The 230,686-nt window shown below is 55.6% G+C and carries 201 protein-coding genes, 1 tRNA gene, 2 pseudogenes and 1 riboswitch (2 of these 205 only partly in view); of the genes and pseudogenes, 118 read left to right on the top strand and 86 right to left on the bottom strand.

The window, feature by feature from the left end; genetic code table 11:
- The 11 genes from murC to nrdR all read left to right on the top strand — a co-directional run.
- Positions 1-794, top strand: partial view of a UDP-N-acetylmuramate--L-alanine ligase gene (gene murC / locus FB556_RS07385; RefSeq protein WP_141866257.1) — the 3' portion only. 715 nt of this gene lie to the left of the window's left edge; only the last 794 of its 1,509 coding nucleotides appear in the window; its start codon lies off the left edge, out of view; its stop codon occupies positions 792-794.
- Positions 795-800: 6 nt separating this feature from the next.
- Positions 801-1,814 (top strand): cell division protein FtsQ/DivIB, encoded by a 1,014-nt coding sequence (locus FB556_RS07380; protein ID WP_141866255.1) that lies wholly within the window; start codon positions 801-803, stop codon positions 1,812-1,814.
- Positions 1,815-1,964: 150 nt separating this feature from the next.
- The gene (gene ftsZ, locus FB556_RS07375; RefSeq protein ID WP_141866253.1) at positions 1,965-3,140 is read left to right on the top strand and encodes a cell division protein FtsZ; all 1,176 of its coding nucleotides are present in this window, start codon (positions 1,965-1,967) and stop codon (positions 3,138-3,140) included.
- Positions 3,082-3,858 carry a purine nucleoside phosphorylase YfiH/LACC1 family protein gene (locus FB556_RS07370; protein ID WP_246057261.1) on the top strand — a complete coding sequence of 259 codons (777 nt, stop codon included), beginning with the start codon at positions 3,082-3,084 and terminating at the stop codon, positions 3,856-3,858. The genes ftsZ and FB556_RS07370 overlap by 59 nt, the downstream gene beginning before the upstream one ends.
- 116 nt (positions 3,859-3,974) lie before the next feature.
- A complete protein-coding gene (locus tag FB556_RS07365) occupies positions 3,975-4,532 on the top strand; it encodes a cell division protein SepF (protein ID WP_141866251.1) in 558 nt (185 codons plus the stop codon).
- Positions 4,533-4,575: 43 nt separating this feature from the next.
- Positions 4,576-4,869: a YggT family protein gene (locus tag FB556_RS07360; RefSeq protein ID WP_141866249.1), complete on the top strand. Its 294-nt coding sequence runs from the start codon at positions 4,576-4,578 to the stop codon at positions 4,867-4,869.
- 194 nt (positions 4,870-5,063) lie between these two features.
- The gene (locus FB556_RS07355; RefSeq protein WP_141866247.1) at positions 5,064-5,720 is read left to right on the top strand and encodes a DivIVA domain-containing protein; all 657 of its coding nucleotides are present in this window, start codon (positions 5,064-5,066) and stop codon (positions 5,718-5,720) included.
- Between the two features lie 118 nt (positions 5,721-5,838).
- The gene (gene lspA, locus FB556_RS07350) at positions 5,839-6,402 is read left to right on the top strand and encodes a signal peptidase II (RefSeq protein ID WP_342774657.1); all 564 of its coding nucleotides are present in this window, start codon (positions 5,839-5,841) and stop codon (positions 6,400-6,402) included.
- A 9-nt stretch (positions 6,403-6,411) separates the two neighbouring features.
- Positions 6,412-7,338 carry an RluA family pseudouridine synthase gene (locus FB556_RS07345; RefSeq protein ID WP_141866245.1) on the top strand — a complete coding sequence of 309 codons (927 nt, stop codon included), beginning with the start codon at positions 6,412-6,414 and terminating at the stop codon, positions 7,336-7,338.
- 62 nt (positions 7,339-7,400) lie between these two features.
- Complete coding sequence (dnaE, locus tag FB556_RS07340) at positions 7,401-10,979, top strand: DNA polymerase III subunit alpha (protein ID WP_141866242.1); 3,579 nt, start codon at positions 7,401-7,403, stop codon at positions 10,977-10,979.
- 135 nt (positions 10,980-11,114) lie between these two features.
- On the top strand, positions 11,115-11,600 hold the full coding sequence (nrdR, locus tag FB556_RS07335; RefSeq protein WP_141866240.1) for a transcriptional regulator NrdR: 486 nt from the start codon (positions 11,115-11,117) through the stop codon (positions 11,598-11,600).
- 59 nt (positions 11,601-11,659) lie between these two features.
- Here the strand turns inward: nrdR and map are convergent, their stop codons facing one another.
- Positions 11,660-12,631 (bottom strand): type I methionyl aminopeptidase, encoded by a 972-nt coding sequence (gene map / locus FB556_RS07330; protein ID WP_141866238.1) that lies wholly within the window; start codon positions 12,629-12,631, stop codon positions 11,660-11,662.
- 47 nt (positions 12,632-12,678) lie between these two features.
- Here map and FB556_RS07325 point away from each other — a divergent pair, with 47 nt between their 5' ends.
- Complete coding sequence (locus tag FB556_RS07325; RefSeq protein WP_141866236.1) at positions 12,679-12,873, top strand: SPOR domain-containing protein; 195 nt, start codon at positions 12,679-12,681, stop codon at positions 12,871-12,873.
- Here FB556_RS07325 and panB read toward each other — a convergent pair.
- Positions 12,870-13,703 carry a 3-methyl-2-oxobutanoate hydroxymethyltransferase gene (gene panB, locus FB556_RS07320; RefSeq protein ID WP_141866234.1) on the bottom strand — a complete coding sequence of 278 codons (834 nt, stop codon included), beginning with the start codon at positions 13,701-13,703 and terminating at the stop codon, positions 12,870-12,872. The two genes, FB556_RS07325 and panB, sit on opposite strands and share 4 nt — an antisense overlap.
- Before the next feature lie 77 nt (positions 13,704-13,780).
- On the opposite strand from panB, the gene FB556_RS07315 reads away from it, so the two are divergent.
- Together FB556_RS07315 and FB556_RS07310 are read left to right on the top strand one after the other, a co-directional pair.
- Positions 13,781-15,121, top strand: coding sequence for a glutamine synthetase family protein (locus FB556_RS07315; protein WP_141866232.1), 1,341 nt, complete (start codon positions 13,781-13,783; stop codon positions 15,119-15,121).
- Positions 15,118-18,207: a bifunctional [glutamine synthetase] adenylyltransferase/[glutamine synthetase]-adenylyl-L-tyrosine phosphorylase gene (locus tag FB556_RS07310; protein ID WP_141866230.1), complete on the top strand. Its 3,090-nt coding sequence runs from the start codon at positions 15,118-15,120 to the stop codon at positions 18,205-18,207. The genes FB556_RS07315 and FB556_RS07310 overlap by 4 nt, the downstream gene beginning before the upstream one ends.
- On the opposite strand, the gene FB556_RS07305 is transcribed toward FB556_RS07310, so the two are convergent.
- The 7 genes from FB556_RS07305 to glnA form a co-directional block, all read right to left on the bottom strand.
- On the bottom strand, positions 18,204-19,193 hold the full coding sequence (locus FB556_RS07305; RefSeq protein WP_141866228.1) for an LLM class flavin-dependent oxidoreductase: 990 nt from the start codon (positions 19,191-19,193) through the stop codon (positions 18,204-18,206). The two genes, FB556_RS07310 and FB556_RS07305, sit on opposite strands and share 4 nt — an antisense overlap.
- 55 nt (positions 19,194-19,248) lie before the next feature.
- Positions 19,249-19,719, bottom strand: coding sequence for a 6,7-dimethyl-8-ribityllumazine synthase (gene ribH, locus FB556_RS07300; protein WP_141866226.1), 471 nt, complete (start codon positions 19,717-19,719; stop codon positions 19,249-19,251).
- Positions 19,720-19,731: 12 nt separating this feature from the next.
- Entirely contained in the window at positions 19,732-20,976 is a 1,245-nt protein-coding gene (gene ribB / locus FB556_RS07295; RefSeq protein ID WP_141866224.1) for a 3,4-dihydroxy-2-butanone-4-phosphate synthase, read from the bottom strand.
- Positions 20,973-21,596 carry a riboflavin synthase gene (locus FB556_RS07290; protein ID WP_141866222.1) on the bottom strand — a complete coding sequence of 208 codons (624 nt, stop codon included), beginning with the start codon at positions 21,594-21,596 and terminating at the stop codon, positions 20,973-20,975. Before FB556_RS07290 ends, ribB begins: the two co-directional genes overlap by 4 nt.
- Positions 21,596-22,654, bottom strand: a complete 1,059-nt coding sequence (gene ribD, locus FB556_RS07285; protein ID WP_170200405.1) for a bifunctional diaminohydroxyphosphoribosylaminopyrimidine deaminase/5-amino-6-(5-phosphoribosylamino)uracil reductase RibD — start codon at positions 22,652-22,654, stop codon at positions 21,596-21,598. Before ribD ends, FB556_RS07290 begins: the two co-directional genes overlap by 1 nt.
- A 56-nt stretch (positions 22,655-22,710) precedes the next feature.
- A riboswitch (FMN riboswitch) is annotated at positions 22,711-22,847 on the bottom strand.
- A gap of 53 nt (positions 22,848-22,900) precedes the next feature.
- On the bottom strand, positions 22,901-23,686 hold the full coding sequence (locus FB556_RS07280) for a spermidine synthase (protein ID WP_141866219.1): 786 nt from the start codon (positions 23,684-23,686) through the stop codon (positions 22,901-22,903).
- A 147-nt stretch (positions 23,687-23,833) separates the two neighbouring features.
- Complete coding sequence (glnA, locus tag FB556_RS07275; protein WP_141866217.1) at positions 23,834-25,261, bottom strand: type I glutamate--ammonia ligase; 1,428 nt, start codon at positions 25,259-25,261, stop codon at positions 23,834-23,836.
- A gap of 159 nt (positions 25,262-25,420) precedes the next feature.
- Between glnA and FB556_RS07270 the strand changes: the two genes are divergently transcribed.
- A complete protein-coding gene (locus tag FB556_RS07270; protein ID WP_170200404.1) occupies positions 25,421-25,831 on the top strand; it encodes an RDD family protein in 411 nt (136 codons plus the stop codon).
- A gap of 44 nt (positions 25,832-25,875) precedes the next feature.
- On the opposite strand, the gene FB556_RS07265 is transcribed toward FB556_RS07270, so the two are convergent.
- Positions 25,876-26,679, bottom strand: coding sequence for a DUF4191 domain-containing protein (locus FB556_RS07265; RefSeq protein WP_141866213.1), 804 nt, complete (start codon positions 26,677-26,679; stop codon positions 25,876-25,878).
- Positions 26,680-26,774: 95 nt separating this feature from the next.
- Between FB556_RS07265 and FB556_RS07260 the strand changes: the two genes are divergently transcribed.
- Positions 26,775-28,283, top strand: a complete 1,509-nt coding sequence (locus FB556_RS07260; protein ID WP_141866211.1) for a serine/threonine protein kinase — start codon at positions 26,775-26,777, stop codon at positions 28,281-28,283.
- A gap of 73 nt (positions 28,284-28,356) precedes the next feature.
- Here FB556_RS07260 and FB556_RS07255 read toward each other — a convergent pair whose 3' ends face one another.
- The 4 genes from FB556_RS07255 to FB556_RS07240 form a co-directional block, all read right to left on the bottom strand.
- Entirely contained in the window at positions 28,357-28,716 is a 360-nt protein-coding gene (locus tag FB556_RS07255) for a hypothetical protein (protein WP_141866209.1), read from the bottom strand.
- A gap of 19 nt (positions 28,717-28,735) precedes the next feature.
- Complete coding sequence (sucB, locus tag FB556_RS07250) at positions 28,736-30,538, bottom strand: 2-oxoglutarate dehydrogenase, E2 component, dihydrolipoamide succinyltransferase (RefSeq protein ID WP_141866207.1); 1,803 nt, start codon at positions 30,536-30,538, stop codon at positions 28,736-28,738.
- A gap of 95 nt (positions 30,539-30,633) precedes the next feature.
- Entirely contained in the window at positions 30,634-32,007 is a 1,374-nt protein-coding gene (gene lpdA, locus FB556_RS07245) for a dihydrolipoyl dehydrogenase (RefSeq protein WP_141866205.1), read from the bottom strand.
- 277 nt (positions 32,008-32,284) lie between these two features.
- Entirely contained in the window at positions 32,285-33,889 is a 1,605-nt protein-coding gene (locus tag FB556_RS07240; RefSeq protein WP_141866573.1) for a leucyl aminopeptidase, read from the bottom strand.
- 108 nt (positions 33,890-33,997) lie between these two features.
- On the opposite strand from FB556_RS07240, the gene FB556_RS07235 reads away from it, so the two are divergent.
- The 3 genes and pseudogenes from FB556_RS07235 to FB556_RS07225 form a co-directional block, all read left to right on the top strand.
- Positions 33,998-35,137 (top strand): PAC2 family protein, encoded by a 1,140-nt coding sequence (locus FB556_RS07235; protein ID WP_246057260.1) that lies wholly within the window; start codon positions 33,998-34,000, stop codon positions 35,135-35,137.
- A 100-nt stretch (positions 35,138-35,237) separates the two neighbouring features.
- Positions 35,238-36,587, top strand: a complete 1,350-nt coding sequence (locus FB556_RS07230; RefSeq protein ID WP_170200403.1) for a DUF4192 family protein — start codon at positions 35,238-35,240, stop codon at positions 36,585-36,587.
- Between the two features lie 290 nt (positions 36,588-36,877).
- Positions 36,878-38,170: pseudogene (locus FB556_RS07225) on the top strand (RNA polymerase sigma factor); the annotation flags it as partial.
- A 186-nt stretch (positions 38,171-38,356) separates the two neighbouring features.
- Here the strand turns inward: FB556_RS07225 and FB556_RS07220 are convergent.
- Positions 38,357-38,578, bottom strand: a complete 222-nt coding sequence (locus tag FB556_RS07220; protein WP_141866201.1) for a DUF7455 domain-containing protein — start codon at positions 38,576-38,578, stop codon at positions 38,357-38,359.
- A gap of 423 nt (positions 38,579-39,001) precedes the next feature.
- Here FB556_RS07220 and FB556_RS07215 point away from each other — a divergent pair, with 423 nt between their 5' ends.
- Positions 39,002-41,107: a DNA gyrase/topoisomerase IV subunit B gene (locus FB556_RS07215; protein WP_141866569.1), complete on the top strand. Its 2,106-nt coding sequence runs from the start codon at positions 39,002-39,004 to the stop codon at positions 41,105-41,107.
- On the opposite strand, the gene FB556_RS07210 is transcribed toward FB556_RS07215, so the two are convergent.
- The 5 genes from FB556_RS07210 to FB556_RS07190 all read right to left on the bottom strand — a co-directional run bounded on the left by FB556_RS07210 (position 41,104) and on the right by FB556_RS07190 (position 47,471).
- Complete coding sequence (locus tag FB556_RS07210) at positions 41,104-42,123, bottom strand: NAD-dependent epimerase/dehydratase family protein (RefSeq protein ID WP_141866199.1); 1,020 nt, start codon at positions 42,121-42,123, stop codon at positions 41,104-41,106. The genes FB556_RS07215 and FB556_RS07210 overlap by 4 nt on opposite strands.
- A complete protein-coding gene (locus FB556_RS07205) occupies positions 42,123-44,915 on the bottom strand; it encodes an alpha/beta fold hydrolase (protein ID WP_141866197.1) in 2,793 nt (930 codons plus the stop codon). The genes FB556_RS07210 and FB556_RS07205 overlap by 1 nt, the downstream gene beginning before the upstream one ends.
- 11 nt (positions 44,916-44,926) lie before the next feature.
- Positions 44,927-45,979, bottom strand: coding sequence for a 3-oxoacyl-ACP synthase III (locus tag FB556_RS07200; protein WP_141866568.1), 1,053 nt, complete (start codon positions 45,977-45,979; stop codon positions 44,927-44,929).
- 139 nt (positions 45,980-46,118) lie between these two features.
- Positions 46,119-47,075 carry a M56 family metallopeptidase gene (locus tag FB556_RS07195; protein ID WP_170200402.1) on the bottom strand — a complete coding sequence of 319 codons (957 nt, stop codon included), beginning with the start codon at positions 47,073-47,075 and terminating at the stop codon, positions 46,119-46,121.
- Between the two features lie 36 nt (positions 47,076-47,111).
- On the bottom strand, positions 47,112-47,471 hold the full coding sequence (locus FB556_RS07190) for a BlaI/MecI/CopY family transcriptional regulator (protein ID WP_141866193.1): 360 nt from the start codon (positions 47,469-47,471) through the stop codon (positions 47,112-47,114).
- 283 nt (positions 47,472-47,754) lie between these two features.
- On the opposite strand from FB556_RS07190, the gene FB556_RS07185 reads away from it, so the two are divergent.
- The 3 genes from FB556_RS07185 (at position 47,755) to cydC (ending at position 53,974) form a co-directional block, all read left to right on the top strand.
- Positions 47,755-49,335 carry a cytochrome ubiquinol oxidase subunit I gene (locus tag FB556_RS07185; RefSeq protein WP_141866191.1) on the top strand — a complete coding sequence of 527 codons (1,581 nt, stop codon included), beginning with the start codon at positions 47,755-47,757 and terminating at the stop codon, positions 49,333-49,335.
- A gap of 38 nt (positions 49,336-49,373) precedes the next feature.
- Positions 49,374-50,393: a cytochrome d ubiquinol oxidase subunit II gene (gene cydB, locus FB556_RS07180; RefSeq protein WP_141866190.1), complete on the top strand. Its 1,020-nt coding sequence runs from the start codon at positions 49,374-49,376 to the stop codon at positions 50,391-50,393.
- Positions 50,394-50,476: 83 nt separating this feature from the next.
- The gene (cydC, locus tag FB556_RS07175; RefSeq protein ID WP_342774661.1) at positions 50,477-53,974 is read left to right on the top strand and encodes a thiol reductant ABC exporter subunit CydC; all 3,498 of its coding nucleotides are present in this window, start codon (positions 50,477-50,479) and stop codon (positions 53,972-53,974) included.
- A 43-nt stretch (positions 53,975-54,017) separates the two neighbouring features.
- On the opposite strand, the gene FB556_RS07170 is transcribed toward cydC, so the two are convergent.
- A complete protein-coding gene (locus FB556_RS07170) occupies positions 54,018-56,531 on the bottom strand; it encodes a DNA gyrase/topoisomerase IV subunit A (RefSeq protein WP_141866186.1) in 2,514 nt (837 codons plus the stop codon).
- Between the two features lie 55 nt (positions 56,532-56,586).
- Between FB556_RS07170 and FB556_RS07165 the strand changes: the two genes are divergently transcribed.
- From FB556_RS07165 to FB556_RS07155, 3 genes are read left to right on the top strand one after another with little or no spacing between them, the layout of a single operon-like run.
- Positions 56,587-59,340: a bifunctional acetate--CoA ligase family protein/GNAT family N-acetyltransferase gene (locus FB556_RS07165; RefSeq protein ID WP_141866184.1), complete on the top strand. Its 2,754-nt coding sequence runs from the start codon at positions 56,587-56,589 to the stop codon at positions 59,338-59,340.
- Between the two features lie 27 nt (positions 59,341-59,367).
- The gene (locus FB556_RS07160) at positions 59,368-59,955 is read left to right on the top strand and encodes a DUF5998 family protein (RefSeq protein ID WP_141866182.1); all 588 of its coding nucleotides are present in this window, start codon (positions 59,368-59,370) and stop codon (positions 59,953-59,955) included.
- Positions 59,952-61,121 (top strand): alkaline phosphatase family protein, encoded by a 1,170-nt coding sequence (locus tag FB556_RS07155; RefSeq protein WP_141866180.1) that lies wholly within the window; start codon positions 59,952-59,954, stop codon positions 61,119-61,121. Before FB556_RS07160 ends, FB556_RS07155 begins: the two co-directional genes overlap by 4 nt.
- A 38-nt stretch (positions 61,122-61,159) precedes the next feature.
- Here the strand turns inward: FB556_RS07155 and sepH are convergent, their stop codons facing one another.
- On the bottom strand, positions 61,160-62,404 hold the full coding sequence (sepH, locus tag FB556_RS07150) for a septation protein SepH (RefSeq protein WP_170200401.1): 1,245 nt from the start codon (positions 62,402-62,404) through the stop codon (positions 61,160-61,162).
- 299 nt (positions 62,405-62,703) lie between these two features.
- On the opposite strand from sepH, the gene FB556_RS07145 reads away from it, so the two are divergent.
- Complete coding sequence (locus FB556_RS07145) at positions 62,704-63,003, top strand: DUF4193 domain-containing protein (RefSeq protein ID WP_043057917.1); 300 nt, start codon at positions 62,704-62,706, stop codon at positions 63,001-63,003.
- A gap of 110 nt (positions 63,004-63,113) precedes the next feature.
- Here the strand turns inward: FB556_RS07145 and FB556_RS07140 are convergent, their stop codons facing one another.
- Positions 63,114-63,722, bottom strand: coding sequence for a DUF3093 domain-containing protein (locus FB556_RS07140; RefSeq protein ID WP_141866177.1), 609 nt, complete (start codon positions 63,720-63,722; stop codon positions 63,114-63,116).
- Positions 63,723-63,836: 114 nt separating this feature from the next.
- Here FB556_RS07140 and dut point away from each other — a divergent pair, with 114 nt between their 5' ends.
- From dut to FB556_RS07105, 7 genes are all read left to right on the top strand, one after another.
- The gene (dut, locus tag FB556_RS07135) at positions 63,837-64,322 is read left to right on the top strand and encodes a dUTP diphosphatase (RefSeq protein ID WP_141866175.1); all 486 of its coding nucleotides are present in this window, start codon (positions 63,837-63,839) and stop codon (positions 64,320-64,322) included.
- Positions 64,323-64,364: 42 nt separating this feature from the next.
- Positions 64,365-65,075, top strand: coding sequence for a DUF3710 domain-containing protein (locus tag FB556_RS07130; protein ID WP_141866173.1), 711 nt, complete (start codon positions 64,365-64,367; stop codon positions 65,073-65,075).
- 20 nt (positions 65,076-65,095) lie between these two features.
- Positions 65,096-65,875 carry a DUF3159 domain-containing protein gene (locus FB556_RS07125; protein WP_141866171.1) on the top strand — a complete coding sequence of 260 codons (780 nt, stop codon included), beginning with the start codon at positions 65,096-65,098 and terminating at the stop codon, positions 65,873-65,875.
- A 144-nt stretch (positions 65,876-66,019) separates the two neighbouring features.
- The gene (locus FB556_RS07120) at positions 66,020-67,498 is read left to right on the top strand and encodes a class I SAM-dependent RNA methyltransferase (RefSeq protein ID WP_141866169.1); all 1,479 of its coding nucleotides are present in this window, start codon (positions 66,020-66,022) and stop codon (positions 67,496-67,498) included.
- Between the two features lie 159 nt (positions 67,499-67,657).
- Positions 67,658-70,363 (top strand): aconitate hydratase AcnA, encoded by a 2,706-nt coding sequence (acnA, locus tag FB556_RS07115; protein WP_141866168.1) that lies wholly within the window; start codon positions 67,658-67,660, stop codon positions 70,361-70,363.
- A gap of 152 nt (positions 70,364-70,515) precedes the next feature.
- Positions 70,516-71,019, top strand: a complete 504-nt coding sequence (locus FB556_RS07110; RefSeq protein WP_141866166.1) for a hypothetical protein — start codon at positions 70,516-70,518, stop codon at positions 71,017-71,019.
- Between the two features lie 3 nt (positions 71,020-71,022).
- Complete coding sequence (locus FB556_RS07105) at positions 71,023-71,997, top strand: aldo/keto reductase (RefSeq protein ID WP_141866164.1); 975 nt, start codon at positions 71,023-71,025, stop codon at positions 71,995-71,997.
- Between the two features lie 339 nt (positions 71,998-72,336).
- Here FB556_RS07105 and FB556_RS07100 read toward each other — a convergent pair whose 3' ends face one another.
- From FB556_RS07100 to msrB, 4 genes are all read right to left on the bottom strand, one after another.
- Positions 72,337-72,780, bottom strand: coding sequence for a QcrA and Rieske domain-containing protein (locus tag FB556_RS07100; RefSeq protein ID WP_141866566.1), 444 nt, complete (start codon positions 72,778-72,780; stop codon positions 72,337-72,339).
- A 45-nt stretch (positions 72,781-72,825) separates the two neighbouring features.
- Positions 72,826-74,028 (bottom strand): HRDC domain-containing protein, encoded by a 1,203-nt coding sequence (locus FB556_RS07095; protein WP_281280481.1) that lies wholly within the window; start codon positions 74,026-74,028, stop codon positions 72,826-72,828.
- Between the two features lie 98 nt (positions 74,029-74,126).
- Entirely contained in the window at positions 74,127-74,720 is a 594-nt protein-coding gene (locus FB556_RS07090; protein WP_246057257.1) for a DUF3000 domain-containing protein, read from the bottom strand.
- 67 nt (positions 74,721-74,787) lie between these two features.
- Entirely contained in the window at positions 74,788-75,243 is a 456-nt protein-coding gene (gene msrB, locus FB556_RS07085) for a peptide-methionine (R)-S-oxide reductase MsrB (protein ID WP_141866160.1), read from the bottom strand.
- 130 nt (positions 75,244-75,373) lie between these two features.
- On the opposite strand from msrB, the gene FB556_RS07080 reads away from it, so the two are divergent.
- The 9 genes from FB556_RS07080 (at position 75,374) to FB556_RS07040 (ending at position 85,929) form a co-directional block, all read left to right on the top strand.
- Entirely contained in the window at positions 75,374-76,675 is a 1,302-nt protein-coding gene (locus FB556_RS07080) for an alpha/beta hydrolase family protein (RefSeq protein ID WP_246057256.1), read from the top strand.
- A 77-nt stretch (positions 76,676-76,752) separates the two neighbouring features.
- Positions 76,753-77,514: a YebC/PmpR family DNA-binding transcriptional regulator gene (locus FB556_RS07075; RefSeq protein WP_141866156.1), complete on the top strand. Its 762-nt coding sequence runs from the start codon at positions 76,753-76,755 to the stop codon at positions 77,512-77,514.
- Positions 77,515-78,156, top strand: a complete 642-nt coding sequence (gene ruvC / locus FB556_RS07070) for a crossover junction endodeoxyribonuclease RuvC (RefSeq protein ID WP_141866154.1) — start codon at positions 77,515-77,517, stop codon at positions 78,154-78,156. It abuts the gene before it with no gap.
- 81 nt (positions 78,157-78,237) lie between these two features.
- Positions 78,238-78,870: a Holliday junction branch migration protein RuvA gene (gene ruvA / locus FB556_RS07065; protein WP_141866152.1), complete on the top strand. Its 633-nt coding sequence runs from the start codon at positions 78,238-78,240 to the stop codon at positions 78,868-78,870.
- A gap of 3 nt (positions 78,871-78,873) precedes the next feature.
- Positions 78,874-80,037: a Holliday junction branch migration DNA helicase RuvB gene (ruvB, locus tag FB556_RS07060; RefSeq protein ID WP_141866150.1), complete on the top strand. Its 1,164-nt coding sequence runs from the start codon at positions 78,874-78,876 to the stop codon at positions 80,035-80,037.
- A 168-nt stretch (positions 80,038-80,205) separates the two neighbouring features.
- A complete protein-coding gene (yajC, locus tag FB556_RS07055; RefSeq protein WP_141866148.1) occupies positions 80,206-80,664 on the top strand; it encodes a preprotein translocase subunit YajC in 459 nt (152 codons plus the stop codon).
- 56 nt (positions 80,665-80,720) lie between these two features.
- A complete protein-coding gene (secD, locus tag FB556_RS07050; RefSeq protein WP_141866146.1) occupies positions 80,721-82,460 on the top strand; it encodes a protein translocase subunit SecD in 1,740 nt (579 codons plus the stop codon).
- The gene (gene secF / locus FB556_RS07045) at positions 82,457-83,482 is read left to right on the top strand and encodes a protein translocase subunit SecF (protein WP_141866144.1); all 1,026 of its coding nucleotides are present in this window, start codon (positions 82,457-82,459) and stop codon (positions 83,480-83,482) included. The genes secD and secF overlap by 4 nt, the downstream gene beginning before the upstream one ends.
- 218 nt (positions 83,483-83,700) lie before the next feature.
- Complete coding sequence (locus FB556_RS07040) at positions 83,701-85,929, top strand: RelA/SpoT family protein (protein WP_246057281.1); 2,229 nt, start codon at positions 83,701-83,703, stop codon at positions 85,927-85,929.
- Here the strand turns inward: FB556_RS07040 and FB556_RS07035 are convergent.
- Positions 85,926-86,558, bottom strand: coding sequence for a hypothetical protein (locus FB556_RS07035; protein ID WP_141866141.1), 633 nt, complete (start codon positions 86,556-86,558; stop codon positions 85,926-85,928). The genes FB556_RS07040 and FB556_RS07035 overlap by 4 nt on opposite strands.
- A gap of 86 nt (positions 86,559-86,644) precedes the next feature.
- Complete coding sequence (locus FB556_RS07030; protein ID WP_246057255.1) at positions 86,645-88,006, bottom strand: DUF349 domain-containing protein; 1,362 nt, start codon at positions 88,004-88,006, stop codon at positions 86,645-86,647.
- A 169-nt stretch (positions 88,007-88,175) separates the two neighbouring features.
- Between FB556_RS07030 and hisS the strand changes: the two genes are divergently transcribed.
- The 3 genes from hisS to FB556_RS07015 all read left to right on the top strand — a co-directional run bounded on the left by hisS (position 88,176) and on the right by FB556_RS07015 (position 92,128).
- Positions 88,176-89,543 carry a histidine--tRNA ligase gene (gene hisS / locus FB556_RS07025; RefSeq protein WP_141866136.1) on the top strand — a complete coding sequence of 456 codons (1,368 nt, stop codon included), beginning with the start codon at positions 88,176-88,178 and terminating at the stop codon, positions 89,541-89,543.
- 68 nt (positions 89,544-89,611) lie between these two features.
- Positions 89,612-91,423 carry an aspartate--tRNA ligase gene (aspS, locus tag FB556_RS07020; protein WP_141866134.1) on the top strand — a complete coding sequence of 604 codons (1,812 nt, stop codon included), beginning with the start codon at positions 89,612-89,614 and terminating at the stop codon, positions 91,421-91,423.
- Between the two features lie 159 nt (positions 91,424-91,582).
- Positions 91,583-92,128, top strand: a complete 546-nt coding sequence (locus tag FB556_RS07015) for an HIRAN domain-containing protein (RefSeq protein WP_170200400.1) — start codon at positions 91,583-91,585, stop codon at positions 92,126-92,128.
- Positions 92,129-92,197: 69 nt separating this feature from the next.
- Here the strand turns inward: FB556_RS07015 and dtd are convergent, their stop codons facing one another.
- Positions 92,198-92,650, bottom strand: a complete 453-nt coding sequence (dtd, locus tag FB556_RS07010; protein ID WP_141866130.1) for a D-aminoacyl-tRNA deacylase — start codon at positions 92,648-92,650, stop codon at positions 92,198-92,200.
- Between the two features lie 56 nt (positions 92,651-92,706).
- On the opposite strand from dtd, the gene FB556_RS07005 reads away from it, so the two are divergent.
- From FB556_RS07005 to FB556_RS06885, 26 genes and pseudogenes are all read left to right on the top strand, one after another.
- Positions 92,707-94,179 carry a replication-associated recombination protein A gene (locus FB556_RS07005; protein ID WP_141866128.1) on the top strand — a complete coding sequence of 491 codons (1,473 nt, stop codon included), beginning with the start codon at positions 92,707-92,709 and terminating at the stop codon, positions 94,177-94,179.
- 220 nt (positions 94,180-94,399) lie between these two features.
- On the top strand, positions 94,400-95,026 hold the full coding sequence (gene rpsD / locus FB556_RS07000; RefSeq protein ID WP_141866126.1) for a 30S ribosomal protein S4: 627 nt from the start codon (positions 94,400-94,402) through the stop codon (positions 95,024-95,026).
- Between the two features lie 157 nt (positions 95,027-95,183).
- Complete coding sequence (locus tag FB556_RS06995) at positions 95,184-95,507, top strand: hypothetical protein (RefSeq protein ID WP_141866123.1); 324 nt, start codon at positions 95,184-95,186, stop codon at positions 95,505-95,507.
- Between the two features lie 70 nt (positions 95,508-95,577).
- Positions 95,578-98,265, top strand: coding sequence for an alanine--tRNA ligase (gene alaS, locus FB556_RS06990; protein ID WP_141866121.1), 2,688 nt, complete (start codon positions 95,578-95,580; stop codon positions 98,263-98,265).
- A 29-nt stretch (positions 98,266-98,294) separates the two neighbouring features.
- The gene (gene ruvX, locus FB556_RS06985) at positions 98,295-98,816 is read left to right on the top strand and encodes a Holliday junction resolvase RuvX (protein WP_141866119.1); all 522 of its coding nucleotides are present in this window, start codon (positions 98,295-98,297) and stop codon (positions 98,814-98,816) included.
- Complete coding sequence (mltG, locus tag FB556_RS06980) at positions 98,806-100,374, top strand: endolytic transglycosylase MltG (RefSeq protein ID WP_170200399.1); 1,569 nt, start codon at positions 98,806-98,808, stop codon at positions 100,372-100,374. The genes ruvX and mltG overlap by 11 nt, the downstream gene beginning before the upstream one ends.
- Before the next feature lie 11 nt (positions 100,375-100,385).
- Complete coding sequence (locus tag FB556_RS06975) at positions 100,386-101,264, top strand: shikimate dehydrogenase family protein (RefSeq protein ID WP_141866115.1); 879 nt, start codon at positions 100,386-100,388, stop codon at positions 101,262-101,264.
- 68 nt (positions 101,265-101,332) lie between these two features.
- On the top strand, positions 101,333-102,565 hold the full coding sequence (gene aroC, locus FB556_RS06970; protein WP_141866113.1) for a chorismate synthase: 1,233 nt from the start codon (positions 101,333-101,335) through the stop codon (positions 102,563-102,565).
- A 2-nt stretch (positions 102,566-102,567) separates the two neighbouring features.
- Positions 102,568-103,056: pseudogene (locus FB556_RS13665) on the top strand (shikimate kinase); the annotation flags it as partial.
- A gap of 51 nt (positions 103,057-103,107) precedes the next feature.
- Positions 103,108-104,232, top strand: a complete 1,125-nt coding sequence (aroB, locus tag FB556_RS06965) for a 3-dehydroquinate synthase (protein ID WP_246057280.1) — start codon at positions 103,108-103,110, stop codon at positions 104,230-104,232.
- Between the two features lie 121 nt (positions 104,233-104,353).
- Positions 104,354-104,917 carry an elongation factor P gene (gene efp / locus FB556_RS06960; protein ID WP_141866109.1) on the top strand — a complete coding sequence of 188 codons (564 nt, stop codon included), beginning with the start codon at positions 104,354-104,356 and terminating at the stop codon, positions 104,915-104,917.
- 57 nt (positions 104,918-104,974) lie between these two features.
- Entirely contained in the window at positions 104,975-105,385 is a 411-nt protein-coding gene (nusB, locus tag FB556_RS06955; RefSeq protein WP_141866562.1) for a transcription antitermination factor NusB, read from the top strand.
- Between the two features lie 116 nt (positions 105,386-105,501).
- Positions 105,502-106,086 (top strand): bifunctional pyr operon transcriptional regulator/uracil phosphoribosyltransferase PyrR, encoded by a 585-nt coding sequence (pyrR, locus tag FB556_RS06950; RefSeq protein ID WP_281280474.1) that lies wholly within the window; start codon positions 105,502-105,504, stop codon positions 106,084-106,086.
- A complete protein-coding gene (locus FB556_RS06945; protein ID WP_141866107.1) occupies positions 106,086-107,036 on the top strand; it encodes an aspartate carbamoyltransferase catalytic subunit in 951 nt (316 codons plus the stop codon). The genes pyrR and FB556_RS06945 overlap by 1 nt, the downstream gene beginning before the upstream one ends.
- Before the next feature lie 11 nt (positions 107,037-107,047).
- Entirely contained in the window at positions 107,048-108,376 is a 1,329-nt protein-coding gene (locus FB556_RS06940; RefSeq protein WP_246057254.1) for a dihydroorotase, read from the top strand.
- Between the two features lie 12 nt (positions 108,377-108,388).
- On the top strand, positions 108,389-108,898 hold the full coding sequence (locus FB556_RS06935) for a PH-like domain-containing protein (protein WP_141866103.1): 510 nt from the start codon (positions 108,389-108,391) through the stop codon (positions 108,896-108,898).
- Positions 108,895-110,019, top strand: a complete 1,125-nt coding sequence (gene carA, locus FB556_RS06930) for a glutamine-hydrolyzing carbamoyl-phosphate synthase small subunit (protein ID WP_141866101.1) — start codon at positions 108,895-108,897, stop codon at positions 110,017-110,019. The genes FB556_RS06935 and carA overlap by 4 nt, the downstream gene beginning before the upstream one ends.
- A gap of 19 nt (positions 110,020-110,038) precedes the next feature.
- A complete protein-coding gene (gene carB / locus FB556_RS06925) occupies positions 110,039-113,347 on the top strand; it encodes a carbamoyl-phosphate synthase large subunit (protein WP_141866099.1) in 3,309 nt (1,102 codons plus the stop codon).
- 6 nt (positions 113,348-113,353) lie between these two features.
- On the top strand, positions 113,354-114,196 hold the full coding sequence (pyrF, locus tag FB556_RS06920; protein WP_141866097.1) for an orotidine-5'-phosphate decarboxylase: 843 nt from the start codon (positions 113,354-113,356) through the stop codon (positions 114,194-114,196).
- A gap of 108 nt (positions 114,197-114,304) precedes the next feature.
- Complete coding sequence (gene mihF, locus FB556_RS06915) at positions 114,305-114,619, top strand: integration host factor, actinobacterial type (RefSeq protein ID WP_141866095.1); 315 nt, start codon at positions 114,305-114,307, stop codon at positions 114,617-114,619.
- Positions 114,620-114,725: 106 nt separating this feature from the next.
- Positions 114,726-115,364 carry a guanylate kinase gene (gene gmk / locus FB556_RS06910; protein ID WP_141866093.1) on the top strand — a complete coding sequence of 213 codons (639 nt, stop codon included), beginning with the start codon at positions 114,726-114,728 and terminating at the stop codon, positions 115,362-115,364.
- Between the two features lie 64 nt (positions 115,365-115,428).
- Positions 115,429-115,800 (top strand): DNA-directed RNA polymerase subunit omega, encoded by a 372-nt coding sequence (rpoZ, locus tag FB556_RS06905; protein WP_141866091.1) that lies wholly within the window; start codon positions 115,429-115,431, stop codon positions 115,798-115,800.
- Positions 115,801-115,833: 33 nt separating this feature from the next.
- Entirely contained in the window at positions 115,834-117,054 is a 1,221-nt protein-coding gene (gene coaBC, locus FB556_RS06900; protein ID WP_141866089.1) for a bifunctional phosphopantothenoylcysteine decarboxylase/phosphopantothenate--cysteine ligase CoaBC, read from the top strand.
- An 86-nt stretch (positions 117,055-117,140) separates the two neighbouring features.
- Positions 117,141-118,367: a methionine adenosyltransferase gene (gene metK, locus FB556_RS06895; protein WP_211344011.1), complete on the top strand. Its 1,227-nt coding sequence runs from the start codon at positions 117,141-117,143 to the stop codon at positions 118,365-118,367.
- Position 118,368: 1 nt separating this feature from the next.
- Complete coding sequence (locus FB556_RS06890) at positions 118,369-120,453, top strand: primosomal protein N' family DNA-binding protein (RefSeq protein WP_141866087.1); 2,085 nt, start codon at positions 118,369-118,371, stop codon at positions 120,451-120,453.
- A gap of 345 nt (positions 120,454-120,798) precedes the next feature.
- Entirely contained in the window at positions 120,799-121,080 is a 282-nt protein-coding gene (locus tag FB556_RS06885; protein WP_170200398.1) for a hypothetical protein, read from the top strand.
- 144 nt (positions 121,081-121,224) lie between these two features.
- Here the strand turns inward: FB556_RS06885 and FB556_RS06875 are convergent, their stop codons facing one another.
- The 4 genes from FB556_RS06875 to FB556_RS06860 form a co-directional block, all read right to left on the bottom strand.
- On the bottom strand, positions 121,225-122,265 hold the full coding sequence (locus FB556_RS06875) for a PDDEXK nuclease domain-containing protein (protein WP_141866084.1): 1,041 nt from the start codon (positions 122,263-122,265) through the stop codon (positions 121,225-121,227).
- Between the two features lie 105 nt (positions 122,266-122,370).
- The gene (locus tag FB556_RS06870; protein WP_141866081.1) at positions 122,371-123,069 is read right to left on the bottom strand and encodes a VC0807 family protein; all 699 of its coding nucleotides are present in this window, start codon (positions 123,067-123,069) and stop codon (positions 122,371-122,373) included.
- 8 nt (positions 123,070-123,077) lie between these two features.
- Positions 123,078-123,698 (bottom strand): TetR/AcrR family transcriptional regulator, encoded by a 621-nt coding sequence (locus tag FB556_RS06865; protein WP_141866079.1) that lies wholly within the window; start codon positions 123,696-123,698, stop codon positions 123,078-123,080.
- A 201-nt stretch (positions 123,699-123,899) separates the two neighbouring features.
- A complete protein-coding gene (locus tag FB556_RS06860) occupies positions 123,900-124,802 on the bottom strand; it encodes a dihydrodipicolinate synthase family protein (protein ID WP_141866077.1) in 903 nt (300 codons plus the stop codon).
- Positions 124,803-124,964: 162 nt separating this feature from the next.
- On the opposite strand from FB556_RS06860, the gene FB556_RS06855 reads away from it, so the two are divergent.
- Entirely contained in the window at positions 124,965-126,020 is a 1,056-nt protein-coding gene (locus FB556_RS06855; protein WP_141866075.1) for a zinc-binding dehydrogenase, read from the top strand.
- Between the two features lie 38 nt (positions 126,021-126,058).
- Here the strand turns inward: FB556_RS06855 and FB556_RS06850 are convergent, their stop codons facing one another.
- On the bottom strand, positions 126,059-127,015 hold the full coding sequence (locus FB556_RS06850; protein ID WP_141866073.1) for an alpha/beta fold hydrolase: 957 nt from the start codon (positions 127,013-127,015) through the stop codon (positions 126,059-126,061).
- A gap of 74 nt (positions 127,016-127,089) precedes the next feature.
- On the opposite strand from FB556_RS06850, the gene glpK reads away from it, so the two are divergent.
- The 6 genes from glpK (at position 127,090) to holA (ending at position 136,413) form a co-directional block, all read left to right on the top strand.
- Positions 127,090-128,622 carry a glycerol kinase GlpK gene (gene glpK / locus FB556_RS06845; RefSeq protein WP_141866070.1) on the top strand — a complete coding sequence of 511 codons (1,533 nt, stop codon included), beginning with the start codon at positions 127,090-127,092 and terminating at the stop codon, positions 128,620-128,622.
- Between the two features lie 53 nt (positions 128,623-128,675).
- Entirely contained in the window at positions 128,676-131,168 is a 2,493-nt protein-coding gene (leuS, locus tag FB556_RS06840) for a leucine--tRNA ligase (RefSeq protein WP_211344005.1), read from the top strand.
- Between the two features lie 7 nt (positions 131,169-131,175).
- A complete protein-coding gene (locus tag FB556_RS06835; protein WP_141866068.1) occupies positions 131,176-132,141 on the top strand; it encodes a DegV family protein in 966 nt (321 codons plus the stop codon).
- A 96-nt stretch (positions 132,142-132,237) separates the two neighbouring features.
- A complete protein-coding gene (locus FB556_RS06830) occupies positions 132,238-132,918 on the top strand; it encodes a helix-hairpin-helix domain-containing protein (protein ID WP_141866066.1) in 681 nt (226 codons plus the stop codon).
- A gap of 308 nt (positions 132,919-133,226) precedes the next feature.
- Entirely contained in the window at positions 133,227-135,404 is a 2,178-nt protein-coding gene (locus FB556_RS06825; protein WP_170200397.1) for a ComEC/Rec2 family competence protein, read from the top strand.
- Between the two features lie 10 nt (positions 135,405-135,414).
- Positions 135,415-136,413: a DNA polymerase III subunit delta gene (holA, locus tag FB556_RS06820; protein ID WP_141866062.1), complete on the top strand. Its 999-nt coding sequence runs from the start codon at positions 135,415-135,417 to the stop codon at positions 136,411-136,413.
- A gap of 77 nt (positions 136,414-136,490) precedes the next feature.
- Here holA and rpsT read toward each other — a convergent pair whose 3' ends face one another.
- The gene (gene rpsT / locus FB556_RS06815; protein WP_141866060.1) at positions 136,491-136,757 is read right to left on the bottom strand and encodes a 30S ribosomal protein S20; all 267 of its coding nucleotides are present in this window, start codon (positions 136,755-136,757) and stop codon (positions 136,491-136,493) included.
- Positions 136,758-137,093: 336 nt separating this feature from the next.
- Between rpsT and lepA the strand changes: the two genes are divergently transcribed.
- Positions 137,094-138,935 (top strand): translation elongation factor 4, encoded by a 1,842-nt coding sequence (lepA, locus tag FB556_RS06810; protein WP_141866058.1) that lies wholly within the window; start codon positions 137,094-137,096, stop codon positions 138,933-138,935.
- A gap of 3 nt (positions 138,936-138,938) precedes the next feature.
- On the top strand, positions 138,939-140,195 hold the full coding sequence (hemW, locus tag FB556_RS06805; RefSeq protein WP_141866057.1) for a radical SAM family heme chaperone HemW: 1,257 nt from the start codon (positions 138,939-138,941) through the stop codon (positions 140,193-140,195).
- Positions 140,196-140,205: 10 nt separating this feature from the next.
- Here the strand turns inward: hemW and FB556_RS06800 are convergent, their stop codons facing one another.
- Positions 140,206-140,595 (bottom strand): DUF4870 domain-containing protein, encoded by a 390-nt coding sequence (locus tag FB556_RS06800; RefSeq protein WP_246057253.1) that lies wholly within the window; start codon positions 140,593-140,595, stop codon positions 140,206-140,208.
- 123 nt (positions 140,596-140,718) lie between these two features.
- Complete coding sequence (locus FB556_RS06795; protein ID WP_141866053.1) at positions 140,719-141,567, bottom strand: DUF3097 domain-containing protein; 849 nt, start codon at positions 141,565-141,567, stop codon at positions 140,719-140,721.
- 157 nt (positions 141,568-141,724) lie between these two features.
- On the opposite strand from FB556_RS06795, the gene hrcA reads away from it, so the two are divergent.
- The 10 genes from hrcA to FB556_RS06745 all read left to right on the top strand — a co-directional run bounded on the left by hrcA (position 141,725) and on the right by FB556_RS06745 (position 152,152).
- On the top strand, positions 141,725-142,738 hold the full coding sequence (hrcA, locus tag FB556_RS06790) for a heat-inducible transcriptional repressor HrcA (protein ID WP_141866052.1): 1,014 nt from the start codon (positions 141,725-141,727) through the stop codon (positions 142,736-142,738).
- A gap of 80 nt (positions 142,739-142,818) precedes the next feature.
- Complete coding sequence (dnaJ, locus tag FB556_RS06785) at positions 142,819-143,952, top strand: molecular chaperone DnaJ (RefSeq protein WP_141866050.1); 1,134 nt, start codon at positions 142,819-142,821, stop codon at positions 143,950-143,952.
- Positions 143,949-144,698, top strand: coding sequence for a 16S rRNA (uracil(1498)-N(3))-methyltransferase (locus FB556_RS06780; RefSeq protein ID WP_170200396.1), 750 nt, complete (start codon positions 143,949-143,951; stop codon positions 144,696-144,698). Before dnaJ ends, FB556_RS06780 begins: the two co-directional genes overlap by 4 nt.
- Before the next feature lie 106 nt (positions 144,699-144,804).
- The gene (locus tag FB556_RS06775) at positions 144,805-145,824 is read left to right on the top strand and encodes a PhoH family protein (RefSeq protein ID WP_246057279.1); all 1,020 of its coding nucleotides are present in this window, start codon (positions 144,805-144,807) and stop codon (positions 145,822-145,824) included.
- Between the two features lie 6 nt (positions 145,825-145,830).
- Positions 145,831-146,307 (top strand): rRNA maturation RNase YbeY, encoded by a 477-nt coding sequence (gene ybeY / locus FB556_RS06770; RefSeq protein ID WP_141866044.1) that lies wholly within the window; start codon positions 145,831-145,833, stop codon positions 146,305-146,307.
- A 5-nt stretch (positions 146,308-146,312) separates the two neighbouring features.
- On the top strand, positions 146,313-147,587 hold the full coding sequence (locus FB556_RS06765) for a hemolysin family protein (RefSeq protein ID WP_141866042.1): 1,275 nt from the start codon (positions 146,313-146,315) through the stop codon (positions 147,585-147,587).
- Positions 147,584-148,534, top strand: coding sequence for a GTPase Era (gene era / locus FB556_RS06760; RefSeq protein WP_141866040.1), 951 nt, complete (start codon positions 147,584-147,586; stop codon positions 148,532-148,534). Before FB556_RS06765 ends, era begins: the two co-directional genes overlap by 4 nt.
- A gap of 314 nt (positions 148,535-148,848) precedes the next feature.
- A complete protein-coding gene (gene leuA / locus FB556_RS06755) occupies positions 148,849-150,576 on the top strand; it encodes a 2-isopropylmalate synthase (RefSeq protein ID WP_141866554.1) in 1,728 nt (575 codons plus the stop codon).
- Positions 150,557-151,351 carry a DNA repair protein RecO gene (gene recO / locus FB556_RS06750; protein ID WP_342774659.1) on the top strand — a complete coding sequence of 265 codons (795 nt, stop codon included), beginning with the start codon at positions 150,557-150,559 and terminating at the stop codon, positions 151,349-151,351. The genes leuA and recO overlap by 20 nt, the downstream gene beginning before the upstream one ends.
- Before the next feature lie 18 nt (positions 151,352-151,369).
- Positions 151,370-152,152 carry an isoprenyl transferase gene (locus FB556_RS06745; protein WP_141866036.1) on the top strand — a complete coding sequence of 261 codons (783 nt, stop codon included), beginning with the start codon at positions 151,370-151,372 and terminating at the stop codon, positions 152,150-152,152.
- On the opposite strand, the gene FB556_RS06740 is transcribed toward FB556_RS06745, so the two are convergent.
- Positions 152,058-153,110, bottom strand: a complete 1,053-nt coding sequence (locus tag FB556_RS06740; protein ID WP_141866034.1) for an alpha/beta hydrolase — start codon at positions 153,108-153,110, stop codon at positions 152,058-152,060. The genes FB556_RS06745 and FB556_RS06740 overlap by 95 nt on opposite strands.
- Before the next feature lie 73 nt (positions 153,111-153,183).
- On the opposite strand from FB556_RS06740, the gene FB556_RS06735 reads away from it, so the two are divergent.
- Positions 153,184-154,281, top strand: coding sequence for a quinone-dependent dihydroorotate dehydrogenase (locus tag FB556_RS06735; RefSeq protein WP_141866031.1), 1,098 nt, complete (start codon positions 153,184-153,186; stop codon positions 154,279-154,281).
- On the opposite strand, the gene FB556_RS06730 is transcribed toward FB556_RS06735, so the two are convergent.
- Positions 154,278-154,826, bottom strand: a complete 549-nt coding sequence (locus tag FB556_RS06730; RefSeq protein WP_141866029.1) for a DUF3043 domain-containing protein — start codon at positions 154,824-154,826, stop codon at positions 154,278-154,280. The two genes, FB556_RS06735 and FB556_RS06730, sit on opposite strands and share 4 nt — an antisense overlap.
- A 90-nt stretch (positions 154,827-154,916) precedes the next feature.
- Here FB556_RS06730 and FB556_RS06725 point away from each other — a divergent pair, with 90 nt between their 5' ends.
- From FB556_RS06725 to FB556_RS06705, 5 genes are all read left to right on the top strand, one after another.
- A complete protein-coding gene (locus FB556_RS06725; protein ID WP_141866028.1) occupies positions 154,917-156,341 on the top strand; it encodes a dipeptidase in 1,425 nt (474 codons plus the stop codon).
- Between the two features lie 63 nt (positions 156,342-156,404).
- Positions 156,405-156,794, top strand: coding sequence for a HesB/IscA family protein (locus tag FB556_RS06720; protein ID WP_141866026.1), 390 nt, complete (start codon positions 156,405-156,407; stop codon positions 156,792-156,794).
- A gap of 220 nt (positions 156,795-157,014) precedes the next feature.
- The gene (ctaC, locus tag FB556_RS06715) at positions 157,015-157,929 is read left to right on the top strand and encodes an aa3-type cytochrome oxidase subunit II (RefSeq protein WP_379984909.1); all 915 of its coding nucleotides are present in this window, start codon (positions 157,015-157,017) and stop codon (positions 157,927-157,929) included.
- A gap of 5 nt (positions 157,930-157,934) precedes the next feature.
- Positions 157,935-159,635, top strand: coding sequence for an aa3-type cytochrome oxidase subunit I (gene ctaD, locus FB556_RS06710; RefSeq protein WP_141866024.1), 1,701 nt, complete (start codon positions 157,935-157,937; stop codon positions 159,633-159,635).
- A 1-nt stretch (position 159,636) separates the two neighbouring features.
- Complete coding sequence (locus FB556_RS06705) at positions 159,637-160,038, top strand: cytochrome c oxidase subunit 4 (protein ID WP_141866022.1); 402 nt, start codon at positions 159,637-159,639, stop codon at positions 160,036-160,038.
- A gap of 2,170 nt (positions 160,039-162,208) precedes the next feature.
- Here the strand turns inward: FB556_RS06705 and qcrB are convergent.
- From qcrB to ctaE, 4 genes are all read right to left on the bottom strand, one after another.
- Positions 162,209-163,906, bottom strand: a complete 1,698-nt coding sequence (gene qcrB, locus FB556_RS06700) for a cytochrome bc1 complex cytochrome b subunit (protein WP_141866020.1) — start codon at positions 163,904-163,906, stop codon at positions 162,209-162,211.
- Positions 163,906-165,009: a cytochrome bc1 complex Rieske iron-sulfur subunit gene (gene qcrA / locus FB556_RS06695; RefSeq protein ID WP_141866018.1), complete on the bottom strand. Its 1,104-nt coding sequence runs from the start codon at positions 165,007-165,009 to the stop codon at positions 163,906-163,908. The genes qcrB and qcrA overlap by 1 nt, the downstream gene beginning before the upstream one ends.
- Before the next feature lie 64 nt (positions 165,010-165,073).
- Positions 165,074-165,877 carry a cytochrome bc1 complex diheme cytochrome c subunit gene (qcrC, locus tag FB556_RS06690; RefSeq protein ID WP_141866016.1) on the bottom strand — a complete coding sequence of 268 codons (804 nt, stop codon included), beginning with the start codon at positions 165,875-165,877 and terminating at the stop codon, positions 165,074-165,076.
- 100 nt (positions 165,878-165,977) lie between these two features.
- The gene (ctaE, locus tag FB556_RS06685) at positions 165,978-166,610 is read right to left on the bottom strand and encodes an aa3-type cytochrome oxidase subunit III (RefSeq protein WP_246057251.1); all 633 of its coding nucleotides are present in this window, start codon (positions 166,608-166,610) and stop codon (positions 165,978-165,980) included.
- Positions 166,611-166,932: 322 nt separating this feature from the next.
- On the opposite strand from ctaE, the gene trpD reads away from it, so the two are divergent.
- Positions 166,933-167,967 carry an anthranilate phosphoribosyltransferase gene (gene trpD, locus FB556_RS06680; RefSeq protein ID WP_141866014.1) on the top strand — a complete coding sequence of 345 codons (1,035 nt, stop codon included), beginning with the start codon at positions 166,933-166,935 and terminating at the stop codon, positions 167,965-167,967.
- A gap of 85 nt (positions 167,968-168,052) precedes the next feature.
- Here trpD and FB556_RS06675 read toward each other — a convergent pair whose 3' ends face one another.
- Positions 168,053-168,331, bottom strand: a complete 279-nt coding sequence (locus FB556_RS06675; RefSeq protein ID WP_141866012.1) for an Lrp/AsnC family transcriptional regulator — start codon at positions 168,329-168,331, stop codon at positions 168,053-168,055.
- A gap of 29 nt (positions 168,332-168,360) precedes the next feature.
- Entirely contained in the window at positions 168,361-168,756 is a 396-nt protein-coding gene (locus FB556_RS06670; RefSeq protein WP_141866010.1) for a DUF3054 domain-containing protein, read from the bottom strand.
- Between the two features lie 107 nt (positions 168,757-168,863).
- Between FB556_RS06670 and FB556_RS06665 the strand changes: the two genes are divergently transcribed.
- A complete protein-coding gene (locus tag FB556_RS06665; RefSeq protein ID WP_141866008.1) occupies positions 168,864-169,505 on the top strand; it encodes a hypothetical protein in 642 nt (213 codons plus the stop codon).
- Between the two features lie 430 nt (positions 169,506-169,935).
- Here FB556_RS06665 and FB556_RS06660 read toward each other — a convergent pair whose 3' ends face one another.
- Positions 169,936-170,538: a maltokinase N-terminal cap-like domain-containing protein gene (locus FB556_RS06660; protein ID WP_141866006.1), complete on the bottom strand. Its 603-nt coding sequence runs from the start codon at positions 170,536-170,538 to the stop codon at positions 169,936-169,938.
- Between the two features lie 185 nt (positions 170,539-170,723).
- Here FB556_RS06660 and FB556_RS06655 point away from each other — a divergent pair, with 185 nt between their 5' ends.
- From FB556_RS06655 to FB556_RS06645, 3 genes are all read left to right on the top strand, one after another.
- Positions 170,724-171,188, top strand: a complete 465-nt coding sequence (locus FB556_RS06655; protein WP_141866004.1) for an NfeD family protein — start codon at positions 170,724-170,726, stop codon at positions 171,186-171,188.
- Positions 171,189-171,242: 54 nt separating this feature from the next.
- Complete coding sequence (locus FB556_RS06650) at positions 171,243-172,361, top strand: SPFH domain-containing protein (protein ID WP_141866002.1); 1,119 nt, start codon at positions 171,243-171,245, stop codon at positions 172,359-172,361.
- A gap of 80 nt (positions 172,362-172,441) precedes the next feature.
- A complete protein-coding gene (locus FB556_RS06645) occupies positions 172,442-172,789 on the top strand; it encodes an RNA polymerase-binding protein RbpA (RefSeq protein WP_141866000.1) in 348 nt (115 codons plus the stop codon).
- A gap of 72 nt (positions 172,790-172,861) precedes the next feature.
- Here FB556_RS06645 and FB556_RS06640 read toward each other — a convergent pair whose 3' ends face one another.
- The 16 genes from FB556_RS06640 to FB556_RS06565 form a co-directional block, all read right to left on the bottom strand.
- Positions 172,862-173,590: a polyprenol monophosphomannose synthase gene (locus tag FB556_RS06640; protein WP_141865998.1), complete on the bottom strand. Its 729-nt coding sequence runs from the start codon at positions 173,588-173,590 to the stop codon at positions 172,862-172,864.
- A 63-nt stretch (positions 173,591-173,653) separates the two neighbouring features.
- The gene (locus tag FB556_RS06635) at positions 173,654-174,667 is read right to left on the bottom strand and encodes an amidohydrolase family protein (RefSeq protein ID WP_141865996.1); all 1,014 of its coding nucleotides are present in this window, start codon (positions 174,665-174,667) and stop codon (positions 173,654-173,656) included.
- A complete protein-coding gene (locus FB556_RS06630; protein ID WP_141865994.1) occupies positions 174,664-177,579 on the bottom strand; it encodes a DEAD/DEAH box helicase in 2,916 nt (971 codons plus the stop codon). The genes FB556_RS06635 and FB556_RS06630 overlap by 4 nt, the downstream gene beginning before the upstream one ends.
- An 11-nt stretch (positions 177,580-177,590) precedes the next feature.
- Positions 177,591-178,388, bottom strand: coding sequence for a twin-arginine translocase subunit TatC (tatC, locus tag FB556_RS06625; RefSeq protein ID WP_141866548.1), 798 nt, complete (start codon positions 178,386-178,388; stop codon positions 177,591-177,593).
- Positions 178,389-178,481: 93 nt separating this feature from the next.
- The gene (locus FB556_RS06620) at positions 178,482-178,754 is read right to left on the bottom strand and encodes a twin-arginine translocase TatA/TatE family subunit (protein WP_141865992.1); all 273 of its coding nucleotides are present in this window, start codon (positions 178,752-178,754) and stop codon (positions 178,482-178,484) included.
- A gap of 48 nt (positions 178,755-178,802) precedes the next feature.
- Positions 178,803-180,803 (bottom strand): helix-turn-helix transcriptional regulator, encoded by a 2,001-nt coding sequence (locus tag FB556_RS06615; RefSeq protein ID WP_141865990.1) that lies wholly within the window; start codon positions 180,801-180,803, stop codon positions 178,803-178,805.
- 2 nt (positions 180,804-180,805) lie between these two features.
- Complete coding sequence (locus FB556_RS06610) at positions 180,806-181,201, bottom strand: FKBP-type peptidyl-prolyl cis-trans isomerase (RefSeq protein ID WP_141865988.1); 396 nt, start codon at positions 181,199-181,201, stop codon at positions 180,806-180,808.
- 38 nt (positions 181,202-181,239) lie between these two features.
- The gene (locus FB556_RS06605) at positions 181,240-182,199 is read right to left on the bottom strand and encodes an FKBP-type peptidyl-prolyl cis-trans isomerase (RefSeq protein WP_170200395.1); all 960 of its coding nucleotides are present in this window, start codon (positions 182,197-182,199) and stop codon (positions 181,240-181,242) included.
- A 58-nt stretch (positions 182,200-182,257) separates the two neighbouring features.
- Positions 182,258-183,685 carry a Pup--protein ligase gene (gene pafA / locus FB556_RS06600; RefSeq protein WP_425461610.1) on the bottom strand — a complete coding sequence of 476 codons (1,428 nt, stop codon included), beginning with the start codon at positions 183,683-183,685 and terminating at the stop codon, positions 182,258-182,260.
- A complete protein-coding gene (gene prcA / locus FB556_RS06595) occupies positions 183,679-184,344 on the bottom strand; it encodes a proteasome subunit alpha (RefSeq protein WP_246057249.1) in 666 nt (221 codons plus the stop codon). The genes pafA and prcA overlap by 7 nt, the downstream gene beginning before the upstream one ends.
- Complete coding sequence (gene prcB / locus FB556_RS06590) at positions 184,344-185,111, bottom strand: proteasome subunit beta (protein WP_141865982.1); 768 nt, start codon at positions 185,109-185,111, stop codon at positions 184,344-184,346. Before prcB ends, prcA begins: the two co-directional genes overlap by 1 nt.
- A 45-nt stretch (positions 185,112-185,156) precedes the next feature.
- Entirely contained in the window at positions 185,157-185,363 is a 207-nt protein-coding gene (locus FB556_RS06585) for a ubiquitin-like protein Pup (protein ID WP_141865980.1), read from the bottom strand.
- 24 nt (positions 185,364-185,387) lie between these two features.
- Complete coding sequence (dop, locus tag FB556_RS06580) at positions 185,388-187,046, bottom strand: depupylase/deamidase Dop (protein ID WP_246057248.1); 1,659 nt, start codon at positions 187,044-187,046, stop codon at positions 185,388-185,390.
- A 5-nt stretch (positions 187,047-187,051) separates the two neighbouring features.
- Positions 187,052-188,767, bottom strand: a complete 1,716-nt coding sequence (gene arc / locus FB556_RS06575) for a proteasome ATPase (protein ID WP_246057247.1) — start codon at positions 188,765-188,767, stop codon at positions 187,052-187,054.
- A 74-nt stretch (positions 188,768-188,841) separates the two neighbouring features.
- Complete coding sequence (locus FB556_RS06570; protein ID WP_141865978.1) at positions 188,842-189,921, bottom strand: tRNA (adenine-N1)-methyltransferase; 1,080 nt, start codon at positions 189,919-189,921, stop codon at positions 188,842-188,844.
- Between the two features lie 24 nt (positions 189,922-189,945).
- A complete protein-coding gene (locus FB556_RS06565) occupies positions 189,946-191,112 on the bottom strand; it encodes a site-2 protease family protein (protein ID WP_170200394.1) in 1,167 nt (388 codons plus the stop codon).
- Between the two features lie 212 nt (positions 191,113-191,324).
- On the opposite strand from FB556_RS06565, the gene FB556_RS06560 reads away from it, so the two are divergent.
- Positions 191,325-192,272: a PAC2 family protein gene (locus FB556_RS06560; RefSeq protein ID WP_141865974.1), complete on the top strand. Its 948-nt coding sequence runs from the start codon at positions 191,325-191,327 to the stop codon at positions 192,270-192,272.
- A 7-nt stretch (positions 192,273-192,279) separates the two neighbouring features.
- On the opposite strand, the gene mshC is transcribed toward FB556_RS06560, so the two are convergent.
- The 3 genes from mshC to FB556_RS06545 are packed head-to-tail and all read right to left on the bottom strand — an operon-like array spanning position 192,280 to position 194,811.
- Positions 192,280-193,554: a cysteine--1-D-myo-inosityl 2-amino-2-deoxy-alpha-D-glucopyranoside ligase gene (mshC, locus tag FB556_RS06555; protein ID WP_141865971.1), complete on the bottom strand. Its 1,275-nt coding sequence runs from the start codon at positions 193,552-193,554 to the stop codon at positions 192,280-192,282.
- A gap of 58 nt (positions 193,555-193,612) precedes the next feature.
- Positions 193,613-194,446 (bottom strand): undecaprenyl-diphosphate phosphatase, encoded by an 834-nt coding sequence (locus FB556_RS06550; protein WP_141865970.1) that lies wholly within the window; start codon positions 194,444-194,446, stop codon positions 193,613-193,615.
- A 59-nt stretch (positions 194,447-194,505) separates the two neighbouring features.
- Positions 194,506-194,811, bottom strand: a complete 306-nt coding sequence (locus FB556_RS06545) for a hypothetical protein (protein WP_141865968.1) — start codon at positions 194,809-194,811, stop codon at positions 194,506-194,508.
- Positions 194,812-195,047: 236 nt separating this feature from the next.
- On the opposite strand from FB556_RS06545, the gene FB556_RS06540 reads away from it, so the two are divergent.
- Positions 195,048-195,221, top strand: a complete 174-nt coding sequence (locus FB556_RS06540) for a DUF5703 family protein (RefSeq protein WP_379984922.1) — start codon at positions 195,048-195,050, stop codon at positions 195,219-195,221.
- Here the strand turns inward: FB556_RS06540 and FB556_RS06535 are convergent.
- Positions 195,218-196,393 carry an acyl-CoA dehydrogenase family protein gene (locus FB556_RS06535; RefSeq protein WP_141865965.1) on the bottom strand — a complete coding sequence of 392 codons (1,176 nt, stop codon included), beginning with the start codon at positions 196,391-196,393 and terminating at the stop codon, positions 195,218-195,220. The two genes, FB556_RS06540 and FB556_RS06535, sit on opposite strands and share 4 nt — an antisense overlap.
- Positions 196,394-196,412: 19 nt before the next feature.
- The gene (locus FB556_RS06530) at positions 196,413-197,747 is read right to left on the bottom strand and encodes a M20/M25/M40 family metallo-hydrolase (protein ID WP_141865963.1); all 1,335 of its coding nucleotides are present in this window, start codon (positions 197,745-197,747) and stop codon (positions 196,413-196,415) included.
- A 108-nt stretch (positions 197,748-197,855) separates the two neighbouring features.
- Between FB556_RS06530 and FB556_RS06525 the strand changes: the two genes are divergently transcribed.
- Positions 197,856-197,941 (top strand) — tRNA-Leu (locus FB556_RS06525).
- Between the two features lie 128 nt (positions 197,942-198,069).
- Positions 198,070-199,248: a glycosyltransferase gene (locus FB556_RS06520; RefSeq protein ID WP_170200393.1), complete on the top strand. Its 1,179-nt coding sequence runs from the start codon at positions 198,070-198,072 to the stop codon at positions 199,246-199,248.
- 53 nt (positions 199,249-199,301) lie between these two features.
- Here the strand turns inward: FB556_RS06520 and FB556_RS06515 are convergent, their stop codons facing one another.
- From FB556_RS06515 to FB556_RS06505, 3 genes are read right to left on the bottom strand one after another with little or no spacing between them, the layout of a single operon-like run.
- Entirely contained in the window at positions 199,302-200,219 is a 918-nt protein-coding gene (locus FB556_RS06515; protein ID WP_141865959.1) for a MaoC family dehydratase, read from the bottom strand.
- The gene (locus tag FB556_RS06510) at positions 200,219-201,583 is read right to left on the bottom strand and encodes a 3-oxoacyl-ACP reductase (RefSeq protein WP_141865957.1); all 1,365 of its coding nucleotides are present in this window, start codon (positions 201,581-201,583) and stop codon (positions 200,219-200,221) included. The genes FB556_RS06515 and FB556_RS06510 overlap by 1 nt, the downstream gene beginning before the upstream one ends.
- Positions 201,584-201,622: 39 nt before the next feature.
- Positions 201,623-202,942 carry an acetyl-CoA C-acetyltransferase gene (locus tag FB556_RS06505; RefSeq protein ID WP_141865955.1) on the bottom strand — a complete coding sequence of 440 codons (1,320 nt, stop codon included), beginning with the start codon at positions 202,940-202,942 and terminating at the stop codon, positions 201,623-201,625.
- Positions 202,943-203,027: 85 nt separating this feature from the next.
- On the opposite strand from FB556_RS06505, the gene FB556_RS13540 reads away from it, so the two are divergent.
- The 3 genes from FB556_RS13540 to pepN all read left to right on the top strand — a co-directional run bounded on the left by FB556_RS13540 (position 203,028) and on the right by pepN (position 208,496).
- Positions 203,028-203,678 (top strand): TetR/AcrR family transcriptional regulator, encoded by a 651-nt coding sequence (locus FB556_RS13540; protein WP_211344002.1) that lies wholly within the window; start codon positions 203,028-203,030, stop codon positions 203,676-203,678.
- Complete coding sequence (locus FB556_RS06495) at positions 203,678-205,711, top strand: acyl-CoA dehydrogenase family protein (RefSeq protein ID WP_211344001.1); 2,034 nt, start codon at positions 203,678-203,680, stop codon at positions 205,709-205,711. The genes FB556_RS13540 and FB556_RS06495 overlap by 1 nt, the downstream gene beginning before the upstream one ends.
- A gap of 148 nt (positions 205,712-205,859) precedes the next feature.
- Positions 205,860-208,496 carry an aminopeptidase N gene (gene pepN / locus FB556_RS06490; protein WP_141865949.1) on the top strand — a complete coding sequence of 879 codons (2,637 nt, stop codon included), beginning with the start codon at positions 205,860-205,862 and terminating at the stop codon, positions 208,494-208,496.
- A 60-nt stretch (positions 208,497-208,556) separates the two neighbouring features.
- Here the strand turns inward: pepN and lplB are convergent, their stop codons facing one another.
- Complete coding sequence (gene lplB, locus FB556_RS06485) at positions 208,557-209,645, bottom strand: lipoate-protein ligase small subunit (RefSeq protein ID WP_141865947.1); 1,089 nt, start codon at positions 209,643-209,645, stop codon at positions 208,557-208,559.
- A 158-nt stretch (positions 209,646-209,803) separates the two neighbouring features.
- Between lplB and FB556_RS06480 the strand changes: the two genes are divergently transcribed.
- Entirely contained in the window at positions 209,804-210,355 is a 552-nt protein-coding gene (locus FB556_RS06480) for a hypothetical protein (protein WP_141865945.1), read from the top strand.
- A gap of 151 nt (positions 210,356-210,506) precedes the next feature.
- A complete protein-coding gene (locus tag FB556_RS06475) occupies positions 210,507-211,406 on the top strand; it encodes an FUSC family protein (protein WP_246057246.1) in 900 nt (299 codons plus the stop codon).
- Positions 211,407-211,483: 77 nt separating this feature from the next.
- On the opposite strand, the gene FB556_RS06470 is transcribed toward FB556_RS06475, so the two are convergent.
- From FB556_RS06470 to FB556_RS06460, 3 genes are all read right to left on the bottom strand, one after another.
- Positions 211,484-211,741: a type B 50S ribosomal protein L31 gene (locus tag FB556_RS06470; RefSeq protein WP_141865941.1), complete on the bottom strand. Its 258-nt coding sequence runs from the start codon at positions 211,739-211,741 to the stop codon at positions 211,484-211,486.
- Positions 211,742-211,908: 167 nt separating this feature from the next.
- Entirely contained in the window at positions 211,909-212,739 is an 831-nt protein-coding gene (locus FB556_RS06465; RefSeq protein WP_141865939.1) for a sulfite exporter TauE/SafE family protein, read from the bottom strand.
- Positions 212,740-212,757: 18 nt separating this feature from the next.
- Positions 212,758-213,528 (bottom strand): ABC transporter ATP-binding protein, encoded by a 771-nt coding sequence (locus tag FB556_RS06460; protein ID WP_141866539.1) that lies wholly within the window; start codon positions 213,526-213,528, stop codon positions 212,758-212,760.
- Positions 213,529-213,674: 146 nt separating this feature from the next.
- Here FB556_RS06460 and serB point away from each other — a divergent pair, with 146 nt between their 5' ends.
- A complete protein-coding gene (serB, locus tag FB556_RS06455; protein WP_246057245.1) occupies positions 213,675-214,526 on the top strand; it encodes a phosphoserine phosphatase SerB in 852 nt (283 codons plus the stop codon).
- A 101-nt stretch (positions 214,527-214,627) separates the two neighbouring features.
- Here the strand turns inward: serB and FB556_RS06450 are convergent, their stop codons facing one another.
- Both FB556_RS06450 and fabG read right to left on the bottom strand, forming a co-directional pair.
- Positions 214,628-215,398 (bottom strand): SDR family oxidoreductase, encoded by a 771-nt coding sequence (locus tag FB556_RS06450; RefSeq protein WP_141865936.1) that lies wholly within the window; start codon positions 215,396-215,398, stop codon positions 214,628-214,630.
- Positions 215,399-215,403: 5 nt separating this feature from the next.
- Entirely contained in the window at positions 215,404-216,114 is a 711-nt protein-coding gene (fabG, locus tag FB556_RS06445; RefSeq protein WP_211344000.1) for a 3-oxoacyl-[acyl-carrier-protein] reductase, read from the bottom strand.
- Positions 216,115-216,241: 127 nt separating this feature from the next.
- Here fabG and FB556_RS06440 point away from each other — a divergent pair, with 127 nt between their 5' ends.
- Both FB556_RS06440 and FB556_RS06430 read left to right on the top strand, forming a co-directional pair.
- Positions 216,242-216,730, top strand: a complete 489-nt coding sequence (locus FB556_RS06440; RefSeq protein WP_170200392.1) for a DUF3099 domain-containing protein — start codon at positions 216,242-216,244, stop codon at positions 216,728-216,730.
- Between the two features lie 266 nt (positions 216,731-216,996).
- Positions 216,997-217,899 (top strand): SURF1 family cytochrome oxidase biogenesis protein, encoded by a 903-nt coding sequence (locus FB556_RS06430; protein WP_141865930.1) that lies wholly within the window; start codon positions 216,997-216,999, stop codon positions 217,897-217,899.
- A gap of 14 nt (positions 217,900-217,913) precedes the next feature.
- On the opposite strand, the gene FB556_RS06425 is transcribed toward FB556_RS06430, so the two are convergent.
- From FB556_RS06425 to FB556_RS06395, 7 genes are all read right to left on the bottom strand, one after another.
- The gene (locus tag FB556_RS06425) at positions 217,914-219,512 is read right to left on the bottom strand and encodes an ABC-F family ATP-binding cassette domain-containing protein (protein ID WP_141865928.1); all 1,599 of its coding nucleotides are present in this window, start codon (positions 219,510-219,512) and stop codon (positions 217,914-217,916) included.
- A 79-nt stretch (positions 219,513-219,591) separates the two neighbouring features.
- A complete protein-coding gene (locus tag FB556_RS06420) occupies positions 219,592-220,278 on the bottom strand; it encodes a ribonuclease H family protein (RefSeq protein ID WP_141865926.1) in 687 nt (228 codons plus the stop codon).
- 108 nt (positions 220,279-220,386) lie between these two features.
- Complete coding sequence (locus tag FB556_RS06415) at positions 220,387-220,710, bottom strand: metal-sulfur cluster assembly factor (RefSeq protein ID WP_141865924.1); 324 nt, start codon at positions 220,708-220,710, stop codon at positions 220,387-220,389.
- Between the two features lie 44 nt (positions 220,711-220,754).
- A complete protein-coding gene (sufC, locus tag FB556_RS06410; RefSeq protein WP_141865922.1) occupies positions 220,755-221,519 on the bottom strand; it encodes a Fe-S cluster assembly ATPase SufC in 765 nt (254 codons plus the stop codon).
- Positions 221,520-221,582: 63 nt separating this feature from the next.
- Entirely contained in the window at positions 221,583-222,782 is a 1,200-nt protein-coding gene (gene sufD, locus FB556_RS06405; protein ID WP_141866533.1) for a Fe-S cluster assembly protein SufD, read from the bottom strand.
- Positions 222,783-222,841: 59 nt separating this feature from the next.
- Positions 222,842-224,302 carry a Fe-S cluster assembly protein SufB gene (gene sufB / locus FB556_RS06400; protein ID WP_141865920.1) on the bottom strand — a complete coding sequence of 487 codons (1,461 nt, stop codon included), beginning with the start codon at positions 224,300-224,302 and terminating at the stop codon, positions 222,842-222,844.
- Positions 224,303-224,396: 94 nt separating this feature from the next.
- Positions 224,397-225,143: a helix-turn-helix transcriptional regulator gene (locus FB556_RS06395; protein WP_141865918.1), complete on the bottom strand. Its 747-nt coding sequence runs from the start codon at positions 225,141-225,143 to the stop codon at positions 224,397-224,399.
- Between the two features lie 178 nt (positions 225,144-225,321).
- Between FB556_RS06395 and FB556_RS06390 the strand changes: the two genes are divergently transcribed.
- Genes FB556_RS06390 through FB556_RS06380 form a run of 3 tightly spaced genes read left to right on the top strand, consistent with a single transcriptional unit; the run spans position 225,322 to position 228,085 of the window.
- Positions 225,322-226,251 carry an ABC transporter ATP-binding protein gene (locus FB556_RS06390; RefSeq protein ID WP_141865916.1) on the top strand — a complete coding sequence of 310 codons (930 nt, stop codon included), beginning with the start codon at positions 225,322-225,324 and terminating at the stop codon, positions 226,249-226,251.
- Positions 226,238-227,008, top strand: coding sequence for an ABC transporter permease (locus FB556_RS06385; protein ID WP_141865915.1), 771 nt, complete (start codon positions 226,238-226,240; stop codon positions 227,006-227,008). Before FB556_RS06390 ends, FB556_RS06385 begins: the two co-directional genes overlap by 14 nt.
- A gap of 60 nt (positions 227,009-227,068) precedes the next feature.
- Entirely contained in the window at positions 227,069-228,085 is a 1,017-nt protein-coding gene (locus FB556_RS06380) for a COX15/CtaA family protein (protein WP_141865913.1), read from the top strand.
- Between the two features lie 196 nt (positions 228,086-228,281).
- On the opposite strand, the gene FB556_RS06375 is transcribed toward FB556_RS06380, so the two are convergent.
- On the bottom strand, positions 228,282-228,827 hold the full coding sequence (locus tag FB556_RS06375) for a Cpe/LpqF family protein (RefSeq protein WP_141865911.1): 546 nt from the start codon (positions 228,825-228,827) through the stop codon (positions 228,282-228,284).
- 3 nt (positions 228,828-228,830) lie between these two features.
- Positions 228,831-229,823, bottom strand: a complete 993-nt coding sequence (locus tag FB556_RS06370; protein ID WP_141865909.1) for a heme o synthase — start codon at positions 229,821-229,823, stop codon at positions 228,831-228,833.
- Between the two features lie 205 nt (positions 229,824-230,028).
- Here FB556_RS06370 and tkt point away from each other — a divergent pair, with 205 nt between their 5' ends.
- Positions 230,029-230,686, top strand: the beginning of a protein-coding gene (gene tkt, locus FB556_RS06365; RefSeq protein ID WP_141865907.1) for a transketolase. It continues 1,490 nt past the right edge of the window; 658 of the gene's 2,148 nt are visible here — the first part of the coding sequence; it begins with the start codon at positions 230,029-230,031; the stop codon falls past the right edge of the window.

Raw genomic sequence — 230,686 nt, 5'->3', positions numbered from 1 at the left:
TGGGGCAACGACACCGTGATGCGGCCACCGTTGAGTCTCCGCGCGCCAAGGTGTATACCTACGGTTTGCTCACGAGTATGAACCCATCTGGCACTATCAACACTCACGAACAGCGGCTGGACCTAGCTATCACCGATATTCAGCCAGATCTATCGGGCACCGGTCAGCAGGTGACCTACCGATTTGCCGATGGCAACTACCAGGTGATTCGTCTGGCAACCCCTGGAACCCATAACGCGCTCAATGCCGCAGGGGTGCTCTTAGCTGCAGTCATCGCCGGTATACCGGCCGACGCAGCCGCTCAGGGGCTCGCGTCGTTTACCGGGTCGGCGCGACGCTTTGAACATCACGGCACAGTCAATGATGTCCGTGTATATGATGATTATGCGCATCATCCCACCGAGGTCACCGCCGCGATCACTGCGGCCAACGCAATGGCTGGTGGCAATAAAGTACATGTGATCTTCCAACCGCATTTGTACTCGCGCACTCAAGATTTCGCCACAGAGTTTGCCACAGCTTTATCGAATGCCTCGACCTGTCGGGTGCTGGACATTTATCGAGCGCGTGAAACCCCGATTGATGGCGTGACCGCAGAATTGATCACCGAGCAACTGTCTGATGAGCTTAAGACTCGAGACCCACATGCCACGCAAGTAGCTTCACGACAACACGCGGTGGCGTCCGTCGTTCAGACCGCCACGCCGGGTGACATCATCCTGACCCTTGGTGCAGGAGACGTCAATCAGCTGATCGACGATATTCTGGTCGGTCTCGATCACCGTAACCACTAAGTGTTTATGTCCAAATCGCCATCAGATAAGCAACCTCAGGAAGTCACCAAGAAGTACCCGGGACTTACTGAGAAAAAACCTGTGAAATCTATTTCGGTCGAGCGACCATTGCATAGCGACCAGAAAACCGTCACCGAAACAAATCTTGATCCGATTGACGACGACACGGTAACACCTGCGAAGCAAAAGAAATCCCGTAAAAAACCGGCTCGACCCAAGGCCAAGCAGACCAATGCAGTCCCGCGATCAACGGCGAAACCCTCAAATCCCGCGCCCGATGATCACATCGTGCTCGAACTGCCACCGAGCCCAGAACACCGCAAAGCGAAACGTCGCAAAGTCCTGTGGATATGGACCGGTATCATCCTGACGTTCCTGACCGCTGGCTGGGCAATTTTGTACTTCAGCCCGATTCTGGCCATCGAAGATGTCTCTCATGAGGGACTAGACCTGGTTGCCCAGTCCGAGGCTGAGGAACGCACCACCGGCCTCGTCGGGATACCGCTGCCCCAGGTCACGGACCGTAAGGTAACCGAACTTTTTGCTGATAACCCCGCGGTTGATCATGTGACCTTACGTGCCGAGCCACCTCACGGGATCGTGGTCATTGTTCATGAGCACAAGCCCATTGCTATGAGTCCCAGCGGCAAACAATATGTCGTGTTTTCCGACGAAGGTACCGAACTTGCCGAAATCCCATCCAAAAGGGCTCAAGAGTTTGATCTTCCTGTGGTCGCTTCGGCATCTGATGTTACAGATCAAGAGGTCTTCGATACCATCACGGCGGTGCTGGGCTCACTACCAGAAGACCTACGGGAGCAAGTACGTGCCGCCTCAGGGACCTCCATCGATTCGATAGAGCTAGAGCTTAGTTCAGGAAAAATGGTGATGTGGGGTAATAGCGATCAGGCAGAGAAAAAAGCTCAAGTCTTAGAGGCTCTTTTAGGTCTTGATAAAGACGAAGCAGCAGAAATCTCCGAGTATGATGTCTCTGCGCCCGATTTTCCGGTCACTCGATAGCTATTTTCACGTGCATTTTGCACGATCGTGCCGACACACGGCAGATGGTCATTGCTCAGGTGCGACCCGCAGCATATCGTGAGCTAAAGAACGAAACTTGGACGCAGCTGGAACTCCGTCCCACCACGAACGCAGAATAGGGATCATATCGTGACCTCACCCCAGAACTACCTGGCCGTCATCAAAGTTGTTGGTGTCGGCGGCGGCGGCGTGAACGCTGTCAACCGAATGATCGATGTCGGATTGCGCGGCGTTGAGTTTATCGCCATTAATACCGATGCGCAGGCATTGCTGATGTCCTCTGCCGAAGTGAAACTCGACGTTGGGCGTGAACTCACCCGTGGGCTGGGCGCCGGTGCTGATCCAGAGGTTGGCCGTCAAGCTGCCGAAGATCACGTCGAAGAAATCGAAGCAGCGCTCAAGGGCGCGGACATGGTATTCGTTACCGCAGGTGAAGGCGGCGGTACCGGAACCGGTGCCGCACCAGTCGTCGCTCGTGTCGCTCGCTCACTAGGCGCGCTCACGATTGGCGTCGTGACCCGTCCGTTCACATTCGAAGGACGTCGTCGTGCGACGAACGCTGAATCCGGTATCGAAGCACTACGCGATGAAGTCGACACGCTCATTGTGATTCCAAACGACCGTCTGCTGTCGATCTCGGACCGATCGATTTCTATTATGGAAGCCTTCGAAGAAGCCGATAAGGTTCTCCTCTCCGGGGTCCAAGGCATTACGGACCTCATTACCACTGCAGGCTTGATTAACCTGGACTTTGCTGATGTGAAGTCTGTGATGCAAGGTGCGGGTTCGGCGCTGATGGGCTTGGGTGCTGCACAGGGCGAAAACCGTGCGGTTGAAGCAACCGAAGCCGCGATTGCCTCTCCACTGTTAGAAGCCTCTATCGACGGTGCGCACGGTGTACTGCTGTCCATCCAGGGTGGAACCGATATGGGTCTGTTTGAAATCAACGAAGCAGCTCGGATGGTTCAGGAAGTAGCGCACCCCGAAGCCAATATCATCTTCGGTGCTGTTATCTCCGATAATCTCGGCGATGAAGTTCGCGTTACCGTGATCGCAGCCGGCTTTGATGACCCGGTTCCGGCCGCTCAGGAAACACCGCAGGCGCAGGTGGCCTCGCCGGTGGCTTCGGTTTCGGCCATCAGTCCGGTCGCTGCTCCGGAGTCAAACCACGTTGGTCAACGAGCCGAAGTAGCTTCCAGCCCGCAGGAAGAGACCGAGAAATCAAACGTGGAACCACTGCCAACCGTTGTCGAATCTTCCAGCCGACGCAACGACGACTTGGACGTGCCAGATTTCCTCAAGTAAGTCACTGATCTACCAGCACCGCACCGATACTGGCCACCACGTTGGATTTACTTCTACGGCTGCCGGAAATATGTCGATGACGGTGCTGGATCAGGATGAAACGGCGCAGGACACGGCGCGCAATCGTCGTGAACTGGAACGGCAACTGGGCATCATGCCCGGTACGACACGCTTCGTGTCGCAAACCCACTCCACCACCGCATTAGAAACCGGTGATGTTGGTTGGGCGGAGCAAGACACGCTCGGGGAAGCCGATGCAATCATCTCCCCGGATGGCACAGATCCCATCGCCATCTTGGTGGCTGACTGTTTGCCGGTGGCTTTCACTACCGATTACGGACCCACCGCAGTAGCCCATGCAGGACGCGTTGGGCTCTTAGGTGGGATACTCCAAAACACCGTGCAACGACTACGTGCACAGGATGCAAGTGGAACCGGGACAATTCAGGCGATCATCGGCCCGGGTATTTGCGGTCAGTGCTACGAGGTTCCCGAAATCATGCGGGACGAAGCTGCCGGCGAATACCCCGAGATTGCAAGTACGACCTCCTGGAACACGCCGTCCTTAGACCTGCCCGCAACAGCCGAGACCATCTTGCGATCAGCAGGCGTGAATGTCTTTCGTGTACCAGAATGTACCTACACCAATGACCAGCTGTATTCACATCGCCGTCATCCCGGGATCGGACGCATCGCCGGTTTTGTCTGGAAACCTTAAAGTTCTCTTCGAAGAGTGTGCGACACACCGCACCAACGTGCGTATTTCCAAAGAATATTGCTGTTTGTCTACTAGGGTCAATAGTGTCCTAGAACCATCAAGGATTTGAGGTGCGCATGGTTAGCGGATTCAAAAAGGCCATGATCCGAATGGGTCTGGCCGATAGTGACGAAGCGTATGAACAAGAGCTTCTAGAAGAAGAACGCAAGACAAGTCCTACACTAGCTGACGTTCCGGAAGAGCCCACGGCCGCAGAAGTTGCACCAGAACCCGTCAAGCCGGTTGAATCTAAACCGTCTGGCCCGCGAGCTGTGCCGGACGACAAGGATGACTACCGCGCCCCGGTCACACCGATTAAGCGTGTGGTCCAGTCCCGAGAGGAAAGCGCTGAAGTGCACAAATTGCGTACTATCCATCCGCGTTCGTATAACGACGCCAAACTAATTGGTGAGGCAATTCGATCCGGTATGCCCGTGATTATCAATGTCACCGATATGGCAGAGTCGGAAGCAAAACGTTTGGTGGATTTCTCCGCAGGGCTAGCATTTGGTCTCCACGGTGCGATTGAGCGCGTTACCAACAAAGTATTTTTGTTGACGCCTACGGACGTGGAAAACGTCGTTGACGGTCACTCCAGCTCAGCACAGGACGAAGATTTCTTCGACCAGGCATAATGTAGCCGACAACGAAACGTATCGACGAAGAAACTGAGGACTTGTGCAATTATTCTGGACTCTGCTGTACTTGGTGGCAACCATTTACTTCTTTATCCTCGTTGTGCGAATCCTCTACTCGTTGGTCAATGTCTTCGTCCGGGACTGGCGTCCGCGAGGCATCAACCTGGTTGTTGCAGAGCTTGTTATGACGCTAACCGACCCTCCGCTGCACTTCTTCCGCCGCTTCATACCTCCGCTGCGATTTGGGCAGGTCTCTTTAGACCTGTCGTTCATCGTAGTTTTTCTTATCGTCACGATCATCAGATTTATCGCACTTCAAGGCGCTACAGCCTGATAAAAATCAAGTAATATTGCTCAATACAGCAGGTATTTAGCCGTAACAGCCACGTCGACTACTCGTTAAGTGATTTGCGATGCTAATGTTATCTAACAGATACATAAGTAGACGTGAGCTACGTGCTCAACCTACTGATCAGAAAGCAAAATGTTTTCGTATTTTGTACAGGACCAAGTAATTGGGGTGACCACATGGCTCTCACGCCGGAAGTTGTAGTCAATAAGAAGTTTCAAGTCACGAAATTTCGTGAAGGCTACGACCAAGACGAAGTAGATGATTTTCTCGATGAGATCGTTGAGGAACTACGCCGTCTGAACCAGGAAAATGATGAACTGCGCCGTCAAGTGGCGGAGCTTGAAACTCAAACCGGTGAATCTGCGCCCGTACCAGCTCCTGTACCTGCGGACGGCCTCGATGATGAATCTACTGCCGCCGATCTGCCAGTCGTCGAGGCTGAACCAGTCGTCGAACAAGCTGTAGTAGAACCAGAACCAGAAATCGTGGAAGCCGCTCCAGCAGCCCCGGCAGAACCCGCACATGAATCGACTGCTGAATCAGCTGCCGGTGTGTTGGCCATGGCCCAGCGTCTGCACGATGAATACGTTGCTGAAGGCGAGCGTAAACGCGACGAAATTATCTCCGAGGCCGAGCGCGAAGCAAACCGCATGGTGACCGAAGCTCAAGAGACGTCTCGCAAGACTTTGGACGAACTCGAAAAACGCAAAACAATCTTGGAACGCGAAGTCGAAGAGCTTCGTGGCTTCGAACGCGATTACCGTTCACGCCTGCGCGCTTTTATCGAGAATCAACTGCAAGACCTCGATTCACAAGCACGGGTCACAGACTAGTCTTTGGCACTTTTTCGACACCACTATGCTGTCGACGCCACTACCAATGGTCGGCTATTTTGCAGAAAATAGCCGACCATTGTGTTTGTAAAATTGTGAAGATGCCTTAGGAGCACCCGTGGCCAAAGCCTTTAAGCCAGTACCTCAACGCGCCTGGTGGATCGCTTTGATCCCGATGATAATTGCGTACCTCGCTGACTTATGGACCAAAGAGACCGTGCTCGCAAACATGTCGGAGGGTGAACGAATTGTCGTTATCGAGCCCGTCTTGTCTTGGCATTTCATCCGCAACCCCGGTGCAGCGTTCTCCATCGGTACGGACTACACATGGATATTTACGATCATCCAGGCAGCAGGGCTGCTCATTGTGCTGTGCTTGATAGTCTTTCGGGCAAGGACCCTACCCTGGCTCATAACACTGGGCAGTCTTGCCGGTGGGATCGCTGGAAACCTGACCGACCGACTCTTTCGTGAACCAGGGTTCGGTATCGGACACGTAATCGACTTCATCGCGCTGCCAAACTTCGCCATATTCAATATCGCAGATTCTTTCATCGTGGTTTCGATCATCGTGATTGTCATTCTGGTGATGATGGGCAAGACCCTGGATGGTAAACCTGAGACCGATGACACAGCTCATAACCAATCCGACGGCTCACCAGCGTCCGGGGACCGCGATTAGGGTAGTGGTATGACCACCCCAGAACTACACCGTCTCACGGTTGATGTGACCAGCCGAGGCCGAGCAGACGCCGTTGTAGCGCACGCCGCCGGCATATCGCGTACGAAAGCTGTCGAATGGATTCAACGCGGATTTGTATTAGTCAATCATGAGGTTGCGGTGAAGTCCACCAAACTGCGTGCCGGAGATTCTCTCACCATAACCATCCCTAATGATCCCGACCCGCTCGAGGTGAAAGCAGAATTCGTGCAGGACCTAATCGTCGTCGATGACGAAGAACACTACGTTGTTATTGATAAACCAGTGGGCGTCGCTGCTCACCCTTCCCAAGGTTGGCGTGGGCCCACCGTGGTCGGAGGCCTGGCTGCGCTTGGCATCGATATTGCAACCTCGGGTCCACCAGAGCGTCAAGGTATTGTCCAACGGTTAGACGTTGGCACATCGGGACTCATGGTCGTTGCCAAAACGGAAGTCGCCTACAGCCGGTTAAAGCAGGCTTTTCACGATCGAACCCCAACACGGAACTATCATGCGATGCTTGAGGGTCTGCCGGACCCACTCAGTGGCACAATCGATGCACCGATCGATCGCATGCCGGGATATGAATGGCGCTTCGGTGTAGTCGAGGGCGGTAAACAAGCTATCACCGAGTACCAAACCTTGGAATCGTTTGGGACTGCCACGCTGGTCGATGTAAGACTCCGCACTGGACGGACCCACCAGATCCGCGTACATTTCTCGGCCCTGAACCATCCGCTCGTTGGGGATCTCACATACGGTGCAGATGCTGGGCTAGCAGCTGAACTTGGGCTGACTCGACAGTGGTTACATGCCGTAGGGCTTGGGTTCAACCACCCGGTCACCGGGCAGTTTGTGTCCTATACCACCGATTATTCGATGGACCTGCAATACGCGCTCGATCGCTTAAGAGAATAGTTTTATAAAACGATTAGACTGACTGACGCGAGTCAATCAACAACCCGGAGGTCGATCCATATATGGCGAGGGGCAGTGCCCAACACGATGGTTTTGTTCACCTTCACACGCATACCGAATATTCGATGCTAGATGGTGCGGCAAAACTTGATGAACTATTTGCCGAAGCCAATCGTCTTGGCCAGGAAGCCATAGCTATAACAGACCACGGGTACCTTTTTGGAGCCTTTGACTTCTGGAACAAGGCCCAACAGTACGGCATTAAACCCATCATCGGCCTAGAAGCTTATCTTGCACCCGGACACCAACATCGCACAGATAAAACTCGCGTTCGTTGGGGCGACCCGGACCAACGTGGTGACGATGTATCAGGTAGTGGTGCTTACACCCACATGACATTGTTGTCTAAAAACAATACCGGCATGCACAACTTGTTCCGGATGGGGTCTCAAGCTTCCTTAGACGCCGTGTACGCCAAATGGCCACGTATCGATCGGGAGCTTCTCAACGACTATTCCGAGGGCATCATCGCGACGACGGGATGCCCCTCTGGAGAAGTACAAACTCGTCTTCGTTTGGGGCAGTATCAAGAAGCACTTAATGCTGCAGCTGAGTTCCGGGATATTTTCGGTAAAGACAATTTCTACGTCGAAGTGATGCAGCATGGGTTAGATATAGAGCGCCGAGTGATTGGCGACCTGCTGCAGATCGCCAAAGATCTCAAACTACCTTTGGTTGCGACCAATGATCTGCACTACACTCACCAGCACGACGCCAAGCATCACGAAGCACTGCTGGCTCTGCAGTCTGGGTCCAGACTTAGTGAACCAACCTATGATGAGGGCGGGTCGCGTTTCGCGTTTTCTGGCAATGACTATTACTTGAAGTCTGCCGCCGAGATGCGCACACTGTTTTCTGATCTACCGGAAGCGATCGACAATACACTGATCATTGCAGAACAGTGTGAGGTGAGTTTCAACACTGAAGCAAACTACATGCCCAAGTTCCCGACCCCGCCGGGGGAGGACGAAACCAGCTGGTTGGTCAAGGAAGTCAATAGCGGACTTCGGGTTCGTTACCCCGATGGTGTGCCAGCCCATGTCCAGAAACAAGCCGACTACGAGCTTGAAGTCATTATTAACATGGGCTTCCCTGGATATTTCCTAGTCGTAGCCGACTTTATTAACTGGGCGAAGGAACAGGGCATCCGCGTGGGCCCAGGTCGTGGCTCTGGTGCGGGGTCGATGGTAGCCTATGCTCTTCGCATCACGGAACTAGATCCACTGAAACACGGTTTGATTTTTGAGCGTTTCCTTAATCCTGATCGTGTGTCCATGCCGGACTTCGATGTGGACTTCGACGATCGTCGGCGCAACGAAGTTATCGAGTACGTGACTGAAAAATACGGTGACGAACGGGTGGCGATGATTGTCACCTATGGAACTATCAAGACCAAGCAGGCGCTCAAAGACTCTGCTCGTGTGTTGGGCAAGCCTTTTTCTATGGGTGACCAACTGACCAAGGCATTGCCGCCAGCTGTCATGGCCAAGGATATCCCTTTGGCAGATATTGAGGATCCAGAAGCACCACGTTATTCAGAAGCCGGCGACTTCCGGGAACTTTTGCAAACTGACCCAGAAGCGCAAGAAGTATTTGAGACTGCCAAAGGGATTGAAGGCTTGATCCGCCAATGGGGCGTCCATGCTGCCGGTGTGATCATGTCCTCGGACCCCATCATTGACGTCATTCCGATTATGCGGCGGCTTGTTGACGGACAGGTTATTACGCAGTTTGACTATCCCACCGCTGAGGCGCTGGGCCTGATCAAAATGGATTTCCTCGGTCTGCGAAACCTCACCGTGATTTCGGACGCGGTAGAGAATATCAAACTGAACCGAGACTTCACGCTGGATCTGGAAAACCTCGATCTCGAGGATCAAGCATCGTATGAGCTCCTGGCCCGTGGTGACACCCTTGGGGTGTTCCAACTCGACGGTGGGCCCATGCGGTCACTGTTGAAACTCATGCGTCCAGACAACTTCGAAGACATTTCCGCGACCCTAGCGCTGTATCGTCCGGGGCCGATGGGGGCGAATTCGCATAATAACTATGCGCTGCGTAAGAACGGGTTGCAAGAAGTCACCCCAATTCACCCGACGCTCAAAGAGCCACTGGAAGAAATTCTTGGCGTGACTTACGGCTTGATCGTGTATCAGGAACAGGTCATGTCGATCGCGCAGAAGGTTGCAGGATATTCGCTAGGTCAAGCAGATATTTTGCGCCGTGCAATGGGTAAGAAGAAGAAAGAAGAGCTAGACAAACAGTACGAAAGCTTCCAGCGGGGCATGCTAGATAACGGGTACCCACAGGAGGCTATTACTGCTCTGTGGAATATCCTTCTACCGTTCTCGGATTATGCATTCAATAAAGCACACTCGGCTGCTTACGGTCTGGTGTCTTACTGGACGGCATATCTGAAGGCACACTATCCGGCCGAATACATGGCTGCCTTGCTGACCTCGGTGTCCCACGATAAAGATAAATTGGCGATATATCTCAACGAGTGTCGTCGGATGGATATTAAGGTTCTGCCGCCAGATGTTAATGAGTCTGAACAGAACTTCACTCCCGTTGGGACGGACATCCGTTTCGGTATGGGTGCTGTACGCAACGTGGGTGCACACGTGGTTGCAGGAATGGTCAAAGCCCGCGATGAGCAAGGTGCTTTCACGACTTTCCAGGACTTCTTCAAGAAAGTTCCACAAGAAGTTTGTAACAAACGAACCATCGAATCCATGATTAAGGCCGGTGGTTTCGATTCGTTGAATTACACGCGCAGATCGTTGCTTGCTGTGCATGAGGAGGCCGTCGACGCCTCGATGGTCCAAAAGCGCCAAGAAGCGAATAACCAGTTCGATTTCTTCTCCCTGCTGGAAGATACCGAAGATGCTGGAGTCGATACCGGCTTTGGTATTACCGTGCCCGATCTGCCGGAGTGGGATAAGAAAACCAAGCTCGGATTTGAACGCGAAATGATCGGGCTCTACGTATCCGACCACCCGCTGCAGGGTCTAGAGCAGGTGTTGGATCAACATGCGGACTACACTGTCAGTCAGATTCTTGACGAGGACGGGCCCGCTGATGGCTCATTTGTTACTATTGCAGGGCTGATCACCTCCCTCGAACGCCGCGTTGCCAAGACCTCAGGCAATCCGTATGCGCGGGCTGAGGTAGAAGATCTCGCAGCGTCCATCGATGTGATGTTCTTTGGGCGAGTATATGAGCCAATCTCCAGCGTGATTGCAGAGGATCTGGTGGTCTCCATTAAAGGGCGTGTGCAACGTCGCGACGATGGATCGGTGGTGATCTCCGCTCAAGAGATGACCATCATTGATACCACTGATTTAGGTTCTGATGGGCCATTGAATTTGACGATTCCATCGTTCAAAGCCACCGAACCGTTAATCCGCCAGCTTGGTGATGTTCTCCGCAATCACTCGGGCACCACCGATGTGAATATCAAGCTCGTAGGCAATCTGAGCATGGAAATTATGCGAGTCGGACCCCAGTATAAAGTCAATCCAAATCCTGCTCTCTACGGAGATTTGAAAGTGCTGTTAGGACCAGCCTGTCTCGAATAACAGAACCCGACCCCTCTTAGGTAGACGTCCAGATCTATCTCGTCACTATATGTAGTACCTCAAAGGGTTGAACTACAACAACATGTAGGGATAGTATTTGTTTAGACCTAATTTTATAGAGAGGTTTACTTCCCCATGCACTGTCCTTTTTGTCGACATGAAGAATCCCGAGTAGTAGACTCACGGTCATTAGAGGACGGTTCGGCAATTCGTCGCAGGCGCGAATGCCGGTCGTGTGATAAGCGCTTCACCACGATGGAAACCACGTCGTTGAGCGTTATCAAACGTTCTGGCGTGGCCGAACCGTTCAACCGTGCCAAAGTGGTCAATGGTGTCCGCAAAGCCTGTCAAGGCCGACCGGTTTCCAATGATGACTTGGCGAAACTGGCACAGGAGGTTGAAGAGTCCATTCGAGCAACCGGTCATGCCGAGATCGATGCCCATGAAGTCGGCCTTGCTATCTTAGGCCCACTGCGTCGACTCGACCAGGTGGCCTACCTGCGGTTTGCTTCGGTGTATCAAGACTTTGACAACCTCGACGATTTTGAAAAAGCCATCCAAGAATTAAGGGTACGACCCGAAGCGGAGGAGCCACTACAAACTAAACTGTTCGTCCGTTAATAGACTCCGGTGGAGCCTGGAAGGGGAAGCCAGGTTCCACCGGTCTGCTTGCGATCAGTTCAGTCAGTGGTTGTCAGGACCTCAGCACCGTCGTCGGTGACCACAATGGTATGTTCGAATTGGGCACTGCGTTTGCGATCTTTTGTGACCACAGTCCATCCGTCGTCCCACAACTCCCAAGCGATGCCCCCCAGGGTCAGCATGGGCTCGATGGTAAATACCATGCCCGGGACCATGACCTCATTATGACGTGGCGCCGTATCGTAATGCGGCACGATCAACCCTGAATGGAACTCACGGCCAACGCCGTGTCCAACAAAATCCTCGACCACACCGTAGCCAAAACGCTTGGCATACGTTTCGATAACCCGACCGATCACGTTGATTTCTCGACCGGGTTTCACCGCTTTGATCGCACGCTCGAGTGCTTTTTCAGTTCGTTCGACCAGCAAACATGACTCTTCATCAACGGTGCCTACCAAGAACGTCTTATTATGGTCTCCGTGGTGGCCATCTTTGTACACGGTGATATCAATATTGACGATATCGCCATCTTCTAACACTGTGTCGTCAGGAATTCCGTGGCAGATCACCTCGTTTAGGGAGGTGGTCATAGATTTTGGGAATTCCTTATAGCCCAACGTCGAGGGCCAAGCATCGTGACCAATAATAAATTCATGACCAATGCGATCAAGCTCAGCCGTGGTAATCCCCGGTTGGATGTATTGTTCCACCAGGTTCATGGCATCGGCAGCCAGACGTGATGCCGCGCGAATCTTCGCGATACCTTCGGCGTCATAGACGTCGCCATGAAGCCCTTCGACGGCATCCTTTTTGCCGACATAATCAGGGCGGGCGATATGATCGGGGACCGCTAGCTGCGCGGACACGAGGCCAGGGGTTAACCGGCCTTGCGGTGCCCGTGATCCTGGTTCACCGCGCGGTGGAGAATCGACCGGGTGGTTATGAGAATTGGGTGAGCCGGGCTCTATGACCGGAAGAGACGCAAGGTTAGGTGGGGTAAAAGTCATGCTTACAAGTCTATCTGCCTGCTAGCTTGATCTGGTATGAAAGAAGTATGACTGAAGGAAAACGCTACTGGTACAACGTCAAAACTGGCCAAGTCGAAGATGGTCCTCAATCATTCTCGAAGGACCGCATCGGTCCTTTTGCTACGCGTGACGAAGCCGAACATGCACTTGAGACCTACGCGCAACGCAACAGGGCTTGGGACGAGCAAGACGAAGAAGATGCAGAATGGGGGCTTCGCTAGAAGCTGTGATCGTCGTTAGGGAACTTAGCTTGAAGCACGTCTTCACGGTACTGTTGTGCCGCGTCTGACAGCACCTGGCCAACATCAGCATATTTTTTGACAAACGAGGGGACTCGCCCGCGATTGAGGCCGAAAGCATCCTGCCAGACAAGCACTTGACCCGTTGTGCCATTGCCGGCCCCGATCCCTACAGTGGGGATCGTCAGAGCTTGATCAACGGCGGCGGCGACTTCGGCAGGTACCATCTCCATGAGCAACATCATTGCTCCAGCATCCTGCAAGACCAAGGCCTCTTCCACCATCCGAGTGCTCGCATCTGCGTCGCGACCTTGCACCCGGTAGCCACCCAACACGTGTTCGGACTGCGGAGTAAAACCGGTATGGGCCACCACCGCGACACCCGCGGCCGTGAGGGCCTGAATGTGGGGCGCGTATTCGATCCCACCTTCCATCTTGACCGCAGAAATCCCGGTTTCTTTCACCAACTGGATACCCGACTCTACAGCCTGTTCAACCGAGGCTTCATATGAACCAAACGGAAGGTCTGCAAGAACAAAAGCCCGTTCCGTGCCGGCCACCACAGCTTTCGAAAAGGTGATCATATCGTCCATGGTCACACCCAACGTGGAGTTCTGCCCCTGAACCACATTGCCCAAAGAATCACCGATTAATAAGGTCTCAATCCCGGCATGATCAAAGATCTGGGCGGTGGTCGCGTCGTAACACGTCAGCATCGCAAACTTACCGCCGGCGTCCTTAATCTGTTGGAAGTGGACGGAACGATACCGTGCTGGAGTCTTTTTCAATACGGAGTACGGGGAATCAACCATGCCAACAGTCTAATGGCTCATTGCTATTGTGGTAGGTGAACCCCAGTATTTGTCCGATCGGAAGAGATACCGCAGTCATGGATCGTCAGCAAGAATACGTGTTACGCACCCTTGAGGACCGGGATGTCAGATTTATACGGCTCTGGTTTACCGATGTGGTGGGCGCGCTGAAGTCGGTGGCTCTAGCCCCCGCCGAGGTCGAATACGCCTTCAGTGAGGGCCTGGGCTTTGATGGTTCCTCCGTTGAAGGTTTCACGCGGATCTTCGAATCCGACATGTTGTTACAACCGGATCCGACAACTTTTCAGATCCTGCCGTGGCGCGGTGATGAGGAACAGACCTCACGCATGTTCTGCGACGTCAAAATGCCCGACGGCGAACCCTCCATGGCTGACCCGCGCAATGTGCTGCGTCGCACCCTGAACACAGCCGCCGATATGGGGTTCAGTTGCTATCTGCACCCGGAGATTGAATTTTATTTATTCAAGGCAGACCAGTGGGACGATCAGGGTGTGCCGGTACCGGTTGATGAGGCTGGGTACTTCGATCACGTCCCGGGCGGGGTGGCCCAGGATTTTAGGCGTGAAGCCGTTTCTATGTTGGAAGCCGTGGGTATTTCGGTTGAGTTCTCCCACCACGAGGCAGGGTGGGGCCAAAATGAGATTGACTTACGCGTCGCCGATGCCTTGTCGAGCGCGGATAACATCATGACGGCGCGCACTGTGATCAAAGAGGTAGCTACTCTTCGGGGGCTGCACGCCAGTTTCATGCCCAAGCCGCTTGGATCACAGCCGGGTTCGGCTTTGCACACTCACTTTTCGTTGTTTGAGTCCGATGCTAACGCGTTTCATGAGCCCGGAGCCGAATACCAGCTCTCTACCACAGCGCGCCGATTCATTGCCGGGGTACTGCGGTACTCTGCCGAAATCACCGCTGTAACCCATCAGTTCGTCAATTCGTATAAACGGTTATGGGGAGGCAAAGAAGCGCCGTCGTATGTGTCCTGGGGACATAATAACCGTTCTGCGCTGGTGCGTATCCCGCTACATAAACCCAATAAGGCCGGTTCTGCCCGGATTGAATACCGGGGTATCGATGCTGCGGCCAACCCCTATCTGGCCTATGCCTTGATCATCTCGGCGGGGTTGAAAGGCATCGAGGAAGAATATGAGCTGCCTGACGCCGCAGATGAAGACATTGGACTCTTGACCACGCGTGAACGAATGCTGATGGGCCACGCTGCGCTGCCGACCACTTTGCACGACGCGCTCGGAGTGCTTGAAGAATCCGAATTCGTCGCCGACGTGCTGGGCGAAAGCGTGTTCCAATCGTTCTTACGTGCCAAACGAGCCGAATGGGATGAGTACCGAGTCAATGTATCGCCCTTTGAAATTCGGCGGTACCTGGACGCTATATGAGTCAACCGCTAAGCCACCGTGAATTATTATCCGCTGGGATACAAGACACCGCACGCGCCGAATCTTTACTGGACTCCAAAGAACTAGTAGGCGTTGAGCTAGGAGACCTGTTAGCCCAGCTTGCCGTGGCCCCCGACCCAGATACCGCGCTGTTGTTGCTGATTCGGCTCATTGAACGCGAACCTACAGTGACCAGGCTGGTGACGGCGGATGCAGCCCGGCCATTATTGCGTTTGCTTGGTGCGTCCGAAGCGCTTGGTGAGTATCTGATTCGACGTCCCGAACAACTGGATATTTTCCGCGACCCAGATGTGGATTCCACCCCGGCGTGCGGGGGATTAGTTGATGCACAAGGCAGCGCAATCGACGCAGCGCCCGTACTGCGAGCGCGCCTGCTGGCGTCAGTCGGTGCCGACCCTTACGAAGAACCGCCCGTTGCCACTATGACGGGCAAGGACGCTTCGGTGGCGTTGCGTGTTGAATATCGTCGCCAGCTGGTGGCTATCGCTGTTCAGGACCTGATGGCCGATGACCCGGTGGCGATGCAACCAGTGGTGTCTATGTGGCTGTCAGATCTAGCGGCGGCCGTCTTAGAAGCCGCGTTGGCCGTATCCCGTGCGGAGATATTGATCCGTTATGACGAGGCCACCGATGTTGAACTGACGGTGATTGCCATGGGCAAGTGCGGTGCCCGGGAGCTGAATTACTTTTCTGACGTCGATGTGATCTTCGCTCACGATGTGGCCGAGGGGTCCCAGTTGACTCGTCAAGCAGCCGCCGATATTGCCGGCGAACTTGCCGCGGGGATTACCACGGTGGTGAATCAGCCTGCCCGTGAACCGGCGCTGTGGGAGATTGATACGAATCTGCGTCCTGAAGGACAAGACGGTGTGTTGTCACGAACGGTATCCTCACATCTGGAGTATTACCAACGTTGGGCGCACACCTGGGAGTTCCAAGCGTTGCTAAAAGCACGCCCTGTAGCAGGCAGCCTTGCGCTCGGGCAGCGCTACCTGGACGCGTTGAGTTCGCTGATCTGGCAAGCTTCTACGCGTGAAGGGTTTGTGCGTCAGGTCCAGCGCATGCGTCACCGGGTGATTGATCATATTAGTCACGATCAACGCCAACGTGAGATCAAGTTGGGCCCTGGGGGTTTGCGAGATGTTGAATTCCCCGCCCAACTCTTGCAGCTAGTTCATGGCAAGACCGACCCCGAGCTTCGTGTTCGAGCAACCGAGGATGCTCTGGAAGCGCTGCAGGCCGGCAGCTACATTGGACCCAGCGACGCGCAGGTCATGACCAACAACTACCGGTTTCTGCGTCTGATTGAACACCGAGTCCAACTGGTCCGGTTGCGTCGCACCCATATGATGCCTGACACCGAGCACGAGTTACGGATGCTCACTCGATCCATGCGTCCCATCAGTGGCCAATGGCCCAAGGACCCCGAGCAGTTGGTCAAAGCGTGGAAGGCTACGGTGCGGTCCAACCGGACTTTATTCGAACAGCTCTTCTACCGTCCGTTGTTACCGTCCACCGCTGCCTTGTCCCCAGACGATGCCCGACTCACGCCTGAGGCTGCCACAGCACGGCTAGCCGCCCTTGGCTACCGGGATCCTCGGGGCGCGGTCCGGCATATCCAATCGCTCACCTCCGGGGTGTCGCGGCAAGCGAAACTCCAGCGGCAAATCCTGCCGGCCATGTTGGGTTGGCTGGCGTGGGGTCCCGATCCGGACGGCGGATTGTTAGGATTTCGCAAACTCAGCGAGTCCGTTGGGGGATCGCACTGGTATCTGCACATGCTCAGAGACTCTTCAGCAGCCGGGGAGCGTCTGGCACATGTTTTATCCTCGTCGCGATACATCACCGACATGTTAGAGCACACTCCGCAGGCTGCCGCGTGGATGGATCGGGACCAGGATCTAATGCCGTTGAGCCTGGACACAATCCAGACGGAAATGACGGCCTTGATTCACCGTCACCCGAATCTGCCCGATGCCGCGCGCTACGTTCGAGTCGTGCGTCGTCGTGAGATTCTGCGTATCAGTTTGGCGGATGCGTGTGACTTAGTGGAACAGCCCCAGGTGTCTCAAGCGCTCGCAGCAGCTGATCAGGCGGCTGTTGAAGCTTTATTGCGGCTGGTAGTCGATCACGTAACCCAGAAATGGGGCGGGGAGGGGCCGCGCGCCGACGTCGCCGTCATTGCGATGGGTCGACAGGGTGGCTATGAGGCTGGGTATGGGTCGGATCTGGATGTTATGTTCGTGCATCAGCCGGCCGCCGGGGTAGCCGTTGACGAAGCCAGTCGTTTTGCTGTCGATGTTGCCAAAGCGCTCATCAGCTTTATGAAGATGCCCACGCGGCCCCCGATCGTGTTGGAGCCGGTGTTGGAGATAGATGCGGATCTGCGACCGGAGGGACGACGCGGCCCGCTGGTACGTTCGTTAGATTCATACCGGGCGTATTACGAACAGTGGGCCGATACCTGGGAGATCCAGGCCTTGCTCAAAGCTCGTGCGATCGCTGGCTCACAGCATCTCCAAGATGCGTTTACTCAATGGGCTGATTCGGTGCGCTATACGCATGGACTCACGAAAGCCCAAGCCCAAGAGATCCGACGAATGAAAGCCCGAGTCGAGGCGGAGCGGCTCCCGCGAGGCGCGGACCCCGCACGCCATCTGAAACTTGGCCGAGGTGGCCTCACGGACGTCGAATGGCTCACTCAGACTCTGCAGCTGCAACATACGCCCGATTATCCGGAACTGCAAACTACCAACACCCTCAAAGCACTCGAGGCTGCTAAAGCTGCGGAGTTGTTGACAGCTGAGGATGCGAACATCTTGATCCACGCGTGGAGTCTTGCCACCAGGATCCGTTCGGGCATCGTCATCTCAACAGGGAAGGTGTCAGATGTTTTACCGACGAACCGTGACCTGCTCGAAGCGCTGGCACGGTGGACCGGTTATGACGCCGGGGAAGTCGGCGAGTTTGAAGATGACTATTTGCGCATCACTCGCCACGCGCGAGCAGTATTTGAGCGGGTATTTTATGGGACCACCAGCCCGCGCGCGGTCAGCGACTTTTAGCGTTGGATAATGTGCTCCGACATTAACTGCAAAGCACGTCGACGGTCTTCCAGCGGACCGGCCATATTCGTCACGATGAGTTCATCGGCGTTGACGCGGGATGCGAAATCATCTAGCCACTCACGGACTACGTTCGGGGTGCCCACGGCGGTCATTTCTAGCATCTGCAGCACTTGCTGCCCAGGTACCGAGTGTACGAGTTGTTCCACCTCATCATCGGTGAGCTGCCGGCCGCGGCCGAGCATCGTACGGATGCGAGCTCGTTTGGCCCGTTCCCAAAGTTCATCGGCACGCTGTTGAGTATCCGCGACAATCACATTGGCCGCGGCAATGAAGTAGGGCTCGGCGAGACCCTCCGAGGGTTTGAACTCGCTGCGATACAGGGCCGCAGCAGACTCGAGCAGCTGCGGAGCAAAGTGCGAGGCGAAGCTATAGGTCAGGCCGAGTTGGGCCGCCAGCTGCGCACCGAAATGCGATGACCCCAAAATGATCAGTGGCACATTGGTACCGGAGCCGGGGTAGGCGTTGATTCCCGGAATACGAGATTCACCTTTGAGATAACTTTGCAGCTCCAGCACATCCGAAGGGAACCGTTCAGCGGATTGGTTGGTCCGCCGCAATGCCATGAGCGTTTTCTGGTCAGTTCCCGGGGCTCGGCCCAACCCGAGGTCGATCCGGTCGCCATACAGCTCATGGAGCGTCCCGAACTGCTCAGCGATCACCAGGGGAGCGTGGTTAGGCAACATGATGCCCCCGGCTCCGAGGCGAATGTTGGTGGTGTGTGCACCCATGTGGGCTAGTAACACCGAGGTGGCCGATGACGCGATAGTTTCCATGTTGTGGTGTTCAGCGAACCACAGTCGGTGGAACCCAAGCTCATCGGCCAATACGGCAAGTTCCGTGGATTCTTTCAGCGATTGGGCAATCGGTTGGCCGTGGCGAACGGTTGCCAGATCGAGAATGGACACGGGGTAGGGTGCAGTCAAGGTACCTCCAGAAAAAATGTTTGTCTAGAACGTACAGCACCAAGTGAACTGGGAATTATTCCGTCAACTGCTTGACGGACATCGCCAAGTGGAGGGCGGCCTCGGCTGCTTCTTGGCCCTTCGATTCGTGGGAATCAGCAAGTCCGGCACGGTCGAGTGCCTGGGCGTCGTCATCGACCGTGAGGATTCCAAAGCCCACAGGTTTGCCAGCATCAAGTTGGACCCGGGTCAACCCGGAGGTCACAGCGTCGGCGACAAAATCAAAGTGCGGGGTTTCACCGCGGATGATGACCCCGAGGCAGACGACGGCGTCATAACCGTTGGCAAGGGCCGTTTGTGCGGCCAAAGGGATTTCGAAGGAGCCGGCAACGGTGACCAGCTCATAGGTAGCGCCGGAGGATTCCAGGGTGGATTTCGCGCCGTCGATGAGTCCGTTCATGACGGTTGTGTGCCAGGATCCGGCAATGATGGCGACGTTGAGTCCGGTGGCATCGACTGCAAGGTGGGGGGCGCCGTGTTTGGCCATGGTGGGTACTCCTTAGAGGTTTTCGGTGGGGATGGCGTGGTCGAGTTTGGTGGCTTTGGTGGTCAGGTAGCCGAGATTTTCTGGGTGTTGGCCCACGACCAGTCCGATGCGCTCGGTTACGGTGATGCCATTGGCTTCTAACTGGGTGACTTTGTCGGGGTTATTGGTCATGAGTTTGACGTTATGGATACCCAGGCTGTCGAGGATCTCAGCGGCAGCCGTGTAGCTGCGGGCATCGATAGGCAGCCCGAGGTGTTCATTGGCTTCGATCGTGTCCAAGCCCGTGGACTGTAACTGGTAGGCCCGAATTTTATTGCCCAATCCGATACCGCGTCCTTCGTGCCCGCGCAGATAAATGACGATACCGCCGTGCGTGCCGATATATTCCAGTGAGGCATCAAGCTGGGCGCCGCATTCACATTTCTGCGACCCGAAGGCTTCACCGGTCAGACATTCAGAGTGCACTCGCACCACTGTGGGTTCTTCGGTTCGAAGGGTGGTATTAGGACCAATCAAGGCCAGGTGTTCAACCCCGGCTTTACGGTCGCGGTAGACCTTCATGGTCAGCGGTCCGAAATCGGTGGGGACGAGTGCTTCGGCGCGCTGGGAGACATGGCGGTGCGTGATCTTGTCTGGCGCGGTCTCGGGGTGGTGTGCGTTGAGGTAATGGATGAGCGCTTCGATGGTGATAACCGGGATATTTTGTTCGGCACCCATCTCGATGAGCCCCGGCAGGCGCATCATATCGCCGTCATCGGCCACGATTTCGGCGATGACGCCCACCGGTGCAAGACCGGCCAGACGCATCAGCTCAACGGCGGCTTCGGTATGTCCGGGGCGCTGGCGGACCCCTCCGCCTACTGCCCGCAGCGGCAGAATGTGCCCGGGACGGTTCAGGTCACTGGGTGTGGTGTGCTCGCCGGCCAGCAGGTTCACAGTGTGGGCACGGTCGGCTGCCGAAATGCCGGTGGTCACACCTTCTGCGGCGTCAACGGTCACGGTGTAGGCGGTTTGGCGAACGTCTTGGTTGTTGGTCACCATCATCGGCAACTCCAACCGATCGGCAATCTCATCCGACATCGGCGCGCACAGCAGCCCCGAGGAGTGCTCGACCATAAAGGCGATGGTTTCAGTGGTTGCCAGCTGGGCCGAGAGGATCAGGTCCCCTTCGTTTTCGCGGTCTTCGTCATCGGCGACGATGACCGGTTGTCCAGCGGCGATGGCTGCGATGGCGGAGTCAATGGTGTCGAGTTTCATTTTCCCTCATTGGTTTGGAACTGGATCATGCGGGCAAGGTGCCGGGCGAGCAGGTCGGTTTCAAGGTTGACGACGGTGCCTACCTCTGCGTTGCCTAATGTGGTGGCTTCTAGAGTTTCGGGGATGAGAAAGATATCAAAATAGTGCTCGACCGCATCTTGTGCAGACACCCCAGCGACGGTCAGTGAAATGCCGTCGACTGTGATGGAGCCTTGATCGATGAGATACGGTGCCAAGTGTGCGGGCAGGCTCAGGCGCATCCGGGTCCACTTTTCGTCGGCTTCGATCTCGACGACGCTGCCGACGGCTTCCACATGCCCCTGGACAATATGGCCGCCAAACCGGTCGGTCACCGCCATGGCTGGTTCAACGTTGACCTCATCGCCCACGGCTTTGGTGCCCAACGAGGTCAGGTTCAAAGTCTGGACCATGACGTCGGCGGTGAACGTCTCGGCGGTGAACTCGGTGACGGTGAGACACACTCCGTCGATGGCAATGGAATCGCCGCGTGAGACATCGGTGAGCACTTTGGGTGCACGTATCGTCAAGGCCAGTGTGTCGTGCGATGTTTCGGCGATATCGGTTATGGTGCCGCGGGTCTGTATGATGCCGGTGAACACTAATGATCCTTCCGCAAGGTAGTAACGAGATCGGTGTCCAGTCGGTGGACGCCGTAAAAACTAAAGTTCAGCCGCTCTTCGAGCGTGGAAATGCCGATGTCGCCAATGGCATGATAGGGCCCACCCAGGACGGTTGGTGCAGTGTAGATCAGCAGCTTGTCGACGAGCCCCCCGGCCAGCGCCGCGGTGAGAAACCGGGGACCAGTTTCTAGGAAAACCCGCGGCGAACATCCGACCAGATCCTTGAGCTGCGCAAAGTCTGCGGCGAGATCAGTGCCGGTAAATTGCGGTGCCCTATCGAGACCTCGGTGCACTACGGCAGGGTGGCCGTGAATTTTTGCGTGATCGCTGATGGGCCCTGCACCAAACACCACGGGCAGCGGTTGATCCGGTGCTGGGACCAGCAGACCTCCGGCCGCATCACGGGCGGTCAAAGTTGGATCATCGGTTGCCACGGTGGCGGTCGTGGTAATAATGACGTCGGCCAGGGCACGCTGGATGTGTACATGGCGACGAGCGGTCGCTGAGGTAATCCATTGGCTGGTGCCGTCTGCAGCAGCGAGTCTGCCATCTAATGATTGGGCCCATTTGGCGATGGTGTGACCACGGGTTTGTCCGGTTCGAGCATGCCACGGTGCGATGAGTTGGGCGGTGGCCACCGATTCGATGCCGCCGATGACCTGACGCCCGTGCGCGAACAGTGTGGTCGCGCCTCCGCTGGATTCGACTCCGATATCGGGTTGACCATACACAATGGTGCCAATGCCTGCGGCCAGCAGGGCTTGAGCACACGGCGGGGTTTTACCGGTGTGATTGCACGGCTCCAGTGTGACGACCGCGGTCAGTTCAGCCGGATCGAGTGTGGGATCGAGTTCGGTCAGAGCGACGATTTCGGCGTGATCTGTACCCGCTCCGTTGTGGAAACCCTCTGCAACGATGATTCCGCCAGCATCCAGAATCACGCAACCCACCTGTGGATTGGGATCCTCGGCCGGGCCACGGTGCGCGAGTAAGATCGCGCGCTGCATTGCCGTAGCTAGCTGGGCGTGGGATAACATCCGGCGTCGAACTCCTATAAATACAGGTGCGCCGGGAAATGCCGCCACTTGGTGACGGCGCGTTCCTCTCATCCGGACTAAAGCATTTCGCTTATCACCGTCGGTACCAGAATTTCACTGGATCAGCCCCGCAGGCGCGGGGGTCGCGGACTGTCACCGCCGGTTCGGATTCTCACCGACCCCGGAACACAGCATCTACTGTACACAATGTTCGCCACCTTGGGGAGTGGTAAGGTCTTTACTTCGTTATCTGCCGATATTTTCGACCAAACCCATGGTCTCACCCGGGGTGAGGACCTTTACCGGGTAGGGTCCCGCAGCCGCTAGCTGCGAGCGCAAAGCCGCTGCCTTGTGGCGTCCAGTAGGTAGTGCCGGGCCCGTAGCTAATACGGCGTTGCCTGCCAGTCGTTGCTCTAGGGTTGTTGCATCAGCCAGCGTCCATGCGCCGTCCCAACCGGCATGCACGGCAACGCGGTGCAGGGCCCGGGCTTGGTGACTAAAGAACTCAAGGCCGTCGTCGTCCCCAATATTCACGAGTAATACGCCTCGATTGGTCAATCGCTGCAAGATTTCTCGGTAGAAGCCGTCATGGCTTAAGTGCGTTGCGGTGTCACTGCCGGTGAAGATATCCACGATGATGGCATCGAAGCGGCCCGCTACCTTTTTGAGCTCGGCACGGGCATCTCCGATGAGCACCTGCAGGTCTGTGCCGTGCGGCAGCGGGAGTTGCGAGGTCACGAATGTCACGAGTTCCGGGTCAAGTTCGATAACGGTCTGGCGGGAACCCGGTCGAGTGGCTTGCACATAGCGTGTCAAAGTGAGGGCTCCAGCGCCAAGGTGCAGGATGCGAATGGGTTGCGTGGGTGGCCAGCAGACATCAAGGACATTGCCGATGCGGCGCAGATATTCGAATCTGATCAACCCGGGATCATCTAGGTCGACGTGGGACTGGATGTCACCATCGATTTCTAACACCCATCCGTCATAAAACTCGGCGTGGACGATGCGGGTTCGGTCGGTAAATTTGCTCATCACGTCCCAGGGTAGCTTGAGATCAACCCTCGCGGTTATCGCAAAGACGTGTCCGGCTAGATTGTTAAAGCCCTGAGCCCCTGCCCGTATGCGCTGTGATGGCGCCGTGGGGCAGAGGCTCTCGGAGGTTGAAGGTTTGGGGTGGTCCTAGACGCTGTAGTAGAGCTCGAATTCTTTTGGAGACACCATGGCCTCCATGGGGGCAATTTCAGTCTCGCGTTTCAAATCGATCCAAGTCTCAATGATGTCTTGGGTAAACACGTCCCCGGCGAGGAGGAAGTCGTGGTCTGCTTCGATGGCGTCCATAGCTTCTGCTAGTGTGCGTGGCGCTTGCTGGATATTCGCGGCCTCTTCTGGGGGCAGCTCATAGAGGTCTTTGTCGATGGGTTCTGCCGGTTCAATCCGGTTACGGATCCCGTCGAGCCCGGCCATCAGCTGGGCCGCAAATCCAAGATAAGGGTTACCTGATGGATCCGGCGCGCGGAATTCGAGACGCTTGGCCTTCGGGTTGGATCCGGTGACGGGAATGCGGATAGCTGCTGAGCGGTTACCTTGCGAGTACAGCATGTTGATCGGGGCTTCATAGCCTTTGACCAGGCGCTTATAGGAGTTCACCGTTGGGTTGGTAAAAGCAAGGACTGCCGAACCGTGCTTGAGAAGGCCCCCAATGTACCAGCGAGCAGTATCAGAAAGGTTGGCATAGCCGCGCTCGTCATAGAACAGCGGTTCGCCATCCATCCATAGCGACTGGTGACAGTGCATACCGGAGCCGCCATCGCCAAAGATGGGTTTGGGCATGAACGTAGCCGTCTTACCGGCCTGTTGTGCTGCACCTTTGACGATGTACTTGAACAGCTGGACGTCGTCAGCGGCACGCACCAGGGTATTGAATTTGTAGTTAATCTCCCCCTGGCCCCCGGCCCCGACTTCGTGGTGGGAACGCTCAACCTCAAGCCCAACCTGGCCTAAAAGCAAAGAGATCTCGTCACGCAGATCGGCGTGCTTATCAACCGGAGGAACTGGGAAGTAGCCCTTCATGGCACGGTTACGGTGCCCGAGGTTGCCGCCTTCAATCTCCGTACCGTCGTTCCAGTAGGCCTCATCGGAATCGATCGTCACAAAGATTCGGTGGGGTTGATGCGCTTCGAACCGAACGCTGTCGAAAATATAGAACTCCGCTTCCGCAGCGAAGATAGCGGTGTCAGCAATGCCGGTGGCGGCGACGTAGTCTTCGGCGCGCTGAGCAACGGAACGTGGATCACGCACATATGCTTCGCCGGTGCGCGGCGACAGAATCGAAAACGACATGCACAGGGTTTTGTATTTGCGGAAAGGATCCACGAAAGCCGTTTCCACGTCAGGAATCAGCTGAAGATCCGAATCGGCGATTCCGGCAAATCCTGGGATTGAGGAACCGTCAAAGAGTTGGCCTGTGGTGAAGAAGTCTTCGTCTACAGATTCTGCGGGGACATTGAAGTGGTGTTGACCGCCGAGCAAATCGGTGAATCGAATGTCAACGAAGACCACCCCCTCATCCCGGATATAAGATAAAACTTCTTCTGGCGAGGTGAACATTGTCACTCCATTCATTGCGTACACGATGGCTCAAGCTTAACGACTTTGAACTAGACAATGAAGTTCTCAACCTCACACGGCGCAGAATGCGGCCTAGAGCACACTGCGGGGCGGCGACCAATAGCTACACAACAACGCAGAACCACTAAGCTAGAGCCGATGAGCAACCCACAATATTCTTCTAGAGAACCTCGATGGGCCGGTGAGTTTTTGGGTCTGCCAGAAACTGGGCCCGCCTCGGCCGCTTCTTATCCGCGACGTATCGGCGCGGTTTTTGTCGACTGGTTTATCGCATCCGGTATTGGCATGATGCTTGCGGCGGGCAATCAGTGGCTGGTATTGGGCATTTTTGTCGTCTTGCACTTTGTACTGCTGTGGCTCTTTGCGACCACGCTGGGCAAGCTGCTATTCCGCATTCAAGTTGTGCAAGTCGGTGGCGCCCCCATCAAGTTGTATCAAGCCGCCATTCGCGCGGCACTGCTGGGCTTAGTCGTACCTGTGCTCATCATCGACCAGGACGGACGGGGCTTACACGACAAACTGGCCGGCACCGTAGAGATTCATATGTGAACTCCACAATACCGGCCAGCTATCAGCACCACGGGGTTTGAAGGCTAGCGACCCCGCATCGCTTTGCGGTCTGGACGCATACGGTAAGGATCTACGCCTTTCGGAATGCCGAGATTATTTTTCGGCAGCGAGGAAATACGCTGCTCAACGGCACGCACTTCGTGTCGGTTCAGTGCCTTTTTCATCCGTTTAATTGTCGGTTTAACTTCGTGCAGCTCGACCTCATTGGGTCCTTTGCCTACTTGTACAACACGAATCTCGACATTTGGCAGAAAACGTTCCATATGTTTGCGCTGCTTTTCAGCAAGTCTTTTAGCCCGGTGGTATTCGCCATCAGCGACCAAAACAACGCCTGCTTTGCCGATAGCGCGGAAAACGGTTTCCTGAGTTCGGGGGTTTACAGCAATCGGTTCGTCTTCTATGACCCAGCCGCGACCTAACTGTGACAGTGCGGCACCAGCAGCACCGGGGCGTCCCTCAATTTGAGCAAAAGCAGCCTTCTCGGCTTTCTTATTCATGATGATAATCGCAGCCAGCAGACCTAGCGGAATGAACATCAAAGTCCACAGCACTGGTGAGCCGGTCAGCAGACCAATCACCAGACCGACGACAAGGGCTGCGACGAATGCACCGATCATCCACCAGACCACGGAGGGATCGTATTTGCGCGTCATCTTAAAGACGTCGCCGATTTGCTTGAAGAAGCCACGCTTTTTCGACTTAGCAGCCTTTTTGCGTTCCTTCGCTTCGACTTTCTCAGCCTTGCGGCGGGCCTTTTGCTCCGCCTTGATGTTCTTTATATCCTTTTTTGACGCTTTTGACGCGCCGGAAGATTTCTGTTCAGCCATGATAAACCTATTCTAGCCCTAACCCCTGTGGATAACTTAATCGTACCTATACGCTTTCGGGCATGATAGAGCATACCTGTCCCAGGAGGTGAACCATGAATGTGCCTATAGCTAACCAAACGAATGCGTTGCTTGACAGGGTACCGTCGCGATTAGCTCCCACCCCTCTGCAGACACTCAAACAGTGGGAAGTAGTCAAGCACCTGGGATCCGGCACATCAGCGGAGGTTTGGCTCCTCGAAGACGAAGCTCGTTGCCACAAGGTCGCTTGTAAGACCCCGCACCGTGGTTTAGGGACTGAAGATCTTTCCCACGAAGCCGAGCTCGCAGCACAGCTGTCGCAGGAAAATATCCTCAAACCATTCGACGTCGGCAATGACCCTGAACTTAGCTTGCTGGAGGATGCAACGTTCTGGGAATTTCTCGCGGGCGGTACCTTAACTGAACTCGTATCGGCTACCGGGCGTCTGAGCCTAGCCCAAACCGTGACCGTTATGCTGCCCATGATCCAAGCGACTAAATATTTACAGGCCCGGCAAATTGTTCACGGTGACATCTCCCCGCGCAACATCATGTTCGATCTCACCGGCCGACCGGTGTTGATCGATTTCGGTGCTGTACGCGCTACGGCCCATGACCATGTTCGTACCGGCACACCGGGATTTGTCGCACCTGAGCTGCTATTGCCGCCATCTCAACACCAGGGGTTAGAAGCCTACGCGGATATCTACGCTCTAGCTGCAGTTGCATGGTTCTGCCTGTCCGGCACGGTTCCCGGCTCTGTCGAACATCGCGTCCCAATAACCACCTTGCAGCCCGAGTTGGATCATGACATTGTAGAGGCCCTGGAAGCCGGGCTGAACGCAGATCCCACACTGCGTCCAGACCTAGACCACTTGCTTGCGACAGTCGCACAATGGGCAGAACCAGAACCGGTGGACCTACATGCCTCAGTCGGGGAGGACTACGGGCTGGTGCTACCCACGCGACAGCCACAACACGAAACACCTCGACGGCGCTGGTTCCGGCGTCAAAACCCATCCAAGGTTTCCTCTCGCCGAGGACCTCGATGCAAAACATCTCGCAAGAAGCCCCGAAGCCACCGGTCGCGTCGCCTAAGCGTTGCACTCGGGGCCTTCTTCCTGGCCGGGGGTGTCGCAGTGACCGTCGCTTATGATTCGAATCGCGCTCATGAATCTTCAGAAAGCAAAGACGAAGCACCCCAGGTGGCCGGTCAACAAGATTTTCAAGCTGTCATAGATGCGTTGGCCAAAGCGCGCAGCGCTACCTGGGAGGCAGGAAACCCAGAGCAAGTCGGAGAATATGCTCTGGTCGATTCATCGGTATTTCGAGACGACGTCGAACTCCTGACCGTCCTATCGGAGAGTAGGCACCATCTTGAGGGCGTCCGGATGCGAGCAGTGGTCGAAGATGTTGAACTATCCGGGGAGCTCGCCGTGGTGACCGCCACATGGCAGATCGATGGATATGTGCAGCGCGATCAGTCAGGCAAGTCAATTCGACAGACATCGTCCAGCGAAGAGACCATCGAGATAGAAATCGTAGATACTGTACACGGTTGGCGCATAGCTGCCGTCCGCTAGGCATTCAATCGCCGTATATATAACAAATGCCGCAGAGAAAATTCTCTGCGGCATTTGTGTGGGTATTAGAAGGTTAGAAGCGCCATAGCGTTGCGACGAGGGCTGCGATGACTGCAGTCCCGCCGGTGGCGTGGGCTAGACCGGTCGAGAGTTCTTCACCACGATTGATCTTGCGACGCCCAAGGAGCGCGGTGATGAAGACCATGATTCCGAGGATCAGTTTGATCGTCAGCTTAATACGCTGCGCTGGATCTTCGATGCCACCCATCTCTGCCAGACCGAATAGCACAACGCCTGAGATGATCATGAAGATCGCACCGTACCATTGGGACTTGGTCACCGTTGGATTCTTAAAGTTTGCGAACCAACCTCCAACGATGGCTGCCATCGACAAGATGTGGATTGCAATGAAGATTGTTTGAACAATTTCCATAGAGTTACTCTGATTCCTTTCAGAGGCCCAGTTGGCCGCCGAATTCACCGGCTTCTAGTCGGTTTTTCAGCTGAGTCATGAAGCGACCGGCATCAGCGCCGTCTACGATACGGTGATCGTAAGTCAGCGAGAGGTACATCATGTGGCGAATCGCGATGACATCGTTACCCTCAGTATCCGTCGTGACGACTGGGCGCTTAACGATGTTACCTGGACCAAGGATAGCTACCTGGGGCTGGTTAATGACTGGAGTATCAAACAGCGCACCGAAAGAACCAAGGTTGGTAATCGAGAAGGTGCCACCGGATAGTTCATCTGGTTTGACCTTGTTGTCGCGAGTGCGCAACGCCAAATCGGAAATCGCGTTAGCGACACCAGTCAGGTTCAGGTTACCTGCGCCCTTGATGACTGGCACAAGTAGGCCGCGTTCGGTATCTACCGCGATGCCGATATCTTCACGGTCGTGGTAGGTGATTTCCTTGGTCTCAGCATTGTACTGAGCATTCAGTGCAGGGTGTGCACGAAGTGCTTCGGTAGCTGCTTGCGTGATGAACGCCAAGAAGGTCAGGTTGACGCCGTTTTCTGCCTTGAACCGCGCCTTCACCTGATTGCGCAGGTTGACGATACGGGTCATATCGATCTCATGAACCTGGGTCAGCTGGGCTGAGGTATCCAAGGATTCAATCATGCGGTCTGCGATGACCTGACGAATACGGCTGGCCTTCTCGGTGGTGCCACGCTTGGATGGATCGATCGAGGATGCTGGATCTTTTGCAGCCGGACGCGAAGCAGCTGGAGCGGCTGCAGCCGGTGCTTCGGCTGCAGGAGCAGCCAGACGAGCTTCATATTCCTTTGCAGCGGCAGCAGCCAAGACGTCTTGTTTGCGGATGCGACCACCAACACCGGTACCGGTTACTTCTGCGAGCTCAACACCTTGTTCACGGGCCAGACGACGAACCAGAGGCGTGACGTAGCCGTCGCCGCGTGGGGTGTCTTCTGGGGAAGCCGGTGTTTTTTCTGCTGCAGGAGCAGGTGCAGGAGTGGGTTCAGGAGCTGCTTGTGGCTCGGGCGCTGGATCTTCTGCCGGTTCCTCGGCAGGTGCTTTTTCAGCGACAGCTTCTTCTTTAGCAGGTTCTGCCTCGGCGGGTGCCGATTTTGGCTCTGGTGCTGATTCAGCAGCAGGACTGTCGGAGGAACCGACGAGAGCGAGGACCTGACCAACTTCAACGTCTTCGTCTTCTTGAACTTTAATTTCCAAGACTGTGCCGGCGACCGGGGATGGGATTTCGGTGTCGACTTTATCGGTGGAGATTTCCACAATCGGCTCGTCGACTTCGACTTCATCGCCAACTTCTTTCAACCAGCGAGTGATCGTCCCCTCGGTGACGGATTCACCGAGTTCAGGCAGGGTAACTTCCTGCGCGTCGCCCGAGCCGCCACCGCTTGCTGATGCGGCCTCTTCTGGAGCCGGCGCTTCTTCGGCGGTCTCCTCAGCTGGTTTTTCGGCTGGTTCGTCTGCAGGTTCTTCTGCAGGGGCTTCTTCAGCTGCTGAGTCATCAGCGGGAGCATCCGAAGCGGATTCACCTGCGTCGCCGATAACTGCCAGTGCCTGACCGACTTCGATGTCTTCGTCTTCCTGGACTAAGATTTCCAGGACGGTGCCGGCGACCGGGGATGGGATTTCGGTGTCGACTTTATCGGTGGAGATTTCCACGATGGGTTCGTCGACCTCGATGGTGTCGCCTACTTCTTTGAGCCAACGGGTTACGGTACCTTCAGTTACCGATTCGCCCAGTTCTGGCAGAGTAATGGTTTCAGACATTCCGTCCGGTTTCCTCTCTCTATTCCTCTTCGAATGCTCACACGTTCGGTGTTTATGCGCTGGTGGTTGTCATGATGGTGCAACCACCTGGATGACTAGGCGTGCAACGGGAACCCGTTGAGCATCATTGCTGCTTCACCCAGGGACTCGTTCTGAGTTGGGTGGGCATGGATGAAGTGGGCGACATCTTCTGGGTATGCTTCCCAGTTGACGATCAGCTGTGCTTCACCGATTTGTTCTGAAATGCGGTCGCCAATGCCGTGAACACCAACGATGGGACCGTGTTTCTGACGAACCATCTTGATAATACCGCTGGTACCGATAATGGATGATTTTCCGTTTCCAGCGAGGTTGTATTCGACGGTTTCGACGTTATCTTTTCCAAATTCTTCTTGGGCTACCGGCTCGGTCATTCCTACCGAGATGATTTCTGGGGTAGTGAACGTAACGCCAGGGATGTTGCGGTCTTCAACCTTCAGCGGGTTGTTACCCATGATTTCTTCAATAACGAAGTTACCGTGTTGGTAGCCGCGGTGTGCCAGCTGCTTACCTTTGACGATGTCGCCGATCGCATAGATATTACCAACGCCGGTGTGCAGACGATCGTTGACATCAACGTGGGCGCGATCCATTGGAACACCGACGTCTTCATAGCCCATGTTTTCGGTGTTGGGTTTCCGGCCGGTGGCAACCAGGCAGATTTCGGCTTCGAATTCTTTGCCGTCCGCCAGAGTGACTTTTACGCCGTTGTCAGTTTCCTCAACTTTTTCGAAAAAGACACCAAGGTTGGATTTAATGCCAGCCTTGCGGAAGTTGCGCGTCAGCTGCTTAATGATCGCGGGATCTTCGTTCGGGACTAGTGAATCCAGGCCTTCAATGATTGTCACATCGACGCCGAAGGAGTTCCATGCCGACGCGAATTCAGAACCGATTACGCCACCACCGAGGACGATGGCTGATTTAGGTGTGTAATCCAGTTCGAGGGCTTCGGTGGAGGTCAGAATTTTGTCGGAAATCGTGAGCCCCATGGTGTTGGAAACAGAGCCCGAGGCCAAGATGATGTGCTTGCCGGTATATACCGTGCCATCAACGTCAATCTGGTTTTCTGCCACGAGACGACCGTTTCCGGCGATGGTGGTCACCTTGCGCATTTTCAGCAGACCCTGCAGCCCTTTGAACTTACCTTCAACGATTTTGTCCTTGTATTGTCGGACAGCAGCCATGTCAACTGAGTCGAAGGAAGCTTTGACTCCGAATTTTTCGGAGTCTTTTGCCGCGTTTGCGACCTCTGCGGCGTGTAAGTACGCCTTGGTTGGAATACAACCCCAGTGGAGGCAGGTGCCGCCAACCTTGTCTTTCTCAATAAGACCTACGGTTAGCCCGTGGTGTACGGCGCGTAAAGCCGCACCATAACCGGCGGATCCACCGCCGAGAATTAGTACGTCGAATTCTGTAGCGGTTTCAGTCACGATTGATGCTCCTCATCTATGCGGAGGTTCGCCCCGCAGTCGTCCTCGTAAATGGTTTCCAACCACGCGTCCTTTGACTTAGATATGCCTGGAGTTGCCAGGGCAGTTTTTGGACACTTGGTCTTAACCTTATAGGTTCGTGCCGGTGTTGTTCCATAAGCTGAGCCACGTTAACTCAGTTGAGATATTTCGGATGTACTCAGGTCAGACATCTCAGAGAGGTGATAAGGCCGCTGGGCCACCAGATGAGGTGATCCAGCGGCCTGAGGGAACGAAACTACTTGGCGTGGTTGGCAACAAATTCGATGAGCGTGCGAACCATCGTGCCGGTTGCGTCTTTTGGAGTGTAGCCACGAGACCCGGACTCATTAAATGATGGTCCAGCAATATCTAAGTGAGCCCAAGGCGTGTCACCAACGAATTCGCGCAAGAACGCTGCCGCGCCTTGCATTCCGCCGTAGCGTTCACCGGTGTTTTTCAAATCGGCAACGTTGGAATCAAATCCAGCGCGGGCTTCTTCTGGGATCGGGATATCGACGACGGTCTCCCCGGTGGTCGCTGCAGCGTCCACCAGTTCCGTGCGCACGTCCTTGGCGCCCATGATGCCCGTGGTCCGGACACCCAGGGCAACCATCGCGGCACCGGTGAGCGTCGCTATATCGACGACGACGTCAGGGTTTTCTTCAGTAGCCGCGACGAGTGCATCCGCGAGGACCAGACGACCTTCAGCATCGGTATTCATGACCTCAACGGTGGTACCACCGCGAATGGTCAAGATATCCGATGGTTTGATCCCGGTGCCTGACGGCATATTTTCGGCCATGGCCAGCCAACCGGTGACCTTGACCTCCAAGTCGATCTCGGCAACTGCATGCAACACGCCGGCGACCGTAGCGGCGCCTGCCATATCTGATTTCATGGTTTCCATGGAGCCGGCGGGCTTCAAGGAGATACCACCGGTGTCGAAGGTAATGCCCTTACCCACCAGCGCGATGTGGCCTTTGGCATTCTCTGGGGTGTATTCCAGTTTGACTAACCGTGGTGGGTTCGCAGAGCCCTGGCCGACACCGAGCAGACCACCGAAGCCTCCTTCGGCGAGCGCTGATTCGTCGTAAATGGTGGCGGTAACCTTGGAATTCTCGACGAGTGCTTCGACTTCTTCAGCGAACGTGCCGGGGAATAGGTGCGACGGGGCGGTGTTAACGAGATCGCGGGTAATGAATGTTGCCCGCGCAACGGCTGTGGCACGTTCCAGGATCGCATCGGCATCGGCAAGATCCGTCACAAACTTCAACGCCACAATGGTGTTTTGATTCTCTTCACCGTTATCTCGCTGAGTTTTGTACCCCGCAAATGCATACGTTCCGATCGCGGCACCTTCGGCAACGGCGGTCAGACGTGCAGCATTATCTGCCGGTAGTGCGATCGTAATGTCAGAGGTTCCAGCCAATTTGGCGGTTGCTGCGCCAGCTGCACGGCGGAGAGCCTCAGCAGAGATCTCACCTGTGGGGGAGCTATCTAACGCAGGGGTGCCTTGGGCAGGTGGTTCCGTGGATCCCAAGCCGGTGAGGACCACAATCTTGGCATTAAAACCGGTGGTTGAACCGGCAATTCGTGTGACTTCATCGGCCTTACCTTTGACACCGAGTGCTTCTAGCTGGTCTTGTAAGCTCGTCACGGCATCCTCATCCAGACCTCCGGCGGAGATAACGGGTCCGTCATCGGTGGATTGAACACCCACTACGAGGGCTTCGGCCTGATCGACAGTGGTGGTAGCGGTCAGGTGTGCGGTGAACTCGGCGATGAAACCGTTGGAAGCGGCGTTTTGGGCCACGAAATCACGTCCTTGGGGTTGCAGAATAGTTACGATGGGTATCTCCATCATAACGAGCCCCTCAAGATTGCCGGCGGAATAAGTGACACGACCTTTGTGTTCTGTTGAATAATGTTATTGCAGCATTGTGTTCCCTAGATAACGTCAGGAGTCTGCGTGCTCGATCCGATCGATCTGATTCGAATGTCCTCGTCAGCCAAAGAATTGCTCGCTGGCAGGAATCACGCCGAGAACAGCGAGGACGATTCTCCAGCGCTTCATGGTCTCGATTTGCTGGTCGTGTTCTCCGGATACCTCGACGCAGGCAACGTTTCGACGCAACTAGGAAATGTGCTGCTAGAACGTCTCGATCATCAACGGATCGCCACCTTTGACACAGATCAGTTGCTCGATTACCGCGCACGCCGTCCGCATCTACGCTTCGATGGGCAGCGCTTCTCGGATTACGAGGCTCCCGAGCTGGAACTGCATTTACTCAAAGATCAGATGCAAAGACCTTTCCTGTTGCTCAGTGGCCCAGAACCCGACTATCAATGGGATCGCTTCGTCTCTGCGGTCATGATCCTGATTGAACAACTCGATATACATCTGGTGACTTTTGTGGACGCTGTCCCACTGCCGGTGCCTCATACCCGACCCCTTGGCGTCACAACGCACGGTACGGCGCAAGAACTGCTCGAAGGATTGGCTACTTGGGCCCCGAAAGGTCGAATTGCTGCCGGTGCGGCACAACTGTTTGAACTCCGAGCTGCCGAGGCCGGACGTCGTGTCAGTGGCTATACCTTGCACGTGCCGCACTATCTTGCCGATGCCACGTACCCGCAGGCTGCGGTGGCCGCATTGGAGTACATTGGTGCTGCTATGGGGCTGATGCTGCCCACTGAAGAACTTCGCGAATCAGGGCGTGAAGTTGAACAACAACTAGCTGCACAGGTGCAAAATCGGCCTGATATCGCGGCGATGCTGCAGCACTTGGAACAACGCTTTGACGAACATGCCGAAGAACATCAAGCTCGCAGCCTGCTATTAGCTCCAGATCAACAGATGCCGGATGCCGAAGAAATTGGATCGGCTGTTGAATCCTATTTGAGTGATCAAGTGCAGCATGATGATGCTGGTCTTGACGACGACGATCGGCGCACCATTGCCGATACCGGCCAAATCGACGAGTCACCGACCGACCCTATGCGGCCCTCACGTTCCGAGGTTGGTCCCGGAAGCGTCGAATTTATCACTGACTTCTATGACCCCAGCCAAGAGGATGACGAGCCCGAAGGCGACGACGAGCCCAAATAATCATCCACAGATGAGGCCGTAACACATACAGGCAATGGACTTATCCACATTCGGTCAATCTCGTCGGCGCTGAGGTCGACGTATGTTTCATGCTTGGGTCATGAGACCCGAGCATAATGATCAGCCTGTCCCCACTTCCAAAGATCGACCCGTCATCGACCCAGGCGAGGCGTCGCAACGATATGCGCTCGCAAATGAACCTGGCGGTAATGCGTTAGGCAACGACTCTAAACACGAGCTGACACGTCGTCATCGAGTTGGCACTCCCGAGGAGATTCTGGCTTATGTGCAGGCCACTCTGGGGTTTCGGCCAACCCATTCCTTGACCATTGTCGCCTTTGCCGACCGACAGTTGTCGACTGTGGTGCGCTGCGACCTGCCAGATGCTTTACATAAGATGTTGCAGTCCGACACGCTTGAAAGCGTGACCTTCTTAGATTTTGGGATCACTGAAACACAGGAGCTTCAGCTGATGGAGCTTGGTAAGCAACTGGGTCAGCTGATAGCTCGTGAACCTTCGACGACTGGCTGTCTTTTGGTTTATCTGGCCACCGAGGTGAGCGTTTCAGATCACCAAGCATTGGCAGCGACTGGCACCGTCAATGCCATGCTGAGTGCCCAGTTTGGCTTGCAGGGCATCCTGGTAGAGGAGTCGTGGCTCATACACCATCATCAGTTATGGCATCTCAGATGTGCCAGCACGATTGATTGTGAAATTCAGGGCGACGTTCTTGGAGATCCCGAATCCACTGACCTGTTTCAACGGCTTGATCCGGAAGGCAAGACACGCCAGCGATCCGGAACAGCGATGGAGAAACTCGTGTTCCCGTTAGCTTCGCAGCCCAGCTCGAGGGACGTTTCATCAATTTATGATCTGCTGGAACAACGCCCCAAAGTTGTCCTGAATTGGTTGCAGCGCTGGGATGAGCGCCTCAGTCATGGTCCGTCGATGTTGCATACGGATCATGTCGCCGAGCTGCTCTCGACACTAGAACATCCAGAACTTCGTGACGCTGTACTGGGTATTGCGTGTTTCGATCTCAACACCTCGATCCAAGGAATGCTCGCCCTTGGACGGTTTTCTGATGAGATAGCAGTCCTGTCGAGGTTGCAGGGTGATATGCGCGATGGGACAGATCTCAAAGGATGCTTGCTGGGTCAATCGGAGCGTATTCCTGACTGGCAGCGCATCGCTGCCCTTGAACGGGTCTGCCATCAGCTGCTGCCCCTATCTGACCATGCATCAGGTGGTGGGGTAGCAGGGTTGTTGGTGTGGATCGAATGGGTTCGAGGTCGAGGCAGCATAGCGTTGGACTACCTGCGACAGGCTCGGAAACACTTTCCAAGGGAACGACTACTCATCTTGTTAGAAAACGTTCTGCGTCAAGGCAAGGTAGCTGCATGGGCCACACGAACAGAAAGTGCCTGGTCGCCACGACACGCAGCTTGAGCAGCCTGCAACGTCAAACGCACTGAAGTCGTGGGACGTATGGCATAATGTTCTGGTCTAACGGCTGTGTGGAAAACTTTTTTGAAAGTTTTTGTCACGATGGGAACAATTCCATCACTTAGCGCGTTACACATACCAGAGACCCTGCATCCGTACTCGTACATTGGTCGACACCCAGCGTGAACCGGCCAGTATTGTGATTACTTCACAACGGACTTGACAGGGTCATAGGTGTGTTGATCGTGTGTGAGCTCCTTACTCATACGGCTGCCAAGGAAAGGACCTGAGTGACTACTACTCCAAAACAGGCTACTACCCAGAAAACTTCTACGGTAAAGAAAAAAACCACAGCTAACGGGCCCGCAAAAAAGGCAGCTCCTACCAAGAATGGTAAGAAGGCAACCATGGCTTCCGAAGAACCAATCCTTGAAGAAGAAGAGTTCGTTGAAGATGATGATATCGACGTCGAGAGCGACGAAGATGTAGAAATCGATGACGAAGCTGAAGACGCAGATGCTGAAGAAGAAGTCGAAGAAGATGACGATGACGCGGAAGTAAAAGAAACGGCGGGTACTGAAAAGCCAGACGTTGAATCCGCCATCAGAGCTGGCGGTTTCGTTGTCTCCGAAACAGAAGAAGACGCGCCACAGCAGCGTGCAGTCAATATTGTCGGTGCCACCGCCGACCCGGTCAAAGACTATCTAAAGCAGATCGGTAAAGTCGCACTGCTCAATGCCGAAGAAGAAGTCGATCTTGCCACTCGCATTGAAGCTGGACTGTATGCAGAAAACAAAATGCAAACTGAAGAGATCACTGATCCGCGGCTCCGTCGCGACATGCAGCTGATCATCGCTGATGGTCGCCGTGCTAAAAACCACCTGCTAGAAGCAAACCTCCGCCTCGTTGTTTCGTTAGCCAAGCGCTACACCGGCCGTGGCATGCTCTTTTTGGACCTTATTCAAGAGGGTAACCTCGGGCTGATCCGTGCCGTCGAAAAATTCGATTACACGAAAGGTTTCAAGTTCTCGACCTATGCCACCTGGTGGATCCGTCAGGCCATCACCCGCGCTATGGCGGATCAGGCTCGGACGATTCGTATCCCAGTACACATGGTCGAGGTTATTAACAAGCTAGCGCGTGTCCAGCGGCAGATGCTCCAAGACCTGGGTCGCGAACCCACTCCAGAGGAATTGGGTACGGAACTGGATATGACCCCTGAAAAGGTCATCGAAGTTCAAAAATACGGCCGTGAACCAATCTCCCTCCACACGCCGCTTGGTGAAGATGGTGACTCCGAGTTCGGTGATCTCATTGAAGACTCTGAAGCCGTCGTACCAGCCGATGCCGTCGGGTTTACGTTGCTACAAGAGCAGCTGCATTCCGTTTTAGACACCCTGTCAGAACGAGAAGCTGGTGTGGTCGCAATGCGCTTCGGGCTCACCGATGGACAACCCAAGACTTTAGACGAGATCGGAAAAGTCTACGGCGTAACGCGTGAGCGTATTCGCCAAATTGAATCGAAGACGATGTCTAAGCTGCGTCACCCATCACGTTCACAGGTGTTGCGCGACTACCTCGAGTAAACCGAGCGTGAATCAAAACTAAAAAAATCGAGTAACTTGTTCAAAGTCACTCGATTTTTTTGTTGATCTCACCCGGCGGAGCAACGTGATGAGACCCAAAAGAATCTCCGCACCAACGTGATGACATTGGTGCGGAGATTCTTAGCTAATAATCGTGCTCGGTGTACTAGTTACAACCGGCCAAACCTATAAACTCGCAGAGCGTTCTTCTTCGAGACGGTTCGTCTCGTCTTGCCACACTTCAGCCTGCGGACGAAGGCTCTCTTCAACCTGGCGCGCGTGGTGAGCACAGAAGTACAGCTGGCCACCCGAAGGTAGTACTGCACGAACGTAAGCTTGGGCTCCGCAACGGTCGCAACGATCGGCGGCGTTGAGGGTTGGCTGCTCAAGACTAGTTGCCGTGGACATTGGGCCTCCTAATTTGTGGTCCAAACTCTGTAAGGTTGGTCCTTCCATCCTGACAGGTTATTTCATTCCTGTGTAGAACAACGCAGTCACGATATGTTTTATGCCCGATTGTGCCTGCGTAGCCACCGGCGAACACGAAGCATAACGTCAACGTTGGATCCACTTGGTCATGCATGCATAACCAAGTGGATCTATATTGCCAGCTAGATTTGAATTCGCAAAGATTTGGTCGTCGCCATACGCGCCAGGCGAAAGAAAGGCGCGGCGGTTTCGCTCTACGTTTAGGGACAGCGTAAATCCCAACCCCGCAGCAGAAACCCACTATTCTTACTAATGTCGATTCTCCGTGAACACCAGGTGAATGCGGTAGAGATCGAGCCAAAATATTTGGGTGAACTATCCTCTGAAAGGGTCCAACACTTCGTGGTCAAACAAGCCGAGTACAGCGCGCGAAATCTCTCAGTCCTGGAAGGGCTTGAAGCGGTGCGTAAACGTCCAGGAATGTATGTCGGATCCACAGACTCACGCGGACTGATGCACTGTCTCTGGGAGATCATCGACAACTCGGTGGATGAAGCGCTAGCCGGGTACGGTCAGTCTATCGATATCACCCTATTTGCGGACGGCTCAGTCGAAGTCGAAGACAATGGGCGTGGCATTCCAATCGATATTGAACCCCGAACCGGTCTTTCTGGTGTTGAAGTTGTCTTTACCAAACTGCACGCCGGGGGTAAATTCAGTTCAGACTCATATGCTGCAGCAGGCGGTCTGCACGGTGTCGGCGCCGCTGTCGTCAACGCGTTATCTTCGCGCCTCGACGTTCAAGTCACCCGGGGCGGCAAAGTTCACCAACTGAGCTTTCAGCGCGGTAAGCCGGGCCGGTTCCAAGACAAAAGCAAGCCACATCCAGAAGCCGCGTTCACACCCCTCAAATCAGGGTCTGAAGTTGAGGTCATCGGCAAAGCCAAACGCGGTTTGACCGGTACCAAGATTCGGTATTGGGCAGACTCACAGATTTTCACCCCGGATGCTCGTTTCCTCTACGAAGAGTTGGAACAGCGCGCGCGTCAAACTGCCTTCTTGGTGCCGGGGCTGCGCATTACGATTCGGGACGAGCGCAACATTGCCGACCCAGCGGGCGACGGTGCACCCCGGGAGGAAGTATTCCAGTATGACGGGGGAATCGCCGAGTTTGTTGATCATTTATCTCAGCTAAACCCGGTAACGGATGTCTGGAGGTTGCACGGCGAAGGTAACTTCAGTGAACGGGTTCCAGTCTTAGACAGCTCGGGCCAAGCACAGATGCAAGACGTCGAGCGTACCTGTGAGGTCGATGTCGCGCTGCGCTGGGACGTCGGTTATGACACGAAAGTCCGAAGCTTTGTGAACATCATTGCCACACCAAAGGGCGGCTCACACATCACGGGTTTTGAACAGGCCCTGACCCGGGTGTTCCGTAAATCCGTAGAAACTAATGCCCGTCGTTTGAAAGCTGGCAATGACCGGGTGGAAAAGGATGACATCTTAGCCGGTCTGACCGCCATCGTCACAGTGCGTTTGTCGGAGCCACAGTTTGAAGGACAGACCAAAGAAGTTCTTGGCACACCAGCGGCACGCCAGATTGTCTCCAAAGTGGTGGGCGATCAACTTACCGAGATCCTGTCTTCCCGCAAACGTGACGTGAAACAACAAGTCGATACCTTGCTCGAAAAAATCGTCGCCGAGATGAAGTCGCGCATCATGGCGCGTACCGCCAAAGAAACACAACGACGCAAAACGGCGTTAGAGACTTCGGCACTGCCGGCCAAGCTTGCCGATTGTCGATCAACAGATATTGAAAATACTGAACTATTCATTGTCGAAGGTGACTCAGCTTTGGGCACCGCGAAACTAGCACGGTCCTCGGATTATCAGGCGCTGCTACCCATTCGAGGCAAAATCCTCAATGTGCAGAAAGCCTCCGTGGGAGAAATGCTTAATAACGCGGAAGCGTCAGCGCTGATCCAAGTCGTAGGTGGTGGATCGGGACGCAGCTTTGATCTTGAGTCTGCCCGATACGACAAAGTCATTCTTATGACCGACGCTGATGTTGATGGTGCCCACATTCGAACGCTGTTGCTAACGCTGTTCTTCCGCTACATGCGACCCATGGTCGAAGCCGGACGAGTCTATGCAGCCGTTCCACCATTACACCGCATAGAGATCATCAATCCTGGTTCCAAAGCCAACGAGGTCATCTACACCTACTCGGAACAAGAATTGCACTCGCGTCTGGGACAGCTTGAAGCCGAGGGCCGGAAGATTAAAGAACCTATCCAGCGATATAAGGGGCTGGGCGAAATGGACGCGGAGCAGTTGGCTGAAACGACGATGGACCCCCGATACCGTACCCTTCGGAGGGTTAATATCGAAGAAGTTGAAAAAGCCGAGGAGATCTTTGAACTGCTCATGGGGCGTCACGTAGCTCCACGCCGCGACTTCATCATTTCGGGAGCCGAAGAGCTGGACCGGCAAGAAATTGATGCCTAGCGCCGGTAGTACTGGGCGGTAAGGCGGAAGCCCTCGGCCAGTGAGATCCTAGGTTGCCACCCAAGCACTTCTTGTGTTCGACGTTGATCAAACCAGTGGGCCGTTGACATTTGCTCTGCAAGAAAACGAGTCAACGGCGGTTCATCCCCGCGTTTTTCGGCATCCCAGAAGGTTTCGATCACGCTGCCGGCAGTCTTTGCAAGACCAGCGGGAAGGCTCAGGGAAGGCTCGCTTGCCCCACCGGCGACAGCAATGCGACGAATCATTTCGCCGATGGGTCGCGGCTGCCCGTTCGTTAGCACCAACGCTTCGCCATGGGTATGATCCACTGCAACCAGCCCCGCAACAATCGCTTCAACTGCATTGACCAGGAATAACGTATCGACCAGGGCCGTGCCACCATCGAGGAGCGGCAAGCGATTTTTTCGTGCCCGATCAATGATGCGTTCCGTCAGTTGGGTGTCACCGGGACCCCACATAAGGTGTGGACGGAGCACTAGGACCCGGAAGTCGTTGGAATCCGCTGCAAGTGCAAGCCGTTCTCCGGCTGCCTTAGTCGCAGCATAATGCCCGCGCGCAGCGTCAGGATCGGCCGGACCAGCTCCTTGACCAATGATCGAGTCACCACTGTGAGCCACGGACGGCGATGAGATATGAATCCATCGAGAAACACCCGCCTGTTGTGCAGCTGTCAACAGGGTGCGGGTCCCTTCAACGTTGACTTCTTCATATGCTTCAAGTGGCCCGGAGACTGACACTTTGGCTGCGATATGAATGACTGAATCCACATCTGCAACAGCCCGCGTCACGGCTTCGGCATCAGTAACCGAGCCCCGAATTTCGTGCACACCATCAAGACCAGATGCCGATCGCTGTAGCACCGTCACCTGAGCGCCGGCGTTCCTAAGCGCTTGAGCGACTCCGGAACCTAATACTCCCGACGCGCCGGTTACTAGGACACGGTAGCCCGTAAAGTCTCCGGTTTGATAGTCAACATCTTGGGCTGCAGTTGGCATTAGCGGTGTGTAACCTTTCCACCGGCCAGGACATGCGACGCCCATTCGGCGAGTACTGGACGGTTGATCTTTGAGTTGTGGCGGATATCGACCGGAACGGTGTCGGTAATGAGCACCGCGGCCAGCTCAACATCGGTGGCAGCACGAACCGCGTCGGCCAGCTCCGTGGGAGCAAGCCCGGGCTTGAGCGAAGAATCTGTGGGCTCGACCACCGCAACAACGGCTTGGGTACCCACTGGTCCCACGCCGACAATAGCAACTCGGCGCACCTCGTCGAGGCGTTGGATATCGTCCTCCGGTCCACCGGGCCCAAGAGCGCCGGTCGGTGGGGTCACGATATGGTAGGTACGGCCTTCGATCCACAGCCGGCCTTCGGCGTCAAAATGACCGATGTCCCCGGTACGATGCCATTGCAGCCCGTCGACGTCATCGACGCGGGTTTGACGGTTGGTGTTGTACAGCTTGTCGTAACCTTCCAACATGTGCGGGGTAGAGATCACGATTTCGGATAGTTTCCCGACGGCTTCTTCGCCTTCGAAAATCTCATCAGCCGGCCGGCCCAGAGCATCTAACGGTGCCATCGCGACTCGGACCACGTCTAGTGGCTTACCGACGCAGACACCACGATCTGGTTGGTCGGCGATTGCGTGCTGAGTGTGGTGATCGATATCGGAAATGAGCAAGGACTCGGTCATCCCATAGGGAGAATGGAACTCGGCATGTGGCACCAGCTCTAACACATCGTTCATCAGCTGGACTGGAACCGGGGCTCCGGCAGACAGCAGCATCGAAATTTTTTCTAAGGCTGCCCGGTGTTCGCCCGTCAGAGCGTGTGCGGTGTCGACGACGTTATGCAATGCAGCGGGGGAGGCAAAGACCATGGTCGCGTCTCCGGCGATTGCTGCATCGGCGAGCGCGGTGGCGGTGAGTGTTGCCGGCTTGGTCACGGACATTTTCGGTGTCACGGAGGTTGCCCCGATGGCCGGCCCTAAAAGCGCAAAGGGGGCGAACCCGGCCAGCAGACTCGACCCGGGTGCCACGCTCAACGTGTCTTGCAGTCGTTGCGTTAGGGCCGAGAGTTTCTGATGGGTATAGCGCACGCCTTTGGCAGGACCAGTGGATCCTGAGGTGAAGAGGACTGCGGCTTCAGCGGATGGGTCGGGATCAGGGTGTGTTGCTGTGGCCTGGTATTGCTGACCATTATATTCCGTGGCGAAACTATACAGCGAGCCGCTGAGTCCCAGCGCGCGCCGGGCGAGTGGGTCCATTGTGTGCACGCTGAGTCGTTTGCCCGGCAAGTTTGTGGTCCGTGCCAGTGTCAGGCCGGGGGTTTGGCCAATAATCCACGAGGGGGCGGCAGAACGGATCGCTCGGGTCATGCCATCGATGCCCAATCCAGCGTCGGTGACAACGGCGACGCCTCCGACGCGAAGCACCGCATAGAGTGCTGCGGTGAGGTCACGACCGGGCTCCACAAGCATTGCAACGCGGTCGCCAGGACGCATACCAGCGTTACGTAAACCAATGGCCATTGCGTTGACGATTGCAGACAGTTTCGCCCAGCTGACTTCAAAGGGTTTGCCGCGGCGGTCGGTTACGGTCATATCGACCAGGGCCTTGGTTGGCGAGTCGGACCAGCGATTCAAGTATTCCCACAGCGGGGTGTAGGCGCCGACTGCAACTGACCCTGTGGTTGCGCTCTGGTCTGGGGCACGGTCCCGGCGGCCGTCGAGCTGTTGGCGGATCCAGCCAAAGATGGATTCGACAATGTCGCGATCCTCGGCCAGCAGATGTCCGGCGGTGTTGTAGCGATGAATGTCGATGTGCTGAATGCGTTCTAACAGGTCGTGTTGATACCGGTCGAGGAACACCGGGTCTTTTGCGCCCCACAATAACAAGGCTGGGGTTGGGGTCGTGGCTAAATTATCGGCTACTCGACGTAGTGCTGGCCGGGAGCGATGAGTGTCCTGTGCTGGAATGTCGGCCACGAATCCGCCAATGCCACCCCGGCGGTCACGGGGGACATAGGGAGCTTTATAGGCTGCTTTGGTGGTCTTATCCAGTGGTGGGTGGCCCAGGGCTAATGTGGTGTCTAAGAATGCAGGAGTTAACACGGTGGAGCCAGGCAGCAAGGGCCCGGCTAGTGCGGCTTGGAGTGGTGCCGGTATTGGATCTGCCTCATCGTGCCAGACGGCGGTATTGAGCGAGATCATGCCGGCTGGGGTCAGACCGGAACCGGCTTGTCGTAGCTGGTCGTCTGCGGCCCAACCTAGGGAGACGACGCCACCCCAGTCGTGGCCGAGACTGAAGACCGGCGGTTTGGGTTGGTTCCCAAGGACGACGGTAAGCAACGCATCCAGATCGCGGATGCGTTGGTCTAGGGTCCGATACGTGGTGGTTGGCCCACTGGCCGAGGGGAGCGCGTCGTGGGCGAGGCGTTCTGAAAAGCCCATATCCAATTGGTCAGGGGCTATGACACGAATGACCGGAGCTTTCGGTGCGCCTGGGCCCAGATCCAGATTGCCTTGTGCCGCGTCAACACCGGCTTGTGCCACACCTCGCCACAAATACGACCAGGTAGGATTTCCATGCACCGCAATAATGATGGCATCCACGTCATCGGGACCATACCCGTGGTCTGCCAACACCGCAGCGTTATCTAGGACGTGGAAGGTTCTTGGGCCGTCAACGGTATCGACGTCTACAAGTCGCGACCACCGAGGATCCCACCCCGGCAGGTTGTCAGGAGCAACGTTTGCGTGTGGAAAGCGCGCCGGTTCAGGAGAGATCATGGGGGATGGGTTCACCACTCTATTTCTAACATTGCGACGTTGAGACCGGATCCTACACCCAGGGCGAGAACACGATCACCAACTTTGAGGGAATCCAGTTCTCTGGCCAGGGTAATGGGCAGCGCGGCTGGACCGATATTACCTAGATGCGGGAAGGTTGTGGGGATTTTTGCGCGATCGATACCAGCAGACTCAATGATCGCATCGGTGTGCATCTGCGAGACCTGGTGGGTGATGTAACGATCCATGCCGCGCCAGTTCCACTCTGCGGGTGTGTCATTCCAAGCATCCATGACCAGTTCCAGCCCATTTTCTAATAGGGCACCGGAATCGGTATACATCCCATCGTGGCCGCCTTGGCATAGTCCGTGGTGTTGAGTTCCTGCCCTGGTGACGCCTCGCAGGATTTTGTGGCCTTCAGGGTGGAGATCTGCTCGACCTAAGACTGCAGCGGCCGCTCCTGACCCCAGGGTTAAAGAAGCAAATTGCTCCATGAAGTTATCGCGCGTGGTTCGCTCACTGAGGAGATTTTGCAGGGTTGCTTCTTGAACGTTTTTGGCGTCTTCACCTGCTACCACTACGGCGTAATCAATTTGTCCGGCATCAATTAAGGTTGCAGCTAGATCCATGCCGTTAACAAAGCCCAAGCAGGCATTGGTGATGTCGAAATTTGTCGCCGAAGGTGCAAGTCCCATCGCGTCATGGATCTGCACCGATACAGCAGGTTCAAGTTGAGAGCGAGTAACGGAAGTGTTGATCAGCAAGCCAACGGCGTCAGGGGAGACACCGGCTTCGGCGAGGGCCTTGACTCCAGCCTGGGCCGCGCCGTGCATATAATCCTCTGGGCCTTCCCACATCCGTCGGACTTTGACGCCTGCCACGCGCTCCAGGAGACGTTGTGGAAGGCGAAGACGCTCGAGGACGGCCTCGAGTCGCTCATCGAGCATCTGCGAGGTGACTTCCAGCGGAGCGGTCACTTCGACCACAGAAAGTAATGCTGCATTGTGGTGAATTGAAACCGCGTTAGAACTCACGTTGGACTGTCCATTCCTGTGTACTTGCATCGAAACCGGCGCTCGAGCTTCAGTCTCTTGACTTGTCATAACTTCTCAGCTTAGCGCGGTTTTTAACCTCGCGCGATTCATAGAAGACTTCATCACCTCGGAGCATAGTTTTCACCTGCAGTGGACTCACGGGGTGAGGTCACATCAAACTGATGAAGGCTGGCACCGTAATCAGTAAGATCGCCAGAATTATGACCAGGCCAACTCTACCTGAATTCAATGCTTCCTCGGGATGCAAGAGCCGCAACAAACGGCGGGAGGACAGTGTGTGGGCTGCGGTGTCGTCTGCTGGCGTGGTCGTTGGTTCAGGTGTATCGGTTGCAGCGAGCGTGTGTACCAGCGCGGTGGTGAGATCGTTGCGTTGATGGCCTACCAGGGCAACATCGTCGGCCAGGATTTCAGTCAGCTCCGTGACCTCATCTACGGCGACACTGGTCACAGGCAGCCAAGGCGCCGCGTTGTGCCAGGCCTGGAATGCCAAACGCAGGAGGTCGTGCCGCTGGTTCAGGTGGGCGGCTTCGTGGGAGAGGATCGCATTGAGTTGTCGGGTCGACAATTGATCGAGTAACCCCTGGGAAACAATTGTCAGGGGCTGGTTGACTCCGGGCAGGCAATACGCCAGGGGGTGATCGACCGGCAACACGCGAGTCGTTTGCGCCGAGTGTGAACCATCAAGTAATTCACGGTCATGGTCCTGCAAGGATGCCGAGAGTAACTCTACGAACTCGCGATGTTTTTTCCGCTGGCTAAAGGTTCGGTAGGCGGTGTATACCAGCACAAGTGCCAGGTGTCCAAAAATAATACAGCCCAACGTGATGGCAGCAAACCCCAGCGGATGCCAGCGAGGATCGTAGGCTAAGCCTTCGATCCCGTCGGCCTGGAAGACGCGCCACAATTCGTACGCCCCACTGAGAATCCCGGGCCCAAAGGGCTGCAACCCCCAGGTCAGGGGTGCGGTGACCAGTGAGAGTCCGCCGCTGATGCCGATTGCTTGCCATAGAATAAGCGCAGCACCGGGTGCACGAGAGGGCCACTTCGCCTGTTGTAGCCACAGCGGTACGGGCCAGGCCAGCAGCAGCGCGAGGATTGCGAGCACATACGGTGTCAGGATGGGCCTCCGGGCAGCTGATAGCTACTGGTCGCGTGAGCTTAACAGCTGCTGGACTTTTTGCGCATCCGAAGGATCAATGCCACCGATAAAACGCGCCAGCACAGCATGCTTGTCAACGGCCGAGCCTAAAACGTCATTCAACAGCTGGACGGTGTGTTCTTCGCGGGAGGTCTTGGCCGAGAATTCGTGCGGACGGCGAGCATCGTCTTTCACGACAAAGCCCTTTTTGTGCAGCCGACCAAGCACCGTGAGCACGGTGGTGATCGCCGGGTCGGTTTCATGACGCTGGGCTAACAGGTCACGGACTTGATTGGCAGTCATCGGTTCAGCTGCATCCCACAGCAAATCCATAATCGCTTGTTCGAGTTCGCCCAATGAGATCCCTTCTATTGATCGCCATACAGCGTTTGGTGTCAGTGATATCGGCCGCGCGAAGCGGCCTTGATGAGTTTGTGATTCATTGTAGCGGGCTTGGCAGTTAAATTTCTACGTCACGTAGAAACATGATTTCTACAATGCGTAGAAGTCTGGTTATGATGAGCGTGGAAAGGCTGAAATGCAGCCGGTATCTATGCGCTGAGTAGTCAAAAACCTGTGACACAGCGCAAACGTACTTCCGACTTTTGATCATCAGTGGAGTATTGCTGATGGGGGAGGGACCCTGATGGATCCTCTTGAGGTAGCTCGATGGCAGTTCGGGATCACCACGGTGTACCACTTTTTGATGGTGCCGTTGACCATCGGCCTGGGTATTGTGTTAGTAGCAATGCAAACCGCCTGGCACCGAACAGGGAAAGAACACTACCTGCGGATGACCAAGTTTTGGGGCAAGATCTTCATGATCAACTTCATCATGGGTGTTGCCACAGGTTTGGTCCAAGAATTTCAATTCGGTATGGCCTGGAGCGAGTATTCCCGGTTTGTGGGTGACGTCTTTGGTGCTCCTTTGGCAATGGAAGCACTCATCGCTTTCTTCCTAGAGTCCGTGTTCATCGGTATCTGGGTCTTTGGTTGGGGGCGTGTAAACCCTCGGATCCATCTGGCAGTTCTGTGGCTGGCCGTGCTGGGATCCGTCATCTCTGCATACTTCATCCTTGCGGCGAACGCTTTTATGCAACACCCGGTTGGGGTCGAATTCGTCAATGGTCGAGCCGAGATGGTCGACTTCTGGGCCGTCATGACCAACCCCACGTTGTTGATTCACTTTCCGCACACCATCTTCGGTGCGCTCGCCGTCGCCGGTTCAATGCTACTGGGCATCGCCTGGTATCACCTGTGGAAGCGACGCACGGACGGCATCGATACCGTAGACGATAGCGGTTACGTTGTCGTTGGTTCCTCCGGTTCCAAAGCCCGGGATGCAGCAGACTACCGCGGTTGGCGCGCATCCTTCCGCTGGGGTGGTTGGATTGCCATTGTGGCATTTTTAGGAACAGCCTTTACCGGCCACACCCAAGCCCAGATGATGATCGAGCAACAACCGCTGAAAATGGCCTCGGCAGAAGCAGCCTGTCACGATGGCACCGGATTCTCCGTGTTGTCGGTTGCCAGCCGAGACAGTGGCGGTGCGACCACTTGTGACGACATCGTGGGTGTGTTTGAGATCCCGGGACTGTTGTCGTTTCTGGCACACAATGACTTCACCACTCCGGTGGACGGCGTGAACACGCTGATTCCCCAGTACGAAGAGCAATACGGCACGCACTTACCGGATGATCCCCGGTATGGCGAACGCGCCGGAGCCGAAATCGACTACCTGCCGATCATGGAGGTGACCTACTGGGGTTTTCGTTTGATGATTACCTTCGGCGGCGTTGCGGCCCTAGCAGCAGCCCTTGGCCTATTCATCGGCCGGAAGGGCACTGTCCCGCATGACAAGACGTTAATGAATCTGGCATGGTTATCGATCCTGGCACCGTTTGCGGCCAACTCCACCGGCTGGATCTTCACTGAGATGGGCCGTCAACCCTTCACGGTGGCACCGAACCCGGATCTCAACGGCATCGACCAAGTGTGGCAGTTCACCGCGGCCGCGGTCTCACCGGGGGTCAGCGGGCAAGAGATTCTCTTCTCCCTGATCGCGTTGACACTGATCTACGCGCTGTTGCTCGTAGTGGAGATTGTGCTGCTCGTACGCTATACCCGGGGCGGACACCCGGCGGGCATGCCAGAATTACTGGCTGATGACCAAGCCGACGAGGACCGCGATAAGCCCTCTTCCGACGTGTTGTCCTTTGCATACTGATGCGATCCACGACCGTCTTAGAAAGGTAATACATTCTCATGGATTTTCTTCCAACGTTGTGGTTCATTCTCATCGCGGTGCTATGGATTGGCTATCTGGTGCTAGATGGTTTCGACCTTGGGGTGGGCATGTTGCTCAAAGGTTGGGCCAGAAACGAGTCCCAGCGCCGCGTCATACTCAACACGATCGGGCCGGTGTGGGATGGCAACGAAGTGTGGCTCATTACTGCCGCAGGGGCCACCTTTGCGGCCTTCCCACACTGGTATGCCTCAATGTTCGCCGGGCTCTATATCCCGTTGACCATCGCACTGCTGGCACTGATCCTGCGCGCAGTCTCCATCGAATACCGCGGGAAGTCTCATAGCCAACGAGCCCGCAACGCGTGGGACTGGTGTATGGCCGGTGGCTCGTTTTTTGCAGCGTTTTCAATCGGCGCCATGCTTGCGCTCACGTCCACTGGGCTACCACTCGATGAATACGGCGACCGAGTCGGCGGGCCATTTGCATGGTTCAGCGGTTGGGCTGTGGTCGGTGGACTGGCAGTTGTGGGAGTCTCCCTAGCCATGGGCTGGGCCTTTTTATCGCTGAAAACCCTCGGTGCACCCCGCGAAGCCGGTAACTACCACCTACGTCGCTTCTTGCCGCTGTACTTACTGCCTGCCGCCGTGTGGGTCATCGGGGTCGCGATACGCTATCCAAAAGTCGTATCGGTTGGCATGGTCGTCCTGGCAGCCACTGGCATAGTTGTTGCTTGGGTTGCATCACGTCAGCGCAAAGAAGGCCTCACCTTCACAGGCATGGTCATCTTTGTCGCGCTGGGGATGGGGGCGATCTTTACCTCGATGTACCCCAATGTGCTGCCCTCCACAATCGATGCAGCATATAACCTCACGGTGAGCTCGTCATCGTCGTCGGATTACACCCTGTCGATCATGGCGGTCGTCACCGCGATCTTCTTACCGCTGGTGTTAGCCTATAGCGCCTGGAGCTACTGGATGTTCCGCCAACGCCTCGGCGAACAACACATCCCAGAATCTGCAGTGGTGACGCCGGTCTGATCCCAGAACTGCCAACCTCACGCACTGGACGTCGAGCCTTCATCGGGCTCGGCGTCCTCGCCACGGTCAAACTCACCGGCTGGATCCTCATCGCCGTCGCCCTGGCTCGCGGCATCAGCCACCTGGCGGCGTCCCTGCCAGCATCAGACGCCGCACAACTGCTGCAGCTCCTATTCAATTCACCGCGCACCGCCCCGGGCCTCACCGAATCGCTGGTGGCATACACCACCTCCAACCACTTTGTGCTCTCCCTCGCGCTGGGCTTCGGAGGGGCCCTATTACGCGGCATAGCCCAATGGGGCCAACAGGTCCTGGCCACTCGGGGCGCGCTGGGTGAAAAAGAACACCTGCGCGAACAACTCGTCCGCCACCGTCTAGCCGCCGCCGGCGCTCACGCCGATCGCGCCGGCGAAGACACCATCCTGGCGTCCAAGGGTTTAGATAACCTCGATGACTACTACACCGACTTCCTCCCGGCCCTCGTCTCGGCGCTCATTATCCCCCTGGGCCTAGGCATCTGGATCCTTATACACGACTGGGTCAGCGCCGTCGTGCTGGTCCTGACCATCCCGTTAATCCCGATGTTCATGATCCTCATCGGCCGATTCACCGAACACCGCGTCGATGAGGCCGCCTCGGGCCTACACAAACTGTCGCAGCACCTACTGGAACTTGCCCGCGGCCTACCCGTGCTCGTGGGACTACGTCGGGCGGGAATGCAGCGCAAAGCGCTCGCAGACGTCTCCAATAGCTACCAGCGCACCACGATGAACACCTTGAAGGCCGCCTTTATGTCGGGGCTGGCACTCGAGCTGATCTCGACACTTTCGGTGGCTATCATCGCCGTCTTCATCGGTGTGCGCCTCGTCAATGGGTCGATCGAGCTGTATGCAGGCATCATGATCTTAACCCTGGCCGCCGAAGTGTATCTGCCATTCCGCGATATCGGCTCCGCCTATCACGCCTCTGAGGACGGCGTCGAGGCACTCAAGCGCGCCAAAGCACAAATCAACCAGCCTGTACCCAACACGATGGCACAGCTACTGGACACTGAAACACTTCACGACGACGCCGTCGAATTGCGCGACGTCACCATTGCGTATAAAGCCTTGCGCCGGATCGAGGACCCAACATACACCGGCCCCGAATATCTGACACCGCAGCAATACGCTCAAGCCAAACACGATGAGGCCTCCACAGATGACGCCGGCGAGCTAGTTGCGGCGCCACGCTACGAGGTCGAGGCCTTAGCTCCGGTGGTCTCCGACTTCAGTCTCCGGGTGGCCCCGAGCCAGTACACGGTCTTCGGGGGTGCCTCAGGCACCGGTAAATCAACGGTGCTCAAAGCACTGGCCGGTCTGCTCACTGACACCGAAGCCGCGTTTCGCGGTGAGACCACCGGGCTCAAGCATCGTCGGATCGCATATTTGAGTCAGCACCCAACCTTTGTGAGTGACACCGTTGAAGACGAACTGTGGCTCGTCGCTGAGGCAACCCAGCAGGGGGCTGACGCCGAGTACACGATGAGCCTGGCATTGGACTTTGCTGGTCTGAGTGGATACCAACCCCGACGTATCGACGAGCTCTCGCCGGGCGAACGCCGCCGCCTGGGCTTCGCCCGGGTCTTAGTCCGCCTTCTGACAACTAGCCACCAGAACGAGACACAAGACGCCTGGCTGGTTGTCTTGGATGAACCGACGGCTCACCTTGACGCGCACTCCGCAGCCCGGATTCGCGGGGTTCTTCGCGGGCTGGCCACAGGTATCCTCCCGGACGGCTCCAAGCTGCCGATCATCCTGGTCGTCTCATCGCACGATGAGATGGTCCATCAGGATGCCGATCAGCTCCTGGGCAACACCGTGGTCCCGGTGCAGAATACCGGCGATGACGATGAGGCCCCGGCTGTCTCAGCAACTTTCGAGCACGCCGCGGGCAATGACGAACCGGTACACCGGGTGCGTCTGGCTGATTGGTTACGTTTCCTGCCCTTGAACGATGGTAAATTCATCGGTGGCATCGGTTGGGCCGTAGCGGCACTGCTGTCTGGAGCTTTGTTGTCTGCTCTATCGGGTTGGCTCATCGTGCAGGCCTCCTATGAGCCGCCCATCTTATATCTGCTGGCGGTGATCGTGGGAGTACGTTTCTTTGGTATCGGCCGGGCTGTTTTCCGGTATGCCGAACGACTCGCCGTGCACGATGCTGTGCTCAGCTGGGCCAACCGCATCAGACTGCGAGTCTGGGACGCCCTGGGCAGTCAGGCCGGTCAGTGGAACCGTCTCACCCGCTCGGGCGGGGCCTTGTCCGTACTGATCTCCGATGTGGACCAACTACGTGACGCGGTGCCGCGCGTCATCGTTCCGATTCCAGCGGCCATCATCACCTGGCTGGTCAGCACCGGCATCGTCGCCTACATGGCCCCGGGAGCGTGGTGGCCAGCCCTGGTTGCCGGCATCCTGGCATTTTTCGTGGTCCCAATCGTGGTGCACCTGGTGGATGCAAAAACCACCGTGCAACTGGCCGATCACCGAACGTGGCTGGTTTCAGCGGTCTCACGGCTCTTCTCATCCGCCGCCGATACTGCTGGCAACGGCATGACGACCCGCGCCGCCGACCGTTTTGTTGCCGTTGATGCACACACGTCTGCTCCATTGAAGCGCAGCAGTTTTGCCGCCGGGCTCGGCGAAGGCCTGGCCACGCTGCTCTCGGCTTGGGCTGCGGTCCACACCATGTGGGTTGCCATCAGTCATGGCATCTCTGCACCCAACACCGCCTTGGTCGTGATGCTGCTGCTCGCACTGGCCGAGCCTTTCGGGCTATTCAATCAGGCAGCACAAGAATCGCGAACCTTGAATCATCAGCTGGCTAAACTTCTGCCCCTGCTCCAAGACCACACCACGCCCGGTGCCGACTGGGTCAAGGTCGAAGCGTCCGCTGAGCACGGCATCGACCGGCTGCGTCTCGATGATGTCACGGTGCGCTATGGTCCGGATGCCCCGGTGGTGCTGGATGGGTTATCGCTGACGGCGGGCAAGGGAGACTTCGTCGCGGTCACCGGACCGTCGGGGTCGGGAAAATCGACGCTGTTGGCCGTATTGCTGGGTTTCTTACAACCGGTGAGTGGCACCTACCGGCTCACCGCCGCCACGGCCGATCCCGCCGCAGCATTACAGCTGGTGGCATGGTGTCCTCAGGAAGCCTACTTATTCGACTCCACGCTGCGCTCGAATCTGGCACTCGCCCGGGATCCATCGCAGCGCCCGACCGACGATGAACTCTACGAGGTGCTGGACACGGTGGGACTCACTGACTGGTTGGCCACCGCCCCGGAGGGCCTCGATACCCGCCTGGGTCCTTCTGGTCACTTCATCTCGGGTGGTCAACGCCAGCGCGTGGCTGTGGCCCGCGCGCTATTGGCCCAAGCACAGGTCGTCCTGCTCGATGAGCCCACCGCACACCTGGGAGCCGATGAGGCCGCAGCGCTGATTACGGATCTCCAAACCGCACTGGCCGATAAGATCGTCATCATGGTGACCCACGATCAACGCTTCGCCGCGATGGCCGACTCCCTCCAGCTACGCTAGGTCAGCCAGGGGAGTCGGATCAACTCTAGGCGTGGTTGAGCCTTTAGTCGGCAAGCACCGGGGAGGTGCTGCGCCCGATCACACCGATGGCCGAGTCCAGCATGATGCCAGAGGCATCGCGTTCGGAATACTCCTGCGGTAGGGCACGGGCCACCCCACCGGTGGTGGAAGCTAACGGGTTGGGTCCCGCCCATGCAAGGTCTAAACCAGTCTCACCGCGCAAGAACCGGTGTGCACGCACACCCTGGGTATTGCGGCCTTTGGGCGCGAATTCTTCCAGCTGGGTGACCTTGGCGGTCGGGGAGGCCTCCAACACGTCGTCATCGATCTTTGACACGGTCACGACCACGGACTGGTCAAATTCAGCAGCCGGTGCCACGCTAAAGGACAACACGTGATCGCGATCGACCAGTTTGATCCCTGCAATACCGCCACCGGAACGCCCCTGAGGTCGGACCAGGGCGGCAGCAAAGCGCAATAACTGTCCCGACTCGGTGATAAAGACCAACTGGTCGTCATCCTCAGTGGCCGGACCAACACCGATTACGGTGTCATCGTCTTTGAGCGTGATTGCTTCAAACTCATCCTGGTTCAACGGCCAATCATCGGTGCGCACACGCTTGACCACACCATTACGGGTCCCCAGCGCTAACACCCGGTTCAACGGCACTATCGCAATAAGTTGTTCGCCACGCTGTAACGTCACAAAGTCATCCACCTTGACCCCGTCGGTCATCGCCGGAGTGGCGGTGGCACTTTGCAGGGCCGGGATTTCGACCACGTTGATCCGAATCATCCGTCCGGTATCCGTCAGCGCGCCCACCTCACCGCGGGCCGACGTGGCGACCACCGAGGTGTAGACATCATGCCGACGACGTCGCCCCTGTCCCGTCAGCGGTGTCTGGTCTGTGGTGCGCAATAATCGGCCCGAGGCCGAGAGCACAACCCAGCAGGGCTCATCGGGTACCAGCAGTGCAGAAGCTGCAGCGGCTCGGTCTGCTTTGGAAGATGTTGCCGTCACCGCCGGGGCAAGTTCTTCGGATTTCACGAGTTTCGTGCGGCGGGCATCTCCGAACTGCTCGGCCATTTCGGATAATTCTGTCGAGACCGTTTCGCGCAACACGGCGTCTGAGGCCAGAATCTTTTCCAAAGCTTCAATGGCTGCCAGCAGCTCATCGCGTTCAGTTTCTAAATCGAGGCGGGAGAACTTCGTCAGCTGGCGCAAGCGCAGCTCCAAGATGTGGTTGGCCTGAATTTCGGTGAGATCAAAGACCATCATGAGGCGTTCGCGGGCTGCTGCCGCATCATCCGAGGTCCGGATAATCTCAATGACCTCATCGATGTCTACCAGGGCGAGGAGCAGACCTTCCACCAGGTGCAACCGGTCCTGGCGTTTCCCTAAGCGGTGGGCGGTACGACGGCGTACTACGGTCAAGCGGTGATCGACATAGACGCTCAGGAGGTCTTTGAGTCCCAGGGTCTGGGGCTGTCCATCAACCAGTGCCACATTATTGATCCCGAAGTTTTCTTCCAACGGGGTGTGTTTATACAGCTGGGCGAGTACGGCCTGTGGATTGAAACCAGCTTTGAGCTCGATGACTAACTGTAGCCCGTGGTTGCGGTCGGTTAGATCCACCACGTCGGCAATACCGGCGACCTTTTTGGCATTGACCGCGGTCTTGAGTCGATCAATAACCCGCTCGGGTCCGACACCATACGGCAGTTCAGTTACGACGAGACCGGTACGACGGGCCGAGACTTGTTCAACGTTGACGGTGGCGCGCATGGTGAATCGACCACGCCCAGTTTCATAAGCTTCTCTGATACCGTCTAGCCCCACGATCCGAGCGCCGGAGGGCAGATCCGGGCCGGGCACAAATTTCATGAGAGCTTTGGTGTCAGCATCTGGGTGATCGATCAAGTGGCGGGCCGCAGCGATCACCTCGCCCAAGTTATGGGGTGCCATGTTCGTGGCCATCCCCACCGCAATACCGGAGGCACCGTTGACCAGCAGGTTCGGAAATGCGGCAGGCAACACGGTGGGCTGTTGCATTTGGTTGTCATAGTTCGGTTCGAAATCGACCGTGTCTTCAGCAAGATCTGATGTCATAGCCACGGCGGCTTGGGACATCCGTGCTTCGGTGTAGCGTGCCGCTGCTGGGCCGTCGTCGACAGAACCAAAGTTGCCGTGGCCATCGACCAGCGGCAAGCGCAGGTTGAAATCCTGGGCCAAACGAACCATCGCATCATAGATGGCGGAGTCACCATGCGGGTGGAGTTTACCCATGACTTCGCCCACAACGCGGGCTGATTTGACATGGCCTTTCTCCGGGGTCAGACCCATCTGGTTCATCATATATAAGATGCGCCGTTGGACAGGTTTCAGCCCATCGCGCGCGTCAGGAAGGGCCCGAGAGTAAATCACCGAGTAGGCGTACTCCAAAAAGGAGTGCTCCATTTCGGATGCAACATCAATGTCGATAATGTTCTGGTCTTCGGTCGGCACTACTGCGGTGCTCGAATTCGCCGAAGACCTCGTTTTTGAACGTTTTGACATTTGACCTTTCCCGTCACGTGGATACCACGTCCTGATTGTGGCTTAAGATAATTATATGGCTGAACAGAGAACCAAACGCCCGTATCCGGCCCACTGGGAAGCCGATGTGCTGCTGCGTGATGGCGCGACAGCCCGATTGCGCCCGGTGTCCCCAGATGATGCCGCGGCATTACAACGTATGCATGAGGGCCAATCTCAGGATTCTATCTACTTTCGCTACTTTACGTATAAGTCCCAGCTGTCAGCCAAAGAGCTCGAGCGTTTCACCGTCGTGGATTACGTAGACCGCGTCGCATTTGTGATCTTGTTGGGTGATGAACTCATGGGGATCGGTCGGTATGATCGGCTCGGCGACGCACCAGAAGCCGAAGTGGCCTTCAATATTGCCGACGCCCACCAGGGGCGCGGTCTTGGCTCGATTCTGATGGAACACCTGGCCGCGGCGGCTCGAGAAAACGGGATCCGATCATTTACGGCCGAAGTACTGCCGGAAAACCGCAAAATGCTGACAGTCTTCCAAGCAGCGGGCTTTGATATCAAACGGTCCTTTGAAGACGGGGTCGTTGTCGTAGAGTTTCCCATCGACCCGACTGCCAGAGTACGCGCCGTCATGGAATCACGCGAACACCGTGCCGAGGCGCAATCGGTTGCTGAGTTACTACGTCCTGAATCCATTGCGGTCATCGGGGCATCGCGTCATTGGGGTTCTATTGGTTTTGCTCTTCTGGAGAACATCATTGAAGGCGGCTACACCGGACCTGTTTACGGCATCAATAAAGAAGCCTTTGAAATCGCTGGCATGATTTCTCGGACATCTCTTGCTGAAGTGCCACAACAGATTGATCTTGCAGTTATTGCAGTGCCATATGACCAAATCCGGTCAGTGGTGCAAGACTGTGCCGATCATGGTGTCAAAGGACTGTTGATTGCCACCGATGGTTTCGATGGGGAAGAGGGACTGGCCGAACAGCGCCGTCTCGTGCGGGTTGCACGTTCTCACGGGATGCGTGTCATCGGTCCGGCCTCCGCCGGCATCATAAACACCGATCCTCAGGTCAGTCTCAACGCTTCGGTCTCACCTGCACTGCCACAGCGCGGCTCGATCGGTTTATTTTCCCAATCAGCTCCCATCGGAGCCATGTTATTTACAGCCGCCACACAACGCGACATTGGCATCTCATCGATGATCAACGCCGGGAATCGTGCCGACGTATCTGGCAATGACGCGATGCAATACCTTGAAGACGACCCAAATACCAGCGCGGTCGGGGTGTATTTGGAGTCTTTTGGTAACCCGCGTAAGTTTTCGCGAATCGTTCGTCGTCTGGCACGCAAAAAACCGGTGGTGGTCTCGCGCTCCCACGGCATGGGTCGCCGCATCCCACCGGGACACGCGACACGTACCACCGAAGCTCCACATGGAACGGTGCCGTCGATGCTGCGTCAAGCTGGTGCCATCGAAACCGACAATTATGCCGAACTCATGGATATCCTGCAGGTTCTTGCCTGTCAGCCGGTTCCTTCTGGGCCCCGGTTGACCGTGATAGGTAACGCTCCGGCATTGAACCGCCTCACGGTCGAAAACGCGCGCACCGCTGGACTCGAGATCGTTGATGTCCAAGACATTGGCATGCTCGATGCGCAGCGTCCCGTCGACGACGCGATCAAAGCTGTGACCGAAGCGATCGAAAGCGCCGTGGCATCCGGTCAGACCGACGCGATCATCGTGTTAGTGCAATCCGGAATGTATCAACTTCAAGGTGACGCCGCAAAACTCGCCCAGGCGATCAACGATGTTTCCGGAGACACCGAAGTGACCATCTTGGCCTCATTCACTGCGGTCTTGGAAGAAAACTTCAAACCCACCTCCATCATTACTCAAGGAAAGCTTCGTGAAGGACCGGTAGAAGATGGCGGTGATGCCGAACATGTCGAACCGAAACAATACGGTCTGCCGATCTTTGATTCAGCCGAACAGGCAGTCCATGTGCTTGCCGAGCTAGTGCAATACCGTGCCTGGCGCGATGCTGAACGCGGTATCGCCGTCGAATACGACGATATTGATCGGTATACGGCCGAAGAGTTAGTCAATGAGTGGACTCGAGATGCTACCGGCACCGAACTGGTGAAACTATCGCGGGACCAAACCGACGAACTGCTGGGCTGCTACGGAATCACGGTGCTGCCGTCTCGTCGCTTCCAAACGATCGAAGAAGCCCTAGAATATGCCGAAGAGTTTGGCTACCCGGTAGCCCTCAAAGCGGATAACACGAGTCTGCGTCACCGACTAGATCTCGGCGGAGTACGACTCAATATCGAAACACCAGAAGGATTGCGAGCCAATATTGAATCCATGCGTGAGGTACTTGCCCCATATGGTTCACCGTCAATCGAAGTACAGACGATGGCACCGGCCGGACAGGGCTGTATCGTTGCTGCTGTGGAGGACCCGCTGGTTGGACCTGTGATTTCTTTTGGCATCTCAGGTGATGCCGTTGAGCTCTTGGATGATTGGGTACACGTGGTACCCCCACTGTCTGACCAGGACTTAGAGCAACTTATCCGAACTCCCCGCGCTTCGGCTAAGCTATTTGGTTATGGTGATATCCCAGCGGTAGACCTCAACGGCATCAAAGACCTCCTAGCACGTGTGTCACAGCTCAAAGATGATCTTCCACAGGTTGCCCGGTTGCGGTTCAATCCGCTGCTTGCCGCTCCTGAGGCTACTACCGTATTAAAGGCAGAAATTTATATTGCAAATGCTGCAGTACGTACCGATTCAGCGCGCAGAGCGCTGCTGAATCACTAATCGTGCAAAGGACGAGAACACATTACGATGCCATATCCTGCACTGCCAACTGATTTGGCACTCGACATACAACGTGCTGGTTTCTACCCTCAGCTCGTGGCCAATGTCATGGGCCAACAACTGGGTGACCGCGAGATCCTCAGTCATTACGTGCACGTCGAGACTCATTTTAGTTATGACGACCTGCACCGGCACATCACGGTGTTAGTGCTCGCCCAGGGCAATGTCCTTGCCGCACTACACCTCAATGACCTTGAAGATGATATGCAAGAAGGACCCGCCAAGGCTTCGGTGGCCACCGAGATTATCCCATTGTCAAAAGTTGGCTCCTGCGTTCTGACTACCGGGTATGATGCCCCACAAAATTTCCAGCCCGGCGATCCACCGTCTGAAGTCACCCTCGTGTTGAGTTGGGCCGGAGGTGCGCGCATGGAATTCGTACCCAACCTGTGTGAGGATCCTAACTGCGAAGCCGACCATGGTTACCTTGGAACACGAATCTCCGAAGACCTGGTACTTCGCATCGCAGGCAAAGCCGACGGACAAGACGCGGTTAACAAAGCGCTAGCCTTTAGCCGTAAGCTTCGTGACGCGATCCTTGATAACGCTTCATGAGTGTTTCGATACCGACCGGCTACAACACGCAGCGCAACCTTACTCACGTGCTACCGTCTCTGGCGGCAGCCCTTGGCGCGCCAACGAGGAACCACCTGGACTTACCTCAGGCATCGTCTGCGATACTGCTGATGGTTGACGGACTCGGTCGTGAGCAACTGGAGCGATATGCTGCTCACGCCCCATTTTTTCGTCGGGTGATGCAAGACCAGACATCAGTGCAGACTGAAATGTCGTCAGTTTATCCTTCGACTACTGCTGCGGCGTTGTCCTCGTTAGGCACCGCGTTATCGCCGGGCGAACACGGACTGGTTGGGTATGACGTTTATGATCCAGGCCGGCAGGTCGTCATCAATCAGCTTGGTGGGTGGGATGAGCGCACAGACCCTGAAGTCTGGCAGCCGGCGCCAACCATTTTTCAACAGCTCAACGATCAACGTCAAGCGGGGGTTCACAATATCCGTCCCGTGACGATCTCGTTATCGGCCTTTGAAGATTCAGCCTTGACCCGCGCGTCCTTACAGGGCCCCAGGTTTGTGGGAGCCAATGAGTTGGGAGAACGTTTTGTTCGCGGGGCAGCAGCAGCACGACAGCCTGGCGCCTTGATCTACCTGTATGTGAATGAACTCGATAAAGCAGGCCACCAACACGGACCTGGTTCCAACACCTGGTTGGAAGTTTTAGAAGACATCGACTCACACGCTCGACGCATGATCCGGAAATTGCCTAACAGCACATTGGTTGCAGTCACAGGTGACCACGGCATGATTGAGGTGAAAGAAGAACGGCGGGTCGACTTTTCCCAACACGGTGAGCTCATCGAACACATCGCGCACACAGCAGGCGAGCCACGCATGGTACAGCTGCATTTTGATCCAAAAGCTACCGAAGCGCAGCGCGAAAAGACGCAGAATGCGTGGGTTCGGCGGTTTGGGGAGCAAGCTTGGGTTGTGACCCGCCAACAAGCCATCGATGCTGGGTGGTTCGGAACTGTATCGCAGAACGTCCGCCAGCGCATCGGTGACTTGTTAGTAACTGGTTTCGAGCCGGTGGCGTTATATGACGGCAGACGAGCCGCACCACACAGCTTTGCAATGGTGGGACACCACGGCGCACCAACTTCAGCTGAGGTGCGCGTGCCGTGGCTACTGCTGCAAACTCCCTAACCTACCAGTCAACGGGAGCGCGCTGACGCAAGAAAATACTAGGAGTCTTTTCTCGTGCCAAAAATGATTTCGTCCCAACTGGGGACGGTAGGACGCTTGCGTGAACGATTTGGCTGCTCAGTTTTCTTCAACTCGTCGTCGTTGGTTGCTTCAACTTCTGCGTTATGGTCCATTTCGGCCTGAGGGGGTTGCGGCCCCACAACAGCCTCTTCGGGTTCCTCAACACTGTCCTCGGCAGGGACAAACTCACCGGCTACGACTTCGCGTCCATCCCAATGAGCAGGATCCTCTGCTTGGTCATCTGACCAAGCCACTTCAACTTCGGTAGTTACCGCTGAAACCTCGTGATCGATATCGCCATACTCTTCCGAGACCACGAGTTTGGGACGTTGGGGAATTACGGGTTGGTCATCTCGGGTGATCATCGCAGCAAGCTCGTCATCGGATTCTTCATCAACCCCGAGACGCTGACCACGCCGAGCGTGCAACACATCGAGCAGTTCTTCATGCGTCTCGTTCGGCGCGTAAGGGTCGTGCCCTGGTGAAGCATCAGACTCTACATCAAATGGATGATCGCCAACTGTTGTCAGAAAGCCACGCGAAGAGGTGGCGGCTAACGGCGAATCTGCTGGTCCGAATTCACTGAGTACTTGAGCCCAGTGATTGGCGTTTTCTAGATGCTGGGATTGCAGCTTGTAGCTCCACAAAGCCGGGGGAGGATCGCCAATTGAAGAGTCTGCCAGGCCCTGAACCGAGAAATTTGCTGAGATGGTCCAAAGCGTGGAATCAGCATCTCGCCATGCGTCCCACTCAAGGGTTTCAGGATCAAGACCCATGACTTCTAGCCGATGGCTCACCATTTCACTAAGCGATGCTGGCTCGTCGCCAAACACCGCCTCATAGGCCTGATTGCCAAGCTGAGGAGCAGCCACTTCGATGTCTTGTGCTTGGCGAGCAATCCAATCACGTTCGGCAATGATCGGTGTCGCATACACTTCAAGGCTGGCACGATCAACCTCGTGTTGTTCAGCAAGCTCGTCAACAGTGGCACCAGCACGCAGCATTGATTGGATCTCGCGGGGCGATAGCTCTTTCGCAGCCTCGTCCGCGGCAGCAGCTGACGGCCGCCCAATTGGTCGTGTGGCAGCATTGCGCAACGCATCGGTGATTGGCAGATAGAACTCTTCACCGTCACTATTAGACAAAACCAACTCGTCTGCGTTATCAGCTACTCCCACCAAACGAAGCCGGCGAGCGGAATCGTTCCTGATAGTTGAACCCATTACAAGGCCTCCGAACATATAAAGCTTCTGTGTGAACTCTGCCATGTATCCTGCGAAAACGTAGGGAATTTACGCGGTGTGGCGCATATTTCAGCGGTCATCTTAGCCACACCCTTGACATCACGGAGCCCCAATTTGCAAACTAGCCGTCAATAAGGTTAGATCACCACGAAACGCGAGACAGAATCCGCCTAAGGTGAATCTGCCTCGCAGCTGTCCACCTTCGTGATAGAACGTAGATCAGCATCTGAACGAAGGCATCAAAAACTGGTGCTAAAACCTAACCGAATGCGAGATTCATGGCTACGGATTACGACGCTCCCCGCAAGAACGATGAAGAACTTCGCGAGGACTCCATTGAGGAATTACAGTCACGCCGCACTGACACGCAGTCTGCTGTCGTAGACGAAGACGAGGCCGAAGCGGCAGAAGGGTTTGAGCTGCCCGGAGCAGACCTCTCAGACGAAGAGCTGCAAGTAACTGTTCTGCCTGCCCAGCAAGACGAATTCACCTGTGCTTCATGCTTCTTGGTTCGTCACCGCTCCCAAGTGGCCCTTGAAGAAGACGGCTTGCTGTACTGCACTGACTGCGAGGGCTAACAGCAGTCGCCTCACATGAGGCTAATACAGCATGTCTTGTCGATGAGACACACAAAGGGGCCTTTCCGTGATGACTCACGGTTGCCCCTTTGCCTGTTTAACAATGATTATTAGCGCACGCCATTCCCGTTTGGCTGTTCGCGGTTGTCTTCAGCTTGTTCCGCCTCAAGGCGCTGACGCTCGGCTTCAATGAGCCACTCTGGAATATCTTCATCATCAACCTGGGCATCTTCTACTACGTGCATTGCCCCGCCCAGCACAGAAACCAGGTCTTCTGGGCGTCGAGTAGAGGTTAACCAGTATGGGGTCCGGTCCTGAGGATCTTCGATTTGAATGCGAACTACCGGTTTGATCCAGCTGCGAAGATGTAAGTAGGCCAGACCATGGAGTTTCCGGCCGCGCTGTGCAAAAGCGTCATCGCCGAGATAACCGGTTACCTCACCGATATATTCACGCTCAATGGTTGCACGTCCGACTTGCACATGCGTGGTCGTCACGGTGATGTCTGTGGAGGAGGCTAGTAGCCCGAAAACTGCAATCGCGGCTACGATGACACCCGCTACCACGCCCCAGCCAATGCTCAACGGAGCTAACGTGAGCCAACCGAGCGCAGCGGCAAGTAAGACCAGTAACCACATAGACCATGAGGGCCGAAGCGTCTCCTGATAGACGATCGGTGAACCTCCCGGTCCTATTCGTTTGTCCGCATTTTCTGTCATGATCTCCAGCCTACAGGCCTAGCCGATAGGACACCTATTTTGGGTATTAACCTCTCCCAATGACTAGACTGTGGGCCGGTACTATTCACCATAAAATTACCAGGAGTGCACTGCATGCCAACCTCGTCTGACCGTGACCGTTCTCCGCATCAACTAACTGTCGAGTTGAAGCTTCTGGATGACATGATTGCGCCTCCGGCTTACGCGCTTCCAGGCGATGCTGGAGCCGACTTGGTTACGACTATCGATGTGACGCTAGCACCTGGCCAACGCCAGCTTGTGCCGACGGGTGTTGCAGTGGCCATTCCTCATGGCTTTGCCGGTTTTGTTCACCCGCGCTCCGGTCTGGCGACACGGGCTGGTCTGAGTATCGTCAACGCTCCGGGTACCATTGATGCTGGGTATCGAGGAGAGATCAAGGTCGCTCTCATTAATTTGGATTCCAAAGAAACGATCCAATTGCAGCGCGGGGAGCGAATCGCTCAGTTAGTCATTCAACCGGTATATCAGGCGGAATTTTCTATTGTGGAAGAGCTTCCAGAATCTATTCGCCAGGATGCTGGTTTTGGCTCCACCGGCAGTTTCGGAACACGGCAGTAGGCTGGAAGTGCGGTCGATAAGAACTTAAGGAGAAGTTGTACGATGCTTTTTGGACGCAACAGACATGTGCAAGCCGAAACCGTCGTGTTGCCTGAACACCTACGCGATGCTGACGACAATCCCGTCGCTGATGAACGTCCAGAAGGTCCCTTCGATATTACCGAAGTTGAGACCCATGATTTCAGCAAGGGCTACATGGACCTGGGGGCGCTCAAAGTCCCTGTTCGAAAAAATGTCTCTTATCGATTAGAACAGGAGCAGTCAAAACAAAAAGTCTTTGCTGTTTCTGCAGTTCACGATAATTCAACGCTACAAATCCAAGCATTTGCCGCCCCACGCTCTGGCGGGCAATGGGAAGAAATCCGCCAAGAGATGTATGACCAAAACAAGAACGCTCAAGGCGCATCGGTCACGGTCGAAGACGGCGAGTTTGGCAATGAGCTCCTCATCCGAATTCCAGCTGAACTACCAGATGGACGCAAGGGTGAACGTATCGCAAGATTTATTGGGATCGACGGCCCCAGATGGATGATCCGAGCGATGCTCATGGGCAAAGCTGCCATCCAGAAACAGCACGCTGATGTGCTCTACGACATCTTGAAGAATACGGTGATTGATCGCGGCGAGCGTCCACTGCCCGCTCGCCAGATGTTGGAACTTACCCCACCTGAAAGTGTGCTGACCGCTCTGCGTGAAGCAGCAACACGTCGGCGTCAACAGGCGAAACAGCAGCAGTCGCAAACGCAGCAGTAGACCCGGTCAGGAAAATTTTATTGCATAACGAACCGGAAACGAGCACGGTAATGGACAACGCGGAACACGAGCAGAACAGTGACCAAGAACAGCTCGAACAAGTCGCTCAGCGACTTGCCGGTCGGACAGCGACGACCCCTTCGGGGGAGCTGGATCTCCTTGCTTCGGTCGGTGGCATTCGCGGTATCGCCGAAGCTATCCTGCCGGCTTTGATTTTCTTAGCCGCGTTTATCCTCACGACCAACGTGTGGATCTCTGCGCTCATGGCGGTAGGCCTGGCTGCGATCGCAAGTATAGTACGTCTGCTTCAGCGACAACCGCTGACGCAAGCCATAGCTGGTGTCTTAGGGGTTGGGGTATCCGCCGCCGTTGCACTGCTACAAGATGATGCACGCGGCTACTATGTCATCGGATTTTATATCTCTGCGGCCTATGGCACTGCTTTTGCACTGTCCATGGCTGTCAAGTGGCCGGTAATGGGACTCATCTACGGCTGGATCCGAGGTGAAGGGGTCCGTTGGCAAAAAGTTCCCGCGCGACGACGGAAATATCAAATCGCCACATTGCTGATGGTGCTGGTCTTTGCCGCTCGGCTGGTTGTCCAGCTCCCAATGTATTGGGCAGATGACGTGGTGGCCCTAGGGACCGCGCGTTTAATCATGGGGGTACCCCTCTACGCATTGGTGCTATGGTTCGGTTGGCTCGTCACGAAACCGACAAAAGATCCCCTTATGACACGTAACCAATTTTCATCGGATGCTAACACCCCAGGTGAGAGTGGTGCCGGGCCAAAAGTATGACACCACACGTCACGGTGATACATCACACATTGCGAGGCGATACTATGGTGATTGGACATTGACAAATGAAATTTGTGTGGGAATCGGCTCGCCGGTTCTCACAACCCAGTACCACTCACCACAAGACTTGAAGCAGGCCGATCAATGACAAGCACCGGTTCACAAACTGCCGCGCATCTGGCAGCACATGACAAAGATGCTGGCCAAATCCTTACACTCGAAGTTGGCGCCATGGCACATGGCGGACACTGTGTTGCCAGACACGACGGTCGCGTTGTGTTTGTGCGGCATGCGATTCCAGGTGAAATCGTGAACGCCGCAGTGACCGCAGGGGGAGAGGATGCCCGTTTTTGGCGTGCGGATACGGTGTCCGTTGTTCGACCTTCCGAGTTTCGGCGTTCACACCAGTGGAAGCTTGCTGATTCCATCCGTGCTCACGCCTCAGGGCGGTTTCCCGTTGGTGGAGCAGAATTTGGCCATATCACTTTAGAGCACCAGCGCCGCCTTAAAGCGCAAGTTTTCCGTGACACCATGGCCCGTATCGGCAAGCTCAATGTCGAGGCTCCAGTCGTGGGGATCACCGAAGACGAGCCCACCGGGTTGCACTGGCGAACTCGCAATGCCTTCTCAGTGACCACCACCGGACGGTTGGCAATGAACGTCCACCGTTCGGCATCAGTTGTACCGGTACGCAACATCCCACTGGGCGTCCGTCAGCTCGATGCGCTACAACTGTGGGATATTGACTTCACAGGTGCTGCACGCGTCGAGGTTGCCACACCTTCCCATGGGGAAGAAGTCCTCGTGGTGATTTTCCCGCTGGACACTGTGGCTGCTAGCAAGAAGCAGCTCGAACATCACATCGCCCAGTGGCGTAAACGCATGATCCATTTGCCTTCCAAAGTGTCGGTGGTCGTGGGGTTACGTGCCGAACAGTTTGGCCCGCTCGAAGTGGTCCGCCTGCGCGGGCGGACATGGCTGACCGAGGTCGTTGAGACTGAAGCATTCGGCGTCCATACTTTCCGGGTCTCGGGCGACGGTTTCTGGCAGGTACACCGCGATGCCCCAGCAACGCTAGTCAAAGCCGTCCTGGAGGCACTGGATGTCCAGCCAGGTCAGGTTGTCGCAGACCTCTACGCCGGCGCCGGTCTATTTTCGAAGTTCATCGCTGACGGGGTCGGCGATGACGGTCTCGTATTATCAGTTGAGGCCTCTCCGGGTGCATCACGTGATGCACGCAAGAACTTACATGATGCGAAGCAGGCCTGTGTCATTAACGGGCTAACTGACCGCATCATCGGCTCCTGGTTGCAACGGCCAGACGCTTCGCTGGCAAAAGGTGGCCTGGACGGCCGTCAAGTAGATGCAGTGGTTCTTGACCCACCGCGTGCAGGTGCCGGTCGGGCAACGATCACGAGAATTCATCAGCTAGCTGCCGAAAAGATCGTGTATGTCTCGTGCGACCCTGCATCATTTGCGCGTGACACGAAATGGCTTGTCGAACACGGTTGGGAAATTGAAGACAGCACGATTTATGATCTGTTCCCAGATACTTATCACATGGAGACTGTCACCACATTTCGGCCATCTGCTGCGTTGAGACAATCGCGCGACAACGACTGAATCACGTTAGAATAAAAGCCACACCGCCCACGCATGCTTTGACCGGGCTGGGCGGTTCGCACCGGCAGTGCCCTGACGTGTCACTTGCATGCGTTGAGCGACACAGCTTACACAGGACAATGAAAACGCCCCGAGTGGGCGGGAAAAGAGGAGTCCACTGTGACTACAGTTGATAGCTTCGGCTCCAAAGGCGTCTTGGACGTCGATGGTGCTGAGTACGAAATTTTTCGACTCAACAAAGTTGAAGGTTCGGAGAAACTTCCTTACTCGCTGAAGATTCTGCTCGAGAACCTGCTCCGCACAGAAGACGGTGAGAACATCACCAAGGAGCAAATTGAGGCCCTTGCCAACTGGGATCCATCCGCTCAACCAAACACCGAAATTCAGTTCACCCCGGCCCGGGTATTGATGCAGGACTTCACCGGTGTTCCCTGTGTTGTTGACTTGGCTACTATGCGTGAAGCCATCGCAGACCTTGGTGGAGATCCAGAACTGGTCAACCCACTGGCACCAGCAGAGCTTGTCATTGACCACTCGGTGCAGATCGACTACTTCGGTACTCCCGACGCAGTAGAACGTAACGTGGAAATCGAATACGAGCGCAATGGTGAGCGCTACCAGTTCCTGCGCTGGGGTCAGACCGCATTTGACGACTTCAAAGTTGTTCCCCCTGGCATGGGTATCGTCCACCAGGTCAACATCGAATACTTAGCTCGCACCGTCATGACTCGTGAAGTCGACGGCGTCCTGCGCGCATACCCGGATACCTGTGTTGGTACCGACTCGCACACCACCATGGTCAACGGCATGGGTGTTCTCGGTTGGGGCGTTGGCGGTATTGAAGCTGAAGCAGCGATGCTCGGCCAGCCAGTCTCAATGCTGGTCCCACGCGTCGTCGGTTTCAAACTCACCGGTGAAATCCCAGCGGGTGCTACCGCAACTGACGTTGTATTGACCATTACTGAAATGCTGCGTGAGCACGGTGTCGTCGGTAAATTCGTTGAATTCTACGGCGAAGGCGTCGGCTCGGTCCCACTGGCCAACCGCGCAACCATCGGTAACATGTCGCCGGAATTCGGCTCGACCGCCGCAATCTTCCCGATCGACCAGGTTACCTTGGACTACCTGCGCATGACCGGCCGTTCGGAAGAAAACATCAAACTCGTTGAGGCCTACACCAAGGAACAGGGCTTGTGGCATGATCCATCCAAGGAGATTGAGTTCTCTGAGTACATGGAATTGGATCTCTCCACGGTTGTTCCTTCGATCTCGGGACCACGCCGTCCTCAGGACCGCATCATCCTGGACGATTCGAAAGACCAGTTCCGTAAGGACATCCATGACTACGCCGATACCGATGAGGCCGGCAAGGGTCGTCCATCGCGTACCGCCGAGGTTAAACTTGATGACGGCCGCGAATTTGAGCTGGATCACGGTAAGGTAGCGATCGCATCAATCACCTCGTGTACCAACACTTCCAACCCATCCGTCATGATGGCCGCAGCTGTGTTGGCTCGCAACGCCACCGAAAAAGGTCTGAAATCCAAGCCATGGGTCAAAACTTCTGTGGCACCAGGTTCCCGCGTAGTCACCGAATACTACGAAAAATCCGGTCTCATTCCACACCTGGAAGAACTGGGCTTCTCGATCGTTGGGTACGGGTGCACGACCTGTATTGGTAACTCGGGTCCACTCGATCCAGCGATCTCCAAGACCGTCAACGATAACGACCTAGCCGTGACCTCTGTGCTGTCTGGTAACCGTAACTTCGAGGGCCGTATTAACCCTGACGTCAAGATGAACTACCTGGCGTCACCGCCGCTCGTCGTGGCCTACGCTCTGGCCGGGACCATGGACTTCGATTTCGAAAACGAACCACTGGGCCAGGACTCCGCAGGAAACGACGTCTTCTTGGCCGATATCTGGCCAGACCCAACCGAAGTACAGCAAATCATCGATCGTTCGATCGACACCGAGATGTTCACCGAAGAATACTCGACCATCTTTGACGGCGACCACCGCTGGCAGAGTCTGGATACCCCAGAAGGTAGCACCTTTGCTTGGGATCCAGAGTCCACCTACGTTCGTAAACCGCCGTACTTCGAGGGCATGACCCTGCAACCAGAACCCGTCCAGGACGTTTCTGGTGCACGTGTGCTGCTGAAGCTCGGCGACTCGGTCACCACCGACCACATTTCGCCAGCCGGTGCCTTCAAATCGGATACACCAGCCGGTCAGTACCTGCTCGAAAATGGTGTCGCTCGGAAAGACTTCAACTCCTACGGTTCCCGCCGTGGTAACCACGAAGTCATGATCCGCGGTACCTTTGCAAACATCCGTATCCGCAACCAGATGCTGGACGGCGTTGAAGGTGGCTTCACCCGCGACTTCACTCAAGACGGCGGCCCACAAAGCTTCGTCTTTGACGCAGCCATGAACTACCAGCAGGCCGGCACGCCACTAGTCGTGCTGGGCGGTAAAGAATACGGTTCCGGCTCCTCCCGTGACTGGGCGGCCAAGGGGACCGCACTACTTGGCGTCAAAGCCGTCATCACCGAATCCTTCGAACGTATTCACCGCTCGAACCTGATCGGTATGGGTGTGCTCCCACTGGAATTCCCAGCTGGAGAATCCGCAGACTCGCTTGGCCTGGACGGTACTGAAACCTTTGACATCTCGGGTATTTCCGAACTGAACAACGGAACGACTCCAAAGACGGTCCACGTGACTGCAACCAAAGAAGACGGCACCAAGGTCGAATTCGACGCGACGGTTCGCATCGATACACCAGGTGAAGCAGACTACTACCGCAACGGTGGTATTTTGCAGTACGTCTTGCGTCAGATGGCCGCGAAAAACAAATAAGCGGAAAACGCAGCTGAGCCGTCAAGTCTTTTGACGAAATAATGGCCCGGTACCCACACATGGGTGCCGGGCCATTATGCTGTACAACGCATACTCACCCTGCCGGTAGTATCAGTACCGGACACCATCTTGCCTCTACCTCTAGGAACATCGTGAGCATTATTCGTATGTACCACACTGCCGACGGCGCTTCGCGCCCAACCCACTACCGGGAAGCCTGGTGGGAACAAGAGACCGGAGAATTCATACTCCACCACGGACCAGTGGGCGAAACCGGAACCACAACGGTAGAACAGGTAGCCGACGAATCCGAGGCCGACAGTCTGCTAGCCTCACTCGAACAGCAGAATCTGGCGGACAACTACGTTGATGTGGATGCAGTGCCGCATGAGACCTTCACGGTCATAATCAAATTCAAAGGCCAAGCTCCCACCCAGGTGGAATCAACCAATGCCGAAAAATTTAGCGTTGCTTACTCAGGCCTACTCGGTTGGCGAGGCCTTGGCACCGTTGATCAATGGGAAACAGCAACTCACGAGCCAGCGTTTCTGATCACCGTGCATACGGTTCATCGCAACAAAGCTATCAAGCTAGCCCACGAGGCCCTGAAGAAAACCGATTTTAGAAGCGACCGGATGCAAATCGAACGGAGTTAGTCGATGCAATATCGTCGAGTTGGCAATTCGGGGCTGGTGGTCTCTGCTATCGGTTTTGGCTGCAATAACTTAGGGCGCCCGAACGCTGTTACCGAAGATGCAGAGGAATCGATTCGAGTCGTCAAAGCTGCTCTGGAAGCCGGGATCACCTACTTCGACACTGCCGATACCTATGGCAAAACACCGGGACTTTCGGAACACTACCTCGGTCGAGCTCTGGGAAGCGAACGTGCCAATGTCGTGATCGGTACGAAATTCGGTATGGACATGAACGGTGCCAACGGCCCAGATTTTGGAGCACGCGGTTCACGGCGATACATCATCACCGCCGTTGAGGCTTCCTTGCGGCGTCTCAACACCGACTACATCGATCTCTTCCAGTACCACACCCCGGACTCGGTGACCCCGATCGAAGAGACACTCGTTGCGCTGGATCAGCTCATTGCTCAGGGCAAAGTGCGCTATGTGGGGCATTCCAACTTCTCCGGTTGGCAGATCGCCCAGGCTGAATACGTCGCCCGAGAGTTGGGCACAGAACGGTTCATCTCGGCCCAGAACCACTACAATCTCATGGATCGTCGAGCCGAACTGGAAGTACTACCTGCGGCTGAAGCATTTCATCTGGGTGTGTTTCCGTATTTTCCTTTGAATAACGGCCTGTTGACCGGCAAATATACTCCTAGTGGGGGACCGTCAGGTTCTCGACTGTCTTATGTACGGCAACATATGGTTAATGATGCCAATTGGGACCAGCTCAACCGCTATGCGCAATTCGCCCAGGAACGCGGCATCACTCAAGTCGATGTAGCATTCGGATGGCTGGCCGCGCAAAACCCGGTGGCATCTGTCATTGCAGGGGCTACCCGTGTGGAACAAGTCCAGCAAAATGCGCGTGCACTTGACTATGAGCTATCGGACGACGACTTGACAGTTCTGGATGAGATCTTCCCACCGGCCGACAAAATTGCCCTGTACTAGACACATTGCGTGTGACGAGAGGAGCCCATCATCAATACATTCTTCGATATTGCAATGACCATTGGCGCAATTTTGCTCGTGGTACTCATGGTGTGGTCTCTTTGGAGCCTGAACCGGGCCCCTATAAATGCAGTACAACGCCTCTGGTGGGTTTGTGCGATCTTTATTCTGCCCGGCATCGGATCGATCGTCTGGTGGTGGTGGATTAAGCGCTATTATCCACGTCGAAGCACCCAGGACCCTTCTTGGGATCCGGCAACGCAACCTTCAGCCCAGCAGAGACTGGGGCGACCGCGCCCCAGTCGGCGGCGTTATACGACTCCGCGCGATTAGGCAGAGCTAGGCTGGTTCGACTTCCACGAGAATCCAGCCGTCTTCGATGGCTGTCTTGTGTCGCATGAGCGGTCGCTGGGCAGGTCCACTGACGGCCTCGCCGGTGAGTTTGTCAAAATGCGAAGCATGACATGGGCAGACAAAGGCCGGTGAGGCGCCGTCGTCGTTTGCTCCCACAATACAACCCTGATGCGTGCACACAGCCGAATAGACATGCACGACCTCGGCACTTTCTCGATATATCAGGACCTGATTGGCACCAACTGCCATCTGAGCCGAACTCCCCGGTGCCAAATCTTCAAGTGCAAGCGCTTTGGTCAGCGTACCTCCAGAAAACGTTTCCTGGTCGGGATCGGAGGTGCACGCGGTTAAAGCAACAGCGGCGGTTGCAGCTGCTCCGGAGGCAACTAAAAACGTACGGCGATTTGGGAGTTTTTTACAGCAGCTCATCGTGTTCCATCATGTTTCGAAGAATTTTCCAGCGTATGGATCGGCTCATGTGTCGAGGGGATCCGGATCCAACAGGGCGACGGTGATAACCGCGGAGCTGGCTTGGACTTGCCAGGGACGGGCTCCTAAATCCAGGAGGCGTCGTTCAACTGATTCCGGTGTGATGGGCTCGGGCGGGCGCCAACACAACTCGCGCAGAGTCTCGGGCAACAGAAGATTCTCTAAAGGCATGCTGTGTTCTTCTGCGACCCGGGCAAGCCGTTTTCTGCTTGTCTGCAAGCGACGGGCGGCTAGCGGATCTTTTTCTCGCCAGGCTTTGACGGCCGGAGGAGCCTGAGACGCCATTCGCAGCGGTGGAATTTTATCAGGGTCTTGGGCAATTTTGATACCGTCTTGGATGGCTTGTAGCCAGCGACGAGCGTCTTTCGCCGCTGCCCGACGACGCATGCGCGGAATTTTCATTAACTGTGGAACTGTCCGCGGCCTGGCCTTGGCCACCGCTATCAGGGTGCGATCATTGAGTAACTTTCCTGGCGGCAGATCGCGGGACTGGGCAAGTTTTTCTCGTGTAGTCCACAGCGACCGAACAATCGCTAATGCTCGTCGGTCGGTGATTTCGTGAATGCCGGAAGTCTTACGCCAGGGGTCTTTGCGCGGAGGTTTCAACGGTCGAGTCAACAGCGCATTGAATTCCTCGTAGGCGATTTCAAGTTTATGTTCGCTTTGAAGTTCTTGGATCATCGCTTCACGCAGCTCATGAAGCAATTCAACATCTAGTGCGGCGTAATTGCGCATGTCTTCCGTGAGTGGACGGACGGACCAGTCAGCCGCCGAATGCTCTTTGGCTAACGATACGTTGAGTTTGCGCTCCAACAGGGCCGATAAGCTCACCCGAGGATAACCCAGGAGTCTACCGGCGAGCTCTGTGTCGAAGAGTTGATCAGGCCACAGTCCGGCTTGGCGTAATGACGGCAAGTCCTGAATGGCCGCGTGCAGAATCCACTCGACGCCCGCGAGCGCTTGCTGGATCGGTTCAAGATCCTTCAGCGCCTCAGAATCAAGAAGCCAAATGGTATCGTCGTCGCGTTTGAGCTGGATCAGAAAAGCCCGCTGGCCGTAGCGGTATCCACTGGCACGTTCAGTGTCGACTGCCACGGGTCCGGTGCCGGCGCGAAGTTTTTCCGCCGCGTGGTGGAGCTGTGCTGGAGTGTCGATGACCGGTGGTATGCCACCGGCGGGTTGAGTGATTAAAACAGGTTCGGGGTCTTGTGCGGCAGGCTGTGAGGTCTCAGCGGCATGCTGAGATTCCTCGGAATCGTCTGCCCTGAGATGCGCGCTAGAAATCGTTACTTCCTTCGATGTGGGTTAAACGGAATGACACCTTCGGTTATGGGCGGCAGTCCTGCGAATGTGCAGACCATATCACTCCACGCGGACAGGTGACGATCAAGATGGTCACCCTCAGGTGTCCATGACGCACGGAGTTCTAAGTCTATCGTTTCGTTTTGTTGGTCGATGACCCCAAACCCTTGCGATAATACTTTGCTCGCGGTGCCACCTGGTTGACGATACGTAGCCTCAGCGTGGTCGAGCGCTTCAACCATCCATGACCAGGCGACTTCAGATACGAGTGGATCTTCTCCAAGGTCAGCTTCAAGCCGGGTTTTGATGTAAGTGACGATACGGAAGTTTCCGTCCCATACTTCCGAATATTGGGGGTTATAGAGCATAATGAACCGACCAACCGCCAGTGCATCACCGTTGGTGGCTGACACATCAGCCGACATCGCCACCGCGTATGGTGCAAGCTTGGCAGGCGCTGGAACTTCATTGAGCACCACCTCATGGCGCGTGACGGCTTGACGCAATTCATCAAGGGCCACTCTAAATGTCTGCGGAGCGGCCTGCAGAGCTTGCGCATGAGACTGTTGTGGATTCACAATCCCAGGTTAAACCCCCACTTGAAGGATTTTGTGGACGGCGCGCCGAAATCGTGCTACTGAGAAATTAATCTTGCGACTTTGTCAAATTTAGGCTCAACGAATTAATGCAATAGCGGAGATCCGTTGGGGTATCGAACCCTTCACCAGCAAAAACATGCCCCAAATGTGAGTCGCAATTGGCGCAGCGCACCTCAACTCGGGTCATCCCGAGTGAACTATCCTCAACATAGGTGACTCGTTCATTATCGGTGGGTGCATAAAATGACGGCCATCCACACCGGGCATCAAACTTCGTGGTCGAAGCAAAAAGTTCCTGACCGCACGCCCGACAGGAGTACACGCCAGTTTCTTCGGTATCCCAATATTCGCCTGTAAACGGACGCTCAGTTCCAGCTTGGCGAAGAATGTGGAAGGCCTCGGGGCTTAAGCGTTGACGCCATTGCTCTTCGGATAAAGACCGTGCTTCTTCTGCGGCTAACGGTTCATTGGTTGAGTGGGAAGGACCTGATGTACTTGTCATGTCGCCAATCTATCGTTGCCCGTTGGCCAAATCTACCGTTTTGCCTCACTGCAAAACTTGCCATACGCAATCAGGCGAAACGGTTGCTAATGGCTAGCGAAAAATAGCTCTTCAAGTCAGAATGTTAGGCATGGGTGACAATAACCTACGCAACCTTGTCGGCACGCCATTTCGTGACACCCAAAATCACGGAACAAAACGCACTATTCGATGGTCAGCCGTAGGCGCTGTCACGGGCGCTCTTGCTGGCACGGCGTTAGCCGCGATCCCCACCCTGGCATCAATCTTTGCCCGAACCGTTGTCACTCCAGAGCCACATCCTGCAGAAGATGTCCGGATCTATCGCTACCGGCCGTCTACTGACACGACGACTCCCGCTCTGATTGAACTTGCGATCACCAGCCAGACGACGGTGCGGGGTCAGTACGCTTTGACCTTTCATGAGAACCAAGGGGTGGCCCGCGTGGGGGAGATCGTAGCCATCGATCGCAAACACCAAACAGTCACCCGTGTAGTGGAAGAGATTTATAGCGGAGATCTCTCTCGGGCCGTTCGCGGTCGTTGGGCGGGATTTGTTTGGCCAACACCTCATGAAGCCGGATACGTGTATCAGGACGTCTGGATTCCCGTGGACAACGGTCTTGCCCCTGCATGGTTTATTCCGCCGACACGTCAAACACAATTTCACGACACCTGGATTATTACTGTTCACGGGCGGGGCTCGAAACGCAATGAAGGATTGCGCATGATGGGGGTCGCTCAGCGGATGGGCATGCCAGGACTGTTGGTGTCCTATCGCAACGACGGCGAAGCCCCCGATGCTCGGGACAAGCGATATGGCTTGGGTGCGACCGAATGGCCAGATATTGAGGCTGCAATTTTATATGCCCTCAACAACGGCGCATCATCGGTCGTTCTTGCTGGTTATTCCATGGGTGCTGCAGTGAGCCTACAACTCATCCAGCGGTCTGCACTGGCGCGTTATGTTCGAGGACTTGTACTCATCGGGCCAGTCATTGACTGGCTCGATGTCTTGCGTCATCAGGCCCGGATCAATCGAGTACCACATCCTGCCGGAAAACTAGGACGCTGGCTCATAGAGTCCCCGTGGGGAAGAACCATCACAGGGCTTGCCGCTCCACTGGATTTTCGCCAGCTCGATTGGGTGAGTCGCGCAGCTGATCTTACCCATCCCATGTTGATATTGCATTCCCAGGACGACGATTTTGTCCCGATCGGACCCTCGGAAGAACTCGCACATAAAAACCTTCGTTATGTCAGTCTCGTTCGGTTCCAGCAGGCTCGCCACACGCGAGAATGGAATGTGGATCCAGTACGATTTGAATCCGCCGTGTTGACCTGGTTGCATGTTTTACTCAGCGGCATCTCCCATGATCGGCCGAGTCTGCCAGGCGCAATATCTGCCGAATAACCGGTATGCCCCTATAATGGAGGCAGTCGATTTACCCCTAACGCCCGTTGTGCTAAACGGGAGAGGAGTTCAATACCGTGGCAGGTCACTCAAAATGGCATACAACGCGACACAAGAAAGCTGCGTTGGACGCAAAACGTGCCAAAATGTATGCCACCCACATTAAGGCAATTGAAGTTGCGGCTCGTGCAGGTGGGCCAGACCTTGAAGGCAACCCGGCACTGGAAGTGGCCGTCACCAAGGCCAAAAAACAATCGGTACCAAACGATAATATCGATCGTGCCATCAAACGTGGTGCCGGTCTGACCGGTGAAGTCATCAACTATGACGAGATCATGTACGAAGTCCGCGGCCCGGAAGGCTCCGCATTGCTTATCGAGTGCCTCACTGATAACCGAAATCGTGCTGCCTCCGAAGTCCGGGCAACCGTTACCCGTAACGGTGGACACATGGCAGATCCAGGGTCTGTCTCCTTCATGTTTGAACGTCGCGGGGTCGTCCGTGTTCCGTCAGAAAACAATACGGAAGATGACGTCATGATGGCAGTTATCGAAGCTGGTGCCGAAGAAATTGTTCGCTCAGGTACTGCGTTTGAAATTATTTCTGACCCATCTGATGTTCATGACGTCTCAAAAGCCCTTGACGAAGCTGGCATTGAATACGAATCTGATGACGTTGAGTTTTATGCGGCAATGAAGGTCGAACTGGACGCCAAAGCTGCCAGCTCATTTATGCAATTGTGGGATGCCGTCGAGGACCTCGATGACGTACAAAACGTTTATGCCAATGTTGAGATCTCTGCCGAGGTTCTTGAAGAGATGGCAGCTCAGGACGCATAGGTGCACAATAAAAGTGTCAATTCAGGAGCAGCCGCTGGGCTATTACGCGTCATAGCAGTTGATCCCGGGCTGACACGCTGCGGTATAGCAGTAGTCGACATCGCTGCTAACCGTCGTGCTCAACTGGTTGATGTGACAGTCGTTGGCAGTCCCGGAACTGAACCGATAGGGCATCGACTATCAGTCATCGATCACGCCATGGGGGAGTGGTTGGAAAAATACCAGCCAGATCATCTTGCAGTGGAACGTATGTTCGCTCAGCACAATACCCCTACCGTCATGGGTACAGCCCAAGCCTCAGGAGTGGCGATTGCTGCGGCAGCACGCAAGGATGTTCCCACAGCGTTGCTGACGCCTTCGGAAGTAAAAGCTGCCGTGACTGGTTCAGGTAGCGCGAACAAGCAACAAGTCACCGCGATGGTGACGCGCATACTCAATCTTGCTGTCTCTCCCAAGCCTGCGGATGCGGCTGACGCCATTGCCATTGCGATTGCCCACGCCTGGCGTGGGGGACTCTTAGGTCGCGGCCTAGACACAGGTAAATTGGCGAGTCCAGCAAGAAAATCTCAATTCGACACTCAGCCCGAAACTCTTACTCCTGCACAGAAGCTCTGGCTGGCAGCTGAAAAACGAGCTAAATAAGCCTTACGCCACCGCCAAGAATGCAACCGGTGCGTATAATCACGTGAAAATGATGGTGCAGAGCCGTCAGAGGGAGAGAATATGATCTCGTCGCTAACCGGCGAAATCCAGCATATTGGGATCGATAACGCTGTTATTCACGTTGCTGGTATCGGCTACGTTTTTTCGGCAAGTCCCACGACTCTGTCGGCGCTCCGCCTGGGCCGTGAAATCACAGTCCAAACACTGCTGATGATCCGTGACGATAACCCAGTGCTGTATGGATTTGGTACAGCAGATGAGCGCGAGATCTTCGAAACCATGATGACCGTTTCAGGTATAGGGCCACGGATTGCGCTAGCGGTACTGTCGATTTTTGAACCTGATGAAGTTCGCCACCACATTGATCAACAGGACGATAAAGCCTTTACGAAAGTCCCCGGCATCGGACCGAAATCGGCGAGACGCATCATACTTGAGCTATCTGGCAAACTCGTCCCGAGAGAAGAACCAGATCAGCCTTCCACAAGGAGTGGTCGTAGTAAAGAACCCGTCTGGAAAGACCAAGTTCAGCAGGCCCTCATCGGTCTGGGCTGGAATGAAAAAGATGCGCTGAAGGGCATTGGCAATGCTCTGGAGATACAGCCGGAGCTTGCCGACTCTCATGACGTTTCAGCGGCCTTGCGCGCAACCCTACAAAATCTTGGCGAAGGCCAAAGAAGGCAACGGCTCTAATTTATGACAGACCCAAGTTTCACCCCGCACAGCGACGATCGACTTGTGACCGGCGGAGCCTCCACCGAGGAGCGCGAAGTCGAAGCCGCCCTGCGACCTAAAAACCTTGCTGATTTTGTTGGTCAGCACCGCGTCAGAAAGCAACTAGCGCTCGTACTTGAAGCAGCCAAGCTCAGGGGTGCGACCGCCGACCACATCTTGCTATCTGGGCCTCCGGGGTTAGGAAAAACGACACTGTCGATGATCGTGGCAGAGGAAATGGGTGCACCTTTGCGGATATCTTCGGGACCTGCGATCCAACATTCCGGTGATTTAGCCGCCATCCTGTCTTCGTTAACCGAAGGCGAAGTGCTTTTTCTCGATGAGATTCATCGCATGTCGCGGCCGGCTGAAGAGATGCTGTATATGGCAATGGAAGATTTCAGGGTCGATATTGTCGTCGGTAAAGGGGCAGGCGCGACCGCGATCCCGCTTGAACTACCGCCCTTTACTATTGTCGGGGCTACCACCCGTGCCGGACTGCTGCCGGGTCCCTTACGCGATCGGTTTGGTTTTACCGGCCATCTCGACTTCTATGCAACTGAAGAACTTGAAATGGTGATTCGTCGGTCGGCAGCAATGCTTGACATGAACCTAACGAACGAGGCTTTCTCGGAGATTGCTTCTCGCTCGCGGGGCACCCCGAGGATTGCTAACCGGTTATTACGTCGAGTTCGTGACTGGGCGCTGGTCAATGGTTTGGCCTCAGTGGACGCCGGTGCTGCTGCTTCTGCTTTGGAAATGTATGAAGTAGATTCACGTGGGCTGGATCGACTGGACCGATCAGTGCTTGAGGCATTGTGTACGAAGTTCAACGGGGGACCGGTAGGTCTCTCGACGCTGGCCATCGCCGTCGGGGAAGAAATAGAAACCGTCGAGACAGTAGCTGAGCCGTATTTGGTGCGAGAAGGCTTGCTGGGCCGCACACCCCGAGGCAGGATTGCCATGCCAGCCGCATGGGAACATCTAGGGCTCAAACCACCCGAAGACCCCTCCTCGGATGGGTTGTGGTCGCTCTTGCCGGAAGGTGCTGGCACCGTAGAAACTGCCCATCAGCATGACCCACAAGGAAGTTACATGCCGCAAGAAGATACGGAAGGCATGCTGTTTTTTGATGACCAAGACTGACTGATATCAGACCTCATGGCTGCCGCTGGCCCACGACATGAAATTCACGCTATTTAAGTCGGGCCATTAGGATAGGCTCAGACATTGTGTAAATGCCGCAAAACCGGCAGTTTCCGTGGGTGCATTGCTGTGCACTGTATGACAACAAGATAGTTGGTAGAAGACTAAATGACCTATAACGCTGAAATCGCCACCGTTATCGCACAAGCCGAAGGCGGCCAAGAAGGCGGTTCGAGCATGTTTATGCTCTTGATGTTGGCAGTGCTTGGTTTGCTGTTCTTCATGATGATCCGTCGCAGCCGTAAAGCAATGAAAACGCAGCAAGAACAGCGCGCTTCACTGCAACCCGGAATGCAAGTCATGACGACGTTTGGCCTCTACGGCACCATTATCGAACTCGATCGTGATGATAATAAAGTCGTGTTGGAATTATCGCCAGGACACTTTGCCACTGTTCACTTGCAAGCTGTGGGCCAAGTCGTTGAAGAAAGCGCTGCCGAAGAGCTTCCTGAATCCGGTATCACGGTCGATGACATCCCCGATTACCCAGAACAGACGTCGCCTGAGACCTCCGATAGCGAATACGGTTCAGAATACAAAGACCCACGCGACGACCGGGATCGCTAGACGCTCCGGCCGCAGTTCCTTTTTGTCGAAAACCATATTGAAAGCCTGTTATATTCATGGCGTCTAAGAACTCTCAATCCCGTGCGCGACGTGCGCTGGCATGGCTGACAGCTATTATTGTTGGTTTGGGTGTCATCATGGGCATTGGCATTGCTACCAATAATTCCAACGGTCTCCCGCTGCTAGCTCTTGACCTTGAGGGCGGTACCCAGATGGTGCTGTCTCCAGAAACCACAACGGGCGAAGCTGTTACTGCCGAGCAGATGAACCAGGCCGTTGAGATTATCCGTCAACGCGTGGACGGATCTGGTGTTTCAGAGGCTGAGATCAACACCCAAGGTGACGACAACGTGGTTGTTTCCATGCCGGGTACCCCAGACGCCCAGACGCGCGAATTGATCCAAGCATCCGCCAACATGGAATTCCGGTCAGTTCTTACTGCTGGTTCGTTCCAGGCCACTCCGGAAGAAGAACGCCTGGATGTTTCTGAAATTCCCGAACCTGAAGCTACCCCTGAGAACGGCTCCGATCCGAACTGGATTACCACGGAAGTTTATGACGAGTTCCAGCGCACTGATTGCGCGGCACCTGAAGCCTCGCAGATTCGCGACGATTTACCAGCCGATGAGGCCGTCGTAGCGTGTGATTTCGACACCCAAGTCAAATACATTCTGGGACCCCTTGAAATCTCTGGCGATCAGATCGAGTCCGCCGACCACGGCATGGCATCGACGCCCACCGGAGTGTCAGCGAACCAGTGGGTCGTCAACATCCGGTTTGAATCCGAGGGTGCTGAGAAATTCCGCGAAATCACTCAGCGTCTGACTGGCATGACCTCACCACAAGATCAGTTTGCGATCCTGCTCGATGGCCAGATCGTCTCGGCGCCCGCTTCGCAGGCCGTCATTCTTGATGGTCAAGCGCAGATCTCTGGAAACTTTGACGAAGAAAGCGCGGCACAGCTTGCCGAGCAGCTGCAATACGGTTCACTGCCGATCTCCTTCGAAGTTGAATCGGAACAGCAGATTTCGGCCACCCTTGGTCAAGATCAGCTGTTTTGGGGACTCGTAGCAGGTCTCATTGGTCTAGCTCTCGTTGCGGTCTATCAGTTCTTCCAGTATCGGGCACTTGGTCTCGTTACTCTGACATCGATTTTGATTATGGGTATTTTGACCTATCAAGCTATCGTGTTGCTCGGTTGGTCTGATAACTACCGTTTATCGCTGGCGGGCATCGCGGGTATTATCGTCTCGATTGGCCTGACAGCTGACTCGTTCATTGTGTACTTCGAACGTATTAAAGATGAAATGCGCAACGGCCGTCCTTTCGAAGCTGCCGTGAATTATGGGTGGGACCGGGCCAAACGCACTATTACGGTTTCAAAGCTGGTGAACATACTTGCTTCGGTGGTGCTGTTCTTCGTTGCCGTCGGCAACGTGAGAGGCTTTGCATTCACGTTAGGGTTGACCTCTATTGCCGACCTCATTGTTGTTTACATGTTTACCCATCCGGTTATGCAACTGTTGGCAAAGACAAGATTCTTCGCTTCGGGTCACCCAATGTCAGGCATGGATCCGTCGCTCTTGGGACAAAAACCTCTCTACCAGGGAGCAGGGCGCATTCGCGAGTTCCGTCCCGAAGAAGAGGTCGTTGAGGTCCGGTCGAAGAAAAATAAACGCTCTGGCAAAGAAGCGGCGCGGCGCCAGACCATTGCAGAACGCCGGGCAGCAGAACGCGCCGCAGCCCTGCAGTCATCCAGCACATCCGATCGCGAGCCTGCACAGGAGGACTCATGAGTCGCTTAGCAACCTGGGGTAACGAACTCTATGCGGGCAAAAAATCCTACCAATTCGTTCAGAAATGGAAGACCTGGTTTGTTGTCGCGTTGATCCTCCTGGTGGTAGCCGGAGGAATTACGGCGCTCCGCGGAGGATTCAACCTCGGTATTGAATTTCGGGGAGGTTCCGAATTTACCGTCTCCGCAGTAGAAAATACGGATCCATCGATTGGTGAACAAGCCGTAACGGCAGTTGTACCCGAGGTGGAAGCGACAGCTACCAATATCGCGCCTGGAACAGTCCGGGTCCAAACCGCAGAACTCTCTGATGATCAGACCCTACAAGTCGCCACTAACCTCCAGGAAGGTTATGGCGTGGCTCAGGAACAAGTGACTTCCAACTTTGTGGGTCCAACGTGGGGTGCGGCTGTCTCACAACAAATGTTAATCGGTCTGATCGTGTTCCTGGTGCTCGTCGCACTATACCTAGCGATCTATTTCCGCACATGGAAAATGTCGGCGGCAGCGATCGTGGGTTTGATGTATGTCGTCGCGCTGACCGTTGGTATCTATGGCGCAATAGGTTTCGAGGTCACCCCACCAGCCATCATTGGTTTCCTGTTGATCTTGTCTTATTCGCTCTATGACACCGTCGTGGTATTCGATAAGATCCGCGAAAATACACAGAATCTCGAAGAAGACCGGAGACGAACCTTTGATGAGTTAGTCAACCTGGCGGTAAACCAAACATTGGTACGCTCGATCACGACCTCCATCGTGGGCATTTTGCCGGTAGGGTCAATCTTGTTCATTGGTGCGGGTTTACTCGGTGCCGGAACGCTGCGAGACATTTCACTGTCGATTTTTGTGGGCATCATCGTTGGTACTGTGGCCACACTGTTTATTCAAGCCCCGCTATACGCACTCTTCCGGAGAAACGAAGAGGGTCTCAAAGACCGCGATGCGAAAATCCTACGTCGTCGCGGCTCGCTTGAATCGAAGGACGAGAACTCCGTAACGGCAGATGCGTCAAATACGTAGTACTTCTACGCATCATAAACAGCGGTCCTATAGCCTTGAGTCTGGGCGTTAGGATCGCTGTGTTTTAAGCTGATATGTTCGAATCCAGCAAATAATTGTCACCAAAGGTTTGTGACGCACTAAACTAGGTCACTAGATCGAATTTCGTGGCAAGGGGAGGGTTTGTGGCTTCATCACAACCAACATCACCTCATGGTGGACATAAGGGCCCTGATGCCCTGACACCGGCACGAGGTTTTGGTCGCTTCGCCCGGCTCACCGGCCGAGGGTATTCCCCGCTACTCGAACCTCTGGTTCGTACTCTGAAAGTTCGGAACCCCAAGGACGACATCGGTCCAATTATTCGAGCTTTTAACGTGGCTAATTACCATCATCGTGAGCAGTACCGAAAGTCTGGCGATCCCTACATCACGCATCCGGTAGCGGTAGCCACAATCCTTGCAGAACTCGGTCTGACCGGTGAAACGCTCATTGCTGCACTTTTGCACGATACTGTTGAAGATACTGAATACACTCTTGAACAGTTAACCAAGGACTTTGGCCCTGACGTTGCGTTGCTGGTTGATGGTGTCACCAAGCTGGATCGGGTTGAGTTCGGGTCCGCTGCAGAAGCAGAAACCGTTCGCAAGATGATCATTGCGATGGCCAAAGATGTTCGCGTGTTGATGATCAAACTTGCTGATCGGCTGCACAACGCTCGTACTTGGCGTTACGTTGCCCCTGAATCCTCTGCACGCAAAGCCAAAGAAACCCTAGAAATCTACGCCGCGCTTGCTCATCGTCTCGGCTTGAACACCATCAAGTGGGAACTTGAGGATCTATCATTCGCAGCGCTGTCACCGAAAGTTTATGCAGAGATTGTTCGGCTCGTGGGGGAGCGCACTCCACAGCGCCAGAAGATTGTGGCGAACCTGACAGAGCAAGTCGATAAAGAGCTTCGTTCCGTAAAGATTAGGGCCACGGTGACGGGTCGATCGAAACATTATTACTCGATCTACCAAAAGATGCAGGAACAGGACAAAGAGTTCAATGAGATCTATGACCTGCTGGGCATCAGGGTTCTTGTCGATTCGGTCCGGGACTGTTATGCAGTTTTAGGTGCCCTACACGCCCGGTGGTCACCAATACCTGGACGATTCAAAGATTACATCGCAATGCCGAAGTTCAACATGTACCAGTCATTGCACACCACAGTGATCGGCCCCGGCGGCAAACGTGTTGAAATCCAGATACGGACCCATGAGATGCATCATCGAGCAGAATATGGTGTCGCTGCCCACTGGGTTTATAAGCGTGGCGGAACCGCTGATGCAGAAACTCCAGGGTGGCTGAAAACTGTTCTCGACTGGCAACAAGACGCTGCGGATCCCAATGATTTTCTTGACTCATTGCGCACCGAAATCGGCTCAGCAGAAGTTTATGTTTTCACGCCGAAAGGCGAGATCAAAGCGCTTCCATCCGGGTCTACTCCAGTGGACTTCGCCTACAGTGTGCACACCCAGGTCGGCCACCGAACGGTGGGCGCACGCGTTAATGACCGTCTCGTGCCACTAAATACCGTGCTAAATCACGGCGACACTATCGAGATCTTTACTGATAAAGGCGAGAACGCTGGGCCCTCACAAGACTGGCTCGGCTTCGTTCGGTCGGGTCGTGCCCGGAACCGCATACGTCACTGGTTCTCTAAAGAACGCAGAGACGAGGTTATTGAGCGTGGTAAAGAGTTATTAACCAAAGAGGCACGCAAGCGCACCCTTCCTTTGCAGCAAATGCTCAGTACCGATACCCTCACCCAAGTTGCCGAACAACTCAACCACGAAGACATTCAAGGGCTCTATGCGAGTATCGGCGATGGATCCTTGTCGTTAACCAACGTCTTAGACCGAATAGAACGCTTACTGTCTCCCGAAGACGAAAAGCCCGAACCAGAACCGGACACGGTCGCGATACCTGCTATTCCCCAGCCCTCGCGGCATGCCGACTCTGGCATCGTGGTTCCCGGGGCAGGCGATGTGATGGCGAAACTGGCACGTTGTTGTGCGCCCGTACCGCCGGACAGCATCATCGGGTTTGTCACAAGAGGCTCGGGGATCTCAGTCCATCGCAAAGACTGTCTAAACATCGTCAATACGACTGAAGAGGACCGACTCATTAAGGTAGAGTGGGCGCCAACGTCCGACGCTACGTTTAACGTCGACATTCTGGTGCTCGCATTGGACCGTAAGCAACTCTTGTCAGACCTGACAGCGGTGCTGTCTGACCATCATGTAAATATCCTCAGCGCGAATGTGAAAACTCGTCGGGATCGCGTGGCTGAAACCAGCTTCGTTTTTGAAATGGGTGACACCGATCATCTTGAACATCTGATGAATGCGGTCCGTCAAGTAGACGGTGTGTATGATGTCTACCGTCGTTCAGATCGAAGTAAGAATTCTGCGGCCACCTAGGCTACGTGTTGCTTGGCGCCGCTGTAGTCCTTGACTAATGACTCGAAGAGTTGTTGGGCAGTGCTCATCCCAGGCAAGGAACTCTGGTCCTGGAGACGTTGCCTCATCGCGTTGAGATCAATTCGGTTGAATAGCTCATAGACGCGAGCCTGATATCGTTGGACGCCGCCGACCCTCAGCAGATCTACGATGGTCAATTCTGGCGCTGTGACAACTACGCCACCAATGACTTGTAAGTCATCTTCTGATACCTCCGCGCGGTCCAAATAGTCTGACTGGCGAATGGCCGAAGGCATAATCCTAGATCTACGCCTCTTACGCGGGATAGAGGCGGTCGCAGCTTCGAAGATTTCGGGCGCTTGTCCACCTAAGTGAATCCACGCTGCGGTGAGCAAGGTTGCAGTCCAACTGCCAGAGATGAGACGTTCACCCACCATACGCACGCTTTTAGCTCGTTGTGATGCCGTATCTGGTAGGTCGATGTCAACATAGAATGGACCAAATTGCGGCCGGAGCATCCCATGATAGGTCATCGCAGACAGCTCGGAGGCGTTGAATGGATTGTTCGGGACGTATAAGTGATATTCATTGGTCATCAAGAATGGTGAAGCACTATGCGAAGTAGTCATGCATCTTATGATGACAAAAAACAGCTCCGGCCGACGGACTGTCGACCGGAGCTGTGGATAACTTCGCGTTGGCTGGTTAAGAGGACCTATTCACCAGCAGCTTGAACAACTTCTAGCCATTGCCGGCGAGCTTTGAGAGCTTCTTGCACAGCAGCGACCTTCTTTTGATCTCCAGCTTGCTCGGCAGCAGCAAGGTCTGCTTCCAACTGAGCTATCGTATCTTCCAGCTGTGTCAAGGCAGAATCCGTGCGTGCCTTGGTCTCAGGATCGGTCTTGCGCCAGTGTTCGTCTTCTAAATCCGATAGCGCACGCTCAAGCTTGGTCATCGCCGTTTCCATCCGACTCATGTCCTTGCGCGGAACACGACCAGCTTCGTCCCAGCGTGCACGAATATCCTTCATAACGGTCCGGGCTGACTCGAGACTTTTGAACGGCAGATGCTGTTCAGCGTCTTTCAGAATCTGCTCTTTGACCGCCAAGTTGGCTTCGTACTCACGGTCTAATTCAGCATTGGCGGCATCGCGAGCGTTAAAGAAGACATCCTGCGCCGCGCGGAAGCGCGCCCACAGTGCATCATCGTCCTTCCGCGAAGCACGCGGAGACTTTTTCCACTCATTCATCAATTCACGGTACTTGACCGTTGTGGGACCCCAATCAGTGGAATCCTGCAGAGCCTCAGCACGAGCAATCAGCTCTTCTTTAGTCTTTTTCGCTTCAGCGTTTCGTGCATCCAATTGAGAAAAGAAGGCGCGCCGGTTCTTTTCAAATGTATTACGAGCTGAACGGAAACGTTTCCATAACTCGTCTTCAGTTGCTCGAGGTAAACGCGGACCAGATTTCTGGGTTGTGCGCCACTGGTCAAACAATTCACGCATTCTCGCGGTTGATTGTTTCCACTGGGTCTTCTCTGGGTCCTGAGCAGAGACTTGTTCTGCTTCATCCACAATCTTTTGACGGGCAGCCTGCTGTTCGGCGATGGCCTGTTCGCGTTGCGCCTGCATTTTGGCGTGGCGTTCGACAAGATCATTGCGCAGCTGTTTTGACAAGTCCCGGAGCTTGGCCATATCGCCGACCATCTGTCGGGCGGCAATTGTCGCGTCGATCTGATCAAGAGTCTTCTGTAACTCCTGGTTTGATACATCAGTATCGAGACGCTGTTTGAGCAATTGCAGCTGCGTCATCACGTCATCATATTTCCGAACGTAATAGGCAAGGGCGTCCTCAGTGGAAGCTTCTGGCACCTGGCCGACCTCGACCTTTTCTTCGCCATCGAGCAGTGTTACAACACCGTCGTCCGATACCTCAGCAAATTGCTTGGCTTGCCCAAGATCAGAGGTGTAGGCAGGCGTAGGCGCCACCGGTGCGACCGGGGGGACTTCTGCTGGGGTCACAGCGCTTGGTTTAGGAGCTACTGGTTTGGGGGCGTCGGGTTGTTGACTCGTTGTCACCGCTATAACTTTCTTCCGTAGGTGGAGATCTCGTCAGCCATCGGATGACTGTGATGAGATGGTCACTGACAGCTTACGCGAAAGGCATACAATGGCAGAGTACTTTATAAAGGATGCGTAAGTCTGCGCATTGCACTACCACGACAGAACTCTTGGAGATCACACCGCTATGTCCCGTAAGACTTCACTTTCTGGGTTCCACGAATGGCTGCCTGAAGAGCGTCTCGTCGAACTCCATGTGCTCAATACACTGGCAGAAGTCTTCGAACTCCATGGATTTTCCAATATTGAGACTCGTGCGGTGGAACCACTCGGGACCCTATTGCGCAAAGGCGATATCGACAAAGAGGTCTACACGGTCTCCCGCATCCACGAGACCGAGGCACCCGATCCGTCTGACACATCACGTTTGGCCCTGCACTTTGACCTGACTGTGCCCTTTGCACGGTACGTGATTGAGAATGCCGGCCACCTGAATTTCCCGTTCCGTCGCTATCAGATACAAAAAGTCTGGCGCGGTGAACGTCCACAAGAAGGCCGCGCACGAGAATTCACCCAGGCAGATATTGACGTCGTAGGTGACGGCGCACTGGACTTCCGCCACGACATCGACGTGGCTTTAGTCATGGCCGAAGCCCTGTCAAAGCTTCCTATTGGTGAATTCATCATTCGGATTAATAACCGTAAGCTTGCTGAAGGTTTCTACCGCGGCATCGGTCTGAACGACACTGCCGGCGTGTTACGCAATATCGACAAGCTGGAAAAGATCGGCCCAGAAAAGGTCTCAGAAGCCCTTCAAGAAGAACTTGGCGCTACCGCAGAACAGGCCGAATTGGCGTTGGCTCTGGCACAAATCCGTGCCGAGGATTCCTCATTCGTTACTCAGGTCCGTGCTCTTGGGGTGGAAGATGAACTACTTGAAGAGGGTCTACAAGAACTGGCAGAAGTCATTGACCAGTTACACAAACGGGCTCCGGGCACTGCAGTAGCGGACCTATCAATCGCCCGTGGCCTGGATTATTACACCGGCACGGTCTATGAGACCAATCTGGTGGGACATGAACAACTCGGCTCGATCTGTTCTGGTGGCCGCTATGACGCACTGGCAACCAAGGGCAAACGCAGCTTCCCTGGTGTCGGTCTGTCGATCGGTGTCACTCGATTGATTTCTCGGATGTTTTCACAAAACATGGTGGAGACGACGCGCAAGGTTCCGACAGCAGTTTATGTTGCACTGACTTCCGATGAAGATTGGTCGGCCGCTCAGGATGTGGCCCAGCAATTGCGCAGTCGCGGGATCAACACCGAAGTCGCTACGAAGGCTGAGAAATTCGGTCGACAGATCCGGCATGCCGATCGCCGAGGTATCCCATATGTATGGTTTACCAACTTCGAAAACGGTCAGGCTGTCCACGAAGTCAAGGACATTCGTTCAGGCGATCAGGTCGTCGCAGATCCTGCGGCGTGGATGCCGCCGGCCGAAGACCTGCAGCCCACGATCTTCCGCACCGCGCAGCACAAGGACTCATTGCGCTGAGCGGTAGACTAGCTTCGACTATCACAAGTTTTTAATCCACACGTAGAACTCAAAAGGGGAAACACAACGTGCTTCGCACCCATCAACTCGGCAAACTCAACGCCGAACACATTGGCCAAACCGTGACCGTGGCAGGCTGGGTGGCTCGCCGTCGCGACCATGGTGGTGTAGCTTTCATCGACCTGCGGGATGCCTCGGGTATCGCACAAATCGTGGTGCACGATGAATCCCAGTTCGATCATTTGCGCAACGAGTACGTTCTACAGGTCACCGCTGAAGTTAAAGCTCGTCCCGAGGGCTCTGAAAACTCCAATATTGCTTCGGGCGACGTGGAACTCTACGCATCCGAAGTCACGGTGTTGAACACCGCGGCTGCGCTACCATTCCAGATTGATGAGCACGTCGAGGTCGGTGAAGAGGTTCGCCTGAAGCATCGCTACCTGGATTTGCGTCGTCCAGAACCGGCTCGCATTATGCGCCTGCGTTCTGAAGTGAACCGTATTGCACGAAACCTGCTGGCCGACCATGACTTCATCGAAGTCGAAACCCCAACCCTCACACGCTCCACGCCGGAAGGTGCTCGGGACTTCCTGGTTCCAGCACGTTTAGAACCAGGTTCCTGGTATGCGCTGCCACAGTCGCCCCAGCTGTTCAAACAGCTGTTACAGGTCGGTGGCATTGAGCGCTACTACCAAATCGCACGCTGTTATCGTGACGAGGATTTTCGTGCAGATCGACAGCCGGAGTTTACGCAGCTGGATATCGAAGCATCATTCGTCGAACAAGATGACATCATCGAACTTGGTGAAAAGCTGCTGACTGAGATCTGGAAGCTCATCGGTGTCGATGTGATCACCCCAATCCCACGGATCACCTATAAAGATGCCATGGAAAAATATGGCACGGACAAACCCGACATGCGCTTCGGTTTGGAACTGACCGACATGACGGAATACTTCAAAGACACCCCATTCCGGGTGTTCCAAAATGAATACGTCGGCGCAGTTGTGATGCCGGGCGGCGCCGCACAGCCTCGTCGTCAGCTCGATGCATGGCAAGAATGGGCCAAGCAGCGCGGTGCGCACGGCCTGGCCTATGTTTTGTACAAAGAAGACGGCGAAATGACCGGCCCAGTTTCCAAAAATATTACGGAAACCGAACTTGCTGGTCTGGCAGAAAAAGTTGGCGCCAACCCAGGGGATGCGATCTTCTTTGCCGCCGGTGATCCTGCAGATTCACGCGCGTTGCTGGGTGCCGCACGCGTGGAAATCGGTCACCGCGTTGGGCTCATCAAAAACAACTCTGAAGTACCCGCGGAAGAACAAGACTGGTCCTTTGTTTGGGTCGTCGATGCGCCACTGTTCGAACCGGCTGCCCTGGCTGAAGCTGAGGGTGACGTCGCAGTGGGTGATGGTGCCTGGACTGCGGTGCACCACGCATTTACTTCGCCAAAACCTGAATACCTCGACACCTTTGATACCAATCCCGGTGAGGCGCTGGCATACGCCTACGATATCGTCATCAATGGTAACGAGATCGGTGGTGGGTCGATTCGTATTCACAACCAAGACGTTCAAAAACGGGTCTTCAAAGTCATGGGGATTTCCGAAGAAGACGCCCAAGAAAAGTTTGGTTTCTTGCTCGATGCCTTCCAATACGGTGCTCCACCACACGGTGGTATCGCCTTCGGGTGGGACCGTATGATCTCACTGCTGGCTGGAACGGACTCCATTCGCGAAGTCATTGCCTTCCCGAAGACCGGTAATGGCCACGACCCGTTGACCGATGCGCCGGCTCCGATCACCGATGCGCAGCGGACAGAGACTGGTGTGGATTATGTACCGGAAGAAGACGACGTGACTGAAGAAGTCAACGCCTAAGATTTTTGACTCTTCACAAAATGCCGATCGGACCGTTTACGGTCTGATCGGCATTTTGGTTAGTATCACGCTCGTTGCCATGGCAATCGGACTTTTTTCTTCCTAGAAATTTCCTCGCGCATGGTCTTTTGTGTGGAAATTGAGCCTAGAATTTATTGCATGACCTTGTTCTTCTTAGCGCTTGCGATCGTCGTCATCATCTACTTGCTGCGCACCCGAAACAAGCGACAGGCCGATTCAGCGGGCAAGAGCACCACCGTCGACCGCCCACACCGTGAAGGAGCCGGGCAGACACCTGACGAGGGGTCTTTTGGTATAACGATTCACCATCGAGAAATCCCCAGCGTTGCGATCGACCTCCGGCATGACGCCGAGCGGGTGTTTCGCGTAGTGGGCTCTAGCCACTGGGTGGATCCCGACACCATGGGAAAATACGTGGCAGACTACTTTTTCCTACACAGAGAACCAGAGAACGAATACGACACGAACGCCGTAGCGGTATACGGTGGCGATCGAAAATTTGGGTATCTCAAGGCTGCCGCTGCAGCAGAATATGCTCCACTGTTTGATCAAATAGGATCAGATTTCATCGTTGCCCGCGACCAGATCTACTATGGGGGCGATCAATTTCGCCTCCCACATATCCCAATCCTTCGCAAAATGTTAGAAGATGGTCAACCGCCATACTGGCACCCGAAATCCTGACCTGTTGACCTCGGTGCAAGCGTCTCAGCATCCCTGATTGCGCTGACGCATCGAAGCCAGGGCTATACGTTACCCACGGCGGGGAGCAGCTAAGTCGTCTGAATCAATGACCAACGTAAACGGACCGGTGTTCACCAAGGAGACGTCCATCATGGCACCAAATTCACCGGTGGCCACTTCCAAGCCCTCATTACGAATCTGCTCCACGAAATACTCATACAATGGTTCCGACTGCTCTGGGCGGGCAGCCTTTGACCACGATGGGCGTCGTCCTTTCCGCACATCTGCGTATAACGTGAACTGTGAAACCACCAGAACGGGTGCGTTGAGTTCGAGTGCTGACTGTTCGTCACCGAGAATTCGAAGGTTCACGATCTTCTCGACGAGTGCCTCGGCTTGTTCTGGGCCATCCTCGACATGCACGCCCAATAAAATCATCAGCCCGGGGCCTGAAAGCTTACCGACTGTCTGTTGATCAACTGTGACACTTGCTGACGAAACAACTTGTATAACTGCACGCATGGCCCCAAGTGTAGTCGCGGATATCGCAACTTGGTCACAATCACTAGAGTAGAGGCGTGCAAGATTTGTTCTCCTCGGCTCATGATGATGACGACGACCGTTCGGCGCCCACCGGTAGAGCCTCTGCCGGTGCCCCATTAGCAGTGCGAATGCGTCCACGAACCCTGGATGAGCTCGTGGGGCAGCAACACCTTCTCACACCGGGTTCGCCGCTACGCCAACTCACCGAAACGACCGGTTCGAAGAATATCGGACCCAGTTCGCTCATCCTCTACGGCCCGCCCGGTACCGGTAAGACAACCCTGGCACACGTCATTTCTCAGGCTCCAGACCGCAAATTCGTCGAGCTCTCGGCTATCTCAGCCGGCGTGAAAGATGTTCGTCAGGTCATGGACCAAGCTCTCGATAATCGCGACCTGTACGGTCGGACCACCATCCTTTTCTTGGATGAGATTCACCGTTTCAATAAAGCACAACAAGATGCTCTGTTACCGGGTGTTGAAAATGGTTGGGTCATCCTGGTTGCCGCGACCACCGAAAACCCGTCATTCTCGGTGGTCGCGCCCTTATTGTCGCGTTCCATCATGCTCACCCTTGAACCTTTGACCGATGACGATATTGGCACGCTCCTTGATCGCGCGCTGACCGAAGAACGCGGACTCAATGACACCGTAGAACTCGACACCGAAGCACGCGATTATCTGATTCGTATGGCCCAGGGAGATGCGCGGCGTGCGCTGACGACCCTGGAAGCTGCGGCGGGAGTTGCCCTGGATCAATTAGGGACCGGGAGCACCACGGCGGTAATTACGGTTGAGCACGCCGCCCGAGCTATGGATCAGGCGGTCCTGCGATATGACAAAGACGGCGATCAACACTACGACGTGATTTCTGCGTTTATTAAATCCATTCGTGGCTCCGATGTTGATGCTGCCTTGCATTATTTGGCTCGCATGATTCATGCCGGAGAAGATCCACGTTATATTGCACGACGTCTCATCGTGCATGCTTCGGAGGATGTCGGTATGGCCGACCCCACGGCATTACAAACCGCTGTTGCTGCCGCTCAGGCAGTCCAGCTGATTGGCATGCCCGAAGGACGCATCCCCCTGGCACAAGCCGTGGTGCATCTGGCGACTGCCCCGAAATCGAATGCCTCGTATACGGCTATTGATGCCGCATTAGCGGATGTGAAATCTGGGCGTGCCGGCAACGTGCCGAAACCGCTACGCGATGCCCACTATCCCGGAGCCAAAGCGCTAGGCCACGGTGTGGGTTACAAGTACCCGCATTCATACCCGCATGCGATCATCGACCAACAATATTTGCCCGATGAGCTTGTGGGACGAGAATATTATCAGCCCACTGGCAACGGTCGAGAACACATGCTGGGGGAGCGAGTCGAGCGTCTGCGGGCGGTGTTGCGGAATCGACCCATGCCACAACCTCAGCCGGAACCTGAAGCCGAATCGAATAACACGAAGCAACAGGCACCCAAGCCTGCCCAGGACAACACTGCCAACGATTAGGGCCCCAGCTTCGGAATCTGCTAGGCTAACCCCTTGTCTGGCACGTTTCTACAGCTTTGCAGAAACGGCAGTAATGACGGTTGGCGGTATAACCCTCACCTCTCTGGAAAACATTGACATCAGAGGCCAGGATTCACTGACAGAAATAGCTAGTCGGCTCTGTCATGTCAGTGATAACAAACCCAACGATGCCGCATGACAAGAAAAGGAAGCCACAATCATGGCTAAAGGTCTACGTACCCGTCGCACAGTGCGCCACTCGCGTGCACTGGGCATTGCACTGACTCCAAAAGCTGAAAAGTACATGGAACGTCGTCCCTACGGTCCAGGACAGCACGGCCGTGCTCGTCGCCGTCAGGATTCTGACTACTCGGTTCGTCTGAAGGAAAAGCAGCGTCTGCGGGCCATTTACAACATTCGTGAAGCCCAGATGGTGCGTTACTTCAACGAAGCACGCCGCCGTTCGGGTCTGGCCGGTGAAAACCTGGTCGAAATGCTGGAATCTCGTCTTGACGCCCTCGTGCTGCGTGCCGGCTTCGCTCGCACCATCGCACAGGCTCGTCAGCTGGTTGTTCACCAGCACATTCTGGTTGATGGTCAGCGTGTTGACCGCCCATCATTCCAGGTCAAAGAAGGCCAGCTGATTCACGTTGCGGAACGCAGCGAATCAATGGTGCCATTCCAGATCGCTGCAACCGGTGCACACCAGGAAGTCCTGCCAGATGTGCCAGGCTACCTGGACGTCGAAATCGACAAACTGCGCGCTACCCTGGTCCGTGAACCAAAACGTGCTGACATTCCAGTGTCAATTCAAGAAAACCTGGTCGTCGAGCACTACTCGCGCTAAGCATAGTTTTTCGTTAACATCCCCGGCTCGGTGGTCCTTGCGTTCTGACAAGGCACCGGGCCGGTGGTGTTTCTCGACAAGTCATGTCTTCGAAAACCGATAGACTTGGCAGCTTGGTAGAGTAGGGACGATTCAGCATCAGAAAGGGACTGCGGTCGTGAAACGAGTTTTACTTGTCGGAGTCGGAGCGGCACTCGGGTGGTACGGTCACTCGAAATTATCCAAGGGCCGAGACGCAGCCGCCATTCGGGCCGAAGAGGCCCTGCGCACCTCGCTGGCACCAGAAAACATCGGCCGCAACATTGGTGAAGGTGCTGCCTCTATCATCGTGGAATCCGCGAAAGGCTTCTTCACAACTGTGCGCGATCAGATCCCCGCGCTCAGTAGAGTAGAGCCTGCCCCGCCGGTTGTCGAAGACCTCAATGGGGTCCAGCCGCTGCAAGGCGAAGTAACGAATGTAGCCTCGGTACGGGCCGAGTAATCTCTAGCTCTCAGTAGTATTCAATCAACCGGTAGCGTCACCGGTTCCTAGCTCGTGATGGAAAACAGTTATGCAAACTCATGAAATTGCCCGCCGCTGGACTGCGTTCTTTGAAAAGAAAGCCCACACCGTAGTTCCCTCGGCGTCGTTGGTCTCACCTGATCCATCGTTGCTGTTCACTGTCGCCGGCATGGTCCCGTTTATCCCGTACTTTCTTGGCCAGCAAACCCCTCCGTATCAGCGTGCAGTATCGGTACAAAAATGTATTCGTACCGCTGATATTGAAGAGGTCGGCAAAACCGCCCGACACGGCACATTTTTCCAAATGGCCGGTAACTTTTCATTCGGTGACTACTTCAAACAAGGCGCTATCACGATGGCGTGGGAGCTGCTGACCACTGCTCAGGATGATGGCGGCTACGGGCTAGACCCAGAGCGTCTGTGGGTCACCGTGTATGAAGAAGACGATGAGGCCTATGGCATCTGGCGCGACATCGTCAAGATCCCTGCGGAGCGTATCCAACGCATCGGTAAGGAAGATAATTATTGGCACACAGGCCAACCTGGTCCCGGTGGCCCATGTTCGGAAATTTTCTATGATCGCGGACCCGAATACGGCATCGAGGGTGGCCCTGCAGCAGATGATACTCGCTACCTAGAAATATGGAACCTCGTGTTCATGCAATACCAGCTGGGTGAGGTTCGAAGCCAAGCGGACTTCGATATCGTCGGCGAATTAGCCAACAAGAATATCGATACTGGACTGGGTATGGAACGCCTGGCGATGATCCTGCAAGACGTCGAAAATATGTACGAGACCGACCAGGTCCGTCCAGTGCTTGATCGAGCGGCAGAACTCGCAGGTATCACCTATACCTCGACCGAAAACTCGGATGACCCGCATTTTGCTAACGACATGCGCTTACGCTATGTCGCCGACCACATCCGTTCGACGCTGATGCTCATCAGCGACGGGGTCGTCCCGGGCAACGAAGGCGGCGGATATGTTCTCCGCCGGTTGATTCGTCGTGCTGTCCGCGCGATGCGTTTAATGGGGGTCGACAGTGCCGTGCTGCCTGAACTCCTGCCTATCTCGCGGGATGCTATGCGTGGGTCATATCCTGAAGTTGCCGAAGATTTTGAACGGATCTCTCGGATCGCCTATGCCGAAGAACGCGCATTCTTACGCACCATTGCAGCAGGCACCACCCGCCTGGAGTCCTCAGTGGCACAAGCTCGTGAAGCCGGAAGTGCCCTGTCGGGAGACGCGGCATTCGAGCTGCACGACACGTACGGTTTCCCAATTGACCTCACCTTAGAGATGGCCGAGGAGGCCGGGGTTGCCGTAGATCAAGACAAGTTCATGGAACTGATGCAAGAACAGCGTGAACGTGCACGCAAAGATGCCAAAGCCAAAAAGACGGGCCACGCTGATACGAGTCTCTACTATGAAGCTCACGCCGGTGAAGACACAGTATTTACCGGATACACCGAACACACCACACAATCGCGGATCCGCTCGTTGCTGGTCAACGGTCAGCAAGCACCAGTGGCGGAACAAGGCCAGCAGATCGAGCTGGTGTTGGATGCGACCCCATTTTATGCCGAAGCTGGCGGTCAAGCCGCTGACACGGGATTAATCACCGGCAATGGATTCGTCATCGAGATTACCGATGTACAGTCGCCCATCAAGGGTCTAGCTGTGCACCGGGGCATTATCCGCGAAGGTGAAGCGTCCCTAGGTGCTGAGGCAGTTGCAGCGATCGATCTGCAGCGCCGACTGGATGCTCAGAAAGCCCACTCCGCGACGCATATTGTTCATGCCGCACTCCACCAGATCCTCGGCCCAGAAGCTGTTCAGGCAGGATCATTCAATAAAGAAGGCTACCTGCGCTTTGACTTCCGCTGGCAGGACGCGCTATCCGATGCGGCACGTCGCGAAGTTGAAGAACTGTCGAACATCGCCATCCGAGATAACTTCACGGTCTACACCGTGGAAACTAGCTTGCAAGAAGCCAAGAACATGGGTGCGATGAGCCTGTTCGGAGAAAAATACGGCGACCGCGTCCGCGTCGTCGAAATCGATGGGGCCTGGTCTCGCGAACTATGCGGCGGAACCCACGTCTCATCGACAGCTGAGATCGGCACCCTGGCACTTCTTACCGAGCAATCAGTCGGCGCAGGCAACCGACGAGTCGAAGCTTTGGTAGGCCTAGATGCTTTTGAACATTTCGCCGCCGAACGGACGTTGGTCAATCAGCTATCGGCCATGCTGAAAGTACCGACGACCGAAATCCCAAGCCGAGTGGAACAAACGCTTGCTCGCCTGCGCGAGCTAGAAAAAGAACTGGCTGCTTTACAAGCCCAGCAGATGCTCGCACAAACAGGCAAACTTGTGAATGAAGCCGAGACCGTGGGCAATGTGACGCTATTGGCGCAGCAGCTGGGTGAAATCTCCAGTGCCGACGATCTGCGTTCCACCGTCACGGATCTGCGTGACCGGTTGAGTAAAGCAGGAAACCAGAACATCGTCGTGGCATTAGTGGGTGTAGCCAATAATCGTCCGCTCATAGTCATTGCCGTCAATGACGGGGCACAGGACCTTGGTCTGAGAGCAGGTAACCTGGTCAAGACCGCATCGCAGGTCCTCGGCGGTGGCGGCGGTGGTAAACCAGACCTCGCCCAAGGTGGGGGACAGGACGCTGCCAAGATCGATGAAGCGCTCACCGCACTACGCCAAGCCGTTGAGACAGCATAACGAACCGAGACGTTGATTAGAACTATCCCATGACAGATACACGCGACCCTGAGCCGGTAATTGGTTCTCGTCTTGGAGTGGATGTCGGACGTGCCCGTGTGGGCCTTGCGGCAACCGATCCGGCTGGCATCTTAGCCAGCCCGGTAGCCACGTTGACGAGAGATCCCAAGGAATTCCGTGACCTGCACAAGATCGTTGACGAAGCCAGTCAACGCAATGCTGTTCGCGCCTACGTGGGCGATCCCATTAACCTCAAGGGCCAAAAGACTGCGTCCACGCAGGACGCTCATACCTTTGCTCGGCAGTTAGCAAAACTACTTGTCGAAGCGGGGTTGCCCACCCAGGTTCGACTCATTGATGAGCGACTCTCAACGGTCAGTGCAACACAACAGCTCCGTCAGGCTGGGGTGTCCTCGCGCAAGCAACGATCCGTCATTGACCAACTTGCCGCTGTGGCAATTCTGGAACACGCGATGGTGTTAGAGCAAAATACCGGCGTCAATACCGGGGTCCTAGTCAGCTCGGATGAGGAGGATGCAGTTGACGGATAACGATCTGCCAGAAGAATCTTCCCAACGACAGTTTCGTTCCCGTAGGGAACGTCGTGAGTATGAGCGATCTCGCCGAGCAGCTCGGCAGGTCGCAGGAGGGGACACGTTTACAGACGAAGGCATCCAGGCCGAGCCGTCAGAAACTGAAGAACCCTCGCCAGAGCTTGACGAAGAGTTCCGGCCGCAACCATTAGCCGCTGACGGGCCTGGCGGACTGCAAGAAATTCCGCGCCGCCCCGTGAATTACTCCTCGAGCTCTGCTATGGAAGAACCTCACAGCAGAGCGCATGACACCATCCGTCACGACCGTGTCCCCGCCGACCTGCCAGAATTTCCTGAAGATATTCGTACCTATCCAAAGCTTTCCGGTACTGTCGAGACTGACAGCGAAGACGGTAGCGGTGACACGCCTACCGAAGAGAACCCGTTAGGTTACATGCTGGTGGGTGAGGGTATGCCGTTACCCGAGATCGACGAGGAAGAAGTGAAAACACGGAAAACTCGTAAACGTCGCCGGACTATCGTCATGCTGACCAGCTTCGCGGTGTTTCTAGGGCTCCTTGCGATCGTAGGTATCGGGGTGGGCCAACTCGTGGGTTGGAATAATAAGGACTTCCCTGGCCCAGGGGGCGAAGAGGTCGCCTTCGAAGTTAAACCTGGTGAAGGCCCTATCGTGATTGGCAACCGCTTAGTTGAAGAAAATATCGTGGCTTCCACGAGAGCCTTCCGCGACGCTGTTGAAGCATCCGATACGACCGCCCAGATCCAGCCGGGTGATTACACGCTGCGCTACGAGATGCCAGCACGAGATGCCGCCGAAGTCTTGCTCGGTGTCGGCGTCCCCGGTATGAACTACGTGCACGTCAACTCGGGCCACCGTATTGATGATGTGTTTGCTCATATCGCCGAGCGAACCGACTATACCGTTGAGGAAATTGAAGAAGCGGCTGACCCGACCAATTTCGAGGTTCCCGCAGAAGCCGCGACCTTGGAAGGCTATATTGCGGTCGGGGAATACCACTTCCCACTGGATGCTTCAATTCAAGAGATCTTGGAGATCATGATCGAACCGACCATACAAGAGTTCGATCGTCTCGGGGTCACTGACGGAGCCGAACAACATCGACTTGTGACGGTCGCTTCGATTCTGGAAGCAGAAGCACGCCCAGAAGACTTTGCGCTGGTTGCCGGTATTATCGAAAACCGTCTTGACCGGTCGAACCCAGAAACTGCTGGCTTCTTACAGATCGATGCCACCGTCATCTATGGCATGGGTGTCCGACAACTGCAGTTCAGTGCCGACGATCGCCACGATGCGTCGAACGAGTACAACACCTACGTTCACCGCGGATTACCGCCGGGCCCTATTGGCGCCCCCTCGATTGACGCGCTCGATGCTGCAGCGGCACCCAAAGATTCGGACTACTACTACTGGATCACCACGAACATTGAGACCGGTGAAACGAAATTCTCATCGACCTACGAACAGCACCAGGGGTATCAGCAAGAATACCGCGCCTATTGCGACGACAATCCTGAGATCTGTGGCCGCGGATAGTAAAGGCACACGTGACTGACCGAAAATATCATGCGGCCGTCTTGGGCTCACCGATCGGGCATTCTAAATCCCCGGCGATGCACCAAGCTGTGTATCGCTACCTTGCGGTGCCCATCGACTATGACCGATACGAAGTGACCGAAGAGCAAGCGCCAGTGTTTTTTGCCACGCTAGCGCAGCGTTTTGGTTCACGTCGTCAACTCGCAGGGTTCTCCGTCACCATGCCGCTCAAAGGCGTCCTCGTTGCCCATATGGATCACGTTTCCTCACGGGTCAAGCGGCTTGGCGTGCTCAATACCGTGGTCTTTGATGATGACGGGGCCGCCCACGGGTATAACACCGACGTCGACGGCGTCCGGCTGGCCCTCGCCCAAGCCGGATTCACCTCTGGTCAGGGTGGATCCATGGGAATCCTGGGTGCCGGAGGGACAGCCACGGCAGCAGTGGCGGCTGCAGCAGATATGGGCCTGACCAAGGTCGTGTTATACGTGCGCAACCGGCAACGCGCCCAGGACGCCGTCCAAGTGGCCCAGAACTTTGGCCTGCAGGTTCAGGTTGCACTCTTAGAGACTTTCGCCGATAAGGCAGCTGATCATGCGGCTGTCGTGGCGACATTACCCGCATACGCGACCGATGCCCTGGCCGCTGAGTTACCACAGACCCAACTGCCACCCTTGCTTGATGTGATCTATGATCCCTGGCCAACCGCTTTGGCATCCGCTTGGCTGAAGGCCGGCGCGCAAGTGGCCTCTGGCCTGGACATGCTGTTATATCAGGGTGTAGAACAGGCCAAACTTTTTACCCAAAAAATCGTTGTCAACCCAGAAACTATCGACTGGGACACCGCAACACAACATATGGCGGCGGCCTTAGCTCTTGAGGCGAGCTAAGGCCATCGCATTGACAAACATCGACACGAAGCAAGCGCAGCTGCGCAGAGCATGAAAGAATCAGGCCTATGATGCGTTGGTTAACAGCAGGGGAGTCGCACGGCTCCGGACTTGTAGGAATTATCGAAGGCCTACCGGCGGGAATTGAAATCACAACCGCTGACATCCAAGAAGCCCTCATGCGGCGCCGCTTAGGATACGGCCGCGGAGCCCGGATGAAATTTGAACAAGACGAAGTCACCATCATCGGCGGTGTCCGTCATGGAGTGACTCTCGGCTCGCCCGTAGCCATCCACATTGCTAACACCGAATGGCCAAAATGGGAAAAGGTCATGAACCCTGATCCGGTGGACCCGTCAGAGCTGGAAGGTCTCGCACGCAACGCAAAACTGACCCGCCCCCGTCCTGGCCACGCAGATATGGCCGGGATGCAAAAGTACGGCTTTGATGAAGCCCGCCCACTGTTAGAGCGTGCCTCAGCCCGCGAAACGGCGACTCGTGTTGCATTGGGGCGTGTCGCGCAACATTTCTTGGCACAACTGGGGATCACCACTGTGTCACACACTGTGCGCATGGGCGATGTGGCAATCCCAGAAGGATACGACTTCCCAACAGCCGACGACGTCGAGACACTGGATGCCGACCCGTTGCGCTGTATCGACCCCGAAATCTCAGCCAAGATGGTCGAAGCTGTCGACGTGACGAAAAAATCTGGCGAAACCCTGGGCGGAGTCGTAGAAGTTCTCGTTCACAACGCGCCAGTTGGCTTGGGCTCACACATTCACTGGGACCGTCGATTGGATTCGAAACTGGCCGGGGCGCTCATGGGTATTCAGGCCATGAAAGGTGTCGAGGTTGGCGATGGTTTTGATATCGCAACCCGGGTCGGATCCGACGCGCACGACGAAATTGTGCGCAATCCGGATGGTTCGGTATCGCGCACCACTGACCGGGCGGGTGGGATTGAAGCAGGCATGTCGACCGGTGAACCCATCCGGGTGCGGGCAGCCATGAAACCCATCGCGACTGTACCGCGGGCCCTTCAGACTGTGGATGTCGCAACCGGTCAGGCCACGAAGGCCCACCACCAGCGTTCCGATGTCACAGCCGTGCCAGCATCAGGTGTCGTGGCCGAAGCCATGGTCGCTCTGGTGATCGCTGCAGAAGTACTGGAAAAGTTTGGCGGCGATTCGGTTGAGGAGACCAAACGCAATATCGACAACTTCCTCGCAAACATCCCACGATTGCCGCAGCCGTCCTCGGAGGAAGCGCACGAGGATCATCTGGGTGACCCGCTATAACCATGCCAGCACCTAACCTGCCAATCATCCTGATTGGCCCCATGGGGTCGGGTAAGACCACCGTGGGGACACATCTTGCACAACGTCTTGCCACCAACTACACCGATACCGATGAGCTATTTGTTGCACAGCATGGCAACATTGGTCAGTTCTTCACCGCCCACGGTGAAGAGGTCTTTCGGGACAACGAACAAGAAGTCGTCGCCGCGGCCCTGACACGCGATGATCTGGGTGTTCTTTCTTTGGGTGGGGGAGCCGTTATTCGGCTGGCTAACCGCGAAATTATCCGTGAGCGTGGTTACGTTGTCTTCCTCGACGTCAGCGAAGAACAAGCCCTCGATCGGCTCGGCGATGCCAGCGGTCGGCCAGTATTGGCGGGAGATCCAGCCCGCAACTGGTCTCGAATCCGCACAGCGCGGCTTGATCACTTCACCCACTCAGCACACCAAGTAGTGGATACCACTGGACTGGACGTTGACGCCGTGGCGACTAAGATCATCCAAGGATATCAATCATTTTTGTCAGGGGATTCGACCGCAGTTATGACCGAAAATACTACAAGTGCCACCACCGAAGAGCCAACGATCATCAAGGTCGCAGGCGGCTCCGAGCATGAGACTAGCGGCGGCTACGATGTCGTCATTGGTCGTGGCCTCTTGAGCCAACTCCCAGACATCCTGGGAGCCCAGACCCACCGCGTGGCAATCATCTTGCCGCGTGCACTGCGCGCAACCGGCGATGTCGTGAAATCAACACTCGACGAGGCAGGCTTCAACGCCATCCTGGTCGAAATCCCCGACTCTGAAGAAGGCAAGCACATCGAAGTGGCCTCCTTCTGCTGGCAGGTACTGGGACAAAGTGATTTTACTCGCTCAGATGCCGTCGTTTCCGTGGGAGGGGGAGCGGTATCCGACCTCGCAGGTTTCGTCGCCGCCACCTGGCTGCGCGGCGTGCGCGTGATCCACATGCCAACCACCCTGTTGGGCATGGTGGACGCCTCCGTGGGTGGTAAAACCGGCATCAACACCGCCGAGGGGAAAAACCTCGTGGGTGCATTCCACCCACCGGCCGGAGTGTTGGCTGATCTCGACACACTGCTGACACTGCCCAAAAATGAGCTCATTTCCGGACTAGCGGAAGTCGTCAAATGCGGTTTCATTGCGGATGCAACGATTCTGGAGTTGATCGAAGACAATATGTCGCAGGTCTCCAACCCGCACGCGCCGATCCTGCGGGAACTGATCGAACGTGCCATCCGGGTCAAAGCCGATATTGTGAGCCAAGATCTCAAAGAATCCAATCTGCGACAGATGCTCAACTATGGTCACACGCTGGGCCACGCGATCGAGTTAGCGGAGCGATACCAGTATCGTCACGGGGCAGCCATCGCCGTCGGTATGGTCTTTGCAGCCGAACTGGCTCGTTCGGTGGGTCGTTTGGATGACGCAACGGTGGATCGTCACCGCACCATTCTCGAAGGCATCGGGTTGCCGACCAGCTACCAGGGGGACCGGTGGGCAGCGCTGCTTGATGGCATTCGTCGGGACAAGAAAAACCGTGGCGAACAACTACGTTTCGTGATTTTGGAAGCCCAGGGTAAACCAGTCATATACGATGTGCCCGATGAATCCCTGCTCTTTGCGGCCTACCAGGAGATCGCCGAGTAAGCGCTCGCGAATTTTTTCGGTCGTCTACACTAGGTAAGGCCGGGTTCTGCAAACCTGCCGGTAATCTGCCAGACTAAATACTCAACTTCAAGACTTTTACGGAGAATTTACCACCATGGTCATGCTCACCAGTAATGAAATTAAAAATGGGTCGGTCGTCGTCGTCGACGGCCAGCTCTGGCAGGTTCAAGAGTTCCAGCACGTCAAACCAGGTAAAGGTGGCGCATTTGTGCGCACCAAGATCAAAAACCTGACCTCGAATAAGATCGTGGACAAGACCTGGAATGCGGGCGCCAAACTCGAATTCGCGACCGTGGATCGTTCTGAATATCAGTACCTCTACCGCGACGGCGATGACTTTGTGTTCATGGATTTGACGACATTTGACCAGATCATGGTTCCGCTGAGTGTTGTCGGTGATGCGGCGAACTATCTGCTGGAAAACGACAACGCTCAGATCGCAATCTCGGACGGCACCCCGCTGTATCTGGAATTGCCACCAACCGTAGTCTTGGAAGTTACCTACACCGAACCGGGCCTGCAGGGCGACCGTTCCTCTGGTGGCACCAAACCGGCTACGGTCGAAACCGGTCTGGAAATTCAGGTCCCACTGTTCATCGATGAAGGCACGAAAGTCCGCGTGGACACCAAAAATGGTGAATACCAGGGCCGGGCCACTGAGTAATCATTGGCGCGGAGTAACACCACATTGACAAAAAACGCAAAAGACCAGCCACACAAGATCGGCTCCCGGGGAAGGGCTCGACGTCGTGCCCTTGAAATCCTGTTCGAAGCCGAACACCGAAACACCACGCCGTTGTCTGCTTTGCAGCGTCGACGGGAATATACCGATCAGACGATCAACCCATACACCGCCCAGATCATTGACGGTGTCATCACCCACCAAGAACAGATCGATGAGCTGCTGGCTCAGTACGCGCACGGATGGACCATGGAGCGTATGTTAGCCATGGATAAGTCCATTCTGCGCTTGGGCGCCTGGGAACTGTTGTTCAACGACGAGATGCCCGACGCTGCAGCAGTCAACGAAGCCGTCAACATGGCCCGCGAATACTCCAACGACGACTCCCCGGGGTATGTCAACGGGGTCCTGGGGCGACTCCAAGATCTGAAACCCACATTGTTCCTGTAAACATCACGGATGTGACCTGGCCCGGTGCTACAGTTACATCCAGTGAAACTGACGGGACACCACGTATCCCGCAGATCCTTTAAAATCCGTCCTGTGAGGCGGGAAAGGAGACCATTGTGGCGCAAGAACCCGTGCGTAAAGCACGCACCGTGATGTCTGAATCGGATATCAACCGGGTCCTCACTCGCATCGCCCACGAGATCCTCGAAGGCAACCGCGGGGTTGAGAATCTTCTCATTCTTGGCATTCCACGTCGCGGTGTCCCACTGGCGAATCGACTGTCAGCCAAACTGGCAGAGATCGATCCCGAGTTCGTGATTCAAGAACGTACCGGGCAACTCGATATCACCTTGTACCGAGATGATCTGGCTCGTGCCGGTTCACGAGTGCCTGCATCGACTATCATTCCTTCAGCCGGTGTCGATGATGCGGTGGTCGTACTCGTCGATGACGTGCTGTATTCGGGACGTACGATCCGGGCGGCGCTCGATGCGCTATCGGCTATTGGACGGCCACAAACCGTCCGGCTCGCCGTGCTGGTCGACCGCGGGCATCGTCAACTCCCGTTACGCGCCGACTACGTGGGTAAAAATCTCCCAACTGCATCCGCTGAACACGTGCGGGTCCATCTGGCCGAAATCGACGGGGACGAAGACTATTACACATCGGACCAAGTACAAATCGTGGATGTGATGGACTGATGCGACACCTATTAGCTACCCGAGAACTATCTTACGATCACGCACTGGCAATCCTTGACACCGCTCAAGAAATGGCCACGGTCTCGGACCGGTCCATCAAAAAGCTCCCGACTCTGCGCGGCCAGACCGTCGTGAACCTGTTCTTTGAAGACTCCACCCGCACCCGCACCTCATTTGAGGCGGCCGCCAAGCGACTCTCGGCTGACGTGTTGAATTTCGCAGTCAAAACGTCCTCGGTCTCCAAAGGCGAATCCCTCAAAGACACCGTACAAACGCTGGAAGCCATCGGTGGCGACGCCATCGTGATGCGGCACTGGGCGTCCGGTGCCGCCCAACAGTTGGCCAATTTTGGTTGGTCGTCCTCCGCTATCATTAACGCCGGCGATGGCACCCACGAACACCCTACCCAGGCCCTCCTGGATGCTTTCACCCTGCGCAATCGCCTGCACGGAACCCAAGCCACCGGCAAAGACCTCAATGGGGTCCATGTGGTGATCGTGGGCGATATTTTGCACTCCCGGGTCGCACGCTCCAACGTCTGGCTGCTACACACGCTGGGTGCCAAAGTCACGCTGTCTGGTCCGCCCACACTGATGCCGGTGGGAGTGAACACCTGGCCGGTGGAGGTCAACTATGATCTCGACGGCATTTTGGCACAACACCCAGACGCCGTCATGATGCTGCGCGTCCAAGCGGAGCGCATGGCCGGGGCGTTTTTCCCCTCGCCGGCCGAGTACACGCGCGGCTGGGGGTTGACCAACGACCGCTATCAAACGATCGCCGACACGGACACGTTAATCATGCATCCGGGACCGATGAACCGTGGCCTGGAAATTTCCGCAGCCGCAGCAGATTCGGCACAAAACACCGCACTTGAACAAGTTGCCAATGGCGTCTCCGTGCGCATGGCAGTCCTCTACCTGCTGTTGGCAGGGCAACCAGGGCAATGAAAGGCCAGATTATGACTCATACCTATGTGATGACCGGCGGCACAACCCCGGACGGCGTCCAAACCGATATGGCTATTGCCGCCGACGGCACCATCGCCCAGCTCGGCCAAAACCTCAACACCGACGGCTCCGAGGTGATCGATGCGACCGGCAAGATCATCCTGCCCGGCCTGGTCGATCTTCACACCCACCTGCGTGAACCCGGCAACGACGACGCCGAAACCGTGGAAACCGGTACACGGGCTGCGGCCAAAGGCGGATTCACCGCGGTGCATGCGATGGCCAACTCGAATCCGGTGGCCGATACCGCCGGTGTGGTTGAACAAGTCCACCGGCTTGGCCGGGCCTCCGGCTGGACCGATGTCTACCCGGTTGGAGCCGTGACCGTGGGACTCAAAGGCGAACAGCTAGCCGAGTTGTCAGCGATGTACGATTCAGCCGCCAATGTCACGATGTTCTCCGATGATGGCATGTGCGTTTGGGATCCGGTGCTGATGCGCCGTGCGTTGGAATACGTCAAATCTTTCGACGGATTTATCGCCCAACACGCTCAAGAGCCGCGCCTGACCGAAGGCGCCCAAATGAATGAATCGGCACTGTCGTCTGAACTTGGCCTAGCCGGCTGGCCCGCCGTTGCTGAAGAATCCATCATTGCCCGTGACGTGTTACTGGCCCAGCATGTGGATTCCCGCGTGCACATCTGCCACGTCTCCACCGCCGGGTCGGTTGAACTGATCCGGTGGGCGAAATCCCAGGGCATCAACGTCACCGCAGAAGTCACCCCGCACCACCTACTGCTGACCGAGGATTACGTCAAAACCTACGATCCGGTGTTCAAGGTCAACCCACCGTTGCGCAAAGACTCCGATGTCCGTGCGCTTCGCGAGGGCCTAGCCGATGGCACGATCGACACCGTGGGCACCGACCATGCACCCCATACCGCCGAAACAAAACAGTGCGAGTGGGTGGTCGCAGCCATGGGCATGACCGGTCTAGAAACCGCACTGCCCGTTATCCAGCACACGATGGTCGACACCGGCCTGCTCGATTGGCACGGCGTCGCCCGCGTCATGTCGGTCAATCCGGCACGCATCTACCGCCACACCGATCAGGGGCAACTGACTGATACCGGCAGCCTGGTTTCCGGTGCACTGGCCAATCTTTCCGTCTACGATCCAAACCCCACCTTTGTGGTGAACCCGGCCGACCACGCCTCGAAGTCCGCTAACTCGCCCTATCAGGGTATGGAGCTCTCTGGGCAGGTGACCGACGTGTTCTATCGCGGCCACCGCGTCGTCGCTAATGCCGAGCTGACCACGCCGTACCAACACAGCCGATAAGGAAGCACCAGTTTGGACGAGACCACCTTTATTGTCACTTTGACCTCGATCATTATTGTGCTGATCATGCTTGGGCTATTCTTCGGACGCCGCAATCGCACCAAGCGGCAACACTACGTACCGGCCCCGGCCGACATCCCAGCGGACGTGCTGGATCAACAACCTGGCACCGTTGTGCAGGGCACCTATGTATCGACCGTCTTGGGACAAGAACTCTTGGAACGCGTGACCGCCCACCACCTGGGGAATCGCGCCGAAGCACAAATCGAAGTCCATCCCGCCGGAGTTGCACTCCTACGGGCCGGCGAGCCAAACTTCTTCATCCCTGCCGCAGACATCGTCAGCATCGCCACGGTCTCGGGCATTGCGGGCAAATTCGTCGAAAAAGACGGGATCCTGGCCATCACCTGGAACCTTGGTGATACCGAGGTCACCACCGGACTGCGCACCGAAACGATCACCGCACATCAACAGCTTTACACCGCACTTCAACAACTTACGAACGGAAGGCAGACCGCATGAGCACATCAGCCAAACTCGTCCTGGCAGATGGCACCATCTACGCCGGCACCACCTATGCAGCAACCGGGAGCGTCTTTGGACAACTGGTCTTTGACACGACCATGACCGGCTATCAGCACAGTCTGACCAATCCGGCCAACGCTCACACGCTGATGGTGTTCACCTTCCCCCATATTGGCAACGTCGGGGTCAATGCCGCCGACGCCGAATCGGATACCTACTGGCCCGCCGGTGTCATCATCCGCGAACCGGCCCGCGTGCGCTCCAACTGGCAGTCCGAACGTGATCTGGATACCGAGCTGACCGCAGCCGGAGTCGTAGGGATTGCTGGCATCGACACGCGCGCACTGACCCGCCACATCGCAGGCACCGGCCAGGTAGCCGCCGGTATCTTTGCCGGCGACGACGCCGACGCCCCTGATGCCGACCTGGTCGCCAAGGTTCGAGCTTGGTCCAAACCCGCTACCGAACAGCTGCTCGCCGAAGTCACAACCGCCACCGCATATGAAGTAGCAGCAGACCACCCGCAGCACACCGTCGCACTCATCGACCTGGGTGTGCGGCGCGCCACGATCAACCAGTTGGTGGAACGGGGCAACACGGTCAAGGTCCTGCCGGCAAGTGCCACCATGGCTGATGTCACCGCTGCCGGTGTCGACGGTGTCGTCTTTTCTTCGGGCCCCGGTAATCCCGCCGAAGCCACTGTACAAATCGAACTGGCGACCGCCCTGTTAGACGCCAAAACCCCGCTGTTGGGCATCGGCTTGGGCCACCAGATTATCGCCCGGGCCCTTGGTTACGACACCGTGCTGCTCGACCAGGCCCAGCGCGGTCCGAATCAGCCGGTCTATGATGTCGCCTCCGGCCAGAGCCTCATGACCACTCAGAACCACGAATATGCCGTCGTTGCCCCACAGGGCACCGCGGCCGCGCCGAACGCTCACTATGGTGAGGTCACCGTGAGCCAGTACAGCCTCAACGACAAATCGGTTGAAGCCCTGCGCCCAGAGGCACTACCGGTCGTCACCGTGCAGTACTACCCAGAAAATACCGCGGTTGCCGTAGACGAATCACACCCGGTCTTCGATGCCTTCGCAAGCCTGATGGCCACCGGAAACTAAGACTTAGGAAACATCAGATATGCCAAAACGCACAGATCTCACATCCGTATTAGTTATCGGCTCCGGTCCCATTGTGATCGGTCAGGCCGCTGAATTCGATTACTCGGGGACCCAGGCCATCCGGGTGCTCAAAGAAGAAGGCATCCGCGTGGTGCTGGTCAACTCCAACCCGGCCACCATCATGACCGACCCGGAAATGGCTGACGCCACCTATGTTGAGCCCATCACCGCCGACGTCGTAGAAAAGATCATCGCGGTCGAACGCCCCGATGCGATCCTGCCCACCCTGGGTGGCCAGACCGCGCTGAATACCGCCATCCAACTGGACGAACGCGGCGTGTTAGAAAAATACGACGTCGAACTGATCGGCGCCAACATCGCGGCCATCGAGCTGGGCGAAGACCGGGAACAGTTCAAAGGCGTCGTCGAACGCTGCGGTGCCGAATCCGCCCGCTCCGTGATCGTCCACTCCATGGATGAAGCACTCCAGGCAGCCAACGAACTCGGCTACCCCATGGTCGTGCGCCCATCCTTCACCATGGGAGGGCTCGGCTCGGGTATGGCCTACAATGAGGCCGACCTGCACCGCATCGCCGGTGCCGGCATTCAGTATTCGCCAACCTCCGAAGTGCTGCTGGAAGAGTCCATCCTGGGATGGAAAGAATATGAATTTGAAATGATGCGCGACAGCGCCGATAACGTCATCGCGCTATGCTCGATTGAAAACTTTGATCCGGTCGGTGTGCACACCGGCGATGCGATCACCGTTGCCCCGGCTGTGACGCTGACCGATCGCGAATACGCCAAGATGCGCGACATCTCGATCAAGATCATTCGCGAAGTCGGCGTGGCCACCGGTGGCTGTAACATCCAGTTCGCAGTGAACCCCGAAGACGGCCGCATCGTCGTCATTGAAATGAACCCGCGCGTTTCACGGTCCTCGGCTTTGGCGTCCAAAGCCACCGGGTATCCGATCGCCAAGATCGCCACGAAACTGTCGCTGGGCTACACCCTGGACGAGGTCCTCAACGACATCACCGGTACCACTACTGCCGCCTTCGAGCCAGCCCTGGACTACGTCGTTGTGAAAGTCCCACGCTTTGCGTTTGAGAAGTTCCCAGCCGCCGATGCGACCCTGACCACGACCATGAAAGCGGTGGGTGAGGTCATGTCCTTTGGCCGCAATTTCTCCGAAGCCCTGCAGAAAGCTTTGCGGTCCCTGGAGCAAACTCATGACGCCGAACTGGACTTCACAGTGCCAGATGACGCCGAGGTTGCAGAATTGTTGGAGGCTGCCAAGATCGCGACGACCTCCCGACTAGGACAGATCCAGCGCGCACTTCTTGGGGGAGCGACCCCAGAACAGATCTTTGATATCACCAAAATCGATCCGTGGTTCATCGACCAACTCGTCCTAATCAATGAAGTCGCCACCGAGATTCGAGATGCTGATGAGCTGACCAAAGACCTGCTGATCCACGCCAAGCGCCACGGCTTTTCGGATAACCAAATCGGCCAGCTGCGCCACATGGACGAAGCCGTCGTTCGCGGCGTGCGCCATGCGCTAGGTGTCCGCCCGGTGTATAAATCGGTCGACACCGCAGCCGGTGAACACGTCGCCCAGGCACCGTATCACTACTCGTCCTACGACGGCACCGAAACCGAGATCACCGAACACACCCGTCCGACCGCGATCATCTTGGGCTCGGGCCCGAACCGCATTGGCCAGGGTGTGGAATTCGATTACTCGTGTGTCCATGCGACCATGGCCATGCAACAGGCCGGGTATGACACCGTGTTGGTCAACTGCAACCCGGAAACGGTGTCTACCGACTCCGATATGTCCGATCGGCTCTACTTCGAGCCGCTCACCCTGGAAGACGTCTTGGAGATCATCCATGCCGAAGAACAAACCGGCCCCGTTGAAGGAGTCTTCGTTCAGCTTGGCGGCCAGACCCCGTTGAAGCTCGCCCAAGATCTCGCTGATGCCGGTGTGACCATTCTGGGGACGTCGCCGGAAGCCATTGATCTCGCCGAGCACCGCGGCTTGTTCTCACAAGTCCTGCAGGAGGCCGGGCTGACCGCACCAAAAAACGGCACCGCAGTGTCCTTTGAGGATGCCAAGGCCGTCGCCGACGAAATTGGCTACCCGGTGCTGGTTCGCCCCTCGTATGTGCTTGGCGGGCGCGGCATGGAGATCGTCTACGACGAAGCCCAGCTGGAGTCCTACATCCAAAACTCCACAGCAGAAATCACCGCCGAACACCCGGTGTTAGTGGACCGGTTCCTCGACGATGCCATCGAGATTGACGTTGATGCCCTCTATGACGGCTACGAGTTGTTCATGGGCGGCATTATGGAACACATCGAAGAAGCCGGGATCCACTCCGGTGACTCGGCATGTGTCTTACCACCGACCACCCTGGCCCCCAATGTCCTGGCTCGGGTGCGTGAAGCAACCGAAGCGATCGCTAAAGGCGTGGGCGTGCGCGGCCTGATCAACATTCAATTCGCGCTGGCTGCCGATATTCTGTATGTGATCGAGGCCAACCCACGCGCCTCACGGACGGTACCTTTTGTCTCGAAGGCCACCGGTGTAGCCCTGGCCAAAGCGGCCGCAAAGATAGGTGTCGGCTCAACCATCGCGCAGCTGCGGGAAGCCGGCGACCTCCCGGCAACCCATGATGGTTGGTCGCTCCCGTTGGGTGCACCAATCGCCGTCAAAGAAGCGGTTCTGCCCTTCACCCGATTCCGCACGCCCGAAGGCCGCGTCGTCGACTCCCTGTTGGGCCCCGAAATGCGTTCGACCGGAGAAGTCATGGGGATCGATAAGTACTTCGACACCGCCTATGCCAAATCCCAGGACGCAGTGGGCGGCCGACTACCCACCACTGGACGCATCTTTGTCTCTGTGGCCAACCGAGATAAACGCGGCATCGTCGCCCACGCCAAGCGCCTCACCGACATGGGTTTCGAACTCGTCTCGACCGGCGGTACCGCCGATGTACTGGCCCGTAATGGCATCACAACCGAAATCGTCGACAAAATCACCAGTGATGAGGAAACGAGCGGTGAAACGATCCTAGATCAATTAGAAGATGGGCGTGTCGATCTCGTGATCAACACCCCGTCGGGCTCAGACGCTCGTGGTGACGGATATGAAATCCGTGCCGCTGCGAACTCGCTTGGTGTTCCACTGGTGACCACACTGGCTGCCGTGGGCACCGCTCTGCAAGCCATCCAAGCCCAGCGCGAATACTCCTGGGACGTCACCAGCCTGCAAGAACACGACCGCCGGTTAGCCGAAGTCATCAAGAACCAGCAGTAGGAAGCCATGTTTCAGCCCTTTGGAAGTCGTCTCGCCCAAGCCATGGACCATCACGGTCCTCTATGTTTAGGCATTGACCCACACCCTCACTTGCTGAACGCCTGGGGTCTCAACGACGACACTGCTGGGCTAGCAACCTTTTCCCAAACCGTTGTCGAAGCCGCAGCCGAAACCACCGGAGTTGCCGCCCTGAAACCACAGGTCGCGCTCTATGAGCGATTCGGCTCGGCCGGCTTCGCAATACTAGAAGACACGTTGCAGTCGGCTCGCGAGGCGAGCATCCTCACCATTGCCGACGCTAAGCGCGGCGATATCGGATCCACCATGGAAGGATACGCGCAAGCGTGGCTTGCCGATGGCTCAGCGCTGGTGGCGGATGCGGTCACCCTGACCGCATACTTGGGGTATGAGTCGTTGCGTCCGGCAATCGATTTGGCCTTATCCCATAACAGGGGAGTGTTCGTCCTAGCGTTGACCTCGAATCCCGAAGGGGCATCTGTTCAACATCTTGGGCCCGAGGGTGACTCCGTAGCCAAGCGAATTGTGGATGCGGCAGCACGCGACAATGCGACAGCCGAGCCGCTGGGGTCCGTCGGTTTAGTCGTCGGTGCGACAGTCACCGATGACGCTAAATCGCTAAACATCGACTTGGTTAGGGCAAACGCTCCAATCCTTGCGCCCGGGTATGGCGCACAAGGCGCACAGGCTGCTGATATCCGTCAGGGTTTTGGCCAGGCCTGGAAGAACGTGCTAGTCAACTCGTCTCGGGGGATTCTTCAGCACGGGCCAAAAGTGGCCGATTTGAAGTCAGCTATTGCGGACGCTCGCAAAGACCTTATTGTGAAGTAGAATACAGTTCACTAGGTAGAACAGGTCAAAGACCCAGGCGGTACTCGACCTTCTGGGTGCGACTGTCCTCACCGTTACACTTGAAACGGGCACGAAAGGGCAAAACCAATGGTTCTCAAGGATTTGACACCCGCCGAACGTCAAGCTGCCAGGCAAAAGGCGCTCGATGCGCGGACGACACGGGCCAAAGTCAAAGCGGATTTCGCAGACGGAAAGCTCTCGCTGTCAGAGGTTTTTGAACGATCTGATACCGACGAAGCTGTTGCCCGAATGCGAACCATCGATCTTCTCACCGCTATTAAAGGTATCGGGGAGATCCGTGCCCAAAGCATTATGGAGCAGTGCGAGATTTCGCTGAATCGGCGGCTTCGCGGACTTGGTCACCGGCAACGCAACGCACTGATCGATGCCCTAGGCCGGTAGAAAAACTCTCAGCGAAACCGGCGGTCTCTTTTGTGAGATCGCCGGTTGTTGCGCTAATCTACACGTATCGCATTCGTGTGCCAGCCACCTAGACACCACGAGGAACATGTTGCCTGATCAGACGCGACCGGTCATTCCCGGCCCCCGAGACTTGACCTTGCGTTCTGAACATACAGAACACCGTCCCGCTGTGACTGTCTTGGCAGGTCCTACAGCAGTGGGCAAGGGGACGGTGAGTCAGTACATCCGCGAACACTACCCTCAGGTTTGTCTTTCGGTGTCAGCCACAACTCGGGAACCGCGCCCCGGCGAGATCGATGGCGTACATTACTCATTCGTCTCGCCGCAACGATTTGATGAACTCGTTGAACAAGGCAAGATGTTGGAATGGGCGCAAGTGCATGGTCTCAATAAATATGGCACGCCACGCGACATGGTCGACAATGCACTGGCCCAGGGGAAACACGTCCTGTTAGAAATTGATCTCCAGGGCGCACGCCAAGTACGTCAATCCATGCCAGAGGCTACGTTTGTGTTTTTGGCACCACCTAGCTGGGAAGAGCTTGTGCGCCGACTCGTTGGACGGGGCACCGAAACAGCCAAGGAACAGCGACGCAGACTGGAAACCGCTAAACTAGAGCTGGCTGCCGAACCAGAATTTGACGCCGTGATCGTCAACGATACAGTTGGACAAGCAGCTGCGCGACTGGTAGAAGTCATGCAGTTGACTACACCACAGCAGTAGCTACGGCACAGAAGAAATACATCCACAATCTCCGGTCGCTCCGGAGAGATTTATTGGAGAGTCAGTGACTGAACAAAAAATTGAAGGCATCGTCAACCCATCGCTCGATGAACTGATCGATAAGGTTGATTCCAAGTACGCCCTGGTGCTCTTCGCTGCACAACGTGCACGCCAGATCAACGCGTACTACTCCCAACTTCACGAAGGTCTCTTCGAATACGTTGGACCACTTGTTGATACAGAACTCAACGAAAAACCGCTGTCGATCGCACTGCGTGAAATCGATGAAGGCCTGCTGGAAATGAAACCGGTCGAAGAAGTTCGCGCCGCAGCAGCCGAAGAACTGGCCGAAGAGTTCCCCACCTTCGAACTGCCAGCCAACGAAGACGATCCATTCGCACTGCCAGGAGAACCAACCGCAGGCTCTGAAGGATAACATCACACACCAAGAGGCTGGAAAAGGGGATCCATGCGGATTGTTTTAGGCGTTACCGGCGGTATCGCCGCCTATAAGGCTGCACTCTTGCTGCGGCTCATGACCGAAGATGGCCATGAAGTCCACGTGGTTCCCACCGATTCAGCCCTCAAATTCGTCGGTAAACCTACCTGGGAAGCACTTTCGGGCAGACCCGTCTATAACGACACTTTCGAAGCCGTCGAAGACGTCAACCACGTGCTCCAAGGACGCAAGGCCGATCTGGTGATTCTCGCGCCTGCCACGGCCAATTCGCTGGCCAAAGCTGCCGCAGGACTTGCCGAAGATCTGTTAGGCAATATCTTGTTGACCGCAACGGTCCCAGTGGTTATGGCTCCGGCCATGCATACCGAAATGTGGGAGAATCCGGCAACCCAAGCCAATGTGACGACGCTGCGTTCCCGCGGGGTCCACATTATCGAACCAGCAGTCGGACGTCTGACTGGCGTTGATACCGGCAAGGGACGCTTCCCCGATCCTGAACATATCTGGGCCCAGGCACAACAGATCGTCTCCGAGTTCCACTCAGGCGACCAGCTGGCCGGAAAATCAGTGGTCATCAGCGCAGGCGGTACTCGTGAAGCACTTGACCCTGTGCGCTATTTGGGCAACCGGTCTTCCGGTAAACAAGGCGTGGCCCTGGCAAAGGCCGCGGCCTCACAGGGCGCACACGTCACGCTTCTAGCCGGAGCCATGGATATCCAGGCGCCAACCCATCACAACATCACGGTGGTGCGTATCGAATCCACACAAGAGTTGCTGGACGCCGTAATGCAACACGCGCCACATAAAGACGCGTTGATCATGGCTGCCGCAGTTGCTGATTTCCGGCCGGCCAGTGTTACTAACGAAAAGATCAAAAAAGAAGATGACGCTGCTGCGCCAACTATCGTGTTAGAGCAAACCGAAGATGTGTTGCGCACTAGCGTAGAGCGACGTGCCACCGGTCAGCCCCTTCCACGAGTCATCATAGGATTTGCTGCCGAAACCGGTGACGAAGAGATTAGCCCACTGGAATACGGACGGGCCAAGTTGCAGCGCAAGGGCTGCGAAATACTGGTCGTCAACGAGGTTGGCGTCGGCAAAGTCTTTGGCCAAGACGACAACGATGTCACCATCCTCTTTGCCAATGGGCGCGAAGAGATCTCCGTTCAAGGCAGTAAAGATGTCGTGGCAAAAGCCATTATTGAACAGCTTGCCCTCGCGTTGGCATAGAGTTTTACGATCCATGAACCGGGGCCTTGTTGAGGTAGTCGGACGGGGTAAACTCTCATACTGTGACTGCTAAAGATACTTCTTCCATGTATGAGCCCTATGAGGGCATCGGCGACGGCCAGCTCCGGTTATTCACGTCTGAATCCGTGACCGCCGGCCACCCCGACAAAATTTGCGACCAGATCTCCGATGCGGTGCTCGATGCCATTATCGCTCAAGACTCCAACGCCAAGGTTGCAGTCGAGACCCTGGTGACCACCGGACTGGTCCAGGTCGCAGGCGAGGTCAACACCTCCGCATACGTTGAAATCCCAGATATCGTGCGCCAAACCATCTTGGACATTGGTTATGACTCGTCAGCCAACGGTTTCGATGGCGCCACCTGTGGTGTCAACATTTCCATCGGTCAGCAGTCATCCGACATTCATCACGGTGTCTCGACGTCGTTGGAAGCTCGCGACGGGTCCGTCGATGAAATCGACAAACAAGGTGCCGGCGACCAAGGCATCATGTTCGGCTATGCCTCCAATGAAACCCCGGCACTGATGCCCGCCCCAATCTACTTGGCCCACCGACTATCGGAACGTCTGACCACCGTGCGTCAGCAAGATAACTCGCCGATGCCATACCTGTTACCCGACGGCAAAACGCAGGTCACCATTGGCTACGACGAACACCATGTGCCACAATCTGTGGAAACCGTGGTCGTATCTACCCAGCACTTGGCCGATGTGACGCAGGAACAGCTTCACGACGATGTCATCGAACACGTCGTCAAGCCTGTGCTGGTCAACTTTGGCTTGAACTACGACAACGCCGAATTCATCATCAACCCCTCCGGACCTTTTGTTATCGGCGGGCCAGTCGGTGACGCTGGTCTCACCGGACGCAAGATCATCGTGGACACTTACGGGGGTATGGCCCGCCACGGTGGTGGTGCCTTCTCGGGTAAAGACCCCTCAAAGGTTGACCGTTCGGCTGCCTATGCCACTCGGTGGGTTGCCAAGAACATCGTTGCAGCAGAACTCGCCGAGCGTGCTGAAGTCCAGGTAGCCTACGCAATCGGTAAGGCTCGTCCAGTTGGCCTGTATGTGGATACTTTCGGCACTGAAAAAGTCAGCCACGAACGCATCATCAACGCAATCAATGAGGTCTTTGACCTGCGGCCAGCGGCCATCGTCCAAGACCTCCAGTTGTTGCGTCCCATCTATCAAGCCACCGCCGCCAACGGTCACTTTGGACGCGAACTGCCAGATTTCACCTGGGAACGCACCGACAAAGTCGACCAGTTGCGCGCCGCGGTAGGCTGGTGATGTGCCACAAACAGATGCTCTATTTGACCTCCCGGAACGCCGCGCGACCCTTCCGCCGGCGCCCGATGGGTGGCCACAACAACCGGTAGCCAAGGTCCTGCTCGAAGCACCGGTGCTGCATCTGGACCGACACTTCGACTACCTCATCCCCAAAGACCTCGATGCGGCAGCCCAGCCGGGCGTACGAGTCAAGGTTCGGTTTGGGCACCAACAGCTCTTCGGTTGGCTGGTTCGGCGGACCGATACCATCGACACCACAGCACGGCTGACCACGATCCGCAAAATCGTCTCGGCTCTTCCCGTGTTGGAGCCCAAGGTTTTCGAACTTGCTCAGCAGGTTGCTCAACACTACGGGTCGATCACCTCCGATGTGTTGCGCGCCGTCGTACCGCGCCGGGTCGCAGGAGTTGAACGTGACATTGCTGAACGAGTCGCAGACCACGCCATCCCCGCCCCGCCGGTTATCCCCCCGTCAACTCAAGCGTCACTAACCGGGACAAGCGCACCGGGTTTTAGCTGGGATCTATTGGAGGGGACCGAACACCTGTTTGAACCCGGGCACGATGGGCACTATGCTCTGACGCTGCCCAGCGCTCACGGTAGCTGGGACGCGATGGGTATTTTGGCCGACGCGGCACAGCGCATGGCCGCTACCGAACAAAATACGCTCATTGTCGTCCCTGATCACAAACATCTTGCTCGGCTTCAGCGCCAGCTCGAAGATCGCATCGGTGCTCGCGCATTCGCCATGCTGAGCGGGGAACAAGGCGACACTGCACGGTATCGCTCGTTCCTGAATATATTAACCGGGCAGCACCGTATCGTTATCGGTACCCGATCTGCCATCTGGGCCCCGCTAGAACAGCTCGACGCAATCATCGTGTGGGAGCCCACCAGCGAGCATCTCATCGAGCCGCGCACCCCGTACTTTCATATTCACACGGTTGCGCGCTTGCGAGCCACCCAACATAGGGCACGCCTTGTGTTGGCCTCGACGTCCCGCGCACTGGAAATCCAGCATCTGGTCTCCACCGGCACGCTTGCTCAAATCGGTGCGGATCGGTCGACCCGCAAGTCCCTGGCTCCTCGGGTGGTGGCAACAGCCGACTCCTTTCATGCCGAACGTGACCCGCTAGCACAGATCGCTCGGATCCCGCACCTGGCCCATGTCACAGCGCGCGAAGCGCTTGAGGGCAAACACGGCCGACCCGGACCGGTGTTAGTGCAAGTGGCCCGCGCCGGATTCATTCCCGGGCTATTTTGTGCAACCTGCGGTGAATCCGCGCGATGCCGGAACTGTACCGGCCCGCTGGGATATACCGATCGGCTGGCGGTTGAACGCCATGAAGCAACATGTCGGTGGTGCGGTGTGAAAGAACGCCATTTCGCCTGTCCAAACTGCGGTGGCCGCCAACTACGTGCCGGCGCTCGAGGTGTGCGACGCACCGCCGACGAACTCGGACGAGCATTCCCGATGACACCCGTCATGTCGTCTTCGGCAGAGCACATGCTAGTCACCGTAGGGGAGCAACCTGCCATTGTGATCGCCACCCCAGGTGCTGAGCCTATTGCCACCGAAGGATACGCAGCCGCTCTACTCTTAGACGGCGATGCCCAGCTGCAGCGGGAGGGCCTGAACGTGCCCGAACAGGTGCTGGGCCATTGGATGCGCGCCGCGACCCTGGTACGCCCGGCAGCGTATGGGGGCACCGTCGTGGTGACCGCTGAATATAATGACGCCGTTGCGGCCTTGGTTCAGATGAACCCTATTGCGTGGGCGACTCGCCAATTAGCCCAACGGCAACAGCTTGGCCTGCCACCTGCCATGCGCGTGGCAGAGCTAATCGGGCCGTCCCATGAGGTGCAGAAAACCATTCGGCATACTCCGCTGCCGTATCAGTCCGAAGATTCCCCGTGGATTGGCCCGGTGCCGGTCGATGAAACCACGCATCGAGCGCTGTTGTTCTTTCCTGACTATGTCGCCGAACAGGTCGTCGGTGCACTCAAAACGACTCGCGCCCAGCTCTCTGCCCGCGGTGAGACCACCTCGGTGCGGTTACGAATTGACCCCACCGACGTGCTCTAATACACCTCTCACTAGGCATACTGGTTCGGCCACGGCCCATGCTGCTAGGTTGGAGACCACTTTTCCCTCAGGATAGGCAATGTTCCAATGCTCATCTTCAAACGTGCCATCGCATCAATTGTGCGCTGACGTTTGTAGATAGCCCTATCCAAGTGGCTCCGAAGTCAGTGCTTTCGCTGACGGATCGAGAGCCCTATGTTATCTGTAAACACTGGACCCGTCGTGCTCACGGACATCACCTTTGCCTAGCCAAATGACACACCGTTGCTGATCTCTTGGGCTTACGGAGCCAGCTTGAAGCACTTGGTGCCATTGAGGACGGCGCGACAAGTCCAGCCCTATTTGATGTCTCTTCGTCTTGCGGCTCACCCGATCGTGCTGCTCGATGAACCGACCAATAACCTCGATCTGGTCAGCGTCGATGTTCTCGTCGATGCGCTTGAATCCTACGGAGGGGCACTCGTTGTGGTCAGTCATGATGACATGTTCTTAGCGCGTCTCCACATCGACACCTGGGTCACCTTGACCCGCGACGGCCTACACCGCAGCAAGCCACCGTTTCCGATTGAGGGGGACCATGAATACCATTCCAGATCCCAGCCATATACACCCCACGACCCGGACTGACCTGACGAACGTGGTTTTTCTTAAACCGCTGGTGCCGTCGTCGCTGATCGAGGTCGGTGAGTATACCTATCAAGACAATGATGATCTCGCTACACTCCTCGACCAGGTCCAAGACCATTACGAGCCCAAGCAGGCCCGAGGGGGTCAAGAGTTTTCGGTCGTCTCAATCTGTTGGAACGCTGCTGAGAGCTCGTCCTCAGCAGGTAACGCCTTTTTCTCATCCGTTGGTAAGGATTCATAGGTGTAGGTGGACACGGCCATGGGCGAGTCTGATCTGCTGAGGGCATAGCGCACACTGTGGTCGTTTTTGCTGCCACAAATCAGGATGCCAACCGTCTGATTATGCGCTTCACGTTTGAGCTGATCATCAACGACCGCTACGTAGAAGTTCAGCTTGCCCGCATATTCGGGCTGGAATTTCCCGGTTTTGAGTTCGACGACGAAGTAGCGCAGCTGCTCAACGTGGAAGAACAACAAATCGATGTAGTAGTCGTCCCCACCGACTTCGATGTGGACTTGGCGTCCGACAAACGCGAAGCCCGGTCCCAGCTCACGCAACGTCTCAACGATTCGATCGGTCAGGGCTTGTTCCACGTCCCGTTCGGCCACTTCGCCAGACAATCCCAGAAACTCGAAAGCGTATGGGTCTTTAGCCACCTGCTGTGTCAGTTCTGATTCGGCAGCGGGTAGGCGCTGGGGAAAGTTCGATGGTGCGGCACCGGTGCGTTCGATCGTGTTGTTCTTGATCATGTTCAGCAGCACATTGCGTGACCACCCGTATTCCACGGCTGCAGCCGCATACCAGAGTCGTGCTTCATGGTTCAAAGGCTTGTCTAGTAGGGTCCGAATGTGGCCCCAGGGTAATTGCGCCACAGGTTGTGGCGCAATTTGCTCGACATTCCAATGCCGAGCAAATGTGGTCATGTACTGCAGGTTTCGAGGTGAAAAGCCCCGCATTTCGGGGAACTCGGCCCGTAGATCTTCGGCTAGACGAGCGATGATCTTGCTGCCCCAGCCTTGTTGTTCTTGCCGTACCAGGATCTCTTTGCCGATAGACCAGTACAACTGGATCAGTTCGGTATTAATGGTACGCCGGGCTTCGAGCTGAGCTTGATGTACACGCTGTTTGAGCGTTTCAAGGGTCTGGCGGTAGTCATTGGGAAGGGCAAGATCTGCAGAAGACATGTTCTTATTGTCCAACCTGGGCTTGTCGTCCACCCGCGTATGTCATTGTATGGTTCTTGATCATGCCTGGGCCGACCATGAACCCACGGGAGCACGACCGCTGAACTACTCGTCAGATTCAAGAGGTTGCTCCGCAGTGCCCCTCTTGGCTCGTCTGCCATAGAGCTTCACAGCTTCATTTATCAGGACCAGCATGCCGATGAGCAAGCCCACACTGGCTATCGGGACCAGATCAAGCGGAAGGGTATATGCCATGACGATGCGTGCGATAGCATCCAGGATGAACGCGCTGCCCCAACCGATGGTAAGCCATCTAAAGGCCCGAGAAAACGTTGGGTCCGTTTGCCAATTGCGCTGCCACTCTTGGGCAGTCTGCGGTGGCAGGACGGCCAGGGTCGCGGTGAACAGAACTGGTCGGGGGCTCATCAGCGACACGAGCAGCCACACGCCAATGGCGGCGGTCAGCCAGCTTTCTCGGGCCATTAACAGTCGTGCATCCCCACCCAGGAACCCGGCCAGAGTGCCCACGGTCAGAATGCTTAGAGTAAAGATACTCAACCGCTCGAGACGTCGGGTACGGATTGCACTGACCATGATGCGAATCAGTGGTCCAACGGCACCAAGCATCAAGGCCAACCACGGGTCTGCACCAAATAGCCGCAGACCGTAGTAGGTGGCAAAGGGCAGCACCAGGTCGATGCCGATGACGCCGAGGACCTTGCCTCGATTATCCACAGGCGGTTGGGTCGTGACGTGCGCTATGGCGGTGGAATGGGGTGGAAGGGTGGAATCATGGAAATTCATCTCGACTCCTAGGGGCTTCGTCGATGGACAGCAAGTTCTACGACGGTCATAAGTTCCCGCGTGTATGACTCAAGGTCAAAGGATGGGTCTGCGATGAGCCTGCCGGAGGCGGTGTCTACTGCGCCTCGGATCATGACCGCAAGGTTGTGAGCATCAAAGCTGCCGAACTCGTTTGAGGCTTGACCGTCGCGTAAGAGTTGTTCGAAGTGGGCCAGAACCGGATCTTCACCCTCCGGGGAAAATTTCAGACCACCATCTGGCCGACGGGCATTTGTCACGATTTCCACAACGGCCCGGACATCAGCGGTGTGGGTACCAACGAATTGCAGATTGGCTTCTAGATACCCGGTCACCTTAGCACCGGCTGTTGATGCAGCAGCTAGTCGGGTTTCGATGGCTTCACCTGCTCGGGTGTAGACGTCAATAACTACTTGTTGTAACAGATCGTCTTTGCTATCGAAGTAGTAGAGCACGACCCCTTTGCTCACTTGGGCCCGGCGAGCAATTTCTGCCAGGGACGCTCCCGAGTAACCCACCTCTGACAACGTCGCGATAGCACAGCCAATGATCTGTGATCGTCGGGCTGATTCAGTGAACGTCGGTGCTTTATCTGGCGATTCTGACCGCATGGTCAAATTCTATTACGCGTGGTTAAGGGCGGCTAGAGCGAGAGGGAATTTTCTTCGAGCGCAGTAGTCTTTGTGCCCAATGGGATAGCGTGAGCGCTCGCAGAAGGCAGTTCCTAGCACCTATGTAATGTGTGGTTGAACTGGAAGGACGGATCAGACCAGATCCGCCGAGGCCGTCAAGTGTGTTAGGGCGACAGCTACTTACTTGGCTAGCTCAAGTGCCTCAACAACCTCTGCTACACGTGCTCGTTGACTGGTGGATAAGCCCTGAATTGGCAATGGCAGACTCTGATACGGCACGAGACCCAGATATTCGGCGATTGCCGCGGTCACCCGCAGGCTTCCGCCGAATGCTGTAAAGAGGTCCCACAACGGTGCTAGACGTTGAGATTCTTGCAGCGCGTCGCCGTCCCGGTGTTGTTGTATGGCCCGTGTGATGGCCAGTGCAGAATGGGGTAGGGTTCCGCCAATCACTGAATACCAAGCATCGCCGCCAGCACGCAGACCCGTGGCTGCAAACGCATCGCCTGACACCCCGATGGTCACGTGATTAGGAATGATGGCCCGTATCGCTGCAATATGCTCCCGTGCTTTGACCGGTTCGGCGGGCACTCCAGGAATCTTCAGTGATGCGATGCCAGGTAATGCTGAGATACGGGCATAGAGCTCGGTGTTGAACGTGAAATGCGTCGTCCCGGGGTTGTCGTAGACGATGATGGGCAAATCCGCATGTTGTGTCACGGTGCGAAAGAGCGCAAAGACATCGTCTTCGGTCAGGGGCTGGTAGGTCATGGGAGCCAGCAGCAGACCGGATGCCCCGGCACGCTGTGCGCTGTCAATATTCGCCAGGATCTGGGATGTCCGAAGCGCCCCAATGCCAACAAACACCGGAGTGGTCCCTGCATGTTCGACTGCCAAGTGCGCGATACGATCACGTTCACCGGCCGTGAGATAGGCGTAGGAACCGGTGGACCCAAGGACGGTAATGGAATCAACGCCTGCGGTAGTCAGTCGCTGCATCAAACCGATAAAAGCAGCCTCGTCGATCTGGTCATATGCCAGTGGTGTGAGGGGGAATGCGCTGAGACCAGTAAATAAAGACATGCGACTTTCCTAATGAGGTCGAGCTTAAGAAGTTGTGTCGACTTAATCTACCGGTTCCATGGGTACTCACAGCCAGTCGCTACGGGTTTGTAGGGTTCTGCTCTGCCGAGCCGTTGCATATCGTGGTGCTGACTGATCTATAGTGCAATCACCGGAGGTTCTATGAGGATTGCGACGACGATGCGAGCAGCCTTGATCCAAGATCATGGCGGGATTGAAGCCCTTGAGGTCACAGACGTCGACGTGCCATCCGTTGCTCCCGGCGAGGTCCTAGTCGAAGTTCGTTCTGCCGCGTTGAATAATACCGACCTGTGGACCAGGCAAGGTGCATACGGCAGCCCAGATGACCCGAGCGCCTTGTCAGGCTGGCGGGGACCCATAACCTTCCCACGCATTCAAGGCGCCGATGTCGCCGGACGAGTCATTGCAGTCGGCAGCGCTCAAGATGAGCAACTGATCGGACGCAGAGTGGTCATTGATCCGGCAATGTATGACACTGACAGCCCAGATGCGAACCCTGTTGGCCTGATGGGCAGCGAGCGCGATGGCGGATATGCCCAATATGTCACCGCACCAACCGAGCGAGTCCACGATTTGACGGATGCTCCATTGACCGATGACCAGCTGGCCACGCTACCTACCGCATACGGCACGGCCCTGGGCATGATCGAGCGTGGACGGGTACAAGCGGGGGAGACCGTCTTAGTGTCGGGCGCTTCTGGAGGTGTAGGACTGGGGCTGGTACAACTGGCTCGCGCTCGCGGTGCACATGTCCTAGCCATCAGCAGTGGTTCGAAACGTGAGGCCGTAGAACAGGCCGGTGCCCATGAAGTGCTCGACCGGGCTTATAGCATCGTCGAACAGGTACACAGTGTTGTCCCACGGGGCATTGATGTGGGACTTGACGTGGTTGCCGGGGAGCTGTTGCAAGATGCTTTGCCGCTGCTGAGTGAAAGCGGTCGGTGGGTCGTGGCGGGAGCACTAGGCGGCTACGATGTGCACTTTGATGTGCGTCGTCTGTATTTACACAACGCACAGCTCATTGGATCCTCCATGCATACACCAACACACTTTGCATCATTGATGGAGATGGCTCGTCGTGGTGACATCGAGCCGGTGATTGCAGAAGTGTTTTCGCTTGACGACGTGCGTGAAGCTCAACAGACGCTGGAACGCCGGGACCACGTTGGCAAGATCGTGATGCATCCGTGGCCATAGCGCGACGATGGGATTTGGGTGGTACGAACGGTGAACCGTTAAGCTTCCTCCAGGCGAGACATCATCAAGACGGCGACCGCTCCCGATCGCTCATAATGCATCAGGTGTCCCGTGTGCTGTAACACGTAGGTTTCGACGTCATCGGTCGCCAAAACCTCTGCCAGGGCTGATATATCCTCTGGAGATGACAGCTCGTCGTCGGCACCACCAATCATGGTCACCGGTATACCCAGTCGATCCGCGAAATCAGCCACCGTGTGCGTGATGGACGCCTGGTAGGCCTCGAGCAATGTGGCGGGGGAATCAAAGCCGGAGAAGTAGGTCTGGTGTTGATCATGGGTATAAGCCAACACACGAGGGTCATCGGTTTTGGTCATGAACGCGCCCGTGGCCCACACAATGAGTGTATTTCCGAGCAGGCGACGCCCTAGGGCTGTCGGCAGGGCCGCACACAACCGATAAAACCCGTCGGTCACCAGCGTGGCGGCACGATCCACCGGTGTCCCGGCGTCTAGGGCTGGTTTGGCAATCGGATTCAATAACACGAGGTGCGGGTAGTCGACTGCTTCGGCGGCCACCGCGGCTGCGGCTACGACCGAGCCAAAGGAATGCCCCACCAGGATGGGGCGTTGCATGTGCTGAGCTATCTGGTTGATCACGTGGGCGTAATGCTCCACGGTATGTTCAGCATCCGGCATCGCACCAGAGACGCCGAACCCCGGAAGATCCGGCACCCACACCTCATATGGCGCCAGGCCATCCACGATGAGCTCCAGCCCGTGATGGTCCCCGCGGAACCCATGGACCGCAAGAATCTGTCGGGCATTCGGCGGCCCGAGATATTTGAACACCGCGATTTCGAATGGTGCACCGGTGACCGGATCTGTAATGCAGATCCCAAACCGTTGAGGATCGCGTTGTTGATGTCCCGTTAACACCGCTCGGTCCCGCACGAGAAAGCGCGGTCGCAATCGGGCAGCAATTCCATAAGGCATAGCGACCAGTCTATCGGTCCGCAATCAGCAGCCCGGGGTGACCGACTCCACAACCATGTGGTTAAGTAACGCTTATGGTTGCAACATCAACACCGCAAATCATCATGGCCCTTGACCTAGGCACAACCTCCACCCGGGTGGCCCTGTATGACGCCGAGGGCAACACCGTCACAATCGTGGCCCGCGAACACCAACAGTATTTCCCGCAGCCCGGATGGGTGGAACACGACGCCACCGAAATATGGGCGAATATCCGCGAACTGTCTGCGCTCGCATTAGCCCGGGCGCAGCTCACGGCCACCGACATCGCCGCGATCGGTATCACCAATCAGCGCGAAACAACCGTTGCCTGGGACGCCACCACCTCCCAACCGGTACACCGAGCGATCGTGTGGCAAGATGCCCGCACCGATGCGATCATCGAACATCTGATCTCCAATGGCCACAACACCGCAATACAGCAAACCACCGGGTTGAACTTGTCCGCGTATTTCTCCGCGTCCAAAATGACCTGGTTACTGGCAAATAATGACGACGCCGCCCGGCTGGCCGCATCCGGGAGCCTGCGCTTTGGCACGATCGACTCCTGGATCATCTGGAACCTGACCGGTGGGGCCGTCCATGCCACGGACATCACCAATGGGTCGCGGACCTCGCTGATGAACATCCGCACCGGGTCCTGGGACTACGAGCTGGGCCACGTATTCGGTATCGACCCGAAAGTGCTGGAGTCCTCGTTGCCGCAGATCTACCCGTCGGTGTATGACTATGGCACCGTCGCCCAGGGCTTGGCCGTTGCTGGGGTACCAATTACCGGCGTGTTAGGCGACCAACAGGCGGCAAGCTTTGGTCAGACCATCTTCGCAGCGGGGGAGGCCAAGAACACCTACGGTACCGGTTGCTTTTTGCTGTACAACACCGGGGCCGAACCGGTGTTCTCGTCATCCGGATTACTCACTACGGTGGCGTATCAGCTGCCGAATGAAGACCCCGTCTACGCGCTGGAGGGCTCGGTAGCACAGGCCGGTTCGGTGGTCCAATGGCTCCGCGATCAATTCGGTATCATCCAAAACTCGCAGGATATCGAAGCTCTGGCCAACAGCGTCGAAGATCACGGGGGCGTGTACTTCGTTCCGGCGTTCTCGGGCCTTTTTGCGCCGTGGTGGCGCGCTGACGCTTCCGGAACCATCATTGGACTGACCAGTTATGCCACCGCCGGCCACATTGCTCGAGCCGCACTGGACGCCACCGCTTACCAAACCCTCGACGTCGTCAAGGCTGTTGAAGCTGATACCGGGCAAAAACTGCGCCGACTCAACGTTGATGGTGGCATGAGCGTCAACGATCAGCTGATGCAATTTCAAGCCGATATCCTTGACGTGGACATCCATCGCAGCGCTGATGTAGAGACCACCGCTCGCGGCGCCGCCTACGCGGCCGGGCTGGGTGCCGGGATCTGGGCATCCACCAACGAGCTACGAGCGCTATGGCATGCTGGCGGGCACTGGACACCAGATATTGTCCCGGAAAAACGCGCCCGGTTAGTGGCCGGTTGGCATGCTGCAATTGAGCACGCGATTGGGTGGCCCGTTGAACAAACGGGTTAGAATACTAGTCTTAGACTAGATTTGACCTTTTGACCGAGTGTAGACAGGACATCGTGACGAACACATCGAAGCAAGCCCCAACCGAGCGTGAAGAATATTCGTTTGCAGCCATCGAGAAGCGCTGGGCCGGCTATTGGGAAAACAACAAGACCTTCAAAGCCGCCGACGACGACACACGCCCCCGCCGCTACGTGCTGGATATGTTCCCCTACCCGTCTGGTGACCTGCACATGGGTCACGCCGAGGCCTTTGCCATGGGTGACGTCGTCTCTCGCTACTGGATGCTTCGCGGCTACGATGTGCTCCACCCCATTGGCTGGGACTCCTTCGGGCTACCCGCAGAAAATGCCGCGATTGCCCGCGATGCTCACCCTGCCGAGTGGACCTACAACAACATTGCCACCCAGCGCTCCTCGTTCGAACGTTATGCGATTTCGGTGGACTGGGACACCGTGCTGCACACCTCGGATCCTGAGTACTACAAGTGGACCCAGTGGCTATTTCTGAAGTTTTATGAACGCGGCCTGACCTACCGGAAGAAATCCCAGGTCAACTGGTGCCCGAAAGACCAAACCGTGCTGGCCAATGAGCAAGTCGTCGACGGCGCCTGTGAACGCTGTGGCACCGAGGTCACCAAGAAGGCCCTGGAGCAGTGGTACTTCAAGATCACCGACTACGCCGAACGTTTGTTAGAAGACATGGACGCGCTGGAAGGCCACTGGCCTGAGCGTGTGCTGAACATGCAGCGCAACTGGATTGGCAAATCCACCGGTGCCACCGTGACGTTTGCGATCGAAGACGGTCCTGAGATCGAGGTCTACACGACCCGTCCGGACACGCTCTATGGGGCGACTTTCATGGTCGTAGCTGCCGACGCCGATCTGGCTGAACAGCTGGTCACCGACGACCAGGCCAAAGACCTGGCCGCGTACCGCGAAGAACTCAAACACGTTTCCGATATCGATCGCCAGTCCGCCGATCGTCCAAAGACCGGTGTGTACCTGGGTCGCTATGGGATCAACCCGCTGTCGGGTGAACGAGTTCCCGTTTGGGCTTCTGATTACGTCCTGGCCGACTACGGAACCGGGGCGATCATGGCTGTGCCGGCGCATGATCAACGTGATATGGATTTCGCTCGCGCCATGGATCTGCCCGTGCGCATGGTTGTTGATACTGGCGAAGACAATCCCGAAGACACCGGCATCGCTACGACCGATCCTGGCACCAACGTCAACTCTGGTAACCTCAATGGGCTTTCCGGCCAGGAGGCCATCGATAAAGCCATCGACCTGCTGGCTGCCAAAGGCACCGGTGAAAAATCGGTCAACTACCGGCTGCGCGACTGGTTGCTCTCCCGCCAGCGCTTCTGGGGCACCCCGATCCCGATCATCCACTGTGCTGACTGTGGTCTGGTGCCCGTTCCGGCTGACCAACTGCCCGTACAACTCCCAACGGATCTGCACGGCCAACAGCTGGCGCCTAAAGGTAAATCGCCCCTAGAAGCTGCTGAAGACTGGGTCAACGTCGAATGCCCAACCTGCGGGGGAGCTGCCAAGCGCGATACCGACACCATGGATACCTTCGTGGACTCGTCGTGGTACTACATGCGCTTTACCGATTCCAACAACGACGAAGAGATTTGGGATCGTGACCGGCTGGATCGCTGGGCTCCGGTAGATCAGTACGTCGGCGGTGTGGAACACGCGATCTTGCACCTGCTGTATTCACGTTTCTTTACTAAAGCGCTCTACGACATGGGCCTGGTCAGCTTCACCGAACCCTTCGCGAGACTGCTCAACCAGGGCCAGGTGCTCAACGGTGGTAAAGCAATGTCTAAATCCTTAGGCAACGGGGTTGATCTAGGTGTGCAACTCGATGCGTTCGGAGTAGATGCCATCCGATTGACCATGGTGTTTGCCTCCCCGCCAGAAGACGATATTGACTGGGCCGACGTCGCACCCGCAGCCTCGCTGAAATTCCTGGCCCGCGCTTGGCGACTAGCCCAAGACGTCCAATACTCAGACTCTGCTCCAGGTGCCGACCCTTCGACAGGGTCGCTGAACTTGCGTCAGACCACCCATAAGGTAGTCCACGAGGCCGAGAGCTTGTTGGACGACCAGAAATTCAACGTGGTCATCGCCCGTACCATGGAACTGGTCAACGCAACCCGCAAAGAAATCGACAACGGCGCTGGCGCAGCCGACCCCGCGGTGCGTGAAGCCACCGAAGTCGTGGCCCAACTGTTGTCCCTGGTGGCGCCGTACACGGCAGAAGATATGTGGGCCATGCTGGGGCACGAACCATCCGTGTCTCGCTCGTCTTGGCTTGAAGTCGATGAGTCCTTACTGGTCGAAGACAAGATCACCGTCATCGCCCAGGTCCAAGGAAAACTCCGCGACCGTTTCGAGGCCCCAGCCGACATCTCTGATGATGAACTTGAAGCGCTAGCCCGAGACTCCCAGAACGTGCAGCGCGCCATCGGCGATCAACAGATTCGCAAAGTCATCGTCGTCAAAGGCAAGCTCGTGAACTTCGTGGTGGGCTAACCCCACTATGACCGAGATCGCCCCGTGGATCGCCCGACTGGCCGTTCGCTCGCGTGATGTCCGCAGCGAAGCGGTCGGTTGGGCGCGCTACATTAAGCCGCAGCGACGCGACCGAGTCGCCATCGTTACCGACACGTCGGCAGCCTTGCCCGATGAGGTATATAAACTGCCAAACAGTTCGGAGCTGTTCATTATCCCGATCCCGGTGATGATTGGCGACCAGATCTACAACGAGGACGACGACACCCTCCATCACGACCTGTCCATCGCTTTGGCCGCGGGTACTGCGCTGCGGACTTCGCGCCCCTCTCCTGGCCAATTTTCTGCGCTGTATAAACACGTTGCGGAACAAGGCTACGGACACATCTTATCGATCCACCTGTCCTCCAAGTTGTCGGGCACCGCAGATGCCGCACGCGTCGCTGCTCAAACCTCGTCGGTACCCGTGACGGTCTTGGACTCATATAACGCCGGCCTATCACTGGGCAATGCCGTGCTTGACGTGCTGATCCGGACGCGACTAGGCCTATCACCCCATTTTCTGGCAAATATCGCCACCAGGCAGTCGAGTGTCAGCCAAACGATCTTTACCGTCCCCAATTTGGAAACCCTCCGCAAAGGGGGCCGCATCTCTGCGTTGACCGGTATCCTCGGGCAACTACTTCAGGTACGACCCGTGATGCAACTCAACGATGGGGCCATAGAACTTCTCGACCGGCCACGCAGTGAAGCCAAGGCACTTTCTATCATCACCGAGATTGCCACGTCGGCATCCCCACCAGTTCGACTCGGTGTGCAAGCCTACGGTGACTTCGACACCGCCTACCAGCTCGCTGCAGAGTTGCAAGACCACTCTTCGATGCCCGTCCCGGTCGTGCGTTTACCGGCTGTATTGGCAGCACACTTGGGTCTGGGAGCTCTTGGAGTCTCCATCAGCCCAGATCTTGACTATGCCAGTTACGGCACCGCCTAGATAGGTTATCCACAGACCACCGGGCACTTCTGGACCTCTCCACAATACCTAAATCCGTGCTCCGACACTCCCTAAAATGGCGGCACGCTGGGCGGTATGGGAAAACATCTGGTCGAACCTGTAGAGGACACAAAGCAACCGCCGATATGGCGCACCAAGATTGCTCTCTCGGCCGTGCTCATGGTAATCGTTACGATTCTGACGATCCTCGGTTTTCGCTGGCTTACCACCGACCAGAGTGCCACGCCAGACTCGACGTTTACCGTCAACAATATTGAACCGGAACCATTTGACAATTCAGTAGACAGTGCCTCGTTGCCTGATGAAACATCTGGTGAACTCCTCGTCGTACACGTCGCAGGCGAAGTACAACAGCCCGGTATCGTCGAGCTGGAACCCTCGGCTCGGGTCGTCGACGCCATTGAGAGCGCCGGCGGGCCAACCGACGATGCACAGCTGGACGCACTGAATCTCGCGGCGATCGTCAACGACGGCGAATACATTCTGGTTCCAGATCGGCAAACCGCCGATACTGCACAGCCGAACCCCCCGGCTGCTGGCGGGAGCGGAGCAGTGGATGGTTCTACCACCGTCAATATCAACACGGCCGATTCTGCAGCACTGGAGACATTACCGGGTGTCGGTCCCGCCACTGCTGAAAAGATTATCGCACACAGAGAACAGCACGGTTCTTTTGCACAATTAGCGGACCTGGAAGCCGTTTCCGGGATCGGTCCGGCCACTCTGGAACGACTTGATGGGCTTGTGACCTGGTGATGCCTCAGGAACATATTAAACCTGATGACATTGCCGCCCCTATTGACATACGACTAATTCCTGCTGCAGCTCTCACGGCTGCCGTATGTTTTGTCAGCCCTGGTCTGCCCTTTGAATGGGTACAGCGTCTTCCATGGATCCTGGCCGGCATCGGCGTAATGACTATTCTCGGTTATATCTGTTTGCGGCATACGCGTCGAAAACGCGTCCTATATGGCGTACTTGTGCTGTCCATCGCGTGCTGGGTTACCACGCCAGCAGCAGTGGTTGTGCAATCTCAAAGAACTGCAGCGGAAGCTTCAGGATGGGTGAACTTTGTCAGCGCGCTCGACACGGCACGGATGTCGGTGCGATTAGTGACAGATCCCGTCGAACGGGAAGGACCATTTGGGAACAACTGGTTCGTGACCGCTGAGGTAGAGGCGTTTGGCAAAGATCTCACGCCAACACCCCACCCCGCAAAAATTGTTATTTCCGGCGACACCAGTTTGGTCGATCTCGGCGCCGAAGACCAAGCGTGTTTCTTCGGCCGGGTCACAGACAATGAATCTTCGGTGTTTGTTCAAGCCACCGCGACGATACAACCGGGAACCTGTGCGGACGGAAGTGCTAAGCCAAGTACAACAGGCCGTGACACGATGCGAGCAACGCTGCGAGCCCAGGCTAGCCGCACCATCAGCTATGCCCCTGAGTTGTTACCAGGACTCATCTTGGGAGATCGATCCCAACAGTCCGAACATGTGGATCACGCAATGAAAGTTTCTGGTCTGAGCCACCTCTCGGCGGTTTCTGGAGCCCACACGTCACTGATCGCTTCGGCAGCAACCATACTGTTTCGCAGCCTTCGGTTGCCACGATCTGTCGTGATTGCTGCGTTTCTAGCGACGCTACTGCTGTTCGTTCAAATCGTTGGAATGCAGCCATCCATTATCCGTGCGGCAACCATGGGAGCAATTGGAGCCTGGGCGCTGTTCTTCGGACGAGGCTCACAGGCGCTACCCATCTTGGCACTATCTACCATCGTGATCCTAACGGTCTCTCCTGAACTCATACATGAGGTGGGATTTCAGCTATCTGTGGCCGCTACTGCAGGAATCGTGTTGGGAGCCCAACCCCTAGAAGCTTGGTTTCGACCGCTACTGGAGAAATTCCTGCCAAATTTCTGGGCCACCATGCTCAGCTCATCCTTTGCGATCTCTGCTACTGCACAACTGGCATGCCAACCGCTGCTTTTGACCTTCATCGACTATGTCAGCGCATATTCATTGCTCGCCAATCTTCTGGCGACTCCGTTGTTGCCACTCATTACAGTGCCTGGCACCGTAGCCGCCGGAATCTGTGTTGTCGCACCAGGCATAGCTCAGGGGATATTGCACATTGTTGCGCTACCGACCGCAGCCGTCGGCTGGATCGCAACCAGAGTCGCGGAACTGCCCGGATCGATGTTGCCATGGCCCGAAGGACCTGGCGGGACCCTATTGATTGTGCTGCATTGGGCCGCCAGTAGCATTGTGTTGCTGAAACTGTTGCGCCGACAACGACGTTCAAAACCCGCCGTCAAGATCGATGCGCCCCGCTCACGATGGACAGGCATAGTTATCACCGCAGAACGCGGACTCACCGCGGCCAACGTCGTCCAGCTCGTCGTAGTGCTCGCAGCAGTAGTCGCCCATGGAGTCGTCTTCTGGCCCCTTCGCCCCACAATGGTGGATGCCAACTGGGACATCGTGGGCTGCGATGTAGGTCAGGGCGACATGTTTCTCGTCCGTACCGGAACTGACTCGGCCATGGTCATCGATACCGGACCGGATCCCCCGCTGGCACGACAATGTCTTGAGGCAGCACGAATACGCCAAGTCGATTTGTTAGTCGTCACTCACCTCCATGCGGATCATGTAGGAGGGCTACAGGGGGTAGTCGATGTCGCCACCCCGCAGGAGATGATCTATTCAACCGGCTCTGATCCTACTTACGACCCAGCAGCAACGGACCTGCCAGACACCGCCCGCCAAATTGACCAACCGGTAGTCGGCATCATCGATCACGCACAAGACGACCCGGAGCACCCGGTGCAATTGCGCTGGTCGATTCTTAGCGCGGATAGCATGGCAAGTAATGAAAATAACGCCTCGATTGTGCTGTTTTTGGAGATTTACCGTCACGGTGGTGTCGTGACCGCACTCTTTACCGGCGATCTTGAAGAAGACTATGCCGGAATGCTCCTTGCCGACCAGCGTATCCCGGCTCCCATTGATATTCTAAAGCTCTCACACCACGGAGCGAAAAATGGAGGAACCGCATTGATTGAACACACGGCACCGACCATGGCTCTCATCGGGGTGGGGGAGGACAACACCTATGGGCATCCGCACGCCGAGATATTAGAAGCCTTAGGACCCAGGATCCAGCTTCGTCGCACCGATGTGGATGGAACCTTTGCAGTGACGTTCCAGCACAGTCCCGCTTTTATCGCGATGGAACGCTAGACTCGATTTCATGGCCGCACCTCGACGCACAAAAACTTCTGAAACATCCTGGCGCAACGTAACGGTAAGCCCGCTGATCTTTGTCCAGGGTGGTGAAGAATATATTCACACGGCCGTGACGGAATCGGTGAAGTCGCAGTTGAAAAAAGATGAACCCGACACCGAAATTCATCAGTTATCAGCAGCCGAGTATCAAGCTGGCGAACTGCAAGTACTAGCGAGTCCCTCGTTGTTTGGCGAAAAGAAGCTGCTGGTCTTTGCGCATATGCACAAGATGACCGATGCCTTTTTAACAGACGGGTTGGTCTATGTCCAAGACCCCAACCCCGATGTGACTTTCTTAGGCTTGCACGGTGGCGGCACCCGAGGCAAACGACTGCTAGATGCTTTGAAAAAATCCGGGCAGTTCATCGAGGCTAAACCGATCAAATCAGACCGGGACCGGATAGAGTTCCTACAAGCTGAATTTCGAAGCGCTCGACGAAAGATCGATGCTGAAGCTCTTCGTTCGTTAGCAGATGCCATCGGGCAAGATCTTGGTGAGCTCGCCGCAGCCGCCAACCAACTGACTGCCGATACCGATGGCACCATCACCGTAGAGATCGTCGAAAAATATTACGGCGGTCGAGTCCAAGCCACCGCGTTCCGAGTAGCTGACGCGGCCCTCGACGGCCAACTCGGTTCAGCAATAGCACTCTTGCGCCATGCGTTAGCAACCGGTGTTCAACCAGTCGCCATCAGTGCCTCTTTTGCTTTGAAAGCCCGCCAGGTAGCCCGAATCATTGACGCGAAAATGCCACCCGGACAAGTAGCTTCGGCTCTTGGTATGGCACCGTGGCAAGCTCAACGAGTTACCGCTACCGCTCGACACTGGACGCCGGTCAATATCGCCGGTGCTATCGAACTTATTGCTCGGGCAGATGCTGAAGCCAAAGGACTGGCACGGGATGCAGACTTCGCCGTTGAACGGATGGTCACCAAGGTCGCAGGGCTTGCCAAGCGACGCTGAAAGCTAGATTAACGACTCGAGGCCGTGATGATCATAATGATCATCACGGCCTCGACGCGTGTGAGTTCTCTTGGAACTTAGGCATCCATGGCGTTAACACGCGCTGCGGCACCGGATTTGCGGTTTGCAGCGTTGTTACGGTGGATAGCCCCCTTGCTAACAGCCTTATCCAGCTTGCGGCCGGCAACTGCCAAAGCTTGCTCAGCAGCGGCTTTATCGCCGGAGTCAACAGCCTTGTTTACTTTGCGAAGCAAAGTTTTCAGTTCAGACTTAATAGCAGTGTTGCGTTCACGACGTTTTTCGTTCGTGATCGCGCGCTTTTTTGAAGATTTCAGATTAGCCAATTACTGGTCCTATTCCATTCGAAAAATGTGGGTCGTTGAGGGGTATTCCTGTCGAAGTGACTGAGCAGCGTGGGGGCACGTTGGAAAACTTCGACAAGAGTGCCCGTCGACCTGCGCGGACACACAGCGCATAATTCTACCAAACTCTACCTCAGAGGGCGAACTGCAAGGTCTACTAATGGATTTCCCTTGTACGTTCAGCACAGGACGGCAGACCATGCCGGATATGTTGTCGCTGGAAGCTATGAAACGTGAAACAATAGTGCAACAAGAAAATTTAGTTGTGCTGCAAACCTGCTTGACTTGCAGCCAATGGACATGAGAAGGATGGTGCACGTGTCGCCAGTGGCGTCCAACCCGCCTCAGCCCGGTTCTACTGATCCATCGGTCATCCGGAACTTTTGTATCGTCGCGCATATTGACCACGGTAAATCTACGCTTGCAGATCGTATGCTGCAGAACACCAACGTGGTGGCGTCTCGCGACATGCAAAACCAATTCCTAGATTCTATGGACATCGAACGCGAACGCGGGATCACCATCAAATCGCAAGCTGTGCGGATGCCCTGGCAGGTCGATGGCCAAGATTACATCCTCAACATGATTGATACGCCCGGGCACGTGGACTTCGCATATGAAGTATCGCGATCGTTGGCCGCCTGCGAAGGGGCCATATTACTAGTCGACGCAGCACAAGGTATTGAAGCTCAGACTCTCGCGAACCTGTACATGGCGATGGAACACGATCTTGAGATCATCCCGGTTCTCAACAAGATCGACCTGCCTGCTGCCGACCCGGAGCGCTACGCACTCGAGATTTCTAACCTGATTGGCGTCGATCCAGACGACGTGTTGAAAGTCTCTGGTAAAACCGGTGAAGGCGTTGAAGCCCTGCTTGATCGCGTGGTTAGCGTTGTACCAGCGCCGTCCGGCACCGTGGACGCCCCTGCTCGAGCTATGATCTTTGACTCGATCTATGACACCTACCGAGGGGTCATTACCTATGTCCGGATGGTTGACGGGAAGCTGAGCCCGCGTGAAGGCATCCGGATGATGGCAACAGGTGCTGAATACGAGCTCCAAGAAACCGGAGTTTATTCGCCGGATGCCATCCCTGGAAAAGGCCTCGGCGTCGGCGAAGTCGGTTACCTCATCACAGGTGTCAAGGACGTCTCGGAATCCAAGGTCGGTGACACCGTCACCACGAAGAACCATCCGGCCGAAGAAGCGATCGGTGGTTACAGTGAACCCCAACCGATGGTCTTCTCTGGCCTGTATCCGATTGATGGATCCGATTATCCAGCATTACGCGAAGCATTAGAGAAACTTCAGCTCAATGATGCTGCGCTAAGTTATGAACCAGAAACCTCGGTAGCCCTTGGTTTCGGCTTCCGTGTGGGCTTTTTGGGCCTGCTGCACTTGGAGATCGTTCGTGAACGGCTCGAACGAGAATATAACCTTGATCTGATCTCTACTGCACCCAACGTCATCTACAACGTCACCACCGAAGACGGCACGGTCGTGCGTGTGACGAACCCTTCGGAATTTCCTGAAGGCAAGATCATGGAAGTTGAAGAGCCGATGGCGATGGCGACCATTATTGTCCCATCGGAATTCATCGGGGCTGTCATGGAATTATCGCAGAGCAAACGCGGTCAGCTCGATGGCATGGATTACCTGTCTGAAGAACGCGTCGAGATTCGGTATTGGATCCCCTTGGCTGAAATCGTTTTTGATTACTTCGATCTCTTGAAGTCACGCACCAAGGGGTATGCCTCCCTAAACTGGCAACGCGATGGCTCACAGGTCGCCGACCTGGTCAAGGTCGATATCCTATTGCAGGGCGACACAGTGGATGCGTTCTCGGCGATTACGCACCGCGATCACGCCTACTCCTACGGTGTCAAGATGACCTCGAAGCTCAAAGAGCTCATCCCACGACAACAATTCGAAGTGCCCATCCAGGCCGCCATTGGATCACGCATCATCGCTCGAGAGAACATCCGGGCGATCCGTAAGGACGTGCTTTCGAAGTGTTATGGCGGTGACATCTCGCGTAAACGCAAATTGCTCGAGAAACAAAAGGAAGGCAAAAAGCGCATGAAGATGGTCGGCACCGTGGAGGTACCCCAAGAAGCCTTCATTGCTGCTCTCTCCACAGATACGGATAGTAAATAGACCTTGAGTCCAACCGATACACCACCTACCTCCGGGGTGCTCCCGGAATTCGTTGCACCGGCTGTCAATGGCACAGATCGGACATTTTCACTGTACGTGCATGTACCGTTCTGTGTCAGCCGTTGCGGCTACTGCGACTTCAATACGTATATCTCGCCTGATCTTGGGCCCGGTGCCTCGCATGAAAGCTATGCCGACACCGCGATCAAAGAACTGGAATTTGCGGCCGAGGCATTAGAACAATCCGGTGTGGACCCGAAACCGCTGCATTCGGTGTTTTATGGTGGAGGCACCCCCACGCTGCTGGCAGCCCACGACCTCAATCGCATTCTGCAACGAGCCCGAGAGTTATTTGGCATAGCTCCCGGTGCCGAGATCACCACGGAAGCTAACCCTGACTCGCTTTCTTTCGAAGCTGTGGGACTTCTGGCGGAGGGAGGATTCAATAGAATTTCCATGGGTATGCAATCGTCTGTCTCCCATGTCCTCCAGGTTTTAGAGCGAACTCACAATCCAGATAATGTCAGTGCAGCTGCGCAATGGATACGGGATGCCAGTTTGGATTTATCACTGGATTTGATCTTTGGTACGCCGGGGGAGTCAGTTGCTGACTGGCATCGGTCCCTGGATGCAGTGCTGGAGGTTCGGCCAGATCACGTTTCAGCCTACGGGCTGATTGTGGAGGCGGGTACCAAGCTCGCAGCGCAAATCCGTCGGGGAGTTTACCCGAATACTGATCCAGACGACCAAGCTGATAAATATTTAGCCACCGAGGAACGGCTCGCCGCAGCTGGGTATCGCTGGTATGAAATATCCAACTGGGCCTACGACCCACACCATCAGGGTATTCATCGCTCTCAACACAATCTGGCCTACTGGCGTGACCAAGATTGGTGGGGGATCGGTCCAGGAGCGCATTCGCACATGGCTGGTGTGCGTTGGTGGAACGCTAAGCATCCTGCCGCGTACGCTTCACGAGTTCTCGACAATATATCGCCAGCAATAGGGCGTGAGGTTCCCGACGACGAAGCACGGTTACTGGAAAAGATCATGCTCGGGGTTCGTCTCTCTGAAGGACTCGAAGTATCGGTGTTGAGGTCCCAGCCTGAGCCGGATGCGCAGATAGCATTAGCCGAAACTCGTCGACTAGCAGACCAAGGTTTGATTGAACCAGCTGCTCTTGAAGACGGCAGAATTGTACCGACGCTCAAAGGACGACTCTTAGATGATGCGATAACCCGACAGCTCGCCGGGTTCTAGCATCGAGTGATTAACGGATGATCCGCAGGTTGAAGGGGTAACGGTAGGGGCGGCCCTTATTGACCTCGATACCAGCTATGACACCTGAAATGGTCATAAATAGCCACAACAACACCGCTAGGACACCGAAGATTGCGCCCATGACCGGTAAGAAAGCCAAAATATTCATGGCAAGAGCAACAATGGTCAACGGCAGGGTGAAGTTCAGTGCCTCTTTGGATTCTTGTTCACAAAACGGTCCGCGCGAGCGAAACACCACGAATATCACCAACGAGGGGACAAAGCCCAAAAACGCCCCGAAATGCGCTACGGTCGCCCATTGACGGTCTTCAGATGGTGTAAGTGGACCACGCGTCGTGGTGTTGCGGCCATAACCTGAGGTGCCAGGGTTTTGTGACACGGCGGGTATCCTTTACATCGTTGTTTAGCTGATATTCATGCGGCAGAAGGTGAGAAGCTAACAACAGTCTAATGCTGTTTTGCTCGACACCCGGCCCAACAACACCGAGCAGGCAGAATTCTGCTAATCGTGGACGGTAACGAAATCGATCATATGTTCTACTCTGCCCAGCAGATCGGGTTCAAGATCTTTAAAGCTATTGACTCGAGACAGAATCTTCTTCCAGCCCAGACCAATATCAGCTGCTGTTTGGTGGGGTAACCCCAGCCGGGCAAGCATACCGGTTTTCCAGTCTTCGTTGCGAGGAATCTTTGGCCAGGCTCGAATACCAATAACTTCAGGTTTAACCGCTTGCCAAATATCAACATAGGGGTGCCCCACGATCAAGACATTGTCTTGTGCGCCGTCCGACTTCATAGTCTCTGCTGCTATCCGCTGTTCTTTCGATCCATCGACCAGGTGGTCTAGTAACACCGCAAGACGACGTCGTGGGCCGGGCTGAAACTGCTGCACCGCACCGGCAAGATCATCAATACCGTGCAATGGTTCCACAACGATGCCTTCGACGCGAAGATCATCACCCCAGATTTTCTCCACCAGTTCAGCGTCATGAATTCCCTCAACCCAGATTCTGGAAGCTTTGGCGACCGCAGCGCGGCGCGGCGCCACAACGCGGGACCCTGAAGCAGTACGAGCCGGTCGTGAGGCTCGCTGTTCAGTGGGGACAACAAGGTTGACGGCAGCGCCATCGATCATGAAGCCCAATCCCAATGGGAAAGCCCGGGTTACACCCTTGCGGCCTTCTAAAACCACCAGGTGTACCCCGCCAGATTTTTCCACGCGCACCACCGCGCCGGTAAAGCCGGTCGCAGCATCTTCAACGACTAACCCTCGAGTGGCGGCGACTTGCTTAGGGGTGGGGCGTTGCGCCTTGCGGGTCATCTCGGAAGGCCCCCAGTGGTCCCAGTTCATGATTGCGGTTCTCTTTCTTCTCTACTGGCCCTCTGAGGCTACCAAAACTTGATCAGTCCACAGCGAAGAACAGCCGTTGCCTGATATCGACGTCTAAAAAACCCAGCTAACATTAGCACTAGGCTTTAGACAGTGCTAACTTTTTGAGGGAGGGTATATGACTGATCAACCGCGTCGAATGAAAGTTCTGCAAGCCATTGTGGAAGACTACGTGGCCTCCCGCGAGCCTGTCGGTTCAAAAGCGCTGGTGGAACGCCACAATCTTGGAGTGTCTTCTGCGACCGTGCGCAACGACATGGCGGACCTCGAAGACGAAGGTCTTATTGCAGCCCCACATACGTCGTCAGGTCGAATCCCAACCGACAAAGGCTATCGATATTTCGTTGATCGAATTTCAGAGGTCCGTCCATTATCGGCCGCGGAGAAACGCGCCGTCCAAGCGCTGCTAGATAATTCCGACGACATCGACGACATGATGGCCGCCACGGTGCAAGTCCTATCACAACTGACCCGCCAGGTTGCGGTCATTCAATACCCTCACATGGATTCGTCGGTCATTCGCCGTGTCGAGTTCGTGCTGCTTTCAGAAGACCGGATGCTGGCCGTACTGATTTTGTCGACCGGCCGAGTTGACCAGCGGGTCGTTTATTTAGGTCAGACCGTAGACCAACCAACCTTGGACGTCTTGGCCCAAGTGTTCATGAAGTATTTGGACAACGTGAGCCCGTACAATCTGACGCGGGCCCTGATGGATGTCCACGCCGCTATCCCTCAAGAGCATCAAGCACTGGCCAAATCCCTGGGGAAGGCTTTGGAACTGCTAGCAGAAGCTGGGCACCGGGACCGCATTCTCATGGCCGGAACCGCGAATTTGGCTCGTTCCCCTCAGGACTTTAGTCATTCGATCGGGCCAATACTTGAGACTCTCGAAGAACAGGTCGTGCTGCTGAAACTCTTAACCGAGATGGAAAACGACGCGCACGGTCTGTCAGTTCGTATCGGTGATGAAAACTTCGGTTCACTGGGCGACACCTCGGTGGTCGCTGCTGGCTATGGGCCCGGCGACGTCGCAAAGATTGGAGTCGTCGGGCCTACACGAATGGACTATCCATCGACAATGTCTGCAGTCCGAGCTATTGCTCGGTATTTGTCCAGGATTTTGTCCAGTTAGCTCATGAACGGATAATAGACTCTGACCAGAACACGGTTTCAAGCTCCAGTTGCTTGAACTGAAAGGAATACGACCAACAAGTGGCACAAGATTATTACCAGATCCTGGGTGTTGACCGGAACGCCACAGAACAACAAATTAAGAAGGCCTACCGCAAGAAGGCCCGTGAACTGCACCCGGATCACAACCCCTCCGACGAAGCCGCAGAACAGTTCAAATCCGTCACGCACGCCTACGAAGTATTATCTAATGCCGAAAAACGTCAAAACTATGATGCAACCGGCCATGAGGATGGTCGACGCGGCGGCTTCGGCGGTGGAGGCTTTGGTGGCTTCTCGGACATCTTCGAAACATTCTTTGGTGGGGGAGCAGGTGCTGGTCCAGTATCGCGCGCACGGCGGGGGCAAGATGCGCTGATTGCGACACATATCGACCTCGAAGAGGCCGTCTTCGGCACCGAAAAAACCATCGAGGTAGAAACAGCTGTCCGTTGCGAGCGCTGCGACGGGTCCGCGATGGAACCCGGTACTCATCCCGAAACTTGTACCACGTGTCGCGGAGCAGGGCAGATCTCCCGTCCCGTAGATTCCATTCTTGGTCGCATGATGACCACCGAAACCTGCCCAACCTGTCGCGGTTACGGTGACGTCATCACAGACCCCTGTGGCCAGTGCTCCGGTCAGGGTCGTGTTCGCGAGCGGGTATCCTTCACCGTCAAAATTCCAGCAGGGGTCCGTGACGGCACTCGAATCCAGCTTGCCGGACGCGGTGAAGCAGGTGTAGCTGGGGGACCCAATGGAGACCTCTACCTTGAGATTCGCGTGCGTGAGCACGAGATCTTTACCCGCCAGGGTGACCACTTGCATGCAACCATGACCATTCCGATGACCGCTGCCGCACTCGGCACGGACATCAAAATCGATACGTTTGATGGGGAACAATCTTTCACGATTGATCCTGGAACGCAGACCGGTCACGTTGTGACACTGAAGAATCTCGGTGCCTCCCGGCTCCAGGGGAGCGGTCGGGGCGACATGAAAATCACGCTCAACGTCTCCACTCCAACAAAATTGAACGACGAGCAACGCGAGCTGCTCACCCAATTGGCAGAACTCCGCGCCGAAGATGTCGCCAACGGTGAGGTCGAGTCGAGAGGCTTCTTTTCGCGCCTGAAATCCGGGTTCGATAACATGTTTTCGCATGATGAATCGTGACACATCCGCTGTTCTATAGTGCTCACGTTGCAGGGGTCCACGCCCACGATGTCGTGGACCTAGACGAGCCAACCTCGGGTCATGCGATTCGTTCGCAACGCCTGCAAGTCGGTGATCCCGTGCTGCTATCCGACGGGCACGGCACCCTGGCCTCGGGGGTCATTGAAGTAGCTGATCCCCGGACCGCCCGGGTTCGTGTCACTAGCGTCAGCGTGCAGTATTCCCCCAGTGTGCGAATAAATCTCGTGCAAGCCCTAGCCAAAGGAGATCGAGACCTGCTGGCTGCCGAAATGGCTACAGAGCTTGGGGTCGATACGGTAACACCTTGGCAATCCCAGCGGTCGATTGTGCGTATCCGTACAGAACGTGCGGAAAAGATGCTTACGAAATGGCGTTCGAAACTTCACGCGGCCGCGCAGCAATCACGTCGGGCTATCATTCCCAAGCTCGAAGACCCGCTGATCACCACAGATGTCGCTCGGTTGCACAATGCCCAAGACGGTCAGCACGTCGTGGTTTTGCATGAAGATGGCGTGACGAATATCGAGCAGGCAGTCGTTGAGATGTCGGGTGTGCAAACTATTCACCTCGTCGTGGGCCCAGAGGGCGGAGTCGCACCTGAAGAACTCGCGGCAATTGAGAATGCTGGTGGCACCGCTGTAAAGATTGGCGACAATGTTCTTCGCTCCTCAACGGCTGGACCTGTCGCGATCACCTTGCTGAACCAGATCTTTAAACGCTGGTAGTTCCAAACACTCGGTGAAACCCGGGTGCGACATCGCATTCAGATAGACCGTGGGCTAGTGACCACATAGACTGGATGACACAGCACATACGAGTAATGGAGTCGACCTGACAGAACAATCCCAACCCGATGACACAAGCCGCAAGACCATCACATTTGACACCCCTGCCGAAATGGTACAAACATTTGGTCCACAAGACATGCTGCTTCGTGTCATCGAAGGCGTTTACCCTGAAATGAAGCTCTTGGTACGTGATCAACAGTTGGACATCACGGGCGCCCAAGAGGACGTCGCCGAAGTCGTCAAGATTCTGCATGACCTACGGTCCGTTGCGAGTGCTGGTACAACAGTGGGCCCCGAAATTATTGAGACCACCATTGCCGGGGTGCGCTCCTATCCAGACGACACCACTAAGAGCCTGCCGGCCGAATTGATCGTCTCAGCACAGGGGAAGAAAATCCGCCCCAAGACTGAGAACCAAAAGGCCTATGTCAACGCGATCAATAACAACACCGTGGTGTTCGGCATTGGTCCGGCGGGGACGGGTAAAACATATTTGGCGATGGCCAAAGCGGTGCAGGCACTACATACTCGTCAAGTCAATCGCATCATTCTCACCCGCCCAGCGGTAGAAGCTGGGGAATCTTTGGGTTTTCTCCCCGGCACCCTCAGCGAAAAAATCGACCCGTATTTGCGACCGCTTTACGACGCACTGCACGAGATGGTCGAACCAGACAGTATCCCGCATCTGATTGAAGTTGGTACCATCGAGGTAGCACCCTTGGCGTATATGCGGGGACGAACACTGAATGATGCTTTCATCATCCTCGACGAGGCCCAGAACACCTCGGCAGAGCAAATGAAGATGTTCCTTACCAGACTCGGATTCAACTCTCATATGGTCATCACGGGTGACGCGTCACAGATCGACTTGCCCCGTGGCACTGACTCCGGACTTGCTCAAGCCGTGCAATATCTGGAAGGCATTGATGACATCGCTATCATCGAACTGAAATCTTCAGATGTCGTCCGCCATGATCTGGTGTCAAAAATTGTTGACGCTTACGATCGCCATCAACCGGAACCTACACGTCCACAAAGATCCGGACGAAATCGAAATCGGTAAAGGAACATGGCTATAGAAGTCCTCAACGAAACAGCCTTCGACGTCGACATCCAACGTGTCATGTCTCTGGGCAAGCACCTGTATGAAAACCTCCATATTCATCCGGCTTCAGAGCTGGCCGTGGTGTTTGTCGATAATGATGCCATGAGTCAATTGCACCGTGAATGGATGGGATTGGATGGCCCCACCGATGTCATGAGCTTTCCGATGGACGAACTCCGTCCCGGAACCCAACAACAGCCGGCCCAGGGCCTGCTGGGCGATATCGTGATTAGCCCCGAGGTCGCGACCGAACATGCCGCGCGTGGCCGACATCAGGTAGCCGATGAAATTGCGTTACTTGTCACTCACGGGTTACTTCACCTGTTGGGCTACGATCACCATGATCCTGAAGAAAAAGACGAAATGTTCAGGCTGCAGAATCAACTCCTAGAAGAATTTCTAGGCTACGCGCCACCCGAGTTACACGATGAGGAAGCATAAGCACAGTGGTCGTCCCGATTATCCTGGCGATATTATTTATCGTCAGCCTCGCACTGACCTGGGTGTTAAATCTTGCTGAGTCAGCGTTCGATTACGTCTCGTACCGTGAAGCCGAAGCCGTCGTTGCTAAACGCCCAGGAAACCCCATTCTTCAGGTGCTGGATCGACTGCCCGAACACCAGCTGGCTGTCCGGTTTTGGAGTAGCGTCTTCCTGACCACGTCGGCGGTTCTCATAACGGTGTTTATTGACCATTTTGTCAATAACGTGTGGCTATCTGCTGTCGGGGGCATCCTGGTGATGGGAGTCATCACCTTACTCTCGGCATTTCGTAGCCCGCGGAAAATCGGTGCCAAACACTATGAGGCCTCAGCACAAGGAACCGCATGGCTCGTCCGTCTCCTGACCGCGATCCTTGGACCGGTCCCAGGCTTGTTCATCGCCGATGCCGATACCGAAGATGACGACGAAAACGATGAAAACGATCTCGAAGAAAAACACTTCCGCGAATATGTCTCGCGCGCATCCAAAGCCGACGTCTTAGAAGACGACGAAGCCGAGATGATTCAGTCGGTCTTCGAAATGGACGACACACTGGTCCGCGCCATCATGGTCCCACGTACTGATGTCGTGTGGCTTGAATCGGGCACCACTCTAGCCGCAGCAACAGAGATCTTTATCGACTCTGGTTTCTCTCGTATTCCCCTCATTGGCGAAAGTCCCGATGACGTCCTGGGCATCGTTTTTCTCAAAGACATCGTTCGCGCTACCCACACTCGACGCTTATCTCCCGAGGACCCAGTTAACCTTTTGGTACGTGACATTCGGGTGGTCCCTGAGTCGAAATCTGTGTGGGATCTGTTACAGGAGCTCCAGCGCGAAGCCGTCCACGCGGCTATCGTCGTCGACGAATATGGCGGTACCGCGGGCCTTGTGACGTTAGAAGACCTGATCGAAGAACTCGTCGGGGATATTTCAGATGAGTATGACGACGTGGAAATCGCTGATGTGATCCCACAGCCCAACGGAGAATTCCTGGTGAATGCTTCCATGTCGGTCACCGACTTCTCTGAAGAGTTCAATCTATTTCTCGATGATGATGAAGACGTCGACACCGTCGGCGGCCTGCTGGCCAAAAGCTTGGGTAAAATTCCGGTTGAAGGCTCGGTCACCGATATCGAACACCTCACGTTGACCGTTGCATCACTTGCGGGAAAACGCAATCGAGTCGACACCATCAAAGTCACCGTACACTCATCCACCGAGGGGACCACGCCATGATGCCAACCGATTATCCCGAACACTTCCGTTCTGGATTCGTCAGCCTGGTCGGTCGACCGAATGTCGGAAAATCCACTTTAACCAATGCGATGGTTGGTTCAAAGATCGCCATCACCTCTTCGAAGCCCCAAACCACACGACGTGTGATCCGCGGCATCGTATCGGGCGATGACCACCAACTCATACTGGTCGATACACCAGGACTTCACCGACCTAGAACACTGCTTGGAGAACGCCTCAACGAACTGGTTGCGGAAACCCTTGCAGGCATGGACGCGGTCGCGATGTGTATCCCAGCCAATGAAAAGATCGGACCAGGGGATCGGTTCATCGCCGAACAATTAGCAAAGCTTCACAACACCCCGATTATCGCGTTGGTAACCAAGGTTGATACGGTCACCCGCGGAGTGCTTGCAGATCAGTTGATCGCAGTCCAACAACTTGGTGAAGAAATCATCACGCCGGATACCAGTACAGGATTCACAGAGATCGTTCCAGTTTCGGTCCAAGGTGACGTACAAGTAAACACCGTGGTGGAAGTCCTGACCAAGTACTTGCCGAAATCGCCCCCGTTGTATCCTGATGGCGAAGTGACCGACGAACCCGACGACATTATGGTCGCTGAACTCATTCGAGAAGCTGCGCTGGAAGATGTCTTTGATGAATTGCCGCACTCTCTGGCCGTCGTCGTAACAGAAATGGGCCTACGCGAGGGCCAGCCCGAAGATCAACCGATCACGGATATTTACGCGGAGATCTACGTTGAACGTGATAGCCAAAAAGGCATTATCATCGGCAAAGGCGGCCGGCAGTTACAAGCCATCGGGCAACGAGCACGCAAGAATATTCAGAAACTTCTGGGCACACGAGTGTATCTCGACCTGGTCGTCAAGGTCGCCAAAGAATGGCAACGAAATCCGAAGTATATGAATCGTTTGGGATTCTGACAGGAGCGGTGTTAGGCTACCCACATGCATTGTGTTCAGAGCACCCTATCGCGCGGTCGTCACCGTGCCCTTCTTGGTGCTCTCCTAGGCCTGCTACTACCGTGCCGTAGCGGGGCCTAGGTTCTTCAAGCACACGCTTTGAACGCCATCAGGTAGGGTCGACCCCGTTGCGGAGCGAGATACACGACCTGCCACCGGTCAGACATGAATGCTCACACACCGGTTTGTCGTCAACGGTCCACTAAACTCGTCACAGGACCAGGCAGTTTCAAAGAATGAGGAATACTTTGCGGAATTTTCAGCAACCATCCGGGATGAAATTTAATAAATACGTCCCCTTCGAACAACAAATTGCCGTCAACCTGCCGGATCGCACCTGGCCAGACCAAGTCATCACAAAAGCTCCTCGATGGTGCGCGGTCGACCTGCGCGATGGTAACCAAGCGCTGGTCAATCCCATGGACCCGGAACGCAAGATGCGGATGTTCGAACTGCTGGTTGAGATGGGTTACAAAGAAATTGAAGTCGGATTCCCTTCCGCATCCCAAACTGACTACGACTTCGTACGGCAGTTGATCGTAGAAGATCGTATTCCCGAAGACGTGCACATCCAAGTGCTGACCCAGTCCCGGGAACACCTCATTGAACGCACCTATGAAGCGCTCGAAGGCGCTCCGCGAGCCATCGTGCACCTATACAACTCAACATCCGTATTGCAACGACGCGTGGTCTTCCGGGAAGACAAAAACGGCATCATCGATATCGCCACCCGCGGCGCCATGCTGTGCCGCAAATACGAAGAACAACTGACTGATACTGCGATTACCTATCAGTACTCACCAGAGTCCTTTACGGGAACTGAATTAGAATTCGCTGCTGAGATCTCCAATAAAGTTGCCGAAGTCCTGGAAGCCTCCACCGACCGGCAAATGATTCTCAATCTTCCGGCCACCGTCGAGATGTCGACTCCGAACCGGTACGCCGACCAGATCGAATGGATGCACCGCAACATTGAAAATCGCGATGCGATCATCCTGTCGCTGCACCCGCACAACGACCGTGGTTCAGGCGTAGCAGCTGCTGAGCTGGGGTACATGGCGGGCGCTGACCGCATCGAGGGCTGCCTGTTCGGCAACGGAGAACGTACCGGTAACGTTGATCTCGTCACGCTCGGGATGAACCTCTACACTCAGGGCATTGACCCTGAAATCGACTTTTCCGATATGGACAAGATTCAAGAAGTCTACGAATACGCCACCCAAATGAAAGTGCACGAGCGTTCCCCGTGGGCCGGCGAACTCGTGTTCACCGCATTCTCCGGATCGCATCAGGACGCGATCAAAAAAGGCTTCGAAGACATGGACGCCCGGGCCGCAGAAGCTGGCGTTACGACCGACGAACTCGACTGGGGTGTCCCGTACCTGCCAATTGACCCGGAAGACATCGGTCGCAGCTACGAAGCGGTTATCCGCGTGAACTCGCAATCGGGCAAGGGTGGGGTCGCTTACATGCTCAAAACAGATTACAACCTGGAGCTGCCCCGTCGCGCCCAAGTCGAATTCTCCGCGGTCATCAAAGATTACACCGACACCCACGGTGGTGAAATATCGTCTGAAACCCTCTGGGAAGTCTTCGCCAACGAGTACCTCCCGACCGATGATCCAATAGAACGCTGGGGTCACTACCACCTGGTGTCTTCCACGTCGTCCACCACTGAGGATGGTGACTTTTCAATGGAAGTCAAGATGGAGCGTGACGGTGAAATCGTGACCCGGACGGCTACCGGCAATGGCCCGATTTCCGCACTAGTTAAAATGTTCCACCAGGCCGAGGTTGATGTCCGCGTGCTGGATTACACAGAGCACGCGCTGACCGAAGGTGGCGAGGCCATGGCTGTTGCGTACGTTGAAGCTGCCATCGGCGACCGCGTACTGTGGGGTATCGGGCTGGACCATAACACCTCAACTGCCTCGCTGCAGGCTGTCACTTCTGCAGTCAATCGGTACCTGCGTGATGTAAAGGCTGAACAAACCGCTGAATAAAACACCCCGTAAGCGCTCCCGTGGATCCGGTACCTATATATCGCAAAGCTACCGGACCCACGGGATTGTGTTGCGCACCTATAAGCTGGCAGAAGCTGATCGGATTATCGTTATCCTTACCGCAGATCGCGGTCAGATTCGAGCTGTTGCCAAAGGCGTGCGCCGAACGACATCCAAATTTGGTTCGACGTTGGAACCGTTTATGCACACGCGACTGCAGATTGTGCCCCGACGGGATATGCACATTATCGTCCAAACCGAGACCATTCACCCATACGGAATGATGCTCACCAACGACTACGACAGTTTTGGAGCCGCCTCGGCTATGGTCGAGACGGCCGAACAGCTCACACGAGATGAAGACACCGCGGGTGCAGCGCAGCAGTATCGGCTGTTACATGGCGCGATTGCCGCGTTAGCACGTCGCGCTGCTTCACCCATCATGTTGTTGGCCTCGTACTTGCTGCGGGCGTTAGCTATTGCAGGGTGGGCCCCCACCTTTGGTGAATGCAGCAAATGCGGTATTCAGGGGCGTCATAATTGGTTGTCGGTATCGCTAGGTGGCGTCGTGTGTGACGACTGTGCGCCACCGCAGACACCGTACGCAACGGATGATGTCGTAGCTCTCCTAGCCGCTTTATTAGCGGGAGACTGGACGATCGTGTCCCAAGCGGAGCCAGCACAAATACGGCAGGCCACCAGTTTTGTCGCACAGTATTTGCAGTACCATCTAGAAAAGACTCTGCAGTCACTATCGGTGATAGACCAGGGTTAGTTACCACAGGAGCCAGCAATGCGTTACCAAAACCCGGCGCCCCACCCCGATGGTTTCGTCATGCCCAAAATTGACCGGAAGTTTCTTCCACAACACATCGGCATTGTGATGGATGGCAACGGACGATGGGCGAATCAACGGGGATTACCTCGAACCGATGGCCACCGCGCAGGAGAACAAGCTCTACTGGATGTTATGGCTGGTGCGGTAGAGATGGGGATCAAATACGTCTCGGTCTATGCTTTCTCAACCGAAAATTGGAAACGGTCGCCAGAAGAAGTCGCGTTTCTGATGGGCTTTTCGCGTGACGTTTTGCGTCGCCAACGTGACACGTTGAACTCGTGGGGCGTCAGAGTTCTTTGGAATGGTCGCAAGCCACGGTTGTGGAAGTCGGTGATCAATGAACTACAAGCTGCCGAAGAGCTCACCCAGGACAACGATCGTACAACGCTAGTGATGTGTGTCAACTACGGCGGTCGAGCAGAAATCACTGATGCAATACAATCGATTGCCACTGAAGCCGTCGAAGGGAAGCTTAAGCCCCGTGCTATCAGCGAGAAAACGGTCGCGCAGCACCTCCGGCTTCCAGAGGTGCCAGATGTTGACCTGTTCCTTCGGACCTCTGGGGAACAACGTCTCTCCAACTTTTTGTTGTGGCAGTCAGCCTATGCTGAATTAGTATTTATGGATGTGCTCTGGCCCGATGTCAACCGGAAGACTCTGTGGGACGCTGTGGAAATGTACGCGGCACGCGATCGTCGCTATGGGGGAGCGGTCGATGCCACGACCGCTGCCCGATGAAATAGGTTAACCAGTCAAAGGTGGCCGCAAAAGCTTGGTCACGTACTGGGTGCGCAGAGGCGTAGACGTCGTGAATCGCGTTCGGAATTTTGCGAATCATCACGGTATTGCCAAGATGAACCGCACGTTTAGCTGTCGCTTCGACGTCCAGTACACTGTCGGCCGTTTGCATTTTCGAAGAATACTTTGACGCAAAATGCGTCTGGGCAGAGATGAGTACCAAAACGGGTACATCGATATCCAGGCCCTGGCGCACTTGCGAGTGGCCCTCGAGTATTGCCGACAGCCAGCCGCCATGAATATCGAAAGCAAATCTGGGCCGCCAGAGAGGATGTAGCACCCACTCACCGTGCTCATTGGATGAGATCGTTCGATAGAAAAAGTCTACTTTCGGTAGCAGTAGCTTGCGCTCAGGCCTACTCCGCCACAAAGGGTCAGCTACCGTATTAGCAAATCCGCGGAGCCAGGTGTTGCCTTGCAGCGTGAGCCAAGGCGCATTGAGTACGAGCGTCCGAAGACGACCGGGATGCCTGTGCGCCCAAAGTGCCGCAATGAGTCCGCCTGTCGAGTGAGCGATGAGTGCGGGTAACACCCCCGGATGCTCCTGTTCGATAAGGTCGAGAGCTGCATCGATTTCCTGGTCATAATTCGACAGATCGTCGATGTAACCTGGCTGTTGTTTGGGACGGAGAGAACGACCATATTTCCGCAGGTCTAAGGCATAGAGCTGATGGCCGTGTTGTGCTGCGGCCTCAGCCAGCTCAGTGTTATAGAAATAATCTGACCACCCATGAATATAGAGGACAGGCAGACCATCCACGTTGTCGTGGCGAATTAGTGTTGCGCTGACTGGACCATCAGGTTCCTCACCGAGCGGGATGCTCTGTCTCGAGAAACCTTCGAGAACGTCAGGTAGCCATTGGCCCGGTGGCGTATCCTCAAGTAATCCGTAGTGCATGAACGACTCCCAAAGATGACACGACGGTTGCACAGTTGCACAAGGCGTTCGTCCTTATGGTTGACTACAAGCTATGACCAACCTACTTGCTGCACGCCTTGCCAGCCAATCTCCGAAGCTTTATCCACATATGTTTAATGCGGTCTTCGCCAAGATGGATGCTGAGCGTGCACACGAAATTGGTTTCGCAGCGATCCGTGCAGCAGAAAAAACCGGTGCATCGAAAGCTCTCCGCGCCGCCCTACGCCCGAATGCAAGCCTTCGGACCCAAGCCATGGGCTTGACGTTCCCATCACCTTTTGGTCTTGCTGCAGGATTCGACAAAGCTGGCATTGGCACAAGCGCCCTTGCTGATTTAGGGTTCGGTCACATTGAGGTCGGTACAATTACCGGACAAGAGCAACCCGGCAATCCGCGGCCCCGACTCTTTCGGCTACCTGAAGACCGGGCCCTGGTCAACCGCATGGGATTCAATAACCACGGGGCTCAGCGCATCGCACCTCGGCTTGCTGCTACGCGCAAGACTCTGACCCGACGCTTCGGCCAGTACCGCCCCATTCTCGGGGTGAACATCGGCAAATCGAAGATCATCGAACTTGAACGCGCCATTGACGACTATCTGGTTTCAACCCGGTTGCTAGCGCGTCATGCCGACTACCTTGTGGTCAATGTTTCAAGCCCCAACACTCCCGGCCTGCGGCAACTGCAGGCCATCGAATCCTTGGCACCGCTCCTAGCGGCCGTATCCAAGACGGCAGACGCGGCGACGGGTCGCCACGTGCCACTGGCCGTCAAAATCGCCCCCGATCTGGTGGACGATGACATCATCGCCGTTGCAGATATGGTGACAGAGCTGAGCTTGGACGGCATTATCGCCACCAACACCACGATCTCGCGCGAGGGTCTCAGGACAAACTCAGCTGAGGTTGAAGCCCTGGGTGCTGGGGGAGTATCTGGCCCGCCTCTCGCCGCGCGATCACTTGAAGTTCTTGGCTTACTGGCCAAGCACGTCACCGATGCCAGCATTATTTCCGTAGGCGGGGTCACCACCGGTCAAGATGTCATCGATCGCCTGGAAGCAGGAGCATCGCTGGTGCAGGGCTACACTGCTTTTCTCTACGAAGGGCCACTGTGGGCAGGCCGCATTAACGCGGCGCTCGAAAACCGTTAGCTGGGGAACTGACCTCGTTTGACCTGCGGTTTCGGCAAACGCATCCGGCGCATCTGGGTGGAGCGCATGGCAGCGTACCAGCGAGTGCCCGGTTCCATTTCACCGAACTTCGCTTCCAAACGCTTCTTCACCTGGTGACCAACCCAGAAGCCCTCAAAGATCACCAAAAACACGAAGACCAACATGCCGATCGTGGAGGCCATCTGCATGGTCGGGGTCGGGACAAAACTTAGTCCCAAGAACACCAGGACACCGATGATCAACCACTCACCCAGACCCCAGCGAGCATCCACGTAATCGCGAGCAAATCGACGCTGTGGTCCTTTATCGCGTGGTGGCAAATATTTCTCTTCGCCGGTGTCCAAGGCGCGGCGCATCCTGGCACGCTCTTCAGCAACAGCCTGTCGATGCTGTTGCCGAGCCACCTTGCGATCGTCTGCAATGAGCGGACGACGGTTTGCGGCCTCTTGGTCGCGTCGCTTGGGAGTTGGGCGCCCCTTGCCATGGGTGGGAGAACTGTCAATACCCCGGTCTTCTTCGGTCATTTCTTCTCTTCTGTTGTTCAATGTGGTCGAATGTGTCGTCTCTATTCTAGGTGTTCCAACCGGACTATCGGCCCGACTACGCTAAGGACCATGAATACATCTGTATCAACTGCCAAGGGTCCCGATCCACATAGCCAAGAATTCGTCACGGCCGTGAAGAGCTGGGTCGACCAGCACTTTTCTGCCATCGTCACCGAACTCCGTCAGTTGGTGACCTACCAATCACTTGCGTTTGACGGCTACGATCGAGCGCCACTGGAAGCTTCCGCTGAAGCGGTCGCAACACTTTTCCACAACCTTGGCTTCGAACACGTGCAGCAGCTCACCGAAACCAGTGATGACGGCGATCAATCGGGTCCTGCGATCATCGCTCGGGCTCCTGCCCGGACAAATAAACCAACCGTATTGTTATATGCCCATCACGACGTCCAACCGGTCGGGGACCTCGAAGCCTGGCAAACCGATCCCTGGGTAGCTACCGAAAAATCAGGTCGACTATATGGTCGCGGCACCGCAGATGATAAAGCTGGCATTATGGTGCACCATGCTGCGATTCAAGCCTTACATGACCTACTTGGTGCAGATCATGGTCTTGGTTTGACGGTCTTTATCGAAGGTGAAGAAGAAGTCGGATCTCCGTTCTTTGCGCAATTTCTGCGCAAGCACCGGAAACTTCTCGCTGCCGACACTATTATTGTCGCCGACTCCGCGAACTGGTCCGTCGATACCCCGGCCCTGACGACGTCGCTTCGCGGTCTGCTCGACGGCGTTATTGAGGTCACCGTTACCGAACACCCCGTACATTCCGGACTCTTTGGCGGTCCAGTGCTTGACGCCAACACAATCTTGTCGCGAATTATCGCCAATCTGCACACCGCCGACGGCGACCTTGCCATTCGAGGACTGGACCAGACCCGTTGGGCTGAGGTGGTCTACGACGAAAAGGAATACCGTCAGCAGATCGGAGCCGTTGAAGGATTAGAACTGGCAGGCAGCGGCAGCCTAGCCGACCGACTATGGAATAAGCCTGCACTCAATATCATTGGGATCGACACCACTTCGATCAAGGAGTCTTCCAACTCCATTGTGCATACCGCTAGCACGAAATTTTCTCTGCGGCTTGGCCCGGGGATGGACCCACAGCATGCCATGGATGCCCTGATTGCACATATTCAGGACACTGCCACGTTCGGTGCGACGGTTACGGTTCATCCTGGCGAACAAGGCAGGCCCTTTGTTGTTGATGCTACTTCAGAGGCAACGACCATGATGAAGCACGCTCTGTCAGATGCGTGGGGCGTGGAAGCCATCGAGACAGGATTGGGCGGCTCTATCCCATTCGTGGCAGACCTAGTGGAGGCGTTCCCAGAAGCGAGCATTTTGCTGACCGGGATAGAAGACCCAGACACGAGAGCACATTCCCCCAACGAGTCGCTAGACTTGTCTGTATTACGCCATGCGATTGAAGCGGAGATACTATTGCTTGCCAGAATGGCAGTTGAGCATGTGGAATAAAGACCATAGGCACTAACGTTGCACCAGTCGAACGCCGGTGTCACATTTCCAGAGGAGTACTCGATGTCACAGACAGATAATATTGCCGACCAGTTACCACAAGCGGCTCCCGCTGATGGGCTGTCAACCCATGAAGTCGCATTGACCGACTTGGCAGCCGCCAAAGTCCGCGATCTACTGGAACAAGAGGGCCGTCCAGATCTACGCTTGCGTATCGCTGTGCAGCCTGGTGGTTGCTCAGGCCTGATCTACCAGTTGTACTTCGATGAACGCGTGCTCGACGGCGATGCCGTTAGGGATTACGACGGCGTAGAAGTCATCGTTGACAAAATGTCAGTGCCTTACCTGGCTGGGGCTTCTATCGACTTTGAAGACTCTATTACCAAGGTTGGTTTTACCATCGACAACCCGCAGGCAGCAGGTTCTTGCGCCTGTGGTGACTCGTTCCACTAGACATCGTTCAACTGCAATTTCCTGCAAAACGGCGGGTTGACGTCACATAGTACGTTGACTCGCCGTTTTGCTGTCATGGTCCAACTTTCCGATAGAAAAAGCACTAAGCTAGACACAGCAAAAGTTGTTTTGCCTGGATAACTCTCAGTGCGACGTGAGAGTAAGCTATGGATTACGAGGCAAAACACTCGCACTGGACAAAGAAGAGGAAGGGCCGTCTGTGAGACTGCTACAACGAGCCGGCAGCCGCGGCAAGAGACTCCTAAAGGGGGGAGTCATTGGCGCTACGGCTTTGCTGTTCTTGACTGCGTGTTCAGAACAAGCAAAACGAGGCTGGTATCCCGGATCAAACGAGACTACCAACCACAACGAGATACTTACCAACCTTTGGGTTGGGTCCTGGGTAGCTGCGCTTGTGATCGGTGTCATCACCTGGGCTTTGATGCTCTGGGTTATCGTGGCTTACCGTCGTCGTAAGGGCGACAAAGGTTACCCACGTCAACTCGCATACAACGTTCCCATGGAAACCATGTTCACCGTGGTTCCTATTATTTTAGTTCTTACCCTGTGGGGCTTCACTGACCGCGTTGAACGCACCATCAACACACCGGTAGAAGACTCACCACTGGTGGTAACCGTGCACGGCAAACAGTGGGCCTGGGACTTTGACTACGAGTACACCACGCCAGATGGCCAGACAGAAGAACGCCACTTATACGGCGTTCAGGGCCAGCTCACCGGTGAGGAAGGTGTTGAAGAAACTCTTCCAACGCTCTACCTCCCCGTTGATGTACCAGTAGAATTCCAGCTGAAATCACGCGACGTCATCCACTCATTCTGGGTTCCTGCATTCCTGCAGAAACTCGATATGGTTCCTGGACAGACGAACCGCATGTACCTCACCCCGGGCGAGATTGGCCACTTCCAGGGGAAGTGTGCTGAGCTCTGTGGCGAGTTCCACTCTGAAATGCTGTTCAACGTCGAAATCGTTGAAGAAGCCGAATTCTTGAACGAGATCCGCCAGCTGCCAGAAGGACTATCGGGTGCTGAGCTGAACCGTAACCCGAACGAGAACCCCGATGGTCAACGCGACCAAGAGGTACCTCTGGGCGATCCACTGCGGATCGAGGAGTAAAGTAAATGACTACTTACGAATACACACAAGACGACACTCGGACGCGTGTGCGGCCTCAGGTAGTGCCGGTCTCTAAGGGCCGCATTATCGTCAATTGGCTTACCACGACCGACCACAAGACCATCGGGTACTTGTACCTGATTACGTCTTTCATTTTCTTCGGCCTCGCCGGCGTCATGGCGTTGCTCATCCGTGCTGAACTGTTCGAACCAGGAATGCAGGTTCTGCAGACCAAAGAACAGTTCAACCAGTTGTTTACCATGCACGGCACCCTGATGTTGCTCATGTTCGCGACACCACTCTTTATTGGTTTCGCCAACGTGATCATGCCGCTCCAGATTGGTGCGCCAGATGTCGCGTTCCCGCGTTTGAACGCTTTGGCGTACTGGTTCTTCCTGTTCGGATCGCTCATCGCTACCGCAGGCTTCCTCACCCCACAGGGTGCAGCATCATTCGGTTGGTTCGGATACGCACCGTTGTCCAACGCGACATACTCACCAGGTATTGGTGGGGACATCTGGGTCTTCGGACTTGGTCTACAGGGCTTCGGTACGATCCTTGGTGGTGTCAACCTCATTACCACCATCATCTCGATGCGTGCCCCAGGTATGACCATGTGGCGTATGCCGATCTTCACCTGGAACACCCTGATCACCGGTATCTTGATCCTGATGGCCTTCCCACCGCTTGCCTCCGCACTGTTTGGTCTGGGCCTCGACCGTCGTTTCGGCGGTCACATCTTCGATCCGGAAAACGGTGGTGCCATCTTGTGGCAGCACCTGTTCTGGTTCTTCGGGCACCCTGAGGTGTACATTATTGCGCTACCGTTCTTCGGTATCGTGTCAGAGGTCATTCCGGTCTTCTCCCGGAAACCGATCTTTGGTTACAAGTCGCTGGTCTTCGCGACCGCAGCCATTGCAGCACTGTCCATGACCGTGTGGGCTCACCACATGTACGTCACCGGTTCGGTTCTGCTGCCATTCTTCTCCCTGATGACTATGCTCATCGCCGTGCCTACCGGCGTGAAGTTCGTCAACTGGATTGGAACCATGTGGCGCGGTTCGATCACTTTCGAAACCCCAATGCTGTGGTCACTTGGTTTCATGGTGACCTTCCTGTTCGGTGGTCTGACCGGTATCATTCTGGCCTCGCCACCGCTGGACTTCCAGGTCTCCGATACCTATTTCGTCGTTGCACACTTCCACTACGTCGTCTTCGGTACCGTAGTCTTCGCGATGTTCGCCGGCTTCTACTTCTGGTGGCCTAAGTTCACCGGTAAAATGCTCAACGAAACCTGGGGCAAGATCCAGTTCTGGATGCTGTTCCTCGGTTTCCACGGCACCTTCCTGGTCCAGCACTGGCTGGGTGTCATGGGTATGCCACGTCGTTACGCCGACTACATGGTCGAAGACGGCTTCACCCTGATGAACCAGTTCTCGACAGTTTCGTCGATGCTGTTGGGCGCGTCGATCATTCCATTCCTGTGGAATGTTTACTACACCGCTCGCTACGGCAAGAAGATCACTGTCGACGACCCATGGGGCTTCGGCGGATCGCTCGAATGGGCAACCTCGTGCCCACCACCACGTCACAACTTCCACGCACTGCCACGTATCCGTTCTGAGCGCCCTGCACTCGACCTGCACCACCCGGAACTGATCCCGTTAGAGCGTCGTGAACACATGACCACTAAGGCAGGTGCATAACGTGAAGATTAATCAGCAGCTGTTTGCGATTCTGGGAAGTTTTTTCCTAGTAGTAGCCACCGTATATACGATCTGGACCCGCGCAACTGAGTGGATCGGCATTACCGCCCTCTTCGCTCTTGCAGCTATGCAGTTCATGATTGCATACTATCTGCGCTTAGTAGAGAAAGAGTATAAGACGGGCGTCGACGACATGGATGACGGCGAAATTGCAGAATACGCCGGAACCTACGGTCGTTTCGCCCCTTGGAGCTGGTGGCCACTTGGCCTCGGCTCTGCAGCCGCGATCGTTGTGCTCGGTGTGGCCATCGACTGGTGGATTTTCATCATCGGTATCGGCGCCGGTCTGTTCTTCGTAACGGGTTGGGTATTCGAATTCTCCCGAGGACAGCATAAGCACTAACATGTAGCGCCTATTCCTCCAAGTTGAGGGCCTTAGTCTTAGGACTGAGGCCCTCAACTATTTTAATGTCAGGTCCGCTGCGTACGTTGAAAACGAGCTAGCCCGAGCTTGGCCGTTAGTCGGTACGCTTGCCGAGCATATTCTCGGGCCTATATTCTTCGTTCGGCACATCTTCCAGACGTTGGGTCGCAACGGCAACTAAAACACTGGCGTGGTTGTGAACGTATGAGTGCAGTCATGGCCCGGAACATTTAAACACAAACTACTCGATTTGAAATCACCGTTTCCTCGGCTGTTGCCGCGATAACAGCTTGCCGCCGTTGCTCGCCGATCAAGGGGGTTGAGACAGTGGTTGGGTTCCAGGATTCTTACAAAGGATGATATCTCGGAAGATATCTGGCACGAGCACGCTGGAAGTCTCCACCCCACGGTTCGAAGGTCAACAGCAGCCATAACGTTGGCCCTCCGTCATAGCAGCGCATCACCTTTTGTTTTCGGAACACGGGCACTTCGATCGACTAACGCTTTCTCATACACCACTGAGGCAGCAGCTAGAATTTCTGCGAACGATTCAATTGTGAGAGGCAGATGTTCCTGCGAAGCAGTAGCCGAACTGGCTGGTTTGCTCTGCTCACTTGGCCTTTTTCTAGTTGATCACACGCAGCGTGAGTAGTACCTCAAGCAGGCCGAGGCTTTTCCAGCTTCTATCGACGACGGCTGAAAACTGCCCCCTCGTGAAGAGATCACTGTTGGTTGGTAGAGGTTGTGTTGCTGAGTTATCGTGTGGTGCCGATGCGTTGAAGTTGTCGTCCCGGGAGAGACCTGCCGGGTAATAAACAAGTCGGTCAACCAGAACGACCACCGATGAGCGTGTCGATGAAGAGTTCGTCCCGGCGACGAACGGTGAGGGCCGCTCATCAAAAACCTTCCCTGCTGTTATATGCGGCTCCAGGTAGGAGAGCAGGTTCGGAAGATCGGCGCCGACACCATGTTGCCCAGTTCGTCAAAATTCGCACGTCGTAGGGCGGGTGTCCACGTTCTTTGTCTAAGTAACTGTGGTGTTGGATTTGGATTGGCCACTATCACCACCAGATGGTGGTACCCTACACTCGGTATCGTGAACTCATGTTGCATCGCGGAAAAAACCTTTTACTAGCACAGGACTCGGCTCGATATAGGCTTGGAGATGTGCCCAGTCTTCCACCGTAACTATGCCGGCCACCTTGAACGAATGGGGCGCTTGCTTTCACTTCTTGCCTGTTGTTCCCAGTCACGCGCCGCGGAGGGGCAGCGACACTGGTGTAGGGGAGGATCCAATAGTGCTCCCTCCAGATACTGACGACCACGCGGAGACTGCCACGACGATCAGAAACAGGGGACTAGACACTGTGACCTTGTTGCAAGTGTTGGCTGCTAGCGGGCTTTCAACACCAGACATACTTCTGTCGAGGCGTCGTTTAGAGCCAGCGATATAACGGGGCGAAGAGTGTGCTTGCGAGTCTCCCCGCTCTGATTCCACCGCGAATCGCCATGGAACTTGAGAAGCCGGTGCAGGGGACCAACACTCCCGACGAGAAGCTTTAGAAGGCAAGATCCAAAAATCAGCGACTAAAGAACAGAAACCACAGTTGACCACGTGGGGGAGCAGCTCTGGAAAGATCCTGAATGAACGGAATCTCCACGGTCGGCGCCACCTGAGAGAATTGAACTTTTCAAACTCACTTCCTGCGGACCGGCTTGGGACGACTATTCCATGACATGGGATCCAGGTGCCAATCAGGGAAATACGAGACTGGCCCTCGAGCGTAGCCGGCACTATTCAGACACCCTCCGAACCTAAAACGGTGCACCGAGACCGGCTATCGTGTTTGTTATTCGCGCTGGTGACCACGCTGATTCACCGATTAGGCTTCACTACAATTTTGTAGTTGCTGGCTATGCTTCTGGTTTCAAGAAGACTCATCTGAATGCTGCCATGATCTCACTGACGCCCAGCTGGAACGGGCCGATCCGGCAGACGTTGTCTTAGTGTGTTTGTAACTTACAGTGGGACGAATTTGGGAAGTCAGCACCGTCACAGAAAGACACAGGACGAGTTGGGTGATTAAACGAAACCGTCCGGCTGAAGAGATTCTTCAACCGGACGGTTCTATCGTCGATTCACTAGCGGTTAGGAACGATCACGTTTACCTTCAAGCTCGCGGACTGCAGTCTCGACAGAGCTGTGCAGTTTACGACGATCTCGGTCGAAGTCTGCGTGAGCTTCTGCGAGTTCTTGAGCCGTGACTGGTTCAACCCGATCTTCGAAGAAGTGGCGCGACCACCGTGCCCGGAGTTTCTCCAGCAGGGTGATCTTGCCCTTCTTATTTGGTTGGGCAGGAGTCGGTTCTGGAGCTTCGTAGGCGACGAGTTCATAGAGACGATAGTCGTCAACGAGCTCATGGCGCTCGAGGATTGCACCTTCAGGAGTGAACTCAATGACACCGGTCTCACGGCCATGCAGGGCGATCTCGCGATCCTTACGCTGCAGTGCCAGGCAGATGCGCTTGGTGACGATGAAGCCGATAATTGGCCCGAAGATCAACAAGAAGCGCAGGATGTACGCAACGTCGTTCAGTGACAGCAAGAAGTGCGTTGCCATCAGGTCGGAGGACGCAGCAGCCCACATGACACAGTAGAAGATAATAGTTGCAACACCGACAGCAGTGCGTCCTGGTGCGTTTCGTGGACGATCCAAGATGTGGTGCTCACGATTGTCACCAGTAATGCCGCGTTCGATCCATGGCCAGGCAAACATACCAGCGACCAGAATACCCATTGGAATCATGGGGACTAGGACGCCCATCGGGAGCGCATTCCAGCCCCACGGCATCGGAATGTGCCACAAGAAGGAGAAGTCACCCAACATGCCAGGCATCAGTCGGAGAATACCGTCACCGAAACCTACGTACCAGTCTGGCTGAGTACCCGCGGAGACCGGTGAAGGGTCGTATGGTCCGTAGTTCCAGACTGCGTTGATTTGGAAGAATCCAGAGATCAGCGCAGTGATACCAAAGACGATGAAGAAGAAGCCACCGGCCTTAGTAGCAAAGACTGGACCGATTGGGTAACCGACAACGTTATCTTGACGACGGCCTGGACCTGGGTACTGCGTGTGCTTGTGTACAACGACCAGGAACAGGTGAAGGGCAATCATCAGGATGATGAGGGCAGGTACGACCATGATGTGTAGTGAGTACAGTCGTGGAATGATCTGATCCCCTGGGAATTCTCCACCGAAGAAGAAGAACGAGAGGTAGGTCCCCACAACTGGAATCGCCAGCATCATGCCGTCGATAATGCGAAGACCGTTACCGGACAACACATCATCAGGCAGGGAGTATCCGGTGAATCCGGCGCCGATAGCCAAGATCCACAGGACCACGCCGATAACCCAGTTCAGTTCACGTGGACGGCGGAATGCACCGGTGAAGAATACGCGGAGCATGTGTACCGATAGGGAGGCTACGAAGATGAGCGCACCCCAGTGGTGAACCTGTCGCATAAACAGACCACCGCGGACCTCAAATGAGATGTCCAAGGTCGAGGCATAGGCTGCGGACATTTCGACGCCGTAAAGCGGTTTGTAAGCTCCTTCGTACACCACGTGTGCCATGGATGGATCGAAGAAGAATGTCAGGAAGGTGCCCGAGAGAACGACGATGGCAAACGAATACATTGCCACTTCACCGAGCATAAAGGTCCAGTGATCCGGAAAGAGTTTACGTCCAAACTCCTTGACGATATGCGAGGCACCGACACGAGTGTCAATAAAATTCGCGATCTTTCCGGTGTTAGTCGATGCTTTATAGTCACGCATGACGGACATTATGCACCACGCTCCTCAGCTGGTCGTGGGTCACGTTCCCAGTAGGCAGGGCCGACAGGCTCCAGGAAGTCACTCTGTGCGACTAGGTAACCATCGTTGTCAACAGTGATTGGAAGCTGTGGCAGTGGGTGCGATGCCGGGCCGAAGACAACCTTGCATTCCTGGGTCAGGTCGTAGGTTGACTGGTGGCATGGGCACAGCAGGTGGTGTGTGTGTTGCTCATAGAGTGCAATTGGGCAACCAACGTGGGTGCAAATCTTGGAGTAGGCGACGATACCGTCGACGTGCCAATCTTCGCGTCCTGCACTGATCTGCATTTCGTCTGGGTTCAGACGCATCAGAAGTACAACTGCTTTAGCTTTTTGGTTGAGCTTATCGTGTTCAAGATCCAGGAGACCGTCGGGTACGACGTGCAGGGCTGATCCGATAGTTACGTCAGAAGCCTTGATTGGTGTACCAGTCACGTCGCGAACCAAACGCGTTCCTGTCTCCCACATGGTGTGGCGCATGCGCTCTACACCAAAGTTCTGTGCAGGATCATCGGACTGGTTACCGGTGTTGTCCAAGTCGCGAAGGATCGCGATTGCTGGCAGTGGTGCAATAGCAAGTGCACCGATGAGAGTGTTGCGCAACAATGGACGACGCTTGATCTGTGATTCATCAATGATGTCATTGAGCATGTTGGCAGCATCAGCGCGGTCTTCTTCAGTAACGATTTCTCCGCGTTCTTCAACCCATTCATGGTCGGGCATCAGAGCGCGACCCCACTGGACGATACCTATACCAATGCCGAGCATGGCAAATGCGGTACCCAGACCGAGCAGCCAGTTCTGCAGTCGGATGAGGTCCATATTGGTTTCGTCAAGAGGAAGCTGTCCTACGCCGAAGTACCCCACGAAGAAAATGAGGGTACCGACGATGGACAGGATGAACATGAAAGAAACCTGGCGTTCTGCGCGTTTGGCGACGCGAGGATCTTCATCCGTAGTACGTGGCCGGTGAGGTGGCAATCCGGGGTTTTCAATAGCGTATTTACCCGAATCATCACTAGCGCGCTCTACGGTGCCCGGTGTGCCGGGATCTCCGTGGCGTTGCTCGCCCATAGATCTGATTCCTTTACTTGAGTGATGTTGGTGATGTATTTAATCGTCGATATTTCGATAAATTCTAATTTGAGCGTGAGGTTATCCACACCATGAAGCCGATGATCAGTGCAAGTCCGGCAGTCCAAATGAACAGGCCTTCAGCTACTGGTCCGAGTGACCCGAGGGAGGCACCGCCTGGGTGGCCCTGGGATTCGAACTCTTTCAGGTATGCAATGACATCGCGTTTGTCCTCAGGAGTGAGGTTGGTGTCAGAGAATACTGGCATGTTCTGTGGGCCGGTGACCATAGCTTCATAGATGTGCTGCTCCGAAACGCCGTCCAGTGATGGTGCATATTTACCACGGGTCAGAGCACCGCCACCAGCTGATGCAGCGTGACACATAGCGCAGTTGACACGGAAGAGGTCGCCACCACGGGCGAGGTCGACATCAGCATGGTCTGTGTCCAGGTATTCCTCTTCAGGAATGGTTGGACCTGTGCCCAGCGAGTGAACGTATGCAGCCATCTGCATGGTCTGTTCTTCGTTGAACTGAACTGGCTTCTGTGCCCCCTGTGGACCGCTCATCTGCAGTGGCATACGGCCGGTGCCGACCTGGAAGTCGACAGAAGCGGCGCCTACGCCAATGAGCGACGGACCTGCAGGTCCACCAGTTGCGCCAACGCCGTGACAGGACGCGCAGTTCGCATTGAACAGTGCTTCACCGTCGGCAATATTGTCCGCGCTGGTGTATTCAGCTTGTGAGTAAGCCGATGCCGAGTTGATGTTGGAGGCCAGAGAGTAGAGACCTCCGGTCAGCAGCAGACCCAGCAACAGCAGGGCCACTCCGACCATGGGGTGGCGGCGGTTCTGTGAGAGTGCCTTCACTTTTATGGATTCCTAACGTTTTGTATAACCGGATGAGGTGTGACAAGTCCGTTCCGGTTACCTCGGGTGCGATTGATGTCGAGCCGGCGGACCGAACAGGTCACTGAATGACGTAGATGATGAACCAGAGGGCGACCCATACTACGTCTACGAAGTGCCAGTAGTACGAAACAACAATGGCAATCGTGGATTCATGGTTTCCAAAGCGCTTAGCTAAGTATGCGCGACCAATTACGAACAAGAACGCGATCAGACCACCAAGCACGTGTAGTGCGTGGAAGCCGGTGGTGATGTAGAAGGCGGAACCGTAAGCATGTGATGCGACAGTTACCCCGTGTGAAACAAGGACCGCGTACTCATACGACTGCACGGACAAGAAGATCGCACCGAGGATGAAGGAAACGATGAACCATTCCACAACACCCCAGTCTTTGAGCTTATTGCTGGTGCGGCGTGGACGTAGTTGGATAGCTGCCTTAACACCCCACTGGGCGGTGAATGAACTAATCACCAGGATGACGGTGTTTATGGTTGCTAAGACTGGATCCAACAACGCGGTATTTTCCTCCCAGAGGGTGGGGGATGTCGACCGCAGCGTGAAGTACATAGCGAATAGGCCACCGAAAAACATAACTTCGGAGGCTAGCCAGACCATGGTGCCAACGGCAGCCAGGTTTGGCCGACTAGGAAAGCCGGTGGGATTATGCGAGAGAGTCTGAGTTGATGTTGTCACCCTTTCATTATGGCCCGAAATTATTCAAGATTCACAATGAGACTTGCCGACTGCGTGTCTTTTTGTTGTGAGAGGGCTAACCTTCTTTGTCCGGCGCCCGCATAATTCCCAGGTAATACGGAGATTTCATTCGCTGTAGCCTCAGATTAGGTTCAGTTCTACAGCGCGTGGAAATTGATGAATTGTTAAGCGAAATCGCCAATTTATGGCGCCTGTTTTTGGCTTTAATTCAGGCTTCAGAAAGTCAAGAACACTGATCATTTCGATTTGAGTAATAGGATGATTCGGGTAAGCCCCATCGTCTCGTTGTGAGGAAGCATTAATGAACTGGCCCACAGTATTGTCTGCAGTATCGAATCACCAGCATTTGACGCAGGAACAGGCTGCATGGGCGATGCAAGAGATGATGTCCGGGATCGCCACGGACGCACAAATCGGGGGCTTCCTGATGGCACTGTCTACTAAGGGTGAGACGGTTGAGGAATTACTTGGTTTAGCTGACGCGATGCTCGATGAAGCGGTTGCAGTCGACCTTCCGTCTGACGTTTTGGACATCGTCGGAACCGGGGGAGACCGCCTCGGAACTGTGAACCTGTCGACGATGTCATCGCTGGTAGCGGTCGGGGCGGGTGCAAGGATTGTCAAGCATGGCAATCGAGGCTCGTCTTCTACTGCGGGCGCTGCAGATGTCATAGAGGCTCTTGCGGTGGACCTGAATCTAACGCAATCACGTGCCAGACAATCTCTTGAAGAAGCGGGCATCACCTTCCTGTTCGCACAGGAATATCACCCGTCGATGCGCTACGTCGCCCCGGCGCGGAAGCAGCTGGGGGTGCCCACAGTATTCAACTACCTAGGACCACTTTCCAACCCCGCCAGGGTTGAAGCCCAAGCTCTCGGCTGTGCGTCGGCAGTGATGGCACCGCTACTTGCAGGAGTGTTGGCGGATAGGGGAGTGCGTGGCCTGGTTTTCCGCGGGTCCGATGGCCGGGATAAAATCACCACTTCAGGTCCAACCGCGATGTTCGAAGTTCGTGACGGCAAGGTGGAAGAGTTCGAACTGCATCCGCAAGATTTCGGGATCGAATTGGCCACAGTTGAAGCATTGGCCGGGAAGGATGGTGCGTATAATGCCGGCGTTGTGCGGGAGATGCTCGCTGGAAAACACGGCCCGGTTCGTGATGCAGTATTGCTTAACTCTGCTGCAGGTCTGACCGCTTATGACAAAGATGCAAGCGGACATTTATTCGATCGTATGCGGAAGAATATGACGCGCGCCGCCGAATCAATCGACTCAGGCGCCGCGCAGCGTGTGCTCGACGATTGGGTCAAGGTGTCACGGCCTGACGAGGTGTAGGTCAGGTTTTTTCAAATACAAGCTGCTAGACCAGTGACATGAAGCCAATCGCAAGATCGGCCACATGACCCTGGTTTTCGTAATACTATTCGAAGCCCAACGCGAAGCCTTCTTCAAGGTCACTACGTGAGTATGCCCGGAACGCTAGATGAGTTTCGGTGGCTTGGACACCGGAGATTTTCGACAGTCGGTCCGAGATCACATCTTCGAGTTCTTCGAATTCGCGTACACGGACCATTGCGATCAGATCCCAAGCTCCGGTAACCGAGTACACCTGGGTGATGCCTTCTTTATCCGCTAGTTCTTGAGCGATCTCGGGAATCCGGTTGGTGTCTGTTTTGATCATGACGAAAGCGGTAACCATGGTCCTCCTTGTGGTTTTGTATTAGTAGTTTAGGCGGTTTGTTTTCGACGACTGACGAGTGTCGAAATGATGCGACGACCTATCAAAAGTACAGCTAGAACACCGGCGGTTACCAAAATGAATGGTAATGCGGAAGTATCGCCGAATAGTACCGCACGCAAGATGGGACCCAAGATCACCGTACTAAGCCACAGAATGACACCCATCGGAAAGATATTGTGGATGAACTGTGTAGGTTTAATGCAACCCGCCAGTAGCAGGTACGGGATGAGAAATGGGATAGCTACGCGGGCAATACTCAAAGGCTCTAAGGCACCCTCGTGGGACGATATGCCGATCATCGCAAAAACGACAATGAGTATGGCGTCGACAATTAATAGGATGGCCACCGTAGACTTTGTGGCTGTGAGCGGTTCTGATGTCATAACGTCAGTCTAATTCAGTGTGTATACGCCCCTTGTCGCCCCCCTTGTAATGCACACCACTCGCCACTTGCGGCGCATCAAGGCCACAAGCAAATAGGGTTGTCTCTATGCTGTGTTTGACATTGACCTTGGCCAAAAATATTCCTGACTCACAGGCGCCCGCATTTGTGGGGCAACTCGTAGAGTCGCTCAACTGGGGTTCTGACGCCGTTGGGGGAGCGGGGTCAAGGTTTGAGGCGACAGGTATTCGACAGGTGCAGGGGCATCTTGCGTCGGCCGACGAGACTGTTGGATTTATATTATCGGCCGCTCGCTCGGGAATGTGGGCAGTACATTTGACAATCATTCCGCAAGATGCAGGGGAGCGGTCAACAGAGCAGGTCAATGAATGGTGTCGCGACATTTTGTGTCAGGCGGTTAATACTGGCCCTCAAGCCTTGCGTGCACCCGGGGGAGTCCGAGTAGTAAAAGCACAAGCAGACAGACTCGTTGATTCCACAACTGCGCTTGACCTTGGACCTATTGAATCGACCCTACAATTATTATGTTCTATCGAGCGCCGTCGCTCTGATGAGGGGCAAGAGGCGGGCCTGATGATTAATGCCGGTAACTCTCAGACACAAACAGCTAAAGCCCTAGGTGTTTCCCAACAAGCCGTTTCTGCACGGTTACAGGCCGGATATTGGTATGAATCACGCAAGATGGCTTACTGGTTAGCCGTACAACTCAATCAGCTCCTGATCGGTTAACCCATTGCAGTCGGTGTTTGGGTTGCCAGCTCAAGGGGAGCTTGGCTTCGGCAACAACTTAGATGACTTGTGCTCGTTCTAGGGCCGTCGGTGGTGCAATTCGTGATGAATTCACATAGCGGAAGGGCAGGTGATCCTGTTGAGAATTCCCACAGGCTTACCTGCACTCACCGTCGGGAATCCGACATTCTCTACTTATGCGCCTGCTCCGAGGCGCCACGCGCAGGTGCTGCGCGTAATACGTCGCGAAGGTCATTGGTGATGGAAGCACAATCGCCGGACATTGGCGGTCACATGCTCGTGGTGCTGACGTGCGAACGGAGGCCGAGGGGAGTAGTAATGAATGCAGTCGGAGTCCCGGCCGGCCAAAAACACTCAACTTTACATAATGTAGATTATCGGCGTTTTAGGTTGGTTCGTTTTCTAACCGTTATTCGGAGATCACTGAGTCAGATTCCGCCTGTGGTTTTGACGGTGGGGTGAGTTCAAATAGTGTCGCTGAAGCATCTTCCCAACGCCCCACGAGGCGTCGAAGCTCACCGCCATCTTCATCGAGTGGATCCAGAACATGGTGTACGGAAACCGTGCCCCATTCGTCTGGTAATTCGCCACGAATGTAGATACTGATGTCGGAATCTTCGGAGCCCAGGTACTGGCCATCTTCATTATAGAAATGATATTCCGCTTGCTGGATTTCGCCGGCAAGTGCTTGGTTGAGCATGTGAATACCTACGGGGTCTGCCATGGCGTCATAAGCCCACCGTTCGCCTAACACGGAATGCTGCATCTTTGTGATCAGGTAATCGTCAGCGCCATCCAGTGGGGCTGCACGGTATGTTATCGGCAAGTGCAAGATCCTGTCTTCACGTTTTACCACGAAACCTTCAAATCCGACTTCCCCACTGGTGTCGTCAAAGCGATAGGTCCCGATGAGTTCAGGCTCGCCCGTACCGCCCCAGAATTGTTTATCTAACCACGCGGTTACAAATTCTTTTTTGGACGGAGTCAGCTCAGCTGTATAAATAGTGGCCATGGCAGATAGTCTACGCGGTGGTTACCAAAAACTCAGCTAATCGAAACTCACGCCTTAGCTTTGAAACTTCTCGCCCTACCTGCGAGGTCAATGCGACAATTACCGAATGCCCACGACGGTTTTAGCGACCGTGTAAGACGAAAGCAAGTATTCTAAAACCATGAACGCACTTATGGAAGGCCATCATGGTTGAGTGGATCCTAGACAACTTTTGGTCATTTTGGCTGATTATGATGCTGTTGCTGGTCAGCGTGCAGGTGATGACGGGAGAACTAACATTCTTATTGATCGCGGCTGGGGCGCTGACGGCGACTGTTGCTGATGTCTTCGGTGCACCGCTGTATGTTCAGTTCATCATTTTCGCAGTCATCTCGCTTGCTTCGCTCATCTGGTTGCGAAGTTTCGACACGAAACGCAGACGGAATGACACCGGCCCCTCCCCCTGGAGCGTGAATCGGTATGTGGGACGCATGGGGGAAGTCACAGAAGAGGTAACCTCGAGTACGGGTCTGGTTCGGATTGGTAATGAAATTTGGTCCGCACGTACATTCGGTGCCGCCCCCATCCCTACGGCAACTCCGGTTGTCATTCAGCAGATCGAAGGCGCCATTGTATGGGTTACCGAATCTCCCGACACCCCGCAGGCTTGACCCTGCATGTATTTTTACCTCGATGGCTCGGTAGTGTCAGTTTAGTAATGCAAAATCAACGAACATTCAGGAAAAGCTGTGGATATTTTTCTCATCATACTTTTCGTCGTTCTGGCCATTTTTGTAGTGGCCATTTTGGCGAAATCATTCCGCATCGTCCCCCAGGGGCACTGCGGTATCATTCAACGACTCGGTAAGTATCAACGCACGCAAATGGCAGGCTTGACCATGATGGTGCCATTCGTGGACGAAATGCTTCCACTGATAGACATGCGTGAGCAAGTCGTTTCCTTCCCACCCCAGCCGGTGATTACCGAAGACAACTTGGTTGTATCCATCGACACGGTCGTCTTTTTCCAAATCACCGATCCCACCGCCGCGACCTATGGCATCGCAAACTATATTGCCGCAGTGGAAAACCTTACGACGACCACGCTTCGCAACGTTGTCGGTGGCATGAACCTGGAAGAGGCGCTGACATCGCGTGATGCCATTAACACGCAACTTCGGGGCGTACTGGATGAAGCTACTTCCAAATGGGGTCTGCGAGTGTCTCGGGTTGAACTCAAAGCTATCGACCCGCCACGTTCTATCCAAGACTCCATGGAAAAGCAGATGCGCGCAGAGCGCGACCGTCGTGCAGCGATTCTAACTGCCGAAGGTCAGAAACAGTCCGAGATTCTCACCGCAGAAGGCCAACGTCAGTCAGCCATTTTGGAAGCTGAAGGCGATGCGCAAGCTGCTATCTTGCGGGCAAACGCAGAGGCCGAGGCAATCGTTACGGTCTTTGATGCAATCCACGAAGGTCGTCCAAATGCTGACTTGCTGGCCTACCAGTACCTGCAGGTGCTCCCCCAGATCGCCGATTCTCAATCCTCGAAGCTTTGGATCATCCCATCCGAGGTGACGGATGCACTCAACCGCTTCAGCTCTATTCAGGGTCTACAACCGGATTCCTCAGAATCGGACGAGGGGTCCCCAGATCCTACTCCCCCGCCGACACCTCGTCGTCGAACCAAGCGTGCCACCACGGCTGCTGAAATCGCAGACCGCGCCCCAAAAGCCCCAAAGCTGGAGGATACTTCCTTAGAAGAAGCACTAGCTGAACCGGAGATCGAAGAGGAAACCTTCCCGCAACGTCCGCCCCGTTATGATGAAGGGGAACAAAAGTAGCCGGAATCGCGTTACACGTTTCGAGACGTTTTTCGTTAGACTGTCTTGTCTGCAGAATTTTTTGTTGGAGGAATCTCTGAATGTCTGATCGTTCATTGCGCGGTATGCGCCTCGGTGCCCAGTCCATGGAAACTGAAGCAGGTGTTGAACCTGCGCCACGGCAACAAATCGAGTATCGCTCAGAAGATGGCGAGTCGATTGTTGTCACCTTTGCTGCGGAAGCCGATGTGCCTGACACGTGGACTACTAAGTCCGGTAAAGAAGCCCTGCGTGTTGACGGTAAAGCTCCACAACTTGAAGACGTAAAGCCTCAGCGTACCCACTGGGATATGCTTCTTGAACGTCGCAGTATTGAAGAGCTCGATGAGACGCTCGAAATGCAGCTCAAGAAGCTTCGTGCACGACGTGGTGAAGACGTAGACGCCTAGTTAGAGTTCACAGCTACAACAACGGTCCGGCAACTCATTGTTGCCGGGCCGTTGTTGTCTGCGTAGCCATTCTCATGAGAAGCGTGATTTTAGCTTTTCTACTCGGGCTGCCAAGCCCCACTTCGTTACATTGACGAGTGCCTCGGTAATGATGTTGCCGGACATCTTTGATTCGCCGAATTCACGTTCGGTAAAGGTGACTGGTACTTCAATAATCCGCTTACCTAACATGGCGGTTCGGAAGGTCATATCAATTTGGAAGCCATAACCTTTGGACTCCACGGCGTCTAAGTCCATTTCAGCAAGTGTCGTCGCACGATAGGCGCGGAAACCGGCGGTGACATCCGTGAGTCGTAGGCCCAGCAGCAGCTGCGGGTACAACGAGCCTCCAATGGACAGCAGCTTGCGATACCATGGCCAGTTCACCATTTTTCCACCAGGAACGCGCCGTGACCCGATGACTAGGTCAGCTTCATCAATGGCATCAAGAAGACGTGGAAGCTGTTCTGGATGGTGAGAACCGTCTGCATCCATCTCCACGAGGACATCGTAGTCATGCTGCAAACCCCAGCGGAAGCCAGCGATATACGCTCCCCCGAGCCCGTCTTTGACTTGACGGTGCAACACAAACACTTGGTCATCTTTAGCTGCTTGAGCATCTGCCCACACGCCGGTACCATCCGGTGAATTATCATCCACTATCAGCACGTCTGATTCGGGAACAGCGGTTCTGAGCCGCTCGAGTGTACTGGGAAGCGATTCGGCCTCATTGTAGGTGGGGATAATGGTCAATACGCGCACTAGTTGTCCTTTGTTTATCCTTAGTTCGCCAGCTGTCGGGCCGGGGTCAACCTCCAATTATAGTCAGCGTTCCTGGGCAAACGATAATAATCGGCCGCCTCGGATCACACCGTTGAGTGAGGGCGGTGCTGTGGCCGACGATAATATGGGCAACAGCGCGGTTCCGGCACGCTTATCGGTTGACCAGTGCGCTGCTTTTTCATCGGGTGCTTGCACACCGAGCTGATCAGCACGCCAAATGTTCACGTCAGCTGGAGAACCCACAGCTGCTTGTCCTGCACCCATTTGTGCCTGTGCGACACGACTTGGGAGGACACGATTTGCATCACGAGACACGGTGTTAAAGGCAGCACGCGTGGAGATGCGTTGGGCCTCGTCCGGATGCTCGATCAGCGCGGTCAATAATTCCCATATTGAGCCGTCCCAGGCTCCAGAGCCAGTGGCGACATGCACTCCCCCAGCAATCAGCGAAGCTATCGGTGCATGGAACGTCGGTGTGTTATCAAGAATGTCTGGTACAACGGTCACGGACACGTGGAGTTTGACGAGCTTTGCTATTTGCTCATCAGTGACAGCATGGTTGAGTAACACCCGGTGACGACAGCGCATCAGCGTTGCATTGGGTTGATGGGATAGACCTGCCAGGATTTGTGACAGCTCTTCTGGGTCCCTTGACTCGATGAACAGCTGGGTCGGTGGTTTGAGTTGTGCCAGGATCGCTTCGAGCGACTCAAGTTCTTGTGCTGAAATAAAAAGCCCAGCAGCATCTGCCACCGGTTCAGATAGCGGCGCGTAGTACACTCCCCCGTCGATCGGGGTGTTCGCGCTCACCCTCGCGCGAGGATCAAGGTCACTGAGCTGCGTCGTAGCGAAACCATCAACAAACGCGGGTGTCACCAGCATTCCGGCCAAATCATAGGTTTCTACCGGGCCGGACACGGTCGCCGCAACCATTTGTTGGGCTGTCTCGTCGGAGCCCAACCATGCGATGACACCGTTATCGAGGTGGAGGGCGTTGGCGTAAGGTTCCGCAACCGAATGAATATAGCCGTTGGTGAGCAGCAAGGAGGGTGTCACTGATCTAGATCCAGTTCTTCTATAGCGTTGTAATCGTCGTGGGATTCATCGGGTAAACGAATAGCAGATGAGTAAGCGACGATACCTCGATTGACAAGGTCTTTGGCGCGACGACAACGTCGAGCAAGGTCAGGGTGGGCATCATCGAGACTGGCCAATTGATCGAGTAAATCCATGACCTGACGAGCCCATCGAATAAAGTCGCCAGCAGCCATGTCTGTACCGGTTAATGACGCTAAGAGTTCATGACCCCGCACCCACCGTACGATCGGCCACACAAGCCCGGGATGTGGTTGATCGGTGACTGACAGATCGGCGTGTCGTTCGGCTGCTTGGAGGTTATACCAGTGCTCATCGACGATATCGAGAGCCTCTTGAAGTGCCTCAGTTGGCATGGCCGGTTGAAAGATTTGGTCCTCCATCGAGGACTCAAAGACCAGCAGGGCGGCTAAACCAGCGAGGTCTTCTGGCGCCATCGAGTCCATCAGACCGGATTGCAGCAACATGGAGACCAAGAGGTCGCGGTCTCCATAGATGCGGCGGAGACTCTGGCCGGGTTCTGTCACCTCATCGTGTTCGACATAACCGAAATCCGTCAGCAGATTGATAATGCGATCAAAGGTGCGGGCGATCGTGTTTGTTCGACCTTGAATTTTCGCGATGTTTTTATCGGTTTCGGCTCGCAGTTTTTGCCACCGATTCGCCCAGGTCTGGTGATTCTCACGCTCCGGACAGCCGTGGCAAGGATGTGCGTGCAATTCGGCACGAAGCTCTTCGACCCGAGCCAAGTCGTGCTCATCTTTATACCGGAAGCCCACGGGTTGCTTGCCTCCAGAGATTGGCGGACGCTGGTGCCCGATCGCACCATACATCCACCCCGCAATATTTTTGCGATGCTTCGGCGACTTCGTCATCAGCTTGCGTGGCAATTCCACCCCGGCAAAAGGCACGATGGGCTCATCAAGTTCGTCAGTTGAGATCCGGCGCAGCTGCCCTTTGCCTGTCACAACCCCTACTCTGGGGTTTGTTGGATTGCCTGCGGCAGACACTACTACGGAGGTGCCGAGATGACGGCCGCCTTGAATATCAATGATGTCCCCCACCGCGAGGTTGTTTAGTGACTCCATGATGGCTCGTCGCTGGACGCGATTGCGGGATCTTGAAGCCGCTTTTTCAGCTTTCGATAGTTCATGGCGTAACCGTGCGTATTCGGTAAAATCCCCGAGGTGGCATTGCATGGACTCTTCGTAGCCGGCAAGGGAACGCTCCTGCCGTTGTACTTCCTGGGCCAGGCCGACGACGGAACGGTCAGCCTGGAACTGTGCAAAAGAGGACTCCAGAATGTTACGTGCCCTCTCGCGACCGAACCGGGCTAAAAGGTTGACCGACATATTGTAGGTTGGTTTAAATGATGAATTGAGCGGGTAGGTCCGTCTGGCGGCCAGACCCGCGACGGCGCCTGGGTCAAGTCCGGGTTGCCATAGGACCACGGCGTGCCCCTCGACGTCGATTCCGCGTCGTCCGGCGCGTCCGGTCAATTGGGTGTATTCGCCCGGGGTGATGTCCTTGTGCGATTCGCCGTCGAATTTCACGAGTTTTTCAATAACCACGGTTCGGGCAGGCATGTTGATACCCAGGGCGAGTGTTTCGGTCGCAAACACGACCTTGATGAGTCCTTCGGCAAAGAGTTCTTCGACGATCTCTTTGAATAACGGTAATAAGCCGGCATGGTGGGCAGCAAAGCCTCGGCGTAGGCCATCGCGAAAACCCCAGAAATCTAATGCGTCGCGGTCCTGCTCTGCTAGGACGGAGGCCGCCCGATCTACGGTTTCTAGAATCTGGTTCTTTTCGCTGCCGGTCGTCAAGTCCAAACCGGCGTTGAGGCATTGTTCGACTGCGGCGGCACACCCGTTTCTTGAAAAAATAAATGTGATGCAGGGCAGCAAGCCTTCACGTGACAAGGCGCGTACCATTTGGGGTCGCGACACGCGCAGGTCTTTGCGAGGTGGCCGGGAGGATTCAAATGAGCCACGGCGATCAGACTGTCGCCGGTCCCCCTGGCGTCGCCCATTACGGGTTCGCTGTCTGTTGCGACCACGGCTACCGGGACGGCCCCAGTCATTGGGTTGAATGTCGCGCCGGGCCCGTTCGGCGAGTTGCACCAGTTCGGGATTGACCTGGGTGGTTGGGATTTTGTCGCCGGTCATCGAGAACAGATCATAAAGTTCTTTGCCAACTAGTACGTGCTGCCACAGCGGTACCGGCCGGTGTTCTGAGACGATAACGGAGGTCGAGCCACGCACCGTATCCAACCAAGCACCAAATTCTTCGGCATTCGACACGGTGGCCGATAACGCGACGACTTGGACCGATTCTGGCAGGTGGATGATGACTTCCTCCCATACCGCCCCGCGGAAGCGATCTGCCAGGTAGTGCACTTCATCCATGATCACATACCCCAGATTTTCTAGGGCAGTTGAATCTGCGTACAGCATGTTGCGTAACACTTCGGTCGTCATGACCACGATCTGTGCTTCGGGGTTTCGGGAAGTGTCACCGGTAAGTAAGCCGACTTTTTCTTGCCCGTAGGTTGCGACCAGATCGGTGTATTTCTGGTTGCTCAGCGCCTTGATGGGCGTGGTATAGAATGCCTTTTTACCTTGCGATAGCGCAAGATGGATCGCAAATTCTGCCACCACGGTCTTGCCCGCGCCCGTAGGAGCTGCCACGAGCACAGCATGACCCTCTTCGAGTTGTTCGGCGGCTTCCAGCTGAAAAGGATCCATGGGAAATCGCAGTCTTGCCGAAAACTTCCCGAGTTCAGTCTTTGAGAATTCTGCTCGCTTCCGTGAAGCTGCATAGCGCTCCGATGGAGGGAGGTCTTGCTGCTGATCAGATGAATCGGGGCACATGAAGCCTAATTTTAGTCTTCGTCGCGGAATTCAGACAGAGGCTGTGCCCCGCGCTGAATCTCCGCTTCTGCGGGCGTCCCCTCAGTGGCTTCGCGTTTGGCACGTCGTCGGTCATTTAGTAACGCGACGCCAAGGGCCAAGCCGAAAAGCAGCGTTAGCGGTGCACCGAGATAAAACATCGTCATGATATCGGATCCGGGTGCGCCCATCGCTGCGATGACGGCGATCAGAAAAACTGAGATCCGCCAGTGTTTCAGCATTGTTTTGCCCTCGAGGATCCCGGCCATATTGAGTCCGACCAGCACCACTGGGATCACCAGGGCAATCCCAAAAGCCAGCAACAGTCGGGTGACGAATGGGATATACACGGTGGCTAGTACGCGGTGGGCGGTACCATCCGGGGTCAAGGACGTGAAGAAGGCTAAGGCCTGCGGTAGCGCGAACCAGCCGAGGGCGATACCTCCGACGAATAGTGGCACGGCGGCAGCGATGAAACCCACTGCGTAGCGACGTTCCTGTTTTTTCAAACCGGGCACGATAAAGGCCCAGATCTGATAGAGCCAGATGGGGGACGACAGGATCAGCCCGATGAATAAGGCGACCTGCAGCATGATGTCGAATGGTTGGGCTACCGAGGAGAAGATCACTTCAACCGGGGCCTCATCGGTCGACAGCCTGGTGATGGGTTCCGTCAGGATGGTAAACGCCGGTTGGTAGACAATAAAACCGACGATGGTACCCAACACAATGGCAATGGCCGCTTTAAAAAGACGATTCCGGAGCTCGCGAAGATGCTCGCGCAGCGACATCTGGCCGTCAGGTGTTTTGGGTGGCTTTTTGCGACGCTTGTTATTCGACGTGGCCTGACTTTTGTCAGTGGAGGTCATGGACAGGACGATGGGTTAGTTCGACGGCTGGCCTTTGGAGCTTTCCTTGGCATCGGTTTCGCCATTAGAAATCACCGTGCCTTCGACGGCTTCAACGTCGTCTGTGGTGGACGATTTGGGTTGCTTGTCGTCTTTTCCGTCGGTTTTCATTTCCTTGACTTCAGACTTCAAGATGCGCATCGATTGACCAAGGTTGCGGGCCATCTTTGGGAGCTTATTCGCGCCAAAGAGCAAGAACGCTAACAGGATTAACACCAGAAGAATAACTGGGTTCCTAAAGATCTGCATGGTCTACCTTTCTGTACAGTTGGCTCTATTCTACAGCCGCTAGAACAGTTAGCGAGTTGTTCCGGGTGAGATACATGTGGCCTGGTCGGTCATGTTCCACACGGTTTGGCGGATGTCTCCGGGTTGGACCACCGTAATCTGTCCGGGGTGATTCGTTAACAGCTCAATGAGGGGCGTCATTGAGCGGAAGGCAAGTTGAGCAAAAACCGATCCGTCGTGGGCCACGGCGGTAGCCATCGGATGGTAGGCGCCGATCACATCACGTCGCTGATGCGCTGCATGGACCACGACGGTCATGGCATCTTCGTCTACGGCCGGGGCAATTCCAAGGCTCTCCAGTTGCTCTCGGACGGGAACAAAGGTGTCGGCGGTCAAGGTGGCCGAACCAATGCGATCGAGACGGAACGTGCGCAGATCAGCGGTGCTTCGGCACCAAGCCCGAACATAGGCGTGACCGCCCGAATACAGCAGTTGTAACGGCTCGATGGCGCGGGTGCTGATGGCACCGGAAGATTCGGAGTAGTAGCTGATCTTGACTACCAGATGTCCTCGGGCCGCCTGATGAAGTACCTCGGCTACTTCGTCATCATCACCCAGACTTAAGTCCGGGTGCACAATAGGATCGCGGGCACCAACATGCGGGGCAACCGCATCGACGGCGTCGCGCAATTTCCGTTCCAAGGAGCGCGCTGCAGCTTGTTGAGTGACAGAAATCCCGGGGATGGTCGTGACCGCGCTGAGTCCCGATATCAGTCCGAGCGCTTCGGGTGCCGACAGTTGCCATGGTTGGGCTAACAGCTCGGCATTATTGATTTCGATGGGGTCAGCATGCGGGTCTAGTTCGAACTGCCCGCCAGCAAAGTCTGTTTCGGGCATACCCCAAAACTGCATCGCCGTGAGGTCTTGGGTCAGTGTGGCGTCATTAATGCCAAAACGTTGACATACGGTTGCGCGCGGCAAGGAGCCGCCGTGTTGGTTCACCACCGCAACGATTCCTAATCGCCGAGCAATGACTTCTCGGTCCCCCGTTCGTTTACGCGGCCGGGCAACCTTGGTGAGTTTGGGCACGGTCAGCGGTGACTCACCGTGATGCGCATCGCGGACCATCGCCAGGATGTCAGATACCAATTCCGCCAATTCGGGACTGCGTTCATGATCGACCTGGGCGTTGTTGGTCAGCGCTGCGATGCTCGCGGCGGTTTTGAGCGGATCCCGGTAAGTGATGTGCAGCAGCTCCCAGCCGGCGCGCTGCTCGATCCGTTCGGCACGGATCCGTAGGCTGGAGGCGGTATCGCTGGTCAACCACACGTAGGCCTCACCGGGTGGTTGGTCAATATGGAGCCGTTGGCGAATGGTCTCGACATCAAAATCGAAGGGGCGGAGGGAGGTCTGATCCTGGTCTCCCAGGACTTCGGCGGGTAACGGCGTGGTGGTTTTTGATTCGATCCGGGACAGCTTGAATAACCGTTCGCCGCGCCGGTCGAGATCCCAGCCGGTCATGTACCAGTGTTGATGCGCCATCAAAACCGCCCAAGGTCGCACCCGTCGCATGCTGATTTCTTCTCGTCCCACGGTGCGATATTGGAATTTCACGGGCGCCTGTTCACGGGCCGCGGCTACCAGATCTGTCAGTAGGCTCTGACCGGTGGCCAGTTGGGCCCCGACGACCGGCGGTGTGGTGGGTTGTTGGGCGGTCATACGCGCCAGTGCGGCATGAATGACGTCTTCAATTGGGGTCCGTAACCACAATGCCCGTGCCTGGTGCAGGGCCACGATCTCATCATCAGTCAGCGCCAGATCGGGCAGATAGAGCCGATCCCGATCAATCAGGTACACATCCTCAGACCGAGGCTGCTGACGCCACTCCACGGGAACCCCGATGGAGGTCAGCGCTTCTTTGTCGCGCGAAAACTGGCGCTGTTTGGCGGCTTCGGAGGTTTCAAGGTGGTCATAGAGGTAACTGAAGATCTCCGATTTGGTGCGCCCGATTGCTCCGGCCTCTAAGAGAAGCCAGAGCAGCGAAACAATACGTTCCGCAGAGCGGGACACCGTTAGCGGACCTCCACCAGGTCAACGACAAAGATCAGAGTTTCATTTGGGCCAATATCGTTTCCGGCACCGGCTTCACCGTAGGCCAGGTGCGGTGGAATCTCCAGACGACGGCGGCCGCCCACTTTCATACCGAGGAGGCCTTGATCCCAGCCTTCGATGACTTGACCAACACCTGCGGTGAAGTCCAATGGTTGGCCGCGATTCCAGGAGGCATCGAATTCGGCGCCGGTGGACCAAGCCACACCGACATAGTGACAGGCAATTGGGGTGCCTGGGGTTACGGCCTTGCCGGTGCCTTCGATGATGTCTTCAATGACCAGGTCGGTTGGTGGGGTTTCGCCTGGGAAATCAATTTCCGGGCGGGGACGGTCGAGTTCACGTTTGCCAAATGACATGGGGTCTCCTTGTGGAATGGGTTTTGTAATGTGTGAGCTTATTCGGCTGGCATGGGGTCGGCGGAGTGTAGGACGTCGATCACAAATACGAGGGTTTCCTCGGCGAGTTCGTGGTCTTGGCCACCGTAGCCAAGTTCTGGCGGAACTGACAGCAACACCTGAGAATCAACTTTCTGGCCGGCTAAGCCTTCTTGCCAGCCGTCGATGAGGCTTTGCAGATCAAAGGCTATTGGTGCACCGGTGTTGTCGGGACCCCAGGAGGAATCGAATTCTTCGCCGTTAGACCAGGAGACGCCACGGTATTGAATGGTCACTTTGGAATCAGGTTGGACTTCGCGTCCATCACCTTGTTTGAGCACATCCACTACTAATTCTTCGGGCGCGTCCCCTTCGGGGGTAGCGATACTGGGTGCTTGCGTTTCCTCATCTAGGGTCACCTTTGGCAGGGCGTCATTGAGCTGGGACTCAGCAACCGGTTCTCCTGTGGCGTGCGTTGGCAGGACCTCGGTGAGCGAGGCAATATTGAGTATGGCAGGTGCGCCATCGTAGAGACCATTTGCAGGTTGATACAGTGCCACGTCTGAGCCAACAGGTGCCCCTAAGAACGCTTCGTAAGTTTGGGGGTTGCCAGACTGGAGATCTGCCATGGTGAGCGTCATTCCACCGAGGTCGAAATCATGGCCCAGGATTTCTTCTTTTTCAATGTCAATGTTGGCGCTATGAACTTCCAACAGGTCGTCTTCTTCGATCGGGTCACCGTCGCCTTCGGCGATAACCCAAGCGACCGGCTCGTCGCCGGTGAGTTCGCCGTCGATGTTCACTTCTTCAGTTTCAGCAGAAATGTTGTAGCTGATCTCAACGTCCGGTTTGGCTGCTGGCTGGTTCTTCGCTTCTGCATCGGTGTCGTTATCGGAGCCACAGGCAGTGAGCGCCAGTGCGGCAGTGAGCGCAGTGCCTGCAATCGTCGCGAGCCGATTCCGGCGGTGTTGAGCTGACATGTATTTCCTTGTCGTTGGGTGCGGGACCGTAGTTATTGTAGTGCGGTCAACCAAAAATCTAGTCGCTAGCTGAGGCGACTTTAGCAAACAGCTCATCGACGACGGAAATATCGGTTTCAAAGGGGTTCCGAACGTACAGCGTGTGCATCGGATAATAGTTCAGTTTCATATGCATCCAGTCCATCGAATATTCCATTCCCATGGCTCGAGCAGTTTCGATGAAACGATGCCGCAGCAATGCCCGAGTAGTAGCCGGCGGGTTATCATGCGCCGCCTGGACCTGGGCATCCGTCAGGACCCTGGCCGCCGCTCCCCTGGCCTCCAGGAGATTGAATAGTCCACGTTGCGGGTGAATGTCGTGATACGACATATCTAATTGCACCAACCGTGCGGCGTCCCAGTCGAGGTTGTTTTTCGTCGCATACGCAGTCATGAATTTATGTTTGATGGCCCAGTCGATCTCGGTGTCGATTGACGAGAAATCCTGACGAGCGATGGCTTGTAAGGTTCGGGACCACAAGTCCATGATCTGATCGAGGTAGTCGTGGTGTGGTCCTTGGCGCGCTAAAAAGTCTTGGGCTTGTGCCAAATAAAATTCTTGGATTTCTAGTGCCGTCATCGTACGACCGTCGGCTAAGTCTAACGGAGTATTGCCCGTGAGATCATGTGAGGTCTGCCGGATGGCGCGCACCGGGTGCGCCAACTGGAGGTTCGGTAAAGGTTTGCCGGATTCAATCAGGCGCAGCAACAGATCCGTGGCACCAAACCGCAACAGCTGGGTGGTCTCGGACATATTGGAGTCGCCCACGATGACGTGTAGTCTGCGGTATTTTGTGGAATCCGAATGCGGTTCATCGCGGGTGTTGATCATCGGGCGGGCGCGCGTTGACGACGACGAAATCGCTTCGTGCATGTAATCGGCGCGCTGCGAAAAGGCGAAATGCGGTTCAGCACGGCTAGGGAACTGATCAGCCAGCGGCAGCGCGGCCGGATCTTTGATGACCACGCCATTACCGGCTATGAGTTGCCGGGTGACGAGGAATGGCAGTAAAGCTTGGGTGAGTCGGCGGTACTGGGTGGTGCGCTCGATCATGTAGTTTTCGTGACTGCCGTAGGAGTTGCCCAGCGAATCCGCATTGTTGCGGTACAGGTAGATATCCCCATCGAAACCATCTTGCGCCATGGCCTGCTGGGCTTGCGTGACGAGCATGTGCATGATCGAATCGCCTGCAGCATCAGAAGCCAACAGCTCTTCGAGTCGAGTCGTCTCGGCGGTAGCGTATTCCGGGTGCGACCCCACATCCAGGTATAACCGCGACCCGTTGGGAATGAACACATTTGACGAGTTGCCCCAGGCCACGACCGGTTTGAACATGTACCGCGCCACCTCATCAGGGGCCAGTGGTCGTTTGGTCGGATGAACGGTGTGGACGCCGTATTCTGTTTCCACCCCAATGATTCTGGTTTCCACCCGGGCTCCTAAAATGTTTGCGGATCGAGGCGACGAAAAGCACGATGTGAGCCGCGCAGGGCTTGCGGGTCACGATCCAAGATCGCTAATTCCACGTGCGAACCGGTCGTGCCTAACTGCTCTCGAATGATCGAAACGGTCGCATCGAGCTCGCGCGCCGTCGGCGGCAGAGCCTCTTGGAGCTGGTGGTGTAGGTCTTGGGCGTTGCCGCCCAGGACCAAGAGCCCGTGGTGTTCTAATAGGGTGCCGTCAAACGTGATCTGGTAGAGCCGATCGTCTTCGGGTGCTGCTGCGACTTCGGCTACTGCGATTTCGACCTCAAAGGGTTTGGTACCGGATATAAACAGTTCGCCCAGAGTACGGGCATACATGTTGGCCAGGCCTCGAGCCGTGACATCCGAGCGTTCATACGCATATCCCCGCGTGTCGGTATAGCGGATGCCGGCCTGACGCAGTGCTTCAAACTCGTTGTAGCGCCCGACTGCACCCCAGGAAATCCGGTCATAGATCTCGGAGAGTTTGAATAATGATTGCGAGGCATTGTGGGTCAGCGAGACAATGCCTTGAGTGGTTGAAGCAAATACCACCGGTTGGCCGCGCCGGATCCCGGCCCGGGCGAAGTCCGCCCGGTCTTCCATCTGTTGTTGGGGTGAAACATACATGGGTGGTTGCACTAGTGTTTCCCCTCCAGCCCGATCACAAGGTCCGCAATCACGGACTCAGCGATCTTGTTGACGCCGTCACCGGTAACAACATACACGACCGGGTAGAGCTCTCTTACCGGATCAGGGCCGGCGGTTCCGGCATCCGCGTCGGCGGCATCGATCAGAGCTTGCAGGCTGGCTTCGATCGCTTCATGGCTCGTGGCTTCGGGTGACCACAGGCGCTTCAGGGTGGTCAAGGCATAGGGTGAACCGGACCCGATGGATTGCCAGTTGCGTTCTTCAAAGCGACCACCGGTGATGTCGTAGGAGAAGATTTTGGCGTCGCGCGTTCCCGGCGTGACGCCGGCAAAAAGTGGGACCGCCGAGATGCCTTGCATGGCGTGGCCCAGATGCCCGCGGACCAGGGCGGCCAGCCGGTTGGCTTTGCCTAACAGGCTCAGCTGGGTGCCTTCGAGTTTTTCGTAGTGTTCTAATTCCACCGCGAACAGTCGTGCCATATCGATCGCAATCCCGGCCACTCCGGCGACGCCGACCAGGGAGTGCGAATCGGCGGCGAAGACTTTTTCCATGTGCGATGAGGCGATGCGGTTGCCGATCGTGGCGCGACGATCTCCGACCATGACCACGCCGTCGGAAAATTTCAGTGCGGTGATCGTGGTGGCTTCCATCAGATCGGGGCGCGACTCAACGTGACGGGGCATCAGCTCGGGATGTTGCTGTTGCAGGTGGGCCACGAATGAGGCTTCCATCCCGAGCGGCTCGTTAGGCGAAATCATGGTTGGTATAGGGTGCTTTCTTCACGGTGGGTGCGGGGTAGGCGGTTACTGGCCGCCCTTTTGGACGAATCCTTGAACGAATTCTTCAGCGTTGACTTCCAAGACGTCGTCGATCTCATCAAGCAATGAGTCCAGGTCGGAAGTCTGGGCTGCGGCCGATCCCGGTGCCGGGGTGCCTTCGGGCAGCGGATCGGGAATGTGCGGATCGTCGTCTCGTTGCTGCGATGCTTGGCGGCGTTGGTCTTGTGCCATGTTCAACTCCTTATAACTTCCGGACTAGTGGCGCCCGGTTACTCTATATGGTTTTAACAGCTCTAACAGCGCGGCTATTTCTTCGCGGTTGTCCGGCGTGTCGTCCAGCGTGAGCTGGGGTTGCTCGGGAGCTAAGAGCGCGTTGTCCTCCTGCTGGGCCCCAGCCAGTGGCTCTAGCAGGTGGTAGCGGTGGAGCGGTCCGGAGCGAAACGGTCTGACCAGTACCGACTCCCAGGATACTCCGGCCAGGTGGGCACCAAAACGATCGATGAGTCGGCCGCGTGTCCAGGCCCTGGTGGTGGACGGGGGCATATGCATGGCGTGGTTGATTTGGGCGTCGGTGACCAACGTGCGCATGGCGCCGCGGGCTACGAGCGTGTAGTAGAGTCCCTTATCTTGACGCAAGTCGGCCCATTGCAGATCGAGCATGGCTAGTTTCGCGTCGCCCCATTGCAGGTTGTGGCGTGTGCGCATGCCGTTGAGCAGCTGATACTTGGCCACCCAGTCCAGACGGTCGGCCAATTGTGCCGGATCATGTTCCAGTAAGTCTAAGACGTCAGCCCAGGCGGTTACCACGTCTTGCGATTGTGCATCGTCGATGTCGTAGCGGTCCAGATACGCCTGAGCGGCTTGTTGATAGATACGTTGAATGTCGATGGGGGTCATCCAGCCTCGGCCGTTGACCAGCACCGAGGTTTGTAGGGTGGGATCATGCGAAATGTCTTGGAGAGCTTGGACCGGTTCGGCAAGTTCGACCATCGGCAGTTCACCCAGTTCAATCATCGATAACACTAAAGAGGTCATGCCGATGCGCAGCCACGTGGAGTACTGCGACAGGTTGGCATCTCCGATGATCACGTGCAGACGTCGGTAAGTCTCAGGTTGGGCGTGCGGTTCGTCTCTGGTGTTGACGATAGGACGTCGGATCGTGGTTTCTAATCCAATTTCTTCTTCAAAAAAGTCGGCGCGCTGAGAGATTTGAAAACCGGGGCGCTGGTTGAGGTTCCCGATGCCGACCCGCCCGGCCCCGGTGATGATTTGTCGGGTTGTGAAAAACCCTAAAAGATGTTCGGCCAGTTCGGTGAAGTCTAAGTCTCGGGCCACCAAATAGTTCTCGTGGGCCCCGTAGGACACGGACTTCGAGTCGGTGTTGTTTTTATACAGCAGAATCTGGGCCGCACCGTCTTGGCTGGCAATGTGCTCGGCGGCCTGTTGGGCGATCCTGTCTCCTGCTTGATCCCAGATAACGGCGTCAAGCGGGTTGGTGGTTTCTGGTGCCGAGTATTCCGGGTGGGCGTGATCGACATAGAAGCGTGCACCATTGGGCAGGATGAGGTTGACCAGCATGTGGACGTCTTGACCATCTGCGGTGACCAGTGTCTGGTCGGTCAGCTGGGTTGGATGGGCAATTGAGCGTGGCATCTGCCAACCGCGAGCGTCAGATAGCGGGGATTCTTCGTTATAGTCCCACTCTGTGGAGGCCACGTTGGTGCCCTGTTGAGCCAATTTGTGGCCATAGGCATTGATGAGTTCTAACGACATGACCGAATGGGACGCTTCGGGGTGTGCCGGGGCGTGGATGCCGAATTCGGTTTCTAGACCCACCACCCGGTGGACTCCGTAGCCTACGGTGGGTCGATCGGCTGGGAATTTGGCAGCAAGAGCTTCAGGAATCAACGACACGTGAGTTATCGATCCTGTCCGCTCTGCAGTACTCGCAGTGATGCGGCCTGAGCACCGCGATGTCCGGCGAGTCGCAACCATTGCTGTGGGGCCGAAGTGTCCGGAAGGTCTAGCTGTTGCGCTTTTTCTTCTCGAATGGCCTGGACCAGGTGCCCGGTTCGGATGCCCTTGGAGGCGTGGTGGTCGGTCTGTGCGGCACTGAGATAGTCCTTGATGGCTAGGCGCTTGGCACGGTCGACAATATTGGCGATGGTCGCCCCGGAGACGAAATCGGCAAAGTATAAGATCTCGGTGGAGCCGTCCAGGTAGGTCACCTCGACAAACTCATTAGTCGAGTTGCGGGCGTAGAGAGCCTCGACGGATTCTTCGATCATGTGGTCGATGGCGGTAACCACCTGACCGTGCGACACGATTTCTTCAGGATGAATTGGCACATCGGTGCGTAAGTATATCCGGAAGATTTCCCGTGCGCCGTGAGCATCTGGTCGATCGACACGGATTTTGACATCCAGTCGTCCGGGGCGCAGGATAGCCGGGTCGATCATGTCTTCCCGGTTTGATGCACCGATCACAATCACATTTTGTAGGGCTTCAACGCCGTCAATTTCGGCCAGCAGCTGCGGCACGATGGTGGTCTCGACATCCGAGGAGGTGCCACTGCCGCGAGTGCGGAATAAGGATTCCATCTCATCGAAGAAGATGACAACCGGGTACCCGTCCGAGGCCTTCTCACGAGCACGCGAGAAGATCGTACGAATATGCCGTTCAGTCTCCCCCACGTACTTATTCAGCAGCTCAGGGCCCTTGATATTCAAAAAGTAGGAGTGATCCACCCCGTCGGCACGTTCTGCAAGTGACTGCGCGACGGCCTTGGCGATCAGGGTTTTCCCCGTGCCGGGCGGGCCGTATAATAAAATGCCCTTGGGTGGTTGCAGATGGTGTTCTTGGTAGAGCTCAGGATACAGAAACGGCAATTCGACTGAATCACGGATCTGTTCAATCTGTTTGCCAAGCCCACCGATGTCATCGAACGTCGCATCCGGGACTTCTTCCAGCATGACATCCTGCACATCGGAAATATCCAGTACCTGGGTGGCGTAGCCGGAACGGTAATCTACCAACACGGCATCACCGATGCGGATTCGCTGGTCTTTGAGCTCTCCGGCACGTTTGACCACGTGTTCATCGTCGCTGCGACCAACGATGACCAATCGATGATCTTCAAGGACTTCTTTGACGCGGCCTGTTTCGCCGGTGGGGCTGGTACCCAGCACCGCCACTATGGATAGCCCCTCATCCAAGAGCACTTCACTGCCGGGGGTCACCGAGGTCGGAGTGAGTAACGGGGAAATATGCGTTCGCATTTTACGACCCGAATACAAAATGTCAGCACTTGGGCGGGCAACCGCTGGCAGTTCAACCTCAGGATCGTGTTCCCTGCCCGCATGTACCTCAAGTACAGTGCCAAAGCTGAACGGTGGTTGAGCGTTGTCGGCAATGGAATCTTTGAGCGAGGTGATCTCTTCGCGCGTGAGGTTCAAAATATCAACCATGCGCCGATTATTTCGGGCAGCGGCGTCAAGATCGGCACGTAGTTGCCGATTATTTTCCACCAAGGTCGCCAGTCGACGTCGCGTCGAATCGTATCTATGTTGCAAGTCGTTGTGCACTTGGGCAGAGACTGGTTCCTGGGGAGCTTCGATCGGCGTGTTGTCGGCCAAGCTAACACTACCTCCAATAGGTTGGGCTCGAATGTGATCCTAGTCTACGTGGCTTCCACCGCTTGGCGGTGAGGTTATGCCGGCTGCTCATCGTCTGATGGCGAATTTTCCTGCGCCACGGCACCTTCTAAAGACTCGACAGCTCGTTGGGCTTGTGCCTTGGACTGCCGGACCGCTTTTTTGGCACGCTTGATGGTCGGCTCGCGATGACCATGTTGTTCTGCACGCCATTGGGTTTCATCCTCGGGAGTCCAAATGTCCATGTCTTCTTGCTGGAACGTTTTGATCCGTCGACGCAGCTCCAAACCCTCTTGACCCAACGCAAGACGACGCGCCATGATCAGAAATCCGGTGTGACCAACCATGCGGTGCTGCGGCCGAACTGCTAGCCCATCGAGGTGCCAGCCGCGCAGCATGGTCTCAGAGGCTTCAGCAGCAGTAAACCGGCCATCGTCACGGATGGCTTCATGAATGCGCGACAATTGGGTAGCCGTGGCGACGTAGTTGAGCCACACTCCCCCGGGTGCTAAAAGGGTTGCCACCGTATCGACGGCCTCCCACGGGGCCAGCATGTCAAAGACCACTCGATCGATGCTGCCGGGCTCATGGTCTACCAATGCTTCTTCTTGCACATCTCCCAGGGTGATACTGAATGCAGGATGGCGTTGGCCAAAAAATGTGGTCACGTTGGCTTCGGCTATCTCGGCGAAATCGGCTCGACGTTCATAAGAAAACACTTTGCCGTGATCCCCGACCGCCCGCAGCAGGGCGATGGACAATCCTCCAGAACCGACCCCAGCTTCCAGAACGCGGGCGCCGGGGAAGATGTCGGCCAGATGAATTATTTGGCCCGTGTCCTTGGGGTAAATGACCGTGGCTCCGCGCGGCATCGACAACACGTAATCCGAGATCAGGGGGCGCAGCACCTGATATTCAAAACCGTGGGTATTTTCGATCACCACACCCTCGGGGCCGCCAATGATATCGTCATGGCGCAACACCCCGTGTTGGGTGTGGAACTCTTCACCCGCCAACAGGGTGATCGTGTTGAGCTTGCCACGCTCGTCGGTCAGCTGTACACGCTCACCGGCTCGCAGCGGGCCGCGGCGTGTCCGTGCACCGACCGGTATGTGGTTGTCACCCGTAGGGGTCATTCAACAGTCCTTTCGAAAAACTGATTAGACATGGAGCCGGCCAGCAAGCGTCTCTGGGTTGATGATGCCGACGATGCGATGAGGTGTGTCCGTGGTGTCGACGACCGCGATCAGATCGTTGGGGTGTGCCATGATCGTGGTGAATAAGTGTTCTACGGTCGCTGTCGCCTGAATTTGGGCCTGGGGATTTACCGCACGCGACACCGTGCTCACCGGGAGATCCCATGCAGCTCGTGGCACAGTACCTAGCGCAGCATAGTCGATCAAACCCACCAGGACCTCATGCCCGGTCGTCTGATCGACGTCCAGCACCGCAACCGGGAGCTGCTGGTATTCAAACCCGGGCCGAGTTCCGGTCAGTAATGGCACCAGTTGGGAGATGTTGCTATCGGCCAAGATGGTCTGGACGGGCGTCATCAGATCCGTGATGCGCATTTGCTCGGCCAGCAGCTGCATTCTGGCCGCCCGGATCGTCGCGGAAGCGGCTTGCCACAGCATGGTGGCGACCATGATGACGATAAGCATCCCGAAAATTGACACGTCACCGGTTTGGGCCCATGGCACGACGATGCCGCCCAAAACCAACAGCCCGACGATAATCCGCCCAGACCAGCCGGCAGCACGCATGCCACGTGCACGAGATCCGGTTCTCGCCCACACCGCAGATTCGACCACCCGCCCACCGTCTAACGGGAGACCCGGTAATAGGTTGAACACCCCAATTAAGAGGTTGGTCCACACCGTGACGCTGAGCAGTACTTGGGTCGTGTCCGAAGGATCCTCCAGAATCTGCACCACAGCCCAGGCAGCTCCGGCGATCAACAAGTTAGAAACGGGTCCAACAATAGCCACGAATAACGACCGAAGCGGTGTTTGCGTCCTGCCTCGCGCCGAGTGTTCATATACCGTGACTCCACCCCAGAAATTCAGGGTGATCTCATTGACCTGCCATCGAAAAGATAGGGCCGCAAGCGCGTGGGCAAGTTCATGCAACAGGACCGTGCCGAACATAATCAGCGCAAAACATACCGCAACCGCCCAGGTCCATTCAACGCTGGCATCTGGCAGCGCCTGAGCAAATGTGGGTCGAAAAATTACCACGATCAGCGCGGCGAAAAACCACCAGGTCCAACTAACATAAATCGGCACACCTGCGACCGCGGCGATCTTGAGGCCTTTTTTGGAAAGCATGCCCGATGGTCCGTTCTTGCAGTCATTGACAACAGTGTTTGTTAAACTCTGCCACACTTTGTCTCGGGGCAAGCCAAAGTCGTTGCAGTGAAAACGCTTTGCGCCGACGGCGTGACAATGAACCGTAGTCACCATGGCGTAGCTGTATCACCGGGTAGTTCTGTTAGCTAAGCTGGTACCAAGAGTTTTTGTGAACATATCGAATGGATTGTATGTCTGAATTTTCTGGTAACGACCAGAGCTTTTTGGGCTGGTTGACACAGCACACCCCCGCGTTGGCCGGTCGCACTGCTCGCCCTGCGCGCATCATGGTTGCAGCTTTTGAAGGCTGGTCTGATGCCGGGGACGCGGCGAGCGATACGGTCGAAGAGATCGCCCGGCAAACCAATGCTGATCTATTGACCGAGCTGAATCAGGATGAATACTACGACTATCAGGTCACGCGGCCAGTCGTGACACGAAATGCGGATGGGACTGGGCAGCTGGATTGGCCTCGAACTCGAGTGTTCCATGCGCTTGCCGGACTCACACACCCTGATCAACCTGAGCTGTACTTTGTGCTGGGTACCGAGCCGAGTCTGCGATGGCGTCACTTTGTCAAAGAGATTTTAGACGCTGCAGAACGGTGGGATATCGATGCGGTCATCGTCACCGGTGCATTATTAGCTGACGTGCCGCACTCTCGTCCGCTGTCTCCCAGTAAATCCAGCGCCTCAACGTCGCTGCGTGACACCCTCGATGGGTTTATCACTCCAACCTACGAAGGACCGACCGGGATTACTGGGGTGCTAAGTGATGAGGCCGCGAATCGGGGCTGGCCTACGATTGCAACGTGGGTAGCCGTCCCCCACTACGTGGCCCAATCACCATCGCCCAAAGCCCAACTCGCGCTTACCAAAGAGCTCGAAGAGCTGCTGGGGTTGCGGCTAAATCTCAAGTCGCTAGCAGATGAGGCAGCAGCATGGGAGCGCGGAGTTGACGAGCTGGCAGCAGAGGATCCAGATGTCGCAGCGTATATCCAACAGCTAGAAGAAGCTCGGGACACCGAACAACTACCGGAGGCCTCCGGGGAGCAGATCGCCAGAGAATTTGAACGTTATCTCAAGCGCCGTGACGAAGATGACGGCGGTTCCGCCACTCAAGGTGGCGGAACGCGCTAAAAACGAATTAGTAGAGCTTGATGCCCAGCAGGGCGTCAAGAACCACGGCTATTGTGATCGACGGTAGGTCGCTGGCACGTGGGATTCCCCGCGCGATGCTTTCTTGAGCCCACTGGTCGACGGCGTCGAGAGCCCGAGGCGCGTCGAGGTCGTCGGAGAGGGCCGCAAAGATGTCCTTGAGTACGGTCTCGGCGTCACCGGCTTGCTCACATGCTAGGGCGCTGCGCCACGTTTGGAAGCGCTTGGTAGCCTCGCCGAGTTTTTCATGGCTATAAGACCAGTCGCTGCGATAGTGATTCGACAGCAGCAAGGCGCGGATTGCCATGGGTGATTCTACCCGCGATACGAGATTTGACACGAGCTCGAGGTTGCCCAGCGACTTGGACATTTTGACCCCGTCGAGCCCCACCATGCCGGAATGCACAAAGTATTCGGCCATTGGCTGGTGGGTCACTGCAGTGGTATGGGCTGCTGAAAATTCGTGGTGTGGGAAGCGTAGATCTGAGCCGCCACCCTGCACAGTAAATGGCGCTGGTAGCGTATGATACGCGATCGCTGAGCATTCGACATGCCAGCCGGGACGACCATCGCCTAGGACGTCGTCGTGCCAGTACGGTTCGCCTTCTCGACGAGCTGACCAAACAAGTGGATCCAGCGGGTTGCGCTTACCGGCGCGCTGTGGATCGCCGCCACGCTCGGGGAAGAACTCGATCATTTCTTCTAGACTGTGCGTCCCCACGGAACCAAGTCGCCAATCTGTGTGGTCTTCGGCCGCTTCAATTGAGAAGTAGATATCTCCATCCGGGTTCTTGGCGTCACCCGGAACGGTGTAGGCGACGCCGGCGTCCAGCATTTCGCGAACCATGGTTCGAACCCAGTCGACTGTCTCTGAAACGCTTAAATAATGGGATGGTGACAGCACATTGAGGTGCTGCATATCGGAGCGGAAGAGATTTGTTTGGTCTTCACTGAGTTCTCGATAATCAATGCCCATTTCATTCGCTCGTTCAAACAGCGGGTCATCTACGTCGGTAACGTTTTGGGTGTAGGTAACTCGGTGTCCGGCGGCAAGCCAGTAACGGTACAACAAGTCGAACGCCACGTAGGTGTTAGCGTGCCCCAGATGGGTCGCATCATATGGGGTAATACCACACACATACATAGTGGCGTGGTCGTCTGTTACCGTGACCCGTTGTTTTTCCTGGGTGACAGTATCAAATAAATGCAAATTATCTTGCTGGGCTGGTAGGGCCACCGGGAACGGCGTGATCCAAGATTTCATGAAAACTCTCAAGTTCCTTACGAATGTCTGATCCGATGAGGGTAACAACTGTGATGGGTCAAGCGCTAATTACTCCTATTCCCAGCAGAATGTAGAGGGCTGCCCCCAGTAAAATGCGGTACCATACAAAGATTTTGAACGAGTTATTCGAAATAAATCGCATCAGCCACGCAATGACGGCGTAGCCCACCAGGAAGGCAACGAGCGTGGCAACCATGGTTTCACCCATGCCATAAGGCGCTGCGGGATCGGGGCTTGCGATGGACTTCCCCAGTTTATAGAAACCGGACGCAAAAACAGCAGGAACTGCCAACAAAAAGGCATAGCGCGCAGCTGCTTCACGGGTGTAACCCAGGGCCAGACCCATGGTGATAGTACCACCGGAACGAGACACACCCGGTATGAGCGCCAAGGCTTGGGCGAGACCATACAGAATGCCATCACGCCAGCTCAGCCGTGTGAGGGGTCTGATTTGTTTACCCCAAGTATCGGCCATGGCTAGGAGCACGCCGAAGACGATCAGCATTGTGGCAACGATCCACAGCGACCGGAAGGTCGTATCAATGCGGTCTTCAAACAATAGGCCGAGGACACCAATGGGAATTGAACCGACAATAATCAGCCAGCCCATACGAACCGCTGGCTCTGAATGCGGGACTTTGCCGAAAACGGCTTTGAACCACTGCGAGATGATATGTGTGATATCTCGCCAGAAGTACAACAGGACCGCAAGTTCGGTACCAATTTGAGTAATGGCGGTAAAGGCTGCCCCGGGATCCGCTGCACCGGGCAAGAATTCGCCGACAACACGCAGGTGCGCCGACGAAGAAATCGGCAGAAATTCCGTTAGGCCTTGGACCAGGCCAAGGATGATTGCTTCAATCCAGTTCACCTGGTCAACCCTACGACACTCGGCCGTGAAATTTTTGACGCTACGCCATGTAAGGCGCGTTAGTCGTCAGATTCATCTACCCCATCGATCTCGATCTCGTCGAAGTCGTCTTCGTCATCATCGAAAGATTCGAAGTCGTCTTCGTCATCATCTTCGTCGTCATCATCTTCGAAGATATCTAACGGAGTGACTTCGCCGGTTGCCTCATAGAGGGTATCTTCATAGGCTTCGAAGGCATCGGCCAGCGCATAGTATGCATGTTCTAGCGCGGGGTCATCATCACCACGTTTATTGGTGGCTGCGGCGAGATGTTCTTGGAGTGCTGAAGTGAGGGCCTCAAGGGAAACGCGGGGATCAGTGCTCATGAACTCTAGGCTAGCTTGGATTGATGCAGGTGACTACACTTTGCTCATTTGTGTGCTCGGCCAGGTGCGAAACCGCTGTGGCGATACGTTCCGATTTTGGGGCGAGCTGACTACAGTAGGTGTAATTCTTTGGATTTACCGGCCGTTAGACCACCTAGGAGGGCCACCGAGTGCGAGACACACCGATTATCAGCAGTGTTGATTCTCTAACCCGAAGACATTCATGGGAGTACCTGGTGATTACGGTTGCACCCGGTGAATCGTTGGCTCAAGCACGTCAACGGTTGGTCGAACACGCCGAGTATGGCCACTGGGAGTTGCAGCGCACCTTGTTGTACCGGGGTGGAACTCGACGTTTCTGGTTGCGTCGTAAGGCCATAAAAGTCGAGTCCACCCTGGTCGCCGTCTAGTCTTCCAGCGGACCGAGACCAAACGTTGCAAACGTCGTGTGGGCAGACTCATCATTCGACGGGTGGTACACCCCGGCCATAACATCACGGTAAAGCCGCGCGATTTCTTCGGTCCGGTGATACCCCGCGCCACCTGAGGCTTCGAAAGCATAATCGACTTGCGCCTTAGCCACCCGAACCGCGGAGATCTTGTTCGCCACGAGTCGAGTGAACCATTCGTCCCCATACTCGGCGAGTTGGGTGATGGCTTCTGCCAGCCCGGACAGCTGTTGATCCTGAGTCATCTGGCGCAAGATCGCCTCGCCGTGTTTGTACCGTAGGATCGGATCCTGCGACAGTGCGGTGCCGTGTACTTTTGACCGACGCGTGTGGAGCTTCTCGGCAGCTATTTGGACTGCTCGGTCACCAATACCGGCGTAGACCGCTGCGATGAATGTCAAAAACGCTGCGAAAATGGCAAACGTGAGAAGGTCCTGGTTCGGTCCGGTCGGTATCCTTCGAATAACCCGATCGGCAGGCGCGCTGACCCCGTCGAGTTTCGTGACAAACGACTGCGTAGCCCGCATTCCCAACATGTCCCAGCGAGATCCATCCGATTCAGTGTTACCGGCCTCTCGATCTACGATCGCGTAAATGAGCTCACTGCCGTCTGGGCTCTTACCGAATACCCCCAGGCGGGTCCAAACCGGAGACAGTGTGGTGAAGATTTTGGTACCGGTGAATCGAACCGAGCCGTCAGATTGGTCTTCTGCTAGCGTTTCGGAGTCGAACAGGACGGCGTCGTTGCCGGCCTCGGAAATACCAAATGCGTAAATCTCGCCGGCGGCTGCCTCTTTGAGGATGAAGTCTAGGTCGTGGTTGCCATGGGCGCGGAAGATCCAGGCGACACCGGACCAGATCAGATGCATGTTGACCGCGAGCGCAGTGGCGGGAGCATAAGCGGCAAGCTTCTTTTGGGCATCGACTACCGTTGCAAAATCCCACCCGAGTCCCCCGTCTTCAATGGGCGTTAGGGCTGCTAGGTACCCGGACTGTTTGAGGGCTGCCAAATCTTCATGCGGAAACTCGTTGTGCGCATCGTACCCGGCCGCTCGATCTCGGATGTCGTTGAGGAGCTCTTCGGTGAGTATCGCATCAATGCGGTCTTGATATTTCGAATATGGTAATCCCATAGTGTCCTTTCACAAGACGTTAGTTTTGTGGCTCTAAGATGCGTAGCAGCGCACGGACGCCGAAATCGAGTGAGTCAATTGGCATGCGCTCGTCAATTCCGTGGAAGAGCTCTGGAAACGCTAGATCATCCGGTAGCTGTAAGGGAATGAAACCGTAACCGGCAATCCCTAATCGTGACAGCGCATTATTGTCGGTGCCGCCGGACATCATGAACGGCAGCACTACGGCATCTGGATCTTCTTGTGCGATGGCGCTGATCATGGCGTCGACGAGCGGGCCAGCAAACGGTGCTTCGATGGCTTGGCGGGCATGTTCGTAGTCAACATGCACAGACTCGCCGGCGAGTTCGCGAATGGTGGCAAGGAGTTCTTCATCTTGACCCGGCAATGGTCGAGCATCGACGGTCGCCTCGGCTTTTCCTGGGATCACATTGTGTTTATAGCCTGAAGTCAGTCCTGTGGGATTTGAGGAGTTACTCAACGTGGAGCCCACAAATGCCACAGCAGACCCGATAGCTTCCAGCTGTGGGGCAGGGTTGGTTTCGTCAAAGGGCACTCCCATGAGTCGCGACACGTCCTCCATGAGCTGGCGAGTCGTGTCGGTGTAATGCAAGGGCCATTTGTGGTGACCGATGGCCGCGATCGCATCTGCCATTTTTGTTACTGCGTTATCCGAGTGTCGGGTCGAACCATGCCCTGGGGTACCGGTGGCGGTGAGGTTGAGCCATGCGATGCCTTTTTCTGCGGTCTGCAGGAAGTAGGCGCGTTTTCCCGCGACGGTCGCGCTGAAACCTCCGACCTCGGAGATCGCTTCGGTTGCGCCTTCAAATAAATCGGGACGGTGGGTCACGAGCCAGTCCGATCCGTAGACTCCCCCGGCTTCTTCATCCCCAAAGAATGCCAGGATGATGTCGCGTCGTGGACGTTGAGCGGTGGCATGCAGATGCTCCAGGGCTGTGAGCATGACTGCATCCATGCCCTTCATATCTGCTGCGCCGCGACCATAGATCACATCATCAATTACCGCAGCGGAGAACGGATCCACAGACCACTCGGTGGCATCAGCTGGGACAACATCAAGATGCCCGTGTAGGACTAGTGCTGGTGCAGCAGGATCCCAGCCCCGCATGCGTCCAACGACGGATGTGCGGCCCGGTTCGGACTCGACAATCTCTGGGTGCATGTTCATGGCTTCCATCAAAGCGGCGCAATATGCTGCTGCCTCTGGTTCGCCACGTGAATCATTTCCGCCGTAGTTGGTGGTGTCGATTTGAATGAGATCTCGAGTGATTTTCGTAACTCGATCGCGGAAAATTCCAGGCGAAATCGAGTCGGAGTCAGAAAGTTGAGCCATACTGCCACCTTAGCGAACCCGATAAGACACGACCATGGTGCGCGGTCGGTCGGGAGTGTGTTATGCTTATCGCTGTTGCCTTCTCCTTCGCCGGAGAATACACCACCAGCGCGGGTGGCGGAATTGGTAGACGCGCAGCGTTGAGGTCGCTGTGAGCTTTATCGCTCGTGGGGGTTCAAGTCCCCCTCCGCGCACGTTTGGCACAAGGATCGGGACTTCAGCTTTTGCTCGTCCCGATCCTTTCGTTTAAGCACTACTATCGTCTCTTGTGGGAGCAGCTGAGCATATCGTGGACGAACGACTCACCATCGTTATGATTTCTATGCACACCTCTCCCCTGGCTCAACCTGGACAGGGTGATGCCGGTGGTCTGAATGTTTATGTGCGCAATCTGACCGAGGCTCTGATATGCGCCGGTCACCAAGTGCTCTGCTTTACCCGCAAAACTTCGGTTCGCGATGCGACCGTTGTACTCGATGAAAAAACTCAGTCCAAAGTGATCCCTCTTGTGGCCGGACGACTCGCGTTAGCCAAAGAAGCCTTGATTGGCTTGACGACACAGTTTGCCCAGACGATGTTGCCGGTCATCCGGGAGTTGGCGCAGCATCGTGTGGTTATGCATTCCCATTACTGGCTCTCCGGAGTGGTAGCGCTGGAAGCTTCTGAACAGCTGAACTGTCCGGTGGTACACACGATGCACACATTGGGAGCCGCAAAAAACGTCTCTGCCCCCGGCACTGAACCGCCGTACCGCCTTGAACGAGAAGCATTAATCAGTACAAAAGCTAGTGCCCTGATCGCTAACACCGCGGTGGAAAAGCACGAACTGATACAGCACACTGGGGTGAGTGCCAAGAAGATCACAGTCGTCCATCCCGGCGTCGACCACGACATCTTCGATCCGAAAGGTCCCAGCTACTGGCCGGGTCGAGACTATGCTGACAGCCCCAGAATTCTATTTGCTGGACGGTTGCAGCATTTTAAAGGACCGCACGTGCTGATTGATGCCTTGGCCGATCTGCAAAAGCGTGGCGTAGACCCGCTGCCCGTCATTCATTTCACGGGGGCGAGCTCTGGAAACCAAACCTATGATGTGCGTGCCAGAGCCCATCTGCTGGGGGTAGCCAAAGCCTGCTCCTTTGCTCCACCGGTTCAGCCCGATACATTAGCCAGTATTATGCGCGCCGCTGACGTGGTTGCCATGCCGTCTGTTGCTGAGTCGTTTGGACTAGTGGCACTGGAGGCCCAAGCCTGTGGGACACCGGTCATCGCACATCGGGCAGGCGGACTCACCACGGCCGTGGTCGATGGCCTGACTGGGCAGCTGATCGATTCACTTGATCCCCACGCCTGGGCTGATGCGTTGGCCTCCGTAGTCCACGACCCAGCGACATGGCAAAAGTTCGCAGCTGCGGGTATTGAACACGCTGCGGGATTTTCCTGGGCTGCAATGGCAGCGCGCATGGCCGGGATCTATATGCAAACGCTGAGCGACCATTAACCAGTTCGACCGGTGCCACTGCTATATGGCGACCGGTCGAATGGAGTTCAACGTTAGAACTGGCGTATTTCTGCCGCGAAATGAAGCTTCTCATGCTTGGCATTCCAGCCGGTGATCACCAGACGGTCTCCTGCCTCACGATAATTGATCGCGACCTTCGAGGGCAGGCGCATCGGCGAAGCAAACTCGATAGCCCACGTATAGGGGGCCAACGTCTCGCGGCCTGCCAGCATCCTGCCGGCTGCATACATCCCGTGGGCAATCGCACTGGGCATCCCCAGTGCTTTGGCAGACAGATTCGATAAATGGATTGGATTTCGATCGCCGGAGACCGCGCCATAACGACGCCCAATATCACGGGGCAGCTCCCACTGCCCCGTCATCACGGGCGCGCGGAACGGCTCACGGGCTGGTCGTTCAGGCTTCTTGGCTCCAGGAATGACTACCGATTTCGACAAATACACGGCCATAGATTGCCATAGCAATTTCTCTGTGGCCGCATCAAGAATCTGCACCCAGATCTCCACGGTCGTACCCGCATGATGTGGACGCATATTCTGTGCCCACGTGGAGATCCGCACCGGCTGATCGATCGGTACATCGGACATATGCCACACTTTGTGCTGCAAGTGCACCATGCCAAGTAACGGCAGCGGGAAGCGGCGTTCTGCCATCATCGCTGTAGACAACCCAAATGCAGTGATATGCACGGTGATCGAGGGTGCCGAATTCTGCCCCACCACACCGGAGGACCCCATTAAAGCGTTGTAATCGTCCACGAGTCGACGAGAAATGACGTCACTGGTTTCCCACCGGGTGCCCGGCAAGCTGCTGGCCACCGACTGCTTAGCGCGCAGTAACCCGGTGGCGACTTTGCCATAGGACGATGTGAGCGAGGGGATCTCACCGAGTCTGACAGGTTGTAAGTTTTCGGGTTGCGGGGTGGAATCTACGATGTTGAGATCAACCATTATTTCCCTACCATCGATTGTCCACAGACTCTCAGCGTTGTGCCATTAATCCCTGCTGCGGCGTCGGTATGGAATAACGCGATCGCCTCGGCCACATCAACCGGACGGCCACCTTGTTGTAACGAGTTCATCCGGCGAGCCACCTCTCGGGTGGCCGCAGGCATCGCATCGGTCATCGCGGTTTCAATAAAGCCTGGCGCCACCGCGTTAATCGAACCGCCAGTTTTGGCTAATTGGCCTGCCAATGCTTGGGTCATGCCCATAATGCCAGCTTTTGCCGCGGCGTAATTGGTCTGCCCGCGGTTACCAGCAATACCCGATGTTGAGGCCAATGCAGTAATGCGAAAATTCTCAGCAACGACCCCCTGGCCCAGCGCCGCTAAGAGCTGTTCATTGATCCGGAGCGGGGCGGTGATGTTTACGGCAATGAGCGAATCCCATCGAGCCGCATCCATATTAGCCAACAGTTTGTCACGAGTAATGCCGGCGTTATGTACGATGCCATCAAGCCGCCCGAATCGCTGCTCGGCCATACGGAGAAGCTCGTTGCCAGCGTTTTCATCTGTGATGTCCATTTGGACAGCGATGCCACCAACGCGGTTCATCACGGTGGTCAGCGCTTCGCCAGCAGGGGGCATATCTACACCGATGACCGTGGCCCCGTCGCGGGCTAGCGTTTCACTGATGGCTTCCCCGATCCCCCGGGCTGCTCCCGTCACCACGATGACCATATCTGCCAGCGGGGTGTCCCAGTCTGCTGGGACAGCTCCTGCCGAGGAAGAGACCGTGAGAAACTGTCCGGCCACATATGCCGAGCGACCGGATAAGAAAAACCGTAAGGCAGCTAGTGCGGCCGGAGCTGCCATCGTCACATCTTGGCCCAAGATAATTCCATTGGTGGTGGCTCCAAAGCGCATCTCTTTAGCCAACGACCGGGTGAAACCCTCAACGCTGTGGCGCACCGCTATGCGATTCGCGTCGCTGCTGATTGACGAGTCTTGTGGGTCACGGAAAATCGTGATAACCCGGCCATTTGGTTCCAGCCCACGAAGTGCGGCACTCACCTGCAGCACCCGTTCGGATAGATCGCTTGGGTGTGCCGCGTCGTCGAACGCCACGATGATCGCAGAGAACTTTTGTTTCAACCCTGGATCTCGGCGCACATCATAGCTTTCAGCCCACAGTTGCTCAGCGACAGTATTACCGGCATCGCTCTCCCCGATCACGAGGATCGAACCGGAAGCCAAGCGATCGCCTTGAGTGTGCCGACGTAGTGGAACCGGTCGCGGCAAACCGATGGTTTTTGCGACCTGTTTGCCAAAGGGCCGGTTGACGAACCGGGTATAGCTATCTGTTGGTGACATAAGATTCAAGTGTCCTTTCAGCAGGTACCGGATTCGGGGTTAGCGTCCGCGCATGAGGGCAACAGCACCTTGGCCTCCAGCCGCACAGACTGAAATCAATCCCAAGGAGCCTTCACCCTTTTCATGCAGCATCTTGGCCAATGAGGCCACGATTCTGGGGCCCGTGGCGGCAAATGGGTGGCCGGAAGCTAGCGAGGAGCCTTTCACGTTGAGTTTGGATCGATCGATCTGTCCTAAGACGGTGTCACGTCCTAACACGTTCTTGTTATAGTCTTCGTCGCCGAGCGCCTCGATAGTTGCCAGCACGGTGCCTGCAAATGCCTCATGGATCTCAAAGAAATCAATATCATCAAGGCTCAACCCGTGCCGATCCAGAATCCGGGGAATCGCATAGGTGGGAGCCATCAGGAGCCCCTCCTTGCCATTGACAAAGTCGACAGCTGCTACCTCAAAATCCATGAACTCAGCCAGAATCGGCAGATTGTGGTCGATCGCCCATTCTTCCGAAGACAACAGTGCGGCAGCGGCACCATCGGTCATGGGGGTCGAGTTACCAGCGGTCATGGTCGCTTCGTCGCCAAATTGCTTTCCGAAAGCCACCCGAAGCTTTGCCAAGGCCTCCAGGGTAGAGCCCGGACGCATATTATTGTCACGGTCTAAGCCTCGAAACGGTGTGATGAGATCGTTGAAAAATCCTTCGTCATACGCCGATGCCATATTGTTGTGCGAGTGCATCGCAAGTTCGTCTTGTTCCTCACGAGTAACCCCCCAGTGGTGGGTGGTCAGCGCCTGATGCTCTCCCATCGACAGGCCGGTACGCACTTCTCCTGCCTGCGGCGCTAACGGTGCGAAATGTTTGGGACGCAGCTTCAGTGCAATTTTGATTTTGTCTTGGGTGGTGCGTGCACGGTTGAGCTGCATGAACAATTCGCGAGCTTCAGAATTAAAAGCAAGCGGCGCATCAGAGATCGTATCCACCCCACCGCCGATGCCAGATTCGATCTGACCTAGGCGAATTTTATTGGCCACACCGCCGACTGTTTCGATACCTGTGGCACAAGCGGTCTGTACGTCATGGGCGGGGGTATGGGCATCCAGTGACGTCCCTAAAACGGACTCTCGGGTGAGGTTGAAATCTGCTGAATGCTTCATGACTGCCCCGGCGACAACTTCTCCTAAGGCTTTGCCTTGGAGGCCGAATCGTGCCACCAGGCCTTCAAGCGCTGAGGTCAACATGTCCTGATTTGATGCACCAGCATAGGCACCATGGGCGCGCGCAAAGGGGATGCGGTTCCCGCCGAGAACGACTGCTGGTCGAAGTGGACCACCGGCGATTGCGGCTGTGGATGTAGAAGTCATGCAAATTCTCTTTCCCAATGATCGAGGATACAGATTAGTGTGTTTACGGACACTCACCTTACCTGATACTCTCAGTATCGTGAAGATGTCTGCAACACCAATTCCGGACGGGCGCAATACACGCTGGGAAGCGCACCGTCGTCAACGTCGAAACGACCTGATTCGCTCGGCGCGTGCTGCTGTCCACAGTATTGGACCCGAGGTGTCAATGGAAGAAATCGCCTCTCATGCTGGTACTTCGAAGTCCGTGTTCTATCGTTATTTCAACGATAAACAAGGGCTTCAGCAAGCCGTCGCGCAGGCCTCGATTGACTTTATGGAAACCGAACTGAAAAAAGCCGGTAAATCGGCTCCCAGTGCCCGAGACGGGTTATACACCATGGTGTTGGTGTACCTACAACTGGCCAATTCCTCACCCAACGTTTATAACTTCTCGACGGCGATTCCAACGGGCATGAATATCTTTCGCCAGAACATGGCCCGGTTCCTGCAACGAGCGGTGGAGCACGTTTTTCCGCATTACAAAAATGCCGACTCCACCGCCGCTAACAAGAATCTGGCGTATTACTGGGCGGTGGCAGCCGTCGGGTTCGTGCGCGCCGCAGGTGAAGAATGGATCGCCGAAACAGGCTACCCCACACGTCTCAGTGCAGAGGAACTCGCCCACCGGATCGCCAATTGGTTGTTAGTTGGATTGGAATCGCAAAGCACCGAAGAACACCCTCAGGAGGACTAATGTCGTTAAAACAAAAAGATCTACGAGTCGAGCAGGACCAACTTCAGGAACTCCTGTTGGGTCCGTGGGCCGCAGACCGTCGTCAGGTACGAAAAATGATGGAAGAGCCAATTTTCCATCATCAATTCGACCTGACTATGGAAGAACATCGTGAACTGACCCTGAAACAAATACAAGAACTCGCTGATCGCAAAGTGATCGGCAAAGCATATCCAAAGGAATTCGGCGGTCAAGAAAGCCCTGGTGCAAATGTTGCCGGTTTCGCCGAAATGTTCCATGCCCACCCGTCCATGCAGATTAAAGGGGGTGTGCAATGGGGGTTATTTGGGTCCGCAATCTTGACTCTAGGAAATGCGGAACAACACAAGAAATGGCTGCCAGGGGTACTAAGCCTCGACCTGCCGGGCGTGTACGCCATGACAGAGATTGGCCACGGGTCGGATGTTGGCAATATCGACACCACCGCCACCTACATCCCCGAGGACGACGAATTTGAAATCCATACCCCCTTCAAAGCGGCCTGGAAAGAGTTCCTCGGTAACGCCGCACTCCATGGCAAAGCCGCTGTGGTCTTTGCCCAACTGATTACCAAGAACGTCAACTACGGCGTCCATGCGTTCTTTGTTCCGCTGCGTGACGACGAGGGGAACTTTTTGCCCGGCGTCGGCGGTGAAGACGACGGCTACAAGGGTGGTCTCAACGGCATCGACAACGGGCGACTACATTTCACGCAGGTGCGGATCCCGCGCACGAATTTGCTCAATAAACTGGGCGACGTCGATGAACATGGTGAATATTCAACTTCAATTCCCTCCTCGGGACGTCGATTCTTTACCATGCTGGGAGCACTAGTCCAAGGACGTGTTTCACTTGCCACGACTGCAGCTAACGCCTCAGCCCTGGCGCTGACGGGTGCCATAACCTACGGCAACCAGCGTCGGCAGTTCAATGCTGCTTCTGATATCGAAGAACAAGTCCTGTTGGACTATGGGTTACACCAGCGTCGTCTCATCGACCGTCTGGCGCGGACATACGCTGATATTTTTACGACCAACGATCTGTTAGTGAAATTCCACGAAGTCTTCTCCGGTGAAAACGACACGGATGAAAATCGGCAGGAACTTGAAACACTCGCGGCAGGCATTAAAGCTGTCACCACGTGGAACGCCCTGGACGTCTATCAAGAAGCCCGTGAAGCGACCGGTGGAGCCGGGTACATCGCTTCGAAAAACCGGTTCAGTGCACTGCGCGATGACCTGGATATTTACACCACCTTTGAAGGCGATAACAACGTCTTATTGCAACTTGTTGGGCGTCGGCTGCTGGGAGACTATTCGAAAGAATTTGCGAACCCATCGTTTAAAGTCCTGACAAAATACGTCGCCGAACGCGCGGAATACAGCTTATACGAACGGTCCGGTTTGCGTCGTGTGGTGCAACAGGTATCTGATGTTGGATCCGAGCGCCGTTCTGCCACCTGGCTGAAAGATCCTGATGTACAACGCAGCCTTTTTGCTGACCGGGTCCGAACTCAAATTGCCGAGGTTGCCGAAGTATTACGACCGGTGGCCAAAGAATCTCAAGCCGAACAAGCTCGGGTGTTTAATGAAAACCAGTACGATCTGATCAAAGCTGCGAAATCTTACGCCCAGCTGCTGCAATGGGAATCGTTTACTACCGCGCTTGAGGCTATTGAAGACCGGGAAACACAGAAGATCATGACCTGGATGCGCGACCTGTTTGCGTTGTCCACGATCGAACAAGATCTTGGATGGTTCATCGAATACGGGCGGATTTCCCAACAACGAGCGAAGACCCTCCGCCAGTACACCAACCGACTAGCCGCCCGGCTTCGGCCACATGCTCAAGATCTGGTCGATGCTTTTGGTTACAACCAACACCACCTGAGAATGGATATCGCCTCCGGTGTAGAACACGAGCGCCAGGAAGAAGCTGCCGAGTATTATCGTCGTCTGCGGGCTTCCGGCGAGGCACCCATCCTTGAGAAGGTGCACCGCTCGCGACAAAGCTAACCCGCGAAACCACTCGTCATGCATCAGCGTGCTGTTGATCATCCCATATCAACAGCACGCTGATATATTTCGTAGGTATTGCTGGGCCACCTACACCGGTGGCGTTACAGACAGCAACTGCGATCTCGTCGATGATTGAATAAGGATTATGTCTACTACCCCATTGCTGGATGATGAACGACTCACTCGCGAGGAGGCCTACGCCCGGGCGGAGCTCATCACCATGAGTAACTATGAGGTCGAACTTGACCTATCCAATGCGATGGCATTGGATGAGCCCACTTATCCGGTCACCACCACCCTTCGGTTCACTGCGACCAGGCCAGGAGAAGACACGTTCGTCAACTATCTGGGTGATTCGGTAGAATCCGTTTCGATCAACGGGGTGCCACAAGACATCGGGCAAATCGCCGGTACAGCCCGCATTTTGATCCCCAATGTTGCTGCCGAGAACGAAGTCGTCATTCAGTCACACAGTCGCTATTCACATTCGGGCGAAGGACTCCACCGCTTCGTAGACCCGGTCGATGGTCAGGTGTATCTGTATTCGCAGTTTGAACCTGCTGATGCCCGACGCGTCTACCCAAATATGGAGCAACCAGACCTCAAAGCGGCATTTCATGTCACGATCATCGGTCCAGACACCTGGACACTGGCATCTAACGGGCACGAAATCGATCGAGAGCCCGTTGCATCCGGAATCGACAGGGTCCGTTTTGCTCCAACGCACCCGATATCTACCTACCTCACCACCTTTTTAGCTGGCCCGTATGCCAGGTTCGACAGTCATTGGGACCCCCACGACGACAGCACGGAACCCATGGCCTTGCGCATCTTCGCGCGCCAATCTTTAGCCGAACATGTCGATGCTGAAGAGCTCTTCACCCTCACTCGACAGGGCCTGACCTGGTTCCATGAACAATTTCACTACCCCTACCCGTGGGGTAAATATGATCAGGCCTTCGTCCCCGAATATAACCTCGGGGCGATGGAAAACCCGGGCTTAGTAACCTTCAATGAGTCCTATATCTTCACCTCACAAGCAACTGCCTCCCAACACGTGGCCAGAGCAACGACTGTGATGCACGAAATGTCGCACATGTGGTTTGGCAACCTTGCCACCATGAAATGGTGGGATGATCTGTGGTTGAAAGAATCATTTGCTGACTTCTTTGGCACCAAAGCCGTCGCCGATGCGACTGATCTGCCCGGGGCGTGGCAGTCTTTTGCTCATCAGCGTAAAGCTTGGGCGTATGTACAGGACTCCTATCCGACTACGCACCCGATTGTTGCCGATATCGTGGATTTAGAAGCAGCGCGACAAAACTTCGACGGCATCACTTATGCCAAAGGTGCCGCTGTTATCAAACAGCTCTTCCACTACGTAGGAGAAGAAGCATTCCACAGCGCCTGTAGCACATATTTTGAGCGCTTTGCCTTTGGCACAGCACAGCTCGAAGACTTTTTAGCAATTCTTGAAGAAGCGTCCGGTCGAGACTTGCAGCAGTGGTCTGATATCTGGTTACAGACTTCGGGGCCAGCAACAGTGAAAGCCACCGTTGCAAATAATGGCGCCGTGACGATCCATCAAGAGGCAATCGATCCGCAAACCGGGGAAACCGTTTTGCGCCCACACAGCCTCTACATCGCGATCCTGACTCTAAATGACGCCGAGCAACTCGTGGTGACCGACCAAGCTCGAGTGGATATCCCTGCGGGATCAGCAACTGTGGCAGTGGACCAATTGATCGTGGATAATTCCGTACCGCGAGCAGTCTTAGTCAATCACCACGACCAAACTTATGCTCAAGTGCAGCTTGACCCAGGATCCCTGGATGCTGTCAGCACCTACCCGGTCATTGATCCCGATTCGACTGCGGTAGCAACCGTGTGGTCGAGTTTATGGACGATGGTCCGGCAGGCGACTCTTTCGGCAGCAGATTTCATTAGTGCGGTGGCTCGACTCAGTCACTCGATCAGCGACGTTTCCATGCATGAGCGTATTTTGGATCAAGCCGTAACGGCACTCAAAGAATTTGCACCAACCTCACAACGCACGCGACTGACCAAACAACTTAGCACCGCATTACTCGATGCATTAGTCCAACTGGAGCCCGGTTCAGATCGCCAACGTTCAGTAGCCCGCGCACTGACACGACTTGGTATTGGGACAGAAGCCCTAGCTCCGGAGCTGACGCTGTTGTTGGCAAGTGATGAGACGTCAGAACTTTCTCCCGGCTTACGCATCGACGACGAGCTCCGCTGGTTCCTCTTGATCAGCTTGGCATCCCTGGGCAGAATCGACCGAGCCCGCTTAGACGTTGAATTCGCTGCATCACCCACGGCCAATAACGAACTCTTGTACCGAACAGCAGTGGCTGCCGTTCCCGATCAGGCGCAACGTTGGCAGCTATGGCATCAGGTGTTCGAAGGCCAAGACGCCGATGGCGAGGTACTGTCAAATGCTCAACTCACAGCGACAGCACAAGGGTTGACCTCATCGTCCCCGGACTTTGCGGCCAAACAACTGATGCCGCTACTTGAAGGCCTTGTCGATATTTGGCAGACAAGATCCAATAACTTAGCCTCCAGAACGATCAACGGGTTATTTCCGTTACGTCACCAGCCAATTAAAGGTGGCCCCGGGGCTCAAACAACGCACCCGGTGTTAGTCAACATTGATATCTGGTTAGCCCAGTATCAGGAGGCCCCGGCAGCGTTACGCCGGATCGTCATCGAACGACGAGCCGATATCGCACAACGTCTCATTGCCCAGGCGCGTTAAGCGTCCGTAAGAGAAATAGGTGAGAGCCGGCGCTCCCGTTCGTCGGCTCTCTGCGTCTTCCTATGGCACGCGATAAATCCACTCGTGAGTTTTAAATTTCTGTTCAGCTAGCGCCTCTGCTCGAGACAATTCCTCGGCCGTCACTTCACGCGTGTTGGCTGCGTAGCGTGTCTGGAATGTATCGATCATGATCTCCCAGATATCTTCCCGTGAGAGCCCGGTTTGCCGACGCAACGGGTCGACACGAGACTGCGCCGAAGTGATGCCTTTATCGGAAACTTTCTCACGACCGATGCGCAAAACGTCGGTCATCTTCTGGGCATCGATGTCATATGACATCGTGACGTGATGCAGCATGGAGCCAGACGCCAGGCGTTTTTGGGCAGCTCCCCCAATCTTGCCTTCCGGCGTGGAAATATCATTGAGCGGTTCGTAGAAGGCTTTGACATCCATTCGCTGCAGCGCCTCCATCACCCAGGCGTCGAGGAACGGGTAGGAATCAGAAAAGCTCATACCGTCCACGAGCGAGGTAGGAGTGTATAGCGAATACGTGACCGCGTTGTCCGCTTCCATAAACATCGCTCCGCCACCGGAGACCCTGCGGGCAACCTTAATGCCGTGTCGTGCGATGGCCTCGGCGTCGACCTCATTACTGTAGCTCTGGAAAGAGCCGATCACGACAGACGGATCGGACAGTGGCCATCGCCATAGACGCATTGCTGGATTTGCGCGTCCTGCACCAACATCTTCCGTCAAGATTTGGTCAAGGGCCACTTGGGTATAGATCGGGATTTCTGTGGGCACAATAATTTCCCAGTTATGATCGTCCCAGCGAGTGGCAAAACCGGTAGCTCTCCGCACGGCTGTTGCAACAGCGTGAGCATCAAAACCAAACATCACCACGGATTCGTCGACAGCCTGGTCAATAGCTCCGGCTATCGTGCTGTGGCTGGAATCGTAGCTCAGCCCGACCAGGGCTTGGTTAATGTCATCAAGCGCCTCATCGGGTTCCAGGAAAAAATCACCGTTGATATTGGCTCGCGAGATTTTTCCATTTGTCACTTCGAGGTCGGCGATGACTAACTTGCCACCTGGAACTTTGAATTCACCATGGAGTTGTTGGTTGTCAGTAGCGTTTCGAGCAGTCATGGTTCTACCATACTCGCCAGAGCAACGCTTCCGTCCACGTTTTGCGCATAACCCCGGTAGCTCCTCTACGGTCAGCTTGATCATCCGCGCATTGGCTCGGTGTCGTGGAGATCACGTTGAGAGCACAGCGAATCTTTCTTCGGGCTAGGCTAGTTCATATGGGAAAATCACAGCAGGGTGTGCCAACTGGGTGGCATAAATTCGGTATTTCCGGCGGGTGGGTTGGGACTTTCATCCTCGCCGCTTGGATTCTTGTTCCACGACTTATTATTGGGACCACGGTTCCAATCGCATGGGTCGTTACTATTACCTTGCCTCTGATTCTGATCGCTATTGGATGTGTGACCTTAGGCGTTCCAGCATCACGCGGTATGATCCCGACAAGGCGCTCAGTCGCATGGCTTTGGTTCGCGTTTTTCTGGGCGTTTGTGGTGGGAATGTTCCTACCCGATAGCACTATTTTTTCATTAGGGACTCCGGACCAAGCGACTGCGCTTGTTGCAGTATTATTCGGGCCCGGATGGGAAGGCGCTGGCTCAGCAATTGCCAACCCAGCAGCTATTCTTATGACCATCTCCGGTAGCATCGGTGCAGTATTTTCATTGCTGGATTCCAGAGAAGGCGGCCCTATTCGAACTGAGGATGAAGATCATCTCCAAGGACAGGGTTACTTTACGATCTTAGGAGAAGACGAGTATTACCAGCAGTAATACGGATTGGCTTAGGCCAGAGACCTCACCGGTACGCAAAATACGTAAAGCGGCGTTCTCGTTTGGTCCCCATGCTGGTGCTCACCGTGTCGCGTTGCGTGCGGCCACTTCCATTGCGGTTCCGCTACTCGTCTTGTACATGCTGGATCGCATGGATCTATCCATCTATGCATCATTCGGTTCCCTAGCTTCACTATACGGTCGGTTCCATTACTACGGGGATCGTCTTCGTATGCAACTGGGTGCCGGGTTGGTCTTCATCAGCGTGATGGTCGTGGGCACCCTGCTGGCAGTTTTCGATGCGCAGATCACTGTGAGAATTATGATGGTCGCGCTGATCGCGACAGTGGTCACGGCAATAGCGATTGGTTTTCGGTGGCATCCTGGGGGTGCGACTTTTGCCGTGTTTGCTGCAGGAGCTGTAGCAACCATGCCGGCTACCTGGAGCAACGTAGCCCAAGTGCTCATTGTGGCGAGCTCAACAGTACTGTGGAGTTTAGCTCTGACGGCGACGCTGGGGCTTCTGCGCACTCGAAGTATTGTGAAGGTGTTTCGCCCACTAGAAAAAGCGAACTTCCGGGGCGAGTGGTCTGTGCCAGTCAAGGTGGGTATTGGAGCATTGCTGGCGGGGCTTATTGGTCATACATTCGATAATGATCATTGGTACTGGGCGACAGTTGCCGCAAGCGTCGTTCTGGCTGGAACGGCAACCACTCATCGCATCACCCGCGGTTTGCAGCGCTTCACAGGTACCACTTTGGGTGTGTTAGTGGCCGCCCTATTATTGTGGCTAGAACTGCCGATCGTGGCGTTACTTGTCGTCGTTGTCGTGCTCCAGGGTGTAGCCGAATTGCTCATCGGTCGTAACTACGGGGTCGCTATGTTAGCAGTGACTCCCCTAGCACTTTTGATGATTAGCTTGGCGAATCCAATTGCTCCATCTGTATTAGTTGTCGACCGCGTATTTGAGACGTTCATCGGCTCATTGGTGGGGACGCTGATTGCTTTGATCTCAGCACGTATGCGAACCGAACGCTTAGAGAGCACGTGAATTAGTGTCCTTAACACAAGCAGCGTCACACATCGTGTGACGCTGCTGTAAAGCTTATTGAAAGAAGAACTCGGTGGTTACTTCTTGCCACCGAAGCCTTTGAAACGAGCATTGAAGCGCTCAACACGGCCAGCGGTGTCCAAAATACGCTGCTTACCGGTGTAGAACGGGTGCGAAGCAGCGGAGATTTCAACATCGATTACCGGGTAGGTATTACCGTCTTCCCACTCTGCGGTGCGCTCCGAGGTAGCGGTGGTACGGGTCAGAACACGTTCGCCTGATGCCAGGTCGTTGAAGATTACGTAGTTGTAATCAGGGTGAATATCTTTTTTCATACTAAGTTCCTTCGTTAGTGCCACTGGATTTTGCCAGCTGCACGAAGACTAATTGACAATTCGGTCTTTAGACCAAGGATATATCCTACACGGTATCCAAAGATCTGGCATCTCGTGCAAGATATGCGTCGCCTACTCTCCAAAGCGCCGCCCATACTGGAGAAGCGCTAACCGTTGACGAGGCGCAGCACCATATTGATGACGCCAACAACACCTACAATCACGATGACGGTACGCAGCATCTTTGGTTGAATACGGCGTCCAATTTTGGCCCCCAGTGACCCGCCGATCAAAGAGGACACGGCAATGAGTAATACCGCAGTCCAGTCAATCCGATCAAAAGCAAAGAGCAGATAACCGGTTGCGGCGATGAGGTTGACGGCCAACGACAACCAGGTCTTGATGGCGTTAGCGTGCACCAGCGTTCCCGTCGTCATAAAGACGCCAAGGATGCCCATCAGGAGGACCCCCTGGGCGGCCACGAAATAACCGCCGTAGATACCGGTTAGAAAAACCAGCACGAACAGTGCGGGAGTAACGCGTCCTGATGGCACTGGCGAAACCTCCGGGCTGACGGGTTCATCGCCATCGGCCTGCCGCCGTCGTCGCACCCATGCGTTGAGTCGTGGCTGGAACACCACGAAGAGTACAGCAAAGACGATCAGGATCGGAGCCGCATAGTCAAACACGGTTGCTGGTAATTGCATCAGCAGGGTGGCCCCGATAAGGCCCCCGGCCAGTGATCCCCAGGTTAGTTTCTTGGCAATCGTACCGGCTTCGCGAAGCTCACGCCGATACCCCCAGGTACCAGAAAAACCGGCCGCTACGAGCCCGATGGCATTGGACATTTGCGCCGTGACCGGAGGAAAGCCTACCGCAACGAGCGTCGGAAAGGTGACAAGTGTGCCGGAACCAACAACTGAATTAATGGTCCCGGCCCAGAAGCCGGCCAGCAGCACGATGAGTACTTGCCACCACTCCAAACCCAATATCTCCATGGGTCTCCTTGAACGTGTTTAGGTGCGTGCAAACGCCGAGAAGCGACCTTCGGCATTTCGCGACACGTTCAGGGGCAGCCGGAAAGCTTCGGACAGGGTCTCTTCGGTCAGGGCTGTCTCGATAGGGCCTGCCGAGACGACTTGGCCTTCTCGCAAGAGCATCGCGTGGGTGAAGTTGGGCGGAATTTCTTCGACGTGGTGGGTGACCAGGATCGGCGTGGGCGAGAATGGATCGGTGGCCAATTGACTCAAGGAACGAACAAGAGTTTCTCGACCGGCCAGGTCCATCCCAGCAGCCGGCTCGTCCAAGATCAACAGCTCTGGATCGGTCATCATGGCGCGCGCGATCAGAGCACGCTTGCGTTCGCCTTCTGATAGCGTGCGGAACTTACGGTCTTCGTAACCAGCGATCCCCCAGCGTGCTAACAAGCTTTCTGCACGCTGTAGATCTTCTGGTTCGTATTCTTCACGCCATCGGCCCGTGACCCCATAAGCGGCCGTCACCACGAGGTTTTGGACGGTTTCGCCCCCGGGGACTTGCTGAGCTAACAGAGTTGACGACAGCCCAATCGATGGACGCAGGTCAAAAACGTCCACCGCGCCTAGAACTTCACCTAAGATCGCAACGTTTCCCTTGGTGGGGTGCATTCGTGTTGCTGCGATATTAATCAGTGTTGATTTGCCGGCACCGTTGGGTCCCATTACAATCCAGCGCTGGCCCTCTTCGATGTGCCATGAGACATCGTCCAATAACACATTCTCACCACGACGCAGTGTCACATGTGACATATGGAGGACAGAGTCTTCCAGTGGTTCAAAGTCGTGCGGGGCCACAATGGGGCGTTGCGCAATTGTTGCAGAGGGGATTAATTCGGTGGAACTCATAGCAACCAGACTAGGCTAGATGCACAACGATTTGGTGAAAGGAACCGGTAATGCCGATAAATATTGCCAACATGAAGATTGGTGACCGCGTAGTGGTCTATAACAACGTGGGGCATTCACGGTTAGACGGTGTGCCCACCTACGCGGAAAGTCTTGTGGGTGTTGGCTTTACCGGGCATCGCTGGGTCTCGGCAGCAGACCGTCTCAAAGATCTGCCAGCTGATTGGTACTCCGCTGTCTTGTCCTCCGCGCAGGTTGAAATATTTAAAGAGCAGGCACCACTGGTGGTCTTTGATGTGGATTCGACACTTATCCACGAGGAAGTGATTGAATTACTGGCAGCGCATGCGGGCAAAGAGCAAGAGGTCGCTGAAGTCACAGAACGTGCGATGCGAGGCGAAATCGATTTTGCCGACTCGCTGCATCACAGGGTGGCCACCCTGGCTGGCCTGCCACAAGAAGTTTTAGATGAAGTCGCTGCCGCGGCCACACTCCATGATGGATCCCAAGAATTAGTCGACGCCGTCCAACAAGCTGGCGGGTACGTGTATGCCGTATCGGGAGGGTTTACCCACGCATTGGAACCACTGGCCAAACAACTTGGGCTTGATGGATTCACGGCCAATACGTTGGAGATCTCGGATGGCAAACTCACCGGTAAGGTCACTGGACGTGTTATCGATCGAACCGCCAAGGCAGACATGTTGCGCCAGTGGGCCCAGGAACGCGGTGTGCCACTGGAAGCCACAGTTGCTGTCGGAGATGGTGCTAATGATCTCGACATGATTGCCCTTGCTGGATACGGAGTCGGGTTCTGTCCGAAGCCGATTGTGCGCAGGCATGCCGACTGCATTGTTGAGGTCCCCAGCCACGACGTTCTGCGAGCTGTATTGGGTTTCTGACCAGTCCCGAGAGTTAGCTTGGTTATAACTTCTGGGCTCTCAGCGGCTGGGGACGACAATGGCGCCGAAACTTCTTTCGGCGCCATTGCATCAAAAGGACTTTACTTATTTTCGAGCTGTTCGAAGTAGTCTTTGGCCCCACCGACATATTCCGTGTGGCCAATCTCGAGTTGATCTTGCCCAACAAGGGCCGCGATCTCTTCTGCGAACTCTTCGACGGTATAGAGCTTTCCAGCGGCTTCACGTCGGGATTCGATCGCGTCTGGATTCATCCGGTTTAACAGAGTTGCCGTGATCGTGCCTTCGATCATGTCCGCGGTTACTACAACAAACCCGATGCCTTTTTCTTCCAACATCGGTATACGCTCACGCAGCGCAACCTCGCCGGCGCGTTTCGATTTCGCGACAGGTTCGTATTCCGGCATAGTTGGAACGTCATCGATAAAGTGCGCCTGGTGGCTGGTGACATAAACGATCTGTGCCCCAGCGTTCATGACGTCAGCGGCTTCTTCCAGCATGGCGACTTGCGCATCGCGATTGAGGCGCATGGCGTAGTCTTCTCCAAAGTCACTTTCCATACCACCTGATGCATTGAGCACCAACACGTCCAATCCGCCAAAGGATTCTTGGGCAGCTTGGATCATGGCCTGACGGCCCTCAGGGGTGGTGATGTCACCGCCGATAGCGACTGCCTTCCCGCCGGCTTCTGCAATCTGTTTGACGACCTTATTGGCCCGCGGTGCTTTCTGACGGTAGTTAATCACCACTCCGGCGCCACGCTCAGCCAACAGTTGTGCAGTGGCGGCGCCGACTCCGCGTGAGGAGCCAGTGACGATAATACTTTTATTAGCTAAATCTTGAGTCTGTGTCATAGGTTTTAGTGTCCCATCCCTAGGCCGCCATCAACTGGAATGACTGCACCTGAAATATAGCTTGCTTCATCAGACGCCAACCAGCGGACTACGTTGGCAACTTCTTCTGGTGCCGCAAAGCGTCCCGCTGGTATCGCTTGCTTATATTGCTTTTGCAAGTCCTCGCTGAGCTCTTGTGTCATCTCGGTATCAATGTAGCCGGGGGCGACCACATTTGCGGTGATGTTGCGTGAGCCCAGTTCGCGGGTCAAGGAACGTGCCATGCCAACAAGCCCCGATTTAGAAGCCGCATAGTTGACCTGACCTGGTGAACCGTACAGTCCAACGACAGAAGAGATGAAGATGACTCGGCCCTTTTTGAGTCGGACCATGCCTCGGGTAGCGCGTTTCAGCGCACGAAACGAGCCTGTCAGGTTCGTATTGATGACCTGTTGAAAGTCCTCTTCGGACATGCGTAAGAGCAATTGATCGTTGGTGATGCCGGCGTTGTTCACCAACACTTCAACCGGGCCGTGAGCTTCTTCAATTTTTTCAAATGCTGCATCGAGGGAAGCCATATCAGTGACATCCGCTTGCACCGTAAATAAATCTTCGGGGCCCTCACCGGAGCGTGAGGTGATCGCTACCTTGTCACCATTTGCTTGAAAAGCTCGGGCGATGGCCAGACCAATCCCCCGGTTTCCGCCAGTTACTAATACACTTCGGCCTTGCGCCACATTTTCTCCTTGAGATTGATCGAGACGTTTTGTCACTACTCTAAGCGGGAAAGTGAGACAATAGATGCTGCAACCCCTAACGTAACGAAATTTGTGCCGCACAACGTCCGGCGCGAAAGGAGGCGACTTGAGCCATCAGTCGAAATCCTCCTCCCGACACCAAAAACGAGACCGTCGAGAGCACAAACGCCTACAGAAAAAAGCAGATCACCAGGTCTATCTCATCACGGGTGCTTCCGAGTCAGTTGTTGCCGACTCCGAGCGTAAAAACCGAATCTATGCGGTATTGATCGGTGTGCGGATTGCCTCATTGTTTGTCGTCTTGCTAACCCATGGCTGGGTTCAGATTGCGGTGTTTATCGGCGGCATGTTGGCACCGTGGATTGGCGTGCAGATCGCAAATAATATCCGACAAGTCGAAAATCGCTCTATTACAACGGTTCCTCCCCAACAGGCTGCGTTGGAAGCCGCAAAGCACGAAGCTGAGGAAAGCGACGACGACGCGGTGATTATCGGTGATGTCATTGACGACGCCAGCGACCAAGCACCCCGCACGCCATCCGCTGAATCCGCAGCAGGTCAGGCTGATCTGGACCAAGATGAGAAGAAGATATGATGACACAAGGTCCTGATCTTTTGGGAAATCTCCTTCAGAGCGGCTCAACGATATCCGACCCGGTAAATACCGTGCCGCAATGCTCGCGGAAAGCGTGCACTGCGGACGCCATCTGGCAACTGTTATGGAATAATCCGAAAATTCACAACTCGGAGCGTCGCAAAATCTGGTTGGCTTGTGATGAGCATAGACAGTTCCTCGCCGACTTCTTATCATCTCGAGCCTTTCTCAAAGAAATCCAACCGCTACCCAGGTGACAATTTTTCATGAGCATTGAACAACAGTCCGAAACCACGAAGAAACCGAAGCTGAATTTCCGGTTTCTGCTGTCAGGTGCCTGGATTGGCGGGTTCATCTTCTGCATTATCTTCTCCATCGCAACCGTATTTCTCGGCGAATGGCAGATGGATCGGCGCATGGAAAAACTCGATGAGATCAATAAGATCGTCGGTAACTATGACATTGAACCCGTCCCCTACTCGGAGGCCGGCCACCTCTTTGGGAACTTCGAAGAACAACACAAGTGGACACCGGTCATAGTAGACGGCCAATATCTCACCGAAGATACGTTAGTCGCCCGAAATCGGCCCCGCGCTGGTGTGCCAGGTTTTGAAGTACTGGTACCCTTCGTGACTGAATCCGGCGACCGTATCCTGGTAGATCGTGGGTGGTTACCGATTGGTAAAGATGCATCCACACCAGATGCAATACCCTCCCCACCCGAAGGCCAAGCGCGCATTGTTATTCGCGTCGTCCCTAGTGAAGAGACCATTAATCGCGATGCCCCCGCTGGTCAGGTAGCGTCCATTAATCTTCCAACCGTCAATGAACAGCTCGACTATGACGTGGCAGAAGACGCGTACGGTCTCATGGCTGGAGAATCACCTCAAATGGATGTGGTCCCCCAACAGATGCCGGAGCCACAACGTGATGAAGGACCACATCTGTCATATTCGATGCAGTGGTTTACGTTCGGGCTGATGTCCTTCGTCGTGTGGGGCTGGCTGGCCTATCAAAAGGCTGTCCGAAACCGTGAAGACGAAATCTACGGGGAACGAGAAGAAGATGGTTACATCTCGGCGCACCGGGTTGAACGCGTCAAACCGGTGAAACGTCGCAAGGGTCAATTAACCGACGAGGAAATCGAAGACGCCATGCTCAATGGCTGACTGAGCTGTGGCACCTAAGCGAGTTCCACCAGCTCTAGATAATCTTCCGACCAAATATCCTCATCGGCATCCGGCAGGATGAGGACCCGATCCGGATCAAGGGCTTCGACCGCGCCGGCATCGTGCGTAACAAGAATTATGGCACCTTCATAATTGCGGATTGCCGCTAGAATCTCTTCGCGCGACGCCGGATCAAGGTTGTTGGTGGGCTCATCGAGGAGTAAAACATTCGCCCCAGAAACCACCAGTGTTGCTAATGCCAGTCGAGTCTTTTCACCACCGGACAACACGCCTGCAGGCTTGTGGACGTCATCGCCGGAAAATAAGAATGACCCAAGAACCGTCCGAGCAGTGGTTGCGTCGAGATCTGGTGCCGCGGATGTCATATTTCCCAACACGGACTGGTTGATATCTAAAGTCTCGTGTTCTTGGGCGTAGTAACCCAGTTTCAGACCGTGGCCGGGCTTGACTTGTCCTGAATCTGGTTCTGCGTGCCCGGCGAGGATCTTCAGTAGCGTGGTCTTGCCCGCTCCGTTAAAGCCAAGAATGACTACCCGAGAGCCCTGATCAATCGCGAGATCGACGCCCGTAAACACTTCAGTTGACCCATAAGATTTTGATAATCCAGCGGCCGTCAAGGGTACTTTCCCACACGGGGCAGGTGTCGGGAAGCGTAGATTTGCCACTTTTTCTTCGGCGCGTTTATCAGCAAGCCCGGCCAGCATGCGATCGGCACGACGTGCCATGTTCTGGGCAGCTACTGCTTTGGTAGCCTTCGCTCGCATCTTGTCGGCCTGTGCGTAGAGAGCAGCGGCTTTTTTCTCGGCAGAAGCCCGCTCGCGACGACGACGCCGCTCATCGACTTCGCGTTGTTTGAGGTAGGCACGATAGCCCATCGAATAGATGTCGATGATCTGGCGAGTCGCGTCCAAAAAGAAGACGATGTTGACGACCTCGTCGATCAAATCCAGATCGTGCGAGATAATCAACAGTCCACCTTCGTAGGTCTTAAGATACTCGCGGAGCCAGACGATGGAGTCAGCATCCAGGTGGTTGGTTGGTTCATCCAGGATCATGGTGTCGGGTTTCTCAAACAGAATCCGTGCAAGCTCTACGCGTCGGCGTTGACCACCAGAAAGGGTCTCGAGTGGCCGGTCCATAATGCTGTTGTCCAAACCCAGGTTGGCTGCAATAGAAGCAGCCTGCGATTGGGCCGCATATCCCCCGGCCGCAATGAACTCTGCTTCCGCGGCTGGGTAGCGGCGCATACCGCGTTCCATGAGTTTGGGATCTGCGGAGCTCATTTCATCTTCGGCCCGGCGCATTCGGCGAGACAGCTCGGCCAGATCGCGGGCTGACAGAATGCGGTCCCGAACGGTTTGCGTCAGGTCACCGGTCCGTGGATCCTGAGGGAGGTAGCCGACCGTTCCGGAGCGCATGACCTTGCCAGTTGCTGGAATGACTTCATCCATGAGAACTTTGGTCAGCGTGGTTTTCCCGGCGCCGTTGCGTCCCACGAGGCCGACACGGTCGCCGGCGTTGATGTGGAACGTGACATCGGACAGCAGGGTCCGAGAGCCAACAACAACAGACAACTGTTGTGCTGAAATCATGCGTGTAATACCTCACGGTGGTGGAAAGAGAAGCGGCTTAGTCTAGTGTAGGGCTGCCGGCAGTGTTTGACGATTTTGTTCACTGTTCGGTTCGGTAGAGCACGTCCATGCCAGCCTCGATCAGGCGGGCTAGTTCTTGGTGAGGTGTAACGCCGCGCTGTTGTGCTCTCGAAACGATTTCATCGGCCATCGTTCGCTCCAATGGTGTGTGCACGGTGACTGAACCATTCGGTGAGGCCGTCAACCCTGGTTCGGCTTCAGCCGTTTCCGCGTTTACTGCTGGGTGTGCATTGATATTGAGGCCTGGCCCGGATGGTGCTGGCTCACCGCTTTGAAATCCTTTGGCCATGGCGTTGGCACGCGAATCGGCGGCCTCGTTCAGTGGGTGGCCGGCGTGGCCTTTGACCCATTTGAAAGTGATCGTTCGCCCAGCCTTTTGAGCCTCGGTCATGAGCTCATCGAGTTGCACCATGAGGTCTTGATTGACGACGGGTTTGCCGTCGGATTTTTTCCACCCGCGTTTTTTCCAGCCGGTCATCCATTTGGTGATCGAATTGATGGCGTATTGGGAGTCGGCCAGGATAGTGAGATCGTGGTCGGTATTCCGGGTGGCTTCCAGGATTTTAATAATGGCGGTGAGTTCTCCACGGTTGTTGGTGGCCTCGTCCCATCCCCCAGCTGCCCAGTTGGATTCATCAATGTACCAGGCCCAGCCTGCGGGTCCTGGGTTGCTAAGTGCTGATCCGTCTACGCCGACTGTGAGCATATGTTTCCTTTGTCCTTTGAGGTTGGGGCATTATCAGTGTATGCGGTTAAATGACCAGCCGGTCGCATACCTCGCGGTGTGCGACCGGCTGGTGAACAAGCAGTTGGGTTAGATGTTGAAGCCCAGTGCGCGCATCTGCTCGCGACCGTCTTCGGTGATCTTTTCTGGACCCCATGGTGGCATCCAGACCCAGTTGAGGCGCCATTCATCGACCATGGTTTCGACGGCACGGCCAACCTGATCCTCGATCACATCGGTGAGCGGGCAGGCGGCAGTGGTCAGCGTCATGTCGACGATGAGCGCGCCGTCTTCGGCGTAGTTTAATCCGTATAGCAGTCCCAGATCAACGATATTGACGCCGAGTTCGGGGTCAATGACGTCTTTGAGGGCCTCTTCAATGTCTTCTAATGGTGTTTGTGCAACAGTGGACATGGTTACCTCCTGATCCGTCTGCTTAGCACGTTATCAGACTCGCCTTAGGCGGTGGCTTCGGTCTTTTCGTAGTTGACGTAGCCTTCGTCTTCGAGGCGATCAGCCAGTTCAGCGCCGCCGGAATCGACGATCTTCCCGTCCACGAAGACGTGCACGAAGTCTGGCTTAATGTAGCGCAGGATACGGGTGTAGTGGGTAATCAACAGGCTACCCATGCCATTGTTTTCCTGGGCACGGTTGACACCGTCGGAGACAACGCGCAGGGCGTCGATATCTAGGCCGGAGTCAGTTTCATCAAGAATCGCGAATTTTGGTTTGAAGAGTTCCAGCTGCAGGATTTCTGCGCGTTTCTTCTCACCACCGGAGAAGCCTTCGTTGACGTTACGAGTTGCGAAAGTCTGGTCCATTTCCAGGTTCTCCATGGCTTCGCGAACGTCTTTGGCCCAGGTGCGGATGGTTGGTGCTTCGCCGTCAAGAGCGGTCTTAGCGGTACGCAGGAAGTTCGTCATCGACACACCTGGTACCTCTACTGGGTACTGCATGGCCAAGAACAAGCCGGCCTGAGCACGTTCGTCGACTTCCATCTCCAAGACGTCCTCGCCATCCAACAGGACTGTGCCACTGGTGACATTGTACGCGGGGTGACCGGCGATGGCCTGAGCCAGGGTGGATTTTCCGGAACCGTTCGGGCCCATGATGGCGTGGGTTTCACCGGAGTTGATGGTCAGGCTGACACCTTTGAGGATTTCTACCTCGCCCTGTTCGGTATCGATGCTGACGTGCAGATCTTTGATCTCAAGAGTTGACATTGTTGTAAAAGTCTCCTTGTTGCCCGTGGGTACGGGGCTTTGGGTAATGGCTACAGGTGGGGCTTAGAGCTCGAGGTCGGCGATTTCGTCTTCCATGACCTCAGTCACGGCTGTTTCAACTTCCTCGATGCCGATCTTCTGGATGATTTCGTTGAGGAAACCACGCACGATCAGCTTGCGGGCTAGCGGCTCTGGGATACCCCGAGCCATCAGGTAGAACAGTTGCTGTTCATCAAAACGTCCAACGGAGGATGCATGGCCACCGGAATCGATGATGCCGGTTTCGATTTCCAGGTTAGGAATCGAGTCAGCCTGCGCACCTTCGCTGAGTAGGAGGTTCTCGTTTTTCTCATACGAGTCGGTACCTGAGGTGTTCCCACGAATCAGGACGTCGCCAACCCATACGGTGCGCGCACCTTTACCCTGCAGGGCACCCTTGTAGAGGGCATCCGAGGTGCAGTTGTTGGTCGAGTGATCAATGAAGATACGGTGTTCCAGGTGCTGACCCGCATCAGCGAAGTACAGGCCGTACATGTTGGTGGTCGCGCCTTCACCGGCGAAGCGGGTGATCGGGGTCAGACGTACTAGCGAACCGCCGTAGGTGATAACGACGTGTTTGAAGGTCGAGTCTTTACCCAGGGAGGCTTGCTGTGAACCGACATGAACAGTCTCATCATCCCAGGCTTGGATCGAGGTGACATTCACATTGGCGCCCTCACCAACGGCAAATTCGATGTTCTGTGAGACAGTCGCCTTGCCAGTTTGATTGATGACCAGGTTGACGTGGGCATTGGCTCCGACAGCGACATAGATGTGCTGTGCTGCTGGATCCGTTGAGTTACCTTCCACCGAAACGGTGATCGGGCTGTCAATTTCGAGGTTGTCAGCCACGGTGATCACGGTGGCTTCGGTGAAGGAGGCCCAGGCGGCAGCAGAAGTGCGGTCATCTGGGACCATGAAGGAGCCCAGGCGTGTGTCATCGCGACCAACGGTCTCGATTGTGACGCCCTCGTGTTCGGTGACGGAAACCTTGGGTTCGACACCGGTCAGCAGCGCGTCGTCGCCGTCTGGCAGGTGCAGCCCGGCAAGGCGGTGTAGCGGGGTAAAGCGCCAGTCTTCTTCTTCACCGGTCAGGACCGGGAAATCTGCAAGGTTGAAGCTGGTGGCACGGTCCGCACGCGAGGTGCCGAACTTTACTTCTTCGGTCTCGGACTGCTGGCCAGCGGCTTGCTTGACGACAAGTGTTTCGCCTTCTTCGCCCATCCCTGGGATCAACAGGGCTGGGCCGTCGTCGAGAGTAGTTGCGTCAGTGTTGGCCACGCTTAGCCCACCGATCCTTCCATTTGCAGTTCAATAAGTTTGTTCAATTCGAGTGCGTATTCCATTGGCAGGTGACGCGAAATGGGTTCCACAAAACCACGGACGATCATGGCCATGGCTTCTTCTTCTGACAGACCACGGCTCATCAGATAGAACAACTGCATCTCGGAGACCTTGGAAACGGTTGCTTCGTGACCCAGGGTGACATCATCTTCGCGGATGTCGATGTATGGGTACGTGTCGGTACGGGAAATGGTATCGACTAACAACGCGTCACACTCGGTGTTGTTTGCGGAGTTCTTGGCGCCTTCGGCGATCTGGACTAGACCGCGGTAGGCGGAGCGTCCACCACCACGGGCAACCGACTTGGAAATAATGTTCGACTTGGTATTTGGCGCCAGGTGAACCATCTTGGAGCCGGTGTCCTGGTACTGGCCGGCGCCAGCAAAGGCCATGGTCAAGGTTTCTCCAGCTGCGTGTTCACCGGTTAGGTAAACGGCTGGGTATTTCATGGTGACCTTGGAGCCGATGTTGCCATCGACCCATTCCATGGTGCCGCCTTCTTCAACGACTGCACGCTTGGTGACCAGGTTGTAGACGTTGTTGGACCAGTTCTGAATGGTCGTGTAACGAACGCGAGCATTCTTCTTGACGATGATCTCTACAACAGCCGAGTGTAGCGAGTCGGTCTTGTAGATCGGTGCGGTACAGCCTTCGACGTAGTGAACATAGGAACCTTCGTCGGCGATGATCAGCGTGCGTTCGAACTGACCCATGTTCTCGGTGTTAATCCGGAAGTAGGCCTGCAATGGAATCTCAACGTGAACACCCTTTGGTACGTACACATACGAGCCGCCCGACCACACAGCGGTGTTCAGAGCGGAAAACTTGTTGTCACCAACTGGAATCACGGAGCCGAAGTATTCTTTGAAAACGTCTTCGTGTTCCTTGAGACCGGTATCGGTGTCTAGGAAGACAACACCCTGGCGCTCGAGTTCGTCGTTGATCTGGTGGTAGACAACCTCAGATTCGTACTGGGCTGCAACCCCGGCAACGAGACGCTCACGTTCGGCTTCTGGGATACCGAGGCGTTCGTAGGTTTCCAGAATATCTTCTGGTAGATCTTCCCAGCGGGTTGCCTGGCGCTCGGTTGAGCGCACGAAATATTTGATCCGATCGAAATCAATACCGGAGAGGTCTGCACCCCAGGTTGGCATTGGTTTGCGATCAAAGTAGCGCAGACCCTTCAGACGTGTTTTTAGCATCCACTCTGGCTCGTCTTTTAGCGCAGAGATGTTGCGGACGACGTCTTCATTGAGGCCGCGTACCGCTTGTTCTCCAGCAGGATCCGGGTCATGCCAGCCGAATTCGTAGGGCCCGATAGCTTCCAGCTCTGGGTTTGCATCCAAAACATCTTGGATCACACCGGGATCGGCGGTTTCTTGACTGATTTGATCCGTCATTATCAACCTCTTTTAAACGGGTCGTGATTGGTGCTCATCAAACGAAAGTCGAAAGCGACTCTCGGTGATTTGGTTATGTAATAGTCCACTAAAGTTATCTGGCACTCGTTGCTGCTCGAAGAGACGCATGCGCTGCCCGACCCAATGGTACGTGGGTGTTGCACACATGGCCACCTGTGGGCATTGTCGCGAGTCGTCGGACGTCTACTTCTAGTAAACGCGCAAATAGATCAGTTTCTTCCTCGCAGAACAGCGGGAACTCTCCGGCGAGCTCTTGGATAGGACAATGCCCCTGGCAGATTTGGGCGGCGCGTAGGGTGGTGACCTTCGCGGTTCGTCCCGCACGACGTGTTGTCGCTGCAAAGCCAAGCTCAGCTAGCACGCGTGTCAATGTTTGAATGCGATCGTTAAGTGTGGAATCCTCACCGATCTCTTCGTGAAACCGCTGTTCGACTTTGCTGAAATAGTTTCGTGCGAAACCACGAAGAGCGTCTTGCCCGCCCAGCTCGCGAAGCGCTATCATCGCATCCTTGGCAACTCCCAGATAGTCATCGCCGAGTTGGACCTGACCGCGTTGGGTCACGACATATCGACGTGAAGGACGTCCAGCCCCACGCTGGGAGCCAGAGACCACTTTGACTTCGACGAGGCCTTCTTCCTCGAGCGCATCCAGGTGACGGCGCACAGCTGCGGCCGTGAGATTAAGATTCTTGCCAATCGTGGCAGCGCTAACCGGCCCTTGTGAAAGGACGGCGTGCATGACCTTCTGGCGGGTTGTTTTGGCGGAGCCGCTACCAGAAGTGGATTTGTCCGAAGGGGTTTCAGCGAATTTAGTAAACATGGTATGCCCTAATTATAGACAACTTCGCCCGTTTGGCTAGTCAACCCCATATGTTCCTGCTCACGGACGACAATGTTCTGCTCTGAGCCAAGGCTCAGAGCGAGGGTTGTCAGCATATGGGGCTAAACTAAGGCCGTATTTATTCTTGATTCTGCTCAAGTGTTGTGATTTCTCGTTCATGCTGTCATTAACCAACGTTCATCGCGATGTGCCGACCCGCAACGGGCGCTTCCATATTCTTAAGGGCATAAGTTTCGAGGCCCAAGCGGGTGAAGTGACTGCGCTGCTAGGGCCTAATGGTGCCGGGAAAACGACCACGCTGTCTATTGCCCAGGGCATCGATAAAGCGAGTTCCGGCACGGTTCGCCTGCTGGGTGTTGACCCATATCGCGCCGGAGCCGGCCTTCGTAGTCAAGTCGGGGTAATGCTGCAGGATGGCGGCTTGCCCATGGCAGTCACCGGGGAACGCTTACTGCAACATTTGCAACGTCTCTATCAGCATCCTGCTGACATCGAAGCCTTGATGGACCGCCTCGACATTCAGGATTTTAGAGACCGGCCAATCAGGCGGCTGTCGGGTGGGCAGCGACAGCGTCTTGGAATGGCTGCCGCTCTGGTAGGCCGTCCGCGTGTGGTGTTTCTTGACGAACCTTCAGCTGGCTTGGATCCGGTGTCACGCCAGATCGTTTTCGAACTCATCGAAGAGCTGAAGGCTGTGGGGGTATGCATCATTCTGACTACGCACCTATTGGAAGATGCTCAGCGTCTGGCCGACCACGTAGTGCTGATCCGTGACGGTCGCGTTGAGGCCGCAGGTTCTGTAGAAGAACTCACCTCAACGGGGTTGCGGCCACCATTTACCTTCCGGGTTCGTGAAGAGCTCACCACCGAGCAACAACAAGATTTTCCCTCGCATCTAAAACTGAGCCGTGATGAATTGGTCTCGGACTCGCTGGTGTGGTGTGTGGCCGGCATTGAAACACCAGCAGACCTTCATGCATTGACCGCCTGGATGCTCAAACACAACGTCATGCCGATGGATATGGGGTTGAACAGTAAATCACTTGAAGACGTATTTTGGGAGTTGACGGCACATGACCACGCTTGATCTGGCGCCCGTAAATAAGCCACATTCAGCTTCCCTAGTGTCGAAAGTATTGGCTCAAGGGCGCTATGAAACCCGGGTGACGGTCACGAATGGCGAGCAGCTTTTAGTTTCGATCATTTTGCCGTTACTGGCCTTGGCGGGCCTGTACTTTACTGATTTATTTGATTCGCCTGGCGGGCCGTCAACTATCGATATTGCTACTCCGGGGATTCTGGCGTTATCGGTGCTGTCCTCCGGATTGACCGGACAAGGAATCGCTACCGGATTCGATCGGCGTTACGGTGTACTGCAGTACTTGGCGACCACTCCCCTGGGCCCAGTGGGTCTCCTCTTGGGCAAAGCCGTAGCCGTACTGATGGTACAAGTCACTCAACTAGTTGTTATTGGCGGTGTAGCCCTGCTATTGGGCTGGTCTCCAGCAGTTTCTGGACTGGGGTTTGCGCTGCTGTTCGTCGCTCTGGGAGCACTGGCGTTCACTGCTCTAGGTCTATTGATCGCCGGAACTGTTCGCGCCGAGGCGACCTTGGCCATTACGAATATCTCGTGGGTAATTTTAGGTGCCCTTGGTGGTGTCGTCTTCCCGATAGCTGAATTCGCCGGCAGCGTGTTTATCAACTATCTGCCCTCGGCAGCGCTAGGCAATGGGCTGCGTGCTGCACTCGTAGAGGGCAATTTCGACGCCGTATCCTGTGTCATTCTGGCCGTCTGGACCGTTGTACTCAGCCTCGGCACTATACGCTGGTTTAAGTGGCGTTAGTCCATGTGTCACCATCGCGTGTGCGCACACGCTCAACACGAACATTGAGGAAATCTTTTCATGACTACTTCAGGCAACCACACGGCCCGCAAGTGGGCTGATGTGCTCATGCCTCGCACGTTTACTTTGTGGACGATGATTTTGGGCGTAGCCTCAGTTATCTCCCAGGCCGGCATTATTGTTACCGGTGGTGCGGTCCGGTTGACCGCCTCGGGCCTGGGCTGTTCCGAATGGCCCCGATGCACCCCGGATTCGTATGTGACAACCCCTGAGATGGGGATGCACGGAGCCATTGAATTCGGCAACCGGTTGCTGACCTTTGTCCTAGCCGCCATCGCCGTACTCATGATTCTGGCGCTTTTGCGAGTCCGCAAAACCCACCGATCACTGTTCAACATGTCGATCGTGCTCTTGCTGGTCATTCCTGCACAAGCCGTCATCGGTGGAATTACCGTCTGGACCGGCCTGAATCCGTGGGTAGTGAGCCTGCACTTCATCGTCTCGGCGTTAATGGTGTCCATCGCGACGCTGTTGGCCCACCGCATCGGTGCTGAGCGTCGCGCTCGACTAACCCAGGGGCATCCGGTACGACTACAGGATGGTCAATCGACGCCGCTGACCCGCGTCGCCGCCGTCATGATCTATGCGGCAGGCTGGGTCGTGTTGATTGTCGGCACGGTGGTGACTGGTTCTGGTCCACACGGTGGCGACCCTACTGCACCCCGACATGACTTCGACCAGTTACTGGTGAGCCGTATGCATGCGGCACCGGTCTACCTCATGATCACTTTGGCGATCATCGTGGCGGTTGTGATGTACCGGATGGATACTTCGCTGCGTCAGCGTCGGGCGGTCTGGGCGCTCATTGCAGTCATTGTCTTTCAGGCGCTGGTTGGTTTCTACCAGCACTTCAACGGGCTGCCGATTCTCGTGGTCGGTTTGCATATGATCGGCACCGGGTTCGTGACCTGGGCTATGACGCTGGTCTTGGATGTATTTACTGCAAAGTATGCGACACGACCAACGCGCTCCGAGCTTATGGTTGAAGATTCAGGCGACCAACTGGCCTCAGCCTAGTTTTAGCTTCGACACCATATCGATAGTTCTCCAATGCTGCCAGCGTCGCCCTCGACGTTGGCAGCAGTATTTAAAACCACCACTCAACGGTGAAGCGATATTAGCCGCGCGACGTAGAGTCTGCAGAAATGCCGAAAGCATCTGCGCTGTAGTGCCAGCAGCAGATGCTTTCATGCTGAGGGAAGTGTATTTGGTGCTACTGACCTAGGCCATCAGACGGGACGTCTTCGCCGTCGTCGGTAGTTTCCTCGGTGGTATCTGGTGCGCTAGTGGCGTCGGATTCCACGGTTTCATACCATAGCGCATTGATCAGCCCGGTGTCATCGACTTTGACATGGAGATCAACCGGTTGTGCGGTGAGATCCGGTGTTAGCCGAGTGATCCCATAATTGGGTTCAGGTTCTTCGTAGTCGGACGGCACAAACGGCAACGAAGGCCGTAACTGGGAGTTCAGCGTCCCCACGAGCGAATCGACGGGGATCTCCTCGGTCAGTTCGGGCGACACCCGAGAATACCAGTCTTGCTTATTGATCGCTCGAACGCCGTTGATCTGTTCAACGACCCACTCAGAGGTCTGTGCAACCTGTGTATCCGGGAACGTGACTTCTGCTACGTGGGTCGGGACTGAACCCTGATCCGGCAGGACATCAGCGACGTCAGGGTCTGCAACGCAACCGGTCAGTGCCAGGGTGGTTGCGGTGAAAATCGTGAGCAGTATGGTGCGTGGTTTTGGTAGTTGCATAGTTTATGGTGCGGTGACCATGTCTCCCATGAGCGGTGCGCCGACGAAGGGGTCTACAGCAAGCGCGACGAAGATCAGCGTCAGATAGGTAATGGACAGGTGGAAGACCCGCATGGCCTTCTTGTCCGTGAAGTCTGGGCGCTGGGAGTCACGGTAAAGTTTGTGGGCTTCGTAGATGAACCAACCGCCAGTTACTGCAGCGGTTGCACTGTAGACAATGCCCGCCCAACCCATCGGCACCAACAGCAGGGAAAAGATCACGGTCGCCCAGGTGTACAACACGACCTGAGAAGATACTCGGCGCGAGGTAGCAATGGCACCCAGCATGGGTACATCGACTTCTTGGTAGTCCTCTTTATATTTGAGGCTCAGCGGCCAGTAGTGCGGTGGCGTCCACAAGAAGATGACCACAAACAACACGACGGCGGGCCATTCAACCGTGCCGCGGACGGCCGCCCAGGCGATCAAGACCGGAAATGCGCCAGCCAGTCCGCCCCAGATGATGTTCTGCTCAGTGCGGCGTTTCAGGATCAGCGAGTATACGACGACGTAGAAGAAGATCGCAGCGATACCAAAGGCGGTGGCCAACCAGTTGGTCCCCACGGCCAGGATCGCAATCGCAGCGACTGTTAGTACCCAAGAAAACACGAGGGTTTCACGCGGGGTAACTTCACCGGTGACCAGCGGACGGTTCTTGGTCCGCTTCATGTGTTGATCAATGTCACGGTCGATATAGCAGTTGAACGAGCCCGATGCACCGGCAGCTAGGGCACCACCGACCATGGTCGCCAAGACAGTCCACAGATCAGGCCAACCGCGGTGAGCGAAAATCATGGTCGGCAACGTGGTGACCAACAATAATTCGATGACCCGGGGTTTGGTGAGTGCCAGATACGCCTTGGCCTTGCGTCGAAACCCGATCTTTTCTCGAGTCGGCTCCGAAGCAGCAGTGAGCGATGTGCTCTGTTTGGTTGCGGACTCTAGCGATGTTGACATCAATACTCTCGTGCTCTAAGTAACAAGTAAGGAAATCTTTGGCTACCGTGACATGTCGGTGCCTCTATCTAGTGTAGCTGTTGTATAACGCCTCGCGCGCAAATCATGGCTGTCGGCGCCTTTTGCCCGGTAAGCTTAGAGGGTGTTTTTGCTTTAGCAGCACCGAATTGGCTCAAACTATCGCTACCTTTCAGGAAGGCATTTCGTGGTCTCCTCCGCAACAAATCCGTCCGTCTCGACGACTACCCTCAACCGCCAGCTTCCCGCCCGAGAGTATGTCTACTCCGATCAAGACCGACGTGTGGTTGACACGTTACGGGTGCTTGCCGCTGATGCGGTGGAGAAGGTTGGGTCGGGCCACCCGGGCACCGCGTTTTCCTTATCACCGGTTGCCTGGCAACTGTTTCAGAACATCATGCATTTTGATCCCAGTGATGCACATTGGGAAGGCCGCGACCGCTTCATCCTCTCCCCTGGTCACACCTCGCTGACGCTGTACCTGCAATTATTCGCTGCCGGTGCTGGCTTGGAAATCGAAGACCTGCAGGCGTTGCGCACCTGGGGATCAAAGACACCTGGCCACCCAGAATACGGTGATACCGACCATGTAGAAATTACCACCGGCCCATTAGGTCAGGGGTTGGCCTCAGCCGTAGGTTTTGCTTACGACCAGCGCCGCGTCCGTGGCCTGCTTGATCCTGAGGCCGCACCGGGCACCTCACCTTTCGATCATCACATCTACGTTATTGCGTCCGACGGCGATCTCCAGGAAGGTGTAACCGCTGAAGCGTCCTCGCTTGCGGGAACCCAGGAGCTCGGCAACTTGATTGTCATCTGGGATGACAACAAAATTTCCATCGAAG

The sequence above is a fragment of the Enteractinococcus coprophilus genome (assembly GCF_006716305.1).
GTDB classification, from domain to species: domain Bacteria; phylum Actinomycetota; class Actinomycetes; order Actinomycetales; family Micrococcaceae; genus Yaniella; species Yaniella coprophila.
This window is presented reverse-complemented; position numbering and strand designations above follow the sequence as displayed.

Coding starts and splice junctions, on each gene's coding strand:
- aroC (WP_141866113.1), top strand. CDS start 101,333: ATGATGCGTTGGTTAACAGCAGGGGAGTCGCACGGCTCCGGACTTGTA.
- serB (WP_246057245.1), top strand. CDS start 213,675: ATGCCGATAAATATTGCCAACATGAAGATTGGTGACCGCGTAGTGGTC.
- hrcA (WP_141866052.1), top strand. CDS start 141,725: ATGACTGATCAACCGCGTCGAATGAAAGTTCTGCAAGCCATTGTGGAA.
- dnaE (WP_141866242.1), top strand. CDS start 7,401: ATGGCGAGGGGCAGTGCCCAACACGATGGTTTTGTTCACCTTCACACG.
- FB556_RS06645 (WP_141866000.1), top strand. CDS start 172,442: ATGTCTGATCGTTCATTGCGCGGTATGCGCCTCGGTGCCCAGTCCATG.
- FB556_RS07325 (WP_141866236.1), top strand. CDS start 12,679: ATGACTGAAGGAAAACGCTACTGGTACAACGTCAAAACTGGCCAAGTC.
- FB556_RS07165 (WP_141866184.1), top strand. CDS start 56,587: ATGGCTGAACAGAGAACCAAACGCCCGTATCCGGCCCACTGGGAAGCC.
- FB556_RS06665 (WP_141866008.1), top strand. CDS start 168,864: ATGCTGTGTTTGACATTGACCTTGGCCAAAAATATTCCTGACTCACAG.
- FB556_RS07185 (WP_141866191.1), top strand. CDS start 47,755: ATGGATCCTCTTGAGGTAGCTCGATGGCAGTTCGGGATCACCACGGTG.
- FB556_RS07145 (WP_043057917.1), top strand. CDS start 62,704: ATGGCTACGGATTACGACGCTCCCCGCAAGAACGATGAAGAACTTCGC.
- FB556_RS06565 (WP_170200394.1), bottom strand. CDS start 191,112: ATGCTTTCCAAAAAAGGCCTCAAGATCGCCGCGGTCGCAGGTGTGCCG.
- FB556_RS06505 (WP_141865955.1), bottom strand. CDS start 202,942: ATGACTTCTACATCCACAGCCGCAATCGCCGGTGGTCCACTTCGACCA.
- FB556_RS06420 (WP_141865926.1), bottom strand. CDS start 220,278: ATGCTCACAGTCGGCGTAGACGGATCAGCACTTAGCAACCCAGGACCC.
- FB556_RS06515 (WP_141865959.1), bottom strand. CDS start 200,219: ATGGTTGATCTCAACATCGTAGATTCCACCCCGCAACCCGAAAACTTA.
- FB556_RS06415 (WP_141865924.1), bottom strand. CDS start 220,710: ATGTCCACTGTTGCACAAACACCATTAGAAGACATTGAAGAGGCCCTC.
- FB556_RS06585 (WP_141865980.1), bottom strand. CDS start 185,363: ATGGCACAAGACCAACGCCGCCAAGCATCGCAGCAACGAGACGACGAT.
- lplB (WP_141865947.1), bottom strand. CDS start 209,645: ATGACTGCTCGAAACGCTACTGACAACCAACAACTCCATGGTGAATTC.
- secD (WP_141866146.1), top strand. CDS start 80,721: ATGGCGTCTAAGAACTCTCAATCCCGTGCGCGACGTGCGCTGGCATGG.
- ruvB (WP_141866150.1), top strand. CDS start 78,874: ATGACAGACCCAAGTTTCACCCCGCACAGCGACGATCGACTTGTGACC.
- ribD (WP_170200405.1), bottom strand. CDS start 22,654: ATGTTATCCCACGCCCAGCTAGCTACGGCAATGCAGCGCGCGATCTTA.
- aroB (WP_246057280.1), top strand. CDS start 103,108: ATGACCGAAAATACTACAAGTGCCACCACCGAAGAGCCAACGATCATC.
- FB556_RS06675 (WP_141866012.1), bottom strand. CDS start 168,331: ATGGTTACCGCTTTCGTCATGATCAAAACAGACACCAACCGGATTCCC.
- FB556_RS06460 (WP_141866539.1), bottom strand. CDS start 213,528: ATGTCACATGTGACACTGCGTCGTGGTGAGAATGTGTTATTGGACGAT.
- ribB (WP_141866224.1), bottom strand. CDS start 20,976: ATGAAACTCGACACCATTGACTCCGCCATCGCAGCCATCGCCGCTGGA.
- ruvA (WP_141866152.1), top strand. CDS start 78,238: ATGATCTCGTCGCTAACCGGCGAAATCCAGCATATTGGGATCGATAAC.
- FB556_RS07200 (WP_141866568.1), bottom strand. CDS start 45,979: ATGCAAGTACACAGGAATGGACAGTCCAACGTGAGTTCTAACGCGGTT.
- FB556_RS07015 (WP_170200400.1), top strand. CDS start 91,583: ATGACCTTGTTCTTCTTAGCGCTTGCGATCGTCGTCATCATCTACTTG.
- FB556_RS07035 (WP_141866141.1), bottom strand. CDS start 86,558: ATGACTACTTCGCATAGTGCTTCACCATTCTTGATGACCAATGAATAT.
- rpsD (WP_141866126.1), top strand. CDS start 94,400: ATGGCTAAAGGTCTACGTACCCGTCGCACAGTGCGCCACTCGCGTGCA.
- qcrA (WP_141866018.1), bottom strand. CDS start 165,009: ATGGGCGAGCAACGCCACGGAGATCCCGGCACACCGGGCACCGTAGAG.
- FB556_RS07380 (WP_141866255.1), top strand. CDS start 801: ATGTCCAAATCGCCATCAGATAAGCAACCTCAGGAAGTCACCAAGAAG.
- FB556_RS06855 (WP_141866075.1), top strand. CDS start 124,965: ATGAGGATTGCGACGACGATGCGAGCAGCCTTGATCCAAGATCATGGC.
- FB556_RS06720 (WP_141866026.1), top strand. CDS start 156,405: ATGTCACAGACAGATAATATTGCCGACCAGTTACCACAAGCGGCTCCC.
- FB556_RS06830 (WP_141866066.1), top strand. CDS start 132,238: ATGGGAAAACATCTGGTCGAACCTGTAGAGGACACAAAGCAACCGCCG.
- FB556_RS06740 (WP_141866034.1), bottom strand. CDS start 153,110: ATGCACTACGGATTACTTGAGGATACGCCACCGGGCCAATGGCTACCT.
- FB556_RS07170 (WP_141866186.1), bottom strand. CDS start 56,531: ATGTCAAAACGTTCAAAAACGAGGTCTTCGGCGAATTCGAGCACCGCA.
- FB556_RS06495 (WP_211344001.1), top strand. CDS start 203,678: ATGTCGTTAAAACAAAAAGATCTACGAGTCGAGCAGGACCAACTTCAG.
- FB556_RS06425 (WP_141865928.1), bottom strand. CDS start 219,512: ATGATTTCAGCACAACAGTTGTCTGTTGTTGTTGGCTCTCGGACCCTG.
- prcB (WP_141865982.1), bottom strand. CDS start 185,111: ATGATTTCGCCTAACGAGCCGCTCGGGATGGAAGCCTCATTCGTGGCC.
- FB556_RS07365 (WP_141866251.1), top strand. CDS start 3,975: ATGGTTAGCGGATTCAAAAAGGCCATGATCCGAATGGGTCTGGCCGAT.
- FB556_RS06475 (WP_246057246.1), top strand. CDS start 210,507: ATGGATCTATCCATCTATGCATCATTCGGTTCCCTAGCTTCACTATAC.
- FB556_RS07205 (WP_141866197.1), bottom strand. CDS start 44,915: ATGATCTCTCCTGAACCGGCGCGCTTTCCACACGCAAACGTTGCTCCT.
- trpD (WP_141866014.1), top strand. CDS start 166,933: ATGAACTGGCCCACAGTATTGTCTGCAGTATCGAATCACCAGCATTTG.
- sufB (WP_141865920.1), bottom strand. CDS start 224,302: ATGACGGATCAAATCAGTCAAGAAACCGCCGATCCCGGTGTGATCCAA.
- FB556_RS07265 (WP_141866213.1), bottom strand. CDS start 26,679: ATGGCTGAACAGAAATCTTCCGGCGCGTCAAAAGCGTCAAAAAAGGAT.
- glpK (WP_141866070.1), top strand. CDS start 127,090: ATGGTTGCAACATCAACACCGCAAATCATCATGGCCCTTGACCTAGGC.
- leuA (WP_141866554.1), top strand. CDS start 148,849: ATGAAATTTAATAAATACGTCCCCTTCGAACAACAAATTGCCGTCAAC.
- FB556_RS07230 (WP_170200403.1), top strand. CDS start 35,238: ATGAGACCCGAGCATAATGATCAGCCTGTCCCCACTTCCAAAGATCGA.
- FB556_RS06885 (WP_170200398.1), top strand. CDS start 120,799: ATGTCTCTTCGTCTTGCGGCTCACCCGATCGTGCTGCTCGATGAACCG.
- FB556_RS06875 (WP_141866084.1), bottom strand. CDS start 122,265: ATGTCTTCTGCAGATCTTGCCCTTCCCAATGACTACCGCCAGACCCTT.
- ribH (WP_141866226.1), bottom strand. CDS start 19,719: ATGGCCAAACACGGCGCCCCCCACCTTGCAGTCGATGCCACCGGACTC.
- FB556_RS06860 (WP_141866077.1), bottom strand. CDS start 124,802: ATGTCTTTATTTACTGGTCTCAGCGCATTCCCCCTCACACCACTGGCA.
- carA (WP_141866101.1), top strand. CDS start 108,895: ATGAGCACATCAGCCAAACTCGTCCTGGCAGATGGCACCATCTACGCC.
- dtd (WP_141866130.1), bottom strand. CDS start 92,650: ATGCGTGCAGTTATACAAGTTGTTTCGTCAGCAAGTGTCACAGTTGAT.
- FB556_RS07155 (WP_141866180.1), top strand. CDS start 59,952: ATGAGTGTTTCGATACCGACCGGCTACAACACGCAGCGCAACCTTACT.
- FB556_RS06450 (WP_141865936.1), bottom strand. CDS start 215,398: ATGACACAGACTCAAGATTTAGCTAATAAAAGTATTATCGTCACTGGC.
- FB556_RS06370 (WP_141865909.1), bottom strand. CDS start 229,823: ATGTCAACATCGCTAGAGTCCGCAACCAAACAGAGCACATCGCTCACT.
- FB556_RS06380 (WP_141865913.1), top strand. CDS start 227,069: ATGACTACTTCAGGCAACCACACGGCCCGCAAGTGGGCTGATGTGCTC.
- FB556_RS07310 (WP_141866230.1), top strand. CDS start 15,118: ATGAGTCAACCGCTAAGCCACCGTGAATTATTATCCGCTGGGATACAA.
- FB556_RS06795 (WP_141866053.1), bottom strand. CDS start 141,567: ATGAACTGGGACCACTGGGGGCCTTCCGAGATGACCCGCAAGGCGCAA.
- FB556_RS06725 (WP_141866028.1), top strand. CDS start 154,917: ATGAATACATCTGTATCAACTGCCAAGGGTCCCGATCCACATAGCCAA.
- nrdR (WP_141866240.1), top strand. CDS start 11,115: ATGCACTGTCCTTTTTGTCGACATGAAGAATCCCGAGTAGTAGACTCA.
- holA (WP_141866062.1), top strand. CDS start 135,415: ATGGCCGCACCTCGACGCACAAAAACTTCTGAAACATCCTGGCGCAAC.
- FB556_RS06940 (WP_246057254.1), top strand. CDS start 107,048: ATGACTCATACCTATGTGATGACCGGCGGCACAACCCCGGACGGCGTC.
- FB556_RS06850 (WP_141866073.1), bottom strand. CDS start 127,015: ATGCCTTATGGAATTGCTGCCCGATTGCGACCGCGCTTTCTCGTGCGG.
- alaS (WP_141866121.1), top strand. CDS start 95,578: ATGCAAACTCATGAAATTGCCCGCCGCTGGACTGCGTTCTTTGAAAAG.
- FB556_RS07270 (WP_170200404.1), top strand. CDS start 25,421: ATGAGCAACCCACAATATTCTTCTAGAGAACCTCGATGGGCCGGTGAG.
- qcrB (WP_141866020.1), bottom strand. CDS start 163,906: ATGTCCGTCATGCGTGACTATAAAGCATCGACTAACACCGGAAAGATC.
- glnA (WP_141866217.1), bottom strand. CDS start 25,261: ATGTTCACCTCGCCAGAAGAAGTTTTATCTTATATCCGGGATGAGGGG.
- FB556_RS06510 (WP_141865957.1), bottom strand. CDS start 201,583: ATGTCACCAACAGATAGCTATACCCGGTTCGTCAACCGGCCCTTTGGC.
- yajC (WP_141866148.1), top strand. CDS start 80,206: ATGACCTATAACGCTGAAATCGCCACCGTTATCGCACAAGCCGAAGGC.
- FB556_RS07260 (WP_141866211.1), top strand. CDS start 26,775: ATGAATGTGCCTATAGCTAACCAAACGAATGCGTTGCTTGACAGGGTA.
- sufC (WP_141865922.1), bottom strand. CDS start 221,519: ATGTCAACTCTTGAGATCAAAGATCTGCACGTCAGCATCGATACCGAA.
- tatC (WP_141866548.1), bottom strand. CDS start 178,388: ATGTCGCTGCGCGAGCATCTTCGCGAGCTCCGGAATCGTCTTTTTAAA.
- FB556_RS06655 (WP_141866004.1), top strand. CDS start 170,724: ATGGTTGAGTGGATCCTAGACAACTTTTGGTCATTTTGGCTGATTATG.
- FB556_RS06520 (WP_170200393.1), top strand. CDS start 198,070: ATGCACACCTCTCCCCTGGCTCAACCTGGACAGGGTGATGCCGGTGGT.
- FB556_RS06745 (WP_141866036.1), top strand. CDS start 151,370: ATGCGTTACCAAAACCCGGCGCCCCACCCCGATGGTTTCGTCATGCCC.
- FB556_RS06395 (WP_141865918.1), bottom strand. CDS start 225,143: ATGTTTACTAAATTCGCTGAAACCCCTTCGGACAAATCCACTTCTGGT.
- FB556_RS06735 (WP_141866031.1), top strand. CDS start 153,184: ATGACCAACCTACTTGCTGCACGCCTTGCCAGCCAATCTCCGAAGCTT.
- FB556_RS06570 (WP_141865978.1), bottom strand. CDS start 189,921: ATGACCCCTACGGGTGACAACCACATACCGGTCGGTGCACGGACACGC.
- FB556_RS06545 (WP_141865968.1), bottom strand. CDS start 194,811: ATGAGCACTGATCCCCGCGTTTCCCTTGAGGCCCTCACTTCAGCACTC.
- efp (WP_141866109.1), top strand. CDS start 104,354: ATGCTCACCAGTAATGAAATTAAAAATGGGTCGGTCGTCGTCGTCGAC.
- FB556_RS06610 (WP_141865988.1), bottom strand. CDS start 181,201: ATGTCATTTGGCAAACGTGAACTCGACCGTCCCCGCCCGGAAATTGAT.
- FB556_RS06865 (WP_141866079.1), bottom strand. CDS start 123,698: ATGCGGTCAGAATCGCCAGATAAAGCACCGACGTTCACTGAATCAGCC.
- ctaD (WP_141866024.1), top strand. CDS start 157,935: ATGACTACTTACGAATACACACAAGACGACACTCGGACGCGTGTGCGG.
- gmk (WP_141866093.1), top strand. CDS start 114,726: ATGTTGCCTGATCAGACGCGACCGGTCATTCCCGGCCCCCGAGACTTG.
- FB556_RS07140 (WP_141866177.1), bottom strand. CDS start 63,722: ATGACAGAAAATGCGGACAAACGAATAGGACCGGGAGGTTCACCGATC.
- FB556_RS06870 (WP_141866081.1), bottom strand. CDS start 123,069: ATGAATTTCCATGATTCCACCCTTCCACCCCATTCCACCGCCATAGCG.
- FB556_RS06530 (WP_141865963.1), bottom strand. CDS start 197,747: ATGGCTCAACTTTCTGACTCCGACTCGATTTCGCCTGGAATTTTCCGC.
- ybeY (WP_141866044.1), top strand. CDS start 145,831: ATGGCTATAGAAGTCCTCAACGAAACAGCCTTCGACGTCGACATCCAA.
- msrB (WP_141866160.1), bottom strand. CDS start 75,243: ATGACAAGTACATCAGGTCCTTCCCACTCAACCAATGAACCGTTAGCC.
- sufD (WP_141866533.1), bottom strand. CDS start 222,782: ATGGGCGAAGAAGGCGAAACACTTGTCGTCAAGCAAGCCGCTGGCCAG.
- pepN (WP_141865949.1), top strand. CDS start 205,860: ATGTCTACTACCCCATTGCTGGATGATGAACGACTCACTCGCGAGGAG.
- FB556_RS06945 (WP_141866107.1), top strand. CDS start 106,086: ATGCGACACCTATTAGCTACCCGAGAACTATCTTACGATCACGCACTG.
- FB556_RS06470 (WP_141865941.1), bottom strand. CDS start 211,741: ATGAAAAAAGATATTCACCCTGATTACAACTACGTAATCTTCAACGAC.
- FB556_RS07160 (WP_141866182.1), top strand. CDS start 59,368: ATGCCATATCCTGCACTGCCAACTGATTTGGCACTCGACATACAACGT.
- FB556_RS07255 (WP_141866209.1), bottom strand. CDS start 28,716: ATGGAAATTGTTCAAACAATCTTCATTGCAATCCACATCTTGTCGATG.
- FB556_RS06630 (WP_141865994.1), bottom strand. CDS start 177,579: ATGTGCCCCGATTCATCTGATCAGCAGCAAGACCTCCCTCCATCGGAG.
- sepH (WP_170200401.1), bottom strand. CDS start 62,404: ATGGGTTCAACTATCAGGAACGATTCCGCTCGCCGGCTTCGTTTGGTG.
- pyrF (WP_141866097.1), top strand. CDS start 113,354: ATGTTTCAGCCCTTTGGAAGTCGTCTCGCCCAAGCCATGGACCATCAC.
- FB556_RS06480 (WP_141865945.1), top strand. CDS start 209,804: ATGGGAAAATCACAGCAGGGTGTGCCAACTGGGTGGCATAAATTCGGT.
- FB556_RS07280 (WP_141866219.1), bottom strand. CDS start 23,686: ATGAGCAAATTTACCGACCGAACCCGCATCGTCCACGCCGAGTTTTAT.
- FB556_RS06620 (WP_141865992.1), bottom strand. CDS start 178,754: ATGCAGATCTTTAGGAACCCAGTTATTCTTCTGGTGTTAATCCTGTTA.
- FB556_RS06660 (WP_141866006.1), bottom strand. CDS start 170,538: ATGGCCACTATTTATACAGCTGAGCTGACTCCGTCCAAAAAAGAATTT.
- coaBC (WP_141866089.1), top strand. CDS start 115,834: ATGCGGATTGTTTTAGGCGTTACCGGCGGTATCGCCGCCTATAAGGCT.
- FB556_RS07080 (WP_246057256.1), top strand. CDS start 75,374: ATGGGTGACAATAACCTACGCAACCTTGTCGGCACGCCATTTCGTGAC.
- FB556_RS06535 (WP_141865965.1), bottom strand. CDS start 196,393: ATGGGATTACCATATTCGAAATATCAAGACCGCATTGATGCGATACTC.
- FB556_RS07105 (WP_141866164.1), top strand. CDS start 71,023: ATGCAATATCGTCGAGTTGGCAATTCGGGGCTGGTGGTCTCTGCTATC.
- FB556_RS06375 (WP_141865911.1), bottom strand. CDS start 228,827: ATGCAACTACCAAAACCACGCACCATACTGCTCACGATTTTCACCGCA.
- metK (WP_211344011.1), top strand. CDS start 117,141: ATGTATGAGCCCTATGAGGGCATCGGCGACGGCCAGCTCCGGTTATTC.
- FB556_RS06670 (WP_141866010.1), bottom strand. CDS start 168,756: ATGACATCAGAACCGCTCACAGCCACAAAGTCTACGGTGGCCATCCTA.
- FB556_RS06605 (WP_170200395.1), bottom strand. CDS start 182,199: ATGTCAGCTCAACACCGCCGGAATCGGCTCGCGACGATTGCAGGCACT.
- FB556_RS07315 (WP_141866232.1), top strand. CDS start 13,781: ATGGATCGTCAGCAAGAATACGTGTTACGCACCCTTGAGGACCGGGAT.
- FB556_RS07345 (WP_141866245.1), top strand. CDS start 6,412: ATGACCACCCCAGAACTACACCGTCTCACGGTTGATGTGACCAGCCGA.
- FB556_RS07100 (WP_141866566.1), bottom strand. CDS start 72,780: ATGAGCTGCTGTAAAAAACTCCCAAATCGCCGTACGTTTTTAGTTGCC.
- FB556_RS06560 (WP_141865974.1), top strand. CDS start 191,325: ATGTCTGAATTTTCTGGTAACGACCAGAGCTTTTTGGGCTGGTTGACA.
- FB556_RS07240 (WP_141866573.1), bottom strand. CDS start 33,889: ATGGAGATACCCATCGTAACTATTCTGCAACCCCAAGGACGTGATTTC.
- cydB (WP_141866190.1), top strand. CDS start 49,374: ATGGATTTTCTTCCAACGTTGTGGTTCATTCTCATCGCGGTGCTATGG.
- FB556_RS06465 (WP_141865939.1), bottom strand. CDS start 212,739: ATGGAGATATTGGGTTTGGAGTGGTGGCAAGTACTCATCGTGCTGCTG.
- hisS (WP_141866136.1), top strand. CDS start 88,176: ATGTCCCGTAAGACTTCACTTTCTGGGTTCCACGAATGGCTGCCTGAA.
- sucB (WP_141866207.1), bottom strand. CDS start 30,538: ATGTCTGAAACCATTACTCTGCCAGAACTGGGCGAATCGGTAACTGAA.
- FB556_RS13540 (WP_211344002.1), top strand. CDS start 203,028: ATGTCTGCAACACCAATTCCGGACGGGCGCAATACACGCTGGGAAGCG.
- secF (WP_141866144.1), top strand. CDS start 82,457: ATGAGTCGCTTAGCAACCTGGGGTAACGAACTCTATGCGGGCAAAAAA.
- dut (WP_141866175.1), top strand. CDS start 63,837: ATGCCAACCTCGTCTGACCGTGACCGTTCTCCGCATCAACTAACTGTC.
- FB556_RS07210 (WP_141866199.1), bottom strand. CDS start 42,123: ATGCCAACTGCAGCCCAAGATGTTGACTATCAAACCGGAGACTTTACG.
- mshC (WP_141865971.1), bottom strand. CDS start 193,554: ATGAAATCTTGGATCACGCCGTTCCCGGTGGCCCTACCAGCCCAGCAA.
- FB556_RS06730 (WP_141866029.1), bottom strand. CDS start 154,826: ATGACCGAAGAAGACCGGGGTATTGACAGTTCTCCCACCCATGGCAAG.
- era (WP_141866040.1), top strand. CDS start 147,584: ATGATGCCAACCGATTATCCCGAACACTTCCGTTCTGGATTCGTCAGC.
- FB556_RS07130 (WP_141866173.1), top strand. CDS start 64,365: ATGCTTTTTGGACGCAACAGACATGTGCAAGCCGAAACCGTCGTGTTG.
- FB556_RS07120 (WP_141866169.1), top strand. CDS start 66,020: ATGACAAGCACCGGTTCACAAACTGCCGCGCATCTGGCAGCACATGAC.
- ruvX (WP_141866119.1), top strand. CDS start 98,295: ATGACAGATACACGCGACCCTGAGCCGGTAATTGGTTCTCGTCTTGGA.
- FB556_RS06390 (WP_141865916.1), top strand. CDS start 225,322: ATGCTGTCATTAACCAACGTTCATCGCGATGTGCCGACCCGCAACGGG.
- FB556_RS07220 (WP_141866201.1), bottom strand. CDS start 38,578: ATGTCCACGGCAACTAGTCTTGAGCAGCCAACCCTCAACGCCGCCGAT.
- carB (WP_141866099.1), top strand. CDS start 110,039: ATGCCAAAACGCACAGATCTCACATCCGTATTAGTTATCGGCTCCGGT.
- mihF (WP_141866095.1), top strand. CDS start 114,305: ATGGTTCTCAAGGATTTGACACCCGCCGAACGTCAAGCTGCCAGGCAA.
- FB556_RS07355 (WP_141866247.1), top strand. CDS start 5,064: ATGGCTCTCACGCCGGAAGTTGTAGTCAATAAGAAGTTTCAAGTCACG.
- panB (WP_141866234.1), bottom strand. CDS start 13,703: ATGGTTGATTCCCCGTACTCCGTATTGAAAAAGACTCCAGCACGGTAT.
- FB556_RS06385 (WP_141865915.1), top strand. CDS start 226,238: ATGACCACGCTTGATCTGGCGCCCGTAAATAAGCCACATTCAGCTTCC.
- FB556_RS06430 (WP_141865930.1), top strand. CDS start 216,997: ATGAGCATTGAACAACAGTCCGAAACCACGAAGAAACCGAAGCTGAAT.
- FB556_RS06835 (WP_141866068.1), top strand. CDS start 131,176: ATGACCGAGATCGCCCCGTGGATCGCCCGACTGGCCGTTCGCTCGCGT.
- map (WP_141866238.1), bottom strand. CDS start 12,631: ATGACTTTTACCCCACCTAACCTTGCGTCTCTTCCGGTCATAGAGCCC.